The sequence below is a fragment of the Bacillus sp. GC_Bacil_1 genome, from assembly GCF_026540675.1.
Classification (GTDB): Bacteria; Bacillota; Bacilli; order Bacillales; family Bacillaceae_G; genus Bacillus_A; species Bacillus_A cereus.
This window is the reverse complement of record NZ_JALNUG010000003.1, coordinates 173015-403700: the sequence shown is the minus strand read 5'-3', so window position 1 is coordinate 403700 and position 230686 is coordinate 173015. Positions and strand designations below refer to the sequence as shown.

Sequence of the window (230686 nt, the reverse complement as noted above, 5' to 3'; positions counted from 1 at the left end):
AAGAACGAAGAAGACACCAGATACCATCATAATGTTACGATAGCTTGTTCGAGAAGCTAATTGTCCTCCTGTTTGACTTCCAATTACAGAACCAACCATCATTGGTGTTAAAATTAATCCAGCATTAGAGGCCGAACCTCCAAGAACGCCTTGAATGAAGATTGGAATATAAACTGTACAGATAATAAAAGCAGCACCATAGAAAAAGGCAACTCCTTGACTAGCTGCGAATAAAGGTTTTTTAAATAGATGGAACGAAATAATAGGCTCGGTTGCTTTTCTTTCTACAAAGAAGAAAATAATAAGCGCAATAACTACTGTTGTAAATAAGCCAATAATTACAGTGGAATTCCAGGCATATTCCTTACCACCAAGTTCTAATGCGAACATTAAGCAAACGATACTTATGACAAGTGTAATAGCACCAGCCCAATCAATTTTTTGTTTTCTAAATTCTAGAGACTCACTGTAGTATTTAGTAATGAAGAAAAAGGAGATAAGTCCTAATGGAATATTGATATAGAAGACCCAATGCCAACTTATATAGTCTGTAATATAAGCACCTAATAAAGGACCGAATACACTAGATGTCCCGAAAACAGCACCGAATAGCCCTGTCATCTTCCCGCGTTTTTCTGGTGGGAAGATATCATACATAATTGTAAAGGCGATAGGCATAAGGGCACCACCACCGATACCTTGAATAGCTCTATAAATACTTAATTGCTCAATACTTGAAGCTGTTCCGCAAAGCGCAGAACCGAATAAGAAAAGAATGAGGCCCCCAATATAAAAACGTTTCCGCCCGTACATATCAGAAAGTTTCCCAAAGATAGGCATCCCTGCCATTGTTGCTACCATATAAGCTGATGTGACCCAAACAAACTTATCAAAGCCTCCTAGGTCTCCAACAATTGTTGCCATTGCGGTTGCAACGATTGTATTATCCATTGCGGCCATTAATATACCAAGCAGCAAACCAGCAACAACAAATTTTGTCTTGTTGGTGTCTTTTTTTAATGGTTGAGTTTCCAAATATAACCCTCCTTTAGAAATAAGTAAACTATATTAAGTTTTGAGTGCAGTGGATAAAAAATTTAAATGTATAGTTGATTTTAATTTCTTTTCCATAAGTGCACTAATATGCCATAAAGAATATTATAGTCAAATTTGACTATAAGGCAAATTTTTTCTTCCGTCAAAATATTCTTTCATATGAGTAGAGAACGAGTGAGCGATACGAATATTGCTATAAAGGAAATGAAGTAAATTGTAAAAAAATTTCATAAAGAACACCTTCTGTTAATAGATGAAAAATGGTTTTTTCTTCATATTGTCGAATAGGATAAAAGGAAGAGAAATATTAAACATTACTTGTAGCAAGCTTTAGTAAGTTGGGGAATTCATTGTGTGTATGGTACATCTGAAATGAGGTGAATATATATTATGAAAATATGGGGACGAATTTCGGATACAGGAAAGTATTCAATACCGCTACAACCAGTATTGTGGATTGACGGATCGAAAAAGGAAAATGAATTTCCTCAAGTAGCCGTTACATTGCAAATTGGTAGTATGTATACAGAACAATTTTCGTATGAATTGACCTACGATGTAAACGACATACTTATTATGCGAATTGAAGTGGAAAATAAAGGGCTAGAAATGATTTCGAGAGTTGTTGTAAGTCATATGATTCGAGATTACTTTGCTTATATTCCTAATTCTTTAAAAGTTGATAAGGGGATAAGTGAGTTTTTATTCCAGCTTGTAAGGTGGCGAATTGATGACTTGTTACCGAATGAAAAGGTGGAACTACGTTGCAAAATAAAAGCTAATAAAGATAAATCTCTTAAACAAGCATTCTTTCAGGCTACATATACATTTCAAGATAAAGAGATATCATATGGTCCACTGCAAACAAATGAAGTTGTTGTGCGGCAATGATAAAAAGGAACCTGTACAAAAGGTTCCTTTTTTAGTGAAGGTTGTGTTTTTTGAGTATTTTCTTTTGCTCTATTCCTTTTTTTCCTACATAGTTATTTTTGTAGCCAAAGTATAGAATAAATAAAAATGAAACAACATTAACAATAGCGTCGATTTGATCGTTTGTAATAAAGTGTATGCCGAAAGAGGTAAATAATAATTTTAATGATAATAGAAAACCAGCTAGTAAACGCATAGCATCTGATAGATTCTCTTTTTGTAGCATATAGATTACTCCTTTCTATAAAAGTTATATATTATATATATGAAATAGAGTAGGAAAGGTATACAAGCTTAAGCAGAAATGTACATTGCATATGTACATTTTTTATTTTGTAGAAAAACATTATTGATATAGAAACATATATTGGTATAAAAGGGGGAGAAGTATGAAACATAAAGGGAAAATTAGTGGATTATTACTTGGAAATACAGTGGCAGTTACAGAATGGATTGCACTTCAGGATGTAATTGCAAAACTGGATTCACGATCATTTTATACCGTCTTTATTATTTATATATTGCAAATGATACTAAGTTATTATTTTGGACATTGGTACGATAAAAGAGCGAACAAGCGTATGAATGTGGAAGGGGGAGGAATGGCAAGCAACGATTTTGTTGTTGATTTTTTTGGGAAAGTAGCCGCTTTATCTGAAAGAGATTCCCGTAATATTACGGTTTACATTCTTTCTGTAAAAGAATGGGAAGGATTAAAAGACACGTTGCAAGAAAAAAAATTGGGAGTGTTAGTACAAAAATTAGAGAGTACCATTGTAAAGACAATTCGGAAGGGAGATGTTGTTACAAAGTGGGATGAAAATAAGTATGTTATTGTAGCAATTGATAATGGTCATGAAACATCAACAATAACAAACAGATTAATGAAAAATATTGAAAGTGAAATAGAAGGTGATTTACTCAGTGTCACTCTTTTATTTGGAGCAGCTAGCTATCCAGTAGAAGGAAAAACGTTTGAAGAACTGTTGAGAAAGTCGCAAAATCAATTGTATCAGTATAGAAATTTGCAAGAAAATGAGTGAAGCTTTGATTTGAAGATATATGATAGGAAGAAGTTTTATTTGTAACATTTTTTTGACTTTTATTACAAAAAACGTTGCGTTTGTAATAAAAGTCTTTAAAAATATATGAAATAAGCATATAATTATGATGGTAGTGCCAATACAATTTGCACAATGTGTTTTATTTTAAAAGTGTAGAGGAAAGCAAGCTCTACACTTTTCCTTTTTAGGAAATGAAAAGAATATTTGTAAGTTGTTGCGAGATATTGATTGTACTGTGTAAAATGAACAAAGAGATTATTTGATAGAAAGCTGGAAAGGGAATGATAGACGTGAGAGCGGAACGATCACCTTTTATCAGGTGAACTATTATAGTCTTATTAAGACTGAGGTGAAATTCTGTGGCCATTAAGGTAATACATAGTGTGAACAGGTTTTAAAAAACACGAAGAACTATACTTAAAAATGGATATGGAACTGCTAAATACTTCAAAAAGAATAATGTAATATTAAGTAATAATTCGTACAAACAATATTAATGATCTTCGTAAAAAAGATGCGAGTGTATAGAACAATTACATATTTTATAACTTTTTTATATTACACGATGGTCGTTTATAAATAGGAGGAAGAGATGTTGAAATATAGTAAATTAGCAATTATAACTGCATTATCAATGACTTTATTAGCCGGTTGTTTTGGACCGAAACCAGAAGAAGAATTATATGTAGCGTTTGAAAACGCTGCTAAACAAGAAAAAACAATGTTTGAAGATGCAAAAAAACTTGAGGCTTTAGAGAAAGAAGGACAAGAATTATATAACCAGATTGTGCAAGAAGGAAAAGATAATAATCAAACTGTTAAAGAAAAATTGAATCAAGCAGCAAAGAATACAACTGAACGAGAAAAAGTACTTACAAAAGAAAAAGAGGCTTTAAATAAAGCGCAAGAAGAAGTGAAGTCAGCTGATAAGTATGTGAAGAAAATTGAAGATAATAAGTTGAAAGATCAAGCTGATAAAGTGAAAAGAACCTATGAGAAACGACACGATTCATTTAATAAAATGTATGACAGCTATAATAAATCTTTAAAACAAGAAAAAGAGTTATACACAATGTTACAAGATAAAGGTACTAAATTAAAAGATATTAGTGAAAAAGTAAAAGTAGTAAATCAATCTTATAAGGATATTGAGTCAGAAAAAGATAAATTTAATGAATTCACAAAGTCTTATAATACAGAAAAAGTAGCTTTTTATAAACAAGCAAATATTAAAATTAAGGAAGAGAAAAAATAAAACAGTTTGGCCTACACTTGGCCAAACTGTTTTATTTTTTTGTATAAGTACGACTATACCATGGAACAGGTTCACTTAATTTTTTTTCTTGTTTCAATGCTTCAGGACCAATATAATCTTGAAGTGTTTTTTTTGCTACTGTTAAAGATAAGGTTGTTTTCGGATTTCGATAGGAGGATTCAAGATGACCAAGATGCGGTAGAATTCGAAAATCTTCTTTCGTAGGAGGGATGTGGAAAAAATAATCGCCTAAACGTATAAGGACATCAGATTGTTGTTGGCTAAAACGTGGGTTTCTAGAAAAATGTAATCCTTCTTTAATTGCTTTTTTTTCAGCAATCAAACGTTCTAAAGCTGTCTTTTTTAACCAGTATAAATATTTAGGATTAGTAGCTGCTTTAGCATGACGATTCACAACGAAAATAGATTGAGCTAGTCGATTAATAGAATGTTGGTTTTGTAATTGAGATTGTGGTTGTGAAGGTTTCATATTGAATCTCCTTTCAATTTTTCATTATTATACCATAAATAAAAGAGGTTTTTATTATATGCAAAAAGTGATTGTATATATTTTCAATATTAAAGCAATATTGTTACAAAAAACAACTATTTTGTATAATAGTAATAGAATATGTTTTTGAAATTTGATAATGAAAGAGTGAGAAGTTTGAAAGAAATATTAAAACAACAGTATGCCATTATAGATATTGGATCTAATACAATGCGTTTAGTTATTTATGAAAAGAAAAATGGAGGTTTTTATAAAGAGATTGAAAATACAAAAGTGGTTGCTAGGTTAAGGAATTACTTAATTGATGGTGTGTTGAATGAAGAGGGACTAGAAGTATTATTACAGACATTATTTCAATTTCAAGAAAGTACAAGGTTCCATCAGTTGCATCATGTACTTTGTGTTGCAACAGCAACAATTAGACAGTCTGAGAATCAAGAGGAAATTAAAAAGCTTATTGAAGGACAAACGGACTTTACTCTTAGAGTATTATCAGAGTATGAGGAAGCGCGTTACGGATACTTGGCGGTTATGAATTCTACATCGTTTTCAGAAGGAATAACGGTAGATATTGGTGGGGGAAGTACGGAAGTTACATACTTTAGAAATAGAGAGATTTTAGAGTACCATAGTTTTCCTTTTGGGGCACTTTCTTTAAAGCAACAATTTATTAAAGGTGATATTCCTACTAAAGATGAGTTAGAAGGAATGCAACGGTATTTAGAGTTTCAATTTCGAACGTTACCATGGTTAAGCAATAAGAAATTGCCTCTTATTGCAATTGGTGGTAGTGCGAGGAACTTAGTAAAAATCCATCAAAATTTAATATGTTATCCTATAGCAGGATTACATTTATACAAGATGAAAGAAGAAGATATTGAAAATGTAAAAGATGAATTAGAAAAATTGTCGTTCATAGAACTTCAGAAATTGGAAGGATTGGCAAAAGATCGAGCGGATACGATTATTCCAGCGGTTGAAGTATTTCATACACTTGTTCATGTTATAGAGGCACCGGCATTTGTATTAAGTAGAAAAGGGTTAAGAGAAGGTGTTTTCTATGAAGAGTTGACAAAAGATTTGGGGATTTCATATTATCCGAACGTAGTTGAAGAAAGTTTGCATTTACTATCACATGAATACGAAATGGATATGGAATTTGTAATTCAACTTATTAAACATGGAAGACTAATTTGCAAACAACTTGAGGAAATAGGGCTTATTTCTATGTCAATAAAAGACTGGGAAGTGTTCCATCAAGCAGCGAAAGTATTTAATATAGGCAAATATATAGACGAAGAAGCGAGCCGTTTACATACGTTTTATTTATTAGCGAATAAGACGATTGATGGCATGATGCATAAAGATCGAGTAAGGCTAGCACTTATTGCATCGTATAAATCAAAAATGTTATTTAAACAACATTTATCACCATTTGAAGGTTGGTTTGATAAAAGCGAACAAAAAAAAATCCGCCTGTTAGGAGCTGTTTTACAATTTTCAGCTACTTTAAATGTAAGGCAACGATCGCTTGTTGATACCATATCTATAACAGAAAACGAAGAAGGGTTAACGTTTAAAGTTTTATGCGAACAATCAGCATTAGCGGAAAAAGTGCAAGCTGAAAAACAAAAAAAACAGTTAGAAAGAGTATTAAAAACGAATATTAACTTGTTATTTGAACTAAAACATTAGGTTGTACGGATGTCTTTACAAAAAATTTACACTTTATAATATTGTAATTTGCTAAAATAAAAGTAACTAAATTATAGTAAAAAAGTTTCAAGGGGAAGTGTGAAGAGAATGGAATTATTGAAGGGGAATGCAGTAAATTTAAATGATACAGCTTATTACAATAATCGAGAGTTAAGTTGGTTAGCATTTAATGAACGTGTCTTACAAGAAGCGCAAGATGCAAATAATCCACTTTTGGAAAGATTGAAATTTATTAGTATTTTTAGTTCGAATTTAGATGAATTTTTTATGGTACGTGTAGCGGGATTAAAGGATCAAGTGAGTGCTGGATTTAATCAACCAGAAAATAAAGCTGGGTTAACACCAAAAAAGCAATTAAATAAAATTGCGATAAAAGCCCATGCACTAATGACAGTACAATATGATACATTTAAAAATTATGTATTACCAGCGCTTGAATTAGAGGGAATTGAACGTTTAACATTCAATGATTTGACGAAAGAGCAGCGAGAATTTATAGAAGAGTATTTTGATGAGCAAATTTTTCCGGTGTTAACTCCTGTAGCTATTGATGCATATCGCCCATTTCCAATGTTATTAAACAAAAGTTTAAATTTGGCTACTCTTTTATATGATGAGAAGCAAGCGGAAGAAGAAAACAGGACGAAATTAGGAATTGTGCAAGTTCCTTCATTACTTGAGCGCTTCATAATTTTACCGAGCGAAGGGCAAAAGCATAAATTTATTTTATTAGAAGACGTAATTAGTAGCTTTACTCATAAATTATTTACGGGATATACAGTATCATCTGTTACTCGTTTCCGTATTACACGCAATGCAGATTTAACGATTCATGAAGAAGGTGCGAGAGATTTATTAAAGGTAATTGAAAAAGAATTAAAAAAGCGTAAGTGGGGGGCTGCTGTTCGTTTAGAGGTTGGGAAAGAACACATTGATGAAAGAGTATTAGCATTATTATATGAGGTTCTGGAAGTAAAAGATGAAGATGTATATATAATGGATGGTCCATTAGATTTAACATGTTTGTTTTCTTTATATAAAAAACTAGCTCCTTTATATGAACATCTTGTATATCCAGCTCTTATTCCGCAACCGCCTCAAGATTTAGGTGATGAAGAAGATGTATTTGAAAAAGCAATTGAGCATGATATTTTATTACATCATCCTTTTGAATCCTTTCAGCCGGTAGTTGATTTTGTTCGTGATGCGGCAGACGATCCGAATGTACTTGCGATTAAACAAACGTTATATCGTGTAAGTGGTGATTCACCGATTATTCAGGCGTTAAAGATAGCGGCTGAAAAGGGAAAACAAGTGACGGTATTGGTTGAATTAAAGGCAAGGTTTGATGAAGAAAACAATGTTCATTGGGCTAAAGAATTAGAACAGGCAGGCTGTCATGTTATTTACGGTGTAAGTCACTTGAAAACACATAGTAAAATTACGTTAGTTGTAAGAAGAAAAAACGGAAAAATTGAAAGGTTCGTACATCTTGGAACTGGAAACTATAATGATGCAACAGCGAAGTTATATACTGATTTTGGATATATTACATCAAGAAAAGACTTTGGGGTTGATGCAACCAATTTCTTTAATTATTTAAGTGGTTATACAACAAAGCCACATTTTCATCATTTATCGGTTGCTCCATTTGATATAAGAGAGCAATTTATGGATTTAATAGATGAAGAAATCCGTTATCATAGGCAATATGGAAATGGATATATTATCGCTAAGATGAATTCATTAACAGATAAACCATTAATTAAAAAAATGTACGAAGCATCACAAGCTGGAGTAAAGGTAGAGCTCATTGTTCGGGGAACATGTTGCCTACGACCTGGTATTCCAAATGTAAGTGAAAATATTCGTGTAGTTAGTGTTGTTGGAAGATATTTAGAACATAGCCGTATTTATTATTTCCATCATAATGGGGAGGAGAAAATATATTTATCTTCAGCTGATTGGATGACTCGAAATATGGAGAAGCGAGTGGAAATATCTTTCCCGATATTAGATATTGAAATGAAGGCACGAATTAAGGCGATTTTACAGCTTACATTAGCTGATAATGTGAAAACACGTGAACAAAATAAAGATGGTGATTACTATTATGTTATTAATGGTAGTACAGAAGAAATTGATAGCCAAGTGAAGTTGTTTAAGATGGCATATCAAAATACAGACGCTGAATAATCAAAAAAGTAAAAACCTCTTATGTCCATAAGAGGTTTTTACTTTTTTCTACTCATATGCTCCCAAAATGGAAGGCTGAGTAGAAACAATAGTTTTATTATAAGCGTGTAATGAGGTGGTTCGTTGAGAGAATAACATTTGAAAGAATTGTTATTTTAACTTAGTAATAGTATGGTTGTTGACAGGGTCCACCGTAACAAGGATAAGGTGCTGGATAAGGTGGATAAAACGGTCGAGGGCCGAAAGCTAATGCTCCGCCGAGCAATCCACCAGCAATTCCAGCTAGAAAGGGAACGCCAAAAAACGGAAAGAAGCGTGAGTCGCCTACTGGACCAATAGGTGCTGAACGGACTGGGATTGGTTGATAATATGGATACATGAACATACCTCCTTTATTGGACTCACTTTCATCATATGGTAAATGAAACATGGATGAGCGCGTACAAGAAAGGATATGCAAGAAAATAGGCGAATTATTACGAATGTTGAAGTATAAAAAGTGTAATTTCAGGTTTTGACATAAAACGGAATGGGACACGTGTTCTTCCGAGGCCTCGATTGACATAGAGAGTTAAATCCTGAATTGTATAGAAGCCTTCAATATAGTCTTTGGCGAGTGATGGTGTAATAATAGGTCCTAAAAAAGGAATTTGTACTTGTCCGCCGTGACTATGACCAGAAAGTTGCAAGTTGATTGGATATTTAGAAACTTTGGGCGCGATATCTGGTTCGTGAACAAGAACAATGTTATAAGTACTTTGCCGTGCATGCTCTAATGTTTTCTCTATTTTTGGTCTGCCTAGTAGTATATCATCGAGACCGAAAATAGAAATTTCACTATTATCCATTAAACGAATTCTTTTTTCACTATTTAGCAATAGTTCAAATCCAGATTCACGCATGATGTGCTCATAGTATTCAGTTCCATATCCACCGTGATCATGGTTACCATAAATAGCGAATTTACCGAAGGGGGCTTGTATATTTTTTAAAATGGATGCAACGAAAGGAGTGTCAGTATACGTTTGATAATTATCAATGAGATCTCCGGTAAAAAGGACAATATCTGGATTTACAGCATTAATTTTAGAAACAACTTTAGATAAATGTTGGAGCGAGAAATAGTATCCGAGATGTAAATCGCTGAATTGAAGAATTTTTATACCATGAAAACTTTTTGGGATGAGTTGTGATTTTAATGTGTGCTGTGTAAAAGAAATGAAATGGGGCTCTATATATTTAGCATAGTAGTATCCGATGCTACTGGTTATAAATGAATAGAGACAAGTACGCATACCAATTTTTAAAAAATTTCTTCTTGTAATGTGCTTCATAAAAATATGAGTATACCTCAATGTTTTTATTCCATTTATAGGCTACTCAAATCTCCTTTCAGTTTATTTAAAATATACTTTACATAATAAAAAAGTAGTATAGATTACGAAAAAAAATGAATAAAAAGAAAGTTCTTTACGTTAAAATATCAGAAAAATTTAAAAATATAAAGATTTCTATTAAATAAAGTGATAAAATGAATGTGTATTCATTTTTTGGAGGGGATGTATGTGAAAGAAAAGGTAGTTATTATAACAGGTGGATCGAGTGGAATGGGAAAAGGAATGGCGACTCGTTTTGCAAAAGAAGGGGCACGAGTTGTTATTACAGGACGTACAAAGGAAAAACTAGAGGAAACAAAGTTGGAAATTGAACAATTTCCAGGGCAAGTATTACCTGTACAAATGGATGTAAGAAATACGGATGACATTCAGAAAATGATTGAACAGATTGATGAGAAGTTTGGTAGAATTGATGTTTTAATAAATAATGCAGCTGGAAACTTTATTTGTCCAGCAGAAGATTTATCTGTGAATGGCTGGAATTCAGTCATTAATATTGTGTTAAACGGTACGTTTTACTGTAGTCATGCTGTCGGAAAATATTGGATTGAAAAAGGTATAAAAGGGAATATCATTAACATGGTAGCAACGTATGCATGGGATGCAGGTCCAGGAGTGATTCATTCGGCTGCAGCGAAGGCAGGGGTATTAGCGATGACGAAGACGCTCGCTGTTGAGTGGGGGCGTAAATATGGAATACGAGTTAACGCTATCGCGCCAGGACCAATTGAACGTACGGGCGGTGCTGATAAATTATGGATTTCAGAAGAAATGGCTAAGCGTACGATACAAAGTGTTCCGCTTGGAAGGCTGGGTACGCCAGAAGAAATCGCTGGTCTAGCTTATTATTTATGCTCAGATGAAGCGGCGTACATAAATGGAACTTGCATGACAATGGATGGAGGACAACATTTACATCAATATCCATTTTAAAAGGGATAAAAAATGAATGTTTGATTCATTTTTTTATGGTTAAATGTGACGGAATTGTGACATATGAAAGAAAAGTGTTTACAAGAGGTCATATATACGTTATATTTAAGACCTCTTTTTTCTTCATAGTAGAATTGCTAATTCCCCTTAGCATTTTACCCCTCTAATCCCTTCAGGAAAACTGAAGGGATTTTTTATTATTTTTCCGTAAATATCATGTTATAATTTTTGAAAAGTAAAGGGAGGGAAGCACGTTGATAGATGCATTAGATGTAATGAGTAACTTGGATAAAGTCCTTCCTTATTATCAAGCTATTTTTAGTGCTGATGAGCATACTGTAATTGGATATGAAGTAGTAGGACGTATTCAAACAGAAGAGGGCATACAAAGTTTAGCTTCTTTCTTTCACGATGATTCGATTCCAAGTGAATTTCAACTGGAAGCGGATAATATTATAGTAGAAAAAGCTTTAAATCGTTATTTAGAAAGCGATCAAAAATTATTATTATTTATACATCGGAATGCTAATGTATTAATGAATGATGATGATGAAAGCTTGCTTCAACTTTTATTGAGGTATGAAGAACAAGGTTTAAATTTAAAACAAATTGTTTTAGAGATTACAGAGCATGAATGTAAAGAAGATATAGAGCAATTTAATCATTTGCTTATGTATTATCGTACATATGGTATTCAAATTTCGATTAATAAGGTCGGAACGGGCACAAGTAATTTAGAGCGTATTAGCGTGTTAGCACCTGATATTTTAAAAGTAGATTTAACGAACTTAAGGCAAACAGCACTTTTACAATCTTATCAAGATATTTTATATTCTTTATCATTACTTGCTAGAAGAATTGGTGCAACCTTGTTATATGAAGAAATAGATGCTTTTTATCAATTGCAATATGCTTGGAAAAACGGTGGAAGATATTATCAAGGTAATTATTTGAAAGAATGTTTACCTGATTTTATTGAAACGAATGTTTTGAAAGAGCGACTTGGTAATGAATGTCATCAGTTTATTCAGCATGAAAAGAAGAAGTTACAAAAAATTTATAATTTAACAGAGATGTTACGCGATCGAATTGGCGATGTTTTATCAAAACAAAAAAAGAATGAAGATATCAATGATTGGTTATTACAATTTAGTCAAAGTGTATCACAGTATAGTTTTCGCATATTTATTTGTAATGAAGATGGTTTCCAACAATCAGGAAATGTTATGAAAAAAGATGGAGAATGGATTGTGATGCCGGATTATTATATGAAGAACTGGAGTTGGCGCCCGTACTTTCTCGAGAATATCATGAAAATGCGTTTTGAGAATAAGGCAAGGCTTTCAGATTTATATGCAGATATCGAAACGGGCGAAATGGTACGAACATTTTCTTTTCCAATAGATGATGACAACTTTTTATTTATAGATTTATCATATGAGTATTTATATGAAGAAGATGTTTTATTTTAATGCACGAAGAGATTCGTGCATTTTTTGTTTGTTTTTATCATAAATTGGTAATAGTGAAAATGGTGATGAAAATGCTGTCTATCGTTGTAAAGATTTTACGAACGAAATCTGTCCTTTCTTTGCATAATCATTGTTACAATGAATACTACAAAGACAAGTTCTTTTAAAAGGAAGGTGAAAAAATGAGGAAATATGGAATATGGCTTGTTCTATTTGTATGTGTTGCCTTTCTAGTTGGTTATAGTGTTACGACTGTTTTAGGGAAAGAGGAAGTGGAAGTTGATCGGAAAGAAGTATTTACAACGATACAAAAAGGCTATGAAACCCAGTTTTCAATTCGTGGGAAGCATTTGCCAATGAATAAGATGATAGAGACGTTATCACCGTATTTTACAGATAATTTCCTTCAAGTATTTACAGATGAAAATAGCAGAAGTGATAAACAAAGTGGTGAATATTTACTTCCGGCAAAAGAAGCACCGTTTTCTTTTAATTCAGAAACGAAAATGTCGTATGATCAAGAGCATAAAAATTTATATGTATATGAGCGGACAAAAAGTGGACAATATCAAATTGTAACATTGAAAAGGGATCAAGATAAATGGAAGTTAGCAGGATATCATGAAAGTCAGGAACTTTTAACTGAAATAAAAAGGTTGCAACAATTATAAAGTGAAACTTTTAATTAGTGGGAGTTTTACTATCTACAAACAGCGGGATAAGAATAGGAATAGGTATTTACCTATTCCTATTCTATATTGAGTAGTTGTTGTAACTTTTCAATTTGAAAACCTGCAACTACTTCGCCATCAATTACGACTGTTGGAGTTGAATAGGAATCATAGTCGTTTAAAAGACGGTTGCGAGCAGCAGCGTCTTTTTTTACGTCAAATTCTTCATATGCAACGTTATTATGCTTCAAAAATTCTTTCACAATAACACATGGCGGACAATCAGGTTGTGTATAAACCTCAATTTTTTTCATTGTAATTCCTCCCTTTTTCTGTTTTTTATTATATTCTTCCAGTATAAAAACCGCAATAAAGAAGGGGAAATATGTTCTTTCTGTTTTTTCCTTCGCATTTCGACAAATTTTAGTTGAGTTTCTGGCTAATAACCTTTATCCTAGAGTGTGGAACATTTTTTCTGTTATGACGGATAGAATGAGTATAGCTGTAAAACCTATTGGTAGGAAGATCAGAGAAAGGAGAGATTTCATGTCTCTACTCCAAGGAATTTTAACTCGACTTGTTAGTCTACAAGAACAAGCTGAAAGCGGTGAAGTAGCACAACGCTATTTTGAAGTGAACGGTGAGCGCAAATGTAGCGTGAAATTTTTCGATAAAAGTGAAATGTATGAGTTAGAAGTGTATCAACAAGGTGAAAAACCTCAAGTGTACCAATTCGATAATATCGACATGGTTGCAATTGAGATTTACGATATCATTTCTTGATACATATAAAAAAGGTACTGCCATATGGCAGTACCTTTTTTAGTTCTATTACTTTCCAGCGTAATGTATAGAAGTTTTTTATTTTTCCTACAATGGTATTAAAATGAAAATTTAATCCGTGCAAGTTTGCTTATCCATGTGGATAAGTAGTCCCGTCAACCGGGTGAATATGTGAAGCTAAACTTCTCACAATTGCTGGGTTCTGCAAATAGCGGGAGAAATATAACTAGGAGGTTATCGTATGGAACGTTTACCAGTTGTGATTTGTCCTAATTGTCAAAGTTCTGCTGAGATTATTCATGTATTAACGGCTCAATCTAATCAAAATGTAATTTATACGTGTCAAGTTTGTCACTTTGTAATTCGAAATATTGAAACGAATAAAGGATAGGAAGTTATAATTTTAGTTTTTGTCCCATACAATGAGAATACGAAAAGTCTGTCTAATTGAAAGGACGTGACTCTGTGGACGGTGCACATAAATTTTACAATGTTTCAGAGAGACATTTAAATTTTGATATGGTCTTTAACCGTATTTGTAGTTTCATTGAAAAGGATCCGCGAAATTTGTATCGATTATCCATTGGGACAGACTCGCAAGCACATCAAAAGGATACGAGGTTTATTACAGCAATCCATATTCATCGTGTTGGAAAAGGTGCCTGGGGTTGTTTACACCATAGATCAGTAAAAGATAAGCCAGCGACCTTACGTGAGAAAATATATTTAGAAACGCAGTTTAGTCAAGAAATCGCATGTCTATTTACGCCTACTCATATACAAACAATATGGGAGTTATTGCATCCTTATGCTCAAGATGGGGCTGGATTCATAATGGAAATTCATTTAGACATTGGGAATGATGGTTTAACAAGAGAATTTATTTTAGATATGACAGAAAAAATTCGAGCGATGGGATTAACTGCAAAAATTAAGCCGGATGCTTATGCGGCGTTTAGTTATGCAAATCGATATACGAAATGATTTTTTGTATGTTTATAATTGCTACATATCTTTTGGTAAAAACTGAATATTACATCTATTAAATAGGTTAAATTTTTTATATAATAAGAGTGAGTAACGATGCGAGTGTAAGGAGAGGGGTATATGCAAAGGGAAGTTGTTTTAACGAAGGAAGAAGAAAGTTTACTACTAGATATTTTATTTCAGCAAAATTATGCAAGTGAAATTTTAGCTGTGGAACTTACGGACATTGAGAATGGTTTGAAACAGACAGATGTGATGCAATATAAAAAAATCACAAGGTTATTTTACAGATTAAAAAATAAAGGGTATTAAGCGCTACCGGAATGGTAGTCTTTTTTTTGTGCTGTATGCTAAAATAGCTGTGTGATTGTATTTTTATTGAAATAAATTTAGGACAAAATAATAATATGAAAACGCTGTCATAAAATGTGAATAGAGTTATGAACATAAGCAGGAAAAAGGGAAAATGGGGGATGTAATATGATTAGTATTCCGAAAGACGAATTTCAACAAATTCTTGTGAAGGATTTAATGATTTCATCGGAAAAAGTAGCTCATGTCCAAATTGGAAATGGTTTAGAACATGCTTTACTCGTTCTTGTGAAATCTGGATATTCGGCGATACCTGTCTTAGATCCAATGTATAAATTACATGGTTTGATTAGTACGGCCATGATATTAGATGGTATGTTAGGATTAGAGCGTATTGAGTTTGAAAGACTTGATGATATGAAAGTAGAGCAGGTGATGAAGGAAGATATACCTTTTCTTAAATTAGAAGATTCATTTGCAAAAGCTTTAGAAATGACAATTGATCATCCTTTTATTTGCGCTGTTAATGAAGAAGGCTATTTTGAGGGGATTTTAACACGTCGGGCTATTTTAAAATTGTTGAATAAGAAAGTAAGGCAACATAATCGATAACGTGAGAAAAGTGACTTCATAGAAACGAAGAAGTCACTTTTTTTTCGTGCATATCACTTGTGTATGTATTATATTAAAAAAGACATAAAACATAAGGGAAGTTTGCGCTGAAAAATTGTATTTTCTGAATGAAAGCTTAATGGAATAAGGTGTATGGAAGCTAAGGAAAGAGGGAGAAAGTTGCAAATTGATGATTTTCAAATGATGGTTGTGTTAGCTCAGGAATCAAATATGAGAAAAGCGGCGGAACGTTTATTTGTTTCACAACCTGCGCTGAGTCAACGATTACAATCTATGGAGAAACAATGGGGAATGAAGTTTTTTATTCGCTCACAAAAAGGATTGACAATTACACCTGAAGGGGAAAAAGTTGCAAATTATGCCAAAGAAATGTTGCAAAAGGAAGAGGATATAAAAAGTGAGCTAGCTGTTTTTAGAACGGAAACTCATGGAACTTTAAAAATAGCTGTTGCATCAGTTATTGGTCAATATTGGCTCCCTCCTGTTTTGAAAAAGTTTGTGCATAAATATCCTTCTGTAAAGATATCGCTGTTTACTGGATGGAGTAGTGAAGTGCAAAAGCAGTTTTATGAAGGAGACGTTCATGTTGCTATACTGAGGGGAACACAAGAATATAAAGGTCAAAAGCAACAATTATTTGAAGATGAACTGTATTTAGTTGATAAAGAAATAAAAGATATTTCGATGCTAAAAGAAACAAATAGACCGTTCATTCAATTTAAAAGTGACTCAACTTATTATGGACAAATACAAAATTGGTGGTATGGTTTATTTTCTAATCCGCCTAAGCGAACGATTGTAGTTGACCAAATTGAAACATGCAAACAACTTGTTTTAAATGGTATAGGTTACGCCCTTTTACCTTCTACTGTTTTAAAGGAAGTACAGGAAAATATGTATAAAACACCTGTTCAACTGACGAGAGAAACATGGTTGTTAACAAGTGACTCGGCAAGGCAGTTGAAGCAAGTACAAGCATTTTTAGAAATTATAGAAGAAATTCAAAGGGAAAAATAAGATTATTATCTTGCTACTCGCTCTTTCGTTTGGTAGAGTAACATTATAAATGGATTTAGGAGGCAACAAGAATGAAAATGATGGACGCTAACGAAATTATTTCGTTTATTCAAAAAAGTGAAAAGAAAACTCCTGTAAAGGTATACATAAAAGGGGATTTAAAAGAAGTAACATTCCCTGAAACAGTACAAGCATTTGTGAATAAAAAATCAGGTGTATTATTCGGAGAATGGTCTGAAATTAAGACAATTCTTGATGAGAATAATAAGCACATCGTTGACTACGTTGTAGAAAACGATCGTCGTAATTCTGCAATTCCAATGCTTGATTTAAAAGGTATTAAAGCTCGCATCGAGCCAGGTGCTATTATTCGTGACCATGTTGAAATTGGTGACAACGCTGTAATTATGATGAATGCAACAATTAACATTGGTGCTGTAATTGGTGAAGGTTCTATGATCGACATGAACGCAGTACTTGGTGGACGTGCAACAGTCGGTAAAAACTGTCACGTAGGTGCAGGTGCTGTACTTGCAGGTGTTATTGAGCCACCTTCTGCAAAACCAGTTATCGTTGAAGATGATGTAGTAATCGGTGCAAACGTAGTTGTTTTAGAGGGTGTTACAGTAGGTAAAGGTGCAGTTGTAGCAGCAGGAGCTGTTGTAACAGAAGATGTGCCTCCATACACAGTTGTTGCAGGTACTCCAGCACGTGTAATTAAAGAAATTGATGAGAAGACAAAAGCAAAAACAGAAATTAAACAAGAGCTTCGTCAATTAAACCCAGAGAAATAAAAAGTAAAAAAGCGTAAGAGCGTAAATGGGCTCTTACGCTTTTTATAGATAGAGGTGCAAAAATGACAGTAAGCAAATTTGTCCAAATTCGTAGAGATCTACATAGAATTCCAGAAATCGGATTTAAGGAATGGAAAACACAACAGTATATTTTAGATTATATAGGAACACTTTCTCATGAATTTGTGGAAGTGAAGACATGGAAAACGGGTGTAATCGTTAAAGTAAATGGAAAAAATCCAGAAAAAATAATAGGTTATCGTGCAGATATAGATGGTCTGCCAATTACAGAGGAAACTGGATATGAGTTTGCTTCTATTCATGAAGGAATGATGCATGCATGTGGCCACGATGTACATACAACAATCGGTTTAGGCCTTCTAACGAAAGCTGTGAGCGAAAGAATAGATGATGACCTTGTATTTCTATTCCAGCCAGCAGAAGAAGGACCAGGCGGTGCTCTTCCTATGTTAGAAAGTGAAGAGTTAAAAGAATGGAAACCAAATATAATTCTTGGTCTTCATATTGCACCAGAATACGCTGTAGGGACAATTGCAACGAAAGAAGGACTGTTATTTGCTAATACTTCAGAATTATATATTGATTTAAAAGGGAAAGGTGGCCATGCTGCCTATCCGCATACTGCAAATGATATGATTGTTGCAGCGAGCCATCTTGTTACACAGCTTCAATCCGTTATTAGTCGCAATGTAAATCCTCTTGATAGTGCAGTAATTACAATCGGGAAAATTACAGGTGGTACGGTTCAAAATATTATTGCAGAAAAATCTCGTTTAGAAGGAACGATTCGAACATTATCAGTGGAATCAATGAAGCGTGTGAAAAGCAGAATTGAGGCAATTGTTGCAGGTATCGAAGCTTCTTTCCAGTGTGAGGCGATTATAGATTACGGAGCAATGTATCATCAAGTATATAACCATGAAGAGTTAACAAGAGAGTTTATGCAATTTGTACATAAACAAACAGATATGAATGTTATTACATGTACTGAGGCAATGACAGGTGAAGATTTTGGTTATATGCTTCGAGAAATCCCTGGATTTATGTTTTGGCTTGGAGTAAATTCAGAATATGGTTTACATCATGCAAAATTAAAACCAGACGAAGAAGTGATTGAAAAGGCAATTACATTTTTAAGCCAATATGTAAAGTGGAAAGGGAATAGAAAATAAAACTTCCGCTTTATTGAAGGTTCCAAAAAACTTTTTGTTATGAGGTGTAAGTAACGCTCGTATAGAGTGATTTTAGACATTTACATACAAATGAAAGAATAAAGTTAATTGGACTGTTTTAATAATGAGCAGGGGGTTTTTAGCCACTGCTCATTATTAATTATTTGACTAACTTATATATGTTTACTTTTAGTATGAAAAGTGTGTAAAATCAATGTGAAACATAGAAAAAAGGGTGGGGAATTACGTGCAAATTAGCAGTGCGATTTTATGTTTCGTCTTATATGCGTATGTTATTATTGCGGCGGTTTATTTTGGGATAAGTTTTTATGCCTATCGTTTAGTCGATAATAATGAATATGACGAAACATACAAATGGGTGAAGAGATATTTATCACCTGTACTAGAAATTATGAATGGGTTTGTGCTCTTTTTATTTATTGGATTAATTGCTTTCTCAACGAGTTTAGTAGGGAATAAAACTACGTTATTTGTATTAGGTATCATTATTTTTATGTTGTTAGGAATAAGGATTGGTAATACGGTCTTTTGGAATGAAAGAAAAGTAGATGGTTGGACGGGAATGTTAATTCCATGCATGTTAGCTGCAATCGTGACAAATATAGAACATGAATATTATCAATTACATTTTTGGCTTATTATCGTTTTAACAATTCTTTCTGTTTTGTATATAAGCACAGTAGTACTAACATATATTGCACATGAAAAAGGTGATGTTAAAGGCACTCGTTTCTTTAGAGGACGGGCATTATTTTGGAGTGTGCCGACGATGGCAGTTATCGCGCTTATTGCGATATTAGTAAATGGATATCAATTTTCTAGTTGGCAACTATTTTTAGAAAATTGGTGGATCTTTATCTTTTCGTTTATTGCTTTTTTAGGTGCAACGCATTATTTATTCCATCAACATCATTACATATGGGCGTTGTTATTTGCATTCATACAGCTTCTATTTGCCTTTTTTGGTCAAGAAACATTATTATTCGTTTTTGAAACATTTAGTTCGTTTGGAAATATATTTGTATTTGCTATGTTACTTGTTGGTATCGCTTTTTACTTGCAACAATATTTTTATATACAAAAACAAAAATAAGAGCTAATTACAGTTTTTGTGACGCATATAAAGTGTGTTACACTGAAAATAAATAGTACTTGAAGTTATTGGAGGAATTCCTGTGGGTGAGAAAGAAAAAGAATTTGCTGTCATTGGACTTGGTCGCTTTGGTGGAAGTATTTGCCGAGAACTAGCTCAATTAGGTATGGAAGTAATGGCAATCGACTCAGATGAGGATAAAATTAATGAATTTGCAAATATAGCTTCGCATGCTGTAATTGCAGATTCAACAGATGAGATGGTATTAAAAAGCCTTGGTATTCGAAATTTTGATCACGTAGTCGTTGCTATTGGAGATAATTTAAATTCAAGTATTCTAACTACTTTGATTTTGAAAGAATTGGGTGTAAAAAATATTACTGTAAAAGCTCAAAATGATTATCATGAAAAAGTGTTAAGTAAAATAGGTGCAGATCATATTGTGCATCCAGAACGTGATATGGGAAAAAGGATTGCTAATAATATTGCATCAAGCAATGTGTTAGACTACCTTGAGCTTTCAGATGAGCATAGTATTGTAGAGATTATTGCGAATAAAAAAATTGATGGGCACTCTTTAATTGAATTAGATATTCGTGCGAAGTTTGGATTGAATATTGTAGCAATTAAACGAGGTAAAGAAGTTATCGTATCCCCTCGGGCTACGGAGAATATTCAAGCAGGAGATATATTAATTGTCATTGGTCATGACGATGAAGTGGATCGATTTAAACACTTTTTAAGATAAGAGAAAAGGACAATGCCTTCATAGCATTGTCCTTTTTCTTATATTTCCATAATGATTGGTAAAATCATTGGACGGCGTTTCGTTTTCTCATATAGGAATGGAGCTAATGTGTCTGTAATTTCATTTTTAATTTCAGACCATTGTGTTGTTTTACGCTCCATTACTTTTTCTAAATGAGTTGTAATTAATGTTTGTGCATCATTGATTAAATCGCTGCTTTCACGCATGTAAACGAAACCGCGTGAGATGATATCAGGTCCTGCTGCAACTTTAAATTCTTTCATATCAATGCTTACAACTACAATTACAAGTCCTTCTTCAGAAAGGATACGACGATCTCGTAATACGATATTGCCGATATCCCCAATACCGTTTCCATCAATGTAGACCGAACCAGATGGGATTTTTCCAGCTACGCTAGCTTCATCAGAACGTAAAGCAAGAACATCGCCATTATCCATAATGAAGCAATTTTCTTCAGGGATACCACAATCATTTGCTATGTTCATGTGCATACGCTGCATACGATATTCACCATGAATTGGCATGAAGTACTTCGGTTTAATTAGACGTAACATTAACTTTTGTTCTTCTTGTCCACCGTGTCCACTTGTATGGATATTTGAAAGTTTCCCGTGAATTACATCAGCGCCAGCGCGGTACAACATGTTAATTGTACGACTTACGCTAATTGTATTTCCTGGAATTGGTGAAGAAGAGAAAACAACTGTATCTCCAGGAATAATTTGAATTTGGCGGTGTGTACCGTTTGCAATACGTGAAAGTGCTGCCATCGGTTCACCTTGACTACCTGTACATAAAATAACAACTTTATTAGCTGGTAAGCGGTTTAGTTGAGATGCATCTATGAATGTATCTTTCGGGCAACGAATATAACCAAGGTTTTGTCCGATTTCAATCGCTGCTTCCATACTTCGACCAAACACAGCTACTTTACGGTTGTTTTCAACAGCAGCTTCAATAACTTGTTGTAAGCGGTGAATATTTGATGCAAAGGTTGCGAATATAATCCGTCCGTCTACTTTACGGAAAATGTCTTGAATGCTATCACCAACGCGACGCTCAGACATAGTAAAGTTTGGAACTTCACTGTTCGTACTATCAGATAATAGACATAGCACGCCATCTTTACCGATTTCAGCCATTTTTGTTAAATCAGCTGGTTCACCAACTGGTGTGAAATCAAATTTGAAATCACCTGTATGAACAACTTGACCTTGAGGTGTTTTCACAACAACGCCGTACGAATCTGGAATACTGTGAGTTGTACGGAAGAAGGATACAGACGTTTTTTTGAATTTAATAACGTCATCTTCTTGAATTTCGTAAAGTTTTGCTTTACGAAGTAAGCCGTGTTCTTCCAATTTGTTTTTGATGAGTGCAATTGCTAATTTTCCGCCGTAAATCGGGATGTTCACTTGACGTAATAGGTAAGGGATTCCGCCGATATGATCTTCGTGACCATGTGTAATGAATAACCCTTTAATTTTATCTTCGTTTCGCACAAAATAAGTGTAGTCTGGTATTACATAATCGATTCCGAGAAGTTCGTCCTCTGGAAATTTAATTCCAGCATCAATTATAATAATTTCATCTTGAAATTGAACAGCGTATGTATTTTTACCGATTTCACCAAGCCCACCGAGAGCAAATACAGCAACTTGGTCGTTTTTTAGAAATTTCATATCGCTATACGATTTCCGCTAATGTTAAATCAGCGTTTTCTTTTTCATATTCAAGATGAGCGCCAGTAACAGACTGAACAAACTCGATATTATATGCGAACTTATTTAATTTTGTACGAACATCCTTTTCAGACGTAGCCTCTAAATATAAAACTTTTGTATTTTCACGTACTGGAACCTCAGTTAATTTTTCTTGATAAAATACTTTAAAAATCATTTGGAAAACCTCTCCTTGTCTATGTTTTGCATTATCTGTTACTTATTATAAAGCAAACAGTCACGATTTTCATGTTTTTTCGAATGAGAATGAAGAAAAAGCCCGAAATGGGCACAATTTAAGCGATTGTCTTTTTACGGACTAGACCGTTTAAATAACGCTTGAGCTTTTTCTTCAGCTTCTTCAGCATGATTACTCCTTCCTTTCCTTATTTTAAACATGCATATTACTAGTGAGAATTCTATCTCTGATATAAGAGATAGGACAAAAGTGAATGGTGAGTCTTGTCCTTTCCCATACAGTGAAAGTTATTCTATAGTAACGATTAGTAGCCGTTAGTTATAGGTATAGTATGAGGAAGAATGGAAAAGAAAATTCATCCGAACAAGTATCCACATGTTTTACTAATATATATATGCAAAGTTTACAAATAAGGTCAGAAAGGGAACGCTTTCTTCACAGATGTTTAATATGTTATACTTTTTTTTAGAATTTGAAAAGTGATATTCAAAATAGGAATATAGAGTGCCAGAAAGGATTTTGACAAATGAATGATAAAATTGTCTTTTTTGATATTGATGGAACATTATTAGATCATGATAAAAAAATTCCACAATCTACACGAGATGCAGTAAAACAGTTACAAGAAAAAGGTGTACATGTAGCAATTGCGACAGGGCGCGCGCCATTTATGTTCGAAGATATTCGTAAGGAACTTGATATACATAATTATGTTAGTTTTAATGGACAATACGTTGTCTTTGAAGATGAGGTAATATTTAATAATCCGTTACATCCAGATGCTTTACATAAGTTTACTCAGTTTGCAAAACAAGAAGGATATCCACTTGTATATCTTGACCATCAAGATATGAGAGCATCAGTGGAATATCATGATTATGTGAAAGAAGGCTTTGGAAGCTTAAACTTTGAGCATCCAGCATATGAGCCTAATTTTTATGAGGAACGTAATATTTATCAAACACTACTTTTTTGTGAAGTAAATGAAGAGGAAAAGTTTATTAATCATTATCCAGATTTTCATTTTATTCGTTGGCATGCATATTCAATGGATATCATTCCGAATGGTGGTTCTAAGGCAAAAGGAATTGAGAAATACATTGAAAAGTTAGGTTTTAATCGTGAGCAAGTGTATGCATTTGGAGATGGTTTAAATGATTTAGAAATGATTGAAGCCGTTGGCACAGGTATTGTGATGGGAAATGGCCATGAAGACTTGAAAAAACTTGCAAATCATGTGACAAAGGATGTTAGTGAAGACGGTATATATCATGGACTAAAGTGGGCTGGATTGCTATAAGTGAATATGGAACCCATTTCATAATAAAGAGGCGGAAGTTAATCTCCCGCCTCTTTATTATTATCGCTCTAGAGGTTTGGAATCATCAGGAGCGGCAAAAGGATTTTCTTTATTGATATGGTCATAGAACATAACGCCATTTAAATGGTCAATCTCGTGTTGGAATACGATTGCTGGTAAACCTTTTAAACGCAATTTTACTTCTTCGCCGTTAATAGAAGTTGCTTTTACTGTAATTCTTGTATAACGAGGAACATAACCAGGTACTTCGCGGTCTACAGATAGACAGCCTTCACCACCCTGTAAATATGTACGTTCAACAGAATGGCTAATGATTTTTGGATTGAATAATGCATGGCTATATAATGTACCATCCGCATCGGTTACATGAACTGCAATCATTTTTTTGGAAACACCGATTTGCGGAGCCGCTAATCCGATTCCAGGGCGTAAACTATATTTTTCAGCCATTTCAGGATCTTGGCTATTTATTACGAATTCAATCATTTCTTTTAAGGTAGTTGTATCTTCTTCGCTTGCCGGTAATGACACCTCTTCTGCAACGTCGCGCAAAATAGGATCTCCTTCGCGAATAACATCTTTCATTGTAAGCATATGTAATCTCTCCTTTCCTCTTTAGTCTACCAAAGGAGAGGGAAAAAGTCATCGGCAAGAAAGGGTAGGCATTTTGGAAATCGTTCTATTATAGAGTAGTTATGTATGTGATAAACAGAAAAAGACGGCAAAGCCGTCTTTTTCTTTCCATAGTTGTTTCGTTTTACATTAGCGAATGCAAGCAGCACCAACGATAATTAAAAGAATAAACAACACAACGATTAAGGCGAAGCCGCGTCCAGACCCGCCACAAGAACCGCCATAACCGTAGGAAGGATATGAACAAGTTGGATAGCAATATGAGTATCCGTACATGAGATGACCTCCTTTATCATTTCCCGCTAATACTGCGGTTACTATAATGTATGGAAGAGGGGGGGGAAATGTATAGGTATTTACCTAAAAAAGGAAGAGTAGTTTGTATATTTTTGTTACGAAGAGAGAAAAACTAAAGAGAATTAAATCGTTTACATATTATTCTAAGAGAAAAAATAAGTGAAAAAGGGAATAATATAACAGTAGGTCAATGCTTACTAATACAGATGTAAAAAATAAAAACACGTTTGTGTAGTAGAAACCTGCATATTATTTATAAAAAAACGTATTCAAAGTAATTGACATCGTAATTAGAATAGTTGTAAACTAAAAAACGTGATCAAGATTGTATTAATATGTTTCTGAAAAAACATTAGTACAGATTGTTAGGTACACAAAATTATTCTCAACCGACAGACAAACATGTTGGTTTACATCGTTGCGCTTTTTAAACTGGAAAATAGCCAGTGAAAGCGTTTCAGAATATGGTTCAAGAGAGGAAGAGGTGAACGGAATGGGTACTAAAACAAAAAAGACCCTATTTAATGTTGATGAGCAAATGAAAGCTATCGCAGCTCAATTTGAAACATTACAAATTTTAAATGAAAACGGTGAAGTTGTGAATGAAGCAGCTATGCCTGAATTATCTGATGATCAATTAAAAGAATTAATGCGTCGTATGGTGTATACACGCGTATTAGATCAACGTTCTATTTCTTTAAACCGTCAAGGACGTTTAGGTTTCTACGCACCTACAGCTGGACAAGAAGCTTCTCAATTAGCGAGTCATTTCGCACTTGAAGCAGAAGACTTCATCTTACCAGGGTACCGTGATGTACCACAATTAGTATGGCACGGATTACCATTATACCAAGCATTCTTATTCTCTCGTGGACACTTTATGGGTAACCAAATGCCTGAGAATGTAAATGCATTAGCTCCACAAATCATTATCGGTGCGCAAATCATCCAAACTGCTGGTGTTGCGTTAGGTATGAAACTACGTGGTAAAAAATCTGTTGCAATTACTTACACTGGTGACGGTGGTGCTTCACAAGGTGACTTCTACGAAGGTATGAACTTTGCAGGTGCATTCAAAGCTCCAGCAATCTTCGTTGTTCAAAACAACCGTTATGCAATTTCTACTCCAGTAGAAAAGCAATCTGCAGCTAAAACTGTAGCACAAAAAGCAGTAGCAGCAGGTATTTACGGAATTCAAGTAGACGGTATGGATCCATTAGCTGTATACGCAGCAACTGCTTTCGCTCGTGAGCGCGCAGTAAATGGCGAAGGCCCTACTTTAATCGAGACTTTAACATTCCGTTACGGTCCACATACAATGGCTGGTGATGACCCAACTCGTTACCGTACAAAAGATATCGAAAACGAATGGGAACAAAAAGACCCAATCGTACGCTTCCGTAAGTTCTTAGAAGCTAAAGGCCTATGGTCTCAAGAAGTTGAAGAGACAGTAATCGAAGAAGCAAAAGAAGATATCAAACAAGCAATTGCTAAGGCTGACCAAGCTCCAAAACAAAAAGTAACTGATTTAATGGAAATCATGTACGAAAAAATGCCTTACAACTTAGCTGAACAATATGAAATTTACAAAGAAAAGGAGTCGAAGTAAGCCATGGCTCAAATGACAATGATTCAAGCAATCACTGATGCTTTACGCGTTGAAATGAAAAATGATCCTAACGTACTTGTATTTGGTGAAGACGTTGGTGTAAACGGTGGTGTATTCCGTGCTACTGAAGGTTTACAAGCTGAATTTGGTGAAGATCGTGTAATGGATACTCCACTTGCAGAGTCTGGTATTGGTGGACTTGCAGTTGGTCTTGCACTTGAAGGATTCCGTCCAGTTCCAGAAATCCAATTCTTCGGTTTCGTTTTTGAAGTAATGGATTCAATTTCTGGTCAATTGGCTCGTATGCGTTACCGTTCTGGTGGACGTTGGACTGCTCCAGTAACAGTTCGTTCTCCATTCGGTGGTGGTGTTCATACTCCTGAACTACATGCTGATAGCTTAGAAGGATTAGTGGCTCAACAACCTGGTCTAAAAGTTGTTATTCCATCTACTCCATACGATGCTAAAGGTCTTTTAATCTCTGCGATTCGTGACAACGATCCAGTTATCTACTTAGAGCATATGAAATTGTACCGTTCATTCCGTCAAGATGTACCAGAAGGCGAATACACAATTGATTTAGGTAAAGCTGATATCAAACGTGAAGGTACAGATGTATCTGTTATCGCTTACGGTGCTATGGTTCACGCTGCATTAAAAGCTGCTGAAGAACTTGAAAAAGAAGGTATCTCTTTAGAGGTTGTTGACTTACGTACAGTTCAACCATTAGATATCGAAACAATCATCGCTTCTGTTGAAAAAACAGGTCGCGTAGTTGTAGTTCAAGAAGCTCAAAAACAAGCTGGTATTGCAGCTAACGTTGTAGCGGAAATTAACGACCGTGCAATCTTAAACTTAGAAGCTCCAGTTGTACGTGTTGCAGCTGCTGATACAGTATTCCCATTCTCTCAAGCAGAGAGCGTATGGTTACCAAACCACAAGGATATTGTTGAAGCTGTAAACAAAGTAATGAACTTCTAATTTTTAGTTTTTCATGTGCAAAAGAAATCAGCACATGCTGGTTTCTTTTGTACATATTCCATAATAATGAAATGAATCAGGGGGCTGAATTCCGTGGCATTTGAATTTAAACTACCAGATATCGGTGAAGGTATCCACGAAGGTGAAATCGTAAAATGGTTTATTAAACCAGGCGATGAAGTAAATGAAGACGATGTACTTCTTGAAGTACAAAATGATAAAGCAGTAGTAGAAATCCCTTCTCCTGTTAAAGGTAAAGTACTTGAAGTACTTGTAGAAGAAGGAACAGTTGCAATCGTAGGAGATACATTAATTAAATTTGATGCTCCTGGATACGAAAACCTTAAATTTAAAGGTGACGATCATGATGAAGCTCCAAAAGCTGAAGAAGCAGCAGTAGAAGCTCCAGCAGCGGAAGCTACTCCAGCAGCAACTGCAGAAGTAGTAAATGAGCGCGTAATCGCTATGCCATCTGTTCGTAAATACGCTCGTGAAAAAGGTGTAGACATTCATAAAGTAGCTGGTACTGGTAAGAACGGCCGTATCGTAAAAGCTGACATCGATGCATTTGCAAATGGTGGACAAACTGTAGCAGCAACTGAGGCTCCAGCAGCAGTAGAAGCTACTCCAGCAGCAGCGAAAGAAGAAGCACCAAAAGCACAACCAATTCCAGCTGGTGAATATCCAGAAACTCGTGAGAAAATGAGTGGTATCCGTAAAGCGATTGCGAAAGCAATGGTTAACTCTAAACACACAGCTCCTCACGTAACATTAATGGATGAAGTTGATGTAACTGAGCTTGTTGCTCACCGTAAGAAGTTCAAAGCAGTAGCAGCTGACAAAGGTATTAAATTAACTTACCTTCCATACGTTGTTAAAGCTTTAACATCTGCATTACGTGAATACCCAATGTTAAACACTTCTTTAGACGATGCATCTCAAGAAGTAGTTCATAAACATTACTTCAACATCGGTATCGCAGCTGATACAGACAAAGGTCTATTAGTACCAGTTGTTAAAGATACAGATCGTAAGTCTATCTTCACTATTTCTAACGAGATCAATGATCTTGCTGGTAAAGCACGTGAAGGTCGTCTAGCTCCAACTGAAATGAAAGGTGCTTCTTGCACAATTACAAACATTGGTTCTGCAGGTGGACAATGGTTCACTCCAGTTATCAATCACCCAGAAGTAGCAATCCTTGGTATCGGCCGTATCGCTGAAAAACCAGTTGTGAAAAATGGTGAGATCGTTGCAGCTCCAGTATTAGCATTATCTCTAAGCTTTGACCATCGTTTAATTGACGGCGCAACTGCTCAAAAAGCGTTAAACCAAATTAAACGTCTATTGAATGACCCACAATTATTAGTAATGGAGGCGTAATAACAATGGTAGTAGGAGATTTCCCAATTGAATTAGATACAGTCGTTGTTGGTGCAGGTCCTGGTGGATACGTTGCGGCAATTCGTGCAGCACAATTAGGTCAAAAGGTAGCAATCATTGAAAAAGCTAACCTTGGTGGCGTATGCTTAAACGTTGGATGTATTCCTTCAAAAGCGTTAATCAATGCAGGTCATCGTTATGAGAATGCAATGCATTCTGATGACATGGGTATCACTGCAGAGAACGTAAAAGTTGACTTTACAAAAGTTCAAGAATGGAAAAACGGCGTAGTTAAGAAATTAACTGGCGGTGTTGAAGGCCTTCTTAAAGGTAACAAAGTTGAAATCATTCGCGGTGAAGCTTACTTCGTAGATGCTAATACATTACGCGTTATGACTGAAGATGCAGCTCAAACTTATACGTTTAAAAATGCTGTTCTTGCAACTGGTTCTACACCAATCGAAATTCCAGGATTCAAATACTCTAAACGTGTTATCAACTCTACAGGTGCTTTAAGCTTACCTGAAATTCCTAAAAAACTTGTTGTAATCGGCGGCGGTTACATCGGTATGGAATTAGGTACTGCATATGCTAACTTCGGTACAGAAGTTACTGTAGTAGAAGCTGGCGACGAAATCTTAGCTGGTTTCGAAAAAGCTATGAGCTCTGTTGTTAAACGTGCTCTACAGAAAAAAGGTAACGTAAATATCCATACAAAAGCTATGGCTAAAGGCGTTGAAGAAACAGAAACTGGCGTAAAAGTTAGCTTTGAAGTTAAAGGTGAAATCCAAACTGTAGAAGCAGATTACGTATTAGTAACTGTAGGTCGTCGTCCAAACACTCAAGAAATCGGTCTTGAGCAAGTTGGAGTTAAAATGACTGACCGCGGCATCATCGAAATCGATGAGCAATGTCGTACAAATGTACCAAACATCTATGCAATCGGTGATATCGTTCCTGGACCACCATTAGCTCACAAAGCTTCTTACGAAGGTAAAGTAGCTGTAGAAGCAATTAGTGGCCATGCATCAGCTATCGATTACATCGGAATTCCTGCAGTATGCTTCACTGATCCAGAATTAGCATCTGTTGGTTACACTAAAAAACAAGCTGAAGAAGCTGGAATGACTGTAACTGTATCTAAGTTCCCATTCGCTGCTAACGGTCGTGCATTATCATTAAACAGCACTGACGGTTTCCTACAACTTGTAACACGTAAAGAAGATGGTCTTCTTGTAGGTGCTCAAGTTGCAGGTGCAGGTGCTTCTGATATTATCTCTGAGATTGGTTTAGCTATCGAAGCTGGAATGACAGCTGAAGATATCGCTCAAACAATCCATGCTCACCCAACATTAGGTGAAATCACAATGGAAGCAGCTGAAGTTGCTCTTGGAATGCCAATTCACATTGTAAAATAATTTAAGTAATGTAAATAGCCCCTCTCTTATTGTAAGAGAGGGGCTATTTTTATTTTCATCAAATGACTTGCAAGGTCTTTAAACGTACTTGTCGAATGAATATATAATACTTTAACAAATGATTTAGGCGTAACTTACTTCAAAGGTAATATATATCATCCTATAATATGTAATTGATTCAAACTTAACCCCATATATTAATAAAATAGAGCATGTCAAAGGAGAAGGTTCCATGAAAATATTACATGTTATATTTTATCATTTACTACTATGGAGTGGCTTTTCCACTGTATTAACATTATCGAATGGTGATAAGTTTCATTATAAAGTTATTCTTTTTTTCGTATTCCTGTATTTAGCCTATGTAATAGCGTATTTTGTATTACACGTAAGAAAGCAAGCGTTATTTCTTACATGTTCGAATTGTATACTATTTTTAATCGTATTATTTATTTTTTAAATTAACGTTTATAAAAATACATTGTTCTTCCATTAAATAATTGTAACTCTCCTTCTAATTTCTTCGCTAAAAAACGGCAAAATTCATTTGCTTTCCCTTTGTCACCATATGTTGCATTAGGTGGTAAAGAAACTTGGATGAAAAATTGTTCATTTTCTATACCAACACCAATATAAATTGAGTCATACCGGTCGTGATTAGATTGAAGTTTTAATGTTGTTGTAGATGTATCTAAAATTTCATAAGGAAAAGCGGTATTTGTATACGTGTAATTAATTTGGGCACCAGTTTTAGAAGTAACTGTTTTATAATAATGAAAAAGTTGTTTTATATCATCTATTGAAACAGATTGTTGGTTGGATTTTGGTACAAGCGTAATAAAGGCGTGTTGCATATAAGTTCCCCCTAACTTAGTAGAATACTATCATTCTACATCCTACTGAATTTTTTGACAATTAAAAGGAGTATTACATGTTTTGTTTAATATACTATTAATGAAACGTGATGTAGAAAGGTGGAAACCAATGTTTGAAAAATTGTATGATGAGCATGAAAGTGTGAAGGTACGATTTTTAGGGTTTATGACACATGATACACGTTATGATTTTGGTGTTATTTATACAAATATGTTTTTTGGAAAACCGCTCATTGTTTGTATGCAAACAGGAAGGTCTACTTTACTCGGAAGAGATGATGTAGAGAATGTTCAATATATACAGGAGATTTTTAAATTAGGATCAGAAGAGGAAGCGAAGGAGTTAGCTCAGTTTTTCAAATTTCTAGTTCCGTCAACTTCTTTACATGCGGAATATGAAGAATAATTAATGTGAAACAGTCGTACTTATAAATATGGCTGTTTTTTATTTGAATATCGCATACTAATTAAAATTTAAAATATTTAATGTGTTATACTAAAAACCTATTGACGTAAAAAGTATAACATATTAAAATAAAGACAGAAAGTTAAGCGGTTACAAAAAAGTTTTTGGGATTATAAACTTAGGGGGAAATGAAAAATGGGAACAATCGTATGTCAAGATTGTGAAGGTACAATTGCACACTTCGAAGATGAGAAAGTAACGGTACTTTACGGGAAATGTGGATCTTGCGGATGTGATCACACAGAGCATACAAAAGCCCAATAATTGATAGGAAATGGACAGCTAAAAGTTTTTAGGACCATAAACTTAGGGGGAAATGAAAAATGGGAACAATCGTATGCCAAGTATGTGAAGGAACAATCGGACATTTTGAAGATGAGAAAACGACAGTACTTTACGGAAAATGTGGAACAAATTGTGACTGTGCTAGAAAAGATAATGCGAAAGCTTAATGATAGATAAATAGATTACTATTAAAACTCAGGGGGAAATGAAAATGGGAACAATCGTATGCCAAGTATGTGAAGGAACAATTGGACATTTTGAAGATGAAAAATCAACAGTACTATACGGGAAATGTGGATCTCATTGCGAATGTGACCATAAAGAACATACAAAAGCTTAATAATAAGAAAAAGCGCCTACATGTGTAGGCGCTTTTTTAATAAATTGTAGTTGTATGGCCAACTGTTGCAACGATTGCATCATCTCTAATTGGAATAAAGCTTATGGATGTCTGTGGTGTACTAGAAGAAGCGTATTGGCTCATTATACGGCTATCTATACGGGTAATAGTATCGGTCAAGAAAGCTGAAATAAAAGCGTAAGGGACTCGTCGTTCATTTAATGAATAAATAATTTCTTCTTTTGTTTTTACACCTACGCCATGTCCGTAAAAAAAGAAATTTCCTAAATAGATTGTGTTTTCTCCTTGCCACTCAATCGTAGCTGGATTCACTTGTGGATTTTTAAAGTAAACGAGGTCACCTGGAACAAGATCGCCACCGTTTTTTGTTATGAGTCGTAGATCTTGATCGTAGTCCCATGTATAAAGTAAAAGGTTTGCAAATAGACGATTGAAAGTTTCTTCCTCATACAATGATAATAAAGCTTTATAAAAAATAATGATCATAGCGGTTGCGCATTCAGTTCCATATAGTTTTCCGTTTTTGAAAATATCTTGTATGGCAATAGAAGGTGGTATGTTTGGAAGAAGCTCGAATCCTCCAAGGGATGTTCTTTTCCAATACTGGGGGTTGCAAAAGGATTGTTGAAATGTGCGAAACTGAAATCCACTTTGAAAAAGTTCTAGTGCAGAGATAATAATATTAACTCGTAAATTGAGATCAAAGCTGAGTTCATCAGCTGTTCGGAAGGAATAAACTTCTTGATTTCCTGCCATTATTGATAAAATTTGTTGTTTCTCTGCTGCAAATGGCTCATATTCATTTGTAATATAAGGATGTACAATAGAACGGCCTATTACAATCATAATAGTATCCCCACCTATACGTTACATTCTTTAGTATCGTATGAAGAAAAGGAAAAAAGGTGAAAAAAAGCCTATCAACTGATAGGCTTGTACTCTTTAATAACACGTAATGTTTGTAATGTCATATCTTCAGGACCTTGTACAGGTAAACCTGCTTCTAAGTTTTTACGAATATACTCTAAGTTTTCTTGTGTAATAATTTCCCCCGGAGTAAAGATTGGAATCCCTGGCGGATAAACCATAACAAAATCAGCTATAATACGACCCGCTGCATTTTCAAATGGAATGACTTCTGTTTCCGAATAAAAAGCATCTCGAGGAGAAAGTGCTAGCACTGGAATTTCTGGAATCTCTACTTGTACTTGAACACCTTTATCTGCCCTATTTCTAAATGTTGCTGCTAAATCTTGTAATGCTGCAATAAGTGTATTTGTATCACTTTCTGTGTCTCCTAAAGTGATAAGACATAGTATGTTGTATAGATCTGAGAGTTCTACTTCAATGTTATATTGCTCTCTAAGCCATACTTCAGCTTGGTGGCCGGTAATACCTAAATCTTTTACAGATACAATTATCTTTGTAGGATCATAGTTAAAGGTAGCATCTGTACCTAACATTTCTTTTCCAGGACAGTAAAGATGCTCAATAGAATTTATAGCATCACGAACATGTTCAGCTAATTGTATTGTTTGTTCTATGAGTGCTGTTCCTTCTGTAGCAAGACGTTTTCTCGCAACATCAAGTGATGCTAACAAGATGTAAGAAGTTGATGTAGTTGTAAGCATGCTAATAATAGATTGGACATGTTTTACATTCACCAAGCCTTCTTTCACATTAAGAATAGAACTTTGAGTTAAAGAGCCTCCTAATTTGTGAACACTTGTTGCTGCCATGTCTGCACCAGCTTGCATCGCTGACATCGGCAATTCATCGTGAAAATGAATATGAACACCATGAGCCTCGTCGACTAGTACAGGGATGTCATAAGAATGTGCTAATTGTACAATCTGTTCTAAGTCTGCAGCAAATCCAAAGTACGTTGGGTTAATAACAAGTAAGCCCTTTGCATCTGAGTGCTCTTCAAGTGCTTTTTTGACAGATTGAATTGTGATTCCATGAGAAATACCGAGTTTCGGATCGATTTCAGGATGCATGAAAATCGGTTTTGCACCTGAGAAAATAATAGCTGACATTACTGATTTATGCACGTTTCGTGGTACTAGGATTTTGTCACCAGGACCGCAAACGCTCATCACCATTGTCATAATAGCGCCACTTGTACCTTGAATAGAAAAGAAAGTATGATCTGCACCGAATGCAGCGGCTGCTAAATCCTGTGCTTCTTTAATCATACCTTTTGGATGATGTAAATCATCGAGTGGCGCAATATTAATTAAATCAATTGCTAATGCATTATGCCCAATAAATTCGCGAAATGTAGGATCCATGCCTTGTCCTTTTTTATGACCAGGAATATGGAATTGAATTGGATTTCGCTTACTGTGCTCAACTAAAGCGGTAAACAATGGTGTTTCGTATTGGGACAATCTATACACCCCTTCTTCTTCATAATATTTAATTTGTTTTATATAATCCTGCTCTAAAAAAGGTAAGTCCTTTTTTTAGAATGAGGCTTGTTTTTCTGCCATTCAAAAAATCGGTTTTGAGATGGTAGCTTCACTTTATTTTCTATAAAACAAAAGCATTATATCACCAATAATTATAGATGTATAGAAAAAAATATTTTTAAGGTGAGTATGTTTAATAGTTAGCCTCAACTAATGAATGGAGGAAGACAATTCCATTAAAATGAATAAATAGTGTATAATGCAGAGTGGCTATAATGAAGAATAAAACATTCTCTTTAAGATAGCATAATGAAACAAGAAGAAATGATAAATGAGGTGCGAAATGGAATATCAATATCCGTTAGATTATGATTGGTCAAATGAGGAAATGGTTATAATTGTGAAGTTTTATGAAGCAATTGAGAAAGCTTATGAAAAAGGAATTATAAGAGAAGAATTAATGGGTTTATATCGTCGTTTTAAAGAGATTGTTCCATCGAAAGCAGAAGAAAAGAAAATTGATAAAGAGTTTCAAGAAGTAAGTGGATACTCTATATATCGTGCTATTCAAAGAGCAAAGGAAGTCGAAGAACAAAAGCTTGTAAAAATGTAAAAAATATTTTGAAAAATAAAAACTGAAGTGATATAATGTGATAACAACTAAAAACGGACAATATAAATTGTCCGTTTTCTACTATCGATTACAAAGTGCATATAAAGGAAGGAGTGATTGCATCGTAGATTCAATCTTAGCAAGGAATTGTTCGTTGGTCATTGCTGAAAACTCCTCTGGTGATATATGAATACCAACTAATAATTCTGCTTTTTTTACAGTAGCTAGTCGTTCAATCATCTTTTGTAAGTCTTCGGTTTCAAGTGTTTTATGTAATTTCACACTTGGTTTAGTATGGTCAATGGACCAAACGAAGTCATTTGGAATATTTGTTTTTAAATCATTTAAATGTTCTAAGAAGGCATGAGCCGTCTCAACTTTTTGTGGACACTCATAGATTAAACCAAAGTATATGAAGGCATGAGTACCCCATAAGCCGATTTGGAAATGCGGTAGCATTTTATATCCTCGTTTATTTGTTGAAAAAGCAACCCAAGTATCGTTTGGTGGATTGACTTTGCGACGTGCGTGTTTTGCAACATGATAAAAAAAGTTCTCATCAGTGTGTTGGGATAAGTATTCTGCAAATTGTTCCCCTAAAGCTTCTAGCTTAGGATGAATGTTCGTTTTAATTGCACTCATTCGTTCTTCGAGACCATCAACTGTAAAGACATCAAAATCAGTTGACTTGAATGTTTGTATTGTCATGATTGTTCCTCCAACTCCTATTTTGCTTTTATTTTAGCATAGCTTGTACTATTCATAAAAAAAAACAGCACAAAAAAATTTAAATAAAAAAATATAATTTTGTTGCATAGATGATTTATCCAACATAGTATAGTATAAAACAAAAAATCAGAAAATTGAATTAATTCTAGTCCGAGGGCAGACGAATATTGGGAGGAGGCAAATAATATGAGACAGGTGATTAATGCGTTAAAGAGAACAGATGCCGAAAAGAGAATACCGGTGCTACGTTTGGAGCTAGATTATGAATTAGCAACTTTATATGATGCGATGATGGAAGATGATAAACAGAAAAAAGAAGAGTGTGTACAAAAGTTAGAAGTGTTAAGACTTGAAATGATTCGTTTAGAAGCGTAATAATAGTATATGTATAAAAAATTAGTTGGTGCGAACCTTATAAAGGGTTCGTTTTTTCTGTGAACAGTAAAGATCGGAGTGTTTAAACATGCAAGAAGTATGGAAAGACATCGATGCACACGCCAAACGGTGGATTCGGGATGCAGGAGAGCATTTAATGGCATCCATGAAAAAAGCACTTATTATAGAAACAAAATCCAATGCAGCTGACTTAGTTACAAATATGGACCGAGAGATAGAACAGTTTTTAATTGGGAAAATTAAAGAAACATTCCCGAATCATAATATTTTAGGAGAAGAAGGTTATGGAGACGAGATAACGTCTTCTGACGGGGTTGTTTGGTTAATTGATCCAATTGACGGCACGATGAACTTTGTTCATCAAAAAAGAAATTTTGCAATTTCAATTGGGATTTATGAGAACGGTATCGGAAAGATTGGACTTATTTATGATCCAGTACATGATGAACTATATCATGCAGTCAAGGGTTCTGGAGCTTTTTGTAATGATATATCAATTCCTCCATTGGAAAAAGGAACTGTAGAGCAAGGTATTGTAGCTTTAAATGCGGTATGGCTTACAGATAATCCATTGCTTAATATGGAAAGTATGATGGCACTTGTTAAGAAAGCAAGGGGCACGAGATCGTATGGCTGTGCAGCGTTAGAGATGGTGTACGTTGCAACAGGAAGAATAGATGCATATGTAACGCCGAGATTATCACCATGGGATTTTGGCGGAGGACAGATAATTGTAGAAGAAGTTGGAGGGAAGGTAACGACATTCTCTGGAGCGCCACTTTCTATCATAGAGAAGAGCAGTGTGCTAGTTGCAAAACCAGGAGTGTATGAAGAAGTGTTATCTTTTATATCAGAGCCACAAAAAAAGTAAGAGGCTATGTATAAGCTTCTTACTTTTTAGCGTTATTGTGATTTGCGCATTTTTCTTTTTGTTACAAAACCGTATCCAACTGCAACAAATGTACCGATAATGCAAATAATAATACCGATTGGACTATTTTCAGCAATCATAATGCCGATACCGATTAAGAAAATAACACCGATAATTGCGGTTAATAAAAAGCGATATTGAATGTGTTCCATTTCTTCACCCTCCAATCTCATTTTACTTTCACAAAAGTAAGAATACAACTATATTTTCATTCTTGCTTTTATTTTAATTGCTATTGTATCCCCTTCGCTCTTATAATAGAGAAGGATTAAAAAGACATTAGGAGTTGGACATGTTGAAAAAACGACAAGATTTACGTAATATAGCAATTATTGCCCACGTTGACCATGGTAAAACAACACTTGTTGACCAGTTATTACGTCAAGCGGGGACATTCCGTGCGAATGAACATATTGAAGAACGCGCAATGGATTCAAATGATCTAGAAAGAGAACGCGGTATTACAATTTTAGCGAAGAATACAGCGATTCACTATGAAGATAAAAGAATTAACATTTTAGATACACCAGGTCACGCTGACTTCGGTGGAGAAGTAGAACGTATCATGAAAATGGTTGATGGTGTTCTACTTGTTGTTGATGCATATGAAGGTTGTATGCCACAAACACGATTTGTTTTAAAGAAAGCTCTTGAGCAAAACTTAACTCCAATCGTTGTTGTAAACAAAATTGACCGTGACTTCGCTCGCCCTGATGAAGTAGTTGATGAAGTAGTTGACTTATTCATCGAACTTGGTGCAAACGAAGATCAATTAGAGTTCCCAGTTGTATTTGCATCAGCAATGAACGGAACAGCAAGCTTGGATTCAAATCCGGCAAATCAAGAAGAGAATATGAAATCATTATTCGATACAATTATCGAACATATTCCAGCACCAGTTGATAACAGCGAAGAGCCACTTCAATTCCAAGTAGCACTTCTTGATTACAACGACTACGTTGGACGTATTGGAGTTGGACGCGTATTCCGCGGTACAATGAAGGTTGGACAACAAGTTGCTTTAATGAAAGTTGACGGAAGTGTAAAACAATTCCGCGTAACGAAATTATTCGGTTACATTGGATTAAAACGTCAAGAAATTGAAGAAGCAAAAGCTGGAGATTTAGTAGCTGTTTCAGGTATGGAAGACATTAACGTAGGTGAAACGGTATGTCCGGTTGAGCATGAAGAGGCTTTACCATTATTACGTATTGATGAGCCAACGCTACAAATGACATTCCTTGTAAATAACAGCCCATTTGCAGGTCGTGAAGGTAAATTTATTACATCTCGTAAAATTGAAGAGCGTCTTCGTTCACAATTAGAAACAGATGTAAGTTTACGTGTAGATAATACAGATTCTCCTGATGCATGGATCGTATCTGGACGCGGGGAATTGCATTTATCTATCTTAATTGAAAACATGCGTCGTGAAGGTTATGAACTACAAGTATCTAAGCCTGAAGTAATTATTAAAGATATCGATGGCGTAAGATGTGAACCTGTAGAGCGCGTACAAATCGATGTTCCTGAAGAATACACTGGTTCTATTATGGAATCAATGGGTGCACGTAAAGGTGAAATGTTAGATATGGTGAATAACGGAAACGGTCAAGTTCGCCTTACTTTCATGGTTCCGGCACGTGGTTTAATTGGTTACACAACAGAATTCCTAACATTAACTCGTGGTTACGGTATTTTAAACCATACATTCGATTGCTACCAACCAGTACATGCTGGACAAGTGGGTGGACGTCGCCAAGGTGTTCTAGTTTCACTTGAAACAGGAAAAGCATCACAATACGGCATTATGCAAGTTGAAGACCGTGGTGTAATCTTCGTTGAACCAGGTACAGAAGTATATGCTGGTATGATCGTAGGAGAACATACTCGTGAGAACGACTTAACAGTTAACGTTGTGAAAATGAAACAACAAACTAACATTCGTTCTGCAACGAAAGATCAAACTTCAACAATGAAAAAACCACGCTTAATGACTCTAGAAGAGTCATTAGAGTACTTAAACGATGATGAGTTCTGTGAAGTAACTCCAGAATCAATTCGTTTACGTAAAAAGATTCTTGATAAGAGCGAACGTGAAAGAGCTGCTAAGAAAAAGAAATCTGTAGAAGCATAAAAAACAGCTACCTTAAAGGTAGCTGTTTTTTTATATTTATTTTTTAGAATATTTACTCTTTTTAGTGGACAGTATTTTTTTCGCAGGTTACTCTTGTATTAAGTACATAAAGAAATTTTGTTTTTTATGAGAAGGGGGGATAAATAGTGTTAGAAAGAATGTCTTTTTTTGCGAAATTATGTAAAGTTGATGAAAATCCAGAGTTAGGAATGTGGTTACTTTATGGGACGATTATTATATTAAGTGCTCTCGTCTATAATTTAGGATTTGCTAGAAAGTTGTCTGTACTAAAAAATATAGTAATATACATATCATTAGCAATTGGATGTACAGTATTAACCTTTTTTGCTGTATTTTTACCTGTTGGAGAAGGACTTGTTGTAGCGGCAATTGTACTTGGAATTTATAGATTGCGTTTGCGTCAAGCGAAACAACAAAAAGCAGGGTGAGGGGGCGAAGTTTTATGCGTTCAGTACAAGATGCACTATATAATTGGTTAACAATTAAAACAGTTGCGGAAGCACGTCCGGATGATAGTGCTGCAAAAGAAACGTATTTGTTATTTCAAAATATGATATATGAAGAACATAAATTAAAAAATGTGGAAGTTAAAAAGAACGAGGAAATGTATTTAATTATATATGAAATGAATGGGGAAAGGAAATCTGCAAGGTTTCCATTAGAAGCTATTGATTGTTTCTTGGATCAAATGAATCGTGAACCTGAAAAATATAAATAAGTCCTTATCTATATGATTAAGGACTTATTTACATTTTACCAATCGTCTTCGACTTTTTTATCACGATATAATCGGAAATTACCACTTGCATGACGTTCCATTGTACGCTCTGCAATTCGTTCCGAACATTCCATGCACATATATGTATGAATAGGGCGATTACGCAGTTTTTTTGCCATAGGATTTTCATCATCTAACATATCTTTTTTATCACAAATCATACATTTGACTCTCATTTCGTCACCTCAATACGAATTCTATCAGTATAAGTATATCATGGAAGTATAATGTTTTTGAATAATAGTGGGAAAAAATAATATTTTCGCAATTCGAAAAATAAGTTATGATAAGGATATACCAAGTATGTTTGGAGGTGAAAATATGGCGAATGTAGTAGAGCCTACTTTAACAGAGGGTTTAGTACAAACGTTGCGTAAAGAGTGTATTGTGATGATAGCAACGACAGATTTCGAAAAACAAGTTCCTAACGTAAGTGCTATTTCTTGGGTGTATGCAGTGAGCAAAACTAGTATTCGATTTGCAGTAGATCAACGTTCACGTATTGTGGAAAATATAAGGCATAATACAGGTGTAGTATTGACTATAATGGCGAATGAATCCGTATTTTCTATAAGTGGTGCAGGTGAAATTTTGACAGATAGAATGGAAGGTATTTCTTTGAAATTAACTGTAATAGAAGTTAATGTGCAAGAAGTACGTGATGTTATGTTTTATGGTGCGAAACTTGCAATTGAACCAACATATGAAAAAACATACGATCTTCGGGCGGCCAAAAAGCTGGATAACGAAGTGCTAGTAGGAATAAGAGAATTATAAATGTGCTAAATAAGAAATTCGTTTATTCACTTTTGTAATCGGTTATTGTGATTTAACGTTAATAATTATAATAAAAAGTAATATATTGAATAGAAATGAATAAAGAATAAATAAAAGGTTTAATGACTATGATTTTCGATTCTACCTCGTTTACACGGTACATATAATTATAACAATGGTTCGTCCATATTTTATGGATGAAACCCTTGTTCTACAAATTTAAAAGTGGAGTCAGGGGGTAACAGGTTGGATAAAATTTATGTGTTAGATACGAATGTACTTTTGCAGGATCCTTTATCTATTTTTTCATTTGAAACCAATGAAGTAGTGATTCCAGCAGTTGTATTAGAAGAGGTTGATTCGAAAAAACGTTATATGGATGAAGTAGGACGAAATGCTCGTTATGTATCTAAGTTAATAGATAAATTTCGTGAAATAGGAAAGCTGCATGAAAGTATCCCGCTAGAAAATGGCGGAACATTTCGTATTGAATTAAACCATCGTTCATTTGTGCAACTACAAGATATTTTTGTAGAAAAAACAAATGATAATCGAATTTTAGCTGTAGCAAAAAATCTATCTTTAGAAGAACAGGAAAAAGAGGACGGGAAGTCTGTTATTTTAGTAAGTAAAGATGTACTCGTAAGGGTAAAAGCTGATGCAATTGGTTTGAAGGCTGAAGATTATTTAAGTGATCGCGTAATTGAAGTAGAAAATATATATTCTGGCTTTTTAGAAGGATATATATCAAAAGAACAATTGGATTATTTTTATGAGAAAGGTGAATTGCCTCTATCTGAAATTGCGAATCACCCTTTTTACCCAAATCAATTTGTAGTAATGAAAGATGCATTAGGGGGCTCTAGTTCTGCGCTTGGCATTGTGGATCACTTAGGTAAGAAGGTAAAGAAACTTATTTTTCACAATGAACAAGTGTGGGGGATACGACCACGAAACGTGCAGCAAATTATGGGGTTAGAATTGTTGCTTCGTGAAGATATTCCGCTTGTAACATTAACGGGGAAAGCCGGCACAGGAAAAACGTTACTTGCGTTAGCTTCGGGACTTATGCAAACAGAAGACTTAGGGTTATATAAAAAATTACTCGTTGCAAGACCAATTGTCCCAGTCGGAAAAGATATCGGTTATTTACCAGGAGAAAAAGAAGAAAAGTTAAGACCATGGATGCAACCAATTTTTGATAACCTAGAGTATTTATTTAATACGAAAAAGCCAGGAGAGTTAGATGCTATTTTAGCTGGAATGGGTTCAATTGAAGTAGAAGCCCTTACTTATATACGCGGGAGAAGTATTCCAGATCAGTTCATTATCATTGACGAAGCACAAAATTTAACAAAGCATGAAGTGAAAACGATACTAACTAGGGTAGGGGAAAAGAGTAAGATTGTATTGATGGGAGATCCTCAGCAAATTGATCACCCATATTTAGATGAATATAATAATGGCTTAACGTATGTTGTAGAGAAGTTTAAAGAACAGCGCATTAGTGGTCATGTGAAGTTTGTTAAAGGGGAGCGATCTAATTTAGCTCAACTAGCAGCAGATTTATTGTAAAAAGGAGTGAGCTTAAGCTCACTCCTTTTCTTTAAATAATTGTAAATTTACGGATGTTCCGGATTGGATTTTGTCGATTAGATCCATCATTGAAATAGAGATGAACAGGTCCGTCTTCTTTTAATGGCTTTCCTTCTTTTGAAAAACCTAGTATAGCATTTTTGACAGTTTCTAATGGAAGTGTCATTGTATGATCTACAGTTTCAATTTCAACTTGCGTAGCGTCCTCTAAAATTTCAGCGTTAGCAAGGAATGGATGAAATGGTATACCAAATGTTCCAGTAATTAGCTGTTCTTTTTTATATTTCTTTACACTTTGTTGTATCGGCGGGAAGGCAGCACCATCACGAATTTCACGATCCCAATGTTCTGAAGTGTTTTTTAAATAAGTTTCTAGTTCAGACGTGTTTTCTCTAGTTTCATCAAAGTAAGTTGTCAAATCTACTTTTCGATCATCAAAGATCCAAACAGTTGAATCAATAGTGATTGGAAAACGTACTTTTCCGTTAATAAATAAAATTTCGCTCATTGTTGTTCCCCCATTTGTGTTATACTCCCACTTTTCAGTATAATAGCATTAGACACTGTTGTCACAAAAAATGTTTCTATTGCAATTTATTAAAACTATCGCTAATATTAATAGATAGGATAGAGGAGAGTAGGACGGAAACGGAGGGAATCAATTTGGCGTCTGAGACAGTAGCAAATCATCAGGAAAAGGCACTAGCCCTTCTACAAGCGGATGCAGAGAAGATTTTAAGACTTATTAAGGTGCAAATGGACCATCTTACAATGCCGCAATGTCCATTATATGAAGAAGTGTTAGACACACAAATGTTTGGACTATCCCGCGAGGTCGATTTTGCAGTTCGCCTTGGTCTTATTGCAGAAGAACAAGGGAAAGCAATGTTAGGTGAGCTCGAACGTGAGTTATCTGCACTTCATGAAGCGTTTACAAACAAACAACAATAACGGGTTCAAATAAGGGGGCTCAAACTAAATTAGTTTGGGCTTTTTATTTGTATAATAAAGCAGGAAGAATCAATGTACATATGGAATACAACAATAATTAAATTGAAACAGAAAGAGGAAATGAAATGAAAAAAGTATGGAAATCAATGGATTATTCATTGTTACTTCCTCTTGTTATCTTATGTGTGCTGGGAGTAATAATGGTATATAGTTCTAGTTCCATTGTTGCGATTTCGAGATTTGATAAACCAGCAAATTTCTTTTTTAAAAGACAATTAATTACTTTAGTTGTTGGGACAATAGTATTAATAATTATTGCTACTATCCCATATAAAGTTTGGAGAAAACGAATTTTTTTGTTGGGGAGTTACGGTGCTAGTGTTGCCTTATTAGCTGCAGCTGCCTTTTTCACTAAGAAAGTAAACGGTGCAAACGGCTGGATATTTGGAATACAGCCTGCAGAATTTGTTAAGATAACAGTTATTCTTGTCTTAGCTCATTTCTTTGCCAAAAGACAAGAAACGAATACACCTGTTTCCAAAGGGTCAGGTCCAGTACTTATTGGTGTTGGTATAATCATGTTTTTAATATTAAAGCAAAATGATTTAGGTACTGATTTGTTAATTGCAGGAACAGTAGGAATTATGTTTCTTTGTTCGGGAGTACAGGTTAACTTATGGATTAAACGAATTGCTTTAACTTCTATAGTATGGATTCCGGCACTATATCTTCTTGGTAATTATGCATTAAATCCATATCAAAAGGCACGTTTTTCTGTTTTCCTTGATCCGTTTAATGATCCTCAAAAGGATGGATTTCAATTAGTGAATTCATTTATTGGAATTGCTTCTGGAGGGCTTAATGGTAGAGGTTTAGGGAATAGTGTACAAAAATATGGTTATTTACCAGAACCGCAAACGGATTTTATAATGGCAATTATATCTGAAGAACTTGGTTTTATAGGTGTAGCTATCATTTTAATCTGTTTATTACTTATTATTATTCGGTCATTTAGAGTTGCACAAAAGTGTACAGATCCATTTGGAAGTTTAATAGCTATCGGAATTGCAAGCTTGTTTGGAGTTCAAACGTTTATCAATGTCGGTGGTATGTCTGGAGTAATACCGCTAACAGGGGTACCATTACCGTTTGTTAGTTACGGCGGAAGTTCTTTATTAGCTAATCTACTTGCAATGGGAATACTACTCAATATTGCTAGTCACGTGAAACGACAAGAGAAACAACAGAATGGTCTAATGAAAGAAAGAGAACAAAATGGACCACATCTTGTAGTTGTAAAATAAAAAACACATCGTGCTTTAGAGCAGGATGTGTTTTTTATTTTCAAGTAGTTTTAAATATGATGTATTAATTTCTCTTTCAGTTAAAAGATATATCACATTTGTTTAAATGTGATATACAATTAAGTTGTTAGAAAAGGAAGAGGTATGCTATACTATTTTTGTGAAACAAATTGCACAGAAAACTTATCATTTGTTAAAAAATAAGGTATGATGGATAAAAATAAAGTGAAGCTTTCTAAGTATAATATAATGTGGAAAGTGAAGAACTTCACGCTTTTTAAGGTGTGTATATATTTTATCTCTAGAGTGGTAGGAAAGTAGAGGGGGAAAATCATGACAAAGCTGCAACGTATTCAAAAAGTATTGGTAGCTAACCGTGGAGAGATTGCAATTCGTGTGTTTCGAGCTTGTTCGGAACTTGGATTAAAAACAGTTGCAATCTATTCGAAAGAGGATAGTGGTTCTTATCATCGCTATAAAGCCGATGAGTCCTATTTAGTTGGGGAAGGAAAAAAACCAATTGATGCTTATCTAGATATTGAAGGCATTATTGAGATTGCAAAAAGTAATCATGTAGATGCAATCCACCCTGGATATGGTTTCTTGTCAGAAAATATTCAATTCGCGAAACGTTGCGAAGAAGAAGGAATTATCTTTATCGGTCCGAAAAGTAAGCATTTAGATATGTTTGGAGATAAAGTGAAAGCAAGAACACAAGCGCAGCTAGCACAAATTCCAGTTATACCTGGTAGTGATGGTCCAGTAGATTCATTAGAAGAAGTCGAAAAATTTGCTGAAAAGTATGATTACCCGATTATTATTAAAGCGTCCCTTGGTGGTGGCGGTCGTGGTATGCGTATTGTGCGTACTAGTGAGGAATTAGGAGAATCATATAATCGAGCAAAATCAGAAGCGAAAGCAGCCTTTGGTAATGATGAAGTTTACGTCGAAAAATTCGTTGAAAAACCTAAACATATAGAAGTACAAATTTTAGCAGATGAAGAAGGCAATGTTGTTCATTTATACGAGCGTGACTGTTCTGTACAACGTCGTCATCAAAAAGTTGTAGAAATAGCACCGAGTGTATCACTTTCAGATGATCTGCGTCAGCGTATTTGTGATGCTGCTGTGAAGTTAACGAAAAATGTAAACTATTTAAATGCAGGAACAGTAGAATTCCTTGTAAAAGATGATGAGTTTTACTTTATTGAAGTAAATCCACGTGTTCAAGTAGAACATACGATTACAGAGATGATCACAGGAGTCGATATCGTTCAATCGCAAATTTTAATAGCTGATGGACATGCATTACATAGTAAAATAGTAGGTGTTCCGAAGCAAGAGGAAGTGGTTGTACACGGATTTGCAATCCAATCTCGTGTAACAACTGAAGACCCACTAAATAATTTTATGCCGGATACAGGAAAAATTATGGCGTATCGATCAGGCGGTGGTTTTGGTGTGCGTCTTGATACAGGAAATAGCTTCCAAGGTGCAGTTATTACACCATACTACGATTCTTTACTTGTAAAAGTTACAACTTGGGCACTTACTTTTGAGCAAGCTGCTGCAAAAATGGAACGTAACTTAAAAGAATTCCGTATTCGTGGTATTAAAACAAATATTCCATTCCTAGAGAATGTAGTAAAACATAAAAACTTCTTATCAGGAGAATATGATACTTCGTTTATTGATGTGTCACCTGAACTATTCTTGTTCCCGAAACGTAAAGACCGCGGAACGAAAATGTTAAATTATATTGGTTCAGTAACAGTAAATGGCTTCCCAGGAGTAGGGAAAAAAGAAAAGCCAATATTCCCAGATGCTCGTATTCCATGTTTAAAACATTCAGAGCCAATCCAAAATGGAACGAAACAAATTTTGGACGAGCGTGGAGCAGATGGATTAGTAAAATGGGTACAGGATCAAAACCGTGTACTTTTAACGGATACAACATTCCGTGATGCACATCAGTCATTACTTGCAACTCGTATTCGTACAAAAGATTTACATCAAATTGCAGAGCCAACAGCGAGAATGTTACCAAACCTATTCTCAGCTGAAATGTGGGGCGGTGCAACGTTTGATGTCGCGTATCGTTTCTTAAAAGAAGATCCATGGGAACGATTACTAGATCTTCGTGAAAAAATGCCGAACGTTTTATTTCAAATGTTACTACGTTCGTCAAACGCAGTTGGCTACAAAAACTATCCAGATAATTTAATTCAAAAATTTGTGGAGTGTTCTGCTCAAGCAGGCATTGATGTGTTCCGTATTTTTGATAGTTTAAACTGGGTAGAAGGTATGAGAGTTGCAATTGATGCTGTACGAGATACTGGTAAAATTGCAGAAGCAACAATGTGCTACACAGGAGATATTCATGATCCATTACGTAGTAAATATGATTTGAATTATTATAAAAACTTAGCAAAAGAGTTGGAAGCATCGGGAGCTCACATTTTAGGTATTAAAGATATGGCTGGCTTACTAAAACCAAACGCAGCATATGATTTAGTTTCAGCATTAAAAGAGACGGTATCGATTCCGATTCACCTGCATACGCACGATACGAGTGGAAATGGTATATTAACGTATACGAAGGCAATTGAAGCAGGTGTTGATATTGTCGATGTAGCAGTGAGTTCTATGGCTGGTCAAACGTCACAACCGAGTGCGAACACATTATTCTATGCACTAGGTGGAAATGAAAGACAACCAGATGTTAATATCGATTCTTTAGAAAAGCTATCTCATTATTGGGAAGATGTACGCAAATACTATGCACCGTTTGAAAGTGGTATGAATGCACCTCACACAGAGGTATATATGCATGAAATGCCAGGTGGACAGTATAGTAATCTTCAGCAACAAGCGAAGGCGGTTGGTTTAGGAGATCGCTTTGATGAAGTGAAAGTAATGTACCGTCGTGTGAATGACATGTTTGGAGATATTGTAAAAGTAACACCATCATCAAAAGTTGTTGGCGATATGGCGTTATTTATGGTTCAAAACCACCTGACAGAACAAGATGTTTTAGAGCGTGGACATGCTTTGGACTTCCCTGGATCTGTTGTTGAAATGTTCTCTGGTGATTTAGGTCAACCGTACGGTGGTTTCCCGAAAGAATTGCAAAAGATTATTTTAAAAGGGAAAGAGCCGTTAACAGTAAGACCAGGTGAACTACTAGAGCCAGTAGATTTCGACGCGTTAAAAGAAGAATTATTCCATAAACTTGGACGCGAAGTAACAATTTTTGATGTAGTTGCATATGCATTATATCCAAAAGTATTTATGGACTATGAAAAAGTTGCTGAGCTTTATGGAAATGTATCTGTACTTGATACACCGACATTCTTCTATGGTATGAGACTAGGTGAAGAAATTGATGTGGAAATTGAACAAGGTAAGACATTGATGGTTAAACTTGTATCAATTGGAGAACCACAGCCGGATGGAAATCGTGTCCTTTACTTGGAATTTAATGGTCAACCACGTGAAATTGTCGTGAAAGACGAGAGTGTGAAAGCAACAGTTGCACAACGTGTGAAAGGAAACCGTGAAAATCCAAATCACATTAGTGCAACAATGCCAGGAACGGTAATTAAAGTAGTTGTAAAAGAAGGCGATGAAGTGAAAAAAGGCGATTCTATGGCAATTACAGAAGCGATGAAAATGGAAACGACAGTTCAAGCGCCGTTCAATGGTAAAGTGAAAAAAGTATATGTTAACGATGGTGATGCAATTCAAACGGGTGATTTACTTATTGAATTAGATCACTAAAATAAAAAAAAAGAGCTGTGTAAATACAGCTCTTTTCTTTATTGCAAAAAATCCCTTGCCGAATTGGCAAGGGATTTTAGTTTTAAATTATTTTGTTTGTTTAGGAGTTGATCCGGCTTCTTTTGCATTCATTTTACTTCTTGTTCCTAACATAACTAAATAGCATAGTACGGCAAACAAGCAAGAAATGAATAGAGAATGTAACAATGCCATTGCTAAACTAGCGTTTGTAAATACAACTAAAATTCCTACTACAGCTTGAAGTGTAACAAGGATAAATGAAATGATCCATCCCCAATATACTACAGGTTGCTGTTTGTAATGACGAATAGCGAGAATCATCGCGTAAAGTATCCAAGCGAAAATTAACATTGCTGCAACTCTATGGCCCATTTGAACCCATTCATGTAGTTGAGTTGGCATAGGTCTGTTTTTGCTACATAAAGGAAAGTCTGGACAGGCTAAGCTAGCTCGTTCGTGACGTACTAAAGCACCTGTGTAGACGACGATATAACTGTAAATTGTTACACCATAAATATGAAATTTCATTTTTTTGTCCATAATAAGAGAACGTGCATCAAATTTTTGGTCAATTTCAAAGATAAGACACGTTAATAAAATGACAGAAGCAAATGAAATTAAGGAAATACCGAAATGGATAGCAAGTACAGCTGGCATTTGTCCCCAAACAACTGCTGCTGCTCCCATTAATGCTTGTGCAACTAAAAATACGAAGGATAAAATTGCTAACGTTTTTGTTTCACGCACATGTTTATAATATTTCCAGGACAAAATACAAAGGAGAGTGACAAGAATTCCAGCTGATCCTGATGTTAATCGGTGGCTAAGTTCAATAATAGTTTCCATTGATAAATTAGATGGAACAAATTCACCGTTACAAAGTGGCCATGATTTACCACAACCTTGACCAGAACCTGTTTTTGTAACTAAAGCGCCTCCTAATAAAACTATTAATAAATCAAGGCTTGTAATGACTGCTAACCATTTAATAAAGCGTTGCAATCTCTTTCACCATCTTTCTGCTATGAAGTTATTGCGAAATATTTTCATTCCATTATGTATAGAATAAAACGCGCTAGTTCCTATGATATATAAAAAATAATAAAATAGCAAAGAAATGGAGGGGAAAGGAAAGGGGGAGAAAATAGGTGTAAAAACAGGGTTTCTAAGGAAAAATTTAGGTGAAAAATAGGCTGTTTTGAAAAGAAATGGGGAGAATACGTGTTAAATAGGATAAAATAGTTTATTATAGAAGGTAACATCATGTTATGATAAGGACAAGTCAGAATGAAGTTTTTTATATTCGACACAAAAAGTTCATGTTTTCTTCACAAAATGTTCGGGAAATATGATTTAATATATTGGAGTATGGGCGTAGATTAGTAGTAGAATGGGTTAACAATGTTTCTACTGTAATAATATTGCTATATAGAAGCGAATTATTTCATTTGAAATAGGCGCAAAAAGAAAGATGAAAGTTTTAAGAGGGGGTTAGAGTGATGAACCATGCAACAAGTGAGCTGCATGATGAGTCCGCTGTTACAAGTGTACCGGAAACAACTCGGATACAAGATTTAAAAGCACTCGTTAAAATGGGGATTGTAAACTCAAATACACTTACTGTATTTACAGGATTTTGGTTGGCATTACACTTTAATGGATTAAGTGTAATGGACAATCTGGATAAGTTATTCTTTACAATCGTTGGTTCTGGATTAGTTATGGCAGGGGTATGTTGTTTAAACAACTACATTGATCGAGACATCGATCCATTAATGGAAAGAACAAAGACCCGTCCAACGGTTACTGGAAAGTATAAACCAGGATTTGCACTTACATTTGGACTAGTCATATTACTTCTTGGTTTTGTATTTTTATTATTAACAACACCAATGGCAGTCTTAATGGGATTTATTGGTGCTTTCACATATGTTGTTCTATATAGTTTATGGACAAAGAGAAAGTATACACTAAATACTGTTGTAGGTAGTATATCTGGTGCAGTTCCACCTTTAATTGGATGGGCAGCAATCGATCCATCTTTAGGTCATCCAATTGCTTGGATGTTATTTTTAATTATGTTTATTTGGCAAATCCCACATTTCCTTGCATTAGCGATGAAACGTGTTGATGAATATCGAAATGCAGGAATTCCAATGCTTCCTGTAGTTCATGGATTTGAAATTACGAAACGCCAAATTATGATTTGGACAGTATGTTTATTACCACTACCATTTTATATGAGTGGACTAGGGATAACATTTATGGTAATTGCAACACTGCTTAACATCGGATGGATCGTTTTAGGATTTTATGGATTCCGTAAGAAAGATGACATAAAATGGTCCGTGCAAATGTTTGTTTATTCCCTAAATTATTTAACAATCTTATTTGTATCAATGATTGTAGTTACATTCTTCTAAGACAACGACATAATTGGATTTCTTTACGTTGAGATTTACTTTACTTAACTATAAAGTACAATCTAATTCACAAGGAAAGTGGGGGTTGTTTGTATGAAGAAACAGTGGCGACTGCTTTCGTTCGTTTCACTGCTGGCTTTACTGTTAGGGGGATGCGGTAAAGCCTTTCAATCTACTTTAATTCCGCAAGGAGAAGTAGCAAAAATGCAATATGATTTACTTCTACTGGCGAGTGCAATCATGGTAGGAGTAGTACTAGTAGTTACTATTATTTTCTTGTATGTAATTGTGCGTTTCCGACAAAAGAAAGGTCAGGAAGATTATATTCCAGAGCAAGTTGAAGGAAATCACAAGCTAGAAATTATATGGACAGTTATTCCGATTATTCTTTTACTAATCTTAGCTGTTCCAACGGTTACATATACATTCAAACTTGCTGATGTAAGTGCGATGGAGAAAAAGAATATTGATAAAGATACTATCGTTGTTGATGTAACAGCGAATCTTTATTGGTGGGAATTTTCTTATAAATCAGAAAAGATAGTAACTTCGCAAGATTTAGTCATCCCCACAGGTAAGAAAGTGTATTTAAATTTGAAGGGTGCCGATATTAAACACTCATTTTGGGTTCCATCTTTAGCTGGGAAAATGGATACAAATACAGACAATGTGAACAAAATGTGGTTAAAGGCAGATAAATCGGGCACTTATAATGGTTTTTGTACAGAATTTTGCGGCCCATCACATTCTTTAATGCAATTTAAAGTGAAAGCTTTAGATGAAAGCGAGTACAAAAATTGGCTTGCTGATATGAAGAAGATTGATGGGAAGAAAGAAGTAGCTTCAACAAAGGCGCAAGAGGGCCAAGAAATATTTAATAAAAGCTGTATTGGTTGTCACGCAGTTGGATCTAATGATAGTAGACCACCTTCCGCTCGTATCGCACCAAACTTAGCAAACTTTGCGGATCGCGATATGGTTGCCGGTATTGCCGAAAACAATGAAGAAAACTTAAAAAAATGGCTGAAAGATCCTGAAAATATGAAGCCAGGAAACAAAATGACTGGCAAATATGGCAACTTAACGGATGATCAAATTGATGCATTAAATGCATACTTACAAACGTTAAAAGTTGAAAAGTAAAGAGGGATTATTCGCGAAGGGGAGGTTGAAAACGTGAGTTCTGTAGCAAAAAAACAGGGGATGGGTGCTGTCATATGGGATTATTTAACGACAGTAGACCATAAAAAGATTGCCATTCTCTATTTAATTGCAGGTGGATTGTTTTTTGTAATAGGCGGAATAGAAGCTCTATTTATTCGCCTTCAATTAGCGATTCCTAACAACGCTTTTCTTGTTGGGGATGCTTATAATCAAGTATTGACGATGCACGGTACAACAATGATTTTCCTCGCAGCTATGCCACTCGTGTTTGCATTTATGAACGCCGCTGTACCACTTCAAATTGGTGCACGTGATGTAGCGTTCCCGTTTTTGAATTCACTCGGATTTTGGTTATTTTTCTTTGGTGGAGTATTTTTAAATTTAAGTTGGTTTTTAGGTGGAGCACCTGATGCAGGATGGACATCTTATGCATCTTTAGCTTTAGCTTCTAAAGGTCATGGTGTTGATTTCTATGTACTCGGTTTGCAAATCTCAGGTATTGGTACATTAATTGGAGGGATTAACTTCCTTGTCACCATTATTAATATGCGTGCGCCAGGAATGACGTATATGCGTATGCCGATGTTTACATGGACGACATTTGTAACATCTTCGCTTATATTATTCGCTTTTCCACCGTTAACTGTAGGATTAGGACTTTTAATGTTAGATCGTTTATTTGGAACAAGTTTCTTTAATCCAGCATTGGGTGGGAATACAATTATATGGGAGCATTTATTCTGGATTTTCGGTCATCCAGAAGTATACATTCTTATACTCCCAGCTTTCGGAATATTCTCAGAAATCTTCGCGACATTTTCGAAAAAACGATTGTTTGGTTATTCATCGATGGTGTTTGCGACTGTATTAATTGGATTTTTAGGATTTATGGTATGGGCGCATCATATGTTTACTGTTGGACTTGGTCCAGTTGCTAATGCTATTTTCTCAGTTGCAACAATGGCGATTGCGGTTCCGACTGGTATCAAAATATTCAACTGGCTCTTTACAATGTGGGGCGGAAGTATTCGTTTTACGACACCAATGATGTGGGCAGTAGCTTTCATTCCATCATTCGTCATGGGTGGAGTTACAGGGGTTATGCTAGCATCTGCACCAGCTGATTATCAATTTCATGATAATTATTTCGTAGTAGCACATTTTCATTATGTAATCGTTGGCGGTGTTGTATTTGGTTTACTTGCAGGAGCTCATTATTATTGGCCACTGATGTTTAATAAAGTATTAAATGAAACATTAGGAAAGATAACGTTTTGGCTATTCTTTATTGGTTTCCATTTAACGTTCTTTATTCAGCATTTCCTTGGCTTGATTGGTATGCCACGCCGTTACTACACATATCTTGAAGGGCAAGGGTTGGAAATGGGGAATATGATTAGTTCTATCGGAGCGGTGTTTATGGCTCTTGGGACGATTGTTCTTCTATTCAATGTAATTAAAACGACAGTATCAAAAGAAAAAGCTGGTCGTGATCCGTGGGATGCACGTACATTAGAATGGACGATGCCAGCACCGACACCAGAATATAACTTTAAACAACTACCATTTGTTCGCGGATTAGATCCGTTTTGGATTGAAAAACGTGAAGGTAATAAAGAGATGACAGCAGCGGAACCAATTGGTGATATTCATATGCCAAATCCTTCGTTTTCACCATTTGTCATTTCTTTGGGATTGTTTATAGCGGCATTTGGTGCAATGTATATGCAGGGCGGAAAAGATAAGTTCTGGTTATTAGTAGCAATTATTGGTTTAATCATTACATTTGGCGCAATGTTCCTACGTTCAGTAATCGATGATCATGGATACCATATTCATAAGGAAGATTTAGATGATAAGGGGGGCAAGGCATAATGCATGTAGATGAAAAATTAACGAATGAAACATTTCCAGCAGAGCCTGAAAAAGCAACCCTTGAAGGGAAAAATAAGTTTGTCGGTTTTTGGTTATTTCTTGGAGGCGAAACAGTGTTGTTCGCTTCCTTATTCGGAACATATTTAGCATTAAAGAATTCTACAAATGGTGGACCAACATCTCAAGAAATGTTCCAAATGCCACTCGTTTTCATTATGACGATGCTTTTATTAACGAGTAGCTTAACAAGTGTATATGCGATGTATCACATGAAAAACTTTAACTTTAAGAAAATGCAACTTTGGTTACTAGTAACTGTATTGCTAGGTTTAGGATTTTTAGGGTTTGAGATATATGAGTTTTATCATTATACACATGAATTTAAGCATACTATGAGAAGTAGTGCGTTTGGCTCTGCATTTTATGCTCTTGTTGGTACACATGGACTCCACGTATTGTTTGGGTTGTGTTGGATTTTAACATTAATCTTTAGAAATGCGAAGAGAGGTCTAAATTTATACAATGCACCGAAGTTTTATGTTGCATCAATTTATTGGCACTTTATTGACGTAGTTTGGGTGTTTATTTTCACTGTAGTATATTTAATGGGAATGGTGGGATAAACAATGGCGATAAAGCAAACAAATAATCCTAAAGTTGATCTTGTTTATCGGAAGAGAAAAAGTGCGGAGGAAATGAAGCATCAAGTTATTACGTTTGCATTAATGATTTTTTTAACATTAGTTGCATTTGTAGCAGTGGCGTATCCAAAAACTTTTAGTCCGACTTTCTCTGTGCCATTTATTTTACTATTAGCAGTGGTACAAGTAATTTTTCAATTGTATTATTTTATGCATATGAGCCATAAAGGACATGAAGCAGCAAGTTTCTTTCTTTACTCTGGCCTGCTAATAGGGTTAATTACAATTTTAGCTTTTATGACAATTGTGTGGATTTGAAAAGTGAAATATAAGGGAGCTTGTGTTGTCACAGCTCCCTCTTCATATTATGGGATAACCTTACGAAGGTAGGTGTGAAAATGAGTAACTTGTGGATATTTGGTTTTCAGGCTTTATGGAGTCCAATTTTTTTATTATTTATGCTTTCGATTCTTATTGGGTACTTCTTAATTATTGGACCTTATAGAATGCGATTTGAAAATGCGACGAAGGTAAGTAAGAAGCAAATTTTTTATTTTACGACTGGTATTGTTCTTTTGTATTTTGTAAAGGGAGGGCCTATTGATTTAATTGGCCATATTATATTTAGTGCTCATATGTTTGAAATGGCAGTCATGTATATTGCAGTTCCACCGTTACTGTTGCTTGGTATACCAACTTGGTTATATCGTTACATTACTTCTTTTAAGTTCGTTCAAATTATATTAAAGGTATTTGCTAAACCACTTATTGCGTTGTTTGTATTTAACGGCCTGTTTTCTTTTTATCATTTACCAGTTGTTTTTGATACGGTAAAACAAAGTCAAATTGCTCATCCTATTTGTCTCGCTATATTGTTTTTTACAGCAATCATGATGTGGTGGCCGATGTTAAATCCATTACCAGAATATCAAACGTTAAGTGATATAAAGAAACTTGGTTACATGTTTGCTAATGGTATATTATTAACGCCAGCTTGTGCGTTAATAATTTTTGCGACAGCCCCGTTATTTGCAACGTATACGGATCCGGCTGCTTGGATGAAAGCGATGGAACTATGTGTACCAGCGGGCACTTTATCAGATTTAAATATAACGGGACCGGAATTTTTGCACTGGATGCCAGTAGTACAAGACCAGCAAACTGGTGGTATCATAATGAAAATTGTCCAGGAAATAGTGTACGGTACAATTATAGGCTATGTATTCTTTAGATGGGCACGTAGAGAACGTGAAAAGGATAAGGAGCAGTTGCAACAATTGCCGCCGTATTTACAAACTAAGTAAAAAAAGTGTATGGGATTCCATACGCTTTTTTTACTTAGTTTTAGTTTTTCATGAAAGATTGAATTTTCTAATTATTTATGTTAAGTTAGTGTAGGCGTGTACTAAAAGTGGATATAAAATTTACTACTAGCTTTCATGCGTTATAATTCCATATGTGGTGCAAGTTTTTTAGAGAGTTACAAAAATATATTGTTATCTTTAATAAACACGAACTATTTTAAGGGGGAATTTAAATGGGTAGTAGTGGAAGTATGGTAAAGCCGATTAGTGGTTTTTTGACAGCGCTAATTCAATATCCAGTACCAGTAGTAGAGTCACGTGCAGACATTGATAAACAAATTCAACAAATCATAAAAACAATTCATTCGACCAAATCAGGTTACCCTGGATTAGAATTGATAGTATTTCCTGAATATAGTACACAAGGGCTCAATACAAAAAAATGGACTACAGAAGAATTTTTATGTACAGTGCCTGGGCCAGAAACAGACTTATTTGCTGAGGCGTGTAAGGAATCTAAAGTATATGGTGTTTTTTCAATAATGGAAAAAAACCCTGATGGTGGAGAGCCATATAATACAGCAGTTATTATTGATCCACAAGGTGAAATGATTTTGAAGTATCGTAAGCTAAATCCTTGGGTGCCAGTCGAGCCTTGGAAAGCTGGAGATTTAGGCTTACCTGTTTGTGATGGACCTGGAGGAAGTAAATTAGCTGTTTGTATTTGTCATGATGGCATGTTCCCTGAAGTAGCTCGTGAAGCGGCCTATAAAGGTGCAAATGTCTTGATTCGTATTTCTGGGTATAGCACACAAGTTAGTGAACAATGGATGCTAACCAATCGTTCAAATGCATGGCAGAATTTAATGTATACATTGTCGGTAAACTTAGCGGGTTATGATGGTGTATTTTATTACTTTGGTGAAGGACAAGTATGTAATTTTGATGGGGCTACTTTAGTACAGGGGCATCGAAATCCTTGGGAGATTGTTACTGCTGAAGTATATCCAGAACTAGCAGATCAGGCTAGATTAGGATGGGGATTAGAAAATAATATATATAATCTAGGTTCAAGAGGATATGTAGCAACTCCTGGTGGGGTGAAAGAAAATCCATATACGTTTGTAAAAGATTTAGCTGAAGGTAAATATAAGGTTCCTTGGGAAGATGAGATTAAAGTAAAAGATGGATCTATTTATGGATATCCAGTAAAAAAAACGATTCATTCTTAGGGGAGGGAAAAAACAAGCGCATCATATTGATGCGCTTGTTTTTGTTAATCAATAATTTGAAGTTCCTTTAACTCTTTTTCGACATTTTGTAGGAGTTGTTCACTTTTTTGAAGTACATTCGTTGGGAAAGTCTCATCATCGCCATATTCAACGCCGTGAGGATAATAATGTTTTCCTAATAAGGGAGGGAGTAGTTTTACTTCAGCGTGTCTACTGCCAATGTCACCTTCAACAGCAACGCCTTGCACTCGCAAATAATAAACATCCTTTAATATTTCAAATTTATAATCGTATGTAACCCGTTCATAATCCCACTGTCCAGCAAGTACGAAGTGGTTGTTTTCCATGATTTCAGTTAAAAGAGTTAATTCAACGACGGCTCCATTAAATTTCGTATTTGTAAATTGCATATAATACCTCCTTTTTTAATGTTACACCATTATTTTTATAATAGTATGAATAATAAGAAAGTGCAATTCATATTGAGAGAAAAGGGATAATCCAGACTTTTTTCACAAAAATATGATATAGTGAAAAGAGTACGGTACACACAAAAAGAAAGAAAAGGATTTGTGTATATCTCAATTTTATGTTTTGTTCAGGAGGTATATCGTTTGAAGAAATTATTGCGTATCGTAATGATTACAATTTTAATTTTAGCTGTTGATTTATACGGGAAATTACTCGTTTCACAATATATATTAACCCCATCTCAATCAAAGCAAGAAAATAAAATTGTGAAAAAGAAAAAGCAAATTAAGGAAGACTCCTCAGACACTGTTTTAAATATGATTGGTGAAGACTCTGAAAATTTATTAGCGAAGTGGGGAGAACCCTCTCGAATAGAGCCATCTGCATACGGATATGAATGGTGGGTATACAATCAGGATTTAACTCAGTATGTTCAATTCGGAGTTTCTGAACGTAAAGTTATAACGGCGTACGCTGCTGGTGAACAAGTTAAGGTTCCACCTTATTATATAAATGAAAAATATGAAGAAGTATATAAAAAAAGTCCGCTTTCGCATGAAATTTCATTAAAAAGAGGGAAAAATAGTTATCAATTTGAACTATCTGATACCGAAGTCATGGAACAACCGTTAATACCTGTAGAAGATGGATGGGCGCAATTGTATTTTGATCAATTTACACATGAGCTTGTGGGTGTTCGTTATATGGATGATGAAACTTTATTACGCCAAAGACCATATCAGCTCGTTTATTCAGGTGAATTAATAGCAGAACAACCATTGACTCCAGAAAAGATAAAACAAGTAGAAAATGGGAATATGCAACAAATTTTTGATTTAACAAATATCATTCGAAGTCGTCATAAATTACCATTATTAACATGGGATCAGGAAACGGCAGATGTTGCTGTTGGTCACAGTAAAGATATGAAAGACAATAATTATTTTTCTCATGACTCACCTACATTAGGTACGCTAGGAGATCGTTTGCAGCGCGGGAAAGTAGGATTTCAACTTGCTGGTGAGAACATAGCGGCGCAACATAGTGATGGAATTGCGGCAGTGCAAGGTTGGTTAAATAGTGAGGGGCATAGAAAGAATTTATTAAATGAACAATTTACAGGATTAGGTGTTGGTGTATACGATAAATTTTATACACAAAACTTTATTCGAAAATAAAGCGAAACTGTAAGCGGTGGGGTGTTACATCACCTAATTAGTTACTTCGTATTCACTGAATTGTAGGTGGGAATCTGACCGTATGCAAATAGCAGAAAAAAAGGTGCATGAATCGTCTAAAAATAGGCGAACCATGCGCCTTTTTTTTCTTACTATATAGTAGATATACATGGAGAGGTGAGGATTATGCCAACAACAAAAGGGCCGTTACATCCATCGGTTCAACAGTTTAAAGAATTTGTAAACCATCACCCTAAAATGGTTCATGAGGTTAGAAATGGTCACAAAACTTGGCAACAATTTTATGAAGAATGGTACTTACTTGGTGAAGAAGATCCAATATGGGCAACTTATAGATCGGATGGAGCGCCTGCGTTTTCTTCGGTAAAAGAAAATAAAAAAGAAAAAGATAATCGAACTGAAGAGGAAAAAACTGCTGATGTGATGGGGCAAATGCTTTCTTTTTTTAAAAAGTTGGACGTGGAACAAATGCAGAACCATTTAGCTAATGTGACGAGTGCTATTGGGAGCGTGCAACAAGTTATTCAGCAATTTCAAGGTAACCGTACGCAGCAAGAACAAAGTACTTCAGAAAATAACCCGTTTTTCTTTCAAAAGGATTAGGGGGAAAGATGATGAGAGCAGAAATTATGGAGTTTATAAAGGCTGATGAGGATTTATCTCGCTATATTAGAGAGCAACCGTACTGGTATAGAAAATTAACACGAAATCCTGAAGAAAAAGAGGCTTTTGAGTTAGCGGCGATGCAACATTTCAAAAAAACAATACCAGATAAAGTGGAAAAATTTCAAAATCAATTGGCTGTTGCTTCGATCATGATTGATATGTTTCAGTATATGAAGCAACAAAATGCAACCTAATTACAAGTGAAAAATATGTCCGTCATGCAGAACTTTTGTTACAATAGAGATTGATTATTTAAAAAGGAGTTGCAGCATGACGGAAATTTGTTTAGTACGACATGGACAAACTGATTGGAATTTTCAAGAAATTATTCAGGGGCGAGAAGATATTCCGCTTAATGAAGTTGGTAAGAAGCAAGCGAGTCAAAGTGCAGCTGCTTTACAAGAAGAAACGTGGGATATCATTATAAGTAGCCCGTTAATTAGAGCGCAAGAAACGGCTAATGAAATCGCAAAGGCGGCTGGATTACAATCGATTTTATTAGATGATCGATTTGTTGAACGGAATTTTGGAGAAGCTTCAGGGAAGCCAGTTGCGACTGTTAGAGAGTTGATTGCTGAGGGTAAAGTAGAAGGTATGGAGCAAGATGAAGAGATTGTAGCTCGTTGCTTTGCTGCTTTAGAAGATGTTGCAACAACTCATTTTGGCAAACGTATTATTATTGTTGCTCACTCACACGCGATAAAAGCAATTTTACATGCCATTGAACCAGATGAAATTACATTTAAGACACCATTAAAAAATGCGTGTATTAGTTATGTGAAACAAAATAGTGGGAAATGGGATGTTCTTAAATATAATATAGCGGAACATATTAATGTATAAGTGTGTACGGATATAGTGTGAAAATAGTTTCATTATATCTTTCTTTTGAGTAAGTCACTTCAATTAGTAGTTCTAATCTAAATGTGGTATGATGGATACTCGGAGGTGTCTCTCATGATTGTAGCGACGCTAGAAAGCGTATTAATATTAGATAAGGCAGAGCAGCTTGCAAAAGCGATTATCTGTTCAGATATAGCAGAAGATTATCGTAAGTATTATAGAGAATTACATGAAGATATAGAACTTCAGACGTTAATTCAGCAATTTACAGCGATGAAAGAACGGTATGAGGAAGTACAGCGCTTTGGAAAATACCATCCTGACTACACTACCGTATCGATGAAAATGAGAGAATTAAAGCGTTCTGTGGACTTACATGATAAGGTTGCAGCTTTTAAAAGAGCAGAAACTGCTTTGCAGAAGTTATTAGATGAAGTTAGTGTAGCAATCGGTTCGGAAGTGTCTTCTTCCATTAAAGTACCAACAGGAAATCCATTCTTTGATGCTGGTGGCTGTGGTGGAGGTTGTGGTACTGGCGGAGGTTGTGGTTGTAAAAAAACGGGGTGATGTACCCCGTTTTTTAGAAGTTGGAAGAAAACGTATACAGAGTTTGTCCTGTAATGTTATAAATTTCTGATTGGTTTTCATAGAATATAAAATATATGTTTTTAAAAGGAGAAGATGGAGAAGATTATGTTCGGGCAACGACAAAGTATGATTGTTTATTTACATTCATTGAAACATGCCAAGATTTTAAGGAAATATGGTAATATACATTACATATCAAAACGATTAAAATATGCTGTAGTATATTGTGACATGGAACAAATTGAGCATATGATGCATAAGTTGAACAAACTTCCTTTTGTGAAAAAGATAGAACAGTCGTATCGCCCGTATTTAAAAACGGAATTTGAAAATTCCCGTCCTGATCGAGCAAAAGAATACGATTATAGCTAATAGAAAAAATCCCCTGCTAAATTTAGCGGGGGATTTTTTAATTGAAATAAAGTGTTATTTCATCGGAGGAATGAAATTGTTCATTCGTAAAATACCAATTAAATGATTAAAAAATAGTTCTTTTTCTGGGAAAGTTGTAGATGGCTTTACAGTAAAAGTAGCCACTTTTTTTCCGAGTTGCTCTGCCGTTTCTTCAAATAAAATGACACGTTTACTTTTTTTATTTTCAAATACAGGAATGCCTTCACGACATATGTATAATGGTTGGAAATCACCAGTAGTAGTTGGTTTTAATATTACAACAAGCGAACACACTTTTTTATCGTTTTTTATCGTTTCAAATTGTAACATATGTGCTATACGTTCTTGATTTGTTTTGGCAATTTCAAGTAATTCATATAAATCAGAGTAGCCTTCTCCGAGTTCTATAAAGCGTTGAATCATATTTTTTCCTCCTCTTTCTTTTACTGTACCATTTCACTTTTTAAATGAAAAGCACACAAAGAAAAAAAACCCTGCATAGCAGGGCCCTTCTTATACTAGCATGTACTAGTAAGAAGGCAAAGGGAGAGGAGAAACCGGAGGAAGAACTTATGGGGAAACGTAAGTCTTCTCCGCGGTTGGCAACAACATCGAAGGTGATGTTGTTATAATTATTTATGTCCAATCTAAATGAAGATATACATAATGAAATTAAATTTTATGTCAGGCTTTTTATTTTTCTTTTTTTTATTTTGTGATAGGATAAAAAAGATAAAGTGGAACTAATATACATATTGGATTCATATTAGTGAATGATGAGATGAATACATAAAAATAATGAGTGGTTATTTGATGCTGAGTTTTCTAATATTTTGGTGAATGTAATTTGTTAACGGTTACCAAAGTGGGAATGGCTTTCTATAATCGCTCGATAGATTGAAATAAAGGTAGTGACAACAGATGAGAGTAGTTTCAGGAAAATGTAAAGGACACCCACTTAAAGCGGTTCCTGGTAATACAACACGTCCAACGACAGATAAAGTAAAAGAATCTATTTTTAATATGATAGGTCCTTATTTTGATGGTGGTATCGCCCTTGATTTATTTGGTGGTAGTGGTGGCCTTGGAATTGAGGCTTTGAGCAGAGGGATCGATAAAGCGATTTTTGTTGATAGGGATAGTAAAGCGATAAAAGTAATTCATCAAAATTTAGAAAGTTGTAGAATACAGGAACAAGCTGAAGTGTATCGAAATGATGCGGAACGTGCAGTAAAGGCGCTTATAAAACGTGAAATGTCATTCGATCTTATATTAATAGACCCACCATATAAAGAGCAAAAAATTGTATCTTTAATTAGTGTAATGGATCAACATGGATTGCTACATAGTGATGGATTAATTATGGCAGAGCATGGTAATGATGTAGTTTTACCTGATTCAATAGGAAAGCTTGTAAAAGTACGAGCTGAGAATTATGGGATTACTGCAATATCGATTTATAAGTATGAAGGTGAGGGGACAGAATGACAAGTATAGCTATTTCTTCAGGAAGTTTTGATCCAATTACCCTTGGGCATCTGGATATTATTAAAAGGGGAGCAAAAGTATTTGATGAGGTGTACGTAGTCGTTTTAAACAATTCATCTAAAAAACCATTCTTTTCAGTTGAAGAGCGATTAGGACTAATTCGAGAAGCGACAAAGGATATCCCGAATGTAAAAGTAGATTCGCATAGTGGGCTGTTAGTAGAGTATGCAAAAATGCGTAATGCAAATGCAATATTACGTGGTTTACGAGCAGTTTCTGATTTTGAATATGAGATGCAAATTACTTCTATGAATCGAAAATTAGATGAAAATATTGAAACATTTTTTATTATGACAAACAACCAATATTCATTTTTAAGCTCGAGTATTGTGAAAGAAGTTGCGAGGTATGGAGGGAGTGTAGTAGATCTTGTGCCTCCTATTGTAGAGCGTGCTTTAAAAGAAAAGTTTCAAACCCCGTTAAAGTGAACGGGGTTTTTCTTTATACGTGCGAAAAAATAATAAAATAACATATAAATATAGACAAAATAATGTGAAAATTGGTCCGTAATGTATAAAAGATGTCCAAATTTCATGTAGTATAGAAGGATGCTTGGATAAAAATACAGGAATATCTTTTTGCATAGGTGAGAAAGAACTTACTTTCTCATAAAATGGTGTCCAAAATATAAATGTAAAAATAGGGGCAAGAATACTTTGAATAATTCGTGCGAAAAAATAGGGTTTAAATCGGATGTCTGTTTCAGCTAATATGCTAGCAACTTGTGCCTGAATAGAAAGACCGCTAAATGCTAAAATGAAGCTTGTTACCATAGCTTGTTGTAAGAGGGGTGTTTCATTTATTTGACTAATCATTTGGCTTCCGAGTGTCATTTCGAAAACACCTGATAATATAGGTATACTAAAATCTGTACTTAGTTGGAAGAATGATAAAATATGTTGCATAATAAAAGAAAGAGCTGCTGTAATGTGGAATACAGTAATCATTTTATTTAACACAGAGAATAAAATAATAAATCCGCCAATCATAAGTAATGTTTGAATAGAAGAAACGATAGCATCCCCAAGTAATTTACCGATTGGTCTTTTTTCTTGTAAGCGTGTCTCGTGAAGAATTAAAAAAGGGTTTTGAAAGCGGCGTTTTTTTGTAGTGTGTGTATTATTTTTGTAAGCGGTATTATGGCCGTAAAAACGCATAATTAATCCGACAGCAAAGTTACTTAAATAATGGGCAGCCGCTAATATAATCCCTAATTTTGGATTATTAAAAAAACCGATAGACACAGCACCGAAAATAAAAAGTGGATTAGAAGAATTTGTGAAAGAAACGAGGCGCTCCGCTTCAATCTGAGTTAAAAGGTTGCTTTTTCGTAGTCTAGCGCTTAGTTTGGCGCCTGCAGGGAAACCTGAAGCCATTCCCATTGCCCAAACGAATCCACCTATCCCTGGAACGCGAAAAAGTGGGCGCATGAGTGGTTCTAATATAACGCCAATAAATTTTACAACACCGATACTAATTAGAAGTTCCGCAATGATGAAAAACGGTAGTAGTGAAGGGAATACAACTTCCCACCATATATTTAACCCGCGAATAGAAGCTTGTAAAGCGGCTTGGGGGTGGAGTACAAGAGAAAAGGTTAAAAAAAGCGTTGATATGGTAAGGAAAGCGGTTTTCCATTTTTCATACATGTAAGTAAATCCCCCTTTGTCCCAAAAAACGTTCATTTCAGTATACGTGGATACGTAGTGAATTTAGACCATAAGTATGAAAAAGGAATGAAAAAAATTAAAGGGTGAGAAAAATGAAAGAACCAAAGATTGGTTTAGCACTTGGGTCTGGAGGAGCGAAAGGGTTTGCTCATATTGGTGTAATAAAGGTTTTAAGGGAAGCTGGTATCCCTATTCATATGATTGCAGGAAGTAGTATGGGGGCGCTAATAGGTACGTTTTATGCGGCAAGTAGTAACGTTGAAAGATTGTATAAATTGGCATCTGTTTTCAAGCGGAAGTATTATTTAGATTTCACGGTACCGAAAATGGGATTTATTGCTGGAAAACGTGTCAAAGATATGATTAAAATGTTTACATATAATAAAAATTTAGAAGAGTTAGATATCCCGACGGCTGTTGTGGCTACTGACATATTGAAGGGGGAAAAAGTGGTTTTTACAAGTGGACCAGTTGCAGATGCGGTGAGGGCTAGCATATCTGTTCCTGGAGTGTTTGTACCAGAAAAAATAGATGGACGATTATTAGTGGATGGTGGGGTTATTGATCGTATCCCAGTATCGGTTGTGAAAGAATTAGGGGCCGATATTGTTATCGCTGTGGATGTGTCTCCAATTAAGGTGAATGGCGATGTTACGTCCATTTATGACGTAATCATGCAAAGTATAGAAATTATGCAGCATGAGCTTGTAATGAATCGGCAAATTGCATCGGATTTAATGATGCGACCAGCTGTAGAGCAATTTAGTTCACGTGCTTTTACAAACATTGAAGACATTATTCGAGTTGGAGAAGTAGAAGCGGAAAAACATGTTTCAAATATTTATTTATTAATTGAGCAGTGGAAGGAGAAACATAATGTTTAAGCGTTTTCGGTTTATATATGCAATCTTAATAGGGGTTATATTGGCGATGTTACTTGTTTACGTGCGTTTACCGTATTATGTAACAAAACCAGGAATGGCTGCCAAATTAGAGCCTTACGTTCAAGTTGAGGGTGGAACGAAAGAATCTGGTGATTTTATGCTTGTTACGGTTTCAATGGGACCAGCAAATGTGGTGAATTTAATAGCGGCACAGTTTAATAAATATACACATATTTCAAAAGCGGAAGAAATATTGCAAAAAGGTGAGAGTGATGAAGAATATCAATTTCGCCAAAATTATGCGATGAAAGATTCACAAAATGCAGCAATTTATAATGCATATAAACGTGCAAATCGCTCCGTTTCTTTTGAAAATAAAGGTGTATTAGTTGCTGGTGTGGCAAAAGGAATGCCGTCAGAAGGAAAGCTTAAGCTTGGTGATGTTATTATAGCTGTTGATGGAAAAACATTTGAAAAGACGGAGCAATTTATTGAATATATGACTGGGAAAAAAGAAAGCGATGCTGTAAGTATTGAGTACATGAGAAATGGAAAACAATTGAAAGAAAATTTAAATGTAAAGACGATTCCTAATGGGAATGGACGTGTCGGTATAGGTGTTTCTATCGTTACGGAAAGAGAATTAGTGGTCGATCCGAAAGTGAAAATTAATTCTCATGAAATTGGTGGACCATCCGCAGGTTTAATGTTCACATTAGAAATATATAATCAACTTGTGGAAGAAGACTTAACAAAAGGACATGAAATAGCTGGAACAGGTACAATTAATGAAAAAGGAGAAGTTGGCCCGATTGGTGGTATAAATCAAAAAGTGGTGGCTGCTAGCGATGCTGGGGCTGAGGTGTTCTTTGCGCCAAATGAAAAAGGAGCGGAGAAATCGAACTATAAAAATGCACTTGAGACTGCAAAGGACATTAAAACAAAAATGAAAATTGTACCAGTGGATACGCTGGATGATGCGTTAACATATTTAGAAAAGATGGATAAGGAAAAAACCTCTCTGAAATAGAGAGGTTTTTTTATAGGAATTTTGTAGTTGTTTCATCATAGCGAATAGGATGGTGTGTTATATCCTGTTTTAATAGTTGCGTGCGTAACGGTTCGTGCATGATGGAGAAATATACAGAGTTTGCTTTTTTCTCTATATCTAAAGCAGCATGGTCAAATGTTTTTGTATGAGTAAGGATTGGAAGTTCGATTTTTTTCTTGTTTTTTGAAAGATAAGTTTGTCCTTTTTGTGACATGCCTAGCAGGCGGATATATGGTGCATGTTGTTCTATATTTGCGCTACGTATTTCCTCTTTTGTTGTGTTTGTTAAAATGTGTGTACAAGCTCTTTGTAGTCTAGTCCATGTATAACGTTTTGTTTTTAATGCTTCCATGAATGAATAGAAGGAGGAACTGTTTTGTATTTTTGATAAAATACGATGCTCTAAACCTTCTTCTATTTCATATATATGTCGTAAGTCTCCTGAAGACATTGTCATGAGTTTATATTTAAAAAATGAAAAGTATTGTTCCCAATTATGTAATATCCCGTAGTTTTGTTTGTAATTTGCTAAAAGCGAAGTGGTTGCCTGTGGGAGAAAAGGTTCAATTGTTGTAAATGATCCTTCTTCGCTAAAGAGTTGTTTCCGAATGCTTGTCGCGCTTGCAATATGTTGGTCATTAAATGTTTCATCATGATAATGAGAGGCGAATCTTTTTATAGTTTGAGCTTGTATAGAGCTATTTTGTGACAGAATTGCTTTAATGTATTGGAAGCCTAAAATATTATTTGGTTGTGACATATCTATGTTTTTTTCGGATGTTAAAATGTGTGAAAAAGCATCCGATGTTGCTTTTGCATAACTATTTCCAGCGTCCATGAATTGTTTTACAAGGCAGTTAAAAGTCTCTTCTTCGTTTTTTTGTACGGAGATGGTATTATAAAAATTTTCGATTTGTCCATCCTCACTACCGAAACAAATTTCAGAAACATGTAGGGCATTTAAAATGGAAATAGCACCATTTGCGAAGGTTTCAGCCTTTTGTGTTGCAAAGACGTATGGAAGCTCTACAACAAGGTCTACGCCGTTTGCTAAGGCCATTTTAGTGCGATACCATTTGGAAATGAGTGCGGGCTCACCACGCTGTAAAAAAGGACCACTCATAACGGCAATTATTATATCGGATTGTGTTAACTTTTTTGTCTGTTGCACATGATAAAGGTGACCGTTATGAAAAGGGTTATATTCAACAACAATACCACCAGCTTTTATGGTAATCTCTCCTTTCGATGTAGCATCTTTTTGAAAAACGTGATACTCTATATATTATTTACTATGATGACTTCATTATAGTGTAAAGAAAAAACATTGACAAATATAAAATGGCTAGCTATAATTTTGTTTGTTGCCTTGAGGTGATATGATATGAAATGGTCCATCCATCAATTGAATAAATTGAGAAATAAAGGATTGACATTGGATGAGATGGTAGATGTAAGTGAGCTAAAAGAGGTCGAGAAAGATATTCGTGAAATTAATCCTGTTCATGTAACGGGAAGAGTTGATTTTGGCTCCGGTAAGTTTACGTTTCATCTACATATAACTGGAAGCATGGTTTTACCATGTTCTCGCTCTTTAGTAGATGTGACATTACCATTTGACATTAAAACAACTGAGGTGTTCCAAACTTCACAAGAAGAATTTGAAACTGAAGCTGAAATTCATTGTTTAGAAGGAGAAGTACTTGACTTACTGCCCGTAATCAAGGAAAATATACTTTTGGAGATTCCAATGCAAATTTTCAGTGATGATGTTTCTGGTGGAGCACCGACGCAAGGTCAAGACTGGCAAGTGATTTCGGAAGAAGACAAAGAAAAGACTGTTGATCCAAGATTGGCAGGACTTGCAAAGTTTTTTGACAAATAATCGGAAGACTGGTTCAGGCCTTCATATGAAAATAACTATTTCTTTTAAGGAGGTGGGAAGAATGGCTGTACCTTTTAGAAGAACTTCTAAAACAGTAAAAAGAAAGCGTCGTACGCATTTCAAATTATCAGTACCTGGTATGGTAGAGTGCCCAAGCTGTGGTGAAGCGAAATTAGCTCACCGTGTATGTAAAGCATGCGGTACTTACAAAGGTAAAGAAGTAATCAGCAAGTAATTGCGGGAAAATAAACGCAGAAGATATCTTCTGCGTTTATTTTTTTTGTCTTAATCTTTAGTTGTTGTATTCTATCTTTTCTAGTAACTGCATATGCTTAATAAAAAATGCATAGGGAGGACTAGAGAAATGGCGACAACAAGACAAGATGCTTGGACTGATGATGAAGATTTGCTTCTGGCAGAAGTAGTACTCCGGCATATTCGAGAAGGTGGAACACAACTTTCTGCCTTTAAGGAAGTGGGGAAAAATTTATCTCGTACACCAGCAGCATGTGGATTTAGATGGAATTCTTACGTAAGAAAGCAATATAAAGAACGTATTGAGGAAGCGAAGCAACTTCGTAAAGTAGAAAATTATGAAGTGAAAGAGACAAAAGTGTTAGAACCTACGTCAATTACGTTGAATGATGTTATTGATTTCTTGCAAAATTATAAAGATGAAAACTCTTTAACGGTGTTGCAACAACAAGTTGAATCATTACAAACAGAAAGAGAGCGTCTTCTGGAGCGATTATCAGTATATGAGGAAGAGTATAGAACATTGCTTGATTATATCGATCAAAAAAGAAGTGTAATGGTAGCGGAAAGAAACAATGCTCGCTCGACTGAGAAGTTAGAGAAGCTTAAGAAATAAAAAAACAGCTGTTATACAGCTGTTTTTTTTTATTTCTTAAGCCGATTCTTCATTTGTAACCGCATTCAAATTTGTTTCTGGATGCCAAATATAAAAATCTCCATCAGTTACTGATACGGGGCTGAAATTTAATTTATCCCAAAAACCAGCTGAATGAATACGCGCTATCGTTTTAATAGGAAATTGGAGTTGTTTCGCATGATTTACAAGCATTTGTCCGAATCCTTGTTTTTGAAAAGTTGGTAATACTTCAAGTTTATAAAGTTCTAGGTAAGGACCTGTAATTTCGAATGGTTCTCCGCCGTTTCTTTTCATATATAGACTCATACGTGCGATTAGTGATCCGCCATAATAAATACCGTAAAATGGAGATTCACTGTCGTTTTCAATAATGTTTGCTTGCAATTCTTCCAGCATAGATAGTTCCTGGGCTCCGCACCCTTTAAATTTTTTGAATTCATCTAACGTTTTATAATTGATGAGCAAGCGCTCAACTTTTGGGAATCCCATTACATCACATCCTTTTCTTATCTCGTTGAATGCAGAAAAGTAAAAATATTTATAATAATAGTATAACTCATTTTTTTATTTTTATGAAGAAGATAGTATATTTCTTTTATTATTTTTTTGAGGATTTGCTAAACTAAGAGTATAAGCGTATTAATAGGCAGTATATACATAGTGAAAAGTGAGAGTGTATTTGTTTGGCAGAGGACAACGAAATTATAGGGTGTGCTTATGTACTTTAAAAAGATATAAAAAAGGGGGGAGGCAAGGGCGCTTAATGTGAATCCCTTGTGTGAAAATGAAAATTGGAATTGTCGGACCAGGTGCTATTGGTCTATTGTATACATTTTATTTACAAAAAAGTAACCAAGATGTTACGTTGTTTACAAGAACAGCTAAGCAAGCTGAAGAGTTAAATGAAACAGGTGTAACTTGTATTAGAGATGGAAGATGTGAAACAGTATATCCAGCTGTTTTACCGATAGAAAGTATGGTAGCGCAAAATTTAGATTATATATTTATTGCTGTGAAGCAATATCATATAGATGACATACTACCGTTTGTGGAAGGTGCATCATCATTAATCTTTTTGCAAAACGGAATGTCGCATCTTCCAAAGATGCTGCAAATAGGGAGTGAAAATATAGCTGTTGGTATTGTAGAACATGGTGCGAAAAAAGAGGGAGGGCACATCGTTCATCATACTGGAGTAGGTGTAACGAGATTTGGAGTGGTTTGTGGCCAATCTATACATTTTAAAAAAATATTTCATTCTTTTCCGGTTGCTTATTTTCCAGTTCAAATAGAAACAGATTGGGAAGAGATTATGCGCAAAAAATTAGTAGTAAATGTATGTATCAATCCGTTGACAGCGTTATTGGGAGTTAAGAATGGTGAATTAATCACGAATCGTTTTTTTTATCAAATGATGGAGCAAGTGTTTCAGGAGGTCGCATTTCTTATTAGAGGAGAAAAAGAAATGGTATGGCAAATGGTACGAAATGTGTGTGAAGGAACGTCTCGTAATACATCCTCTATGTTAGCGGATGTAAGAGCGAATAGACAGACGGAAATTAATGCGATTGTTGGGTATGTATTAGAAGAGGCTAAGAAACAGCAACGACCAGTTCCGATACTTCAATTTTTGTTCGATGCAATAAAGGGGTTAGAAACAAGAGTATAAGTGTTATTCTTTGCTTTTAAGTGAAACATTGACTACAATGTGGATTGGTGAGAGAACTGGATACGAAAGGAAGAATTATATGGAGATAAAAGAAATCTCTGTTCCGCAACAAGGTGTTGTAGCGGACTATATGAACGGTAAAAAAGAGATACAGTCATGTTTTGATTATATGTTAACAGAAGATGCTTTTAAACAACGTTTACATGATTTGCGTGAAAGGGAGTTTTTCCGCCAAGATTTAGTAGCGCATTTATTAGAATATAATACAAAATTACAAGCGGGAGAATCTACACTTCAAAATGTAAAAGCGCTTGGAGATGAAAATACATATGTTGTTATAGCTGGACAACAAGCGGGGTTATTAACTGGACCGCTTTATACAATTCATAAAGTTATTTCAATTTTACAGCTTGCAAAGGAAAAGGAAGAAAGTTTAGGAGTTAAAGTTGTCCCTGTCTTCTGGATTGCGGGTGAAGATCATGATATGGATGAGATTAACCATACTTTTGTAGCGAAAAATAAAAAGATGAAAAAAACTATTTTTTATGATCGTAATCCGAAAAAGGCGAGTGCTTCTGAGTCTGAACTTTCTGTTGAAGATTGTAGAAGTTGGATTGAAGAGATTTTTAAAACATACCCAGAAACAAATTTTACAAAGGATGTATTAAAATTTGTTGATGATGCTTTGAAAAAATCGAATACGTATGTAGATTTCTTTGCTCATCTTATTACGAAAATCTTTGCTAATTCTGGTTTAATCCTTGTTGATTCACATCATCCTGAATTAAGAAAGTTAGAAATTCCATTTTTTAAGCGAATTATAAGTAAGTATAAAGAGGTGCAAGAGGGGCTTCGTAATCAGCAGGAAGTAATTAAAGAACTAGGATACAAACCGATTATTGAAACGAAGTCTCATGCAGTGCATATATTCATGGAAATAGATAATGAACGAGTATTGCTTGAAGAGCATCAAGGTAAGTTTGTTGGAAAGGATGGGGCGCATTCCTTTTCATATGAAGAGTTGATTGAAGAAATGGAGAGAAATCCGGCACGTTTTAGTAATAATGTTGTAACGCGTCCTCTTATGCAAGAGTATGTATTTCCTACGCTCGCATTTATTGGAGGTCCAGGGGAATTAGCTTATTGGAGTGAATTACAACAAGTATTCCATACTGTCGGTTTTCAAATGCCACCTGTCGTTCCTCGTCTTACAATTACTTATGTGGAGAGAGATATAGCGACAGATTTATTCGATCTGCAATTGAGAGAAAGTGATCCGTTTTTAAATGATGTCGATAAACTGCGTGAAAACTGGTTGTCTAATCGAGTAGAGGAACCGATTGATGATCATTTTGAAAAGGCGAAAAAAGAAATTGCCGATATTCATATATCTTTACAGCAATTTGTAAAGAAAATAGAGCCAGGATTAGGTGCGTTTGCAGGGAAAAACGAATTGAAAATTAATGAACAAATTGAACTGCTGGAAAGAATGTTGAAAAGAAATGTTGAGAAAAAGTATGAGGTTGAGCTAAATAAATTCCGCCGTATACAATTCGCACTTCGTCCATTAGGTGCGCCGCAAGAACGTGTGTGGAATGTATGTTATTATTTAAATCAGTTTGGTTTGGATTTCGTTGATCGTGTAATGGAAAACCCTTTTTCTTGGGACGGAAAACATCATGTTATAAAACTATAAAATCTTGCTCTTTGGAGCAGGATTTTATTTTTATTCCGTTGAATTTACTGTGAAGTGATTTTTTTCTGAATTATCAATCAAAAAAAGTGTTGGATATGGTAATTGTGTTGGATACTTAAATATATGACAAAATAGCACAAAATGTAAACGTATTATTCGCTTTTTCGACAGTTTTTTATTTAAATTCCCGCAAAAGATGATAAAATTTAGTATATAATAAAAGAAAATAGCGATTTGTATAGTATGTTGCCTTTGTTGGTAAGTTAAATGAGTCGTTCTTTCGTATTATTTCATTCTCTAAGCGTGAAATATGTGCTTAGAGGAAGGGATACATTCAACATAATTAATTGGAAAAAGAGTAGGTGCAACAATGTTTAAACACGTAACAGTGCTTTTAAAGGAAACAGTAGACGGCTTAGATATAAAGCCAGATGGTACATATGTAGATTGTACACTGGGGGGAGGAGGACATAGTTCTTATTTATTATCCCAATTAACTGAAGGTGGAAAATTAATAGCGTTTGATCAAGATGAGATAGCGATTCAAAACGCGAAAGAAAAGTTCTCTTCATACGGTGAACAGTTTATAACAGTAAAGAGTAACTTCCGTTATTTAGCTGAAAAACTGCAAGAAATAGGTATAACAGAAGTAGACGGTATTTTATTTGATTTAGGTGTTTCATCCCCACAATTAGATACACCAGAGCGAGGCTTTAGTTATCATCATGATGCACCGTTAGATATGCGGATGGATCAAGATGCCCCATTAACGGCATATGATGTTGTAAATAGCTGGTCATATGAACAACTTGTAAGGATTTTCTTCCAATACGGTGAAGAGAAATTTTCAAAACAAATTGCAAGAAAAATTGAAGCTTATCGTGAGAATAAAGCTATTGAAACGACAGGAGAATTAGTAGAGCTAATTAAAGAAGGTATTCCGGCTCCTGCTCGTAGAACTGGTGGGCATCCTGCTAAGCGGGTGTTTCAGGCAATTCGTATAGCTGTAAATGATGAATTAAAAGTATTTGAAGAAGCATTGGAATCTGCTATTGAGATGGTTAAGCCAGGTGGAAGGGTTAGTGTTATAACATTCCATTCATTGGAAGATCGTATTTGTAAAACAACGTTTAAGCGAAATAGTACAACGCCACAATTGCCACCAGGATTACCGATTATTCCTGATGAATTTAAGCCGAAATTAAAGCTTATTACAAGAAAACCGATTTTACCTTCTGATATAGAGCTAGAAGAAAATAATCGTGCGCGTTCTGCGAAGTTGAGAATCGCTGAAAAACGATAAAAGGGAGAGAGAGGTATGACTAATTTAGCTGTAAAGTACAAACAACAAGCGCAAGAAGAGGTGCAAATTCAAACGCCCCCACAGCAGATGGCTAAGCCGAAGGTTAAAGCGAAAATTACAAGAATCGAAAAACTGTTGTATGTAGCGTTTATTGGCTTTTTATTGTATGCCTGTGTCGCGTTTATTGGAAATAAAGCAGGCCTTTATCAAGTTAATGTAGAAGCAGCGACGATAGAAGAAAAAATTGTACAGCAGCAAAAAGAAAATCAAGAATTACAAGCTGAAGTAGAGAAGTTAAGTCGCTATGAACGAATCGCTGAAGTTGCAAAAAAACATGGGCTAGAAATTAATGCGAATAATGTGAAAGGCCTCAAATAAGGCAATAGGTGTGAAGGAACGATGAAGAAGAATATGACTAAATTTCATACCAATAAGGGAGCAGGTTATTTTATGATATTTTTCCTCCTGCTCTTTTTGCTGTTATTAGCCCGATTTTTTTACATACAATCAACAGGAACAGTTCATAATCAGGATTTAGATGCACTTGCTAAACAAAAGCATAGTAAAAAAGGAGTTCTTGAAGCGAACCGAGGAACCATCTATGATCAAAACGGTCATGTGTTAGCACAAGACGCAAACTCTTATAAAATAGTAGCTGCGCTAAAAGGTGCTAACTCTGTTGAGAATAAAGAAGATACTGCAAAGAAAATTGCAGGAGTACTTGGAAAAGGCGAAGAGGATATTTTAGCTTCTTTAAATAAGGAAGGTAGAAGTCAAGTCGAATTTGGAACGTTAGGCAAGGATTTGACGAAAGAAAAGAAGGAACAAATAGAAGCGTTGAAATTGCCGGGAATATCTTTTATTACAGAAAATGCAAGGGTGTATCCAAACGGTGATTTTGCATCTTACGTTATAGGTCATGCAAAACCAAATGAGAATGGAACCTCGGTAGGTCAATTTGGCATAGAAAAAAGCTTGGATAAATACTTAAGTGCTTCTAATGGAGAAGTAGCGTATACAGGTGATCGTAAAGGTGTATCCCTTGATGGTGGAAAAGTTAATGTAAAGGCACCTAAAAATGGAGATAACGCTTATTTAACAATTGATCAACGTGTCCAAAGTTATTTAGAAGACGCGATGAAAGCAGCAAGTAAGCAATATGAGCCAGAAAGTTTAATAGGGATTGTTGCAGATCCAAAAACCGGAAAAATATTAGCGATGTCTACTAAACCTAGTTATGACCCTAATGATCGTCAAATTAAATATTTCTTCAATGACGCAATTGCCAATGCATTTGAACCTGGATCAACAATGAAAATTTTCACGTTAGCGGCAGCTATTAATGAAGGTGTGTACAAAGGGCAAGATTATTATCAGTCCGGGACATATCAAGTCGGAAATAGGAAAATAAAAGATCATAACGGTGGTGCTGGTTGGGGCTCTATCACGTTTGATGAAGGGGTAGAGCGTTCTTCAAACGTAGCGTTTGCAATTTTAGGAGATCAAAAACTTGGTCCAGAACGTTTCCGAAAATATATTCATAGTTTTGGATTAGATGAAAAAACGAACATTGATTTATCAGGTGAAGGATCGAATACAATTTTATTTGATCAGCAAATACAACAAGTGACAACAGCTTTTGGACAAGGTTCCACTGTAACACCAATTCAGCTTGTACAAGCTGCAACGGCCATTGCAAATGATGGGAAAATGATGAAACCTTATGCAATTGATAAAATTGTAGATCCAATAACAGACAAAGTAAAATTAGAACATAAGCCAGAAGAAGTAGGAAAACCTGTTACAAAGGAAACAGCAGCGCAAGTAAGACAGTTATTAGAACGTGTTGTTACATCTCCGAAAGGTACAGGGACAGCTTATAAAATTGATGGATATTCAGTTGGTGGTAAAACAGGGACAGCGCAAATTCCGGATGGAAAAGGCGGCTATATGACAGGAAGACAGAATTATATATTCTCATTCTTAGGTATGGCACCAATGGACGACCCACAACTTGTTGTGTATGTAGCTGTTAAACAGCCGAAATTAAAAGATGATGAGAACGGTGCACAGCCTTTAGCTGATATTTTTAAATATGTAACAAAAAATAGTTTAGAGTATTTAAAGATTAAGCCAAATGAAGTGAAAGATCCGAAAAAACATCTGAAAGAACAACAAACTACTGTTCCAGATGTAACTGGTAAAACGATGGCTGAAGCGGGGAAAGCAATTGATAAAGCAAAACTTCGTCCAATCGTACTAGGTGAAGGGAAAGTACAGCAACAAGTACCAAAAGCAACTGAACAAACATTGAAAGGCGACCGAGTCTTCTTGGTAGGAGATAAGCCTACAATGCCAAATATACAAGGATGGGCACTGCGTGATGTTATGAATTTAGCGAAGACATTACAGCTTAACTTGAAGCCTTCTGGTACAGGATACGTAACAGAGCAAAGTGTGGCGGAAGGAACATTATTACAACCTGGTACAGAATTAGGTGTCACACTCGTACCGCCACTCGAACCACAACAAGAAGCAGAAAAGCCGTAATGGTAAAAGAGAAGAAGTTCTAATTAAATAAGTACAAGCATATATTGGAACAAGCTAGGCGTAAGGGAGGCTTGTTCCAATATGCGTGTATCAAATGTAACAGTTAGAAAACGACTTATTTTTATACTTATATCAGGTATACTTATTTTCACTATTATCGATATTCGTCTTGGATATGTGCAATTTTTTCTTGGGAATATGTTAACGGATCGTGCGAAAGATTCATGGAGTCGTAATATTACTTTTGAACCCGAACGTGGGAAAATTTTAGACCGAAATGGTGTGGAACTTGCCACGAATAAAAGTGCTCCAACTGTCTTTGTTGTACCGAGGCAAATTGAAAAACCAGCAGAGACTGCAGAGAAGTTAGCTGCAGTATTAGGTGTGGAAAAAGATGAGATTTATAAAAGAATTACAAAAAAAGAATCGATTGTAAGGTTAGATAAAGGCGGAAGGAAAATATCACATGACAAAGCGAAAGAAGTACGAGGATTAAGTTTGAAGGGCGTGTATATCGCAGAGGATTCTATCCGGTACTATCCATTTGGAAACTTTTTATCACATGTATTAGGTTTTGCAGGTAGCGATAACCAAGGTCTTATGGGGCTAGAAAAATATTATGATAAAGAGCTAAATGGGGACAAAGGTCATGTTCGTTTTTTTGCAGATGCGAAAGGACAAAGGATGCCTAATGTTGGTGATGATTTCAAAAAGCCAGAAGCCGGTTTGAATTTAGGATTAACAATCGATGCGCGTATTACAAGGATTATGGAAAGAGAAATGAATATTGCGGAGTCAACTTATAATCCAGACGGTATGATTGCAATTGCAATGAATCCTAAAAATGGTGAAATTTTAGGTATGTCTAGTCGGCCGAGTTTTGATCCAGCGGATTTTCAAAGTGTCTCTCCAGAAGTGTATAACAGAAATCTACCTGTGTGGAGTACGTATGAGCCTGGTTCAACATTTAAGATCATTACACTAGCTGCAGCATTGAATGAAAATTTAGTAGACTTAGAGAAGGATACGTTTTATGATGATGGAGCAGCTGAAGTCGGTGGAGCTAGATTGAAATGCTGGAAAGCAGGAGGTCATGGCAGTCAAACGTTTTTAGAAGTCGTTCAAAACTCATGTAACCCGGGATTTATTGAACTTGGTGATCGCCTTGGTAAAGACCGATTATTTAAATACATTCGTAATTTTGGTTTTGGGCAGAAGACTGGGATTGACTTGCAAGGTGAAGGCAGTGGGATTTTATTTAATTTAGATAAAGTTGGTCCAGTAGAGCAAGCGACAACTTCATTCGGCCAAGGGGTTTCTGTTACACCAATTCAACAAGTAGCAGCTGTAGCGGCGGCTGTAAATGGTGGAACATTGTATCAGCCGTATATAGCTAAGGAGTTTATTGATCCGAAAAATAATCAAGTTGTTAGTAAAAAGACACCTGTTGAGAAAAGAAAAGTTATTTCCAAGGAAACTTCAGAAAAAGTTCGTTATGCATTAGAGAATGTTGTAGCGAAAGGTTCTGGTAAAGGTGCTTATATTGATGGATATCGTGTAGGTGGAAAAACGGGTACTGCTCAAAAGGTGAAAGATGGTAAATATTTAGAGAATAATTATATTGTATCTTTTATCGGATTTGCTCCAGCGGATGATCCAGAGATTGTTGTGTATGTTGCTGTTGATAATCCAAAAGGGGTTACACAGTTTGGTGGAGTGGTAGCAGCTCCAATTGTCGGGAATATCCTTCGAGATGCGCTTCCTGTTATGGGAGTGAAACCGAGAAAAGAACAAGTTGAAAAAGAATATAAATGGGGCGATACACCAACTGTGGAAGTTCCGAATTTAATTGGAATGAAAAAGAAAGATTTACAAACACAACTCGTCGATTTGCAGCTTGATATAAGTGGAGATGGAGAGAAAGTAATTAAGCAATCACCAGAAGCGGGAGCTAAAGTAAAAGAAGGCTCAAAAATTAGAATTTACTTCGGGAATTAAAGGTAACATAGTACGTTTTATGGTACAATTGGTGGAAGTGAGTTCTTTATAGAACAGTTACTTAACTTGAGACAATAAGTGTCTCAGTCATAAATAGGCCAGTAGCACTTACCTCCTTATATAGGAGGTAATGTGTTGCTTACTGAAAAAAAGATAAATAAACAATGTAGAGAGGGTTTAGTGAAATGAAGTTGCATACACTTTTATCATGTTTGCATGATTTTCCAGTTGTTCCAAAAGAAAATCCAGAAATCACATCTATAGAAGCTGATTCACGTAAAGTGAAAGAAGGAAGCTTATTTGTATGTATGAAAGGATATACGGTTGATAGCCATGATTTTGCTAAGCAAGCAGCGGCACAAGGAGCGGCTGCTATTGTTGCGGAAAGACCAATTGATGTTGACGTTCCAGTTGTACTTGTGAAAAATACTTTTCGTTCGTTAGCGGTTTTAGCTGATTATTTTTATGGTCAACCGACACACAAGTTACATTTAATCGGAATTACAGGTACAAATGGAAAGACAACAACATCGCATATTATGGATGAGATTATGCGAGCACATGGTCATAAAACAGGGCTAATTGGAACGATTAATATGAAAATCGGTGATGAAACATTTGAGGTGAAAAATACAACACCAGATGCACTAACACTTCAACAGACGTTTTCAAAAATGGTTGAACAAGGTGTGGACAGCACGGTAATGGAAGTTTCGTCACATGCGTTAGATCTTGGTCGTGTACACGGATGTGATTACGATGTAGCGGTGTTTACGAACTTAACACAAGATCATTTAGACTATCATAAAACGATGGAAGAATATAAACATGCAAAAGGGTTACTATTTGCACAGCTTGGCAATAGTTATAATCATAATCGTGAAAAGTACGCTGTGCTGAATAGCGATGATAATGTAACAGAAGAGTATATGAGAAGTACTGCAGCAACTGTTGTAACATATGGTATTGATACAACAAGTGACATTATGGCAAAAAATATCGTTATGACGAGTGGCGGAACTACATTTACCCTTGTCACACCGTATGAAAGTGTAAATGTTACGATGAAATTAATAGGTAAATTTAATGTATATAACGTACTTGCAGCAACAGCAGCAGGGCTTGTTTCGGGTGTGAAATTAGAAACAATCATTGCTGTTATAAAGGAACTAGCTGGGGTTCCAGGGCGTTTTGAAGTTGTTGATGGAGGACAAAATTATACAGTTATTGTTGATTACGCACATACGCCGGATAGTTTAGAAAATGTATTAAAAACTGCAAAACAATTTGCAAAAGGTGATGTGTATTGTATCGTTGGTTGTGGTGGCGATAGGGACCGAACGAAGAGACCGATAATGGCAAGTGTTGCAACAAAATATGCAACTCATGCAATTTACACATCAGATAATCCAAGAAGTGAAGATCCAGCGGCTATTTTAGATGATATGGTACATGGTGCAAGTGGAAATAATTATGAAGTGATTATTGATAGAAAAGAAGCGATACACCATGCAATCACTAAAGTGAAAGCAGATGATATCATTATTATTGCTGGTAAGGGTCATGAAACGTATCAAATTATTGGTAAAGAAGTTCATCATTTTGATGATCGAGAAGTTGCGAAAGAAGCAATTACAGGGCGTTTAAACAACGAAGAGTAACAACGTGAGAGGAGGACTACATGTGCTTGAGCAAGGTTTATTAGTAACGGCTGGGGTAGCATTCTTAATTTCTGTTGCCCTTTCGCCATTGTTTATTCCATTTTTAAGAAAATTAAAGTTCGGACAGAGTATTCGTGATGAGGGACCAAAGTCACATCAAAAAAAATCAGGGACACCGACAATGGGTGGTATCGTCATATACGTATCTATGATGGTAACTTCACTTATTATGGCGATTAAGTTTAATTATTTAGGTGCAGAGGTTTCGTTATTACTATTAGTGACGTTTGGTTACGGATTAATCGGATTTTTAGATGACTACATAAAGGTAGTTAAGAAGAGAAATCTTGGTTTAACATCAAAACAAAAATTAGTAGGGCAGCTTGTTATTGCTATTGCATTCTTTTTAATTGGAAAAGGGCAAGCGTTCCACACATACATCATGATTCCGGGAACGGATGTTAAGTTTGAATTAGGTTGGGCGTATTTTATACTTGTACTATTTATGCTTATTGGTGGATCAAATGCAGTTAACTTAACTGACGGTTTAGATGGTTTATTATCAGGAACAGCTGCTATTGCATTTGGAGCATTTAGTATTATTGCTGTGGCACAAGAGCAATTTGGAGTAGCGATATTCTGTATGGCAGTGGTAGGAGCTGTACTTGGATTTTTAGTATTCAATGCGAATCCAGCAAAAGTGTTTATGGGAGATACAGGTTCATTAGCTTTAGGTGGAGCCATTGCAGCTGTAGCGATTTTATTAAAACAAGAATTGCTACTTGTAATTATTGGCGGAGTATTCGTCATGGAAACTTTATCGGTTATTATTCAGGTCATTTCATTTAAAACAACAGGAAAACGTGTCTTTAAAATGAGTCCATTACACCATCATTATGAATTATGTGGTTGGTCAGAGTGGCGTGTTGTTGTGACGTTTTGGTCTGCAGGATTTTTATTAGCTGTGTTAGGAATTTATATCGGGGTGTGGATGTAATTGAAAACTGTAACTGAATTTCAAAATAAGAATATTCTTGTATTAGGCATTGCAAAAAGTGGTTATGCAGCAGCTACATTGTTACAAAAGTTAGGGGCGAATGTCATTGTAAATGACGGAAAGCCTTTAGCAGACAATGTACTTGCTGCAGAATTACAAGCAAAAGGAATGGACGTTGTATGCGGTGGCCATCCTTTAGAATTATTAGAGAGAAATATTTCTCTTGTCGTTAAAAATCCAGGAATCCCGTATTCTAATCCAATATTAGTTGCTGCGAAAGAAAAGCAAATTCCAATTGTTACGGAAGTTGAATTAGCATATCGTATTTCAAAAGCGCCATTTGTTGGAATTACAGGATCTAATGGTAAAACGACGACAACAATGCTGACATTTGAAATGTTAAAAGAAGGACAAAAGCATCCTGTTATTGCAGGGAATATAGGAACTGTAGCTTGTGAAGTAGCACAGGATGCAAAAGAAAATGAAGTTGTAGTTACAGAACTTTCATCGTTCCAATTGATGGGAGTAGAATCGTTCCAACCTAAAATTGCAGCGTTCTTAAACTTATTTGAAGCCCACTTAGATTATCATGGGACGAAGAAGGAATATGGTTTAGCAAAAGCAAATGTTTTTAAAAACCAAACAGAAAACGATTATAGTGTAATAAACGCGGATGATGCAGATGTGATGGCTTTATCTGCGGAAACTAAAGGTCAAAAAATCTTGTTTTCGACAACGAAAGAAATTGAAGATGGCGCGTGTATAAAAGATAACGCTCTTTATTTCAAAGGTGAAAAAGTTGTTGAAGTAAGCGATATCGTTTTACCTGGTCAACATAATCTAGAAAATATTTTAGCTGCGATGAGTATTGCGAAATTATTAGGTACTTCTAATGAAGCAATTACGGTCGTGTTAAAACGTTTTACGGGTGTAAAACATCGTTTAGAATATGTAACAACGATTAACAACCGTAAGTTTTATAATGACTCAAAAGCAACGAATATGTTAGCGACTGAGAAAGCACTATCTGCGTTTACACAACCGATTGTGTTACTAGCAGGTGGGCTTGACCGCGGAAATGAATTCGATGATTTAATTCCGTATTTCAAAAATGTAAAAGCGATTGTAACATTTGGACAAACAGCTCCCAAACTAGTAAGAGCGGCAGAAAAAGCGGGATTAGATTTAATTGAAAGTGTCGATACTTTAGATGAAGCAGTGGTGAAAGCTTATGCTCATTCTAAAGAAGGTGATGTTGTTCTTCTTTCTCCAGCGTGTGCAAGCTGGGATCAATTTAAAACATTTGAAGAAAGAGGAGACATTTTTATACAAGCTGTGCATAAACTTATATAAAGTAAATCAAAACATCAGTAGGCTAACACCTACTGATGTTTTGTTACATAGGGCAAAAGGTTCTGCCTAAAGAGGTGGTGTTTGTGGGTAATGAAGAAAACGCCTGATTTTATGCTCATCATCGTAACACTTTCATTGTTGACAATCGGAATGATTATGGTTTATAGTGCGAGTGCAGTTTGGGCCTCTTATAAAATGGGGGACTCATTCTTTTTTGCAAAAAGACAATTACTGTTTGCGGGTCTTGGTGTAGTAGCTATGTTTTTTATTATGAAAATTGATTATTGGGTGTGGCGTACGTATTCAAAAGTAATTTTGCTAGTTTGCTTCATTCTTCTTATTCTCGTTCTTATTCCTGGAGTAGGTCTTGTTCGAGGAGGAGCACGAAGTTGGATTGGGATCGGAGCATTTTCGATTCAACCGTCAGAATTTATGAAGTTTGCGATGATTATTTTCTTGGCAAAGTTTTTAGCGGAACGGCAAAAATTGATTACATCTTTTAAACGTGGTTTATTACCGGCTCTTAGTTTTGTGTTTCTTGCTTTTGGGATGATTATGTTACAGCCAGACCTTGGGACAGGAACGGTAATGGTTGGGACATGTATCATTATGATATTTATTTCGGGAGCGAGGGTCTTTCACTTTGCAATGTTTGGTTTGATTGGTGTAGCAGGATTTGTAGGGTTAATTGCATCAGCACCGTATCGAATGAAACGCATTACATCATATTTAGATCCGTGGTCAGATCCGCTTGGAAGTGGATTTCAAATTATCCAATCATTACTCGCAATTGGACCTGGTGGATTATTTGGGCTTGGACTTGGACAAAGTAGACAAAAATTTCTTTATTTACCTGAACCACAAACTGACTTTATATTTGCGATCTTATCCGAGGAATTAGGTTTTATTGGTGGTTCATTTGTGTTATTATTATTTAGTCTATTATTATGGCGCGGGATTCGTATCGCATTAGGAGCGCCAGATTTATATGGTACGTTTTTAGCAGTAGGTATTGTGGCGATGATTGCGATTCAAGTAATGATTAATGTTGGTGTTGTAACAGGACTGATGCCTGTTACGGGTATTACCTTGCCGTTTTTAAGTTATGGTGGATCAAGTTTGACATTAATGTTAATGGCAGTAGGTGTATTATTAAATATAAGTCGCCATTCTCGCTACTAAACCCTGTTTATAAGACAGGGTTTTTCGTATGTGTGTAAAAATGCAATATGTATATAGAAATAAATATAATGGAAATAAGAAAAGAGAAGCGGAGGAGTTAGTAGTGCGTGTATTAGTGAGTGGTGGGGGTACTGGTGGTCATATTTATCCAGCTCTTGCTTTAATTAGAGAAATAAAAAAGTTAAATCCAGAAGCAAGATTTTTATATATTGGTACGGAAAATGGACTAGAGAGTACAATCGTTCCAAAAGCAGGTATACCATTTCAATCTATTGTTATAAGCGGATTTAAACGAAAAATATCATTAGATAATGTGAAAACAGTAATGCGTTTTCTAAAAGGTGTACAGGATAGTAAACGATATATTCGTCGTTTTAATCCGGATATCGTAATTGGAACGGGTGGATATGTATGTGGACCAGTTGTATACGCTGCAGCCAAATTAGGTATTCCAACTATTGTACATGAACAAAATAGTGTACCAGGTGTAACGAACAAATTTTTAAGTCGTTATGTTGATAAAGTTGCTGTTTGTTTTGAAGCAGCTACAGAGCATTTTCCAGAGTCAAAAGTGGTAATGACAGGTAATCCGCGAGCATCAGAGGTAATGGATCAAAATGGAATGAAAGGGAAACGTTCAGTTGGGCTTTCTCTTCCTAAAAAGTCTGTACTTATATTTGGTGGAAGTCGTGGAGCTAGACCGATTAACGATGCCTTCGTTGAAGCAATTGAACAGTTTGGGAACAAAAGCTACGAAATACTATATGTAACAGGTGAAGTACATTATGACAAAGTGATGGAAGCCGTGAAGCAAAAAGGGAACCCGAACAATGTTATTATTAAGCCGTTCATTCATAATATGCCAGAGGTACTAACTGGTGTAGACCTTGTTGTTTCAAGGGCTGGGGCAACAACACTTGCAGAATTAACAGCGTTAGGAAAACCAAGTGTGTTAATACCGAGTCCGTACGTAACAAATAATCATCAGGAAAAGAATGCACGTTCAGTTGTTGATAAAGGAGCGGCAAAAATGTTACTTGAAAAAGATTTAACAGCTGAAACGCTTATTCGTGATATTGATGAGATTTTATTGGATGCACAAACATTACAAAATATGAAGCTAGCTGCTAAGCAACTAGGTATTCCAGATGCAGCAAATAAGCTGTATGAAGTAATGAATAAGCTTGTAAAAAAATAAAGTGAGGCTTTAATCAGTGGGGAGTGATTCTTTCTCGTTGATTATTACCTTTCACTAATCGGATGTTTACTGGCATCCCGATTCTCGCCTAACTTCTTTGTTACCGCCGAATTTTGATTTAGGAGCTGTACTGCCCGTAAATAGAGGGATAACGTTAGGCGAACGCCCTGCATATTATTGTCATAAGGAGACTTAATATGGGGGAGATTGTCTATGGAACAATTAGTAAATGAGCTTATAGAAGCAGACGTTGGTCGTGTTTTAGTTAATGAGTCGTTAGCACGTTATACAACTATGAAAATAGGTGGACCAGCGGATATTTTAATTGTGCCAAAGCATGTAGCCGGTATTGAAAAAACATTACAGTTAGTAAAGCAATACAAAACGAAGTGGACTGTAATTGGGCGCGGTTCAAACCTTCTTGTATCTGATCAAGGCATAGAAGGTGTTGTTATTCGTTTAGGAGAAGGATTAGATCACTTAGAGGTCGAAAAACATAAGGTAAGAGTTGGTAGTGGATATCCTCTTATTAAATTGTCAACTTTACTTAGTCGTCAAGGGTTAGCTGGATTGGAGTTTGCAAGCGGTATTCCAGGAAGTGTCGGTGGTGCAGTATATATGAATGCAGGTGCACATAAATCGGATATATCGAGTGTATTATCGAAGGCTCTCATTCTGTTTGAAGACGGTACAATTGACTGGTTAATGAATAAAGAACTGGAGTTTTCTTATCGGGCATCTGTATTGCAAACGAAACGTCCTGGTATTGTTTTAGAGGCGGAGTTTCAATTACAGGCGGGAAAACGTGAAGAAATTGTACGTAGCATGCAAAATAATAAAGATTACCGCCGTGAAACGCAACCATGGAATCACCCGTGTGCAGGAAGTGTATTTCGGAATCCAATCCCACATTTTGCAGGAGATTTAGTAGAAAAAGCAGGGCTTCGTGGTTATAGGATTGGTGGAGCTCAAATTTCTGAAATGCATGGCAATTTTATTGTTAATACCGGGGGAGCTTCAGCGCAAGATGTATTGTCCTTAATTGAATTAATAAAACATACAATTAAGGATAAATTTGATGTAGATATGCATACAGAAGTAGAAATCATTGGAAGATAACGGTTATTCGTTCCGCTCATTATCATTTATGTTATAATAAGAAGATAAGAACGGCATGAGGAACATGCCGTTCTTTATGTTACATAGGGGGATCGTACATGAATAATAGTAAAGTGATTAAACTACAAGATCGTGTACCAAAATTGAAAAATCAAAAGAAAAAAAACAAAAAAAATGTTAATCATCGATTGATTTTATACATATCAATTTTATTTTTATTAGTGCTCTTTTTAATTTATTTTCGGTCTCCGCTTAGTAATATAAAAAAGATTAGTGTGTTTGGAAATCACTATATGACGGATGAGCAAGTAATGAAGGATTCAGGCGTGACATATGATACAAGTTATTTCCGAGTGACAGCACATAAAGCTGAAGAAAACTTAACGAAGCGAAAAGAAATTAAAGCAGTAAATGTAAAAAAACGTTTTCCAAACAAGATTGATATTCATATCGAAGAATATTTAACGATTGGTTATATAAATAAAGAGGGAAAATTACAACCATTATTAGAAAATGGAAAAACGCTTGATGTACTACCTAATGGAAAACTTCCTGTTGCAGCACCGATTTTCGAACCTTTTAAAGAAGAGAAAATGAAGGAGTTAATCGCTGAACTAGAAAAATTAACACCAGCTATTTTAAAATCTATTTCGGAGATTCGCTATTCACCAACGAATGCGAATGAAGATCATCTTACTTTATATATGAATGAAGGTTATGAAGTGAGCACTACGATTCAAAATTTTGCAAAACGTATGGAAGCCTATCCGCTTATTTTAAAAACAATTGAGCCAGGTAAGAAGGTATTAATTGACTTAGAAGTAGGTGCATATACGAAAGAATTAGGTGCGGAAGAAAAAAAAGAATAGAATGGTAGTTTTCGTTGATTATAGCAGAAAAAACGAAACGAATGTTCTATTATATGTATACGAATTTAGAAGAATGGTTCATTTGATGAAAAATATGTAAAAATTCTTAGATTCATACTAGTATTGGTACAAGTTTCACTTTTCTATGAGTACATCTTAGTGTAGACTTATACTTGGCGGTAAACTTTACACTCGAAATAGAATTATTTCAAGATAAGCAGTTATTCATAGTTTACTGCGATATTCTTAATTGAATGCTAAATAAAAATAAGAAAAATATAGGGTTAAAAAAGGGAAACGTATAAAGACGTTGAATATTTTTCTTATAAATAGTAAAGTTGCGATTGTTGTTCCATATATTGAGTTGTATGGTATAAATAAAGAAGGAGGTGCCAAAGAATGAACAGCAATGAAATATATGTTAGTCTTGACATCGGTACATCCAATGTTAAAGTCATCATTGGTGAAATGGTTAATGACAGCTTAAACATTATTGGTGTTGGAAATGTAAAATCAAATGGTTTAAAGAAGGGATCGATAGTTGATATAGACGAGACTGTTCGATCAATTAAAAAAGCAATTGAACAAGCTGAGCGCATGGTGGGAATCCACATTGAGCAAGTTGTAGTAGGTGTCAATGCAAACCAGGTACAGCTACTTCCTTGTCACGGAGTAGTCGCTGTTTCAAATGAAGATCGTGAAATCGGGAATGAAGATGTCTTACGCGTTCTAGATGCAGCACAAGTTGTGTCAATTGCTCCAGAACGTGAGTTTATTGATGTGGTACCTCGACAGTTCATCGTAGACGGTCTTGACGAGATTAACGATCCACGCGGGATGATCGGTGTAAGATTAGAAATGGAAGGTACACTTATTACAGGCTCGAGAACTTTACTACATAACCTACTTCGTTGTGTAGAAAAAGCAGGTCTTGAAATTGTTGATATTTGTCTTCAACCTTTAGCGGCTGCAACAGTTGCTATATCTTCAGATGAAAAAAATAGAGGAGTAGCCCTTGTTGATATGGGGGGAGGATCTACAACTTTATCTATTTTTAAAGATGGAGAGTTACAAGCGACGAGCGTATTACCATTAGGTGGAGACCATATAACGAAGGATATTGCGATTGGGTTGAAAACTTCAACAGAAAATGCAGATCAAATTAAGTTGAAATATGGACATGCTTTTTATGATACAGCATCTGAAGAAGAGATGTTTACGGTTCCTATTATGGGAAGTGATCAAACAGAACAATATTCTCAGTTGGAATTATCGGATATAATAGAGGCTCGTGTAGAGGAAATTTTAATGTTTGTTCAAGATGAAGTGCGTAAGTTAGGAGTAAAGCAAGTGGCTTCTGGTTATGTACTAACTGGTGGAATTGCTTCTATGCCAGGTGTTCTTGACCTTGCATATGATATTTTACATGAAAATGTTCGTGTAGCAACTCCTGATTATATTGGTGTGCGTGAGCCCCAATATACAAGTGGAGTTGGATTAATTAAACATTCTTATCAAAAAGCTAAATTACGTGGGAAAAATGTGCAGGAAAAGCAAGAGCATTTTGAACCAGTACCAGCACCAGCACCAACGCCGGTACAACAGCAACCTGCAAAACAAAAAACTCGTAATCAAAACAATAATAATCAAAATGATGACCGCATGATGTCAAAAGTAAAACGTGTATTCCGTTATTTATGGGATTAAAATTGGACACGAAAAATGAGGTTCTAGGGGGATTTCGACATGTTAGAGTTTGATACTACTCAAGATCAATTAGCGAATATAAAAGTTATCGGTGTCGGCGGTGGCGGAAACAATGCTGTAAACCGTATGATTGAACACGGTGTACAAGGTGTAGACTTTATCGCTGTGAACACTGATGCACAAGCATTAAATCTATCAAAAGCTGAAACGAAAATGCAAATTGGTGGAAAATTAACGCGTGGACTTGGTGCAGGCGCAAACCCTGAAGTAGGGAAAAAAGCTGCAGAAGAAAGTAAAGAACAGATCCAAGAAGCACTTCGTGGTGCGGATATGGTCTTCGTAACTGCCGGTATGGGCGGTGGAACTGGAACTGGTGCAGCTCCAGTTGTTGCTCAAGTTGCAAAAGAATTAGGTGCTTTAACAGTTGGTGTTGTAACACGTCCATTTACTTTTGAAGGACGTAAGCGTGCGACGCAAGCAGCATCTGGTATTGCAGCATTTAAAGAAAATGTAGATACTCTTATTGTAATTCCAAATGATCGCTTATTAGAGATTGTTGATAAAAATACGCCAATGTTAGAAGCATTCCGTGAAGCTGATAACGTATTACGTCAAGGTGTTCAAGGTATTTCGGATTTAATTGCAACACCAGGTTTAATTAACTTAGACTTTGCAGACGTAAAGACAATTATGTCTAATAGAGGTTCTGCTTTAATGGGTATTGGTTCTGGTAACGGGGAAAATCGTGCTGCAGAAGCTGCGAAAAAAGCGATTTCTAGTCCATTACTAGAAACATCTATTGATGGAGCTCAAGGTGTTATCATGAACATTACGGGTGGCGCTAACTTAAGCTTATATGAAGTACAAGAAGCGGCAGATATCGTAGCTTCAGCTTCAGATCCAGAAGTAAATATGATCTTCGGTTCTGTTATTAACGAAGGATTAAAAGATGATATCGTTGTAACTGTAATTGCAACTGGTTTTGATGATAGCATTGCAACTCAACCACCAAAACCAATTATTCGTCCGAATGCGAACCACACGCAACAACAGCAACAACCAGTAGCTCAACCTTCAAAACAACGTGAAGTAAAGCGTGAAATGAAGCGTGAAGAGCCAGTTGTACATGAGCGTCATTCAGATTCAGATGATATCGATATTCCAGCATTTTTACGTAACCGTCGTAGACGATAAAAAAAGGAGCTTTCATGCTCCTTTTTTGTTTTTTAAATGGAAAAGACCTGCTAAGCAGGTCTTTTTTTATTTCGTATATTTCAATATATTTTGTTGGTGAAAATAAGAGTATATCATTCTATGAATTTGTACTTTTATTTTTTACCGACAGATTATGTCTAGAAATCACAAAATAACAAAAAAACACCTCCGCAAATTGACACACTTTCCTATTGGATATGCATTATACTAGTCTCAACTTGAAAAAAGAGGTGAATTGTTTGGTTGTTTACGCCGACGTTGTTTGGTTGTTAAACGCCTGCATTGATTTTCTTTTGCTTTTATTAACAGCTACCGTGTTAAAAAAGAAGATCAAAAGATGGAGGCTTGTGTTAGGGGCATTTATAGGTTCAACTATTGTTATTTTTGCCTTTACTCCTTTTGCTTCTATGATGACACATCCAATTATGAAACTACTGTACTCGTTACTTATTGTGTATACAGCATTTGGGTTTACAACATTTAGAAATTATGCACAAACTGTTTTTACTTTTTACTTTGTAACCTTTATGGTTGGCGGAGGATTAATTGGAACTCATTTCTTTTTGCAAACGAATGAAATGGTAAATGGATTGGTTCAATCTCAGTCAATTTCTTACGGCGATCCAATTAGTTGGTTATTTGTTATTTTTGGTTTTCCGGTAATTTATTATTTTTCTAAAAAGCGTATTGAAAGCGTAGAGGTCACGAAAATACACTATGACCAAATTGTAAAAGTAAAAATTCAATTAGCCGAAGAAGAACTAGAACTGGCAGGTCTTATTGACAGTGGGAACCAACTTTACGACCCATTAACAAAAACACCCGTTATGATTATGCATGTTTCATCATTAGAACATTGCTTACCATCTTGGTTAACAGAACAAATTTATTCCAAAACAGAAATTCCTCAAATACCAGAAAATGATTCTGGTTGGGCGACAAAATTACGTTTAATTCCTTTCCGTGCAGTAGGAGTAGAAAGTCAATTTTTGTGGGCAATTAAGCCTGACAGTGTGCAAGTTGATCATGAAGGTAGTTCTATTGTTGTAAACAAAGTATTAATTGGATTAAATACACAACAACTGTCTACTAATGGGGAGTATCAATGTATTGTGCATCCAAAAATGTTGATTTCACAAAAAATGGTGATCGCTTAATAATGAGAGGCGGGATAATATGATGAAATTAAAATTTTATTTAGTATACCTTTGGTATAAAGTATTGCTGAAATTAGGAATTAAGACCGATGAAATTTATTATATTGGTGGAAGTGAAGCGTTGCCACCACCGTTAACGAAAGAAGAAGAGGAAGTTCTTTTGAATAAATTGCCAAAAGGAGATCAGGCAGCAAGGTCATTACTTATTGAACGCAACTTAAGGCTCGTTGTATATATAGCAAGAAAGTTTGAAAATACAGGGATAAATATTGAAGATTTAATTAGTATAGGAACAATCGGCCTTATTAAAGCGGTAAATACATTTAATCCAGAAAAGAAAATAAAATTAGCAACATATGCATCGCGTTGTATAGAAAATGAAATTTTAATGCATTTACGTCGGAATAACAAAAATCGTTCGGAAGTTTCTTTTGATGAACCGCTAAACATTGATTGGGATGGGAATGAACTATTGTTGTCTGACGTGTTAGGTACAGATGATGATATTATTACAAAAGATTTAGAAGCTACTGTAGATCGTCACCTTTTAATGAAAGCATTACACCAATTAAATGATCGTGAAAAACAAATTATGGAACTTCGGTTTGGGCTTGCTGGAGGAGAGGAAAAGACGCAAAAAGATGTGGCGGATATGCTTGGGATTTCACAGTCATACATTTCGCGTTTAGAAAAAAGAATTATAAAAAGATTACGAAAAGAATTTAATAAAATGGTGTGAAGAATAAGACCAGCCGTTATGTAGGCTGGTCTTATTCTATTTAGTTGTATTAGGAAAGATAATTTAAATGAAAAATAGTGAAAAAACCATATGCATAAAATCCCCTTCAAAGGAAATACTTTACACTGTACAGCAACTCCCGATAGGAGGGAACACTTTGACGAGAAACAAAGTAGAAATTTGCGGTGTTGATACAGCTAAACTTCCAGTATTAAAAAATGAAGAGATGCGTAAATTATTTCGTGAAATGCAAAGTGGAGAGATAAGCGCAAGAGAAAAATTAGTGAATGGAAACTTACGTCTTGTACTGAGCGTCATCCAAAGATTTAATAACAGAGGAGAATATGTTGACGATTTATTCCAAGTTGGTTGCATCGGACTTATGAAATCAATTGATAATTTTGATTTAGGCCAAAATGTAAAATTTTCAACGTATGCTGTGCCGATGATTATTGGGGAAATACGCAGATATTTGCGTGATAATAATCCGATTCGCGTATCGCGCTCATTGCGAGATATTGCGTATAAAGCTTTGCAAGTAAGAGAGAAGTTAATTGCAGAAAATTCAAAAGAACCAACAGCAATGGATATTGCAAAAGTGCTAGAAGTAACTCATGAAGAGATAGTATTTGCTTTAGATGCGATTCAAGATCCAGTTTCATTATTTGAACCGATTTATAATGATGGAGGAGATCCTATCTTTGTTATGGATCAGTTAAGTGATGAAAAACAAAAGGACGAGCAGTGGGTTGAAGAACTAGCATTGAAAGAAGGAATGAAGCGTTTAAATGATCGAGAGAAAATGATTATTAGAAAACGTTTCTTCCAAGGAAAGACACAGATGGAAGTTGCAGAAGAAATTGGGATTTCCCAAGCGCAAGTATCACGTTTAGAGAAGTCAGCCATTAAACAAATGAATAAAACGATTCAAGGATAAGGTCTCACCAATTATGGTGAGACCTTTTTATATGTAATATGGTTTGTGCTCATAGTAGGGGATTAGTGTTCATATAATGAAACTAGCATGGTGTTTCGTATAGGTGGCTTCCTGTAAATATGAGAAACAGCTTCCAATTCGTCATATAAGGGGGAGAGGGTAAAAATGGTGATACGAATTTCAGAGTTACAGATGAAGGATGTTATAAATATTTCAGATGGAAAAAGGATTGGGAATATTGGAGATATTGAAATTGATATGAACACAGGGCAAGTTTGTTCTGTTATTATTTCCAAACAGACACGTATGCTAGGTATTTTTGGAAAAGATGTTGAGATTGTAATTCCTTGGAAGGAAATTGTGAAAATTGGGGAGGATGTCATACTTGTAAGAGTAGATCCTGTTAATACTGTAACAGAATCAATACAAACACCGACAATTTCATAAAGAATATTACAAATTCCTCTTTTTTTTCTGTTAGGATTATGAAAAAATAAAAGTATGGTAAAATAGACAGGAAGTACCATGCTTTTTTCTGTTATTTTAATTAAAAGGAGCCGCTTTATTATGAGAGAACCATTTAAATATGTGGACGGTATACTGTATTTACAAGCGTGGAAAGAACTTGGAAACATTACTGCTGGATTTACGACAAAAGATGGTGGGATAAGTACGGGCTCCTTTCATGCGATGAATTTAGGATTACATGTGAATGATATCGTGGAGAACGTTCATGAAAACAGACGCATTTTAGCAAATAAGTTACAAAAACCATTAGAAAACTGGATTTGCTCTGAACAAGTTCATGATCATCATGTTGAAAAAGTAGGGCAACAGGAAAAAGGAAGTGGCGTTTATTCATATGAGGACGGCATTTCAAAAACAGATGGCATTTATACGAGTAATGAAGATGTTCTGTTAACGTCTTGTTACGCGGATTGTGTTCCGCTCTATTTTTATGCACCATCACATGGTATGATAGGACTTGCGCATGCTGGATGGAAAGGCACTGTACAAGAGATTGCAAAGGAAATGATTCAAAAGTGGAATGCAGAAGGTATTTCAAGTGATGAAATTCATGTTGCAATTGGACCGTCGATTGGATCTTGTTGTTATGTTGTGGATGATCGTGTATTAACAGCAGCACAGAAAGTAATTAACGGTGCTGTTCCTCATCAAAAAATTTCTGACGGGCAGTACGCAATTAATTTAAAAGAAATTAATCGTATATTATGTGTACAAGCAGGCATAAAAGAAGAGCATATTGTAATGTCATCTCTTTGTACAAGCTGTGAAGAGCAACTATTTTTCTCTCATCGTCGTGATCAAGGTAAGACAGGAAGAATGTTGAGTTTCATAGGTTTTAAGGAGGAAGGAAGCAAGTGACAGTACAAGAAAATTTAGTAATTGTAAACGAAGCTATTAAAGAATCTTGCGTTCGAGCTGGACGTTCGTTGCAAGATATTAAACTTGTTGCAGTGACAAAAACTGTAGGGATTGAAAAAACAAACGAAGTAATTGAAACTGGAATTATCGATTTAGGTGAAAATAGAAATGAAGGTTTCTTACAGAAATATGAGCATTTCGGTTCAAAAGTTAATTGGCACTTTATTGGCTCATTACAAACGAGAAAAGTAAAAGAAATCATTAATGAAATTGATTATTTACATTCGTTAGATCGTCTTTCCCTGGCGAAAGAAATTCAGAAACGTGCTGATAAGAAAGTGAAATGCTTTATTCAAGTGAAAACCTCATCTGAAGAATCGAAGCAAGGATTAGCAATAGAAGAGGTTGTTTCTTTTATTCAAAGTTTGCAAGAATTCGATAAAATTGAAGTGGTTGGACTAATGACGATGGCTCCATTTACAGAAGAAGAGGAAGAAATCAGACGCTGTTTTAAGGAATTACGTATGTTGCAAACAAAGGTGCAGGAGCTAGCGTTATTACATGCGCCATGTAAAGAATTATCAATGGGAATGTCCAACGATTACACGATTGCAATTGAAGAAGGGGCTACATATATTCGTTTGGGAACGATTTTAGTAGGAAAAGCGTAAAAGGAAGGAGAATCTTATTATGAGTTGGTCAAAAGTAAAATACTTCTTTTTTGATACACCGGAAGAAAAAGAAGCAGCTCAATATGGTTATGAAAAGGAGCAAACAGACATGAAAAAGCAGCAAGATCCACCAGAACAACAAGATGTTACGTTTCCAAAAGCGCAACCGAAGCAAAATGTTGTGAGTATTGAAACAGCAAAACAATCTTCAAAAGTTGTTTTATTAGAACCACGCACATATTCGGAAGCACAAGGGATTGCGGACCACTTAAAAGGTAGACGAGCTGTTGTAATTAATTTGCAGAGAATGTCTACTGATCAAGCGGTACGTATCGTTGACTTTTTAAGTGGTACTGTATACGCTATAGGCGGGGACATTCAAAAAATAGGACCGAAAACATTTATGTGTACACCTGAAAATGTTGATATTGTTGGTGCAATTTCAGAGTTATTCGGTGAAGAAGAAGAAACAAATATAAAGAGGTGGTAATACGCCATGACAACAGTTTTAATGGTGTTAAGTTCTGCTATCGAGATTTACTCGTGGGCACTGATTATTTACATTCTCCTATCATGGTTTCCTGGTGCAAAGGAATCATCTTTTGGAGAGTTCTTGGCGCGAATTTGTGAACCGTATTTAGAACCATTCCGCAGATTTATTCCGCCGCTTGGTATGATTGATATTTCTCCACTCGTTGCGATTTTTGCGTTAAAACTTGCTAAAAGTGGTTTGTTCAGTTTGTTCAGCTATTTCTTATAGTAAGAGGTTAAATACATGAGCATTTACGAACATTTTAGGCCTGATGAAGAGGTCTTTGTAGATAAAGTGCTGGAGTGGAAGCGAACAGCGGAGTACCATCAAGTGAAATTAACAGATTTCCTTGATCCAAGACAGCAACAAATTGTTTCTATGGTAATTGGACAAGGAGATGTCGCTGTGCAATTTGGTGGTGCAACGCCTAATGCAGAGCGTAAAAGAGCACTCATTTATCCAGACTATCTAGAATTAAATGAAGAAGAATTTCAAGTAGAAGTATTAGAAATTGACTATCCTTCCAAGTTTTATACGCTAGAACATAGGCAAATATTAGGTACATTTATGTCTCTTGGTTTAACGAGAGAAAAATGTGGTGATATTTTGCTGCAAGAAAATCGTGCCCAAATTGTAGTTGCGAAAGAAATCGTATCGTACATTGAGATGAACTTACAAGCAATAGGAAAAGTAAAAGTCTCCTTATCAGCAGTACAAGGAGAACAAATTCTACAAATACATGAAACGTGGGGGGAGAAATCTGGAACGGTTTCTTCACTTCGTTTAGATGTTATGTTAGCTGAAATGTTACATTTATCTAGACAGAAAGTACAACCTTTCATAAAAAATGGTTTAGTAAAAGTCAATTGGAAAACAGTGGAGCAAACTTCTTATGAATGTTATCCAGGAGATGTTTTTTCTGTTAGAGGATATGGCCGAAGTAAATTATTTTCTGTAGAAGGTAGAACAAAACGCGACAAATGGAGAATTTTGTATGGTATACTAAAATGATTGGTTTTTTAGAAGGAAATCCTCCTATTTTGTCGAAGAAAAGATATAATTGAAAGAGGAAATTTAGATAACTACTTGGAGGTGGCGTTGTGCCGTTAACACCATTAGATATTCATAACAAAGAATTTGGTCGCGGATTCCGTGGCTATGATGAAGATCAAGTAAATGAGTTTCTTGATCAAATTATCAAAGATTATGAATTGGTCATTCGTGAGAAAAAAGCTTTAGAAGAAAAAGTTGCGCAGTTAGAAGGGAAGTTAGATCATTTCTCTAATATTGAAGATACGTTAAACAAATCTATCGTTGTTGCGCAAGAAGCAGCGGAAGAAGTAAAACGTAATGCGCAAAAAGAAGCGAAATTAATTGTGCGTGAAGCTGAAAAGAATGCTGATCGTATTATTAACGAAGCATTAGTAAAATCAAGAAAAGTTGCTTTTGATATTGAAGAGCTAAAGAAACAAGCGAAAGTATTCCGAACTCGTTTCCGTATGTTATTAGAAACACAGCTTGAAATGTTAAACAACGATGATTGGGATAAACTAATTGAGTTAGAAGACGAAGTAGATGAACTGTTGAAAAAAGAAGAAACAGTGTAAGCTTGACGTTTTTCTCATTATTACATATAATTTTAAACAACATATTTATTAAGAAAAACGAAGATAGGGATAAGTACCTTTTCAAACCTTATATAGCGAACTGAGGATGGTGTAAGCTCAGGATAAGGAGATAGTGGGAATATCACCCTGGAGTTCCGCGCTGAATAAATAGAGTAAGCGTAGGCGTGTATTCGCGTTAAGAATATAAAGAGGATTCTATACATATGTATATGATCTACTAGGGTGGTACCGCGGGAGACTTTCTCGTCCCTTTTTGGGATGAGAAAGTCTCTTTTTTATTCCGTTTTTTAAGTATTTCTTTTATACATGTAAGGAGGAATTGAGCATGGAGTACAAAAATACATTACTGATGCCGAAAACAGAGTTCCCAATGCGTGGGAACTTACCAAAACGTGAGCCTGCAATGCAAGAAAAATGGGCTGAAATGAATATTTACGAAAAAGTACAAGAACATACAAAAGGTCGTCCTTTATTTGTATTGCATGATGGACCTCCATATGCGAATGGTGACATTCATATGGGACATGCATTAAATAAAGTATTAAAAGACTTTATTGTTCGTTATAAATCAATGACTGGTTTTAGTGCGCCATATGTTCCAGGATGGGATACGCACGGTTTACCAATTGAACAAGCTTTAACAAATAAAGGCGTAAAACGTAAAGAAATGACAGTTGCTGAGTTCCGTAAGTTATGTGCAGAGTATGCATATGAACAAGTAGAACGTCAACGTGAACAATTTAAGCGTTTAGGTGTACGTGCAGATTGGGATAATCCATATATTACTTTAGAGCCAGCTTATGAAGCACAACAAATTAAAGTGTTTGGTGACATGGCGAAAAAAGGTTATATCTATAAAGGTCAAAAACCAGTTTACTGGTCTCCAACGAGTGAATCTGCTTTAGCAGAAGCTGAAATTGAATATCAAGATAAAAAATCAGCATCTATTTACGTAGCATTCCCTGTAAAAGATGGAAAGAATGTATTAGAAGGTGATGAAAAGTACATCATTTGGACAACAACACCTTGGACATTACCTGCAAACTTAGGTATTTCTGTTCACCCAGAGCTTGAATATAGTATTGTAAAAGTAAATGATGAGAAATTTATCATTGCTTCTGAGCTGTTTGAGACAGTTGCAAAAACGTTAGAGTGGGAAAATGCTGAAGTTGTGAAAACAGTAAAAGGTAGCGAACTTGAGTACACAGTTGCAAAACATCCATTCTACGATCGTGATTCATTAGTTATGCTAGGAGATCACGTAACAACAGATGCAGGTACAGGTTGTGTTCATACAGCACCAGGACACGGGGAAGATGACTTCGTTGTTGGTAAAAAGTATGGATTAGAAGTACTTTGCCCAGTCGATGATAAAGGTGTATTAACAAATGAAGCACCTGGATTTGAAGGCTTATTCTATGATAAAGCTAACAAGCCAATTACAGAAAAATTAGAAGAAGTAGGCGCGTTACTGAAATTAACATTCATTACACATTCATACCCACATGATTGGAGAACGAAAAAACCAATTATTTTCCGTGCGACAGCACAGTGGTTTGCATCTATTGAAGCATTCCGTAAAGAATTAATAGAAGCTGTAGCGGAAACGAAATGGGTACCAGCATGGGGAGAAACTCGTCTTCATAATATGGTTCGTGACCGTGGTGACTGGTGTATTTCTCGTCAGCGTGCATGGGGTGTGCCAATTCCGGTATTCTATGCTGAGAATGGTGATTCAATTATTACGGATGAAACAATTAACCATGTAGCAGATTTATTCCGTGAACACGGTTCTAACGTATGGTTCGAGCGTGAAGCGAAAGATCTATTACCAGAAGGATTTACACATCCGGGTAGCCCAAATGGCGAATTCCGTAAAGAAACAGACATCATGGATGTATGGTTCGATTCAGGTTCTTCTCACCAAGCGGTATTAGAAGAGCGCGAAGATTTACAGCGTCCAGCTGATTTATATTTAGAAGGATCTGACCAGTATCGTGGTTGGTTTAACTCTTCATTATCAACAGCAGTTGCTGTAACAGGTAAAGCTCCATATAAAGGCGTATTAAGTCACGGTTTCGTATTAGATGGTGAAGGACGTAAAATGAGTAAGTCGATTGGAAACATCGTCGTACCGAAGAAAATTATGGATCAATTAGGCGGAGACATTTTACGCTTATGGGTATCTTCTGTTGACTATCAATCTGACGTACGTATTTCAGATGATATTTTAAAACAAGTAGCAGAAGTGTATCGTAAAATCCGTAACACATTCCGTTTCTTATTAGGAAACTTAGACGACTTTAAGCCAAGTGAAAATGCAGTAGCTGTAGCTGAACTTCGTGAAGTAGATCGTTACATGTTAGTGAAATTAAATGACTTAATTACAAAAGTTAAAGAAGCATATGAGACATACGACTTCGCTGCTGTGTATCATGCAATTCATAACTTCTGTACAATTGATTTAAGTTCATTCTACTTAGACTTTGCAAAAGACATTTTATACATTGAAGGTGCAAATCACGAAGATCGTCGTGCAATTCAAACTGTATTATATGATGTTCTTGTTGCGTTAACAAAACTTGTAACACCAATCTTACCGCATACAGCTGATGAAGTATGGCCATACATTCCAGGCGTAACAGAAGAAAGTGTACAATTAACTGATATGCCAGAAGCTGTACAATTAGATGACGCGGAAGCGTTAAAAACAAAATGGGATGCATTTATGACATTACGTGATGACGTGTTAAAAGCACTAGAAGTAGCTCGTAATGAAAAAGTAATCGGTAAGTCATTAAATGCAAGCATTACGCTATATCCAACTGCAGAAATGAAAGCTATGTTAGAGTCTATTAGCGAAGACTTAAAGCAATTATTCATCGTTTCTGAGTATAAACTTGGTGGTATGATGGATGAAGCGCCAGCAGATGCACCGAAGTATGAACATACAGCGGTTGTTGTTGCGCAAGCAACTGGTGAAACATGTGAACGTTGTTGGGTAGTTTCAGAAACGATTGGTAAAGATGCTGAACATGAAACATTATGTGAGCGTTGTGCAACAGTTGTTAAAGAAAACTATGTAAAATAATAAAAAACTGACTGCTATTCATGCAGTCAGTTTTTTTTGTTGATGGCATATCAAAAAAACTTTTCAGACTCTTTCCTGTGAAGGAAAAATGTGTGTGAGGTAAGCAAATAAATTTCGGACACACTAACTGTACATTACAGCTAGGAGGAATGTACACGTGAATGAAATTTACATGGAAATAAAAGAAGAATTGCAATTGATGAGAAAAGAGTTGCAAGAGAGACTAGCTAAAGAAGTAATGCACAAATATGATGTCGAGTTCAGCCAAGAGCTTGGATATGAAATTAAGGAAGAGATAAAGAAAAAATTGCTATTACATGATATAAAAGAGGATTTAAAGGATGTAGAACGCGCATTATTTAAAATGGAAATAGACATGTACGGTATTTGTGAAGAGACGGGGAGATTAATTTCGACAAAGCAAATGAAGACAATGCCGACTGCTCGTACGATTCATGAATTCTTCTATGAAAAGGTAAATGTATGAATACGCACAACGATATTATATTACCTTTTTTTAATTTATTTTATTCTTCTATAAAGGTTCATTGTGAAAAGGTAGCAGCTATGCTAAAATTTTGAGGTACACTGTCTTTGTGGGGGAAATGAAAATGATATATTATGTAATAGCGTTATTTGTCATTGCTATCGATCAAATATCGAAGTGGTTAATTGTAAAGAACATGGAATTGGGTACGAGTATTCCGATTATCGACAATGTATTATACATAACATCACATCGAAATAGAGGCGCTGCTTGGGGTATTTTAGAAAATAAAATGTGGTTCTTCTACATTATTACAGTTGTTTTTGTAGTGTTTATCGTATTTTATATGAAAAAGTATGCGAAAACAGACAAGCTTCTAGGTATTTCGTTAGGTCTAATTTTGGGCGGGGCAATTGGTAACTTTATTGATCGTGTATTTAGACAAGAAGTAGTGGATTTCATTCACGTGTATATTTTCTCGTACAACTATCCAGTATTCAATATAGCTGATTCAGCATTATGTATTGGTGTTGTATTAATTATTATTCAAACATTATTAGAAGGCAAGAAAGCGAAGGAGTAATTGAATGAGTGAAGTAGTACAAGTAACAGTTGCAGCAGAGCAAAAAAACGAGCGAATTGATAAATTCGTTACAGGGATAAATAACGAATGGTCACGTTCACAAGTACAGCAATGGATTAAAGATGATGTTGTGACAGTGAACGGGAAAGCAGTAAAAGTGAATTATAAAGTAAAAGAAGAAGATGAAATTACAGTAACGATTCCTGAGCCAGAAGCGCTAGATATTCAACCAGAGGATTTAAATTTAGAAATTTATTATGAAGATGCAGATGTGCTTGTTGTAAATAAGCCACGTGGCATGGTTGTACATCCAGCACCAGGGCATACAAGTGGTACACTTGTAAACGGCCTTATGCACCATTGTACAGACTTATCAGGCATTAACGGTGTAATGCGTCCAGGTATCGTGCATCGTATTGATAAAGATACATCTGGACTATTAATGGTTGCTAAAAATGATATGGCACATGAATCGCTTGTAAATCAGCTTGTAGCCAAAACAGTAACGAGACGTTACAAAGCGATTGTACACGGTGTGATTCCGCATGATAAGGGAACTATCGATGCACCAATTGGTCGTGATAAGAAAGAGCGTCAAAGTATGACAGTTGATGAAAATGGTAAGAACGCTGTTACGCACTTCCAAGTGTTAGAACGTTTTAAAGACTTCACACTTGTAGAATGTCGCTTAGAAACGGGACGTACGCACCAAATTCGTGTTCATATGAAATATATTGGCTATCCACTTGCAGGAGATCCGAAGTATGGTCCGAAGAAAACATTAGATATGAATGGACAAGCACTTCATGCGGGTATTTTAGGCTTTGATCATCCTCGTACTGGTGAATATATTCAGTTTGAGGCACCGATTCCAGAAGTGTTTGAAGACGCATTAAATATTTTACGAAAATAGTATTGACAAATCATAAGAAAACTGAGATACTGACAACAGTTAAATAATGATCCTTTAACACAGCCCCGTGAGGTTGAGAAGGTAACGGTTTGAAATACTTAGGGTATGTTGTACCCTTTTTTCAAAAGTCCTCTCGCACACGCTGAGAGGACTTTTTTTATACCATTACTCTCACGCAAGAAAAAAAGCTTGGAGGTGTAGAGCATGCAAGAGAAAGCTGTCGTTTTAGATGACCAAATGATTCGCCGCGCTTTAACACGAATTAGTCATGAAATCGTGGAACGAAATAAAGGTGTCGATAATTGTGTTCTTGTCGGAATTAAAACTCGTGGAATTTTTATTGCACAACGTTTGGCAGAACGAATTGGTCAAATTGAAGGAAAAGAAATGGAAGTTGGAGAGTTAGACATTACGTTATATCGTGATGATTTAACACTACAATCCAAAAATAAAGAACCACTTGTAAAAGGTTCTGATATCCCTGTAGATATTACGAAGAAAAAAGTTATCCTCGTTGATGACGTATTATATACAGGAAGAACAGTTCGAGCAGCAATGGATGCTCTTATGGATTTAGGTAGACCATCTCAAATTCAATTGGCGGTTCTTGTTGATAGAGGTCATCGTGAATTACCAATTCGCGCTGATTATGTAGGAAAGAACATTCCAACATCAAGTGAAGAGCGTATCGAAGTTGATTTGCAAGAGACAGATCAACAAGATCGAGTAAGCATATACGATAAGTAAAGCCCTTTTAAATGTAGTCCTGTGAGGCTGCCAAAGGGTCTTGGCTTTCATATGTCAAATTTGGCATACGAAAGTATAGGACTCTTTGTGCACAGGCACAAAGAGTTTTTTTATTGCAAAGATTTAAACTGAAGGAGGATGTAACAATGGAACAAAAGCCAGTGTTAGACGTTAATGAAGTACCGAAACCGGGAAAATGGTTATTTTTAAGTATACAACATTTGTTCGCGATGTTTGGATCAACAGTGCTTGTTCCGTTTTTAACAGGATTGAATCCATCAGTAGCATTAATATCAAGTGGATTAGGAACGCTAGCGTTTCTTCTTATAACGAAAGGTCAAGTACCAGCATATTTAGGATCATCATTCGCCTTTATCGCACCGATTATAACAGCGAAAACGGCAGGTGGGCCGGGAGCAGCAATGCTTGGTGGTTTGCTAGCAGGGCTTGTGTACATCTTAATCTCACTCGGAATTAAGAAATCAGGATCAGAGTGGATTATGAAACTACTACCACCAATCGTAGTTGGTCCAGTAGTAATGGTAATCGGTCTAGCTTTAGCACATACAGCAGTTAACATGGCGATGAACGGTGCGGATGGCAAATACAGCTTTACACATTTTTCAGTAGCATTAGTAACATTAGCAATTACAATCATTTGCTCGATATTCGGAAGAGGATTTTTCAGTATCATACCAGTGTTACTTGGCATTATCGGCGGATATATCTTCGCTTACTTCCAAGGGCTAGTAGACTTAAAGCCGGTAGCTGAGGCAAAATGGTTTGTTGTACCAGATTTCACAGTACCATTTGTAACATATACACCAGAGTTTTCATGGAAGATTGTACTCTTGATGGTACCAGTTGCACTAGTAACAATATCAGAACATATCGGACATCAAATTGTACTTGGAAATGTTATTAAAAGAGATTTAATTGAAAAACCAGGTTTACACCGTTCGATCTTCGGTGACGGAGTAGCAACATTAATTGCATCACTAATCGGTGGGCCACCGAATACAACGTATGGTGAAAACATCGGTGTGCTAGCAATTACGAGAGCATACAGTGTATACTTATTCATCGGTTCAGCAGTATTCGCAATCATGTTCGGATTTATCGGTAAGATTTCTGCACTGATTCATTCGATCCCAACACCAGTTATGGGCGGGGTATCAATCTTACTATTCGGTGTAATCGCATCAAGCGGATTACGCATGATGGTAGATGATAAAACAGATTTAAGTGACAAACGAAACTTAATGATTGCATCAGTAATACTAGTAATCGGTATTGGTGGAGCGGTACTTCACGTAGGGGATTCATTCCAAGTCGAAGGAATGGCGCTTGCAGCAATTGTAGGTGTACTGTTAAATCTACTACTACCAGAATCAAAACAAGAAAAACATACAAAACAATCTAAGCAGATTGCTTCATAAAAATAACCTTTTAATTCAGTCCTGTGAGACGGAAAAGGGTGGCTTCTTCCTTGCACCCTAGTCTTACATGACTAGGGTATTTTTATGCAAAGGTTGTTATAAAAATACAAAAGTGGTAACATAAAAATCAGAAAGATGAGGGATGACGATGAGCCATTTGTTAACGATGAGTGAATTATCGGAAGTAGAAATTTCAGAAATCCTAAAAGACGCAGAAGATTTTGCGAATGGAAAAGAGAGCAAAACGACAGAGCAAACTTTTGTTGCAAACTTGTTCTTTGAGAATAGTACGAGAACGAGATTTAGCTTTGAAGTTGCTGAGAAGAGATTAGAACTAGATGTTTTAAACTTTTCAGCTGACGCATCTAGCGTACAAAAAGGAGAAACTTTATACGATACGATAAGAACACTAGAATCAATCGGAACAAAAGCAGTGGTCATCCGCCATGAGCAAGATCGCTACTTCGATGAACTAAAAGATCAGGTGAATATCCCGATCTTAAACGCTGGAGATGGATGTGGAAACCACCCAACGCAGTGCCTACTCGACCTTCTTACAATTAAACAAGAGTTTGGAAGATTTGAAGGTTTGAAGATTGCAATAGTAGGAGATGTTCGTCATAGCCGAGTAGCACGTTCTAATGCAGAAGCATTAACGAAGCTTGGTGCAACAATTTACTTTGCAAGTCCAGAAGAGTGGAAAGGTGAAGACAACACATTTGGAACATACAAACCATTAGATGAACTTGTTCCAGAAGTGGATGTAATGATGTTACTCCGTGTACAACATGAGCGTCATGATCATTATGAAACAGACATTATGAAAGAATATCATGAGAAACACGGATTAACAGTAGAAAGAGAAAAGCATATGAAAGAAGGAAGCATTATTATGCATCCAGCTCCCGTAAACCGTGATGTTGAAATTGCAAGTGAACTTGTTGAGTGTGAGCGTTCACGCATATTTAAACAAATGGAAAATGGAGTTTACGTAAGAATGGCTGTACTAAAACGCGCCTTACCAAATGTATTAGGAGGAATGAAACATGAATTACTTGTTTAAAAATGGTCGTTATATGAATGAAGAAGGAAAAATTGTAGCAACAGATCTTCTCGTACAAGACGGTAAAATCGCTAAGGTAGCAGAAAATATTACGGCAGATAATGCTGAAGTAATCGATGTGAACGGAAAGTTAATCGCACCTGGATTAGTAGATGTACACGTACATCTTCGTGAACCAGGTGGTGAACATAAAGAAACAATTGAAACAGGTACACTAGCAGCGGCAAAAGGTGGATTCACTACAATTTGTGCAATGCCAAATACACGTCCGGTACCAGATTGCAGAGAACATATGGAAGACTTGCAAAATCGTATTAAAGAAAAAGCACATGTCAACGTACTACCATACGGAGCAATTACAGTACGTCAAGCTGGTTCTGAAATGACAGATTTCGAAACATTAAAAGAACTTGGAGCATTTGCTTTCACAGATGACGGCGTAGGCGTACAAGATGCGAGCATGATGTTAGCGGCTATGAAACGTGCAGCAAAATTAGATATGGCAGTAGTTGCGCACTGTGAAGAGAATACGCTTATTAATAAAGGTTGTGTACATGAAGGGAAGTTTTCTGAGAAACACGGATTAAACGGTATCCCATCAGTATGTGAATCTGTACATATTGCAAGGGATATATTGCTTGCGGAAGCAGCAGATTGTCACTATCACGTATGTCACGTAAGTACGAAAGGTTCAGTACGTGTAATCCGTGATGCGAAACGCGCTGGAATTAAAGTAACAGCAGAAGTAACACCACATCACCTAGTGTTATGTGAAGATGATATCCCATCAGCTGATCCTAATTTTAAAATGAACCCACCGCTTCGTGGAAAAGAAGACCATGCAGCATTAATTGAAGGTTTATTAGATGGAACGATCGATATGATCGCAACTGACCATGCACCGCATACAGCGGAAGAGAAAGCACAAGGAATTGAAAGAGCACCATTCGGAATTACTGGTTTTGAAACAGCATTCCCGCTTCTATACACAAACCTTGTGAAAAAAGGAGTCATTACGCTAGAACAGTTAATTCAATATTTAACAGAAAAGCCAGCTGATACATTTGGCTTAGAAGCAGGTCGCCTGAAAGAAGGTAGAACAGCTGATATTACAATCATTGATTTAGAACAAGAAGAAGAGATTGATCCAACAACATTCTTATCAAAAGGAAAAAATACACCATTCGCAGGTTGGAAATGCCAAGGATGGCCGGTAATGACAATCGTTGGTGGTAAGATCGCATGGCAAAAGGAGAGTGCATTAGTATGAAAAGACAACTTATCTTAGAAGATGGAACAGTATTAATTGGAAAAGGTTTCGGAGGAGAAATCGAAAAGTCAGGTGAGGTTGTATTTACAACAGGAATGACTGGATATCAAGAAACATTATCTGATCCATCATATTGCGGTCAAATCGTAACATTCACGTACCCATTAATCGGAAACTACGGCATTAACCGTGACGATTTCGAATCGATTCACCCATCTGTAAATGGTTTAATCGTAAACGAAATTTGTGATCATCCATCAAACTTCCGTAATGAAATTTCGTTAAATGATTACTTAAAAGAAAGAAACATCCCGGGATTAGCAGGAATTGATACGAGAAAATTAACGAGAAAAATTCGTCAATACGGTACATTACGCGGACGCCTTTGTAACATGGATGCAGATGTAGAATACATCGTGAGCCAATTAAAAGCGACAGTATTTACAGATCACGTGAAACGCGTATCGACGAAAGATCCATACCCAAGTCCAGGACGCGGACACCGAGTTGTACTTGTAGACTTCGGAATGAAACATGGTATTTTACGAGAATTAAATAAGCGTGACTGTGATGTAATTGTAGTTCCTTACAACACAACAGCAGAAGAAATTTTACGCCTTAGCCCAGATGGAATTATGTTAAGTAACGGACCTGGGGATCCAAAAGATGTACCAGAAGCAATTGAAATGTTAAAAGACATTATCGGTAAAGTTCCTTTATTCGGAATTTGCCTAGGACATCAATTGTTCGCTCTAGCATCTGGTGCAAATACAAGTAAGTTGAAATTCGGTCACCGTGGTTTAAACCATCCAGTAAAAAATCTTGCAACTGGAAAAGTAGCAATTACATCTCAAAACCATGGTTACGCAGTAGAAGAAGAATCAGTTGAAAATACAGAGCTTGAAATTACACATGTTGCTTTAAATGATGGAACAGTAGAAGGTCTTCGTCATAAGAAGTTCCCAGCATTTACAGTACAATACCATCCAGAAGCTTCAGCAGGACCTGAAGATGCAAATGATTTATTCGAAGATTTCTTAGCAATGATTGAAAACTTCAAGAAAGAAGGGGAAGAGTTATGCCAAAACGCCTAGACATTAACACAATTTTAGTAATCGGATCAGGACCAATTGTAATTGGGCAAGCAGCGGAGTTTGACTACTCTGGTACACAAGCTTGTCAATCTCTAAGAGAAGAAGGTTACAAAGTAATCCTTGTTAACTCTAACCCAGCAACAATTATGACAGATACTGCAACAGCAGATAAAGTATATATCGAACCATTAACATTAGAATTCGTAAGCCGTATTATTCGTAAAGAACGTCCAGATGCAATCTTACCAACATTAGGTGGTCAAACAGGGTTAAATATGGCTGTTGAACTTGCGAAATCAGGCATACTTGAAGAATGCGGAGTTGAAATTTTAGGAACGAAATTATCAGCTATCGAGCAAGCGGAGGATCGCGATTTATTCCGTACATTAATGCAGGATTTAAATGAACCAATTCCATCTAGTACGATCATTCATACGCTGGAAGAAGCACATGAATTTGTAAAAGAAATTGGTTATCCAGTTATTGTTCGCCCAGCATTTACAATGGGAGGAACAGGTGGCGGAATTTGTAGTAATGAAGAAGAACTAATTGAAATCGTATCCGGTGGATTAAAACATAGTCCAGTAACACAATGTTTATTAGAAAAGAGCATTGCTGGTTGTAAGGAAATTGAATATGAAGTAATGCGTGATTCGAATGATAACGCGATTGTAGTATGTAACATGGAAAACATCGATCCAGTTGGGGTTCACACAGGTGATTCTATCGTAGTAGCACCAAGCCAAACATTAAGCGACCGTGAATATCAAATGTTACGAAACACTTCATTACGAATTATTCGTGCATTAGGAATTGAAGGTGGATGTAACGTTCAGCTTGCACTAGATCCACATAGCTTCCAATACTATGTAATCGAAGTAAACCCACGTGTAAGTCGTTCATCCGCACTAGCATCTAAAGCGACTGGATATCCAATTGCAAAATTAGCAGCGAAAATTGCAGTCGGCTTAACATTAGATGAAATCATAAACCCAGTAACACAAAAAACTTACGCTTGCTTCGAGCCAGCATTAGACTATGTTGTTTCAAAAATTCCACGCTGGCCATTTGATAAGTTTGAATCAGCAAACAGAACACTTGGTACACAAATGAAGGCAACTGGTGAAGTTATGTCAATCGGACGTAACTTAGAGCAATCATTATTAAAAGCGGTTCGTTCTTTAGAGCTTGGCATTTATCACTTAGAATTAGACCACTTAAAAGAACTTGATAAAGAAACAATGAAAAAACGCATTATTAAAGCAGACGATGAGCGACTGTTTATTGTAGCAGAAGCAATTCGTCAAGGTGTAACGAAAGAAGAAATCAACGAATGGTGTGAAATGGACTTCTTCTTCTTACAAAAAATTGAAAACATCGTAAATATGGAACGCGAAGTAAAAGCGAATGTAGGAAATATGGAAGTACTACAAGCTGCGAAAGAAATGGGCTTCAGTGATCACTACATTGCAGCTGCTTGGAACAAAACGGAGCGTGAAATTTACGATATGCGTAAAGAAAGCAATATAACTCCTGTTTATAAAATGGTAGATACTTGTGCGGCAGAGTTTGAATCTGCAACACCATACTACTACAGCACATATGGTGATGAGAATGAATCGGTGATAACAGATCGTAAGAGTGTTGTTGTACTAGGGTCTGGTCCAATCCGTATCGGTCAAGGGGTTGAGTTTGACTATGCAACAGTTCACTCTGTATGGGCAATTAAAGAAGCTGGATATGAGGCAATCATTGTTAATAACAATCCAGAAACAGTTTCAACAGACTTCAGTATTTCTGACAAATTATACTTTGAACCATTAACAATCGAAGATGTAATGCACATCATTGATTTAGAAAAACCAGAAGGCGTTATTGTTCAGTTCGGTGGACAAACGGCAATTAACTTAGCGGCGAAATTAGAGGCTCACGGTGTGAAAATCTTAGGAACATCACTTGAAGACTTAGACCGTGCAGAAGATCGTGATAAATTTGAAGCTGCTTTAACAAAACTTGGTATCCCGCAACCAGTTGGTAAAACAGCAACGACTGTAGAACAAGCGGTAGCAATCGCAGAAGAAATTGGTTATCCAGTATTAGTAAGACCATCTTACGTACTAGGTGGACGTGCGATGGAAATCGTATATCGTCAAGAAGAACTGCTGCACTACATGAAAAATGCAGTTAAAGTTCATGCAGATCACCCAGTATTAATCGACCGTTACATGGTTGGTAAAGAAATTGAAGTAGATGCAATTTCAGATGGTGAGAATGTATTCATTCCAGGTATTATGGAACATATTGAACGCGCTGGAGTTCACTCTGGTGACTCAATTGGAGTATATCCACCACAAAGTTTATCTGAAAAACTAAAAGAACAAATCATTGAACATACAATTGCACTTGGAAAAGGATTAAACATTGTTGGATTACTAAATATCCAGTTTGTAGTATTCAAAGATCAAGTGTACGTAATTGAAGTAAACCCACGTGCAAGCCGTACAGTACCGTTCTTAAGTAAAATTACAGGCGTACCGATGGCGAATGTTGCAACGAAAGTTATTTTAGGGCAAGACCTAGTAGAGCAAGGATACGGAACGGGCTATCACCCAGAAGAGAAAGAAGTATATGTAAAAGCTCCGGTATTCTCATTCGCGAAACTACGTTCAGTTGATACAACATTAGGACCTGAAATGAAATCAACAGGGGAAGTAATGGGTAAAGACTTAACGCTTGAAAAAGCATTATATAAAGGATTAGTTGCTTCAGGAATTAACATCCCAACGCACGGATCAGTAATCATTACTGTAGCGGATAAAGATAAAGAAGAGGCGATGGAAATTGCAAAACGTTTCCACGAAATCGGCTATAACTTATTAGCAACAGCTGGAACAGCACAATCATTAGAAGAGCAAAATATCCCAGTACAAGTTGTAAACAAAATTGATTCTGAAGACTACAACTTACTAGATATTATCCGTCAAGGAAAAGCACAGTTTGTAATTAACACATTAACAAAAGGTAAACAACCAGCGCGTGATGGTTTCCGCATTCGCCGTGAATCAGTAGAAAATGGTGTGGCTTGCTTAACATCACTTGATACAACAAGAGCAATCTTACGAGTATTAGAATCTATGACATTCTCAGCTCATTCAATGAAAGAAATTACGCAAACAAAGCGTCACGAGGTGGTACATGCATGATGCAAAAGCAAAATATGATCGTCGTTAATCAAAAAGAAATCGCAAAAAACATTTACGAGTTAGTGCTTCAAGGAACTTTAGTACAGCAAATGAACGAACCAGGGCAGTTTGTACACATTAAGGTAGCAGAGGGCATTGCGCCCCTTCTGCGCCGCCCAATTAGTATTTGTAATGTAGATCAAGAGAAGAACGAATTTACAATGCTATATCGTGCCGAAGGACAAGGGACAAAAACATTAGCAACTAGAAAACAAGGTGAAATGGTAGATGTACTAGGACCATTAGGACACGGTTTTCCTGTAGAAGAAGCAGAAGCTGGTCAAACAGCTTTACTAGTAGGCGGGGGAATTGGTGTACCACCACTTTATGAATTATCACAGCGCCTCGTTGCAAAAGGTGTACGTGTTATTCACATCTTAGGCTTTCAAACGAAAGATGTAGTTTTCTATGAAGAAAAATTTGCAGAACTTGGTGATACGTACGTTGCAACAGTAGACGGTACACACGGTACAAAAGGATTTGTCACAGATGTAATTGATAATTACGGAATTGACTTTGATATTCTTTATTCATGTGGTCCGTTAGCGATGCTTCGTGCATTAGAAGGACGTTACAAAGAGAAAAAAGCCTATATTTCATTAGAAGAACGTATGGGCTGTGGTATTGGAGCTTGTTTCGCGTGTGTATGCCACTTACAAGAAGATCCAAGTGGACATTCTTACAAGAAGGTGTGTAGCGACGGACCAGTATTTCCAATCGGGGAGGTTGTACTATGAACAGATTGCAAGTTGAATTACCAGGATTATCATTAAAAAATCCAATTATACCGGCATCTGGATGCTTTGGGTTTGGTCGTGAATATGCACAGTTTTACGATTTAAGTGTATTAGGATCAATCATGATTAAAGCGACGACAGAACAACCACGTTATGGAAATCCGACGCCTCGTGTTGCTGAAACACCAGGCGGCATGCTAAATGCAATCGGACTTCAAAACCCGGGATTAGACAAAGTAATGAATTCGGAATTACCATGGTTAGAACAATTTGACCTTCCAATTATTGCAAACGTTGCAGGCTCACAAGCTGAGGATTACGTAGCGGTTGCGAAGGAAATTTCTAAAGCGCCTAATGTCCATGCACTAGAATTAAATATTTCTTGTCCGAACGTAAAAACAGGTGGTATCGCCTTTGGTACAAATCCTGAAATTGCTGCTGATTTAACGAAGCGAGTAAAAGAGGTTTCTGAAGTACCTGTATACGTGAAGTTGTCACCGAACGTGGCAAACATTGTGGAAATTGCAAAAGCGATTGAAAATGCAGGTGCAGATGGTTTAACGATGATTAATACATTGCTTGGTATGCGTCTAGATTTAAAAACAGCTAAACCAATTTTAGCAAACCGTACAGGTGGATTATCAGGTCCTGCGATTAAGCCAGTAGCAATTCGTATGGTACATGAAGTAAGCCAAGCGGTAAACATTCCGATTATCGGAATGGGTGGTATTGAGACAGCGGAAGATGTAATTGAATTCTTCTATGCTGGCGCAAGCGCAGTTGCAGTAGGTACAGCGAACTTTATCGATCCGTTCGTATGTCCGACAATTATTGAAGAGTTACCAGCGTTACTAGATGAATTAGGATTTGATCACATTTCGGAATGTCAAGGAAGGAGCTGGAAGCAAACATGTCACAGTCGTTAATCGTTGCATTAGATTTTCCAGGGAAACAAGATGTAGAACAATTCTTGCGCCACTTTGAAGGGGAAGAGTTATTTGTCAAAGTTGGTATGGAGTTATTTTACAAAGAAGGCCCTGCGATTATTACGTACTTAAAAGAAAAAGGACATAAGATTTTTCTAGATTTAAAACTTCATGATATTCCGAATACAGTAAAAAGCGCTATGCGTAGCCTAGCTAGTCTAGATGTTGATATGGTAAATGTTCATGCTGCAGGGGGAAGCAGTATGATGAAAGCTGCGATTGAGGGATTAGAGGAAGGTAAGCAAGAAGGAAAAGAGAGACCGATTTGTATTGCAGTTACACAACTAACAAGCACTTCGGAAGCTATGATGAAAAAAGAGATTGGCATTGAGAAAACGTTAGAAGAAGCGGTTGCTCATTATGCAAAACTAACGAAAGAAAGTGGACTTGATGGCGTTGTTTGTTCAACACTTGAAGTTCCAAAATTACGTGAAGTATGCGGAAATGAATTTGTAACAGTAACACCGGGGATTCGTCTTGCAAGCGATGATGTAAATGACCAGGTGCGCGTAGCAACACCGAAACGTGCGAGGGAACTTGGCTCAAGCTACATCGTAGTTGGACGTAGTATTACAAAAGCAGAAAATCCGCTTGAAGCGTATAAAACAGTAAAACAACAGTGGGAAGGTGTAACAGTATGAAAAAAGAAATCGCATCGCATTTATTAGAAATTGGAGCAGTATTTTTACAACCGAACGATCCATTCACATGGTCTTCAGGTATGAAATCACCAATTTATTGTGATAACCGTTTAACTTTATCTTATCCAAAAGTACGTCAAGCGATTGCAGCTGGATTAGAAGAGTTGATTAAAGAGCACTTCCCAACTGTAGAAGTTATTGCAGGAACAGCAACTGCTGGTATTGCGCACGCTGCATGGGTAAGCGATCGTATGGATTTACCAATGTGCTACGTACGTAGTAAAGCAAAAGGTCACGGTAAAGGGAACCAAATCGAAGGAAAAGCTGAAAAAGGTCAAAAAGTAGTAGTAGTAGAGGACCTAATTTCAACTGGCGGTAGTGCAATTACATGTGTAGAAGCACTTCGCGAAGCTGGCTGTGAAGTATTAGGGATCGTATCAATCTTCACATACGAGCTAGAAGCAGGAAAAGAAAAGTTAGAAGCAGCGAACGTAGCATCATATTCTTTAAGTGATTACAGTGCATTAACTGAAGTTGCAGCAGAAAAAGGTATGATTGGACAAGCTGAAACGAAGAAATTACAAGAGTGGCGTAAAAATCCAGCTAACGAAGCTTGGATCACAGCGTAACACGAAAAAAGACGACCGCGGGGGAACGCGGTCGTTTTTTATATCATTGTTAAAACTTCAAGTAAAGTTCCATCAATATCAAAGAAAATCATATTACAATCTCCTTAACTACTTAGCGCTTTCTGCAAGCTCATATCCTCTTACAAACAATAAAGTCATATAAGAAACAATAAATGAGAAGATGCTGTACATGCCAACCCAAAAGAAAAATTTTGGAGTAAAGGCGATAACACCTATTATTAAAAAACTAGCAAACGTTACAATCGGCATTACGTAATACGTTTTCGTCTTGCGCGTTCCAATAACAGAAACGATAAAGATAAGTAATGGACAAATTAATAAGACGAAAATCAATTCATTCATAGGTATGTCCCCTTTTCTAATTGCAGTAATCTGTTTCTCGTAAACGTTTTGAAATAATTACTCTCCTAATATAATTTCGCTAAGTAATAACGAATCCCTCTTGAAAACTGATAATTCATGATGAATTTTACAAGCAAAAAACGTAAGCAAGAGAACACTTGCTTACGTTATAGAATAAACATCGCAACGATCGTGGTGACAATTAAACCGATAACAACCGGTAAAAAGTTTCGGCGTGCAAGTTCAAATGGATCGACTTTACAAATCGCAGCAGCAGGAATAAGTGCCCAAGGAATTAACGTCCCGCCCCCGGTCCATATAGCTGCAATTTGCCCGAGTGCTGTTAATGTAGCTGTTCCATGGCCAAGTGCTGTTCCAAAAAGATTGGCAATGGAACCAGCAAGTGATATACCTGAAAAACCTGATCCATCTAAGCCGGTAATGACACCAACGATGGTTAATGTCCCTGCCGATACATATTGATTTAAAGGAACAGTTTGAGATAAAGCGATGCCTAAGTCGTTAATGATTCCGTGTGAACCTTTCGGTAAATAGTCCCCGATAATTTTTACAAATCCACTATCTCCTAAATAAAAGAGTGCAGCGATAGGAATAACTGGTCCGAAAATTTTAAAGCCAAATTGGAGCCCTTCTATGAAATAATCGGTCGTTTTATTCAGTCCATTTCCTTTGTAGGCGATGAGGGAAATGATGATAATCATAATAACAGTCGTTCCGCCGATAAGTGCAGTTGCGTCGCTTCCTTGTAATTTAAATTGAATCATGCAAAGGATATCAATGATATATATGATAGGGATACAAATAGCGAGCCATTTTTTTATGCGAGAAGATAATGAAGTGAGCGTTTTAGAAGACTCAGTTGATGGAATAGCTTCTTGTATAGATAAGCCTGTATGAAACTCTTTTCGTAAGAAGAAAAAAGCGACAGAAGTTGTCACAATGCCCATAACGATAACGAGTGGAACACTTGCAGATACGATGCTGGAAACAGGGAGACCAGCCGCGTCTGCAGTTAATTTCGGTGCACCTTGAATAACGAAGTCTCCAGATAAGGCGATGCCGTGTCCAAATAAGTTCATAGCAATTGCAACCCCAATTGGAGGAAGGCCGACACGTACAGCAACCGGTAATAAAATAGCTCCCATTAAGGCGACAGCTGGAGAAGGCCAAAAGAAGAAAGAAATGGTCATCATTAAAAGGCCGATAATCCAGTAGGCGAGTGTAGGTGTACGAATCATTTTTGTAAATGGTGAAATCATCGTATCATTTATGCCAGTATGAACGAGTAAATTGCTCATTGATACGATAATGGAGATGATTAATATAGTTGGTAATAGCTCAGTAATGGCGTAAATGAAACTTTGAAAAATTCCGCTAATGGCAAGAGGGATAGAACTTGTTGCAGTTAATGCTAATAAAAAGATAAAAACGATACAAATGATAGTCGTATCTTTTCGGAGAATAAAAAAGGTAATAATAGTGAGTAAACAAATAATGTAGAGAGCGTGTAATAGCGTTAATTCAACTCCCATAACATTCACATCCTTTAGGCATTCGTGTAGTGTATTGTATGAAAGCAGTGAAAGTATGTGAGTATAGGAAAAAGAAAAAAATTTCATGTACTGTAATGGTGAGAACGATAAATGGATGTTACAATACAGTTAATCCTAAAAAATGAATAAAAGAAAGTGCCACCTTATATGGTGGCACTTTCTTATTTTACTGCATGAGCTTTTTGCATCTTTTTAATTAAACGAATTTGTCCACGATGATTGATTTCATCTTCAAAAACGTGAAACCACTTAAAATAGTTATTTGCTGGTTTGTCATACCAAAAGTCTGTCGTTTTAAATAACCATTCATCAGGTAACGATTGAAAAGTCTCGATTGTTTTGGAACGTACTTCTTGTAATGTATTTATGTAAAATTCTATAGCGTTTCCTTTTATTTTCTCACGTCCAAGATCGCCTAATTCAATGCCAGGTAACCAGCGTTCTAATTCAGCCTCCGTTGGTTCACGGTCTTCAAAAGTATGAATCTGGTAGTAAAATTCAATAGCGGCCATATGGTACAATAACATGCCAATTGAATTTGTGTCCTTATCATATAAATAATCAAGTTCCTCAATTGTTAAACCTTCCACCCCTTGCATTGTTGTATAGCGAGCGTAATTCATCATGGAAACAAGATTTGAAAATTCAGGCTGTAACCCATCTATCTTATCAATTACAAAATTCAATTTAAATTCCCCCTCTTAAACGATGACTCCAGAGAAAGAATTCTATGTGCAACGAAAAACTCCTTTAAAAAAGGTCGTGATTTCAACAAGGAATAACAATTAGTTCTCGATTTGATTTTGTAATAACTTCATATCCATCTTTTGTAATGACGATATCATCTTCAATTCTACAACCGCCCCAGTTCGGAATGTAAATACCAGGTTCAACTGTAACAACCATACCTTCTTCTAAAGTAGCCGTACTTTCTTGAGATAAGCGAAGAGGTTCATGTATTTCTAACCCAAGACCGTGCCCAGTAGAGTGGCCAAAGTATTGACCGTATCCATGTTCTGTAATGTAATCCCTCGTTATATCATCGATACTTTTCGCAGTTTCTCCAGGCTTAATCGCTTCAGTCCCACGTTTTAACGCTTCTCGTACAACATTGTATATTTTTTTGAATTCTTCCGATGGTTCCCCTATTGCTACAGTACGTGTTATATCGGAACAATATCCGTCGTAAAGTGCACCGAAGTCTAATGTAACGATATCCCCTCGTTCGATTATTTTATTTGATGCAACTCCATGGGGAAGTGAAGAACGAACGCCTGAGGCTACAATGATTTGGAATGAAGAAGATGTAGCCCCTTTTTTTCGCATGAAAAATTCTAATTCATCTCGTACAGCATTTTCACTTATTCCTGGTTTTAGAAACGTAAGAATGTGGTGAAATGCTTCGTCCGCGATATTAGCTGCAATTTTCATTGTTTCTATTTCAGGCGTGTCTTTAATGATACGAATATTTTCGATAATTTCGCACACTTGAATCATTTCCGCCTGTACGTATTTTTGCAAGTTTTTATATTGTTGCAATGTCATGTTGTTTTCTTCAATTCCAAGTTTTTGAATGTTTAATTTCGATACTTGATGTGCAATTTCTTTTTCTAAATTTCCTTTATGCATAATAATTTCAACATCTTTTATTTGTGATTTCGCTTGATCTACATAGCGGAAATCAGTGATAAAAACAGCTTGATCGGCAGAGATTAAGACGACGCCAGCGCTACCTGTAAAGCCTGTTGCATATTGACGGTTTTCTTTCTTTGTAATAAGTAACCCGTCGATTCCGTAATTATGTAGTTGTTTTTGGATGTTAGTTATTCTTATATTCATTTTAATTCCTCCTTTTTACATTAATAAAGCAAGAATTGTGCCAATATATTTATTTAGAATAAAAGAGAAGAGGGTAGCTGTGTGTCAAAAAAACTAGACGGATGTAAAATAAATATATATAAAATTTTTACAGTAAGTTTTTATGTGAATGAACAATAATGTAAACTTGCAAACAAAATCTTTTTAATTTAAGTATTATATTTTTTGTATAAATAAATTAAAAAATTGGGTTAAGGAATGTGAATGTATGAAGAAATTAAGTAAAGTAATGTCATTTTGTTTGGCCGCTAGTATGCTTGTTATAACGGGGTGTGAAACAAGTGAAAACAAAGTTCAAGTGAATAAAATGATTGACCAGCTTGATGAAGCGCCAGAAGTGACAGAAAAAGAAGCAAAAAAGATTGTAAGAAAGAGTGTAGATGGAATAGCAAATGCGTTTAGTGAGATGGAAAAAGAAAATGGATGGAGCCGAAATAATCCTGGGGATTTAGAGACAGCTAAAAAAGGAGTTAAAGGATTGGTTTCAGAAAAGTTTGTAGAGAATCAAGCTTCCTGAATTGCTTGCTAACTTTAATAGATCGAGAGAGACTGATATGTTACCATTCCCAAATTATTTTCAAACTGAAATAAGATTTTCTTCTTCACAAGATAAAGAAAATTTAACGGTACATACATTAAGTTTAGAAGATGAAATAGGTAATGCGGCCCAAGATTGGGAATTTCATTTGGTGTATAAAGAAGGGGAATGGTTAATGGATAAATGGTCATTCGTTTTTCCTGAAGATTTAAAACTTACAAAAGAAGAAGCAAATAGAATTTTAAAAATGCCAGACGATAAGAATGTGTCATTTGTAAGTGAAGAAAATAGTGGCGATAAGAAATACATATTCAAAGATAGTAACGGATTAATTACTGTAAATGCGAAAACATCTCTTATTTCATACAATGTAGATAAAAATAGGTATGAAAAGGTAACGAAAGAAAGAAATATTCAAGAAATAGAACAAGTACAGAGAAAGGATTCGAGTGCGTATACAGGCTCAAAAGAAGAGAAACAATCGCGAAAAGAATCTTTTTCAAAGATAGATAGAGCAAATATTTTAAGTGAATTAGCTGCTATAGATAAACAAGAAAAACATACGAATGCTATGTCAACCAATGATATAGTAAATGAAATAGAAGGAAATTATGAACTGTGGGATAATAAACTAAATGAAATTTACAGTACATTAAAAAGTACGATGTCACCTGATGCGTTTCAGTCGTTAAAAACGAAACAAATTGCGTGGGTTAAAGAAAAAGAAAGTAAAGTTAAAGCAATTGGTACTGATACAAATAACGGAACGATGAGGCGTATAGAAGCTTCAGAAGAGAAATATAAGATGACAAAAGCAAGATGTTATGAATTAGTAAATGGGTATATGAACTAGTGTGAACGAATATAAAAAATGCGTTGCTTATAAGCAACGCATTTTTGTATTTACGCTTTTAATTTCATTACAATATCAGCATCTGGTGTTACATATACGGTTTGCTGATTGTCGTACGTAACAAAACCAAGTTTTGCACCACTCGGTTTTTTCACATGGCGTATTTTAGTGAAATCAACAGGTACAGAGCTAGACTCTTTCGCTTTACTGTAATAAGCGGCAATTTTGGCAGCTTCTAGTAAAGTTTCTTCAGCAGGCTCTAAAGAACGAATGACAACGTGAGAGCCAGGTATGTCTTTCGTATGTAACCAAATTTCATCACGGCGGGCAAACTTCGTTGTTAAATAATCATTTTGTTTATTGTTTTTACCAACGAAAATCTCTGTGCCATCACTTGCTAAATATTTATCTAATACTGGCTTAGTAGGCTTTTTCTTTGCGTTTTTCGTTTTGCGATTGCGCACATAACCTTCTTCAGCTAATTCCTCACGAATTTCTTCAATATCTTTTGAAGAAGCAGCTTCCATTTGTTGAAGTAAGCTATCAAAATAAAGAATTTCTTCATTGGTTTTTTCAATTTGTTCTTCTACAACAACAACTGAATTTTTTGCCTTTTGATACTTTTGGAAATAGCGTTGTGCATTTTCAGATGGTGTTTTTAAAGGATCTAATGTGATTTTTACAGTTCCGCCATTTTCATCGTAATAATTAACGACCTCAATATCTTTATCGCCTTTTTTCAAAGCGTACATATTAGCTGTAAGTAGCTCTCCAAATAGTTGATATTTATCTGCTTTTCCAGCATCTTGCAGTGTTTTTTCGAGTTTAATGAGTTTTTTCTCGTTTTTATTTTTTTCATTTTGCATAAAGCGTTCTAAATCATGAGCTTGTTGTTTTACACGATCGCGCTCTGCTTTTCCGAAAAAGAAACGATCAAGCAATTCACTAACAGATGAGAACGTCTTATCTTCTCCTTGCAAGTGTGCAAGAGGGAAAAGATAAAAGAATTCTTTCCCATTTGAAGTAGTCATCGCTGGTGAATATGTATGAGTTAATAATGGTTTTTGTATGGAGAAAAATGCATCCGCTAATGCTTTTTCATTTACCATACCAGCTTTTTTCACTACTTCTTTTGCGAATAACGGGGATATTCCCGTAAAGGTGCCGACAAGCTGTTTATCCATGTTTCCAGATAGAAAGTCTAGTGGTCTAATAAATTCATCATTTGTTTCAATCTGAAGTGGGTTAATTTTATGTTGTGCTGGTGGTGCAATATATTCAGCTCCAGCGTATACAGTACGATGGCGGTTTACCGCTAAAGATATGTGTTTTAAGCTATCTAAAATAACGTTTGTTTTCGTATCTACTAAGATAATGTTACTATGTCGGCCCATTATTTCGATTACTAATGTTTTTAATGATTCGTCTCCAATTTCATTCCGACTGCGAACTGTAATTTGAATAATACGTTCTAAGTCAATTTGTTCAATTTTTTCAATAAACCCACCTTCTAAATGTTTACGAAGAAGCATACAAAACATTGGCGGTATTGCTGGTGAATCGTAGTTTTGATTCGTTAAGTGCAGACGCGCATATGTAGGGTGAGACGAAAGAATTAGTTTTTGGTTCTTTCCGTTTGCTCGAATATGTAATAAAATCTCATACTTTGAAGGTTGATATATTTTGGAAATTCTTCCTGTGTAAAGAGAATTTGCAATTTCATGTGTAATTGCTCTTGTAAATAATCCATCGAATGCCATAAATGAACACTCCTTTCTAACTAAAAGTTAATTATAGCATTTTTTTGGACGAGGCTGAATAAGCTTTCAATAGAGTATGTCTGGAATCAGGAGGTCGATGGCAGGATGAACTGGTATGGAATGCGGGCACATGAAGTGGAAGAAAGAACGAATACGAATGTAAAGGTTGGACTTACAGAGAAAGAAGCAGAAGGGCGCGTAAAGAAATTTGGTACTAATGAATTAGAAGAAGCAAAAAGGCCTTCTGCACTAATGGTATTTTTAGCACAGTTTAAAGATTTCATGGTACTCGTTTTGTTTGGAGCAACAATTGTTTCTGCGTTTTTAGGTGAATACATTGATTCTATTGCTATTGTTGCCATTGTTATTATCAATGGTATTCTCGGATTTTTTCAAGAAAGAAAAGCTGAAAAATCATTGGAAGCTTTAAAGGAACTAGCCGCTCCACAAGTTACTGTAATGCGGAATGGAAAGTGGGTAAAAGCACCATCTAAAGCACTTGTTTTAGGTGATATTATTAAGTTTTCCAGTGGTGATCGTATTGGGGCTGATGTGCGTCTTGTTGAAGCATCAAGTTTATATATTGAAGAGTCTGCTTTGACAGGGGAGTCCGTACCTGTACAAAAGAAGGTAGAAGCATTGCAAGGGCAAGATGTTGCAATTGGTGATCAAAAAAATATGGCTTTTATGGGGACAATGATTACGCGAGGATCTGGTACAGGAGTCGTTGTAGCAACTGGTATGAATACAGCGATGGGGCAAATTGCAAATATGTTACAAAATGCAGAGCAAATGGAAACACCACTGCAAAGAAGGTTAGAACAGCTCGGAAAAATATTAATTATTGTGGCTCTTATTTTGACAGCACTCGTTGTATTAGCTGGTGTGTATCAAGGGAATGAAGTATATCATATGTTTTTAGCTGGTGTGTCTCTGGCTGTTGCGGCTATTCCAGAAGGGTTGCCGGCAATTGTTACAGTAGCTTTATCACTTGGTGTACAGCGTATGATAAAAAAGAGAGCAATTGTACGAAAGTTACCAGCCGTAGAAACGTTAGGTTGTGCTTCCGTTATATGTTCTGATAAAACGGGAACAATGACGCAAAACAAAATGATGGTAACACATATGTGGTCAGGCGGAGAACTGTGGAAAGTGACAGGGCAAGGATATGAACCTAACGGCTCTTTTATGAAAGGTGAAAAAGAAGTGAATCCAGCTAAGACAAAAGCACTTTATCAGCTACTTACATTTGGTTCACTATGTAACAATGCAAATATTATTCAAAAGAAAAAGGCGTACGTATTAGATGGAGATCCAACAGAGGGAGCGCTTGTAGCTGCAGCAATGAAAGCTGGGATAACACGTGAGGCATTGAAAGGGAAATTTGAAGTTATTCGTGAATTTCCATTTGATTCAACTCGAAAAATGATGAGTGTTATTGTACGAGATCGAGAGGGGAAAAAGTTTATTGTTACGAAGGGAGCACCGGATGTTCTTTTACAAATGAGTCAAACGATTTTATGGGGGGATAAGCAACAGCCGTTAAGTGAGCTATATAGAAAAGAAGTACAGGCGGCTATTCATAGTTTAGGTAGTCAAGCGCTTCGAACAATTGCAGTTGCGTTTAAACCTTTAAAAATAACGGATTCTATTGAACATGAAAGAGACGTTGAAAGAGATTTTATGTTAGTTGGGATACAAGGTATGATTGACCCACCAAGACCAGAAGTGGCGCAGGCGGTAAAAGAGTGTAAAGAAGCTGGTATTCGAACAGTAATGATTACAGGTGATCATAAAGTGACAGCAATGGCGATTGCTGAACAATTAGGAGTTTTGCCACCAGATGGACGCGTTGTTGAAGGAGTAGAACTCGCGAATATGGATGTGGAGGAATTAGAAAATGTTGTAGAAGATACGTATGTATTCGCTCGTGTATCACCTGAACATAAATTAAAAATTGTTAAGGCACTGCAAAATCAAGGGCATATAGTAGCGATGACAGGTGATGGAGTGAACGATGCTCCAGCTATAAAAACAGCGGATATTGGGATAGCGATGGGGATTACAGGGACAGATGTTGCAAAAGAAGCCTCTTCACTTGTTTTACTAGACGATAATTTTGCTACAATTAAGTCAGCGATTAAAGAAGGAAGAAATATATACGAGAACATACGTAAGTTCATCCGATATTTATTAGCATCAAATGTTGGAGAAATTTTAGTTATGTTATTTGCGATGTTACTTGCATTACCCCTGCCGATGGTTCCTATTCAAATTTTATGGGTGAACTTAGTTACTGATGGTTTACCAGCGATGGCATTAGGTTTGGATAAGGCTGAAGGAGATGTGATGAAGAGAACGCCGCGCCACCCGAAAGAAGGGGTATTCGCTAGAGGGCTTGCGTGGAAAATAATAAGTCGAGGTTTTTTAATTGGGGCAGTGACGTTAGTAGCGTTTATTATTGCGTATAACCAACATCCAAATGAACTGAAATATGCACAAACTGTAGCGTTCGCGACGTTGGTACTTGCTCAGCTTATTCATGTATTTGATTGTCGTAGTGAGCATTCTGTCTTTCATCGTAATCCATTTGGGAACGTGTATTTAGTAGGGGCGGTTATCATTTCATTACTACTCATGCTAGTGGTGATATATTATCCACCGTTACAACCGATTTTTAGCACAATGCCGATACAAGCAAGAGATTGGTTATTAATTGGAGGTTTGTCATCAATTCCGACTTTCTTACTAGTAGGTTCTTTATTAACAGGGAAAAAGGCGAAAAAGAAAAAGCCAATGTTATATAAGAAGGGATTAAACTTGAAATAGTCAATGTTATGAAAATGTGATATAATTTACAGAAGGTAGTAGAGCCTTGTCTCTATTACCTTTTTCATTGAGTTATTTTATGGCTTGGATGTGATAAAAATGATTTCTAGTATGACAGGGTTTGGAAGATCGAAAGTAGAAAGTGATACTTTTCAAATTACAGTAGAAATGAAATCGGTGAACCACCGTTTTTTAGAGATGAGTATTCGACTTCCTAAGCAAATGATGGTATTTGAGGACAAAATTCGTAAAATAATTGCACAGCAAGTTCGACGTGGACGCATTGAAGTGTCTATTAGTATAGCAGGTGAAGGACTTGTTGAAAGAAAATTAAGTGTGAATTGGTCACTTCTTGAGCAGTACCAATCGATGATGGAAGATATAAAAGGAAAGTTTCAATTACAAGATTCTATTACACTCGAGCAATTAATGGCAATGCCAGAAGTAACAGCAATTGAAGAAATAGAAAATGTAAATGAACATTTTGAGAACAGTTTATATGAGGCTGTTCGTCAAGCTGCTCATATGTTGAAAACGATGAGAGATGACGAAGGAGAACGATTACATAAAGATATAGCGTATCGTTTACAAGAGATTAGCAATTGTGTAAATGCAATTATTCCACATGCACCAATTGTTACACAAAAATATCGTGAACGATTAGAAAATCGCTTAAAAGAATTACATAATCAAGAGTTAGATGAACAAAGATTGCTAACAGAAGTCGCAATCTTTGCAGAGCGTTGTGATATTCATGAAGAGTTAGTTCGTTTGCAAAGTCATTTAGAGCAATTTCGTGAAACATTGCAGATTGAAGAGCCTGTTGGAAGGAAAATGGATTTCATCGTGCAAGAGATGCATAGAGAAATTAATACGATTGGTTCTAAGGCAAATGACTTAACAATTTCAAAATATGTTGTAGAAATGAAAAATAACCTTGAAAAAATTCGTGAACAAGTACAAAATATTGAGTAGCTTTCAAAAAATATATAAAGTTATACGTGGTGGAGAAATCGGATAGACTTACTAGGAGGCGCAAACTATGGCCATGCGGTTTTTAAATATTGGATACGGAAATATTGTATCTGCTCATCGAATTATTGCTATTGTAAGTCCGGAGTCAGCTCCTATTAAACGAACAGTACAAGAAGCACGCGAACATAATGCTTTGCTTGATGCTACGTATGGGAGAAAAACAAGGGCGGTTATTGTTATGGATGATGGGCATGTTGTATTAAGTCCAATTCAACCAGAGACGATTGCACATCGTTTGAATAATAAAGAAGATTTAAGTGAGGAAGGGTAGGTTTTACATATTTATGAGAAGTAGAAGAGGATTGCTCATCGTTCTTTCAGGGCCTTCTGGGGTTGGAAAAGGAACGGTTCGTAAAGAGCTGTTTAGCCATGAGGATACACGTTTTCAGTACTCTATTTCAGTAACGACACGTAAGCCGCGTGAAGGTGAAGTAGATGGTGTGGATTATTTCTTTAAAGAAAGAGAAGAATTTGAGGAAATGATTCGTAATGAAAGATTACTTGAGTGGGCTGAGTTCGTAGGTAATTATTACGGAACACCAATTGACTATGTTGAAAAAACATTACAAGAAGGAAAAGATGTATTCTTAGAAATTGAAGTGCAAGGAGCAATTCAAGTTAAGAAAGCTTTCCCAGAAGGTGTATTTATTTTCTTAGCACCTCCAAGTTTATCTGAACTAAAGAGCCGTATTGTCGGACGTGGTACAGAGACTGAAGATGTTATTGAAAATCGTTTAACTGTAGCGAAAGAAGAAATCGAGATGATGGACGCTTACGACTATGTAGTAGAAAACGATCAAGTTGAATTAGCTTGTGATAGAATTAAAGCAATTGTGGTTGGCGAACATTGCCGCCGCGAAAGGGTAGCAAAATATTATAAAGAAATGACGGAGGGTCTATAATTATGTTAAATCCATCAATTGACTCATTACTACAAAAAATCGATTCTAAGTACACATTAGTAACAGTGGCTGCAAAACGCGCACGTGAAATGCAACTTGCTAATAACTGTGTTGTAGAGCAACCTGTTTCTCATAAATGTGTAGGTAAAGCATTAGAAGAAATCGATGCAGAAGCATTAAGCTACGTACCAAGTGAAGATAAAGTAGCTGAATAAGCCTTTGCCTTCGACAAAATAAAACATAGACTTTATAATTTTCTATGTAACGGTAACAACCTATTTACAAGTAGGTTGTTATTTTTTTACGAAAGGAATGAAATATTGGTACTGACGAGCTGGGAATTCTATTTCAGTATTATAAGTTTGAAAAAGAAAGAGGACGAGTCATATGCTAAAAGGGAAAAAGATACTTCTATGTGTAACAGGAGGCATTGCGGTTTTTAAAGCAGCTGCGTTAACGAGTAAATTGACACAATCTGGCGCGATTGTAAAAGTAATGATGAGTGAGTCGGCAATGAAGTTTGTTACGCCTCTTACATTCCAAGCGCTTTCTCGCCATGATGTATATACGGATACGTTTGATGAGAAAGACTCGGCTGTTATTGCTCATATTGATTTAGCAGATTGGGCGGATGTTGTACTTGTCGCACCTGCTACTGCCAATTGTATTGGAAAGTTAGCTGGTGGTATTGCAGATGATATGATTACAACTACTCTGTTAGCTACTACAGCCCCGGTATGGATTGCGCCTGCTATGAATGTGCATATGTATGAAAATAAAATTGTTCAAAAAAATATGATGACATTGAAAACGCTAGGATATACATTTATTGAGCCTGGGGAAGGCTTTTTAGCATGTGGATATGTAGCGAAGGGACGACTAGAAGAACCTGAAGCGATTATTGCACGGTTAGAGGAAGCTTTCTCAGAACACAAACCATTGCAGGGAAAAAGAATATTAATAACTGCTGGCCCAACACGTGAAAAAGTTGATCCAGTTCGTTTTATGACGAATTTTTCTTCTGGAAAAATGGGGTATGCGATTGCAGAAGTGGCGGCGAATTTAGGCGCTGATGTTATACTCGTTTCAGGACCGACAGCATTAAATCCACCGTTACATGTAACGACAGTGCAAGTGGAATCTGCACAAGATATGTTAGAAGCAGTTCTTCAACATTATCAAAACGTAGACGTTGTCATTAAAACAGCAGCAGTTGCAGATTATCGTCCGAAATATGTTCATGATAATAAAATGAAAAAGCAAAATGGTGATGCTGTCATTGAACTCGAAAGAACGGTGGATATTTTAAAAACGTTAGGTCAGAAAAAGGATAAACAGTTACTTATCGGTTTTGCTGCTGAAACGACAAATGTAGAGGAATATGCAACGAAAAAACTACGTGAGAAAAATGCAGATATGATTGTCGCGAATGATGTAAAAGCGCAAGGAGCTGGATTTGGCACGGATACGAATATTGTAACAATGTATAGAAAAGATGGAAAAGTTATTGAGTTACCACTTTTACTGAAAAAAGAGGTAGCTCGTGAAATATTAAAGCAAATTGAAATGATGTTAGAAGATGATCGTTTATGAAATTTGCAAGTGTAATTGTTGATGTACCTGCCCGTCAGACAGATCGACCATTTGATTACATTATCCCTGAAAAATGGGAAGATATTGTACAGACAGGAATGCGTGTAGTAGTTCCGTTTGGGCCAAGGAAATTACAAGGTTTTATTATTGGGATTAAAGATTCGGTGGATGTAGAAAGTAAGAAGTTAAAGACAATCCATGAAATATTAGATGTAACACCGGTTTTAAATGATGAATTATTAAAGCTTGGATATTGGCTTACAAGTGAAACGTTATGCTACATGATTTCAGCTTTTCAAGTGATGCTTCCAACTGCGATAAAAGCAACGTATAAAAAACGTCTACAAATTTGTAAGCAGGAAGAAATAGCATCTGAAATACTATATTTATTTCAGGATAAAGAAGCAATTGATTTTGAAGTAATCGAGCAGCAGCCACATTTATACCGGACTATTCAACAAGAAATTAAAAATGGTACGGTTGAAGTCGTTTATCAAGTGAAAGATAAAGTACAAAAGAAGAAGCAAAGAGTTGTTCAGCCGGAGTTGCCAGAAGATAAATTGGAATTAGCGGCATTTGAACTGAAAAGTAAAAAACAACAAGATGTACTTTATTATTTTGTGGAAAATTATAAAAGTGTACCGTTGAAAATAATTACAGAAGAGTTACAAATAACAGATGCTCCAATAAAAGCACTTGTTAAAAAGGGCTTCATTTCAGAAAATTATGTGGAAGTATACCGAAATCCGTATGACGATGATGATTTTGAACAAACGAAACCATTTCCACTTACGGAGGAACAAAAACAAGTTATTACACCGATTTTATCATCAATTACAAATGAAACTTATAATCCATTTTTACTATATGGTGTTACAGGAAGTGGAAAGACAGAAGTATATTTACAATCTATAGCAGCAGTGCTCGAGAAAGGAAAAGAAGCTATCGTTCTTGTTCCTGAAATTGCACTAACGCCCCAAATGGTGGATCGTTTTAAAGGTAGGTTTGGCTCGCAAGTTGCAGTTCTTCATAGTGCGTTGTCTGTTGGAGAAAAGTATGACGAGTGGCGTAAGATTTTAAGAAAAGAAGTGAAAGTTGTAGTTGGTGCGCGTTCAGCCGTTTTTGCGCCTTTTGAGAATTTAGGGATTATTATTATTGATGAAGAGCATGAATCAAGTTACAAACAAGAAGATAATCCGAGGTATCATGCAAGAGATGTAGCTATCTGGAGAGGGCAATATCATAAATGTCCTATCGTTCTTGGTAGTGCGACACCAACACTTGAATCGTTTGCAAGGGCGAAAAAAGGTGTTTATGAACTACTAACAATGGAAAAACGTATGAATGAACAAGCTTTACCAACGGTAGAGATTGTTGACATGCGAGAAGAACTTCGTGACGGGAATAGATCAATGTTTTCTAAGGCGCTGCATGAAAAAATAGCAGATCGATTAGAAAAGAAAGAACAGATGGTACTATTTTTAAATAGAAGAGGTCATTCTACATTTGTTATGTGCCGTGATTGTGGGTATGTTGTACAATGTCCGCATTGTGATATTTCATTGACATATCATAAAATGAATCATCGTTTAAAATGTCATTATTGTAGTTATGAAGAAAATATGCCAACTGAGTGTCCTGCTTGTCAAAGTACATACATTCGTTTCTTTGGTACAGGTACACAAAAGGTAGAAGAAGAAATTACAAAACTATTTCCAGAGGCGCGAGTCATTCGAATGGATGTAGATACGACAAGTCGAAAAGGAATGCATGAAAAATTATTAAAGGCATTTGGGGAAGAAAAAGCAGATATATTACTTGGAACACAAATGATTGCTAAAGGATTAGATTTTCCGAAAGTAACTCTTGTTGGGGTTTTAACTGCAGATACGATGCTTCACTTACCTGATTTTCGGGCAAGTGAAAAGACATATCAGTTATTGACGCAAGTAAGTGGACGAGCGGGTAGACATGAATTGCCAGGGGAAGTTGTGATTCAAACGTATACGCCAGAACATTACAGTATAGAGTTAGCAAAGAACCAACAATATGATGTGTTTTTTGACCAAGAAATGCAAATGAGGCGAACAAGACAATATCCCCCATATTACTATGTTGTACTCATAACCGTATCTCATCCAGAATTATTAAAAGCGGTGCAAGTGACGGAAAAAATTGCCTCGTATTTACGAACGCATTGCTCACAGCAAACAATGGCGTTAGGACCAGTTGCTTCAGCAATTCCAAGGATAAAAGATAGATATCGTTATCAATGCATGATAAAATACAAACGGGAACCAAACTTAAAGAACGTGCTCAAAATGGTAAATGAACATTATCAAGCAGAAATGCAAAAAGAGCTACAAATCTCAATTGATTTTAATCCAACAATGTTAATGTAGCGGAGGGAAATATGGCAGTTTTAGAAATAATAAAGCATCCAAATGAAGTGTTAGAAACACCATGTGAAAGAGTAATTAACTTTGATAAAAAGTTAGTGAAATTGTTGAAAGATATGCATGAAACAATGTTAATTGCGGACGGAGTCGGTTTAGCTGCGCCTCAAGTAGGTGTAAGCTTGCAAGTAGCGGTTGTTGATGTCGATGATGATACTGGGAAAATCGAGTTAATCAATCCATCAATATTAGAAAAACGTGGTGAACAAGTAGGTCCCGAAGGCTGTTTAAGCTTCCCGGGACTTTATGGTGAAGTAGAACGTGCCGATTATATTAAAGTAAGAGCGCAAAATCGCCGTGGGAAAGTATTTTTATTAGAAGCGGAAGGATTTTTAGCGCGTGCAATTCAACATGAAATCGATCATTTACACGGTGTTTTATTTACATCGAAAGTGACAAGATATTATGAAGAAAACGAACTAGAATAGGTGTTAAAAGGAGCGGTTTTTAAATGATAAAAGTAGTGTTTATGGGAACACCGGACTTTTCAGTGCCGGTGCTTCGTCGTCTTATTGAAGATGGCTATGAGGTAGTAGGTGTTGTGACGCAACCTGATCGTCCAGTAGGTAGAAAAAAAGTATTAACACCTACACCTGTTAAAGTTGAAGCGGAAAAACATGGTATCCCTGTGTTACAGCCGTTAAAAATTCGTGAAAAAGATGAATATGAAAAAGTATTGGCATTAGAGCCAGATTTAATTGTAACAGCTGCATTTGGTCAGATTGTACCAAATGAAATTTTAGAAGCACCGAACTATGGATGTATTAATGTCCACGCTTCTTTACTTCCTGAACTTCGTGGTGGTGCACCAATTCATTATGCAATTATGGAAGGTAAAGAAAAAACTGGTATTACAATTATGTATATGGTAGAAAAATTGGATGCTGGTGATATCTTAACGCAAGTGGAAGTGGAAATTGAAGAGCGTGAAACGACAGGCTCATTATTTGATAAATTAAGTGAAGCTGGAGCACACCTTCTATCTAAAACAGTACCTTTATTAATTCAAGGTAAGTTAGAACCGATTAAACAAAACGAAGAAGAAGTAACGTTTGCTTACAATATAAAACGTGAACAAGAGAAAATTGATTGGACAAAAACAGGTGAAGAAGTATACAATCACATTCGCGGATTGAATCCATGGCCAGTTGCTTATACAACTTTAGCAGGACAAGTTGTTAAAGTATGGTGGGGAGAAAAAGTGCCTGTAACTGAACCGGCTGAAGCAGGTACGATTGTTGCAATCGAAGAAGATGGTTTTGTTGTAGCAACTAGTAATGAAACAGGTGTTAAAATTACTGAATTGCAACCTTCTGGTAAAAAGCGTATGAGTTGTTCACAATTTTTACGTGGAACAAAACCTGAAATTGGAACGAAGTTAGGAGAAAATGCATGAGACAAAATGTTCGTGAATTAGCTCTTGATGGTTTAATTCAAGTGGAAAAAAGTGGTGCATATAGCAACTTACTTTTAAATAATCTAATTGAAAAAAGTGCAATTGATAGAAAAGATATTGGTTTATTAACTGAAATTGTATATGGAACGATTCAACGTCGTGACACATTAGATTATTATTTACAGCCTTTTTTAAAAAAGAAGGTTGAGGCGTGGGTAAGAGTATTGCTTCGCTTATCTTTATATCAAATGATTTATTTAGACCGAGTGCCAGAAAGAGCGGCTATTCATGAAGCGGTTGAGATTGCAAAGCGTCGCGGGCATAAAGGAATTGCTGGTATGGTGAACGGTGTATTACGTTCGATTCAGAGAGAAGGTGTACCTTCTGTAGATGAAATCAAGGATCCAGTAGAACGTCTTGCAATTGCGACGAGTCATCCAGTTTGGCTTGTACAAGAGTGGACTTCTGCATATGGCTTAGAAACTGCAGAGAAAATGTGCGAAGTAAACATGTTACCACCTGTACCAACAGCACGTGTGAATGTTGATAAGGTAACGGTAGAAGAAGCGATTGAGTTGTTGGCAAGTGAAGGTATAGAAGCAAAACGTGGTGACTTGTCAGATGATGCAATTCAGATTGAAAGAGGAAATGTAGCGCATACAGAAGCGTTTAAAAAAGGATTTCTTTCTATTCAAGATGAAAGTTCTATGCTTGTAGCACGCGCTTTAGAACCGAATACGGGAGATGCAGTTCTTGATAGTTGTGCTGCTCCAGGCGGAAAAACAACGCATATCGCGGAACGATTAAAGGGAACTGGTAAGGTCATGTCCCTTGATTTACATGCACACAAAGTACGTTTAATTAAACAGCAAGCAGAGCGACTTGGTCTAGAAAATGTCGAAACAAAAGCGCTAGATGCTAGAAAAGTGCAAGAGCACTTTGCAAATGAAACGTTTGATAAAATATTGGTAGATGCACCGTGTTCTGGATTTGGTGTAATTAGACGTAAGCCTGATATTAAGTTAGGAAAAGATAAAGGCGATAGTGAAAGATTATCGACGATTCAACTTGCGCTACTAGAAAAAATAGCACCATTATTAAAACAAGGCGGTCGTCTTGTTTATAGTACGTGCACAATTGAGAAAATAGAAAATGAACAAGTAATAGATAAATTTTTAAAAGAACATCCTGAATTTGAATGGGATACTACGATAAAAGAACGTATGCCAGAAAAATTAAGTCCGTATATTAATGAAGGTCAAGTACAAATTTTACCGCATTATTTTGCAACGGATGGCTTTTATATTGCTTGTTTAAGGAAGAAGGTGTAGCATCATGGAAACAACTGTAAGAAAACAAAAGAAAAATGTAGAAACGAAGAAACCATCAATTTACTCTTTACAACTTCATGAAATGCAAGATTGGTTAAAGGAACAAGGAGAACCGAAGTTCCGCGCTGGACAAATTTTTGACTGGCTATATAAAAAACGTGTAAAAAATTATGAGGATATGTCAAACCTTTCTAAAGGATTGCGTGATAAATTGTCGAATTCCTTTGATATTACTACTTTAAACACGTTAGTAAAACAAACGTCTTCAGATGGAACGATTAAATTCCTATTCCAATTATATGACGGATATTCTATTGAAACGGTATTAATGCGACATGAATATGGAAATTCCATTTGTGTAACAACGCAAGTTGGTTGTCGTATTGGATGTACGTTCTGTGCTTCGACACTTGGTGGACTAAAACGAAACCTAGAAGCTGGAGAAATCGTAGCGCAAGTAGTAGAAGTTCAGCGTGCGCTTGATGAAACAGAAGAACGTGTAAGTTCTCTTGTTGTTATGGGAATTGGAGAACCATTTGATAACTACGATAATTTAATGGGATTCTTACGCATCACTAACCATGAAAAAGGACTTCATATTGGTGCTAGACATATGACTGTTTCGACGAGTGGAATTATCCCGAAAATTTATAAGTTTGCTGAAGAAGAACTACAAATTAATTTTGCGATTTCATTGCATGCTCCAAACTCAGAATTACGTTCAAAGTTAATGCCGATTAACCGTGCTTATAAATTACCGGATTTAATGGAAGCTATTAAATACTATGTAAATAGAACAGGGCGCCGTATTACTTTTGAATATGGATTATTTGGAGGAGAAAATGACCAAGTTGAGCACGCTGAAGAGCTTGCTGCGCTCTTAAAAGGTGTAAAATGTCATGTAAACTTAATCCCGGTAAACTACGTACCTGAACGTGATTATGTACGTACACCACGTGAGCAAATTTTCTTGTTCGAGAAAACGTTAAAAGATCGTGGAGTGAATGTAACGATTCGCCGTGAACAAGGTCATGATATTGACGCAGCCTGCGGTCAGTTGCGTGCGAAGGAGCGCAAAGAAGAGACGAGGTGACGAGATGAAAGCCGTATTTCTATCGGATAAAGGAAAAGTTCGTCAACATAATGAAGATAGTGCAGGAGTTTTTCACAATTTAGATGGAAATGTTTTAGCGGTAGTAGCAGATGGAATGGGAGGTCATCGAGCTGGTGATGTAGCTAGCTCGATGGCCATTCAATTATTCCATGATTATTGGAAGCAAACGCATAATATGAATGAACCGAAAAAAGTAGAACAATGGTTACATACTAGTGTTGGGATTATTAATGAGCGCATATATGAATACGCTCAGCAAAATGTAGAATGTAATGGTATGGGAACAACGCTTATAATAGCTGTTTGTACACCAAGTTTTGTGACGATAGGGCATATAGGAGATAGTCGTTGCTATATGGTATCAGAAGGAGAAATGACGCTTGTAACGGAAGATCATTCGCTTGTAAATGAGCTTGTGAGACATGGTGAAATTTCAAAGGAAGATGCAGAGTATCATCCGAAAAAGAATGTGTTATTAAGAGCGCTAGGAACAGAAGAAAAAGTTGGATTAGATGTTAAAACGTTGGTGCTTGAGGAAGATGATCAATTACTTCTTTGCTCTGATGGGTTATCAAACAAAGTTTCTATTGATGATATGCAACAAATTTTACAGTTAAATGAACAGCTTGAAGGTAAAGGGCAGCGTCTCATTCAATTGGCGAATGATCGCGGTGGAGAAGATAATATCACACTTGTTCTTATTGATTATGCGGGTTCGACAAACGAAAGTAGGTGAAGTGCAACGTGCTGATTGGAAAACGCTTAAATGACCGTTATAAGCTGCTGAAAATGATTGGTGGTGGCGGAATGGCCAATGTATATTTAGCTCATGATGATATACTTGGCCGAGATGTAGCGGTAAAAATATTAAGACTCGACTACTCAAATAACGAAGAGTTTATTAAACGTTTCCATCGAGAAGCGCAGTCTGTTACAACGTTGTCGCATCCAAATATTGTGAATATGTATGATGTCGGAGAAGAAGATGGTATATATTATCTTGTCATGGAATATGTACCCGGGCAAACATTGAAGCAATACATAATTGAGCGAGGTATGTTACCTATAGGAGAAGCTCTTGATATTATGGAGCAGTTAACATCCGCCATGGCACACGCCCATCATTTTGAAATTGTGCATCGTGATATAAAGCCGCACAATATTTTAATTCGAGCTGATGGAATAATAAAAGTAACAGATTTTGGAATTGCGACAGCTACAAGTGCAACAACAATTACACATACAAATTCAGTACTGGGTTCAGTCCATTATTTATCACCAGAACAGGCACGTGGTGGGATAGCAAATAAACAATCGGATATTTATTCTCTTGGAATAGTTATGTTTGAATTGTTAACAGGAAGACAACCGTTTTCTGGCGAATCTGCTGTTGCTATAGCTTTAAAACATTTACAAAGTGAAATCCCATCACCAAAAAGATGGAATGAAAATATTCCGCAAAGTGTTGAAAATATTATATTAAAGGCAACTGCAAAAGATCCTTTCCATCGATATCAATCTGCCAATGCGATGAAGCGAGATATTGAAACTGCGCTATATCCAGAGAGGATAAATGAGCAACCATTTTACATACCAGAAGATATGGAAGCGACGAAAGCGATTCCGATTATTCAACAAGAACAATTATTTGAAAATGTAAGTGATGAAACGATTGTTTTAAAAGGGAGTAAGGTGGAAGAACCGATAAGAGCAGAAGCAGCTGAGTTAGATAAGAAGAAAAAACGGAGTAACAAGTGGCTTAAAGTTTTAATTTCAACATTTTTATTTTTAGCAATAGGAATAACATTAGCGCTTACGGTTATTCCAGGATTATTTATTCCGAAAGATGTGAAAGTTCCTGATGTGGCTGGTATGAAATACACGACAGCTGTAAATACGTTAGTAGAAAAGGGCTTTGAGGTGACGGAGCCTAATATTGTATATACAGATGATATTGAAGTTGGGGATGTAATAAAAACGGAACCTGTAGCAGGAAGAGTCGTAAAAGAAAACGCTAAAATTACTATCTATCAATCAGGTGGAAAAAAGAAAAGTAAGATGGCGAATTTCACAGGGAAAAACTTTGAGAGTGTAAAAGCTGAGTTAGAAGAAAAATATAAACAAGTTACAGTAAATTATATTGAAAATGATAAGCCGAAAGGTGAAATTGTAGAGCAAATTCCGACGCCTGATCAAATGGTTATAGAAGCGGAGCAAGAACTGAAAATCTGGGTAAGTAAAGGTCCTTATCAAATTAGACCAGGTGACTTTTCGGGGTGGACTGAAAATAGTGTAACTGGTTATTTGAATGAGAGAAAACTAACGTCAGATATAAAACGAGAGTATTCAGATTCAGTCGAAAAAGGACTTGTAATTTCGCAATTTCCAAAACCAGGTACACCATTAAAAGAGGGAGATAAAGTAACTATTATTATCTCTGATGGTCAAAAGCCTAAAGTGACTAAAACGGTAAAAGTGGACAATATCTCTATCCCATATGAGCCTGCTGTAACAGGTGAAAAAAAGCCGCAAACAATAGAAATTTATAAAGAAGACATGCAGCAAAAAATGGATAGACCGGTTGAAACGAGAACAATTACTGAATCAGCGACTATTTCTTTAGAATTTGTAATTCAAGAAGGTTCAAAGGGACACTATAAAATTGTACGAGATGGAGTAACGATTATTGATAAAGAAGTACCATATCCAACTTAATAATAGTGAAAGTCTACTTATTATTATTATTATTATTATTATTATTATTATTGCCTGTTATGCTGTCTACAAAGTGGACGGTATAGCAGGCAAAAATATATGATTCAAAAAGCTAGTAAAGTGATGCAGCTGTAATTATTTTTTTGCATTTAATGGGAAATTTAATGTATATTAGCGAAAGTATATATGGTAGGTTTTGAAATCGTTATTTGGAAAATTTAAATCCATTCATTTTTAAATTCAGCATCACCTTATACAAAAAAAGGAGAATTCTATGCCAGAAGGAAAAATTATAAAAGCTTTAAGTGGGTTTTATTACGTGCAGCATGAAGAAGGGGTTACGCAATGTCGTGGGCGAGGTGTATTTAGAAAAAATAAAATTACACCACTTGTAGGAGACCAAGTTGTTTTTCAGGCAGATAATCCAACTGAAGGTTATGTGCTTGAAGTGTTTGATCGAAAAAATGAACTTGTTAGACCTCCTATTGCTAATGTCGATCAAGCGATCCTTGTGTTCTCTGCAGTAGAACCAGATTTTAATCCTGGACTGTTAGATCGATTTTTAGTGCTGATTGAATATCATAACATTAAACCAATTATTTGTATTAGCAAGATGGATTTAGTAGATGAAAAGATGAAAGCAACTGTTGAAGCATATGCGAATGATTATCGTGAGATGGGTTATGATGTTTTATTTACTTCTATTAATACGTCAGAAAGTATTGATATATTAAAACCATACTTAGAAAATTGTGTTTCTGTCGTTGCGGGTCAATCTGGTGTTGGGAAATCTTCAATGCTTAATGTGCTACGTCCAGAATTAGAGCTGAAAACAAATGATATATCCTCCCATTTAGGACGCGGGAAGCATACGACAAGACACGTAGAATTAATTGCAATTGGGAGTGGACTAGTAGCGGATACACCGGGTTTTAGTTCACTAGATTTCATTGATATAGAAGTAGAAGATCTTACATATTGTTTTCCAGAGTTGAAAGAAGCGAGCCAATACTGTAAATTTAGAGGGTGTACACATCTTTCTGAACCGAAATGTGCTGTGAAAGCTGCGGTTGAAGAAGGGAAGATTACAGAATATCGCTATAAGAACTATAAACAATTCGTAGAAGAAATTAGAGAGAGAAAGCCGAGGTATTAGTTATGATTAAAATTGCACCATCGATTTTATCAGCAGATTTTTCAAAATTAGGGGAAGAGATTAAAGATGTAGAAAAGGGCGGAGCGGATTACATTCACGTTGACGTAATGGATGGACACTTCGTACCAAATATTACGATTGGACCATTAATTGTAGAAGCTATCCGTCCAATTACATCATTACCATTAGATGTACATTTAATGATTGAAAATCCTGATAACTATATCCCGACTTTCGCACAAGCGGGAGCGGATATTATTACTGTTCACGTAGAGGCGTGTCCACATCTGCATCGTACAATTCAGTTAATTAAATCTCACGGTATTAAAGCGGGCGTTGTATTAAATCCACATACGCCAGTTTCAGTGATTGAGCATGTATTAGAAGATATAGATATGGTATTACTTATGACAGTAAACCCTGGATTTGGTGGACAGAAGTTTATCCATTCTGTATTACCGAAAATTAAACAAGTTGCAGACATGGTGAAAGAGCGCAATCTAGAAGTAGAAATTGAAGTTGATGGTGGTGTAAATGCTGAAACAGCAAGACTTTGTGTGGAAGCAGGAGCAAATGTACTTGTAGCTGGATCAGCAGTATACAATCAAAAAGACCGCGGTGAAGCAATTCGCGTAATTCGTGGGTAGTGATGAACTTTTATCCTAGTAAGGTATTCATAGGATAGGGTAAAAATATGTAAAAAGGCAATCTACCGAATGGCAGATTGCCTTTTTACAATGGAAGGGGAAGAAAAAATGATTATTCATATTTTGGCAGGAGGACCTTCGGAATATTGCGCAGATTTTGCTCGATATGAGAATGAGGAAGTAGTGTGGGCTGCGGTTGATAGGGGAGTATACCGTCTATTAAAGAAAGGGATTACCCCGGCTGTTGCGTTTGGAGATTACGATTCAGTTACTGAAGAAGAATTAGTATGGATGGGACAGCAAACGAACGAATTACATGTTGTTCCGCGGGAAAAAGATCAAACGGATTTAGAAATTGCAATCAACTGGGCATTAGGACAGAAGCCGGCACTAATTCGTATTTTTGGTGCTACCGGTGGAAGACTTGATCACGGTTTGGCAAATATACAAATGCTTTTAAAAGGGTTAGAAGTAGAGATAGAAATGTGTATTTTGGACAATAAAAATGAAATAACAGTTAAAAAAGTGGGTACACATATAATTGAAGGAAATAAAAATTTTCCTTATGTATCTTTTGTACCAGTTACTGAAATAGTGGAAGGGATTACATTGTTTGGTTTTAAGTACCCTCTTACTAATAAAACAATAGAGTGGGGATCAACACTTTGTATTAGTAACGAACTCGTTGAGGAAAAAGGTACTTTTTCATTTACTTCTGGCATATTAATGTTGATAAGAAGCACTGATTGAAGAAACAATTTTGCTCCTTACATCATATAGTGACCAAGTGGAGTAATGGGGATTAGGAGGGAAACCATGAGATTTTATACAATTAAGTTACCTAAATTTCTTGGTGGAATTGTTCGTGCAATGTTAAATACCTTCAAAAAAGATTAAAAAAAGCACCTATCACCGGTGCTTTTTCCATTGTTATAGTAAAAAAAGAGCCTATCGGCTCTTTTTTTTATTATTAAACACGTTCGATTTTGCCAGATTTTAATGCTCTAGCAGAAACGTAAACACGTTGAACTTTTCCGTCGATGCGTACGCGAACTTTTTGAAGGTTAGCGCCCCACTTACGTTTTGTAGCGTTCATTGCGTGAGAACGAGAGTTACCAGAACGAGCTTTTCTTCCAGTAATAGCACAAACACGAGCCATTTATATTTCCCTCCCTTGATACCTTACCATACGTAATTTTTCAATGTTAGTCTTTTATGCGATGCTAAAAACACTACTATAATTTAACACAACTAAAAAGAGAATGCAACACCGTAGAAAAAAGAAATCAAGAAAATTTACTTGACACTATATGTCAATGAAGAAAAGTTAAAATCCATAAAAATTGCTTGACATATTATAGTGGTACATGTTGTATAATAACAATGGACTATTTTGCTCATCATAAAAAAGTGTAATTTAAAACATAAAATATGAGAGTGAAAAGAAAGAACGATGGAATTTTCTTTAAAAAGATTATATGATAGTAACTAAAGTAGTCTAGCTCACTTTCACCATTTATGAAGGGGGAAACGAGATGTCAATTGAAATTAAAACGAAGTACGGTCAAATTGATATTAGTACAGATGTAATTGCAACAATTGCTGGAGGTGCCGCGGTAGATTGCTACGGTATCGTAGGTATGGCATCAAAAAATCAGTTAAAAGATGGATTAACAGACATTTTACGAAAAGAAAACTTCACTAGAGGTGTTATTGTTCGTAAAGATGAAGATGAAGTACATATTGATATGTATATTATTGTGAGCTATGGTACGAAAATTTCAGAAGTGGCACATAATGTGCAGACGAAAGTGAAATATACATTAGATCAAACTGTAGGACTAGCAGTAGATTCTGTAAACATCTACGTACAAGGAGTTAAAGTAATAAACTTGTAATGTGCATTAAGGAGGAAAATCTGTGTCAATTCAAAAAATTGATGGAAAACGTTTATCACAAATGATCATGCAAGGAGCGAATAATTTAACAAATAATGTTCAGCTTGTTGATGCATTAAACGTATTTCCAGTTCCAGATGGCGATACCGGTACAAACATGAACTTATCTATGACTTCAGGTGCGCGTGAAGTGAAAGCAAATCCTTCACAGCATGCTGGTAAAGTCGGCGTAAGTTTAGCAAAAGGATTATTAATGGGAGCTCGTGGTAACTCTGGAGTTATTCTATCTCAGTTGTTCCGTGGTTTCTCTAAATCCATTGAACAAAAAGAAGAATTAACAACAGTTGATTTTGCTGCAGCACTAGAAGCTGGAGTAGAGGCGGCTTATAAAGCGGTTATGAAACCGATTGAAGGAACGATTTTAACGGTTGCAAGAGAAACGGGTAAATATGCAGTAACAGTTGCGAAAAAACAGCGCGACTTTGTTTTGTTTATGGAAGACGTTGTGAAAGAAGCAAACGCATCGTTAAATCGTACGCCAGATTTATTACCTGTATTAAAACAAGTTGGCGTTGTAGATAGCGGTGGTAAAGGTCTTGTAGTGGTATACGAAGGATTTTTAGCTGACTTAAAAGGAGAAACGATTTCTTCTGATGCACCGACGCAAACATCTATGAATGAGATGGTACGCGCAGAACATCACCGTAGTGTACAAAGCCAATTGAGTACAGAAGATATTAAGTATGGATATTGTACGGAGTTCATGGTGAAATTAGAGGCTGAAAAGGTGAAAGAGCATAATTTCTCTGAACAAAAATTCCGTGAAGATATTAGTGTATATGGTGATTCTCTACTAGTTGTGTCTGATGATGAAATTGTAAAAGTTCATATCCACGCAGAACATCCTGGAGACGCTATGAACTACGGGCAAAAATACGGTAGTTTAATTAAGATTAAAGTAGAAAATATGCGTGAACAGCATACTGCTTTATTAGATGAACCTGCTATGGTTCCTGAACAACCAGCTCAATCGAAAGAAAAACAACCATATGGTATCGTAACTGTGGCAATGGGGTCTGGTATTAAAACTTTATTTGAGAGCATCGGCGCAACGAAAGTTATCGAAGGTGGTCAAACGATGAATCCAAGTACGGAGGATATCGTGAAGGCAATTGAAGAAGCGAATGCTGAAAAAATCATTATTTTACCGAATAACGGAAATATTGTAATGGCAGCAGAACAAGCGGCATCAGTTGTAGATCAAGAAGTTATTGTTGTTCGTTCGAAAACAGTTCCTCAAGGTATGGCAGCAATGTTAGCATTTAACCCAGTTGGAACGTTAGAAGAGAATGAAGAAAACATGCAAGAAGCTTTATCTCATGTGAAAACAGGTCAAATTACGTATGCTGTACGTGATACGGAAATTGATGGTGTAGCAATTCAAAAAGATGACTTCATGTGTATTGCAGATGGAAAAATTGTATCTACAAATGCTGAAAAAGTAGGAGCTGCGAAGCAATTACTAGAAGCGCTTATTGATGAAGATTCTGAAATCGTAACGATTCTACAAGGTGAAGATGCAACTGACGAAGAAGTAGCGGAGTTAGTTGAATTTGTAGAAGAGAAATTTGAAGATGCAGAAGTAGAAGTGCATGCTGGAAACCAACCAGTGTATTCTTTCATCTTCTCTGTAGAATAAGATAAGATTCGTTTTGAAAATAAATGGATTACTTACTTGCTAATGGATAAGAAGTAGTAATATGAAGTTTATTACTAGTTTTTATTCAAAAGGCTAGCATATTGAAGAGAGAAAAGAGCCTTGCTGCTAATAGTGAGGCTCTTTTTTACTTGTTTTATATAAGGGATTTGAGTAGTTTCTCTTAGAATGCCTATGATAGAATATATAAGGTGAAAGAGAGCGATTACAGATGCTAATTGGTACTCAAATAAAATGCAATAAAGAAAATAATGTGACGGGGTGTGAGAATCTTGAATGATGTTGTACAAGTTCCTGTTACGGATGTAAAGGGGATCGGAGGAGAAACATCTGAGTTACTACATGAGATGGGGATTTATACAGTTTCTCATCTATTAGAACATTTTCCGTACCGTTATGAAGATTATGCGATGAAAGATCTTGCTGAAGTAAAGCATGATGAACGTGTAACGATTGAAGGGAAGGTCCATAGTGCTCCTTTGCTGCAATATTATGGTAAGAAGAAATCGCGTCTAACAGTTCGTGTTCTCGTCGGTCGTTATTTAATTACGGCGGTATGTTTTAATAGGCCTTACTATAAGCAAAAATTAACGTTAGATGAAACGGTAACGATTACTGGTAAATGGGATCAACATCGTCAAACAATTGCTGTATCAGAACTTCATTTTGGGCCAGTTGTACGTCAACAAGAAGTGGAGCCTGTTTACTCAGTAAAGGGGAAACTTACAGTAAAACAGATGCGTCGTTTTATTGCTCAAGCGTTAAAGGAATATGGAGATTCTATAGTCGAAGTGTTACCGGATGGTTTGTTAGGCCGGTATAAATTATTACCAAGATATGAAGCACTTAAGGCTTTGCATTTTCCGGTAGGACAGGAGGATTTAAAGCAAGCGCGTCGCCGTTTTGTATATGAGGAATTTTTCTTATTTCAGCTGAAAATGCAAACACTGAGGAAAATGGAGAGGGAAAATTCAAAAGGGACGAAGAAAGAGATTCCGTCAGTAGAATTACAAGAATTTATCGATGCATTGCCGTTCCCGTTAACTGGTGCGCAGCGCCGAGTTGTAGATGAAATTTTAAAAGATATGACATCTCCTTATCGGATGAACCGACTATTACAAGGTGACGTTGGTTCTGGGAAAACAGTTGTTGCTGCGATTGGCCTTTATGCATCGAAATTAGCTCATTATCAAGGTGCTTTAATGGTTCCTACAGAAATTTTAGCTGAGCAACATTATCAGTCGCTTGCTGAAACGTTTTCGCATTTTGGTATGAAGGTGGAACTGCTAACAAGTTCTGTTAAAGGTGCAAGACGCCGAGAAATTTTAGCGAAGTTAGAACAAGGAGAAATAGATATTCTTGTTGGAACGCACGCTTTAATTCAAGATGAAGTTATATTTCATAGGTTGGGTCTCGTTATTACAGATGAACAGCATCGATTTGGTGTAGCGCAGCGCCGAGTTTTACGGGAGAAAGGTGAAAGTCCAGATGTATTATTTATGACAGCGACACCAATTCCGCGTACGCTTGCAATTACTGCATTTGGAGAGATGGATGTTTCGATAATCGATGAGATGCCAGCAGGTAGAAAGGTGATTGAAACATACTGGGCAAAACATGATATGTTAGATCGCGTCCTCGGTTTTGTTGAGAAGGAAATAAAAAAAGGAAGACAGGCATACGTTATTTGTCCTCTAATTGAAGAATCTGAGAAACTTGATGTGCAAAATGCTATCGACTTACATAGTATGCTGACGCATCATTACCAAGGGAAATGCCAAGTTGGATTGATGCATGGGAGATTATCGTCTCAGGAAAAAGAAGAGATAATGGGTCAGTTTAGTGAAAATAAAGTGCAAATTCTTGTATCGACAACAGTTGTTGAGGTGGGTGTGAACGTACCAAATGCGACTGTGATGGTTATTTATGATGCAGAACGTTTCGGTTTATCGCAGCTTCATCAGCTTAGAGGGCGTGTCGGGCGTGGTAGTGAACAATCATATTGTTTATTAATAGCAGACCCTAAATCAGAAACAGGAAAAGAAAGAATGCGCATAATGACTGAAACAAATGATGGATTTGTATTGTCAGAAAAAGATTTAGAATTACGAGGTCCTGGAGATTTCTTTGGGAGTAAGCAAAGTGGCTTACCAGAATTTAAGGTTGCTGACATGGTACACGATTATCGAGCGTTAGAAACAGCAAGGCAAGATGCGGCGATACTAGTAGATTCAGAAGCATTTTGGCACAATGATCAGTACGCTGCCTTGCGTACGTATCTTGATGGGACAGGTGTGTTCCAAGGAGAGAAGCTCGATTAAAGGGAGTCAACAAAAATTTTTGTTGCATTCTACTTTTAATGATTATATACTACTGTTAGTACCTAGTCATAAAAATGGATGGTGCGGTATGAAGAAAAGAAGAAGTAAAAAAGAAAGACAAGAATTATTACAACAAACAATCGAATCAAATCCTTTTATTACGGATGAAGATTTAGCGGAAAAATTTCAAGTGAGTATACAAACAGTACGACTGGATCGTATGGAATTGTCTATTCCTGAATTAAGAGAGAGAATTAAACATGTAGCGACAAAGCAACATGAAGAAGATGTGAAATCTTTACCGTTAGAAGAGGTTGTCGGAGAAATTATTGATATTGAATTAGATAGACATGCAATCTCTATCTTTGAAGTAAAGGTAGAACATGTATTTAAAAGAAATCAAATTGCCCGTGGGCATCATCTGTTTGCGCAAGCAAACTCACTAGCTGTTGCGGTTATTGATGAAGAATTAGCTTTAACTGCAAAGTCTACCATTCGATACATTCGCCCTGTAAAATTAGGAGAGCGTGTTGTTGCAAAAGCGCGTGTTGAAGACGTAGAGAATGATAAGGGACGGACGGTTGTCAAAGTGCGTAGCTTCGTTGGAGAAGAACTTGTTTTTACAGGCACTTTTGAAATGTATCGATCTAGTAATTATAGTGAGGAAGGTAACAACTTATGAAAATCGCAATAGATGCAATGGGCGGAGATCACGCTCCAAAGGCTGTAGTATTAGGGGCAATGAAAGCTATTAAGGAATATTCTGATCTACATATTACGTTAGTAGGGAAAGAAGAGGAAATTCGTCAATATTTAACGAGTGATGAACGAATTACTATTCTTCATACAGACGAAAAAATAGAATCGACGGAGGAACCAGTAAGAGCGGTTCGTCGAAAAAAACAAGCTTCAATGGTACTTGCGGCACAGCAAGTAAAGGATGGAGAAGCAGACGCTTGTATATCCGCAGGTAGTACAGGAGCTTTAATGGCAGCTGGATTATTTGTTGTCGGTCGTATGGAAGGAATTGAGCGACCAGCTTTATCGCCTACAATGCCAACTGTAGATGGAAAAGGTTTTGTTATGTTAGATGTTGGAGCAAATGTTGATGCAAAACCAATTCATTTATATCAATATGCAGTAATGGGATCTGTTTATGCTGAGAAGGTAAGAGGAATTGAAAATCCTCGTGTTGGACTATTAAACGTTGGAACAGAGGATGGAAAAGGAAACGAGCTTTCAAAGCAAGTATTTGCAATACTTAAGGATGCGCCAATTAATTTCGTTGGGAACGTTGAATCGAGAGATTTATTGCAAGGTGTAGCAGATGTTGTTGTATGTGATGGTTTTACAGGGAATGTAGCGTTGAAATCATTAGAAGGAACAGCACTTGCGCTATTCTCTATGTTGAAAGAACAACTAATGAGTTCGTTTACGAGCAAATTAGCAGCGGCGGTATTAAAGCCAAAACTTATGGTATTAAAAGATAAAATGGATTATTCGGAGTATGGGGGAGCTGCATTATTTGGATTGAAAGCACCTGTCATTAAGGCTCACGGTTCTTCTAATGACCAGTCGATATTTAGTGCGATTCGTCAAACGAGAGAAATGGTAGCGAAAGAAGTAATTCCTACAATTTCAAGCGTAATGGAGGAAGAGTCACTCCAATAAGAGGAGGATTTGAAATGGGAAAAATAGCATTTCTTTTTCCGGGCCAAGGTTCACAGGCAGTTGGAATGGGTAAACAATTAGCAGAGAATAATAAAGAGGTTGCAAAAGTGTTTGCAAAAGCAGATGAGGTGTTACAAGATTCACTTTCAGAAGTGATTTTTGAAGGGCCGCAGGAAAAGCTTACATTAACAACAAATGCTCAGCCTGCATTATTAACAACGAGTTTTGCTATTTTGACAGCTTTGAAAGAGTATGACATTACACCTGACTTTGTCGCTGGTCATAGTTTAGGTGAATATAGCGCTCTTGTAGCAGCTGGTGCATTAACTTTTGAAGATGCGGTATATGCTGTAAGGAAACGCGGGGAATATATGGAAGAAGCTGTTCCGGGCGGGGAAGGTGCAATGGCAGCTATATTAGGTGCTGACCCACATATGCTGAAACAAGTTACAGAAGAAGTAACAAGTGAAGGATATGCAGTGCAAATCGCTAATATGAATAGTACGAAGCAAATTGTAATTTCTGGAACGAAGCAAGGCGTAGAGCTTGCTTCTCAAAGAGCGAAAGAAAATGGTGCAAAGAGAGCAATTCCACTAAAAGTAAGTGGGCCATTCCATTCTTCACTTATGAAGCCGGCAGCTGAGAAGTTCCAAAGTGTTTTGAATGAAATTACAATTCATGATACGAATATTCCTGTTATTGCAAATGTTACGGCGGATGTTATTACACGTGGTGCCGACATTCAAGAAAAGTTAATCGAACAGCTTTATTCGCCTGTATTATGGTACCCGTCTATTGAATGTATGGTGAAGCAGGGAGTAGATACATTTATTGAAATTGGGCCTGGAAAAGTACTTGCTGGACTTATGAAGTCAATTGATTCATCAGTGAAAGCATATGCGATATATGATGAAGAGACATTAAAAGATACCATTTCAAATTTGAGAGGAGAAAACTGATGTTAAAAGGGAAGGTAGCATTAGTAACTGGCGCTTCACGTGGAATTGGTCGCGCGATTGCGATCGATTTAGCGAAACAAGGGGCAAATGTAGTAGTAAATTATGCAGGTAATGAACAAAAAGCAAATGAAGTAGTAGATGAAATTAAGAAATTAGGTTCTGATGCAATTGCGGTAAAAGCAGATGTTGCAAATGCTGATGATGTTACAAATATGGTGAAACAAACAGTAGACACATTTGGACAAGTTGATATTCTTGTAAATAATGCTGGTGTAACAAAAGATAATTTATTAATGCGTATGAAAGAAGAAGAATGGGATACAGTTATTAATACAAACTTAAAAGGTGTATTCTTATGTACAAAAGCAGTATCTCGTTATATGATGCGTCAACGTCACGGTAGAATTATAAATATCGCTTCTGTTGTGGGTGTTATAGGAAACCCAGGGCAAGCTAATTATGTTGCTGCTAAAGCGGGTGTTATTGGATTAACAAAAACATCTGCAAAAGAGTTAGCAAGTCGAAATATTACTGTGAATGCAATTGCGCCAGGCTTTATTGCGACTGATATGACTGATGTACTAGATGAGAATATTAAAGCCGAAATGTTAAAAGTTATTCCAGCTGCTCAATTTGGTGAAGCGCAAGATATCGCGAATGCTGTAACGTTTTTTGCTTCTGATCAAAGCAAATATGTTACAGGTCAAACGTTAAATGTTGATGGCGGTATGGTAATGTAATAAAAGAATCGATTTCACCTAGTTTTTTTGGTCAATATTTAATATAATATTTGAGGGGAGGTGAATGGAATGGCAGATGTTTTAGAACGCGTAACAAAAATCATCGTTGATCGTTTAGGAGTAGAAGAGACTGAGGTAGTACCAGCTGCAAGCTTCAAGGAAGATTTAGGAGCAGACTCCCTAGATGTAGTAGAACTTGTAATGCAATTAGAAGATGAATTCGAAATGGAAATTTCTGATGAAGATGCTGAAAAGATTGCTACTGTTGGCGATGCTGTGACTTACATAGAGAGTCATCTATAATGCTTAAGTGAAGTCCCGTTTTTTAGCGGGGCTTTCTGGCTTATATCTGGAGGGACCTATGCCGTACCGAAAATATAGAGAAAAAAAATACGAAACAAAATATCGTGAAGCATTTAAAGTGTTTCAAGAAAAGATAGGTATTACGTTTACAGATGAAAAATTATTGATTCAAGCATTTACGCATTCATCGTATGTGAATGAGCATCGAAAAAAACCGCATGAAGATAATGAGCGTCTTGAATTTCTTGGAGATGCAGTATTGGAACTTACTGTATCGCAGTATCTGTTTCAAAAATATCCGACAATGAGCGAAGGAGAGTTAACAAAACTACGTGCAGCTATTGTATGTGAGCCATCTCTTGTTCGTTTTGCGAACGAATTGTCATTTGGTAGCCTTGTTTTATTAGGAAAAGGTGAAGAAATGACAGGTGGACGTGAACGACCAGCTTTATTAGCGGATGTCTTTGAAGCGTTTATTGGTGCCCTTTATCTTGATCAAGGGTTAGAAACAGTTTGGGAATTCTTAAAAGAAATTGTATATCCGAAAATTAATGAGGGTGCTTTTTCTCATGTGATGGATTATAAGAGTCAGTTACAAGAATTGATTCAGCGTGATGGTAGTGGCAATGTTGAGTATCAAATTTTGCAAGAAAAAGGACCAGCTCACAATCGAGAATTTGTGTCACGTGTTACGTTAAATAACGTAGCTTTAGGTCTTGGTAGTGGTAAGTCGAAAAAAGAAGCAGAGCAACAAGCTGCTGCAGAAGCATTGAAAAAATTAAAAGAACAACTATAAGGAATCCCCCTTTGAATGAGGGGGATTCCTTGTGCATAGAATGAAACTTTCTTTTTGTTTGTAAATAAAAAGAAGGTAAATCCGTATAATAGCTTGTTTTTGTATAGAGAACATTTATAACGACGGAGAATAGGAGGAAGGCCTTTCGTGTTTTTAAAAAGATTAGAAATAGCAGGGTTTAAGTCTTTTGCTGAGCGTGTATCTGTTGATTTTGTCCCGGGTGTAACTTCTGTAGTAGGACCTAATGGAAGCGGGAAAAGTAATATTACTGATGCAATTCGCTGGGTACTTGGTGAACAATCTGCAAAATCATTACGTGGTGCAAAGATGGAGGATATTATTTTTGCAGGCAGTGATACGAGGAGAGCGGTTAATGTTGCTGAAGTAACAATAACTTTAAATAATGAAGATCAACGTTTACCAATTGAATACAATGAGGTGTGTGTAACACGTCGTGTATCTCGTTCAGGTGAAAGTGATTTTTATATTAATAAACAATCATGTAGATTGAAAGATATTATTGATTTATTTATGGACTCTGGTATGGGAAGAGAAGCTTTTTCAATTATTAGCCAGGGGAAAGTGGAAGAGATTTTAAGTAGTAAGTCAGAAGAGCGTCGAGGTGTATTTGAAGAAGCGGCAGGCGTACTAAAATACAAACTTCGCAAAAAGAAAGCTGAAGGAAAATTAGAAGAAACACAAGAAAACTTAAATCGTGTACAAGATATAATTCATGAATTAAGTAGTCAAGTAGAACCTTTAGAAAGACAAGCTTCTATTGCGAAAGATTATCTTGAGAATAAAGAAGAATTAGAGAAAGTAGAAGCTGCGCTTATTGTCCATGAAATTGAAGAATTGCATGAGAAATGGGAAGCACTTCGAAATCAGTTTGGGCATAATAAAAATGAAGAAGCTAAAATGTCAACGAATTTACAAAAAAGTGAAGAAGAACTTGAGGAATTACGAGGACAATTACAAGCGGTAGATGAGTCTGTAGACTCGTTGCAAGAGGTACTTCTTCTTTCTAGTAAAGAGCTAGAAAAACTAGAAGGGCAGCGCGAGTTGTTAAAAGAGAGAAAGCAAAATGCTACGACGCATTGTGCACAACTTGAGCAGTTAATTGTTGAATTAACAGAGAAAGCTAAAATTTACGATGGTGAGATTGAGTCAAGTACAGAAGCTTTAATGCAATTTGTGAATGAAGTAAAAGAGTTGGAGCAAAAATTGCATGATAATGAGCAATTGCTTGCTACTTTTGCTGACAATTTAGAGGAACAGATTGAGAATTTAAAAGGTGACTATATTGAACTTTTAAATCAACAAGCTAGTCATCGCAATGAATTATCTATGATTGAGGAACAATCTAAACAGCAAACGTCTAAAAACGAGCGTCTAGATGAAGAGAATGCGAAATATGTAGAAATGCGTATGGAAATTACAGCGAAAAAGACGAAACTTGTAGAAAGTTACGAACAAGCAAAAGAAAAAGTAGCTGGCATTCTCTCAAACATACAGAAGACAGAGGCGGCACTTGGGAAATGTAAGACGCAGTATAGTGAAAATGAAACAAAACTATACCAAGCATACCAATTTGTGCAACAGGCACGTTCTCGAAAAGAAATGCTTGAAGAGATGCAAGAAGATTATTCTGGCTTCTATCAAGGTGTACGTGAAGTATTGAAAGCTAGAGAAAATAGGTTGCAAGGTATCGAGGGTGCTGTTGCGGAACTGTTAACGGTTCCGAAAGAATACGAAGTTGCAATGGAAATCGCTCTAGGTGCAGCGATGCAGCATATTGTTGTACAAACAGAGGAGCATGCTCGTAATGCGATTGCATTTTTAAAGCAAAATAAACATGGACGTGCAACGTTTTTACCGCAAGCTGTTATTAAAAGCAGATCGTTATCATTTGAGCAATTACGCATTGCAAATCAACACCCATCGTTTGTAGGTGTGGCGGCAGAACTTGTGCAGTACAACAATAAATATGAAAATGTAGTTTCAAATTTATTAGGTACTGTTATTGTTGCGAAAGATTTACGCGGAGCAAATGAGTTGGCGAAACAACTGCAATACCGTTATCGCATTGTAACAATTGAAGGTGACGTAGTGAATCCTGGCGGTTCTATGACTGGTGGGGCGGTAAAACAAGCGAAATCTTCTTTATTAGGACGCCAACGTGAACTGGAAGAGTGGACTCGCAAGTTAACTGATATGGAAGAAAAAACAACGAAGTTAGAAAACTTTGTTAAAGCAGTAAAACAAGAGATTCAAGAAAAAGAAGTGAAAATACGCGAACTAAGGCAAACTGTAGAAGTGGATCGTGTAGAAGAGCAGAAATTAAGAGAAGAGATTAATCGTTTAGAATTAGACGAACATCGTATTAATGACCGCTTGTCTATTTATGATTTAGAGATTGAAGGGTTTTTACAAGATCGAGTAAAAATGCAAGGGCGTAAAGAGGAGTTAGAAGGGATTTTAGCGAATCTTCAAGCTGATATCACTGAGTTAGATAGTAAAATTGTAGCTTTAACAAAACAAAAAAGTGAGCAACATTCTTCGAAAGAAAAAGTTCAAAAAGAAATGACTGAATTAAAAGTGCTGGCAGCTGAAAAGCAACAACGCTTATCTAATCAAAAAGAAAAAGTTGAACGATTGACGAAGGAAAAAGAAGAAACGGATGCGACACTTGTAAAAACGAAAGAGGATTTAGCATTCTTAAAACAAGAAATGACATCTAATTCAAGTGGTGAAGAGCAAATTACGAATATGATTGAGAAGAAAGCGTATGATCGTAATCAAACTTCAGAATTAATTCGCTCTCGTCGTGAACAACGTGTATCGTTGCAAGAGAGAGTAGAACATTTAGAACGCAATTTGAAAGAAACGACAGGTAAACATAAATATATTCTTGAAATGTTGAAAGATCAAGAAGTGAGAATAAACCGACTTGATGTCGAGTTGGAAAATAGATTACAACATTTACGTGAAACATATACGATTTCATTTGAAGCGGCGAAACTAAAATATACAATGACAATGCCTGCAGAAGATGCGCGTAAGAAAGTAAAATTAATCAAATTATCCATAGAAGAGTTAGGTACAGTGAACCTAGGGGCAATTGATGAATATGAACGTGTAGCGGAGCGGCATACATTCTTACTAGAGCAGAGAGACGATCTAGAAGAAGCGAAAACGACATTGCACCAGCTTATTACCGAAATGGATGAAGAAATGAAAAAACGCTTTTCTACTACGTTTGAAGGCATTAGAATGGAGTTTCAATCGGTATTCTCTGAATTATTTGGAGGCGGTAGAGCGGATTTAGTAATGACTAATCCAGAGGATTTACTAAATACGGGTATTGATATTGTAGCACAACCGCCAGGGAAGAAATTGCAGAACTTAGGTTTACTTTCAGGTGGCGAGCGTGCTTTAACGGCAATTGCGCTTTTATTTGGTATTTTAAAAGTGCGCCCAGTACCGTTCTGTGTACTAGATGAGGTAGAGGCTGCCCTTGATGAAGCGAATGTAGCTCGTTTTGCACAGTATTTAAAGAAATTTAGTGATGAGACGCAGTTTATTGTAATTACACATAGAAAAGGTACAATGGAAGAGTCTGATGTGTTGTACGGTGTAACAATGCAAGAATCAGGGGTATCTAAACTTGTATCGGTTCGTTTAGATGCCGGAGAAGAACTTATTGCAAGTGAATAGGAAGGATGGGAAAGTATGAGTTTTTTTAAAAAACTAAAAGAAAAAATTTCAAAACAAACGGATACAGTTACAGAGAAATTTAAACACGGATTAGAAAAAACTAGAAATTCATTTGCGGATAAAGTGAATGATTTAGTCTATCGTTACCGTAAAGTGGACGAAGATTTCTTCGAAGAGTTAGAAGAAATCTTAATTGGTGCAGACGTTGGCGTTGCGACGGTAATGGAATTAATTGATCAATTGAAAGAAGAAGTACAACGTCGTAACATTCAAGATCCAAAAGAAGTACAAGCTGTTATTTCAGAAAAACTAGTGGGAATTTACAAAGGTGACAGCGATTTTAGTAACGAAATTAATATGCAAGAGGACCAATTAACGGTTGTTTTATTTGTTGGTGTTAACGGTGTAGGAAAAACGACAACAATTGGTAAACTGGCGCATAAGTTTAAATCAGAAGGTAAGTCAGTCCTATTGGCAGCAGGAGACACATTCCGTGCTGGGGCGATTGAACAATTAGAAGTATGGGGCGATCGTGTTGGTGTAGAAGTGATTAAACAAGGATCTGGATCTGATCCAGCGGCGGTTATGTATGACGCTGTACAAGCTGCGAAAGCACGTAAGGTAGATGTATTACTATGTGACACAGCAGGGCGCTTGCAAAATAAAGTAAACTTAATGAAAGAGTTAGAGAAGGTGAAGCGTGTAATTGAGCGTGAAGTACCAGGTGCTCCTCATGAAGTATTGCTTGTTATTGATGCAACAACAGGACAAAACGGTTTAAGCCAAGCGAAAACATTCCGGGAGGCAACGAATGTAACTGGTATTGTTTTAACGAAGTTAGATGGAACTGCTAAAGGTGGTATTGTATTAGCGATTCGTAACGAAATGGATGTACCGGTGAAGTTTGTTGGATTAGGAGAGCAAATGGATGATTTGCAGCAGTTTGATCCAGAACAATATGTGTATGGTTTATTTGCGAACTTAGTAGAAACAGAAGAAGTATAAGCGAAAGAAGCGGTATTTCCGCTTCTTTTTCTATAAAAATATATGATGTTAAGAAAAAAACTTGACACTCTTTTGGACTCCATGTAAACTAATTCATGTAAAGGGAAATCACTTAACAAAGGATGATCCAACATGCTCGAAAAAACAACGAGAATGAACTATTTATTTGATTTTTATCAATCGTTGTTAACGCAAAAACAAAGAAGTTATATGTCGCTTTATTATCTAGATGATTTATCTCTTGGTGAAATTGCGGAAGAATTTGATGTAAGTCGCCAAGCCGTGTATGATAACATTAAACGGACTGAAGCGATGCTTGAAGAATATGAAGAAAAATTAGTATTACTTCAAAAGTTTCAAGAGCGACAGCGACTTGTTGCAAAGCTAAAACAGCTAATCAGCGAAGAAGAGCATGTGAATGAAGAAATGAAACAAGTTGTTGAAGCTATCGAAAAATTAGATTAGGAGGGCGGCAATATGGCATTTGAAGGATTAGCCGACCGACTTCAACAGACAATGCAAAAAATCCGCGGCAAAGGAAAAGTTTCTGAAGCCGATGTGAAAGAAATGATGAGAGAAGTTCGTCTAGCTCTTTTAGAAGCAGATGTTAACTTTAAAGTAGTAAAAGATTTTGTGAAGCGTGTGTCTGAACGTGCTGTCGGACAAGATGTAATGAAAAGTTTGACACCTGGACAACAAGTAATTAAAGTTGTACAGGAAGAACTTACAGAACTTATGGGCGGAGAGCAAAGCAAAATTGCTGTTGCTAATAAGCCACCGACTGTTATTATGATGGTTGGTCTGCAAGGTGCGGGTAAAACAACGACGACAGGTAAGCTTGCGAATTTGCTTCGTAAAAAGCATAATCGTAAACCGATGCTTGTTGCAGCTGATATTTACCGTCCAGCAGCAATTAAACAGCTTGAAACATTAGGGAAGCAATTGGACATGCCTGTATTTTCTTTAGGAGATCAAGTAAGTCCTGTTGAAATTGCGAAACAAGCGATTGCAAAAGCAAAAGAAGATCATCATGATTATGTTTTAATCGATACAGCGGGTCGCCTGCATATTGATGAAGAACTAATGGATGAATTAGCGAAAGTTAAAGAAGTTGCGAAACCGGATGAAATTTTCCTTGTTGTCGATGCGATGACGGGACAAGACGCGGTAAATGTTGCACAAAGTTTCCATGAACAGTTAGGTTTAACAGGTGTTGTATTAACGAAATTAGATGGTGATACGCGCGGTGGTGCTGCATTATCTATTAAGGCTGTAACAAACACACCGATTAAATTTGCAGGTATGGGTGAAAAACTAGATGCAATTGAAGCGTTCCATCCAGAGCGTATGGCATCCCGTATTTTAGGGATGGGCGATGTCTTAACATTGATTGAAAAAGCGCAAGCTACAGTTGATGAAGAGAAAGCAAAAGAACTTGAGCAAAAAATGCGTACGCTTTCGTTTACGCTTGACGATTTCCTAGAACAACTTGGACAAGTGCGTCAACTTGGGCCGCTTGATGAATTGTTAGGAATGCTTCCTGGTGCAAATAAAATTAAAGGGCTGAAAAATGCGCAAGTTGATGAAAAACAAATTGGGCATATTGAGGCAATTATTCGTTCTATGACTAAATTAGAACGAGAACAACCGGAAATAATCAATGCTAGTCGCAAAAAGCGCATTGCCAAAGGTAGCGGTACAACTGTACAAGAAATCAATCGTCTAATCAAACAATTCGATGACATGAAAAAAATGATGAAGACGATGACTGGAATGCAAAAAGGCAAGAAAAAAGGACTAGGTGGATTGAAGTTTCCATTCATGTAAGGAAAAAAAGATGGCTCTGTTAAGAAAAAATACTTTACAAAGCAATAGTCTTTTTGCTAATATAATTATCTGTGTGAAATAAATTCGGAGGTGCTTTATAAATGGCAGTTAAAATTCGTTTAAAACGTATGGGAGCTAAAAAAACTCCTTTCTATCGTGTAGTTGTTGCAGATTCTCGTTCTCCTCGTGACGGACGTTTCATTGAGGAAATCGGAACTTACAATCCAGTTGCTCAACCAGCTGAAGTTAAGATCAACGAAGAAGCAGCATTAAAATGGTTAGGAAATGGTGCTAAACCATCTGATACAGTTCGTAACTTATTCTCTAACCAAGGTATCATGGAGAAATTCCACTTATCTAAACAAGGTAAGTAATTGAGGCAATGACTATGAAGAAGTTAGTCGAGACGATTGTCAAGCCTCTTGTCGATCATCCTGAAGATGTAAAAGTTACACAGGAACTTTACAACGGAGAGATAAAGTATCGATTAACTGTACATCCTGAGGATGTTGGAAAAGTCATTGGAAAGCAAGGGAGAGTTGCGAAAGCGATTCGAATGCTCTTGTATTCAGTGGGACATCATAATGATGAGAAAGTAACACTGGAAATTCAATAAACGTAAAAAGGGCGAGGAGTTATTCCTCTCCCTTTTTTAACATTTAAATAGAGATTGCATGTTCCATATATGAAATGGAGATGCTTAATTTATATAGAAACCAGGGGTGACATACTATTTATGACAAAATGGTTTAACGTAGGGAAAATTGTAAATACTCATGGCGTAAGAGGAGAAATCCGTGTTATTTCTCGTACTGATTTTCCAGAAGAGCGATATAAAGTAGGAAACACACTATACATATCGAATGAGAAAGACACAGACTACCTTCCGGTGAAGATAACTTCTCATCGCCAACATAAGACATTCGATTTATTAACATTTGAAGGATATAACAATGTAGATGAAGTAGAGAAGTTTAAAGGTTCTTTAATAAAAGTACCAGAAGAGCAGTTAGGCGAACTTGCTGAAGGTGAATACTACTATCACGAAATTATTGGTTGCAGCGTTGTAACGGAAGAAGGAGAAGCGCTAGGGACAATCAAAGAAATTCTCTCTCCTGGTGCAAATGATGTTTGGGTGATTAAACGTCCGAAGGGTCAAGATCTTTTAATTCCTTATATTGATGACGTTGTACTTCAAGTTAATATTGAAAATAAATTAGTAACCATTCATGTAATGGAAGGGTTGCTATAATGAAAATTGATATTTTAACGTTGTTCCCAGACATGTTTACCGGTGTATTTGGATCTTCTATATTAAAGAAGGCGCAAGAAAAAGAAGCGGTAAACCTTCGTGTTGTTAACTTTCGTGATTATACAACAAGTAAGCATAATAGCGTAGACGATTATCCTTACGGCGGAGGAGCTGGTATGGTGCTTACTCCTCAGCCTATTTTTGATGCTGTAGAAGATTTGACGAAAGAGACAGAGCGTAAGCCGAGAGTTGTCTTAATGTGTCCGCAGGGCGAAAGATTTACGCAGAAGAAAGCGGAAGAGCTTGCAGAGGAAGAACATTTGATCTTTGTATGTGGGCATTATGAAGGGTATGACGAACGAATTCGTGAGCATCTCGTAACGGATGAGATTTCTATTGGTGACTATGTATTAACGGGCGGAGAATTAGCTTCTATGGTTATTACTGATAGTGTTGTACGTCTCTTGCCAGGCGTGCTAGGAAATCATGCTTCACAAGTGGAGGATTCGTTTAGTACAGGTTTATTAGAGCATCCTCATTATACACGTCCGGCTGATTTTCGTGGTATGAAGGTACCGGATGTATTAATGTCAGGGAATCATAAAAATATTGACGAATGGCGACATAAGGAATCTTTGCGCCGTACGTATACGCGTAGACCTGATTTGTTAGATGATAGAGATCTATCTAAACAAGAGAAAAAATGGCTTGAGGAAATAAAGCGAGAGCAGTAATAACTTCATATATTTGCTATTGCAACAGGCCTAGTAATATGCTATTATAACATTTGTGCTACTGAAATCAGTAGCCGTATTAACGATGTTCCGCTGTAATTTATTAAGACTTTATAAGAGCATCTGTTTAAAGGAGAGAATTTAATATGCAACAATTAATCGCAGAAATTACAAAAGGCCAATTAAAAACTGACCTTCCTTCATTCCGTCCTGGTGACACTTTACGTGTACACGTAAAAGTTGTTGAGGGAACTCGTGAAAGAATTCAGCTTTTCGAAGGTGTTGTAATTAAACGTCGTGGTGGCGGAATTAGTGAAACATTCACAGTTCGTAAGATTTCTTACGGTGTAGGTGTTGAGCGTACATTCCCAGTTCACACGCCAAGAATCGCGAAAATCGAAGTACTTCGCCGTGGTAAAGTACGTCGTGCTAAGTTATACTACTTACGTAACCTTCGCGGTAAAAAAGCACGTATTAAAGAAATTCGATAAGACATGTATGGGAGCTTGTAAATGCACAAGCTCCCTTTTTCCAATCTATATGAAATTTTGGTATAATACGAACAGCTTACATAACCGTGGAGGGGAAATGCATGAAAAAAGAGAAGAGTTCACTTTGGGAATGGATTAAAGCAATTTTGATTGCTGTTGTATTAGCTGGTGTTATTAGACAGTTTTTCTTTGCTCCAATTCTCGTAGACGGGGTATCGATGGCACCTACTTTACATGATCGTGATCGAATGATTGTGAATAAAATTGGTTATCACATTGGAGATCCAAAACGCTTTGATATTATCGTATTTCGAGCAACAGAAGATAAAGATTACATTAAGCGCATTATAGGCCTGCCAGGCGATGAAATAGAGTATCGTAATGATAAACTGTATGTTAACGGAAAGGCTTATGAGGAGCCGTATTTAGACAAGCAGAAAAAGCAAATTGCTGACGGACCGCTTACATATGATTTTAATCTTGAAGAAATGACAGGCAAGAAAACTGTTCCAAAAGATCAATTATTTGTTTTAGGTGATAATCGTCGTTTTAGTAAAGATAGCCGTTCAATCGGTACGATTTCAAAGGATCAAGTAATTGGTAAAGCCAATATGTTATATTGGCCGTTAGAAGACGCACGTATTGTGAAATAAATGAAAAAGAAGGTGGCAACATGGTAATTCAATGGTTTCCAGGGCATATGGCGAAGGCTAGACGCCAAGTAACGGAGAAATTAAAATTAATTGATGTTGTAATTGAGCTTGTAGATGCTCGATTACCATTATCATCTCGAAACCCAATGATTGATGAAATCATTACACATAAGCCGAGGCTTGTTGTTTTAAATAAAGCGGATATGGCAGATGATCGTTTAACAAAACAATGGATCGCATATTTTAAAGAAAAAGGCCATATGGCAATTTCGATTAATGCGCAAGCTGGACAAGGTATGAAAGAAATTGCAGCAGCTTGTAAAGTGCTTGTTAAAGAAAAATTTGATAAAATGGTTGCAAAAGGTATTAGACCGAGAGCGATTCGCGCATTAATTGTAGGTATACCAAATGTTGGTAAATCTACATTAATTAATAAATTGGCAAAGAAAAATATTGCTAAAACAGGAGATCGTCCAGGTGTGACAACAGCTCAACAATGGATTAAAGTTGGGAAGGAAATGGAATTGTTAGATACGCCAGGTATTCTGTGGCCTAAATTTGAAGATCAATTAGTGGGTCTTCGCTTAGCGACGACGGGTGCAATTAAAGATTCAATTTTAAATTTACAAGATGTAGCTGTTTACGCATTACGTTTTATGGAGAAACATTATCCAGAACGCTTGAAAGAACGTTACAATTTAAATGAGATTCCAGAAGATATTGTGGAATTATTCGATGCAATTGGAAAAAATAGAGGCTGCTTAATGGGCGGCGGAATGATTGATTATGATAAGACATCTGAGCTTGTACTTCGTGAGCTTCGTGGTGGCAAACTTGGAAAAATGACGTTTGAGACACCGGAAGAGTTTGCAGAGCAAGTAGAAGATGTGGAAAAAACAGAAGAAGTATAAGACGTGCGTTTGTGCGTCTTTTCTTTTTGGATACGTTTAAAAAGGAGCTTGTATAAATGCAAACAATGACGATAAAAGAAGCGGAAAATGTATTGAAAGAAATTATGAATGAAGAAGATGATCGCTTTCAACTGTTAATGAAAGATGAGCGAAAAGGCGTTCAAAAGCTCGTTTTGAAGTGGTATAAACAAAAAGAGTTAGAACAGAAAGAAAAAGAGAAGTTTTTTGAAATGTCCAAGTATGAAAATGCTTTGCGTGAAAAAGGGGTCACATATATCGCGGGTATTGATGAAGTAGGGCGCGGGCCATTGGCTGGGCCTGTTGTGACGGCAGCTGTCGTTCTTCCTGAGGATTTTTATATTCCAGGGTTAAATGACTCAAAAAAGCTGAGTGAAGCGAAACGTGAGCGTTTTTATGATGAAATAAAAGTACAAGCGATTGCAATTGGAGTTGGAATTGTATCACCGCAAGTTATTGATGAAATTAATATTTACCAAGCAACGAAACAAGCGATGTTAGATGCTGTTGCAAATTTATCTTATACACCCCAACATTTATTAATTGATGCGATGAAGCTTCCCACACCAATTCCGCAAACTTCAATTATTAAAGGTGATGCGAAAAGTGTTTCGATTTCAGCTGCATCCATTATCGCAAAAGTAACGAGAGATCGTATGATGAAAGAACTGGGAGAGAAGTATCCTGAATACGGATTTGAGCAACATATGGGATATGGCACAAAGCAACATTTAGAGGCAATTGAAGTGCATGGAGTATTAGAGGAACACCGAAAGTCATTCGCGCCAATTAAAGATATGATTCAAAAATAAGCTGTAAATATACAGCTTATTTTTTATTTTGGCATATAAACATTACTATTTCCGAAAAAGAATAAAGCGATTTCAGTTTTCTGACACTTTATTGTAGACAGCGTGCCAATCATCTTATACAATGGCAATGTAATGTTTTTTAAACATTAAAAAACTTTTCGAGTAAAACAGGAAAACAGGGGAGGATGGGACCATGAATATCCATGAGTATCAAGGTAAGGCAGTCCTTAGAAGCTATGGGGTTAGCGTTCCGAACGGGAAGGTTGCATTTACAGTAGAAGAAGCTGTAGAAGCAGCGAAAGAATTAGGAACAGATGTATGTGTAGTGAAAGCACAAATTCACGCTGGTGGACGCGGCAAAGCTGGCGGAGTAAAAGTTGCAAAAAATTTAGATGAAGTTCGTACATATGCAGAAAGCATTTTAGGAACTACACTTGTGACACATCAAACAGGTCCTGAAGGTAAGGAAGTAAAACGCTTACTTATCGAAGAAGGTTGCGATATTAAAAAAGAATATTATGTAGGTCTAGTTTTAGATCGTGCAACTTCTCAAGTTGTTTTAATGGCTTCTGAAGAAGGCGGAACAGAAATTGAAGAAGTAGCAGAAAAAACACCTGAAAAAATCTTTAAAGAATATATTGATCCGGCAGTAGGCTTACAAGGTTTCCAAGCGCGCCGAATTGCATTTAACATCAATATTCCAAAAGAGCTTGTAGGACAAGCTGTGAAGTTTATGATGGGCTTATACCGTGCGTTTATTGAAAAAGATTGCTCTATCGCTGAGATTAACCCACTTGTTACAACAGGTGAAGGTAAAGTTATGGCACTAGATGCAAAATTAAACTTTGATTCCAATGCGTTATATCGCCATAAAGACATTTTAGAGCTTCGTGATCTTGACGAAGAAGATGCAAAAGAAATTGAAGCTTCAAAATACGACTTAAACTACATTCCTTTAGATGGAAATATCGGTTGTATGGTTAATGGTGCAGGTTTAGCGATGGCTACAATGGATATCATTAAACATTACCACGGTGACCCAGCTAACTTCTTAGATGTTGGTGGCGGTGCAACTGCTGAAAAAGTTACAGAAGCATTCAAAATTATCCTTTCTGACAAAAATGTAAAAGGTATCTTCGTTAACATTTTTGGTGGCATTATGAAGTGTGATGTTATTGCAGAAGGTGTTATTGAAGCAACGAAACAGGTAGGTCTTGAGTTACCTTTAGTTGTACGTCTTGAAGGTACAAACGTAGAACTAGGTAAGAAAATTTTAAATGAGTCTGGCTTAAATATTGTTGCAGCAGAATCTATGGCAGACGGTGCACAAAAAATTGTTTCACTAGTGGGCTAATAGAAAGCGGGGGAGAAAAATGAGCGTATTAGTTAATAAAGATACAAAAGTTATTGTTCAAGGTATTACAGGTTCTCAAGGTTTATTCCATACAAAACAAATGATTGAATACGGTACGAAAATTGTCGGTGGTGTAACGCCAGGTAAAGGTGGCACTGATATTGAAGGTGTACCAGTATTTGATACTGTAGAAGATGCAGTGAAAGCAACAGGCGCAAACGCTTCAGTTGTATACGTTCCACCCGCTTTTGCGGCTGATGCAATTATGGAAGCAGTTGATGCAGAAATTGATTTAGTAGTATGTATTACTGAAGGAATTCCTGTATTAGATATGGTAAACGTAAAGAGATATATGGCTGGTAAACATACACGTTTACTTGGACCAAACTGCCCAGGTGTTATCACGCCTGATGAATGTAAAATCGGTATTATGCCAGGATACATTCATAAAAAAGGTCATGTAGGTATCGTATCGCGCTCTGGTACTTTAACGTATGAAGCTGTACATCAGTTAACACAAGAAGGTATTGGACAATCTACTGCTGTAGGTATCGGCGGGGACCCTGTTAACGGTACAGACTTTATTGATGCGTTAAAAGCATTTAATGAAGATGAAGAAACACATGCTGTAATTATGATTGGTGAAATCGGCGGTACAGCAGAAGAAGAGGCAGCTGAATGGGTAAAAGCTAATATGACAAAACCTGTTGTAGGCTTCATTGGTGGTCAAACAGCGCCTGCTGGCAAACGTATGGGCCATGCTGGTGCAATCATTTCTGGCGGTAAAGGAACTGCTGCTGAAAAGATTAAAACAATGGAAGCTTGTGGCATTAAAGTAGCTGAAACTCCAGCAGTTATGGGAGAAACGCTAATCTCTGTTTTAAAAGAAAAAGGTTTATTTGAGACTTGCAAAAACTATTAATCTGTTGAAAAGACACCCTCTTACTTGAGGGTGTCTTTTTACACTTTTTCTGTTTACATAATAAAAATTATGGGTAAGGAGAATTGAGATGAAAAGAGAGCGATTATTACATCTTCATTACTTGCTAGCAGATTATTGGAAAGCGATGGAGAGGCTACTATATGTCGATCCAGAATTAAAGAACATATATACTTTTAACGAAAAACAAATGGAATACTACACTGGAATATCCTCGAAAAAATCTTCAGAACTAGTGAAATTTCTTCAAAGTTCAAATCTTCCGCAATATATATCTTATTTAGAGAAAAATCGTATTTTTTATATAACGATATGGGATGAAAATTATCCGCAATTATTACGTGAAATACAAGATCCTCCCTTCGTTTTATATGGAAAAGGAGAGAAAGATTTTCTCAATAAAGTAAATAAATTAGCAGTTGTTGGAACGAGAGAACCATCATTATATGGTCATGAGAGTTTGAAGTTTATTTTACACCCTTTATTAGAAAGAGAGTGGCTTATTGTCAGTGGGTTTGCAAAAGGGATAGATACAATGTCTCATGAGATTACAGTAAGGCATCATTGCCCGACTATTGCGATATTAGGGCACGGATTGTCGTTTATGTATCCGAAAGAAAATAGACATTTATATGAAATGTGGAAGGAATATATATTGTTATTGACAGAGTATCCTCCGCACTATGCACCGAAAAAATGGTATTTTCCAAAAAGGAACCGGATTGTTAGTGGTATAAGTAAAGGTGTTTTAGTTGTAGAAGCCAAATCGAGAAGTGGAACACTTATTACTGCAGACCTTGCATTAGAGCAAAATAGAGAGGTGTTTGCGCTTCCTGGACCTATATTTATAGAGGGGGCATCGGGAACGAATCATCTTATTCAACAAGGAGCAAAATTAGTAAGAAATGCAGAAGATATCTTGGAGGAGATTTTAAATTAACCTTATATTTTTAAATTTTTATTAAACAATTATTGACAAATGGTAGATTGGCACTGTATGGTATATTCATTCTTGATTGACAAAAACAAGAGAAATCAATAAGATTAATGAAGACTTGAATCCACCTCTTAAGGAGGCACTAGCATGTCAGATTACCTCGTAATCGTGGAGTCGCCTTCTAAGGCGAAGACCATTGAGAAATATTTAGGGAAAAAATACAAAGTTGTCGCGTCTATGGGACATGTTCGCGATTTGCCAAAAAGTCAAATGGGGATAGAAGTAAAGAACAACTTCACCCCGAAGTATATTACCATTCGTGGTAAAGGTCCCGTCTTAAAGGATTTAAAATCAGCGGCGAAAAAAGCAAAGAAAGTTTATCTCGCGGCCGATCCAGACCGCGAAGGGGAAGCGATTGCTTGGCATTTAGCGAATACGTTAAATGTGGACGTTGAATCAGATTGTCGGGTTGTGTTTAATGAGATTACGAAAGATGCAATCAAAGAATCATTTAAACATCCTCGCGCAATTAATATGGATTTAGTAGATGCACAACAAGCAAGACGCATACTTGATCGTCTTGTTGGTTACAATATTAGTCCTTTATTATGGAAGAAAGTAAAAAAAGGATTAAGTGCAGGGCGTGTACAATCTGTAGCAGTTCGTTTAATCATCGAACGTGAAAAGGAAATTCAAAGCTTTGAACCTGAAGAATTCTGGACAATTAAAACAGAATTTGTAAAAGGAAAAGACACATTTGAAGCAAGTTTTTACGGTGTAGATGGTGAAAAAGTTCAATTAACGAATGAAACGCAAGTGAATGAAATAATTGAACAGATGAAAGACAATGCGTTTTCAGTTGAAAATGTAACGCGCAAAGAGCGAAAACGTAATCCTGCATTACCGTTTACAACATCTTCCTTGCAACAAGAAGCAGCACGTAAGTTAAATATGCGAGCAAAGAAAACGATGATGCTTGCACAGCAATTGTATGAAGGGATAGATCTTGGAAAACAAGGAACTGTAGGTCTTATTACGTATATGAGAACTGATTCAACACGTATCTCAGAAACAGCTCAAACAGAGGCACGTACTTACATCACTGAAGCGTATGGTACGGAATACATAGGAACAGAAAAGAAGAAAGAATCGAAAAAGTCAAATGCACAAGATGCACATGAGGCAATTCGTCCTACTTCGGTAATGAGAAAGCCAGAGGAACTGAAAAGTTTCTTAAGTCGTGATCAACTTCGATTATATAAATTGATTTGGGAGCGATTTGTTGCAAGTCAAATGGCGTCTGCTATAATGGATACTGTGACAGCGAGACTCATTAATAACAATGTTCAGTTCCGTGCAAGTGGATCGGTTGTAAAGTTCCCAGGATTTATGAAAGTGTATGTAGAGTCGAAAGATGATGGTGCGGAAGAAAAGGATAAGATGTTGCCGCCTTTAGAAGTAGGGGAAACTGTATTTTCAAAGGATTTAGAACCGAAGCAACATTTTACACAACCTCCTCCGCGCTATACAGAGGCCCGTCTAGTAAGAACACTTGAAGAACTTGGAATTGGAAGACCGTCGACTTATGTACCTACACTTGAAACGATTCAAAAACGTGGATATGTAGGTTTGGATAATAAACGCTTCGTTCCGACTGAACTTGGTGAAATAGTAATTGAACTTATTTTAGAGTTTTTCCCAGAAATTATTAACATTGAATTTACTGCCAATATGGAGCAAAGCCTTGATGAAGTAGAAGAAGGAAATGCCAATTGGGTGAAAATTGTTGATGATTTCTACGTAGGATTTGAACCGCGCTTAGAAAAAGCGGAAAAAGAAATGCGTGAAGTGGAAATTAAAGATGAGCCAGCTGGGGAAGACTGTGAATTATGCGGACATCCAATGGTCTTTAAAATGGGTAAATACGGGAAGTTTATGGCTTGTTCGAATTTCCCTGATTGTCGTAATACAAAAGCGATTGTGAAAGAAATCGGTGTAACTTGTCCGAAATGTGAAGAAGGACAAATTATTGAGCGTCGCAGTAACAAAAAGAAACGTCTTTTCTATGGATGCGGTACGTATCCAGAGTGTGACTTTGTATCTTGGGATAAGCCAATTGGTCGTAAATGTCCGAAGTGTGAAGGCATGCTTGTAGAGAAAAAGTTAAAAAAAGGCGTGCAAGTACAATGTATTTCGTGCGATTATGAAGAAGAACAACAAATGTGAGCGTAACTGCTCACATTTTTTTCGGGAAGAAAAGGAAAGGTGATATAAATGACAACACAAGTAGTAAACGTCATTGGCGCAGGTCTTGCAGGAAGTGAAGCAGCTTACCAAATTGCAAAACGTGGTGTCCAAGTTAGATTATATGAAATGAGGCCGGTAAGGCAAACACCAGCTCATCACACAGATAAATTTGCTGAATTAGTATGTAGTAACTCACTTCGTGCAAACACTTTAACAAATGCAGTTGGAGTTATTAAAGAGGAAATGCGTTTAATGGATTCTGTAATTATTCGTGCGGCAGACGAGTGCTCTGTACCAGCTGGAGGTGCTTTAGCTGTAGACCGTCATGAGTTCGCAGCTAAAGTAACAGAATACGTAAAAAACCATCCGAATGTAACTGTAGTGAACGAAGAGCTTACTGAAATTCCAGAAGGACCAACAATTATTGCAACAGGTCCACTTACATCTCCTGATCTTGCTGCACAATTAAAAGAACTAACAGGTGAAGATTATTTCTATTTCTACGATGCGGCAGCACCAATCGTAGAAAAAGACAGCATTGACATGAATAAAGTATATTTAAAATCGCGTTATGACAAAGGTGAAGCTGCATATTTAAATTGCCCAATGACAGAAGAAGAGTTTGACCGTTTTTATGAGGCTTTAATTGCTGCTGAGACAGTGCCTTTAAAAGAGTTTGAAAAAGAAATTTTCTTTGAAGGTTGTATGCCAGTAGAAGTTATGGCAAGTAGAGGGAGACAGACGCTAGTATTTGGACCTATGAAACCTGTTGGATTGGAAGATCCAAAAACAGGAAAAACGCCATATGCTGTTGTTCAGTTGCGTCAAGATGATGCAGCGGGAACTTTATACAATATCGTAGGTTTCCAAACGCATTTAAAATGGGGACCACAAAAAGAAGTGCTACAGTTAATTCCGGGACTGGAAAATGCAGAGATTGTACGTTATGGTGTAATGCATCGTAATACGTTTATTAATTCACCTAATTTGCTTCGTCCAACATATCAATATAAACAACGTGATGATTTATTCTTCGCTGGTCAAATGACTGGAGTAGAGGGATATGTTGAATCAGCAGCATCAGGATTATTAGCGGGAATTAATGCTGCACGTCTTGTGCAAGGTGAAGAGCCAGTTGTATTACCGTCAGTAACTGCAATGGGTAGCATGGCAAATTACATTACAGCAACGAATGCTAAAAACTTCCAACCGATGAATGCGAACTTCGGTCTATTTGCACCGTTAGAGAAAAAGATCAAAAAGAAAGCGGAACGAAATGAAGCATACGCAACACGCGCTTTAGAAACAATTCAAAATTTTGTAAATATTTAGTTAAATTTCTTGCAAAGGCTACTAAGTTGTGATACGATTTAGTAGCCTTTATTGAGGTGAGTTGTGTGAATGTGAAGAAATTGTTACAATTATTCGTTGGATATTTACAAATTGAAAGAAATTATTCAAAATATACAATTGCAAGTTATCAAAATGATTTAGAACATTTTGTGCAATTTATGGAGCGAGAAGGCATATCCTCTTTTTTAGACGTTACATACGCGGATGTTCGTTTGTACTTAACGACGTTGCACGATGAAAAGTTAGCCCGTAAATCTGTCGCAAGAAAAGTATCAAGCTTACGAAGTTTATATCGTTTTTTGATGCGTGAAGGTTATCGAAAAGATAATCCGTTTGCACTTGCGTCACTCCCCAAAAAAGAATTGTCAATCCCAAAGTTTTTATATGCTGAAGAGTTAGAGGAATTATTTGAAGTTTCTGACACGGGAACACCATTAGGTCAAAGGAATCAAGCTTTATTAGAGTTGATGTATGCGACTGGAATTCGTGTGAGTGAATGTGTCAATTTACAACTTACCGATATTGACTTTGCGGTGGGAACAATTTTAGTAATGGGAAAAGGAAAAAAACAAAGGTATATTCCGTTCGGAAGCTATGCGCAAGATTCTTTAATTACTTATATAGAGAATGGGAGAAAACAGTTAGTTAATAAGAATGACGAAGACTCTCGTATGGTATTTTTAAATGCGAAAGGTACACCGCTAACAAGTCGTGGAGTACGTTATGTTTTAAATGAACTCATTAAAAAGGCGTCACTGACAATGCGGATAAGTCCCCATATGTTAAGGCATACATTTGCTACACACATGTTAGATGAAGGGGCGGATTTACGTACTGTACAGGAGCTATTAGGTCATGAGAATTTGTCGACTACACAAATTTATACGCATGTCTCTAAAGAAAGATTGCGTTCTGTTTACATGAAGCATCACCCGCGGGCATAAATTGCTTTAAAAGCTATAAAAACAAATAAAGGAGTTTTTTCTATGGGGAATTTCCACGCTACAACGATATTTGCAGTTCATCATAATGGAGAATGTGCAATGGCTGGAGATGGTCAGGTGACAATGGGAAATGCTGTTGTAATGAAACATACAGCTCGTAAAGTTCGCAGACTTTTCCAAGGTAAAGTTTTAGCTGGTTTTGCAGGTTCAGTTGCTGATGCATTTACTCTTTTTGAAATGTTTGAAGGAAAATTAGAAGAGTATAATGGCAACTTGCAGCGTGCTGCTGTTGAAATGGCAAAACAATGGCGTGGCGATAAAATGTTACGTCAACTAGAAGCGATGCTCATTGTCATGGATAAAACAACTATGCTTCTTGTTTCAGGTACAGGAGAAGTGATTGAACCGGATGATGGTATTTTAGCAATTGGATCTGGTGGAAATTATGCGCTTTCTGCAGGTCGTGCTTTAAAGCAATATGCAAGTGAACACTTAACAGCGAAACAAATTGCGAAAGCGAGTTTAGAGATTGCTGGTGATATTTGTGTTTATACGAATCACAACATAATTGTTGAAGAATTGTAGAATCGTAAGGGAGGCATTTTATATGCATTTACATTTTACTCCGCGCCAAATTGTGGAAAAATTAGATCAATATATCATCGGTCAAAAAGACGCAAAGAAAGCGGTTGCTGTAGCGTTGAGAAATCGATACCGTCGCAGTAAATTAGCTGAAAATTTACGTGATGAAATAGCACCTAAAAACATTTTGATGATTGGACCGACAGGTGTTGGGAAAACAGAGGTAGCACGACGAATGGCGAAACTCGTTGGAGCACCTTTTATTAAGGTTGAGGCTACAAAATTCACAGAAGTTGGATATGTGGGTAGAGATGTAGAGTCGATGGTACGTGACCTTGTGGAAACATCGGTTCGTATCGTAAAAGAAGAAATGGTAGTGAAAGTTCAAGATAAAGCAGAAGAGCAAGCGAATCAACGTCTTGTTGAAATTTTAGTACCGAGTCCGGAGAAGCAATCTGGATTTAAAAATCCATTAGAGATGCTTTTTGGGGGCGCTCAAAATTCGAGTCAAACGTCTGATACACAAGAAGATGGTGAAATCGAAAAGAAACGTCAAGATGTGGAGAGAAAGCTTGCTGCAGGGCTTCTTGAAGAAGAGATTGTATCGATTGAAGTGACTGAGCAACAGTCGTCAATGTTTGATATGTTACAAGGAACTGGCATGGAGCAAATGGGAATGAATTTCCAAGATGCGTTAGGGAGTTTTATGCCGAAAAAAACAAAAAAACGTAAACTTTCTGTAAAAGAAGCAAGAAAACTCTTGACAAATGAAGAGGCACAGCGCTTAATTGATATGGATGAAGTTACACAAGAGGCTGTTTATCGTGCTGAACAGCTCGGGATTATTTTTATTGATGAAATTGACAAAATTGCTGGTAAGCAGTCGAATAGCGTAGATGTATCACGTGAAGGTGTGCAACGTGACATTTTGCCTATTGTAGAAGGGTCGAATGTTGCGACAAAATACGGATCAGTAAAAACGGATTATATTTTATTCGTTGCAGCTGGAGCGTTCCATATGTCTAAACCGTCGGATTTAATTCCGGAATTGCAAGGGAGATTTCCGATTCGAGTAGAATTAACAAAATTATCGACAGACGATTTTGTTAAAATATTAATCGAGCCTGACAATGCGTTAATTAAACAATATATGGCATTATTAGCGACCGAAGGTATAGAAATTGAATTTTCAGACGAAGCTATTCGTAAGATTGCTGAGATTGCTTATCAAGTTAATCAGGATACAGATAATATTGGAGCAAGAAGACTTCATACGATTATGGAGAAGCTCCTTGAAGATTTATCGTTTGAAGCATCTGAAATTACGTTAGAGAAAATAACGATAACCCCTCAATACGTTGAGGAGAAATTAGCAACAATTGCTAAAAATAAAGATGTGAGCCAGTTTATTTTGTAATAGTGTCATCAGGTGACTCGCCCTAGTTTCCAAGTGATGAAAAAATATGTGAGTAACATGTAGGAGGAACTTTTGAAATGGAATTATTAGCAAAAACAAGAAAATTAAATGCGTTATTACAGAGCGCAGCAGGGAAGCCTGTAAACTTTAGAGAAATGTCTGACACAATGTGTGAAGTAATCGAAGCAAACGTATTCGTAGTTAGTCGTCGTGGTAAATTACTAGGTTATGCAATTCACCAACAAATCGAAAACGAACGCATGAAGCAAATGCTTGCAGAACGTCAATTCCCAGAAGAATATACACAAAGCTTATTCAACATTACAGAAACATCTTCAAACTTAGATGTGAACAGTGCTTACACAGCATTCCCGGTAGAAAACAGAGAATTATTTGGTCAAGGTTTAACTACAATCGTACCAATCGTTGGTGGTGGTGAGCGTCTAGGTACATTAGTATTAGCTCGTCTTGGTCAAGAGTTCTTAGATGACGATTTAATCCTTGCTGAGTACAGCTCAACTGTTGTAGGCATGGAAATCTTACGTGAAAAAGCAGAAGAAATCGAAGAGGAAGCACGTAGTAAAGCTGTTGTTCAAATGGCGATCAGCTCATTATCTTACAGTGAGTTAGAAGCAATTGAGCATATCTTCGAAGAATTAAATGGAACAGAAGGTTTACTTGTTGCAAGTAAAATTGCTGATCGTGTAGGAATTACTCGTTCTGTAATCGTAAATGCACTACGTAAATTAGAAAGTGCTGGTGTAATTGAGTCTCGCTCTTTAGGTATGAAAGGAACATACATTAAAGTGCTAAACGACAAGTTTCTACAGGAACTTGCTAAATTAAAAACAAACTAATTTATAAAAAACTCTCCTCGATCGAGGAGAGTTTTTTTGTGCAATGGATTGATGGCGCTTGTGAAAAGTGCCATAAGCGTGTTTTCTGGGAAAACTATTAATTGTGTTTTACTTTTTTGCTTAAAAGAAATGAAGGTTGGTAATACTAGAATTCGAGTATGAACAAAGAAAGTTTTACATTGTTCGCATTTTCGACTTGATTGTAATATTTCAGTATGATATAGTAAGCAGTGGTGTCAGTACAAAGTACACACGTTTACTGATTTAAGTGTTGGTGCTACGTTTGTAGTTTCGCTTAGAGATGAAGTAAACGGAGGATATCAAAAACCATTTAGGAGGAACTATATTATGTCAGTAATTTCTATGAAGCAATTGCTTGAAGCTGGTGTTCATTTCGGACATCAAACTCGTCGTTGGAACCCAAAAATGAAGCGTTACATTTTCACAGAGCGTAACGGTATCTACATCATCGACTTACAAAAAACTGTGAAAAAAGTTGAGGAAGCTTACAGAACGATGCGCGACATCGCTGCTGAAGGTGGAGACATCTTATTCGTAGGTACTAAAAAACAAGCACAAGAAGCTATTAAAGAAGAAGCAACTCGTGCTGGTATGTACTTCGTTAACCAACGTTGGTTAGGCGGAACTTTAACAAACTTCCAAACAATCCAAAAGCGTATCAAGCGTCTTAAAGACATCGAAAGAATGCAAGAAGATGGTACTTTCGAAGTACTTCCTAAGAAAGAAGTTGTTCAACTTAAAAAAGAGTTAGAGCGTCTTGAGAAATTCTTAGGCGGTATTAAAGATATGAAAGGTCTTCCAAGTGCATTATTCGTAGTAGACCCTCGTAAAGAGCGTATTGCAGTTGCTGAAGCACGCAAATTACACATTCCAATCATCGGTATCGTTGATACAAACTGTGATCCAGACGAAATCGATCACGTTATCCCAGCAAACGATGATGCAATTCGTGCTGTAAAACTTCTTACATCTAAAATGGCAGACGCGATCCTTGAAGCAAAACAAGGTGAAGAAACTGTTACTGCGTAACAAAGTTGGAAAGGTGATAAGGGGTTCGGCCTTTTATCACCTTTTTTAAGGTATAAACACCTTTATAAAAGGTATAAATACATATTTTAGGAGGATGAAAAATATGGCAATCACTGCTCAAATGGTAAAAGAATTACGTGAAAAAACTGGCGCAGGTATGATGGACTGCAAAAAAGCTTTAACAGAAACTAACGGCGACATGGAGAAGGCAATTGACTTCTTACGCGAAAAAGGTATTGCGAAAGCTGCTAAAAAAGCAGACCGCATTGCTGCTGAAGGTTTAACTTTCATCGAAACAAACGGTAACGACGCTTTAATCTTAGAATTAAACTCTGAAACTGATTTCGTTGCGAAAAACGAAGGTTTCCAAGCACTAATTAAAGAATTAGCTGCTCACTTATTAACTAACAAACCAGCTAACGTTGAAGAAGCTATGGCTCAAACAATGGAAAACGGTAAAAACGTTGAAGAGCACATCAACGAAGCAATCGCTAAAATTGGTGAAAAACTTACACTTCGTCGTTTCGAAATCGTATCAAAAACTGATGCAGATGCATTCGGCGCTTACCTACACATGGGTGGACGCATTGGTGTATTAACAGTTCTTGAAGGTTCTACTGATGAAGCTGCTGCTAAAGATGTTGCAATGCACATCGCTGCAGTTAACCCTAAATACATCGACCGCGATGCTGTAACAGCTGAAGAAGTTGAGCATGAGCGTCAAGTATTAACACAACAAGCATTAAACGAAGGCAAGCCTGAAAAAATCGTTGCAAAAATGGTTGAAGGCCGTCTAGGCAAATTCTTCGAAGAGATTTGCTTACTTGACCAAGCATTCGTTAAAAACCCTGATATGAAAGTTCGTCAGTTCGTTGAGTCTAAAGGCGGAACATTAAAAGGATTCGTTCGCTACGCTGTTGGTGAAGGTATCGAAAAACGCGAAGACAACTTTGCTGAAGAAGTAATGAACCAAGTAAAAGGTAGTAACTAATACAGATTAGGGAACACATTGTGTTCCCTTTTTTAAAATAAAGATGTAAGCAATTGGAGGTTCATTATGAGTAAACCGAAATATAATCGTGTCGTTTTAAAGCTAAGTGGAGAAGCTTTAGCTGGAGAGCAAGGATTTGGAATTAATCCAACTGTTATTAAGTCAGTTGCAGAACAAGTAAAAGAAATTGCAGAACTTGATGTAGAGGTTGCTGTTGTTGTTGGTGGCGGTAACATTTGGCGTGGGAAAATTGGAAGTGAAATGGGCATGGATCGTGCAGGAGCAGATTACATGGGCATGTTAGCTACAGTTATGAATTCATTAGCTCTTCAAGATAGCTTGGAGAATATTGGAATCCAAACTCGTGTACAAACTTCAATTGAGATGCGTCAAGTGGCAGAGCCTTACATTCGCCGTAAAGCAGTTCGTCACTTAGAGAAAAAACGTGTTGTTATCTTTGCAGCAGGTACAGGTAATCCATACTTCTCTACAGATACAACAGCAGCATTACGTGCAGCGGAAATCGAAGCAGACGTTATTTTAATGGCAAAAAATAATGTGGATGGTGTATATAGCGCAGATCCATCTATTGACCCAACAGCTACGAAATACGAAACGCTTACTTACTTAGATGTATTAAAAGAAGGTTTAGGTGTAATGGATTCTACAGCTTCTTCTCTATGTATGGATAATGATATTCCATTAATTGTATTCTCAGTTATGGAAAAAGGTAATATTAAACGTGCCGTTTTAGGCGAAAATATTGGAACAGTTGTAAGGGGGAAATAAATATGGGACAACAAGTATTGAAGTCTTCAAATGAAAAAATGGAAAAAGCAGTTGCTGCTTATTCTCGTGAATTAGCAACAGTTCGCGCTGGTCGTGCAAGCTCGTCTGTATTAGATAAGGTACAAGTTGATTACTATGGTGCACCAACACCAGTTGTGCAATTAGCGAACATTACAGTTCCAGAAGCACGTTTACTTGTAATTCAACCTTATGATAAAACTTCTATCGGTGATATCGAAAAAGCAATTTTAAAAGCAGATTTAGGCTTAAACCCTTCTAATGATGGAACTGTAATTCGTATTGCATTCCCTGCATTAACAGAAGAGCGTCGTCGTGATCTTGTTAAAGTTGTGAAAAAATATGCTGAAGAAGCAAAAGTAGCTGTTCGTAACGTACGTCGTGACGGAAATGATGATCTTAAGAAGCTTGAAAAAGCTGGCGAGATTACAGAAGATGATTTAAGAGGATATACTGAAGATATCCAAAAAGAAACAGATAAATATATTGCAAAAGTTGACGAAATCGCAAAAAACAAAGAAAAAGAAATCATGGAAGTGTAATAGCGATAACTTCGCAAATATGACCCTCTTCTTAAGGGGGTCTTTTTACACTTTTAGGCATACGTCTGCTTGTTGGAGGGTATGAATGATGTTTAAAAACTTTCCTTTTTTTAAAGGTAAAAAGGACACATCGTTTGATCATCTCGTTGAAGAAGTGAAAAAAGGATATATCCCAGAACATATTGCCATCATTATGGATGGGAATGGAAGATGGGCAAAGAGGAGAGCAATGCCTCGTATTGCGGGACATCATGAAGGTATGCAAGTTGTAAAGAAAATTACAAAATTTGCAAGTAAACTTAATGTGAAAGTGTTAACTCTTTATGCTTTTTCAACTGAGAACTGGAAAAGACCGAAAAAGGAAGTTGATTATTTAATGAAGCTTCCAGAAGAATTTCTAGGTACATTTTTACCAGAATTGATTGAAGAAAACGTACAAGTCCGAGTAATAGGGCAAAAAGATCGTCTTCCTACGCATACACGCAGAGCGATGGAGAAAGCCATGGAAGATACGAAAGAGAATACGGGATTAATTCTTAATTTCGCGTTAAACTATGGAAGTCGAGATGAAATCGTTTCTGCTGTGCAATATATGATGAAAGATAATGAGGAAGGAAAAATTCGTTCTGAAGAGGTAAGTGAAGAAATGCTTTCCTCCTACTTAATGACGAGTTCTTTACCCGATCCAGAGTTGTTAATCCGAACAAGCGGAGAGCTACGTATTAGTAATTTCATGTTATGGCAAATTGCATATTCGGAGTTTTGGTTTACAGATGTGTATTGGCCAGACTTCAAAGAAGAACATTTGCTAAATGCGATTACTGACTTTCAACATAGAGGGCGCAGATTCGGAGGCGTGTAGAAAGAGAGGGTTTGGTAGTGAAACAGAGAATTATTACTGGAGTGGTTGCTGCCGCGCTATTCATTCCCATCGTAATATACGGTGGCGTGCCTTTTACGGTTTTAGTGTATGCACTTGCTTCTATAGGTTTATATGAATTAATTCGTATGAATAAGCTTACGCTTATTTCAGTACCGACAGTTTTAGCTGCAGTATTATTGTGGATTCTTTTAATTCCAAGTAGTGCATCAGAACTGTTTACATGGATTGGATTAGGTAAATTGGAAATCACATTTGTGATTGTTTTATTACTTTTATCATATACAGTCCTTTCTAAGAATACATTTACTTTTGATAATGCTTCATTTTTACTAATGGCAACGACATATGTGGCAATGGGATTCTTATATTTAAATGAAACGAGAATATTAGGAATTAAATATGTGTTTTGTGCATTATTTGTTATATGGGCTACTGATTCAGGCGCATATTTCGTAGGAAAAGCATTAGGCAAGAGAAAATTGTGGCCAGAAATTAGTCCAAATAAAACGATTGAAGGTTCATTAGGCGGCATCGTTTGTGGAATTATTGTTGCACTTGTTTACAACGTGTTCTTCCCAGTCGAATCGAATGTAGTAATTTTAATTGTGCTGACAATTATCATTTCTATTTTTGGACAAATTGGTGATTTAGTACAATCTGCTTTTAAACGTCATTATGGCGTAAAGGATTCAGGTACAATTTTACCTGGGCATGGTGGTATATTAGATCGAACAGATAGTTGGTTATTCGTTTTACCAATTCTCTACTTCTTATTACAATACAATTAATAAATGAACGAGGGGTTGGAGTCATGAAAAACATTAGTTTATTAGGTGCAAGCGGATCAATTGGTACACAAACTTTAGATGTATTACGCTCGCACCCAGACCAATTCCGTCTCGTTGCTTTTTCTGTAGGGAAAAATATTGACTACGCAGTAAAGGTAATTCAAGAATTTTCTCCGCAAATCGTCTCTGTGCAAAGAGAGGAAGATGTTTTAAAATTACAAACTGTTTCTGGTAATACAAAAATTGTATATGGTAGTGAAGGACTTTTAGAAGTAGCATTACATCCAGATGCGGAGATTGTAGTAAATGCTGTTGTAGGTAGCGTAGGGTTGTTACCGACACTTCGTGCGATTGAGGCGAAAAAAACAATTGGAATTGCAAATAAAGAAACGTTAGTAACTGCAGGACATCTTGTAATGGAAGCAGCGCGAAAACATAATGTTTCGTTACTTCCAGTAGATAGTGAACATTCGGCTATTTTTCAATGCTTGAATGGTGAAAATGAAAAAAGAATTTCTCGTCTTATTATAACGGCTTCTGGTGGAAGTTTCCGTGATAAAACGAGAGATGAATTGCATCATGTGACCGTAGAAGATGCGCTTCGACATCCAAACTGGTCAATGGGTTCGAAAATTACAATTGATTCTGCTACAATGATGAATAAGGGACTAGAAGTAATTGAAGCACATTGGCTTTTTGGTATCCCTTATGAGCAAATCGATGTTGTTTTACATAAAGAAAGTATTATCCATTCTATGGTTGAATTTGAAGATCGTAGTGTAATGGCGCAGCTTGGTTCACCTGATATGCGAGTACCAATTCAATACGCACTTACATATCCTGATAGATTGCCTCTTTCAGAAACAAAACAGTTAAACTTATGGGAAATAGGGACGTTGCATTTTGAGAAAATGGACCAAGAACGATTCCGTTGTTTACGTTTTGCGTATGAAGCTGGAAAAGCTGGTGGAAGTATGCCAGCTGTAATGAACGCAGCGAATGAAGTAGCTGTTGAAGCTTTTTTACAAAAGAGAATTGGTTTCTTAACAGTGGAAGACCTCATTGAAAAAGCAATGAACCATCACAATGTCATTGCACGTCCGAGCTTAGAGGAAATTCTGGAAATTGATGCAGCCACAAGACGGTTTGTGATGGAACAAATTTAGCAAAGGTGGTTATGGAATTGAATACAGCGATTGCCTTTATATTAATTTTCGGTGCACTCGTATTTTTCCATGAGCTAGGGCATCTATACTTCGCGAAAAGAGCAGGCATTTTATGCCGCGAGTTTGCGATTGGTTTTGGTCCGAAAATATTCTCATTTGAAAAGAATGAAACGGTGTATACGATTCGATTACTGCCTCTGGGTGGCTATGTAAGAATGGCTGGCGAGGATGCAGACACAGTTGAGTTAAAGCCAGGGAAAAAGGTTGGCCTTGTGCTAAATGAAAAAGACGAAGCTGTGAAATTAGTTTTTGATGGATATGAAAAATATCCAAATGTTCGTGTTATTGAAGTCGAACAAGCTGATTTAGAGCATAATCTAACGATTTCAGGCTATGAAGAGTATGAGGAAGAGCTTCAAACATTCCGAGTGAATGAAAAGGCTCGCATCATTACTGCTGGAGAAGAAATTCAAATTGCTCCATATAACAGGCAATTTGGCTCTAAAAAATTGGGTCAACGCGCTTTAACAATCTTTGCGGGTCCTGCAATGAACTTCATTTTAGCATTTGTTATTTTTGTGATTCTTGGATTTGTACAAGGGGTTCCTATTGACAAACCAATGGTCGGAAAAGTGATGGATAATAGTGCAGCACAGCAAGCTGGCCTGAAAGAGAATGATACAATTCAAGCGATTGATGGGAAAAACACAAGTACATGGAAAGATGTTGTTACTATTGTACGTGAAAACCCGAATAAAGAAATTACGTTACAAGTAAAGCGTGATAATGAACAGTTTAATGTGAAAGTAACGCCAACACTTGATAAAGAAGGAAAAGACGAAGTTGGTAGAATTGGTGTTTATTCTCCTGTAGAGAAAACAGTAATGGGTTCTATTAAATCAGGATTTGAACAAACGTACCAATGGACAAAACTAATTTTTGAATCTCTTGTGAAATTAGTAACTGGTCAATTTTCTATTAATGAGTTGTCAGGTCCAGTAGGAATTTATAATCTAACAGATCAAGTTGTAGATTATGGATTTACGCGTGTACTAAGTTTAGCGGCAGTTCTAAGCATTAATCTTGGTTTATTTAATTTATTACCAGTTCCTGCTTTAGATGGTGGCCGTTTATTCTTCTTCTTAATTGAAGCGTTACGAGGGAAACCAATTGACCGTCAAAAAGAAGGAATGGTTCATTTTATTGGTTTTGCATTATTAATGTTATTAATGTTAGTTGTAACATGGAATGACATTCGTAAGTTTTTCTTGTAAAATAGAATGAAACTAATAATGAAATAGAGCTCGTAGAATAAAATCCCTCACCTAATTCGAGGTGAGGGGTTTTACTGCGTGTAAGAGTAAAATGAAGAGGTGCAAATAAATGAAACAAAGTATGGTATTCAGTCCTACATTACGTGAAGTTCCAGCTGATGCTGAAATTAAGAGTCATCAATTATTACTTCGCGCAGGTTTTATGCGTCAAAATGCTTCTGGTATTTATAGTTTTCTACCATTTGGATTAAAAGTATTACACAAAGTAGAACGTATCGTTCGAGAAGAAATGGAGCGTGCAGGAGCTGTAGAATTATTAATGCCAGCTATGCAAGCTGCAGAATTATGGCAAGAATCAGGTCGTTGGTATTCATACGGATCTGAATTAATGCGTATGAAAGATCGTAACGCTCGTGAATTCGCATTAGGAGCGACACATGAGGAAGTAATTACGGATCTTGTGCGTGATGAAGTGAAATCATATAAAAAATTACCGTTAACATTATACCAAATTCAAACAAAATTCCGTGATGAGCAAAGACCTCGTTTCGGTTTATTACGTGGAAGAGAGTTTCTAATGAAAGATGCATACTCTTTCCATGCTACACAAGAGAGCTTAGATGAAGTATACGATCGCTTATATAAAGCATACTCTAACATTTTTGCTCGTTGTGGCTTGAATTTCCGTGCAGTTATTGCTGATTCTGGAGCAATGGGCGGAAAAGATACACATGAATTTATGGTATTATCTGATGTTGGTGAAGATACAATTGCATACTCTGACACATCTGATTATGCAGCAAACATCGAAATGGCTCCTGTTGTAGATACGTATACGAAGAGTGACGAAGCAGAAAAAGCTCTTGAAAAAGTAGCAACACCAGACCAAAAAGCAATTGAAGAAGTATCTGCATTCTTAAACATTGCAGCTGACAAGTGCATTAAGTCTATGGTATTTAAAGTAGATGAGAAATTAGTAGTTGTACTTGTTCGTGGTGATCACGAAGTAAACGATGTGAAAGTGAAAAATGTATACGGCGCTTCGGTTGTTGAGCTTGCTTCTCATGAAGAAGTAAAAGAATTATTAAATTGTGGAATTGGTTCATTAGGGCCGATTGGTGTAACAGGTGATATTGAAATTATTGCTGATCACGCTGTAGCATCAATTGTTAACGGATGTTCAGGAGCGAACGAAGAAGGATTCCATTATGTAAATGTAAATCCAGAACGTGACTTTAAAGTAAGTCAATATACAGATTTACGCTTCATTCAAGAAGGAGACCAATCTCCAGATGGAAACGGAACAATTCTTTTCGCACGCGGAATTGAAGTTGGTCATGTATTCAAATTAGGAACTCGTTATAGTGAAGCAATGAACGCGACATTCCTAGATGAAAACGGAAAAACACAACCACTTATTATGGGTTGTTACGGTATCGGTGTATCTCGTACAGTGGCAGCAATTGCAGAGCAGTTTAACGATGAGAACGGCTTAGTTTGGCCAAAAGCTGTAGCACCATTCCATGTGCATGTAATTCCAGTAAATATGAAATCTGATGCACAACGTGAAATGGGTGAAAATATCTACAACTCATTACAAGAACAAGGCTATGAAGTGTTATTAGACGATCGTGCAGAACGTGCAGGTGTTAAGTTTGCAGATGCAGATTTATTCGGTCTTCCAGTTCGCGTTACAGTTGGTAAAAAAGCAGACGAAGGTATTGTAGAAGTGAAAGTACGTGCTACAGGTGAGTCTGAAGAAGTAAAAGTAGAAGAACTTCAAACATATATTGCAAATATTTTAAAATAAGAAGAGGTACCTCGTAATGGGGTACCTTCTCTTTCTTTGTAAACGTATTTTGTAAAAGAAGAAGGAAGAAATCTTTCTTTGTAGTACGTTTCAATTTATAATAGCAAATGGAAGGAGAGTGCTTATGTCTTTAACAAATGAACAACAAGAGCGATTTCAAATTTTGCTCCAGCAGTTGCAAATACCAGACGACCTTATAAATCAATATTTACAAGGCGGTGGTATTGAAAGGCTCGTTATTGATAAAGCGAATAAAAGTTGGCATTTTGATTTACAAGTGCCACGTATTTTGCCTATAGAATTATATGAATTGCTAGAAACAAAGCTTAAGCAATCATTTTCTCATATTGCAAGAACAACATTTGCATTAGAAACAGAGAATAAACAATTTACAGAAGAAGAAGTAAGGGCGTATTGGCCACTTTGTACGGAACGAATTACATTTTCACCCATGTTCGCGTACTTAAAGAAGCAACTTCCGCAGGTGAATGGAGTGAAGTTGTTAATAAATGTAAATAATGAGCTGGAGTCTACTGCTTTAAAGAAAAACGTTGCGAAACCAGTGGGGGATCAATACGAAGCTTTTGGATTCCCGCGTTTCCAGTTAGACACACATATACAGCAAAATGCAGAAGAAATGCAAAAGTTTCGTGAGCAAACGCAGCAAGAAGACCGCGAGCGTGTTATACAAGCTATGGAAGAAATGGCGAAGAAGCAAGCTGAAGAAAGCAGCGTTGTGCATGAAGGACCGATTACACTCGGGTATCTTATTAAGCCGGATGAAGAGATTACACCGATGCGAGAAATTCAAGATGAAGAAAGAAGAAAAACGGTTCAAGGATATGTCTTCCATGTAGAAACAAAAGAGCTTCGTAGTGGGCGTACGTTATTAACTTTAAAAATAACGGATTATACGGATTCTATTATGATCAAAATGTTCTCGCGTGACAAAGAAGATATTCCAATGCTGCAATCCTTGAAAAAAGGAATGTGGGTGAAAGCGCGTGGTTCTGTTCAAAACGATACATTCGTTCGAGATTTAGTAATGATTGCAAATGATATTAATGAAATAACAGGGCCGTCTCGTAAAGATAAAGCGCCAGAAGGCGAAAAGCGTGTAGAACTTCATCTTCACACTCCGATGAGCCAAATGGATGCTGTTACTCCTGTTTCTAGGCTTGTTGCCCAAGCTGGTAAATGGGGACATGAAGCTATTGCGGTTACAGACCATGCTGTGGCTCAGTCGTTCCCGGAGGCATATTCTGCGGGGAAAAAAGCTGGAGTTAAAGTTATATACGGTGTAGAAGCGAATTTAGTTAATGATGGTGTACCGATAGCGTATAACGAGGCGCATCGTTTACTTGCAGAGGAAACGTATGTTGTTTTCGACGTTGAGACGACAGGTTTATCAGCTGTATACGACACAGTCATTGAGTTGGCTGCCGTAAAAGTAAAGGGTGGCGAAATCATTGATCGCTTTGAATCTTTCGCAAATCCACATCAACCATTATCAGCGACGATTATTGAATTAACAGGTATTACAGATGATATGTTAACTGATGCACCAGAAGTGGACGAAGTGTTTAAAAAGTTTGAGAAATGGATGGGGGACCATACACTTGTTGCCCATAATGCAAGCTTTGATATGGGCTTTATTAACGTAGGTTTTAAAAAGGCTGGGTTAGAAAAAACGAATAACCCCGTTATTGATACGTTAGAACTTGCACGATTCTTATTCCCAGAAATGAAAAATCATCGATTAAATACGATGTGCAAAAAACTTGATATTGAATTAACGCAACATCACCGTGCGATTTATGATACAGAAGCGACGGGATATTTACTTGTGAAAATGTTGAAAGATGTAATTGAAAAGGGATTTGAATATCACGATCAATTAAATGATAGCATGGGACAAGGGGATGCGTATAAGCGTGGCCGTCCAAGTCATATGACGTTACTTGCCACATCAGATGTTGGGTTGAAAAATTTATATAAACTTGTTTCATATTCTCACCTTAATTACTTTTACCGTGTACCACGAGTACCGAGGTCACTATTAAAAAAATACCGTGAAGGAATTTTAGTAGGAACGGCTTGTGATAAAGGTGAAGTATTTGAGGCAATGATGCAAAAAGCTCCTGAAGAGGTAGAAGAAATTGCACAGTTCTATGATTACATTGAAGTAATGCCTCCAGAGGTGTTGCGTCATTTAGTAGAGCGTGAACTCGTTCGAGATGAAGGACAATTAAAAACAATTATCTCTAACTTAGTAAAACTAGGTGAGACGTTAGATAAACCAGTTGTCGCTACAGGGAACGTGCATTACTTAGATCCAGAAGATGCAATGTATCGTAAAATTTTAGTTAGTTCACAGGGCGGGGCAAATCCGTTAAATCGACATTCATTACCGCCAGTACATTTCCGTACAACTGATGAAATGCTAGAGTGTTTTTCATTTTTAGGTGAGGACAAAGCGAAAGAAGTTGTTGTAACGAATACACAAAAAGTTGCGTCATTAATTGGTGATGTTCGTCCGGTAAAAGATGATCTATATACACCGAAAATTGAGGGTGCCGATGATGAAACACGTGATATGAGTTATAAAATGGCACGCAGTATATATGGTGAAGAACTACCAGAAATTGTAGAGGCTCGCTTAGAAAAAGAATTGAAAAGTATTATTGGACATGGATTTGCCGTTATTTATTTAATCTCACATAAGCTTGTGAAAAAATCGTTAGTCGACGGATATCTAGTAGGTTCGCGTGGTTCAGTAGGTTCATCGTTCGTTGCAACGATGATGGAAATTACAGAAGTAAACCCATTACCACCACACTATGTCTGTCCAAAATGCAAGCAATCTGAATTCTTTAATGATGGTTCGGTAGGCTCTGGTTTCGACTTACCAGATAAAGATTGTCCGACATGTAATGTGGCATATGTAAAAGATGGACATGATATCCCATTCGAAACGTTCCTTGGATTCAAAGGAGATAAGGTACCCGATATCGATTTGAACTTCTCCGGGGAATACCAACCACGTGCCCATAACTATACGAAAGTACTGTTCGGTGAAGATTATGTATACCGTGCTGGAACGATTGGTACAGTTGCGGAAAAAACAGCTTATGGATATGTAAAAGGTTATGCAAATGATCACAATTTAACAATTCGGAATGCAGAGATTGACCGCTTAGTAGCGGGATGTACAGGGGTAAAACGTACAACTGGACAGCATCCAGGTGGTATTATCGTTGTGCCAGATTACATGGATATCTTTGATTTCTCCCCAATACAGTTTCCTGCTGATTCAATTGGTGCTGAGTGGAGAACAACGCATTTTGACTTCCACTCGATTCATGATAATTTATTGAAACTTGATATACTAGGACACGATGATCCGACCGTTATTCGTATGTTACAAGATTTAAGTGGTATTGATCCGAAAACAATCCCGACGGATGATCCAGAGGTAATGAAAATTTTCTCTGGTCCAGAAACGTTAGGGGTAACGGAAGAACAAATTAACTGTAAAACAGGTACACTTGGTATCCCAGAATTCGGTACGAAATTCGTAAGACAGATGTTAGAAGAGACAAAACCAACGACATTCTCAGAATTGGTCCAAATTTCTGGGCTGTCACATGGTACTGACGTATGGCTGGGTAATGCAAATGAGTTAATTTATAACGGTACATGTACGCTGAGTGAAGTTATCGGTTGTCGTGATGACATCATGGTATATTTAATCTATCAAGGTTTAGATCCATCATTAGCCTTCAAAATCATGGAGTCGGTTCGTAAAGGTAAAGGTGTACCGGAAGAATGGGAAGATGACATGAAAGGTAATAATGTACCAGGTTGGTATATTGATTCATGTAAGAAGATTAAATATATGTTCCCTAAAGCCCATGCGGCTGCTTACGTACTTATGGCTGTGCGTATCGCATACTTTAAAGTACATTTTGCACTTTTATTCTATGCGGCATATTTTACAGTCCGTGCAGATGATTTTGATGTAGAGGCGATGGCGAAAGGTTCAGCATCCATACGTGTGAAAATTGATGAAATAGCTCAAAAAGGATTGGATGCAGCGCCGAAAGAGAAAAGTTTATTAACGGTACTAGAAATGACGCTTGAAATGTGCGAGCGTGGATACTCATTCCAAAAGGTTGATTTATACCGTTCGCATGCAACGGAATTTATTATTGATGGAGACTCATTAATCCCTCCGTTTAATGCAGTGCCTGGTCTTGGTACGAACGCAGCCTTAAGTATTGTGGAAGCGCGCAAAAATGGAGACTTCTTATCAAAAGAAGACTTACAGCAACGAAGTAAGGTTTCGAAAACAATTATTGAGTATTTAGATAGCCAAGGTTGTTTAGGAGATTTGCCGGATCAAAACCAATTATCACTGTTCTAATAGGTAGGAAAAGTCTTTGCAAATCAATATTTGCTATGGTATACTATAAACCGAGATAACCATGTCATGTATATTTTGTGAAAAAGAGAGTGGGGAAACCCACTCTTTCGTGTTACTATCTACATTTTATTCATGTAGATAGTAAAGACATTTCTGTCGTATATACATATTTTGTTACAAGTTTTACTTCTTAAATTTGGTAATACTAAGACAGATATTCCCTGCTTAACGGCAGGGGCTTTTGTTAGCTAACGAGAAAGAATAAGATAGACCGTCTTTATGAACGGGATCTTTTCTTGTAAATGGTACATGGCGGCAGGAAGGAGGCTGTTTATGGATAAGAAAGTCACAGAAGTTGTAGAAGCATTTGCGCAGCCAATCGTTGAAGAGTTAAATCTTGAACTTGTAGATGTAGAGTATGTGAAAGAAGGACAAGACTGGTTCTTACGCGTATTCATCGATTCTGAAAAGGGAGTCGACATTGAAGAATGCGGTGCGGTAAGTGAACGTTTAAGCGAAGCTTTAGATAAAGAGGATCCAATTCCTCACCTTTACTTTTTGGATGTATCATCTCCTGGAGCAGAACGCCCATTAAAGAAAGAGAAAGACTTCCAGCAAGCGGTAGGAAAACAAGTGGCAATTAAAACATATGAGCCGATTGATGGCGAAAAGATGTTTGAAGGAAAGTTACTTTCCTACGACGGTACTACAATTACACTACTATTAACAATTAAAACACGTAAAAAAGAAATCCAAATTCCAATGGATAAAGTTGCAAATGCGCGACTTGCTGTTACGTTTTAGTAAGAAGGGGGATCTTCATGAGCACTGAGTTGTTAGATGCTTTGCTCGTATTAGAGTCAGAAAAAGGTATTAGTAAAGATATTATTATTGATGCGATTGAAGCAGCGTTAATCTCTGCTTATAAACGCAATTTTAACCAAGCACAAAACGTTCGTGTGAGCTTTAACCCAGAAGTGGGAACAATTCAAGTTTTAGCACGTAAGGACGTTGTTGATAATGTGTTTGATCCACGTCTTGAAATCTCTGTAGAAGAGGCAAGACAAATTAATCCAAACTACCAAGATGGCGACGTACTAGAAATTGAAGTAACGCCAAAAGATTTTGGTCGTATTGCAGCGCAAACTGCAAAACAAGTTGTAACACAACGAGTTCGTGAAGCAGAACGTGGTGTTATTTACTCAGAATTTAGTGATCGTGAAGAAGACATTATGGTTGGTATTGTACAACGCCAAGATGCTCGTTTCATCTACGTAAGCTTAGGTAAAGTAGAAGCTTTATTACCTGTAAGTGAGCAAATGCCAAATGAGCAATATAAGCCACATGATCGTATTCGCGTATTTATTACAAAAGTAGAAAAGACAACAAAAGGACCACAAATTTACGTATCACGTACACATCCTGGTCTTTTAAAACGTTTATTCGAAATGGAAGTTCCAGAAATTTATGATGGAACTGTAGAAATTCGCTCTGTAGCGCGCGAAGCAGGAGATCGTTCTAAAATCTCTGTGCATGCAGAAAACATTGATGTTGATCCAGTTGGTTCTTGCGTAGGACCGAAAGGACAACGTGTACAACGTGTTGTAGATGAACTAAAAGGTGAAAAGATTGACATCGTTCGCTGGTCAAATGATCCAGTTGAATATGTTGCAAATGCTTTAAGCCCATCACAAGTTGTTAAAGTACTTGTAGATGAAGATGAAAAAGCAACAACTGTTGTTGTTCCAGACCACCAGCTATCATTAGCTATCGGTAAGCGTGGACAAAATGCGCGTCTTGCAGCTAAATTAACAGGCTGGAAAATTGATATTAAAAGTGAGTCTGATGCGAAACAACTTGGAATTGTAACAGAAGAAGATAGCGTAATCGCATTCGGATTCGATTCAGTTGAAGACGAAATCGAATAGAGGTGATGAGTATGAGCAATCGAAAAGTTCCGTTACGAAAATGTATCGCGACGCAAGAGATGAAATCAAAACGAGAGCTCGTTCGCATTGTTCGTTCCAAAGAGGGCGAAGTGTCTATTGATTTATCTGGAAAAAAATCAGGACGAGGTGCATATTTGTCAAAAGATAAAGAATGCATTATGCAAGCCCAAAAGAAAAACATTTTGGAACATCATCTAAAAGCGAAAATCGACAGTTCTCTGTACGAAGAGCTTCTTGAGCTTGTTGAGAAGGAGTCGAAATAAGTGTCCGATTGGAAATCGTTTTTAGGACTAGCAAATCGCGCTCGAAAAATCATTTCGGGTGAAGAACTCGTTTTAAAAGAAGTACGAAGTGGTAAAGCAAAGCTCGTATTGCTTTCTGAAGATGCGTCAGCGAACACTACTAAACGTATCACTGATAAAACGACGTACTACAACGTACCAATGAAAAAAGTCGAAAATCGACAACAATTAGGGCATGCGATTGGGAGAGACGAGCGAGTCGTTGTAGCTGTGTTAGATGAAGGCTTTGCGAAAAAGCTACGTAGCATGCTCGATACAAATTACCGGGGGTGAAGGTATGAGTAAAATTCGAGTACATGAATATGCAAAAAAAAATAATATCTCAAGTAAAGATCTTATGACAAAACTTAAAGAGATGAATATCGAGGTTTCGAATCATATGACAATGTTAGAAGATGAAGTAGTAAATAAATTAGATAATGAATATAACACTGGAGCGGAAAAACCTTCTGTTGCAGATGAGTTTGAAGTAGAAGAGAAAGTTGTTCGCAGTAAAAAGAACAGCAATAAGAAAAAGAAAAAAGGCAAAGGAAATGAAGACAAACGTCAAGATAACTTTGCTGGAAGACAACAAACGCAAATAGTAGAAACACCAGATAAAATTACTTTCTCTGGAAGCCTTACAGTAGGTGAACTTGCTAAAAAGTTAAGTAAAGAGCCATCTGAAATTATTAAAAAGCTCTTCATGCTTGGAATTATGGCAACAATTAACCAAGACTTGGATAAAGATACAATTGAGTTAATCGCTACTGATTACGGTATTGAAGTAGAAGAAGAAGTAGTTGTAAGTGAAACTGAGTTTGAAACATTCATTGATGAGCAAGATGATGAAGAAAACTTAAAAGAGCGTCCAGCTGTTGTTACGATTATGGGGCACGTTGACCATGGTAAAACAACATTACTTGACTCAATTCGTAATTCAAAAGTAACTGCTGGCGAAGCGGGTGGAATTACTCAGCATATTGGTGCATACCAAGTTGAAGTAAATGATAAGAAAATTACATTCTTAGATACGCCTGGTCACGCGGCATTTACAACGATGCGTGCTCGTGGTGCGCAAGTAACTGATATTACAATCCTTGTTGTTGCAGCTGATGACGGTGTTATGCCTCAAACAGTTGAAGCGATTAGCCATGCAAAAGCAGCTGGAGTACCAATTATTGTTGCTGTGAATAAAATGGATAAACCAGCGGCGAATCCTGATCGTGTAATGCAAGAATTAACAGAATATGAATTAGTTCCAGAAGCTTGGGGCGGAGATACAATTTTCGTACCAATTTCTGCAATCCAAGGCGAGGGAATTGACAACTTGCTAGAGATGATTCTTCTTGTAAGTGAAGTAGAAGAATATAAAGCAAACCCAAATCGTTATGCAACGGGTACTGTAATTGAAGCACAGCTTGATAAAGGTAAAGGAACTATCGCGACATTATTAGTTCAAAACGGTACACTTCGAGTTGGAGATCCAATCGTTGTTGGAACTTCATTCGGGCGTGTTCGTGCAATGGTAAGTGATATTGGTCGTCGTGTAAAAGTTGCTGGTCCATCAACTCCTGTTGAAATTACAGGTTTAAATGAAGTACCACAAGCTGGAGATCGTTTCATGGCATTCGCTGATGAGAAGAAAGCTCGTCAAATCGGTGAATCACGTGCACAAGAAGCGTTAGTTGCACAACGTGGTGAGAAATCTAAATTAAGCCTTGAAGATTTATTCCAACAAATCCAAGAGAGCGATGTAAAAGAAATCAACTTAATCGTAAAAGCAGACGTACAAGGTTCTGTTGAAGCGATGGCAGCGTCACTTCGTAAAATTGATGTTGAAGGCGTAAAAGTTAAAATCATTCACACTGGTGTAGGTGCGATTACAGAATCTGATATCATTTTAGCTTCTGCATCTAATGCAATTGTAATTGGATTTAACGTACGTCCGGATGTGAACGCGAAGCGTACAGCTGAATTAGAGAACGTTGATGTTCGCTTACACCGCATTATCTACAAAGTAATCGAAGAAATTGAATTAGCAATGCAAGGTATGCTGGATCCAGAATTCGAAGAAAAAGTAATCGGTCAAGCGGAAGTTCGTCAAACATTCAAGGTAACAAAAGTTGGAACAATCGCAGGTTGTTACGTAATTGACGGTAAAATTACACGCGATAGTGGCGTTCGTATTATCCGCGATGGTATCGTAATTTTCGAAGGACAACTTGATACGTTAAAACGTTTCAAAGACGACGTAAAAGAAGTTGCACAAAACTATGAGTGTGGTATTACAATTGAAAGATATAATGACCTTAAAGAAGGGGACATCATTGAAGCATACGTTATGGAAGAAGTGAAGCGATGATTGTCGCTTCACTCTCATTCGAGTGTATGATTTACGATGTGCATTCTTTAAAAGAGAAACGGGCAATTTTGCAACGAGTGCTAACTCGTGTGAAACAGCGCTATAATGTAGCTGTTTCTGAAGTTGGGCATCAAGATGTATGGCAACGTACAGAAATTGCGGTTGTTTCCGTATCCTCAAATCGTGTTATCTGTGAAAAAGAAATGAATCGTGTACTGGAGTACATCGATTCATTTCCTGAAATTGAACGTACGATAACACAATTGGAATGGTATTGAATGAGGTGAAGAGTTATGAAATTACGTGCAAACCGTGTAGGCGAGCAAATGAAAAAAGAATTAGGCGACATCATTAGTCGTAAAATTAAAGACCCACGTATCGGATTTGTTACAGTAACAGATGTACAAGTGAGTGGTGATTTGCAAATTGCCAAAGTATATATTTCTGTTTTAGGTGACGAAGAACAGAAAGAAAATACGTTAAAAGGTTTAGCGAAGGCAAAAGGCTTTATTCGTTCAGAAATTGGCCAACGTATTCGTCTTCGTAAAACACCGGAAATTACCTTTGAGTTTGATGAGTCTATCGGATATGGTCATCGAATTGATACACTTTTACATGAAATTAATAAAGACGGTAAACGTGAAGAATAATGGATAGACATTTGTCTATCCATTTTTTCAATGCAAAATAAGTTTTGGATATTTACTACGAAAGAATTATGATGAGGTGAACATATATGGAAGGTGTAGTATTATTACATAAGCCAAAAGGCATGACATCACATGATTGTGTATTTAAATTAAGAAAGATATTGCGAGAAAAGAGAATTGGTCATACGGGAACATTAGACCCAGATGTAACGGGAGTATTGCCACTTTGTGTGGGGAGAGCAACGAAGATTGCACAATTTTTAACAAGTGAAACGAAAACATATGAAGGTGAAGTAACATTAGGGTTTTCAACAACAACAGAAGATGCTTCTGGTGAAGTTGTGGAGAAACAAGATGTAAACCGTGTTATTACACGTAAAGAAGTAGAAGAGGTACTAGCGGAATTAACAGGCACGATTGAACAAATGCCACCAATGTTCTCAGCTGTAAAAGTAAACGGGAAAAAATTATATGAATATGCAAGAGCAGGACAAGAGGTAGAACGTCCAGTTCGTACAATTACGATTCATGAATTCGTATTACTTGATGACCGTGAAGTTTTTGAAGGAGAAAATATTTCATTCCGTTTCCGTGTAACGTGTAGTAAAGGAACATATGTAAGAACGTTAGCGGTAATGATCGGGGAGAAACTTGGTTTCCCATCACATATGTCTCACCTTGTAAGAACGGCATCTGGTGAATTTTTATTAGAAGATTGCATATCATTTGAAGAAATTGAAGAAAACGTGCAAAATGGAACAGTAGAGTCTATCTTCATTTCAATTGATGAAGCATTAAGTAAGTTTCCAAAAATGGTTGTAGATGAAAAGCAAGCAGAGAAAATCAAGAATGGTATGTTCTTAAAGAATGAATTAGAAATAACAGCACCATTTATTACAGTGTTTGATAAAAATGATCGTTGCTTAGCAATTTATGAACATCATCCGAAACATCCTGGCATGTTAAAGCCGATGAAAGTACTTGTGAATAATCAAGAACTAAAGCTATAATGAATTATTGGAAGGATTATTACAGAAAAAGGTGAATTCAAGCGTGAAACTTATTCATTTAACTCATCCACATGAACAAAATAAATTAGAATTACCACCTACTGTAATGGCATTAGGATTTTTTGATGGCATTCATTTAGGACATCAATGTGTAATTCGAACTGCGAAAAAAATAGCGGACGACCGAGGATATAAAAGTGCAGTTATGACATTTCATCCTCATCCATCTGTTGTTTTAGGGAAAAAGGATGCGCATGTGGAGTATATTACACCAATGCGTGATAAAGAAAAAATAGTCGAAAGCTTAGGAATCGATATATTATATGTGATTAAATTTGATGAATCATTTGCAGGGTTATTACCACAACAATTTGTAGATGATTATATTATTGGTTTAAATGTAAAGCATGTAGTAGCAGGGTTTGATTATTCATATGGACGTTTAGGAAAAGGAAAGATGGAGACTTTACCATTTCATGCAAGAGGGGAGTTTACACAGACTGTGATTGAAAAAGTTGAATTTCAAGAAGAGAAAGTAAGTTCTACAGCATTACGAAAGTTAATTCGAAATGGCGAAATGGAACAAATTCCATCTATTTTAGGTAGAGCCTATACTGTAACGGGAACAGTTATACACGGCGACAAACGTGGGCGTCAAATTGGTTTTCCAACAGCTAATGTAGGTTTAAGTGATGAGTATTTATTGCCACCTGTAGGTGTTTATGCAGTGAGATTAAAAGTTCACGATGAATGGTACGATGGTGTATGTAATATTGGATATAAACCGACTTTTAAAGAAGATGGGCGCCAATTATCAATTGAAGTGCACTTATTTGAATTTAACAAAGATATATACGATCAAAATGTTACAGTAGAGTGGCATATGCGTATAAGAGAAGAGAAGAAATTCAATGGCATTGATGAGTTAGTTGAACAAATCGCAAAAGATAAGAAAACAGCACAAGAATATTTTGCGAGCGAAAAGAATATACTTGCTTTTTCAAATGAAAAGTAGTATTCTATGTTATGTACTTTATGACAACCATTGCTTGGCATTGCGACTCACCGACGCTTGCTAGGTAATTGGGGGTTTAATTAATAGGAGGTGAAATAGGATGGCTTTAACACAAGAGCGTAAAAATGAAATCATTGCACAATTTAGAACTCATGAGACTGATACTGGTTCTCCAGAGGTTCAAATTGCTGTCCTAACGGAGCAAATTAACACTCTAAACGAGCACTTACGTACTCACAAGAAAGATCATCATTCACGTCGTGGTCTATTAAAGATGGTTGGTAAACGTCGTAATTTACTAACTTACCTTCGTAATAGCGATATCACACGTTACCGTGAATTAATCACAAAGCTTGGCTTACGTCGATAGTCAAAGAAGCGGGAATATTCCCGCTTTTTTGTTAGGTAAAAATATATCTTCTACGCTTTATAGCTTACTTAATTTTAGGCAATACTAGAGGTAGAATATTGTGATATACTATCCATTTACATAGAAGAATTGAATACTTTAAATTGAGAGGGGTACTTAAATGAGTCAAGAAAAGCAAGTCTTCTCGATAGATTTAGCTGGTCGCCAGCTAACAGTTGAAACTGGTCAGCTTGCCAAACAAGCGAACGGAGCAGTATTAGTAAGATATGGCGATACAGCGGTTCTATCTACAGCAACTGCATCAAAAGAAGCTAAAAATGTAGATTTTTTCCCACTTACAGTAAACTATGAAGAGCGTTTATATGCAGTCGGAAAAATTCCTGGCGGTTTTATTAAGCGTGAAGGTCGTCCAAGTGAAAAAGCAATTTTGGCAAGTCGTTTAATCGACCGTCCAATTCGTCCACTATTCGCAGATGGTTTCCGTAACGAAGTACAAGTTGTCAGCATTGTAATGAGTGTTGATCAAGATTGTTCTTCTGAAATGGCAGCTATGCTTGGTTCTTCATTAGCGTTATCGATTTCAGATATTCCATTTGAAGGTCCAATCGCTGGTGCGACAGTTGGTCGTATTAATGGCGAATTCGTTATTAATCCAACAGTAGAACAGCAAGAACAAAGTGATATCCACTTAGTTGTAGCTGGTACGAAAGATGCGATTAACATGGTTGAAGCAGGAGCAGATCAAGTACCTGAAGAAACAATGTTAGAAGCAATTATGTTTGGTCATGACGAAATTAAACGTTTAATTGCATTCCAAGAAGAGATTGTACAAGCTGTAGGTAAAGAGAAATCAGAAGTGAAACTTTATGAAGTTGACGCTGATCTTAATCAAGCTGTACGTGAAATGGCTGAGAAGGATATGCATTCTGCAATTCAAGTACATGAGAAACATGCACGTGAAGATGCAATTAACGAAGTGAAAAAGCGTGTAATTGAGCATTACGAAGCTGAGGAAGCTGACGCTGATACATTAGGACAAGTAAATGAGATTTTATATAAAATTGTAAAAGAAGAAGTACGTCGTCTTATTACAGTTGAAAAAATTCGCCCAGATGGCCGTAAAGGTGACGAAATCCGTCCTTTAGCATCAGAGGTTGGTATTTTATCTCGTACACACGGTTCTGGTTTATTCACACGTGGACAAACACAAGCATTAAGTATTTGTACATTAGGTGCATTAGGCGATGTGCAAATTTTAGATGGTCTTGGTGTAGAAGAATCAAAACGCTTTATGCACCATTACAATTTCCCATCATTTAGTGTTGGTGAAACAAGACCGATGCGTGGACCAGGTCGTCGTGAAATTGGTCACGGTGCACTAGGAGAGCGCGCACTTGAGCCTGTAATTCCATCTGAAAAAGATTTCCCATACACAGTACGCCTTGTATCTGAAGTATTAGAATCAAATGGTTCTACTTCACAAGCAAGTATTTGTGGTAGTACTTTAGCAATGATGGATGCGGGTGTTCCACTTAAAGCTCCAGTTGCAGGTATTGCAATGGGTCTGGTTAAATCTGGTGAGCATTACACAATTTTATCTGATATTCAAGGTATGGAAGATCATTTAGGTGATATGGACTTTAAAGTAGCAGGTACAGCACAAGGTGTAACTGCGCTGCAAATGGACATTAAAATCGATGGTTTATCACGTGAGATTTTAGAAGAGGCATTACAACAAGCGAAAATTGGTCGTGTGCACATTCTAAATCATATGTTATCTGTTATTGCAGAGCCACGTACTGAATTATCAGCTTACGCTCCAAAGATTATTACAATGACAATTAACCCAGATAAAATCCGTGACGTTATTGGACCAAGCGGTAAACAAATCAATAAAATTATTGAAGAAACTGGCGTTAAAATTGACATCGAGCAAGATGGTACAGTATTCATTTCATCAATAAATCAAGAAATGAACGACAAAGCTAAGAAGATTATCGAAGATATCGTTCGCGAAGTACAAGTAGGTGAGATCTACGAAGGAAAAGTGAAACGTGTTGAGAAATTTGGTGCTTTCGTTGAATTATTCAGCGGTAAAGATGGATTAGTTCATATTTCTGAACTTGCACTTGAGCGTGTAGGTAAAGTAGAAGACGTTGTGAAAATCGGTGATGTAATTACAGTTAAAGTTATCGAGATTGACAAGCAAGGTCGCGTAAATCTATCTAGAAAAGTATTGCTAAAAGAAGAGCAAGAAAAAGAAGCTGCTAAAGAAGAAAACAAACAAGAGCAGCAATAAGTAAAAGCCAGTTAAACTGGCTTTTTTTGTTATGTAAAAAACATGATGTTCATATATTTTTATGTCGGTATAGGTATAGTTTTCATTATAACGCTCAAATTAACAAAGATAAGAAGAAAATGTTTTTATATAGTTAATTTGGGAGGGTTTATATGAAAGTTCGTATATTGGCATACATATGTATATTTTCTTTATATGTCAGTTTAGGCTCTTATTCTGTTTTTGCACAAGATAACTTGCATGAAGAAATTCAAAAGCATGCAAAACAGTATGAGATTGCACCTCAAAATGCGATGATTGATAAAATATGGAAGGCAACACCTGGATATAATGGAAGACAAGTGGATATTGAAGCATCGTATAATAATATGAAGAAGCTAAAGGAATTTGATCAAAAATATCTTGAATTCAAAGAAGTCTCACCGAGTGTTCATTTGGAAGATTTATCACCAGCTCCAATTTATAGAGGGCATCCAAATAAAAAGATGGTAGGATTAACAATAAATGTGGCATGGGGAAATGAGTATTTGCCTCGCATATTAGAAATCTTGAAAAAGCATGATGTGAAGGCCACTTTCTTTTTAGAAGGACGTTGGGTGAAAGAAAATTTGCGGTTTGCAAAAATGATTGTCGATGCAAAACAAGAAGTTGGAAATCACTCATACACACACCCTAATATGAAAACGTTATCGTCAGATGAAATACGAGATCAGTTACAAAAAACAAATCGAATGATAGAAGTAGCAACGAATCAAAAAGTAAGATGGTTTGCTCCGCCGAGTGGAAGCTTTCGAGATGAAGTCGTAAAGATTGCAGATGATTTTCAAATGGGAACGATTATGTGGACTGTAGATACGATCGATTGGAAGCGACCTGAGCCGGATGTACTATTGCAGAGAGTAATGAGAAAAATACATCCAGGTGCTATCATATTAATGCATCCTACTTCGTCTACAGCAGAGGCTTTAGAAACAATGATTATAAAATTGAAGGAACAAAGATATAAAGTGGGGAATATAACTGAATTACTGGATGAAAAACGTGTGGATTAAATACATTTGCATGACATTCATCCTTAAACTTGTTATCATTAAATAATAGCGTTTTATTTAGAGAAACTGGCAGTAGGAGGAAAGTTTTTGATTAAAAAATATACTTGTAAAAATGGTGTAAGAATAGTTATGGAGAATATACCAACTGTAAGATCGGTTGCAATTGGTATTTGGATCCATGCGGGATCAAGAAATGAAAATGAAAAAAATAATGGGATTTCTCACTTTTTAGAGCATATGTTCTTTAAAGGGACAGAAACACGTAGTGCACGAGAGATTGCAGAATCATTTGATAGCATTGGTGGTCAAGTGAATGCATTTACTTCAAAAGAATATACTTGTTACTATGCAAAAGTATTAGATGAGCATGCTAAATATGCTTTAGATGTTTTAGCAGATATGTTCTTTAATTCAACATTTGATGAGGAAGAACTGAAAAAAGAGAAGAATGTCGTATGTGAAGAAATTAAAATGTACGAAGATGCGCCAGATGATATTGTGCATGATATGTTAACGAAAGCAACATATGAAACGCATCCACTTGGATATCCTATTTTAGGAACAGAAGAAACGCTTAATACGTTTACAGGTGATACGTTACGTCAATATATAAAAGATCATTACACACCTGAAAATGTAGTTGTATCAGTTGCAGGAAATATTGATGAAGCATTTTTACAAACAGTGGAGCAATATTTCGGTAGTTATGAAGGAACAACAAACCGTGAACAAGTACATAGCCCAATTTTCCATTTCAATAAGGTAGCCCGTAAAAAGGAAACGGAACAAGCTCATTTATGTCTAGGATATAAAGGCTTACAAATGGGACACGAAGATATTTATAACTTAATTGTATTAAATAATGTTTTAGGCGGTAGCATGAGTAGCCGTTTATTCCAAGAAGTACGTGAGCAACGTGGATTAGCTTACTCGGTATTTTCTTACCACTCTTCTTATGAAGATACAGGTATGTTAACACTTTACGGTGGAACAGGTAGCCAACAATTAGATACACTGTATGAAACAATGCAAGAAACATTAGAGACATTGAAAAATACAGGTATTACAGAAAAAGAGCTTATGAATAGTAAAGAGCAATTAAAAGGAAACTTAATGTTAAGTTTAGAAAGTACAAATAGCCGTATGAGTCGTAACGGTAAAAATGAATTGCTTCTTCGTAAACATCGTTCACTTGATGAGATTATTGAAAGTGTAAACACTGTAACAAAAGAAAATGTGGACGGATTAATTCGCAACATGTTTACTGATGAATTCTCTGCGGCACTTATTAGTCCAGACGGAAAACTTCCAAAAGGAATAAAACTATAATCGATTTTTATGATGTATCTGATAATAACCTTCTCTCTTTTTAAATGAGAGAAGGTTATTTTTTTTATACATATAGAATAGGTACTAATTATAGACAATGCAAATGAAAAATTCAGTAGGGGAGTGGAGTATGTATGCGATTAAGTGAATTAAGTGGTAAAGAGGTTGTAGATATAGAAAAAGCGGAAAAAATGGGAGTCTTAGGTTATATGGATTTAGAGATTAATGAGAAAGACGGACAAATACAAACACTTATAATACCTGTAGGGAAGTGGGGAGGTTTTAAAAAGGAACCACAAGAAGTAAGGGTGGCATGGAATCAAATAAAGAAAGTCGGACATGATATGCTTCTTTGTGATAGTATAGATCGTTCAAATTCGGAGTGAAGGATGGCCATTTTGGTCATCTTTTTTTGTATCTACATAGAAACCTGATAAATCATATGTGCATTTGGATTTTCAATCACCATAAACTCGTACATTACATATGATGTGGAGGAAAAAGAAAAAGTAGGCACTTTTCTTATAAATGACAGAAAAAGAAGGTGAATTAGGGAATGTTGACTGAGATGCATATTGCTGTCATAGGAGGAGATGCAAGGCAGCTAGAAGTAATTCGTAAGCTAGTTGAATTGGATGCGAAACTTTCTTTGATAGGGTTTGATCAGTTAGATCATGGTTTCACAGGGGCAGCAAAAGAAAGTATACAAAATTTAGATTTCACTTCTGTAGACGCAATCATTTTGCCGGTTGCAGGTACAAATGCTAAAGGAGAAGTAGATACTATTTTTTCAAATGAAAAAGTTTCAATAACGAAAGAACAAATTGAAAATACACCAGAACACTTTACTATATATTCGGGTATTGGTACACCTTACTTGGAAAATCTCGTATCTACTACGAACCGAAAACTTGTTAAATTATTTGATCGTGATGATGTGGCAATATACAATTCTATTCCAACTGTAGAAGGTACATTAATGATGGTAATTCAACATACCGACTATACAATTCATGGGTCCAATGTAATGGTTCTAGGATTTGGTAGAACAGGAATGAGTGTTGCGAGAGCATTTCAATCATTAGGAGCCCATGTCAAAGTTGGAGCAAGACGATCTGAACATATTGCACGTATTACAGAAATGATGTTTTCTCCTTTTCATATGCAAGACATAGAGAAAGAAGTAGGGAATATCGATATTGTAATCAATACAATTCCGCACCTCGTTGTAACAGCGAATGTTATTGCAAAAATGCCAGCTCATACGTTAGTGATTGATTTAGCTTCTAAACCAGGTGGTACTGATTTTAGATATGCGGAAAAAAGAGGAGTCAAAGCGTTGCTAGCACCTGGATTACCAGGTATTGTTGCTCCCAAAACAGCTGGGCAAATTTTAGCAAATGTTCTTTCTCAGTTATTAGCAGCAGATGCAATTGCAAAGGAGGAGGAAAAGAAATGAGTTTGAAGGGGAAACGAATTGGTTTCGGATTTACGGGTTCACATTGTACGTATGAGGAAGTTATGCCGCACTTAGAAAAATTAATTGCTGAAGGGGCAGAAGTACGTCCCGTTGTTTCATACACTGTTCAATCAACAAATACTAGATTTGGAGAAGGAGCAGAGTGGATTAAGAAGATTGAAGAAATAACAGGTTTTAAAGCAATTAATTCAATTGTTGGAGCAGAGCCACTTGGACCTAAAATTCCATTAGACTGCATGGTAATCGCTCCTTTAACAGGAAATTCTATGAGTAAATTTGCAAATGCAATGACAGATTCTCCAGTACTAATGGCAGCAAAAGCGACGCTAAGAAATGGCAAGCCTGTCGTATTGGCAGTTTCGACGAATGATGCTTTAGGATTAAATGGGGTAAATCTAATTACACCAACAAGGTGACGACAAAGCATAAACGCTTATATGTCGCCATCTTGAGGGAGCTTAGGGTAAAGCACAAGTTCGAAATCATCGAGCCTTTGCCACTTTTCCTTTTTATAAACAGCTTTTTCTAAAACCGACTTTAGGAGGCTGTTTTTCTTTTTGGGATCATCTGTTTTAAAGTACAAATCAAGGACATGCTCCACTTGAGGTATTGTATCTTTCTTGACTTTTTCCTTCTTAATTTCGGTTTTAATTTCTTTCTTTAAGTTTTCCATAGTGGAAGTAATTTCAGTTATACGGTCAGAAACTATATTCGAGCGTTCTAAAAACATATCGACTGTGTAAACGCCACGTTCTAATAAATCATGTAAATTATTTTTTTGTTTTTGGACATCCACTAACTCTTTTTCAAGCTTGCGTAATGCAGCTTCATTCATTTGAATGACTTGTGTTTCTTTTAATTTGTCATCTTGCTTATGTTTTTCAAAATCAGCTTTATAATTGATGTACCATTCTTTTAATGCCTCGAGTAAACGTTTCTCAATTAATTCAGTATAACTTGATTTGTTTTCACAGCCACGGTGTTTACAATCCATCGTTTCTTTTCGATTCTTTGGATAACGTTGTACCATACTGTAACCACATTTAGCGCATTTAATAATACCAGCCAATGGATTCTTTATTCCGTTCGTATTGTAGGGAATATGATATCTTGAGTTTAATTTTTCTTGTACTTGCTCAAATAAGCTTTCGGGTATGATAGGCTCATGTTTGCCATCAGCAATAATCCAATCTGATTTATCTTGTCTTGCACAACTACGTTTCACAGCGTCAGGACGTTTTACTTCTTTTCGCTTTTGCCATGTTACTTTTCCGATGTAAACATTGTTTTTTAATATATCCAAGATGCTGTAGGGGTTCCATTCATTACCTAGCTTACTTTTGTAGCCAAGATCATTTAATTTGCTTCGGATTGCGTTAGCGCCCATATCCTCGTTTGCATACCAATCAAATATCATTCTTACAACTGAAGCTTCTTCTGGATTAATCGTTAAAGTACGTTCACGCTTATTTAAGCGATGGATATCATATCCGAATGGTGCATGTGTACCAAGGTAATTCCCAGCCTCTACACTGGCGACACGACCTCGTTGCATACGTCGTGTAATAATCTTTAACTCCTTACGAGCCATAAACGCTTCAAATTCGCTGTATTCTTCATCCCACTCATCATTAAGGTCATAAGTCTTCCTAGGCGTCATAATCTTCGTATTCGAGCGTTTAAACGTCTCTAAAATGATTCCTTGTTCTTTCATCCCACCACGACCTAAACGATCCATATCCATACAAAGAACAACATCATATTTATTATCTTCAATTTCTTCAAGTAATGCTAACATTTCAGGTCGTTTCACTAAACTCTCACCAGAAACGATTTCCTCACGAACAGCTAAAACATTTAAGTTCATTTCCTTGGCAATTTTCAGCAGAGTAGTGCGGTGCTTTGCTAATGTTTCGCCTTCGCCGCGTGCTTCGGCTTCGAGATCGGCACGGGATTTTCTTAAGTAGATTGCGGTTTTCATAGTTTTACCTCCTTAGTATATTGTTATTATATGGGATATGGAGAGATAGAAGAATGAACTGTGATTAAAGAAAAGCTCCTAATAGGGAGCTTTTTCAGCGATTAGCTTTGGGTTTTTTAGCGCGAGATCCAGATGATTTACTTTCTTTTTCTTGAGAAGTTAATTGTTTATATTCAATATAAACTTTTGATGAAAAATCACATACATAAAATTTTTCTTTGTTTAAGATGTCCTCAATAAAACAAATTGTTCTTTTCTCGTCTATTGTATAGCCATGAATTAGATTTTTTATTTTTTTTAACTCAGTTTCAGTGATTATTCGAAATGAATATGGAACATGGCTTTCCTGCAGGATTTTTGAAAAGATATGTGCATAGAAAAAACACAGTCCCAAAAGCAACAGAAGGGTTACATATAAGTTATATAGGTTATCGCTTTGGAAAAATAGTAAACTTAATATGCACCCAAATATAGGATAACTACTTAATAAATTAATTAAAACAAAGAATATGAAAATAAGCATGAACCATCTGTGTTTTTTTAATTTATTTTGAAAAGAAAATAACACAGAAGAAATTAGAAGTGAAATACCGAAAATATTTAAACTATATTTTACGAAAGACAGGAAAAATGATTCAGAATCACTTGTTAGATAGTCGTAATAAAAAAATTTCAAATATAGACTTACTATTATATAACTAAAGAAGAACTGTATAACACTAAAAATATATTTACCAAACTTTAGTCTTTCTTTAGTTTCTTTATCCAGAAATAACTTATCAATTTCAGTAATTGTTTTTACCTTGAAAACCTGTTTGTATCCAGCTATTAATAGTCCTATAATAGCAACTATCGCAGGAATTGATTTTAAAAAATTATCATTTTTTAAAATGTCTATTATAATTTTTTCCATATTAAAACTCCTATAATTAGTTATATATTTTTTCTTTTGTAAGTTTTTAAACAAGAAAATCCACCAGGAACCCCATAAATTTCCGCAATATCTTGAATAGATAATTGAGTATCTTCGTAAGCAGAAACCATTTCATCGGTAAGTAATAGCTCCACAGCAAATGTATTTGCTTCAATTTCTAAGCGATCTACAGAAAAGAAGGTTTGGTTACGTAAGAAGGGGGTGTTTGCTTTAGGATGAAGTACAGCATGACCTAATTCATGTGCACAAACAAATCGTTGGGTATTTTCATTAATTTGATTATTAATATGAATGAATTTAAAGTGTTTATAAGTGTTGTAAAAACCAAGAGTATTCCCAAGGTCTTCAAACAACACTATAATATTTTTTCGTTTAGCAATGTCAAAGGGATTTGCTGTGCTGTGTTTTTTAACGATTTTGAGTACGTATTCTTTAATTTCCATTTCTCGCTCCATTCAATCTTTTTTGTACTTGTTTGGAGTGAATTTTTGTTTTGCTAATTGTTTTGCCATGCGCATAGAGTTTTCTAGAGAAATACGAATCATTTCTTTTGTATGTTCGTCTATTGGTTCTCCGTCAAACATTAAAGCATCTTCACTATTTTCTAAGTCTTTTAAAGTTTTTTCTAAGTCACGAGCGATATCACGAGTATCTTTTTTGCTTAAATCAGGAAGTGCATTAGACATCCTTGATTCATCTTCTCTTCCTAATAAATAATCTGTTGTTACTCCTAAAACATTCGCTAAATCTTTTAGCATTTCGTTTGAGGGAGTGCTATGACCATTCTCATAGTTACTAATGGTGCCTTTAGTGGTATTTACTTTATCGGCTAATACTTGCTGAGTGAGCTTACGCGTTTTACGCATCTCTTTTAATCTTTGTCTCAACATTTTTAGCACCTCCCGTTAATAAAAAGTACAAAGATATTGTACCTTATATAGATTGATTGTAAAACTTTGTACAAGATAATTGTACAAATGTGTTGACGTACAAGATTCTTATACATATAATAAAAGTACAAAATACTTATACAAGGAGCGAGACAGTGAACAAAAATATCAAATTAATTAGAGCTAGGAAAAAAAGTAAGTTAACGCAACAAGATCTTGCAAAAAGAATGCAAGTTACAAAATCTACAATAAGTAATTGGGAAAATGGTTATAGTAATCCAAATCTTGAAAAGGCTATTAGATTAGCCACTATTCTTGGTAGTGATGTAAAGGATTTAATTTGATGCACGGAAGTACAAGAATCTTATACTTTTTAGCGTAGAAAGCAGGTGAGAAAATGCCAACAACTAACATGGCAGTACCAACAGACCCGTCGCATAAACATATAAAAAGCACTTCAAGAGGTGACACCATGAGCCAACAAGAAGAATATGCGGCGACTTATGAATTTGGAAAAACGAAAGTCCATGTTGTGGCTCCTGAGCCAAAATCGCAAAAGGATATTGATAAAATCCGTCAAGCATATTACAAGGCTGGTTGGGCCATCATCAAAGAGATACAAGTAAAAGCAAACGTTGAGGAATAGTTCCTCTCTTTTTATACGAAAAGTAGACAAGTTACATATGTACTAAGTTCATTGTAACCATTTGAAAACTAAATATGGAGGCGAACAGATATGGGAACAAGCATATACTGCAATTCAGCGATAGGGGAATTATTACAGAATGCTAGAGAATGTTGTGACAATGTTCAGCTGAAAACGAAGAAAGGGCTATCTAAGTACCTTGGTATTACACATGAAAGACTAACCCGTATTGAATCTGGACTTTCTAAACCAGAATTTGAACTTGCGATGGATTGGTGCCATGCAACAGGAGCAAAGTTAAATCAACAAGCGATTAAACATATTTATGGTGTTGGGTTACCGCCTACAGATCCACGCTTAACTCAAGATGTAAATCTACAATTGATGAACTACATTAAACAGGCTGAAGAGGGGATTGCGGCAGCAAAGGAAATCATGAACTTACAAGTTACAACGAGGTCATGGAAGCATGATGAAAAAAAGAAACATGAATACGCAGTTCATGCAAAAGAAATCTTCGATACAATCCAAGCTACTCAATGTGTAGTACAAGCTCTTGAGCAAGTTCATTTTGGCATTATGGAACAAATACAAAGAAGTTGGTTGCAAAAGGCTATGGCAGAAAACATTATTATTCAATCGGTGGATAGCTTAATGAATTTAACAAAGATGCTGTAAAGGAGGAAGGGAAATGACAGTAGATTATAAGAAACCGAGTCTAAGAGAATACAAGGAATTAATTCGATATGATGCAAAACTAAACGGTGAAATTAAAATAGCAGAATTACTTAATGAGGATTCAAAATCAGTTGAGTTAAAACAAGAGAAGAAATTGTTGGGGATTCGAATCAAAATTATTGAAGCATCATTCATTTTGAAACATAAATGGGCAAAAGAAAAAGCTACCGCCTAGACAACAGTAGCTGACAATATATTTTACAAAATAATTATATCATTATAATTATTTTTTGGATAAATTAATGAACTTGTAGTTTCTACCATTAAATTTAAAGTGTACCAAAATAATAGATTTTTAATATTTTTATAAAAAATAGAAAAGCAATGTGCTTGTCGTTATGACCAGAAAGGAGATGTAATTCATGAATGATAAATACGATTGTCTTCATGATCTAGTTCTTCCGGGAGACTTTTCGTTTGCGGATAAACTTCATAATTGTATGGTTGCATGCGTTCATAACATGTTTAATGCAGAATCAACTGAAGAATCAAATTGCTGGGAAGAAGAACTGGAGCGATGTATGAAAGAATTTAAAATGCTTCGTGATACAAAAGAAGAACATGAGGCATCTATGAGTTATCGTGTAGTGATTAAAGATTTAAGAGCGAGAGGAGTTAACGCCTCACTAGTAACATGTGGAAAATAAAAGATCTATCACTTAGCAGAGTGATAGATAAATGGTTTTGCAAAAGATCTTAGGATTAATTATATCAAATTAGCATTCGTATAACAACGGGGTGTGTTGCATGCTTTTAGACAAGTCATTACATAGAGTGTTGCTGAACCCTAAAGTGTTTCAACAAGCAACATCAGAGCAACACTTAATTTACTTAGTAAAACAATATCTCAAAATAGGATACAAGAATTATCGCTTATTACGTGTAGAGGACGGATTCGCGATATGTAAACGGGAGGATGAATAATATGGCAGTTTATAGACCAGTACATGTTTCATTTTGGCAGGATTCATTTGTTTTAGATCTTACACCGGAGGAGAAGTATTTCTACTTATATTTGATGACAAACAGTAAGACGTCTCAATCAGGAATCTATGAGCTTCCACTTCGTATCATTGAAACTGATACAGGATATAACCGTGAAACTGTTATGAAGCTATTAGAACGTTTTGCTGAGTATGGAAAAATTAATTACAACCAAAAAACAAAAGAGTTGTTCTTAATCAACTGGTTGAAATTCAATCCAATTAAAAATGTAAACATTGAAAAGTGTGTCTTAAAAGAGATTCAATCTGTGAAGGACCAGGATTTTTTAGTTGATTTCTATGAAACTTGTTTGCAATTAGAAAAAGAGCAAGATTTTAAAATCCCTCGTATTAAGGAGTATTTATCAGTCCGTTTGGAGGGGCTTATAAGGGGCTTCCAAGACCCTAGCAAGGAAGAAGAAAAAGAAAAAGAAAAAGAAAAAGAAGAAGAACAACAACAAGAAGAACGCGCAGGCGCGGAAGAAGTTGTTGAGGTTAATCCAATTTCTTTTTACGAACAAAACTTCGGACTGATTACACCTTTTATTGCAGATGGTATTCATGCTTGGATAGATGATTTAAATGCAGAGCTAGTTATTAAGGCTATGGAGATTGCTTTGGAGAAGAATACGAGAAACATGTCTTACGTAAATACGATTTTAAGAGATTGGCACCTTAAAGGCTTTAAAACAGTAACTGATGTTGAGACAGCTGATAAAGCATTTCGTGCTCAGCGATTAACAAAAGCGCAACAACAGACACAAGCTCCTTATCAACAAAAGGGATTATCGGAGTCTACTAAAAACGTAATACAGCAGCAACAAGCATGGGAGCAGAACATTCCAACAGAAGAAGAACTTGCAGTACTTAACCAACAGAATGTGTGGTTAGCCAAATGAGTAACGATATGATTCGTAATGTAGAAGCTGAACAAAGTGTTTTAGGTAGCATTATCCAAGAAGGCGATTTAATTAAAGATTGTCAGCTAAAGGTAAAACAGTTTTCTTTACCAACGCACCAAGTGATTTTCAAGGCAATGAGGGAATTAGAGGATGCTGAGGTTCCGATAGATCTTGTTGCTCTCATTGTAAAATTCGATGAAAGCTTTATGCAGCAAATTGGCGGAATTGAATTCTTTGTAAACTTAACAGAAGTTGTTACGACTACTAAAAATTTCTCGTATCACGAAGGTTTAGTAATCGAAGCTTGGAAAATGCGACATGCTCAAGAGGTTGCTGGTAATTTATATAACCGCCTTCAGCAAGATAGGGACATGAGTGCTATTAGTACATCAATTGATGAATTAAGCGCCATTGAAGAAACGGGTTACTCAGATGAATTTAACTTGAAAGATACGCTTGTTGATTTGTATAAGAACATGCAAATTGATGTAGGAGATTTAACCGGTATATCAACTGGTTATGACGACTTGAACAGAATGACAGCAGGGTTACAAGAAGGTGATTTAATCATTGTTGGTGCCCGTCCTTCAATGGGGAAAACAGCATTTGTATTAAACGTTGCTTTTCATGCAGCAAGTGCTCATACAGCAACAGGAATCTTCTCGCTCGAGATGGGGGAGGAACAGCTACTTAAGAGGATGATTTCAAGTACTGGAAATGTTGATGCTACAAAATTAAAGAATCCTAAGAAACTATGTAATTTAAAGGATTGGGAAAAAATTAGTCAAGCGATGGGATTAATTAATGATTTGCCATTAGAAATTTACGATAAAGCAAATGTAACGATGCAAGAGATTTATGCAAAGGCTAGGAAACTAAAGCGTAAGTACCCTGATAAAAAGGTTTTAATTGCAATTGATTATTTGCAGCTTATTGTAGGGGATCCAAAGCATAGAGGGAACCGCATGCAAGAAATAGGTGAGATTAGTCGTAAGTTAAAACTGATGGCAAGAGAATTAAATGTATGTGTAGTTGCATTATCACAGTTAAGTCGTGCGGTAGAAAGTAGGCAAGATAAGAGACCGTTGCTATCAGATTTACGTGAAAATGGTCAAATTGAGCAAGATGCGGATTTAATAGCATTCTTATACCGTGAAGATTACTATGACCGCGAGACAGAAAATAAAAACATAACGGAAATTATTTTAGCGAAACAGAGGAACGGTCCAGTTGGTGTTGTTGAACTAGCATTTATTAAAGAATTTAGTAAGTTTGTAAATTTAGAGAGAAAGTTCAATCATCATCAACAGGAGGCTTAATCATGTTGTTACGTCAGGAAGTAGAACGTAGAAAACTAATAATCATTCGTAAATTATTGGGCTTAGGATTAACTGAAATTAACGGACAAACATTAGATCAATTAACGTTAACGCAGCTTGAAGGAATTTTAATTGCAAGCTTGCAGGTTTTGGAGGGGAAAAACAATGCCAAAGCAATTAACAATTTTTGACGTGGAGCCAGTTGTATCATTTGATCCTAAGAAAGCTCATATTCACCGTTTGAATTCAAAATTACGGTATGCAGATGTGGTTGTGCAAATACCTCGTCAAGTTAAAGCGAGCGATGAATTAAAACCAACGACAGCACCTGATGAGCGGTATGAGTTGTTTGAAGATTACGTAATAGGGATTTGGCGTTACAAACGAGCGGAGGATAAACAATTTGTATGGGAAGAGGCAGAAACATTGTGTAAGCAAGCAAGGGATGAAAAAAAGCCGATTCCAATACGGCTCCATTTATCACTTGAACAAGCATTTGTTCCAGAAAATGTTGTGCAATATTTGTAGGCAAATAAAAAAAGCCGAGATTGCTCCCGACATAATTATTCGACAAAGTAATTATAACATAATTGGGAGTGATTGCGGTGGCGGTTATTAGTGAAAATATTGTGGAGATGAAAGCTGAAATTTCTTTAAATGAAAATATGGTTTATATCGTGAAAAATGGACAAATTCACCCTATCAAGCCACCAGTCAGTGGGCATGGAAAACAAATTGCTGTATGGATAAATGGAAAAGTTGATCGTGTAGTTAGTGAGTTCACTGAAAAGATAAAATAACCATCTTTCAAGAAGATAGGTTGGCTTATAAACGTAGAAAGAAATCATGAAACAAAACAAAAGTGTTGCTCTTAAAGGAAGAGCAACTAGCAATAAACACTTCTTTATAAGAAGGGAATGAAATGGTAATGTAATATTAAAATAATAAAATATGCAAAATTGCATATTTTATATTTCTTATTAAACTGCACCCTATAACCCTTTGAACGGACAGGGTTTAAAAGGGTTATAGGAATTCTAAAGAATTTGTTATTGCATTTGGAATTTTATAGATAAATAAAGAAATTTATGTTAATGTCTTTATGTTAATATATCGTTGTAAAAAAGGAAGAGGTGAAAAATTTATATGTTTAAAAAAAGCGTATCATTGCTATTAATTCTCATTTTATCTATTTCTACATTTAGTATGGTGACTCATGCGGAAAATAATCTTGAGTATGTTAATAAATCGTTTTACAGTTATGCAGAACCTTCATTTAACTCTGCAAAGCAAAATAGTGGAGTGCAATATGGTCCTCAGGATGTAAGAATAATTGAAAAACGAGATAATGGTTGGTGGAAAATTGGAACGTGGGAAGGTGATTCATGGATTAATGTAAACGGTGAATCACGTATTTTAGCAGATCTTTACGCATACGAAGAACCTTCTTTTTCATCACAAAAAGCAAATGGTGGACAGAAATACGGTCGTCAAACATTTATAATCATTGACGGAACAACAGACGGATGGCTAAAAATTCAAACATGGGAAGGCGACAAATGGATAAATCCTAAAACTCAACAACAAACTGAGTATGTGGGTAAAGACGTTTTTAGCTATGATGAACCATCATTTAATTCACAAAAAGCAAATAGTGGTCATCCGTACGGTCCGCAGAACTGGAATGTAATTGAAAAGCGTAGTAATGGTTGGTGGAAAGTAGCTACGTATGAAGGAGAGAAATGGCTCGCTCCAAATGGAGAACTAAGATTAATAGAAAAACCTTCTTTCGTATATAACGAACCATCTTTTAATGCACTTAAAGGAAATGGTGGTTATAAATATGATGCACAGAATTTTAACATTATCGATGGAACAAAGAATGGTTGGTTAAAGGTTCAAACATGGGAAGGCGATAAATGGATGATTCCAAATGGAGAACTAAGATTTGTAAATAAATCTTTGTATGTCTATAATGAGCCTTCATTTAGCGCTGTAAAAGGAAATGGTGGTTATAAATATGATGCACAGAATTTCAACATTATCGACGGAACAACGGATGGTTGGTTGAAGGTTCAAACATGGGAAGGCGATAAGTGGCTTAACATGAATGAGGAAAATGAGAGTGTTGAATTTTATGTTGAATCTACTGCATATAGTGTAGAAAAAAGTTCTCCAAGTGAAAGAATTACAGCAGCTGGCATTGATATAGGTAAAAATCCTAATATTAAACTAATCGCTGTTGATCCAAAAGTAATCCCTCTAAGAACAAAGGTGTATGTCGATGGTTATGGTGAGGCGATTGCAGGTGACACAGGTGGTGCTATCAAAGGTAAAAAGATAGATGTTCTTTTTCCAACGGATAAAGAGGCACGCCAATGGGGACGTAAAACGGTAAAAATCCGAATACTTAAATAATTTATCTTTTTATTAATCTATAAAATAATCTATCTATTTTTTTAACGATATATTAGCAAAAAAAATGAAGTGAGGTTATTTTATGTTAAAGCGTAGTATCGGGATTCTATTAGCTATCTTTTTATCTATCTCTACATTTAGTATGGCGACTCATGCCGAAAATAATCTTGAGTATGTTAATAAATCGTTTTACAGTTATGCAGAACCTTCATTTAACTCTGCAAAGCAAAATAGTGGAGTGCAATATGGTCCTCAGGATGTAAGAATAATTGAAAAACGAGATAATGGTTGGTGGAAAATTGGAACGTGGGAAGGTGATTCATGGATTAATGTAAACGGTGAATCACGTATTTTAGCAGATCTTTACGCATACGAAGAACCTTCTTTTTCATCACAAAAAGCAAATGGTGGACAGAAATACGGTCGCCAAACATTTATAATCATTGACGGAACAACAGACGGATGGCTAAAAATTCAAACATGGGAAGGCGACAAATGGATAAATCCTAAAACTCAACAAGAAACTGAGTATGTGGGTAAAGACGTTTTTAGCTATGATGAACCATCATTTAATTCACAAAAAGCAAATAGTGGTCATCCGTACGGTCCGCAGAACTGGAATGTAATTGAAAAGCGTAGTAATGGTTGGTGGAAAGTAGCTACGTATGAAGGAGAGAAATGGCTCGCTCCAAATGGAGAACTAAGATTAATAGAAAAACCTTCTTTCGTATATAACGAACCATCTTTTAATACACCTAAAGGAAATGGTGGTTATAAATATGATGCACAGAATTTTAACATTATCGACGGAACAAAGAATGGTTGGTTAAAGGTTCAAACATGGGAAGGCGATAAATGGATGATTCCAAATGGAGAACTAAGATTTGTAAATAAATCTTTGTATGTCTATAATGAGCCTTCATTTAGCGCTGTAAAAGGAAATGGTGGTTATAAATATAATCCACAGAATTTTAACATTATCGACGGAACAACGGATGGCTGGTTGAAGGTTCAAACATGGGAAGGTGATAAGTGGCTTAACATGAATGAAACTGATTCTAGTTCTAGTTCTAGTTCTTCGGGGGTAGTTGACCTTGCTACAAAATTATTAGGAAAACCATATGTATTTGGAGCTGATGGACCTAATGCATTTGATTGTAGTGGTTTTATTTCTTACGTATTTAAAAATAATGGATATAAAATTGGAAGAAATAGTGTAGCTGGATATTGGGGAATGGTTACAAAAATAAGTGATCCTCAGCCAGGGGACTTAGTATTCTTACAAAATACTTATAAACCGGGTCCTTCACATTTAGGGATTTATGTAGGAAACGGTGAATATATTCATGCTGCTGACGAAACAACAGGTGTAATTAAAAGTAAGATTAACAGTTCATATACTCAGAAGCATTTCTTAGGATATGCTAGATTTTCAAAATAATTAAATTGGATTCAATAAAAAGACAGTTATCTAAGATAGCTGTCTTTTTATAGTTGGTGTTAGTTTGGATTGAGGTTTGATTAAAAGCTTCTGATAGACAGCAATGGAGGAATTAAAATCAACAATAGCATCTGGTAATTGTTATAAATCGTTTGAATAGTATGAGCTTGGGGTTTAGTGCTATAAGTGACCGGTAGATAAATAATTTAGATGGGAGTAGATTGAATTTATGTTTAAATAGGTATGGTGAGAAAACGTAACAAGAATTCAAGAGAAATGATATAATAGTAGAAATTAGATATATAGTCCTACTGGAAGAACCAGCGGACATCGAACTATAAGAGCATTATTGATATTGCTCTGTAGTTTGGTGTCCGCTTTCTTGTTTTTATTAACAAAATATATAAGGGGTGTTTTTATATATGACGCAATTAACTTTCTTACCTAAAATTGATCGCAAAGCAACGCAGACTCGTTTAGAAGAGATTCTTGAAAATGTTCGTATTTATAGACAATTTGGGATGATTAGACATGAGATGAAGGTTACAGCATCTAGCGAGGTAAGATATCACGGTTCAACAAATATAGTTGGGAAGCCAGCTGAAGATATTGCTTTAGCAAATGTTGCTATGAGTGAAAGAGAAGTGAAACTACAACGTTTATCTTTCCAAATTGATAAGGCGTTAAGTCGTTTTAGTAAAAACCAAAGGGATATTATTGTAAAACGATATTTAGAAGATGAAGAGGTCTTTGATTACATGGTTTATAACGAAATTGGTATGAGTGAGCGTACGTATAGACGAAATAAATCTAATGCTTTTTATAAATTAGCTTTTGCTCTTAGATTAGAAGTATATGAGGCAGAAGAAACTGGAGGCAATGAATAATGAATTTTGTTCAACCAATACGTGATCCAGAGCAAATACAGCAGTTAAAAGAGTATTTTAAGGAAAAGAGCTTACGTAATTACATTCTCTTCATTATGGGTATTAATACAGGCCTCAGAATCTCAGATATTTTGAAATTGAAAGTAGGGGATGTTAAAGGCAGTCATATATCTATGCGGGAAAAGAAAACGGGGAAACAGAAACGAATACAAATTACTGCAGCACTGAAAAGAGAACTTAAATGGTTTCTTATAGAAAGAGAAGACAATGAGTACCTATTGAAAAGTAGACAAGGTAGAAATCGTCCAATCGGTCGTAGCATGGCATATAAGATATTAAGTGGAGCAGCGGCAGAGTTTGGATTAGATGAAATCGGAACGCATACCCTAAGAAAGACGTACGGGTACCATATGTACATGCAAACAAAAAACATAGCATTACTCATGGAGATATTCAATCACTCGTCAGAGAAGGTCACGTTACGTTATATAGGTGTTAACCAAGATGCAATGGATAAAGCAATGACTAGGTTTAAAATCTAATTATTGCTTATTTCTTTTTCATTAAAAGTTAAGCACCCCAAATCCCCTTAAAAAAGTTGTACTTGGAATATTGTAACAAAATAAAAAAAGACCCTACAAGAGAGTCTTTCATCAGCTAATATTAAGCTTTTTGAACATTAGTAGCTTGTAGGCCACGTTGTCCTTGTTCTACTTCAAACGTTACACTTTGTCCTTCGTCTAAAGATTTGTAACCGTCGATTTGGATAGCTGAGAAATGTACGAATACGTCTTCTCCACCTTCACGCTCGATGAATCCAAAACCTTTTTCTGCATTAAACCATTTTACTTTACCTTGTTCCATAATTGTTGCCTCCTAGTGTGGATACCCACACATATGTTACTACCCTTGCTCAAATACCTTAGACGAAAAACAAAATTTATTCTTAATCTCAAGCCAAACAAAAATAGGTCTTTCTTAAATTAACATACTTTCTAAAAAATAGCAAATTTCAAAAATAAGTCCTTATGGTAATTAGCTACTAATAGTTGTTGCTGAAGAAAAAGTCACTATGATAGTCATCACAGCAAGAAATTGCCAAAGGATCTCAACAATATCATTGGTTTGAGTTTTTTAGACATTCAACAACTGATAAAATTAGCTATTTTCGAACTGAATTTTACTTCTGGTAACGATAATTATGTAAATAAGCTGTCCATATGGGCAGCTTATTTTATTTTTTTGCTTAGCGTAGGTTATTTTGCAAAATGCTGGTGGTATCTCTATACAGTTACTCATAATTTTCGTACTGTGTAACTCAAAAGACAAAGTTAAATGAAATCAATGATACTAAGGGATTTCACGATAGGGTCAGTTACACACAATATAAGATATGGGTAACTAAGGGGTTACTATAACGAGAATATATTGTTATTATAGTAAGAAGAAAGAAATTAGATTATTAATTTTTTGATGATTTTACATAATGAATTCTGAGGTTAATGATGATAATTATATGAAGTTTGGGATGTGTGGGGGAAATGAATACAATTCAAAATTTAACTATGATAAAGGATCTGGTCAGTTTACCAAAGGAATTACTCAAAGAAATCTGCACAAATTCGGATTTATCTACTGATGGAACTACTCAGGATTTAGCAGGTAGAATTTGGGGGAGAGTCAGAGAGGGAACAGAGATACAGAACCGCACCTTAGATAGCGTAAAAGACAAACTTATGGCGGGTAAAACATCGGTAACTTGGTATAGTACTACCAATGGAGATTTGTTTGGAGCCAAAGAACTAATAATCCAAAATAGTGGCCGTTTTAATCCGTTTGAACGTGTTGTAGTTCCACAGCGGGAGGCTGTGACATCAACGCCAGTTCTAATTGGTGCAGCTCCTGGTGAGACGGATCATGAATATTATTTGAGATTTATTTATAAATGCGGGGTTGGTTTTGATTATTACAGAGATATGGTGCCATTCCCTAAAACAAAATTGTGTACAGTGTATATTAATGAGGAGAGAGGTATTGTTGAAGTTAGAGCTGAGCCGAAAGTAGCAAACGAAATTGCTTCAACAATTTTCACCTTGATTAACCAAAGAACTTTTATGGAGCAATTTAGAGTCCTAGCCCCTTTCGGAAATAGTGTAGGGGAATTCGCGGATGCGCTAGGTGGAGAAGTAATTGACACTAGTTCTAAGCCGGAAATGTTCCTGGAAGATTTCACTAATGAACAAGCGGAAGCGAGTGTAGATATTTTAAAAGCTTTAGATAGTTTCTTCTCTAATGAAGACATTGAAATTTTACAGGAAAATCTTGAGCATGCTCAAGAAGTATTTGGTGAAAACATACTGGAAACACCTTTTACAGCAATCATTCTAGCGGGGTTACAAAAAGTTTCAATGGGATCGGACAAAGAATTGAGGGGACAACCTTTATATGATTTTTTAAGCCCTTATCTGCAGCATCAAACTGGTTTTATAAGGTTCTCCTTTCCAGAGAATGGAGTTTTGAAACCTTATACAATTCGTGTTGGACTAAGGGTAAATAGCATATTTTTTGTTTCAGCCGCAAATGAGAGTGTAATAAATTACATTCGGGAGAGAATAATATATAATAATGATTAAAAAAACAAGGAGGATGTTCTGCTATGGCAAATGTATGGATTATTGATAGTTGGGTTGATAGAAAAGTTAACTCCTTCATTAAGGCTTTTTATCCGACAATTGTTGCGAAAGAAACAGGACTTCCTCTAAATGATGTATTTGAACGCCTTTTGCATCTTGTGAAAGATGGGAAATTAATTTTAAATTGGGAAATTAGATGTCCTGATTGTCATTTTACTATAACAACATTGAATGAGTTTCCTATGAGCATACCTTCTACAATTTTTTGTATGCATTGTCAAGATGATATGGAATTATTAGCGGATTATATTTTCCCTATTTTCGTAATAAATCCAGATTACAAAGAGTATATAAAGAATTGCTCTGAAACCTATAAAAAAAAAAGCGCGCTCGCCCTAGCAAGATAAGTAAGGAAGATACCGAGCCTGTTGCAATGACCAATCCGGAATTGTATAATGCGGGGAGCTTAGCTTTATTGGATGAATTGGATCCTGGTTTTAGCCAGATGTTACAACAAAATCCAGGGGTAATAAATATAAATATAATTAAAGTGGAGGGGAATCAATTGAGTAAATATGATTTTAGAAACGCAAAGTTAGATGCAAGTAATCATGGACAGATGGTTATTGGAGAAGATCAGACTGTGAGTCAAAATATACAAAAAAGTAAAACGGCTACTCAATCGCTATTGGAAGAACTAGAAAAAGCGAGTGTAGATCCTGAAGTAAAGCAAGAAATGAAAGAAGCGATTGAAACAGTAGAACAGCAAGTAGAAAGTGGGAAGCCTAATAAATTTGTATTAAAAGGAATTGTAGAAGGTTTACAAAAGGGTGTAGATCTTATTACGAAATCTCCGGCTTTAATCACGGCCTATGAAGCTTGGAAAACGGCAATTGGTCCATTTTTATAAAAAGCCCATTTTGTGGGCTTTTTTATTTTAATTAAATATTTTTGGCAGAAACATGACCGCTTTTTGGCAGTAAATGTGCCAGTTGTTTTGGAATCAGCGTGATATATTTGTATTGTGAGAAGTGGCGGAAAACACGACTCATAAAGATGCCTTTATAATCTGTATGTCTAAACGGCTTCATAATGACGGCACATAAAATCCGAAACCAGCAGATGGTACTGATTGAATGCTACCGTTATTAAGGAGAGCTTTTGCTCTTCTTTGAGCTAACAACATCCTAGGTAGACGGAATGAGGGAGTCCTGATAAGTCTGGCAAAAGTTTCTGTCGTGGTTGTTATCTGAAAGAAGAATAAAACTTCACATACCGTAATTAAAGTACAAATCAATAATTGATATAAAAGCATCCATTTGGATGCTTTTTATTTTGGATTAAGAGGTGTTGTATGTAATGGATGCAATGTTACAAAACATCAAATTGAAAAAGAAACTCGAATACTTATCAAATGTACATAAAGAAAATCAAGAGCTAAAGGAATCAGTAAAATCATTAGCATTAACTGTGGAGGACTTAAAAAATAAAGTTGATATGTTAAGTGAACAGGTAAGGGCAAATAATAGCGCGGATAATATCTTAGGTACTCTTGAGGATGCACTTACAAGAATAAGAGAATATGAATTAATGGAGGATGAATGATGGAACTAACTAAACTTGAGAAGGCGGTTGCTCTTGGTACAATCTTGAACTCTATTGATGAAGATAAGCTTGAAGATTATGTGGAATTAGAATCGTTGCGACCAGTAGTTAAAGTACTAAATAAATTACATAAGAGAACAAAGCCGGAAGATAAGAAAAAAGCTATAACAAACTTAATCAATACGCTGATAGATAATCTATTAGAAAGTAAGGAGTGAGGATAATTGAATAGTGTTATAGATGGTAAGATTGCTGCGCTTGGTCTTATACCTATTGATAAGAAAGCATATATCAAATACCTTAAACCTCATGAGAAAGCGTACAAGAAGGCTGGGGTTGATGTTAATCGATTCAAGTATTATAAACTGTATGGCGAGAACCACATGCTATATTCTGTAGAATATCTGGAACAAACATCAATAAAAGAATTACTGGAAAGAGATAAAGGTAATAAAGTACGTTGGGTAAAGAAGGATGAATGAATACAAAACCAAACAACAGAAGCGTAAGTTCTATGACAGTGGTGAATGGAAACAGATACGTGAACAAGTAAAGAAGCGTGACAACTATGAGTGCCAAGAGTGTAAACGAAATGGTCGTGTTCAAACAGACACGAATGAATACAGTGAGAGTGCAAAGCGTAAGAAGATTCAACTCGTTGTCCATCATATAAAAGAACTAGAACATCATCCAGAGCTTGCATTAGAAATAGACAATTTAGAAACAGTCTGTGTGGATTGCCACAATAAAGAACACGGTAGAACATTCAAAAAGAAAATCAACAAATGGGAACACGATGAAAAGTGGTGAAAATGATTCAGAAACAGTACCCCCCCTTAAAATATTTCATTAAAAATTGTTCTAAGGGGCACCGGAGGAGGGGGTCGTTTTTCCAGATTTTTAAGTTGTCTCGTATAGGACCCCTACCCAGTATGAAAATATGATTGAATCGAGGTGATATTATGGCGGATATTGATGAGCGTGAGGTGCTAGTTAACAAAGAAAAAAATCGTTTGAAAAGATTATTTAAAGACATCCCACCTAGTAAGTTAAAAGTGGTTGAAGGATTGATTATTCAGGCAGCAAGATTACGAGTTTTATTAAATGAGATGTGGATGGATATATCTGAGAATGGTGACTATGAAATGTTCTCACAATCTGATAAAACAGAGCCGTATGAAAGAGAACGACCTGTCGCCCGGTTATATAATACTCGTGATCAATCATATCAAAGGGTCATTAAACAACTAACGGATTTGTTGCCAGAAGGAAATAATAAAAAAGAAATTAAGAAATATTCGGCAAGTGATTTAATATGATTGTTCATAAGTATGTAAGTGAATATATAGAACTATATGAAATAGGAACAGTGGTATTAAATAAAGAACGTACCATGCTTATAAATTATTTAAAGCAAGATATATTAACTCGTAATGATTTACATTTTGATGTGGATTTAATTCATAAATGTGTAACTTTCATAGAAAAGTGGCATTTCAAATTAAATTCCTTTCAGAAATTTTTAATAGCATTTGTGTTTTTGTTTGATGAATATGAGGATGTTTATTTTGATCAACACTTCTGGATGATGGCAAGGGGTGCTGGTAAAAACGGATTGATTAGTGCATTGACACACTTCTTTATTAGCGAATTGCACGGTATTGAGCATTACAACGTATCGGTAGTTGCTAATACAGAAAGACAAGCTAAAACTTCTTTTATAGATGTTTATGAAAAAAATAAAAAACATGAAATATTAGACGAGTTATTTGTATCAACAAAACAATTGATAACAAATAAAGCTACTCGTTCGACTTTTGAATTTCATACGTCTAATGCAGGGAGTAAAGACTCGTTAAGGGACGGGTGTGTTATTTACGATGAGATACATAGATATGAAAATAGCGATGTTGTAGAAGTGTTCTCTAGCGGTTTAGGTAAAGTTCCTAACTCTAGGGAATTTTTTATTACCACAGATGGATTTGTTCGTGAGGGTTATCTTGACAAAATGAAAGAGCGAGCTATGAATATCCTGAAAGGGAAAGAAAAAGAAGATAGATTGTTTCCTTTTATTTGTAAGCTTGATAACGCTGAAGAAGTAGATAATCCTGATATGTGGGAAAAAGCAAATCCAATGTTTAGTAAGCCAATGAGTCAATACGCTAGAGGGTTGTTTAAGAAAGTTATGCGTCAGTATAAAAATCTAGAAAACGATCCGTCTAATAGAGAAAATTTCATGACTAAGAGGATGAATATACCGGAAGTAGATTTAACAAAGTCTGTAGCTTCATGGGAAGAAATCATGCGTACTGGTTTTGAAGAAGATGGAGAAACACTGAGAGAAGTTCCAGATTTAAAGCACAAAGTAGCTGTAGGCGGTCTCGACTTCGCCAGCATCAAAGACTTCGCAGCAGTCGGCTTGCTATTTAAACATGGTGAAGATTATATATGGAAAGGTCATTCATTTGTACGTAAAGGATTCTTGGACAAGGTGAAATTAAAAGCGCCTATTTATGAATGGGCTGAAAATGGCTTACTAACTATTGTGGATGAGCCGGTTATTAATATCTCTCATATTGTGGATTGGTTTGTAAAAATGCGTGAGATATACGGATTTAACACAATAGTAGCTGATACATTCCGTCTTGATCTTGTTAAAACAGCACTTGAAGCTGAAGGTTTCATATTGTTATACATCCGTAACCCAAAAGCTATTCATTCTTTATTAGCGCCAAGGGTAGAAACGTTATTTGCAAACAATCGTATTATTTTTGGTGATAATCCATTAATGCGTTGGTACACCAATAACGTCTACGTCCACATCAAAAAAGACGGCAACAAAGAATATTTGAAGAAAGATGAATTTAAGAGAAAAACAGATGGATTCCAAGCCTTTATCCATGCATTATGGCAAGCGGATAACATTCTTGTGGATGAATTCGACTTTATGTTAGACAGTATTAAATTCTAATAAAGGGGGTGATAATCATTGGATGGTTGGACGCAGTATTTAAAAGAAATAGTGAAGTAGGATTTATGTTTGATGTGGAAATGTTTATCGAAAAGGCAAATAGAGTCCATATGAAGCGATTAGCGATTGATACATGTATTTCTTTTTTAGGAAGAACAATAAGTCAGTCGGAATTCAGAGTGAAAAACGGTGAAGAATTTGAAAAGGATGAGCTTTATTACCGATTAAATGTTAGACCAAATAAGAATATGACAGCAAGTACCTTTTGGGAGAGTTTCATTTACAAACTTATTTATGATAATGAAGCTTTGATTATCCAAGCGGATGATGGTGATCTACTTATTGCTGATGACTTTGAACATAACGAATATGCTGTGTTTGAAGATACTTTTACAAATGTCACTGTAAAAGATTATCAGTTTAAAAGAAGTTTTAAACAAAGTGAAGTCATTCATTTAAGATACAGGAATGATAAGTTATCACCTCTTATCGATGGTTTGTTTACTGATTATGGTGATTTATTCGGTAGAATATTAAGTTCTCAAAAACGTAAGAATCAAATTCGCGGAACAGTTGATATGGACATGCTCGCTGCAAAGAGCAAAGAACACCAATCAAAACTGCAAGAGTTCATTGATAATATGTACAAAGCGATTGGAGAAAAAGATGTCGCTATCATTCCACAACAACCAGGTTTTAAGTATGCTGAAACGTCAGGTGGAGCAAATTCTGGGCAGAGTGTGGAGGAAATTAATAAAGTAACAAATGGTTTCTTAAATCAAGTAGCAATGGCTTTTGGTATTCCAACTGCTTTGATATATGGTGAAATGGCTGATGTAGAGAAGCAAACAAAGAATTACATGCTTTTCACAGCAAAACCTTTGTTAAAAAAGATTTCAGATGAAGCAAACGTTAAATTTTTTGAAAAAGAAGAGTATCTTTCAGGTCAAAAAATTGAAATTAAAGCTGTTTCTTATCAAAGTATATTTGATCTTGCGACAAGCATCGATAAACTCATTTCTTCAAGTGCATTTACAGGAAATGAAATTCGATTAGAAGTAGGATATGAAGTTTCTGATGATCCTAACTTAAATACACATCATATTACGAAAAACTATACGAAACTAACTGATTCTGAAGGAGGTGAGAATACAAATGACGGTGAAAATTGACGTTAAAGGACCAATAATTTCAAATGATGAAGCTTGGATTTATGATTGGTTTGAAATGGATGCTGCAAGCCCAGGTAAAATTTCAAAGGAACTAACTAATGCCAATGGTGATGATTTAATTGTATCGATTAACAGTCCTGGTGGTTATGTACACGAAGGGTCAGAAATTTATACAGCATTAAAAAATTATCCTGGTAATGTGGAAGTTCAAATTGTTGGTTTGGCTGCAAGTGCGGCTTCTGTTATTGCGATGGCTGGTGATAAAGTCCGAATTTCACCTACAGCACAAATTATGATTCATAATGCTTCAATGTGGAATGGTGGAGATCATCGTGACATGGAAAAGGCAGCTGAAATGTTGAAAACAACAGATAGAGCAATTGTAAATGCTTATGTCATTAAAAGCGGTAAATCAGAAAAGGAACTACTTAATATGATGGCTGAAGAGACTTGGATGGGTCCGCAAAAAGCATTAGAAAATAATTTTGTGGATGAAATTATGTTTATGGATAATCAGGTTAAAATGACAGCTTCAACTGCTACTGCCACCATGCTTCCCCAGAAAGTAATCGATGGCTTTAGAAATGGAACAATGAACAAAGGCCAAGGGATTACAAAAGAAGATTTAAATGCAGCATTATCAGGATTAAAAAATGAAATCCTGAATGATTTACAAAACAATATAGAAGAACCAAAGGAGCCGAATCCTAAACCTGTAAAAAACAGTGGGATTAAAGGGCTCCTTTTAAAATTATAAAAATTGGGGGAAACACATAATGACGATTAAATTTAATAAATCTGAAGCATTTAATAAAGCAAAAGCAAAATTGACGGACACTTTAACTAACGCGGAAAGTACAGAACAAGAACAAACGTCAGCGTTTGAAGGTTTCTTTGATGCACTACAAACAGATGTAGCAAATACTGTTCGTGAACAAGTAAATAACGATATGCTTGATCGTTCAATTTTACAGCAACGTGGTCAAAATGTTTTAACTTCAGCAGAAACCAAATTCTTCAATGCAGTTGTTAAAGAAGGTGGATTTACAGATGGCTCAATCCTTCCTATAACGACTCAAGAGCGTGTGTTTGAAGATTTAGTTACGGAACATCCCTTATTAGCTGAAATTGGTTTGCAAGATTTAGGAGCAGTTACGAAGTTTATTTATTCTGATGCAACGAAGGCGTATGTATGGGGCGAGTTATTCGGTGAAATCCGTGGGCAAATTGATGCCATCTTCAAACAAGAAAAAATTGGTCAACTTAAATTAACTGCATTTGCAGCAATTCCAAATGATATGAAGGAACTTGGCCCGGAATGGATTGAACGTTATGTTCGAACTGTTTTAGTAGAAACATATTCTGTCGGTCTAGAATTTGGCTTTATTAATGGTGGCGGATCTGTAGCGCATCAACCAGTTGGTTTAATGAAAGATGTAAATCCAGAAACAGGCGCTGTTACTGATAAAAAATCTTCTGGTAAACTAACATTTGCTCCGTCTGATAAAGGGGTAATTGTAGCAGGCGAGCTTTATGAAGTAGTAAAAGCTTTATCTGTTGATGCAAAAGGGAAATCCAGAAAAGTTTTAAATAAAATTGTAATGGTAGTTAACCCGATTGATGCGATTGGCGTACAAGCACGTAATACAATCCAGACCGCAACAGGTCAATGGGTAATGGCATTACCTTATAATATTAAACCTGTCGAGTGTGAGGAAGTTCCTGTTGGTAAAGCATTATTCTTTGTAAAAGGACAATATATTGCTGCAATCGCAGGTGGATACAAGCTAAAAGAATTTGATCAAACATTAGCTTTCGAAGATGCTACTCTTTATACAATTAAACAATTTGCTAATGGAAAACCAAAAGATAATAAAGCGGCTCTTGTTTACGATTTAGCAATTTCATTTACACCACCTGCAGAAACAAAATCTAAATAAAGGGTGAAATGAATGAAAAACGCAACGATTTCAGATGAAATATTGCAAGAGTTCAAAGAAAGGATGCACTTAGGAGATGAGGAAGACGATAACCTAAAGCGTATCCTTTCTATGTCCAATAAGGCTTTATTAAGAGTTTGTGGCGATTATGGTTTAAATAATAACGAGGAGTTCAAGGAATTAGTCTTTGAACGCTCTCGTTATGCCTATAACGATGCCTTAGAGTATTTTGACAAGAATTTTTTAAGTCAGATTAATAGTTTAGGTGTTGATAAAGCGTTAGAAGAAATTAAATTGGACGGTGATTAATATGCGTCCTTTTCAGTATAAGAAACCATTGAATACGGGAGATTTTCGCAATCGAATTCGTATCGAACAACCTGTAGTAATAAAAGATGGATTAAACCAAGTAATCGAAACATCTTGGCCAGAATTTAAAAAAGCCTGGGCGATGATAAAAACAGTGAAAGGATCTGAGTACATTGAAGCTTCCGCTTCACAAGCTACACGAGTTTATCGATTCGTAATTCCATACACTTCTGGTATTACGGAAGAAATGCGAATTAATATGAAAGGTCGTATCTTTGATATCATCGAACCGCCAATGAATGATGATGAAATGAATCAAACATTGACTATAATCGCAAAGGAGTATGTTTAATATGAATGATTTTGCGGGAGAGCTTGCTAGAGAATTACAAAGATATGCAAATGTTGTAGAAGAAGAATTGATAAATGCACAAGAAGATGTAGCTGATATCGCTGTAGGTAAGTTAAGACAGAATAGTCCTAAGAAAACAGGTGGTTATCGTAAAGGTTGGCGAAAGAAAAAAGTTGATAAAGCCGTTGTTATCCATAATACAAAGGGACAATTAACGCATCTTTTAGAAAATGGCCATGCGAAAACTGGTGGTGGCCGCGTACTGGAAAAAGTGCATATTCGTCCTGTTGAAGAGTATGTAATTGATGAATTGCCGAAACGTATTGAAAGGGCAATTGAATCATGACATTAACATTAGGAGAATTTATAAAAATCCTTGAAGCTACAGGTTATCCTGTGGCTTATTCGCATTTCACAGCAACACCAGGGAATCCAGTTCCAGCGCCACCGTATATCTGTTTTCTTGTGGATGGGTCAGCAAATTTAATGGCTGATAACAAGGTGTATCACAAGATAAATGTTGTAAATGTAGAGCTTTATACAACTAAGAAAGATTTAGTTGCGGAAGCCAAGCTAGAACAAGTCCTAGATGACCACGAGATTCCTTATGACTCGTATGGGACTTTTATTGAATCTGAAAATATGTATCAAAAATTTTATGAAACGAGGTTGATATAAATGAATGAAAATAAAGTAGCGTTTGGTTTAAAGAATGTCCATTATGCGCTTTTCGATATTAAAGATGGTGTAGTTACATTTAATACACCAATTCCATTACCTGGTGCGGTTGAATTAACGTTTGATCCACGAGGGGATTTAATTGAATTCTACGCTGATGACATGCTTTATTACGCTGCAAGTAATAACCAAGGGTATGATGGGACGCTTTCCATTGCGACTATTCCGGAACAATTTGCAATTGATGCACTAGGAGAGGAATTAGACGAAGAAGATGGTGTGTTAAATGAGTTAGCCGATGCGAAAGGAAAATCATTTGCATTATTATTTGAATTTGATGGTGATGTACGAGCAACTCGACACGTTATGTTTAACTGTTCTGCAAGTCGTCCAACACTTGCATCTAAAACGAAAACAAATTCAGCAGAGCCAAATACAAATGAACTTAAATTTGTATCCAGTCCTATTGATATTAATGGAAAACGTATGGTTAAAACGAAAACTACTACTAAATCAAAAGCAGATATTTATAATAATTGGTACAAAAAAGTGTATACAAAAGTACCTGCATTACCAAAAGGAGCGTAAGTGAATGGAAAAGACAATTACAATAGATGGAAAACAAGTCAGATTAAAAGCTACAGCAGCAACAGTTAAACGATATAAAGCACAATTCAGACGTAATTTATTTGCAGATTTGATGGGATTAGGGGCAATTAACGCTTTAACTTCATCAGATGGATCAGAACAGCCTATTGATATGTCTAATGTCGATATAAGTAAAGTAGATTTTGAACTTATTTATGACTTAACTTGGTTATACGCTAAAACAGCTGATTCAAGTATTCCTGATCCTATGACGTGGCTAGATGAATTTGAGGAATTCCCAATTGAAGAAATTATGCCAGAAGTCATGGAATTAGTTCAGGTGACTATGGGAGCAAAAAAAAAATAAAGAAAAATAATAGAGAGCAAGGGACATTCAGTGATGAAGAATTTACCACTGAATTATTCCTTGCTCTTTGTTATAAAGCGAAATTAACACGCTGGGATTTAGAAGATATGACAATCGGCGATTGCTTTGATTACATTACTGAATTTGCTGAGCTAGAGAATCCAGATAAAGAAAAAGTTAGAAAAGCAGGTCAAAAAGACTTCGATTCATTCTAAGAAAGGGGTGAGGAAATGGCAGGAAGAATTAAAGGGATTACGATTGAAATTAATGGTAACACTCAACCGTTACAAAACGCTCTAAAAGATGTTAATAAACAAAGCGATTCTTTAGCTAAAGAACTAAAAGATGTCGAGCGTTTGTTAAAGTTTGACCCTGGTAATGTGGAAGCATTAGCGCAAAAACAACAGTTACTTACACAACAGATTGAAAATACAACGGAAAAACTAGATAAATTGAAAGCAGCAGAACAACAAGTACAAGCTCAATTCCAAAACGGTAAAATTTCTGAAGAACAATATCGTGCATTTAGACGTGAGATTGAATTTACAGAAGGGTCACTTAATGGTCTTAAAAATAAACTCGGAAACATGAAAGCTGAGCAAGAGAATGTAGCAAGTTCCACAAGGCAATTAGAAACATTGTTTAGAGCTACAGGAAAAAGCGTTGATGATTTTGCAGGAGCATTAGGGAATCGTCTTGTGAATGCAATTAAAAGCGGAACAGCTACAAGTCGACAGTTAGAACAAGCGATTGGAATTATTGGCCGTGAAGCATTAGGCGCAGAAACGGATATAGAGAAACTAAAAAGAGCGCTACGATCTGTGGATGCGGGAAACTCAATACGGCAAGTACAAAATGAGTTAAGAGAATTACAACAAGAAGCTGGTAGAACCGAGAAAAAATTTGAAGGTCTAAAAGTTGGATTAGAAAATGTTATCGGCGGGTTGGCAGCTGGTGGCGGAATTGCAACAGCTATTGAAAAAGCGATGGATATGTCAAAATTAAAAACAAAGATTGATATCACTTTTGATGTTCCAGAGTCCTCTAAAAAATCAGTAGAGGAAGCTATTAGAGGTGTTACGGCTTATGGTGTTGATGCAGAAGCGTCTTTAGAAGGAGTCCGTAGGCAATGGGCTTTAAATAAAGATATAAGTGATGAAGCAAATGCAGCAATTGTTAAGGGAGCGGCAGCCATTTCAGCTTCTTATGAAGGCATAGATTTTACAGAATTAATTCAAGAAACATATGAAATAGGAAATGAATTAGGAATAACACAAGATAGTGCTCTCGGTATGGTTGATGCATTGTTAAAAATGGGCTTTCCACCAGAACAGCTAGACATCATTGCTGAATATGGTAGTCAACTAACCCGTGCAGGCTTTAAAGCTGAGGAAGTCCAAGCAATTATGGAAGCAGGCGTTGAAACAGGTAGTTGGAATATCGATAATCTCTTAGACGGACTGAAAGAAGGTAGGATTCAATTAACTGAATTCGCCCAAGGAGCTGATAAGGCTTTAAAAGAAGCGCTTGACGGTTCGGGTATTGCAACTGAACAAATAGAAAAATGGGGAGCATCTGTCGCTAAAGGCGGAAGAGATGGCGCCGCAGCGATGGTAGAAGTAGCTAAAGCTATTGACGGAATAGAAGATCCGGTTAAAAAAAATCAAGTTGGGGTTAAAGTTCTAGCCACTATGTTTGAAGACCAAGGGCAAAATCTAACTAACACTTTAATAAGGGCTTCAGAAAAAACTGTAGACTTACAGAAGAATCAAGATAACCTAAATGAATCTGTTAAAAAATTAGATACAAACCCAGTTGTAAAGTTCCAAAAAGCAATGGGAGATTTACAAATGGCTCTTGAACCTATACTTGGAGTAATAGCAGATGTTGTTGCTAGTATTGCTGATTGGATTTCTAATAATCCAGAATTAGCAGCAACATTAGCAGCAGTTGCAACGGCTATTGGGGTAATTTCAGGGGCACTTATGGCAATTGCACCAATAGTTGTAGCTGTCATGGGTGTATTTGAAATCGGAGCCGCCGCCGCACTAGGCATAGTTGCCATAGTTCCTATTATCATAGCAGCTATAGTTGCTCTAGGAATTGCCATTTATCAAAATTGGGATTCTATAAAACAGTGGACAATAGATACATGGAATTCTATTAAGGAATATTTAATAGAACTTTGGGACGGTATTGTTCAATCCTCTAGCGATGCATGGAATTCATTTTTAGAAACAATGCATTCATTCTTTGATCCAATAGGCCAGTTTTTTAGTGATTTATGGACGGGAATAGGGCAAATATGTAGTGATACGTGGAATTCTATTGTTGAATTCTTTTCAGGAGCATGGGCTTCATTCACAGAAATGGTGCATAGTTTCTTTGATCCAATAGGTGAATTCTTTAGTAGTTTGTGGTCAGGTATTGTGGAAACGGCGTCTTCTTGGTGGACTTCTTTAACTGAAACAGCGTCTGAATTGTGGGGATTATTAACGCAAGCATGGCAAGAAACCTGGGATACGATTCTTACTGTGTTAGATCCAATTATTTCGGCAGTTTCTACCGTTTTAGAAGCTGGTTGGTTGTTAATACAGGCAGGTGCACAAATTGCATGGGCAGCAATCTGTCAATACATTATCCAACCAATCCAGGAAGCTTACGACTGGGTAAGTACACAAATTGGTGAAATGGTCACTTGGCTTGGTACGCAATGGGAAATTGCAAAAGCTATGGCGCAAATCGCTTGGGGACTATTTAAGCAATATATTATTCAACCTGTCATAGATACTTGGAACTTAGTAAAAGAAAAGTTTGGCGATTTAGTTTCTTGGCTAAATTTGAAATGGGAAACAGTTAAATCATATACTTCTGCAGCGTGGAATTTAGTAAAACAATATGTCATTCAGCCTGTTCAGGAATTGTGGAACGCAACAAAAGAAAAGTTAAATGATTTATCCAATTGGATATTAGGAAATTGGGCGAAAATAAAAGGGTATACACTTGAAGCTTGGAAGATGGTTTACACATACATCGTTGAACCGATTATTTCAGCTTATAATTCTGCAAAAGAGAAATTCAATGATATGTACAACACAGCACGGGAAAAATTTGATTCTGTAAAGAATGCAGCTCAAGAAAAATTTGAAGCAGCTAAACGTTTTATTATTGATCCAATAAAAGATGCAGTTGACAGTATAGAAAAATTTATTGGGAAGATTAAGAGTTTCTTTAGTGACTTGAAGTTAAAGATTCCTAAACCTGAAATGCCACCTCTTCCACACTTTAGCTTGCAAACTAGTACGAAAAATATTTTAGGTAAGGATATTACATTCCCTTCTGGACTCAATATAGATTGGCGCGCAAAGGGTGGTATCTTCACTAAACCGACTATCTTCGGAATGAATGGTGGAAATTTGCAAGGTGCAGGTGAAGCTGGAAAAGAAGCGGTTTTACCTTTAAATAAAAAGACACTTGGAGATATTGGCGCAGGAATCGTAGCAGCCATGCCACGCGAACAATTTACTATGCCAGGGGAAATAAATCAATTAATGAGTGATATGAGCCGTATGATGGCTAGTTCTATGAATCAGCTATCAGGATTAAAGTCTGTCATGAGCGGCGTGTATGGAAGCATGTCAAATAGTAGACAAGCTATGGCAGGTAGTGTATCAAATCAAGTAATTAATAATTCTTTCGGATCATCTGGCGGCGGAGTCATTCCAATGCTTGGTGGAGATTTAGTTATTGAAGTACCTGTAAATTTAGAAGGAAAAGACGTGGCGCGCGGTACTTATCGTTATACAACCGAGTATCAAGAAAGAGAAGCAAAAAGAAACTCAGACTTTTAGGTTTGGGTTTCTTTTATTTTAAAAAGAAATGAGGTGTCAAAATGAGTTCTTTTACATTTAATAACCAACGAAAAAAATATATCCAAATAGAAAAAGGATGGAGTCCACCAACATGGGCACCTCTAAAACGTAATTTCTTAAAAACACCTGGATATCCAGGTGCAAGATTATTAGGAACGGAAACAGATCCTCGTCCACTTCCCGTCCCTGTAGGAATTATCGTTCCAGATGAAACAGATTTAGAAACGTTAAAAGAAGAAATAGCAGCTTGGTTAATCACAGAAGAAGCAGCTGAGCTAGTTTTTGATACAACTCCTGATAGAACATATTTAGCAATTATTGATGAAGAGTTTAATCCTGATGATTTTGTTACGTTAGGTAAAGGTACTTTGAAGTTTATTTGTCCAATGCCTTATAAATTAGGTCCTACTCAAACAGTAGATTTTCAAACAGGTGCAAGCGAGTTAACAGCAAATGTTCAAAACAAAGGAAGTGTAGATTCAGAGCCTATTATTGAAGTTGAAGTTGAAAATCCTTCTACATTTTTAGATGTTTGGAAGGGAAATGAATACTTTCGAATTGGTTATCCACTTGCAGCTTCTCAACTTCCAGTAGAACGTAAGCAGCGTGTAATGTGGGATGAAATGTCTACAATAATTGGCTGGACAAATGTAACGGAATTTGAAGATGCCAAAGGTGGCGGTGTACTCAAAACAAATGGGCATCAAGTGTATGTAACAGATTATGGGGATAACACTTATAAAGGGCATCATGGTGCAATTATGAAAAAGAGTATTCCTGGTGGTCCGTTGCAAGATTTCATTATGTCTTCATACGTGAGGTTCATTAGTTCCAGTTATGTTCAAATGGGCCGAGTTGAAATAGCCTTATTGGATGAACGTAGTAAACCTGTCGCTCGCTTATCGATGAATGATGTGTTTTGGGAAGCAGAAGAAACACATGGGTTTGCTAAACTTGCTTATCCTGGTCATCCAGCAGAACTAACCATGATTAATACGCGTGGTAAGTATTCGAACACCTGGAATAACTTCTACGGTAGATTACAAGTATATCGAATCGGAAATGAGTGGGAATTTTTCATTACAAAATTTGCCGAAGGAACTGAGATAGATGATGCCGGAGCAAAAGCGCGTTGGGTGGATACAGATGGGATTTTAATGAATAAAGTCGCGCAAATACAACTTTCTATTACACAATGGTGGAATAACGATCCAGCGCAAACAATAACAGTTGATGATATCAAGGTTTGGAAAGTAAACCAAAATACAAGTGATAACCCTCCTTACATTATTGAAAAAGGGGATAAAGTTCGAATTAATACGGAAAAAAGTCTTGTGAGTATCAATGGCGCAAGTGCAATTAATTTAAAAGATTTGTTTAGTGATTACCCTAAAATCGATAAGGGCCAAAATAAACTAGAAATCATGCCAGCAAATATCGGAAAAGCAAAGGTGATATATAGGGAGAGATATAGATGAGAACACCTAGCGGTATACTTCATATAGTGGATTTTAAAACAGAACAAATCGTTGCAAATATCCAGTCAAAAGATTATTGGGATGATATACGTCATTGGGAAATTAAGAATAATATCGATACTTTAGAGTTTAAAGTATTTGATAATACAGAACATGCAGCAACTCTTATACAACAAAATTTAGTGTTAAAAGAAGTGCGTGATGGTCGAATCGTTCCATATGTAATCACTGAAGCGGAAAAGGATTCTCATGATAGATCAGTAATCGTATATGGGTCCGGAGAATGGATTCAACTTGCTAAAGCTGGAATTATTCCTCCACAAAAACTAGAGGGTAAGACAGTAATAGAAATGGTGAATATAGCTCTTGCAGGCACAAAGTGGAAGACAGGAAATATAGAGTATGCTAGTTTCCGTTCTATGACTATTGATGAATTCATTGATCCATTATCTTTCCTTAAAAAGATAGCTTCTTTGTTTGAATTAGAAATACAATACCGTGCTGAAGTAGTCGGTTCTCAAATCATTGGCCGTTATGTCGATATGGTAAAAAAGCGAGGACAAGAGACAGGGAAAGAAGTAACTCTTGGTAAAGATTTAATGGGAATTAAACGTGTTGAGAACTCGCAAAACATCTGTACATCCTTAGTTGGTTTCGTGAAAAAAGAAGGAAACACTATCATCACAGTTGAGAGTATCAATAATGGTCTCCCTTATATTGTGGACAGTGACGCATTTCAAAGATGGAACGAGCGTGGTCAACATAAGTTCGGATTCTATACACCAGAAACAGAAGAAGATATAACGCCACAACGTTTAATGACTCTAATGAAAACAGAGTTAGCAAAACGTGTTAATACTTCTTATGTTTATGAGGTCCAAGCGCAAAGCATCGGGCGTGTATTTGGTCTGGCTCATGAGTTAATTAATGAAGGCGATACAATCCGAATTAAAGATACAGGGTTTACACCAAAGCTTTATTTAGAAGCGAGGGCAATTGCTGGTGACGAATCTTTTACTGACCCTTCACAAGATAAATATGTGTTTGGTGACTATCGTGAGATTGTAGATCCAAACGAAGAATTAAGAAAGTTATACAATAAAGTACGTGTTTCTTTAGGGAATAAAGCTAACAAAGAATTATTGGAACAACTAGAAAAATTAGCAGAAGAAGCAAAAGGTACAGCCGAACAAGCTCAAAAAGAGAGTAAAGCAGCAAAAGATATAGCGGAATCAACTCAAGAATACATGGAACAGAACCTTGTAGATATCATAGAAAGTGCTAATCCACCAACAACAGGTCTTAAACCAAATAAAACACTATGGCGTGATGTTAGTAATGATAAGCCAGGTGTTTTGAAAATATGGACAGGCGTAGCGTGGGAACCTGTCGTCCCTGATACAGGACCATTGCAGCAAAGTATTAAAG

General features: G+C 36.2%; 240 protein-coding genes, 3 pseudogenes and 1 other annotated feature (2 of these 244 cut by a window edge). Of the genes and pseudogenes, 209 read left to right on the top strand and 34 right to left on the bottom strand.

Annotated features, from left to right (window positions below; genetic code table 11):
• Positions 1 to 1035, bottom strand: the 5' portion of a protein-coding gene (locus OXT04_RS07405) for an MDR family MFS transporter (RefSeq protein ID WP_000449906.1). 507 nt of this gene lie to the left of the window's left edge; the window shows 1035 of its 1542 coding nt (coding positions 1-1035); the start codon lies at positions 1033 to 1035; the stop codon falls past the left edge of the window.
• Positions 1036 to 1446: 411 nt separating this feature from the next.
• Between OXT04_RS07405 and OXT04_RS07400 the strand changes: the two genes are divergently transcribed.
• Positions 1447 to 1947 carry a hypothetical protein gene (locus tag OXT04_RS07400; RefSeq protein WP_267414088.1) on the top strand — a complete coding sequence of 167 codons (501 nt, stop codon included), beginning with the start codon at positions 1447 to 1449 and terminating at the stop codon, positions 1945 to 1947.
• A 31-nt stretch (positions 1948 to 1978) separates the two neighbouring features.
• Here OXT04_RS07400 and OXT04_RS07395 read toward each other — a convergent pair whose 3' ends face one another.
• On the bottom strand, positions 1979 to 2212 hold the full coding sequence (locus OXT04_RS07395; RefSeq protein WP_000939446.1) for an SPP1 phage holin family protein: 234 nt from the start codon (positions 2210 to 2212) through the stop codon (positions 1979 to 1981).
• A 163-nt stretch (positions 2213 to 2375) separates the two neighbouring features.
• Here OXT04_RS07395 and OXT04_RS07390 point away from each other — a divergent pair, with 163 nt between their 5' ends.
• Together OXT04_RS07390 and OXT04_RS07385 are read left to right on the top strand one after the other, a co-directional pair.
• On the top strand, positions 2376 to 3029 hold the full coding sequence (locus tag OXT04_RS07390) for a diguanylate cyclase domain-containing protein (RefSeq protein WP_000680816.1): 654 nt from the start codon (positions 2376 to 2378) through the stop codon (positions 3027 to 3029).
• A gap of 613 nt (positions 3030 to 3642) precedes the next feature.
• Positions 3643 to 4305, top strand: coding sequence for a YkyA family protein (locus OXT04_RS07385; RefSeq protein WP_025118093.1), 663 nt, complete (start codon positions 3643 to 3645; stop codon positions 4303 to 4305).
• Between the two features lie 31 nt (positions 4306 to 4336).
• Here OXT04_RS07385 and OXT04_RS07380 read toward each other — a convergent pair whose 3' ends face one another.
• Positions 4337 to 4795, bottom strand: coding sequence for a YkyB family protein (locus tag OXT04_RS07380; protein WP_000804864.1), 459 nt, complete (start codon positions 4793 to 4795; stop codon positions 4337 to 4339).
• A 141-nt stretch (positions 4796 to 4936) separates the two neighbouring features.
• Here OXT04_RS07380 and OXT04_RS07375 point away from each other — a divergent pair, with 141 nt between their 5' ends.
• Complete coding sequence (locus tag OXT04_RS07375) at positions 4937 to 6511, top strand: Ppx/GppA family phosphatase (protein ID WP_141534246.1); 1575 nt, start codon at positions 4937 to 4939, stop codon at positions 6509 to 6511.
• A 108-nt stretch (positions 6512 to 6619) separates the two neighbouring features.
• The gene (locus tag OXT04_RS07370) at positions 6620 to 8728 is read left to right on the top strand and encodes a polyphosphate kinase (protein WP_053563730.1); all 2109 of its coding nucleotides are present in this window, start codon (positions 6620 to 6622) and stop codon (positions 8726 to 8728) included.
• A 160-nt stretch (positions 8729 to 8888) separates the two neighbouring features.
• Here OXT04_RS07370 and OXT04_RS07365 read toward each other — a convergent pair whose 3' ends face one another.
• Entirely contained in the window at positions 8889 to 9107 is a 219-nt protein-coding gene (locus OXT04_RS07365; protein ID WP_267414082.1) for a hypothetical protein, read from the bottom strand.
• 97 nt (positions 9108 to 9204) lie between these two features.
• Positions 9205 to 10062 carry a metallophosphoesterase gene (locus OXT04_RS07360; RefSeq protein WP_063549364.1) on the bottom strand — a complete coding sequence of 286 codons (858 nt, stop codon included), beginning with the start codon at positions 10060 to 10062 and terminating at the stop codon, positions 9205 to 9207.
• A gap of 231 nt (positions 10063 to 10293) precedes the next feature.
• Here OXT04_RS07360 and fadH point away from each other — a divergent pair, with 231 nt between their 5' ends.
• The 3 genes from fadH (at position 10294) to OXT04_RS07345 (ending at position 13201) form a co-directional block, all read left to right on the top strand.
• Complete coding sequence (fadH, locus tag OXT04_RS07355; RefSeq protein WP_000660913.1) at positions 10294 to 11058, top strand: 2,4-dienoyl-CoA reductase; 765 nt, start codon at positions 10294 to 10296, stop codon at positions 11056 to 11058.
• A 254-nt stretch (positions 11059 to 11312) separates the two neighbouring features.
• Positions 11313 to 12530: an EAL domain-containing protein gene (locus tag OXT04_RS07350; protein ID WP_000564307.1), complete on the top strand. Its 1218-nt coding sequence runs from the start codon at positions 11313 to 11315 to the stop codon at positions 12528 to 12530.
• A 182-nt stretch (positions 12531 to 12712) separates the two neighbouring features.
• The gene (locus OXT04_RS07345; protein WP_001233805.1) at positions 12713 to 13201 is read left to right on the top strand and encodes a DUF3993 domain-containing protein; all 489 of its coding nucleotides are present in this window, start codon (positions 12713 to 12715) and stop codon (positions 13199 to 13201) included.
• 77 nt (positions 13202 to 13278) lie between these two features.
• Here the strand turns inward: OXT04_RS07345 and OXT04_RS07340 are convergent, their stop codons facing one another.
• Positions 13279 to 13515, bottom strand: coding sequence for a glutaredoxin family protein (locus OXT04_RS07340; protein WP_000717873.1), 237 nt, complete (start codon positions 13513 to 13515; stop codon positions 13279 to 13281).
• A gap of 232 nt (positions 13516 to 13747) precedes the next feature.
• On the opposite strand from OXT04_RS07340, the gene OXT04_RS07335 reads away from it, so the two are divergent.
• The 10 genes from OXT04_RS07335 to OXT04_RS07290 all read left to right on the top strand — a co-directional run bounded on the left by OXT04_RS07335 (position 13748) and on the right by OXT04_RS07290 (position 20782).
• Entirely contained in the window at positions 13748 to 13984 is a 237-nt protein-coding gene (locus OXT04_RS07335) for a YkuJ family protein (RefSeq protein ID WP_000055151.1), read from the top strand.
• Between the two features lie 241 nt (positions 13985 to 14225).
• Positions 14226 to 14375 carry a hypothetical protein gene (locus tag OXT04_RS07330; RefSeq protein ID WP_000440540.1) on the top strand — a complete coding sequence of 50 codons (150 nt, stop codon included), beginning with the start codon at positions 14226 to 14228 and terminating at the stop codon, positions 14373 to 14375.
• Positions 14376 to 14449: 74 nt separating this feature from the next.
• Positions 14450 to 14968: a ribonuclease H-like YkuK family protein gene (locus OXT04_RS07325; RefSeq protein ID WP_000348490.1), complete on the top strand. Its 519-nt coding sequence runs from the start codon at positions 14450 to 14452 to the stop codon at positions 14966 to 14968.
• Between the two features lie 123 nt (positions 14969 to 15091).
• Entirely contained in the window at positions 15092 to 15283 is a 192-nt protein-coding gene (gene abbA / locus OXT04_RS07320; protein ID WP_001188692.1) for an antirepressor AbbA, read from the top strand.
• Between the two features lie 168 nt (positions 15284 to 15451).
• Positions 15452 to 15895, top strand: coding sequence for a cyclic-di-AMP-binding protein CbpB (gene cbpB, locus OXT04_RS07315; RefSeq protein ID WP_000623573.1), 444 nt, complete (start codon positions 15452 to 15454; stop codon positions 15893 to 15895).
• A 153-nt stretch (positions 15896 to 16048) separates the two neighbouring features.
• The gene (locus OXT04_RS07310; RefSeq protein ID WP_002094125.1) at positions 16049 to 16933 is read left to right on the top strand and encodes a transcriptional regulator CcpC; all 885 of its coding nucleotides are present in this window, start codon (positions 16049 to 16051) and stop codon (positions 16931 to 16933) included.
• Between the two features lie 71 nt (positions 16934 to 17004).
• The gene (gene dapD, locus OXT04_RS07305) at positions 17005 to 17727 is read left to right on the top strand and encodes a 2,3,4,5-tetrahydropyridine-2,6-dicarboxylate N-acetyltransferase (protein WP_000783241.1); all 723 of its coding nucleotides are present in this window, start codon (positions 17005 to 17007) and stop codon (positions 17725 to 17727) included.
• A gap of 62 nt (positions 17728 to 17789) precedes the next feature.
• Positions 17790 to 18920: an N-acetyldiaminopimelate deacetylase gene (locus tag OXT04_RS07300; protein ID WP_000218671.1), complete on the top strand. Its 1131-nt coding sequence runs from the start codon at positions 17790 to 17792 to the stop codon at positions 18918 to 18920.
• Between the two features lie 247 nt (positions 18921 to 19167).
• Positions 19168 to 20034, top strand: coding sequence for a hypothetical protein (locus tag OXT04_RS07295; protein WP_001167322.1), 867 nt, complete (start codon positions 19168 to 19170; stop codon positions 20032 to 20034).
• 82 nt (positions 20035 to 20116) lie between these two features.
• The gene (locus OXT04_RS07290; protein ID WP_000504032.1) at positions 20117 to 20782 is read left to right on the top strand and encodes a potassium channel family protein; all 666 of its coding nucleotides are present in this window, start codon (positions 20117 to 20119) and stop codon (positions 20780 to 20782) included.
• A gap of 38 nt (positions 20783 to 20820) precedes the next feature.
• Here OXT04_RS07290 and rnjA read toward each other — a convergent pair whose 3' ends face one another.
• Positions 20821 to 22488 carry a ribonuclease J1 gene (gene rnjA, locus OXT04_RS07285; protein ID WP_000670375.1) on the bottom strand — a complete coding sequence of 556 codons (1668 nt, stop codon included), beginning with the start codon at positions 22486 to 22488 and terminating at the stop codon, positions 20821 to 20823.
• Between the two features lie 4 nt (positions 22489 to 22492).
• A complete protein-coding gene (locus tag OXT04_RS07280) occupies positions 22493 to 22705 on the bottom strand; it encodes a DNA-dependent RNA polymerase subunit epsilon (protein ID WP_000576435.1) in 213 nt (70 codons plus the stop codon).
• A gap of 547 nt (positions 22706 to 23252) precedes the next feature.
• Here OXT04_RS07280 and OXT04_RS07275 point away from each other — a divergent pair.
• Entirely contained in the window at positions 23253 to 24026 is a 774-nt protein-coding gene (locus tag OXT04_RS07275) for a Cof-type HAD-IIB family hydrolase (protein ID WP_267414067.1), read from the top strand.
• Between the two features lie 60 nt (positions 24027 to 24086).
• Here OXT04_RS07275 and def (OXT04_RS07270) read toward each other — a convergent pair whose 3' ends face one another.
• A complete protein-coding gene (def, locus tag OXT04_RS07270; protein ID WP_000957039.1) occupies positions 24087 to 24641 on the bottom strand; it encodes a peptide deformylase in 555 nt (184 codons plus the stop codon).
• 168 nt (positions 24642 to 24809) lie between these two features.
• Positions 24810 to 24956 carry a YjcZ family sporulation protein gene (locus tag OXT04_RS07265; RefSeq protein WP_000274562.1) on the bottom strand — a complete coding sequence of 49 codons (147 nt, stop codon included), beginning with the start codon at positions 24954 to 24956 and terminating at the stop codon, positions 24810 to 24812.
• 514 nt (positions 24957 to 25470) lie between these two features.
• Between OXT04_RS07265 and pdhA the strand changes: the two genes are divergently transcribed.
• From pdhA to OXT04_RS07240, 5 genes are all read left to right on the top strand, one after another.
• Positions 25471 to 26586, top strand: a complete 1116-nt coding sequence (gene pdhA, locus OXT04_RS07260; protein ID WP_000536895.1) for a pyruvate dehydrogenase E1 component subunit alpha — start codon at positions 25471 to 25473, stop codon at positions 26584 to 26586.
• Positions 26587 to 26589: 3 nt separating this feature from the next.
• On the top strand, positions 26590 to 27567 hold the full coding sequence (gene pdhB / locus OXT04_RS07255; protein WP_000068163.1) for a pyruvate dehydrogenase complex E1 component subunit beta: 978 nt from the start codon (positions 26590 to 26592) through the stop codon (positions 27565 to 27567).
• A 93-nt stretch (positions 27568 to 27660) separates the two neighbouring features.
• Positions 27661 to 28950: a pyruvate dehydrogenase complex dihydrolipoyllysine-residue acetyltransferase gene (pdhC, locus tag OXT04_RS07250; protein WP_000863420.1), complete on the top strand. Its 1290-nt coding sequence runs from the start codon at positions 27661 to 27663 to the stop codon at positions 28948 to 28950.
• 5 nt (positions 28951 to 28955) lie between these two features.
• The gene (lpdA, locus tag OXT04_RS07245) at positions 28956 to 30368 is read left to right on the top strand and encodes a dihydrolipoyl dehydrogenase (protein WP_000260104.1); all 1413 of its coding nucleotides are present in this window, start codon (positions 28956 to 28958) and stop codon (positions 30366 to 30368) included.
• Positions 30369 to 30600: 232 nt separating this feature from the next.
• On the top strand, positions 30601 to 30828 hold the full coding sequence (locus OXT04_RS07240) for a hypothetical protein (protein ID WP_000697470.1): 228 nt from the start codon (positions 30601 to 30603) through the stop codon (positions 30826 to 30828).
• Between the two features lies 1 nt (position 30829).
• Here the strand turns inward: OXT04_RS07240 and OXT04_RS07235 are convergent, their stop codons facing one another.
• Entirely contained in the window at positions 30830 to 31222 is a 393-nt protein-coding gene (locus OXT04_RS07235; protein ID WP_001163297.1) for a DUF1885 family protein, read from the bottom strand.
• A gap of 130 nt (positions 31223 to 31352) precedes the next feature.
• Here OXT04_RS07235 and OXT04_RS07230 point away from each other — a divergent pair, with 130 nt between their 5' ends.
• The 4 genes from OXT04_RS07230 to OXT04_RS07215 all read left to right on the top strand — a co-directional run bounded on the left by OXT04_RS07230 (position 31353) and on the right by OXT04_RS07215 (position 32334).
• A complete protein-coding gene (locus OXT04_RS07230) occupies positions 31353 to 31649 on the top strand; it encodes a DUF3055 domain-containing protein (RefSeq protein ID WP_000462038.1) in 297 nt (98 codons plus the stop codon).
• Positions 31650 to 31844: 195 nt separating this feature from the next.
• On the top strand, positions 31845 to 31973 hold the full coding sequence (locus OXT04_RS07225) for a GapA-binding peptide SR1P (protein ID WP_000536778.1): 129 nt from the start codon (positions 31845 to 31847) through the stop codon (positions 31971 to 31973).
• A gap of 59 nt (positions 31974 to 32032) precedes the next feature.
• Positions 32033 to 32161, top strand: a complete 129-nt coding sequence (locus OXT04_RS07220; protein ID WP_000536803.1) for a GapA-binding peptide SR1P — start codon at positions 32033 to 32035, stop codon at positions 32159 to 32161.
• 44 nt (positions 32162 to 32205) lie between these two features.
• Positions 32206 to 32334: a GapA-binding peptide SR1P gene (locus OXT04_RS07215; protein ID WP_000536796.1), complete on the top strand. Its 129-nt coding sequence runs from the start codon at positions 32206 to 32208 to the stop codon at positions 32332 to 32334.
• A gap of 36 nt (positions 32335 to 32370) precedes the next feature.
• Here OXT04_RS07215 and OXT04_RS07210 read toward each other — a convergent pair whose 3' ends face one another.
• Complete coding sequence (locus OXT04_RS07210) at positions 32371 to 33201, bottom strand: protein-glutamine gamma-glutamyltransferase (RefSeq protein WP_000635337.1); 831 nt, start codon at positions 33199 to 33201, stop codon at positions 32371 to 32373.
• 74 nt (positions 33202 to 33275) lie between these two features.
• Positions 33276 to 34748 (bottom strand): arginine decarboxylase, encoded by a 1473-nt coding sequence (speA, locus tag OXT04_RS07205; RefSeq protein ID WP_000084899.1) that lies wholly within the window; start codon positions 34746 to 34748, stop codon positions 33276 to 33278.
• Between the two features lie 364 nt (positions 34749 to 35112).
• Between speA and OXT04_RS07200 the strand changes: the two genes are divergently transcribed.
• Positions 35113 to 35382, top strand: a complete 270-nt coding sequence (locus OXT04_RS07200) for a UPF0223 family protein (RefSeq protein WP_000456546.1) — start codon at positions 35113 to 35115, stop codon at positions 35380 to 35382.
• 81 nt (positions 35383 to 35463) lie between these two features.
• Here the strand turns inward: OXT04_RS07200 and OXT04_RS07195 are convergent, their stop codons facing one another.
• Entirely contained in the window at positions 35464 to 36090 is a 627-nt protein-coding gene (locus tag OXT04_RS07195) for a YktB family protein (protein WP_000155318.1), read from the bottom strand.
• Between the two features lie 207 nt (positions 36091 to 36297).
• Here OXT04_RS07195 and OXT04_RS07190 point away from each other — a divergent pair, with 207 nt between their 5' ends.
• Positions 36298 to 36486, top strand: a complete 189-nt coding sequence (locus OXT04_RS07190) for a hypothetical protein (protein WP_001250164.1) — start codon at positions 36298 to 36300, stop codon at positions 36484 to 36486.
• A gap of 88 nt (positions 36487 to 36574) precedes the next feature.
• Positions 36575 to 37378: an inositol monophosphatase family protein gene (locus OXT04_RS07185; protein WP_065229298.1), complete on the top strand. Its 804-nt coding sequence runs from the start codon at positions 36575 to 36577 to the stop codon at positions 37376 to 37378.
• 32 nt (positions 37379 to 37410) lie between these two features.
• Here OXT04_RS07185 and OXT04_RS07180 read toward each other — a convergent pair whose 3' ends face one another.
• Positions 37411 to 37590 (bottom strand): DUF5325 family protein, encoded by a 180-nt coding sequence (locus OXT04_RS07180; RefSeq protein WP_000400123.1) that lies wholly within the window; start codon positions 37588 to 37590, stop codon positions 37411 to 37413.
• A 140-nt stretch (positions 37591 to 37730) separates the two neighbouring features.
• Between OXT04_RS07180 and typA the strand changes: the two genes are divergently transcribed.
• The 3 genes from typA to OXT04_RS07165 all read left to right on the top strand — a co-directional run bounded on the left by typA (position 37731) and on the right by OXT04_RS07165 (position 40314).
• Positions 37731 to 39575, top strand: coding sequence for a translational GTPase TypA (typA, locus tag OXT04_RS07175; protein WP_000914752.1), 1845 nt, complete (start codon positions 37731 to 37733; stop codon positions 39573 to 39575).
• 146 nt (positions 39576 to 39721) lie between these two features.
• Complete coding sequence (locus OXT04_RS07170; protein ID WP_000893662.1) at positions 39722 to 40024, top strand: YlaH-like family protein; 303 nt, start codon at positions 39722 to 39724, stop codon at positions 40022 to 40024.
• Positions 40025 to 40038: 14 nt separating this feature from the next.
• Complete coding sequence (locus OXT04_RS07165) at positions 40039 to 40314, top strand: hypothetical protein (protein ID WP_065229297.1); 276 nt, start codon at positions 40039 to 40041, stop codon at positions 40312 to 40314.
• Between the two features lie 35 nt (positions 40315 to 40349).
• On the opposite strand, the gene OXT04_RS07160 is transcribed toward OXT04_RS07165, so the two are convergent.
• Positions 40350 to 40550, bottom strand: coding sequence for a YlaI family protein (locus OXT04_RS07160; protein ID WP_001995040.1), 201 nt, complete (start codon positions 40548 to 40550; stop codon positions 40350 to 40352).
• 145 nt (positions 40551 to 40695) lie between these two features.
• On the opposite strand from OXT04_RS07160, the gene OXT04_RS07155 reads away from it, so the two are divergent.
• Together OXT04_RS07155 and OXT04_RS07150 are read left to right on the top strand one after the other, a co-directional pair.
• Positions 40696 to 41151 carry a pyridoxamine 5'-phosphate oxidase family protein gene (locus tag OXT04_RS07155; RefSeq protein ID WP_000024600.1) on the top strand — a complete coding sequence of 152 codons (456 nt, stop codon included), beginning with the start codon at positions 40696 to 40698 and terminating at the stop codon, positions 41149 to 41151.
• Positions 41152 to 41397: 246 nt separating this feature from the next.
• Positions 41398 to 42726: a PhoH family protein gene (locus tag OXT04_RS07150; RefSeq protein WP_000358083.1), complete on the top strand. Its 1329-nt coding sequence runs from the start codon at positions 41398 to 41400 to the stop codon at positions 42724 to 42726.
• A 31-nt stretch (positions 42727 to 42757) separates the two neighbouring features.
• Here OXT04_RS07150 and OXT04_RS07145 read toward each other — a convergent pair whose 3' ends face one another.
• Positions 42758 to 43255, bottom strand: coding sequence for a molybdopterin-binding protein (locus OXT04_RS07145; protein WP_267414064.1), 498 nt, complete (start codon positions 43253 to 43255; stop codon positions 42758 to 42760).
• A 155-nt stretch (positions 43256 to 43410) separates the two neighbouring features.
• On the opposite strand from OXT04_RS07145, the gene OXT04_RS07140 reads away from it, so the two are divergent.
• The 3 genes from OXT04_RS07140 to pyc all read left to right on the top strand — a co-directional run bounded on the left by OXT04_RS07140 (position 43411) and on the right by pyc (position 48782).
• A complete protein-coding gene (locus tag OXT04_RS07140; protein WP_000135694.1) occupies positions 43411 to 43698 on the top strand; it encodes an Fpa/YlaN family protein in 288 nt (95 codons plus the stop codon).
• A 125-nt stretch (positions 43699 to 43823) separates the two neighbouring features.
• Positions 43824 to 45002: an FtsW/RodA/SpoVE family cell cycle protein gene (locus OXT04_RS07135; RefSeq protein WP_016512362.1), complete on the top strand. Its 1179-nt coding sequence runs from the start codon at positions 43824 to 43826 to the stop codon at positions 45000 to 45002.
• Between the two features lie 333 nt (positions 45003 to 45335).
• Positions 45336 to 48782: a pyruvate carboxylase gene (pyc, locus tag OXT04_RS07130; protein WP_000164055.1), complete on the top strand. Its 3447-nt coding sequence runs from the start codon at positions 45336 to 45338 to the stop codon at positions 48780 to 48782.
• Between the two features lie 87 nt (positions 48783 to 48869).
• Here pyc and ctaA read toward each other — a convergent pair whose 3' ends face one another.
• Complete coding sequence (gene ctaA / locus OXT04_RS07125; protein ID WP_097822636.1) at positions 48870 to 49805, bottom strand: heme A synthase; 936 nt, start codon at positions 49803 to 49805, stop codon at positions 48870 to 48872.
• Positions 49806 to 50302: 497 nt separating this feature from the next.
• Here ctaA and ctaB point away from each other — a divergent pair, with 497 nt between their 5' ends.
• The 7 genes from ctaB to OXT04_RS07090 all read left to right on the top strand — a co-directional run bounded on the left by ctaB (position 50303) and on the right by OXT04_RS07090 (position 57442).
• Complete coding sequence (gene ctaB, locus OXT04_RS07120; RefSeq protein WP_001015054.1) at positions 50303 to 51226, top strand: protoheme IX farnesyltransferase; 924 nt, start codon at positions 50303 to 50305, stop codon at positions 51224 to 51226.
• Between the two features lie 93 nt (positions 51227 to 51319).
• A complete protein-coding gene (coxB, locus tag OXT04_RS07115) occupies positions 51320 to 52369 on the top strand; it encodes a cytochrome c oxidase subunit II (RefSeq protein WP_000745273.1) in 1050 nt (349 codons plus the stop codon).
• A 60-nt stretch (positions 52370 to 52429) separates the two neighbouring features.
• On the top strand, positions 52430 to 54265 hold the full coding sequence (gene ctaD / locus OXT04_RS07110) for a cytochrome c oxidase subunit I (protein ID WP_176528369.1): 1836 nt from the start codon (positions 52430 to 52432) through the stop codon (positions 54263 to 54265).
• Positions 54265 to 54888 carry a cytochrome c oxidase subunit III gene (gene ctaE / locus OXT04_RS07105; RefSeq protein ID WP_000557861.1) on the top strand — a complete coding sequence of 208 codons (624 nt, stop codon included), beginning with the start codon at positions 54265 to 54267 and terminating at the stop codon, positions 54886 to 54888. The genes ctaD and ctaE overlap by 1 nt, the downstream gene beginning before the upstream one ends.
• Before the next feature lie 3 nt (positions 54889 to 54891).
• Complete coding sequence (gene ctaF, locus OXT04_RS07100; RefSeq protein WP_000985703.1) at positions 54892 to 55224, top strand: cytochrome c oxidase subunit IVB; 333 nt, start codon at positions 54892 to 54894, stop codon at positions 55222 to 55224.
• Positions 55225 to 55304: 80 nt separating this feature from the next.
• The gene (gene ctaG, locus OXT04_RS07095) at positions 55305 to 56210 is read left to right on the top strand and encodes a cytochrome c oxidase assembly factor CtaG (protein WP_000069031.1); all 906 of its coding nucleotides are present in this window, start codon (positions 55305 to 55307) and stop codon (positions 56208 to 56210) included.
• 233 nt (positions 56211 to 56443) lie between these two features.
• The gene (locus OXT04_RS07090) at positions 56444 to 57442 is read left to right on the top strand and encodes a formamidase (RefSeq protein ID WP_267414063.1); all 999 of its coding nucleotides are present in this window, start codon (positions 56444 to 56446) and stop codon (positions 57440 to 57442) included.
• Between the two features lie 44 nt (positions 57443 to 57486).
• On the opposite strand, the gene OXT04_RS07085 is transcribed toward OXT04_RS07090, so the two are convergent.
• Positions 57487 to 57852, bottom strand: a complete 366-nt coding sequence (locus OXT04_RS07085) for a YugN family protein (protein ID WP_001160948.1) — start codon at positions 57850 to 57852, stop codon at positions 57487 to 57489.
• A gap of 204 nt (positions 57853 to 58056) precedes the next feature.
• On the opposite strand from OXT04_RS07085, the gene OXT04_RS07080 reads away from it, so the two are divergent.
• The 6 genes from OXT04_RS07080 to OXT04_RS07055 all read left to right on the top strand — a co-directional run bounded on the left by OXT04_RS07080 (position 58057) and on the right by OXT04_RS07055 (position 61581).
• Positions 58057 to 59091 (top strand): CAP domain-containing protein, encoded by a 1035-nt coding sequence (locus OXT04_RS07080; protein WP_000735387.1) that lies wholly within the window; start codon positions 58057 to 58059, stop codon positions 59089 to 59091.
• A 186-nt stretch (positions 59092 to 59277) separates the two neighbouring features.
• Positions 59278 to 59715, top strand: a complete 438-nt coding sequence (locus OXT04_RS07075) for a YlbD family protein (RefSeq protein ID WP_267414062.1) — start codon at positions 59278 to 59280, stop codon at positions 59713 to 59715.
• A gap of 11 nt (positions 59716 to 59726) precedes the next feature.
• The gene (locus tag OXT04_RS07070) at positions 59727 to 59972 is read left to right on the top strand and encodes a YlbE-like family protein (protein ID WP_001200990.1); all 246 of its coding nucleotides are present in this window, start codon (positions 59727 to 59729) and stop codon (positions 59970 to 59972) included.
• A gap of 76 nt (positions 59973 to 60048) precedes the next feature.
• Complete coding sequence (locus OXT04_RS07065) at positions 60049 to 60621, top strand: histidine phosphatase family protein (protein WP_000134944.1); 573 nt, start codon at positions 60049 to 60051, stop codon at positions 60619 to 60621.
• Between the two features lie 114 nt (positions 60622 to 60735).
• Positions 60736 to 61188: a YlbF/YmcA family competence regulator gene (locus OXT04_RS07060; protein WP_000634361.1), complete on the top strand. Its 453-nt coding sequence runs from the start codon at positions 60736 to 60738 to the stop codon at positions 61186 to 61188.
• Between the two features lie 126 nt (positions 61189 to 61314).
• On the top strand, positions 61315 to 61581 hold the full coding sequence (locus OXT04_RS07055) for a YlbG family protein (protein ID WP_002082261.1): 267 nt from the start codon (positions 61315 to 61317) through the stop codon (positions 61579 to 61581).
• A 54-nt stretch (positions 61582 to 61635) separates the two neighbouring features.
• Here OXT04_RS07055 and OXT04_RS07050 read toward each other — a convergent pair whose 3' ends face one another.
• Complete coding sequence (locus OXT04_RS07050) at positions 61636 to 62025, bottom strand: DUF7147 family protein (protein ID WP_000616017.1); 390 nt, start codon at positions 62023 to 62025, stop codon at positions 61636 to 61638.
• Between the two features lie 498 nt (positions 62026 to 62523).
• Here OXT04_RS07050 and rsmD point away from each other — a divergent pair, with 498 nt between their 5' ends.
• A complete protein-coding gene (gene rsmD / locus OXT04_RS07045; protein ID WP_001266976.1) occupies positions 62524 to 63090 on the top strand; it encodes a 16S rRNA (guanine(966)-N(2))-methyltransferase RsmD in 567 nt (188 codons plus the stop codon).
• Entirely contained in the window at positions 63087 to 63578 is a 492-nt protein-coding gene (gene coaD / locus OXT04_RS07040; protein WP_097822638.1) for a pantetheine-phosphate adenylyltransferase, read from the top strand. Before rsmD ends, coaD begins: the two co-directional genes overlap by 4 nt.
• Here coaD and ylbJ read toward each other — a convergent pair.
• On the bottom strand, positions 63570 to 64799 hold the full coding sequence (gene ylbJ, locus OXT04_RS07035) for a sporulation integral membrane protein YlbJ (protein ID WP_000273089.1): 1230 nt from the start codon (positions 64797 to 64799) through the stop codon (positions 63570 to 63572). The two genes, coaD and ylbJ, sit on opposite strands and share 9 nt — an antisense overlap.
• 113 nt (positions 64800 to 64912) lie before the next feature.
• Here ylbJ and OXT04_RS07030 point away from each other — a divergent pair, with 113 nt between their 5' ends.
• Entirely contained in the window at positions 64913 to 65704 is a 792-nt protein-coding gene (locus tag OXT04_RS07030) for a patatin-like phospholipase family protein (protein ID WP_000662590.1), read from the top strand.
• The gene (locus tag OXT04_RS07025) at positions 65697 to 66734 is read left to right on the top strand and encodes a SepM family pheromone-processing serine protease (protein ID WP_000476299.1); all 1038 of its coding nucleotides are present in this window, start codon (positions 65697 to 65699) and stop codon (positions 66732 to 66734) included. Before OXT04_RS07030 ends, OXT04_RS07025 begins: the two co-directional genes overlap by 8 nt.
• A gap of 10 nt (positions 66735 to 66744) precedes the next feature.
• On the opposite strand, the gene OXT04_RS07020 is transcribed toward OXT04_RS07025, so the two are convergent.
• A complete protein-coding gene (locus tag OXT04_RS07020) occupies positions 66745 to 67926 on the bottom strand; it encodes a nucleotidyltransferase (RefSeq protein ID WP_025118125.1) in 1182 nt (393 codons plus the stop codon).
• A gap of 213 nt (positions 67927 to 68139) precedes the next feature.
• On the opposite strand from OXT04_RS07020, the gene OXT04_RS07015 reads away from it, so the two are divergent.
• From OXT04_RS07015 to OXT04_RS07005, 3 genes are all read left to right on the top strand, one after another.
• Positions 68140 to 68640, top strand: a complete 501-nt coding sequence (locus OXT04_RS07015) for a YceD family protein (protein WP_000872146.1) — start codon at positions 68140 to 68142, stop codon at positions 68638 to 68640.
• Positions 68641 to 68701: 61 nt separating this feature from the next.
• The gene (rpmF, locus tag OXT04_RS07010; protein WP_001984764.1) at positions 68702 to 68875 is read left to right on the top strand and encodes a 50S ribosomal protein L32; all 174 of its coding nucleotides are present in this window, start codon (positions 68702 to 68704) and stop codon (positions 68873 to 68875) included.
• 129 nt (positions 68876 to 69004) lie between these two features.
• Complete coding sequence (locus OXT04_RS07005; RefSeq protein WP_000246469.1) at positions 69005 to 69511, top strand: RsfA family transcriptional regulator; 507 nt, start codon at positions 69005 to 69007, stop codon at positions 69509 to 69511.
• A gap of 36 nt (positions 69512 to 69547) precedes the next feature.
• On the opposite strand, the gene OXT04_RS07000 is transcribed toward OXT04_RS07005, so the two are convergent.
• A complete protein-coding gene (locus tag OXT04_RS07000; protein WP_000506690.1) occupies positions 69548 to 70021 on the bottom strand; it encodes an N-acetyltransferase in 474 nt (157 codons plus the stop codon).
• Between the two features lie 295 nt (positions 70022 to 70316).
• On the opposite strand from OXT04_RS07000, the gene panE reads away from it, so the two are divergent.
• The 39 genes from panE to pyrE all read left to right on the top strand — a co-directional run bounded on the left by panE (position 70317) and on the right by pyrE (position 114021).
• Positions 70317 to 71201 (top strand): 2-dehydropantoate 2-reductase, encoded by an 885-nt coding sequence (panE, locus tag OXT04_RS06995; protein ID WP_002094123.1) that lies wholly within the window; start codon positions 70317 to 70319, stop codon positions 71199 to 71201.
• Between the two features lie 79 nt (positions 71202 to 71280).
• Entirely contained in the window at positions 71281 to 72897 is a 1617-nt protein-coding gene (gene bshC / locus OXT04_RS06990; RefSeq protein ID WP_000403041.1) for a bacillithiol biosynthesis cysteine-adding enzyme BshC, read from the top strand.
• A gap of 370 nt (positions 72898 to 73267) precedes the next feature.
• Positions 73268 to 74200 (top strand): 16S rRNA (cytosine(1402)-N(4))-methyltransferase RsmH, encoded by a 933-nt coding sequence (gene rsmH / locus OXT04_RS06985; RefSeq protein WP_000472508.1) that lies wholly within the window; start codon positions 73268 to 73270, stop codon positions 74198 to 74200.
• A 15-nt stretch (positions 74201 to 74215) separates the two neighbouring features.
• Complete coding sequence (gene ftsL, locus OXT04_RS06980) at positions 74216 to 74578, top strand: cell division protein FtsL (protein WP_000182804.1); 363 nt, start codon at positions 74216 to 74218, stop codon at positions 74576 to 74578.
• 21 nt (positions 74579 to 74599) lie between these two features.
• A complete protein-coding gene (locus OXT04_RS06975; protein WP_000739955.1) occupies positions 74600 to 76750 on the top strand; it encodes a penicillin-binding protein in 2151 nt (716 codons plus the stop codon).
• A gap of 81 nt (positions 76751 to 76831) precedes the next feature.
• Positions 76832 to 78748 (top strand): stage V sporulation protein D, encoded by a 1917-nt coding sequence (locus OXT04_RS06970; protein ID WP_001266235.1) that lies wholly within the window; start codon positions 76832 to 76834, stop codon positions 78746 to 78748.
• A gap of 185 nt (positions 78749 to 78933) precedes the next feature.
• Positions 78934 to 80409 carry a UDP-N-acetylmuramoyl-L-alanyl-D-glutamate--2,6-diaminopimelate ligase gene (murE, locus tag OXT04_RS06965; protein WP_000766289.1) on the top strand — a complete coding sequence of 492 codons (1476 nt, stop codon included), beginning with the start codon at positions 78934 to 78936 and terminating at the stop codon, positions 80407 to 80409.
• A 22-nt stretch (positions 80410 to 80431) separates the two neighbouring features.
• Entirely contained in the window at positions 80432 to 81406 is a 975-nt protein-coding gene (gene mraY / locus OXT04_RS06960; RefSeq protein WP_097822639.1) for a phospho-N-acetylmuramoyl-pentapeptide-transferase, read from the top strand.
• Positions 81407 to 82759: a UDP-N-acetylmuramoyl-L-alanine--D-glutamate ligase gene (murD, locus tag OXT04_RS06955; RefSeq protein ID WP_267414058.1), complete on the top strand. Its 1353-nt coding sequence runs from the start codon at positions 81407 to 81409 to the stop codon at positions 82757 to 82759. It begins immediately after the preceding gene.
• Between the two features lie 90 nt (positions 82760 to 82849).
• Complete coding sequence (gene spoVE, locus OXT04_RS06950) at positions 82850 to 83941, top strand: stage V sporulation protein E (protein WP_000753524.1); 1092 nt, start codon at positions 82850 to 82852, stop codon at positions 83939 to 83941.
• A 103-nt stretch (positions 83942 to 84044) separates the two neighbouring features.
• The gene (murG, locus tag OXT04_RS06945; protein WP_024927913.1) at positions 84045 to 85139 is read left to right on the top strand and encodes an undecaprenyldiphospho-muramoylpentapeptide beta-N-acetylglucosaminyltransferase; all 1095 of its coding nucleotides are present in this window, start codon (positions 84045 to 84047) and stop codon (positions 85137 to 85139) included.
• 213 nt (positions 85140 to 85352) lie between these two features.
• Complete coding sequence (gene murB / locus OXT04_RS06940; RefSeq protein WP_000437027.1) at positions 85353 to 86258, top strand: UDP-N-acetylmuramate dehydrogenase; 906 nt, start codon at positions 85353 to 85355, stop codon at positions 86256 to 86258.
• Between the two features lie 98 nt (positions 86259 to 86356).
• The gene (gene divIB, locus OXT04_RS06935) at positions 86357 to 87127 is read left to right on the top strand and encodes a cell division protein DivIB (protein WP_001065789.1); all 771 of its coding nucleotides are present in this window, start codon (positions 86357 to 86359) and stop codon (positions 87125 to 87127) included.
• Between the two features lie 399 nt (positions 87128 to 87526).
• Positions 87527 to 88834, top strand: a complete 1308-nt coding sequence (gene ftsA / locus OXT04_RS06930) for a cell division protein FtsA (RefSeq protein WP_001087557.1) — start codon at positions 87527 to 87529, stop codon at positions 88832 to 88834.
• Between the two features lie 39 nt (positions 88835 to 88873).
• Entirely contained in the window at positions 88874 to 90028 is a 1155-nt protein-coding gene (gene ftsZ / locus OXT04_RS06925; protein WP_000888984.1) for a cell division protein FtsZ, read from the top strand.
• A 260-nt stretch (positions 90029 to 90288) separates the two neighbouring features.
• The gene (gene spoIIGA / locus OXT04_RS06920) at positions 90289 to 91206 is read left to right on the top strand and encodes a sigma-E processing peptidase SpoIIGA (RefSeq protein ID WP_000261975.1); all 918 of its coding nucleotides are present in this window, start codon (positions 90289 to 90291) and stop codon (positions 91204 to 91206) included.
• Positions 91207 to 91225: 19 nt separating this feature from the next.
• On the top strand, positions 91226 to 91945 hold the full coding sequence (gene sigE / locus OXT04_RS06915; protein WP_000976948.1) for an RNA polymerase sporulation sigma factor SigE: 720 nt from the start codon (positions 91226 to 91228) through the stop codon (positions 91943 to 91945).
• Between the two features lie 157 nt (positions 91946 to 92102).
• Positions 92103 to 92882: an RNA polymerase sporulation sigma factor SigG gene (gene sigG, locus OXT04_RS06910; RefSeq protein WP_000197755.1), complete on the top strand. Its 780-nt coding sequence runs from the start codon at positions 92103 to 92105 to the stop codon at positions 92880 to 92882.
• 165 nt (positions 92883 to 93047) lie between these two features.
• Positions 93048 to 93329, top strand: a complete 282-nt coding sequence (locus OXT04_RS06905) for a YlmC/YmxH family sporulation protein (RefSeq protein ID WP_000236749.1) — start codon at positions 93048 to 93050, stop codon at positions 93327 to 93329.
• Between the two features lie 120 nt (positions 93330 to 93449).
• Positions 93450 to 94268: a peptidoglycan editing factor PgeF gene (pgeF, locus tag OXT04_RS06900; RefSeq protein ID WP_001209012.1), complete on the top strand. Its 819-nt coding sequence runs from the start codon at positions 93450 to 93452 to the stop codon at positions 94266 to 94268.
• Complete coding sequence (locus OXT04_RS06895; RefSeq protein WP_097822641.1) at positions 94265 to 94939, top strand: YggS family pyridoxal phosphate-dependent enzyme; 675 nt, start codon at positions 94265 to 94267, stop codon at positions 94937 to 94939. Before pgeF ends, OXT04_RS06895 begins: the two co-directional genes overlap by 4 nt.
• Positions 94940 to 94958: 19 nt before the next feature.
• Positions 94959 to 95429 (top strand): cell division protein SepF, encoded by a 471-nt coding sequence (locus OXT04_RS06890; RefSeq protein ID WP_000119129.1) that lies wholly within the window; start codon positions 94959 to 94961, stop codon positions 95427 to 95429.
• Between the two features lie 6 nt (positions 95430 to 95435).
• Positions 95436 to 95699 (top strand): YggT family protein, encoded by a 264-nt coding sequence (locus tag OXT04_RS06885; protein WP_000214324.1) that lies wholly within the window; start codon positions 95436 to 95438, stop codon positions 95697 to 95699.
• A gap of 15 nt (positions 95700 to 95714) precedes the next feature.
• A complete protein-coding gene (locus OXT04_RS06880; RefSeq protein ID WP_000029713.1) occupies positions 95715 to 96482 on the top strand; it encodes a YlmH family RNA-binding protein in 768 nt (255 codons plus the stop codon).
• An 89-nt stretch (positions 96483 to 96571) separates the two neighbouring features.
• Positions 96572 to 97078, top strand: a complete 507-nt coding sequence (gene divIVA / locus OXT04_RS06875) for a septum site-determining protein DivIVA (RefSeq protein ID WP_001131611.1) — start codon at positions 96572 to 96574, stop codon at positions 97076 to 97078.
• Between the two features lie 51 nt (positions 97079 to 97129).
• Positions 97130 to 97353: a binding site (T-box leader), on the top strand.
• Positions 97354 to 97424: 71 nt separating this feature from the next.
• Positions 97425 to 100190 carry an isoleucine--tRNA ligase gene (gene ileS2 / locus OXT04_RS06870; RefSeq protein WP_267414055.1) on the top strand — a complete coding sequence of 922 codons (2766 nt, stop codon included), beginning with the start codon at positions 97425 to 97427 and terminating at the stop codon, positions 100188 to 100190.
• Between the two features lie 157 nt (positions 100191 to 100347).
• A complete protein-coding gene (locus OXT04_RS06865) occupies positions 100348 to 100677 on the top strand; it encodes a TraR/DksA C4-type zinc finger protein (RefSeq protein ID WP_001002956.1) in 330 nt (109 codons plus the stop codon).
• Between the two features lie 124 nt (positions 100678 to 100801).
• Positions 100802 to 101260, top strand: coding sequence for a lipoprotein signal peptidase LspA (gene lspA, locus OXT04_RS06860; protein WP_000642180.1), 459 nt, complete (start codon positions 100802 to 100804; stop codon positions 101258 to 101260).
• A gap of 4 nt (positions 101261 to 101264) precedes the next feature.
• Entirely contained in the window at positions 101265 to 102173 is a 909-nt protein-coding gene (locus tag OXT04_RS06855; protein WP_000005832.1) for an RluA family pseudouridine synthase, read from the top strand.
• 204 nt (positions 102174 to 102377) lie between these two features.
• The gene (pyrR, locus tag OXT04_RS06850; RefSeq protein WP_001156491.1) at positions 102378 to 102920 is read left to right on the top strand and encodes a bifunctional pyrimidine operon transcriptional regulator/uracil phosphoribosyltransferase; all 543 of its coding nucleotides are present in this window, start codon (positions 102378 to 102380) and stop codon (positions 102918 to 102920) included.
• A gap of 146 nt (positions 102921 to 103066) precedes the next feature.
• Positions 103067 to 104359: a uracil permease gene (gene uraA, locus OXT04_RS06845; protein WP_000435927.1), complete on the top strand. Its 1293-nt coding sequence runs from the start codon at positions 103067 to 103069 to the stop codon at positions 104357 to 104359.
• 148 nt (positions 104360 to 104507) lie between these two features.
• Entirely contained in the window at positions 104508 to 105422 is a 915-nt protein-coding gene (pyrB, locus tag OXT04_RS06840; RefSeq protein ID WP_267414053.1) for an aspartate carbamoyltransferase, read from the top strand.
• On the top strand, positions 105406 to 106692 hold the full coding sequence (gene pyrC / locus OXT04_RS06835) for a dihydroorotase (protein ID WP_001108371.1): 1287 nt from the start codon (positions 105406 to 105408) through the stop codon (positions 106690 to 106692). The genes pyrB and pyrC overlap by 17 nt, the downstream gene beginning before the upstream one ends.
• Positions 106689 to 107786, top strand: coding sequence for a carbamoyl phosphate synthase small subunit (locus tag OXT04_RS06830; protein ID WP_000828670.1), 1098 nt, complete (start codon positions 106689 to 106691; stop codon positions 107784 to 107786). Before pyrC ends, OXT04_RS06830 begins: the two co-directional genes overlap by 4 nt.
• Positions 107771 to 110989, top strand: coding sequence for a carbamoyl-phosphate synthase large subunit (gene carB, locus OXT04_RS06825; RefSeq protein WP_001126128.1), 3219 nt, complete (start codon positions 107771 to 107773; stop codon positions 110987 to 110989). Before OXT04_RS06830 ends, carB begins: the two co-directional genes overlap by 16 nt.
• Entirely contained in the window at positions 110986 to 111765 is a 780-nt protein-coding gene (gene pyrK / locus OXT04_RS06820; protein ID WP_000983359.1) for a dihydroorotate oxidase B electron transfer subunit, read from the top strand. The genes carB and pyrK overlap by 4 nt, the downstream gene beginning before the upstream one ends.
• Complete coding sequence (pyrD, locus tag OXT04_RS06815) at positions 111762 to 112691, top strand: dihydroorotate oxidase B catalytic subunit (RefSeq protein WP_001081049.1); 930 nt, start codon at positions 111762 to 111764, stop codon at positions 112689 to 112691. Before pyrK ends, pyrD begins: the two co-directional genes overlap by 4 nt.
• Positions 112676 to 113392 (top strand): orotidine-5'-phosphate decarboxylase, encoded by a 717-nt coding sequence (gene pyrF, locus OXT04_RS06810; protein ID WP_000083496.1) that lies wholly within the window; start codon positions 112676 to 112678, stop codon positions 113390 to 113392. The genes pyrD and pyrF overlap by 16 nt, the downstream gene beginning before the upstream one ends.
• On the top strand, positions 113389 to 114021 hold the full coding sequence (gene pyrE, locus OXT04_RS06805) for an orotate phosphoribosyltransferase (RefSeq protein WP_000711449.1): 633 nt from the start codon (positions 113389 to 113391) through the stop codon (positions 114019 to 114021). The genes pyrF and pyrE overlap by 4 nt, the downstream gene beginning before the upstream one ends.
• Before the next feature lie 108 nt (positions 114022 to 114129).
• Here the strand turns inward: pyrE and OXT04_RS06800 are convergent, their stop codons facing one another.
• Positions 114130 to 114384, bottom strand: coding sequence for a YbeF family protein (locus tag OXT04_RS06800; RefSeq protein ID WP_001003933.1), 255 nt, complete (start codon positions 114382 to 114384; stop codon positions 114130 to 114132).
• A gap of 167 nt (positions 114385 to 114551) precedes the next feature.
• Positions 114552 to 115937, bottom strand: a complete 1386-nt coding sequence (locus tag OXT04_RS06795) for a hypothetical protein (RefSeq protein ID WP_000537865.1) — start codon at positions 115935 to 115937, stop codon at positions 114552 to 114554.
• A 38-nt stretch (positions 115938 to 115975) separates the two neighbouring features.
• Here OXT04_RS06795 and OXT04_RS29770 point away from each other — a divergent pair.
• Positions 115976 to 116077 (top strand): annotated as a pseudogene (locus OXT04_RS29770) (YoqO family protein); the annotation flags it as partial.
• A gap of 42 nt (positions 116078 to 116119) precedes the next feature.
• On the opposite strand, the gene OXT04_RS06790 reads toward OXT04_RS29770, so the two are convergent.
• Both OXT04_RS06790 and OXT04_RS06785 read right to left on the bottom strand, forming a co-directional pair.
• Positions 116120 to 116644: a DinB family protein gene (locus OXT04_RS06790; RefSeq protein WP_001012043.1), complete on the bottom strand. Its 525-nt coding sequence runs from the start codon at positions 116642 to 116644 to the stop codon at positions 116120 to 116122.
• An 82-nt stretch (positions 116645 to 116726) separates the two neighbouring features.
• The gene (locus OXT04_RS06785) at positions 116727 to 117797 is read right to left on the bottom strand and encodes a M24 family metallopeptidase (RefSeq protein ID WP_267414048.1); all 1071 of its coding nucleotides are present in this window, start codon (positions 117795 to 117797) and stop codon (positions 116727 to 116729) included.
• 247 nt (positions 117798 to 118044) lie between these two features.
• On the opposite strand from OXT04_RS06785, the pseudogene OXT04_RS06780 reads away from it, so the two are divergent.
• Positions 118045 to 119227 (top strand): annotated as a pseudogene (locus tag OXT04_RS06780) (lysozyme inhibitor LprI family protein).
• A 50-nt stretch (positions 119228 to 119277) separates the two neighbouring features.
• On the opposite strand, the gene OXT04_RS06775 reads toward OXT04_RS06780, so the two are convergent.
• Positions 119278 to 120987, bottom strand: a complete 1710-nt coding sequence (locus OXT04_RS06775; RefSeq protein WP_000863271.1) for an Rqc2 family fibronectin-binding protein — start codon at positions 120985 to 120987, stop codon at positions 119278 to 119280.
• A gap of 105 nt (positions 120988 to 121092) precedes the next feature.
• Here OXT04_RS06775 and OXT04_RS06770 point away from each other — a divergent pair, with 105 nt between their 5' ends.
• The 17 genes from OXT04_RS06770 (at position 121093) to spoVM (ending at position 139058) form a co-directional block, all read left to right on the top strand.
• Positions 121093 to 123816 (top strand): calcium-translocating P-type ATPase, SERCA-type, encoded by a 2724-nt coding sequence (locus OXT04_RS06770; RefSeq protein ID WP_267414047.1) that lies wholly within the window; start codon positions 121093 to 121095, stop codon positions 123814 to 123816.
• 99 nt (positions 123817 to 123915) lie between these two features.
• Positions 123916 to 124791, top strand: coding sequence for a YicC/YloC family endoribonuclease (locus OXT04_RS06765; RefSeq protein WP_000625865.1), 876 nt, complete (start codon positions 123916 to 123918; stop codon positions 124789 to 124791).
• A 67-nt stretch (positions 124792 to 124858) separates the two neighbouring features.
• Complete coding sequence (remA, locus tag OXT04_RS06760) at positions 124859 to 125122, top strand: extracellular matrix/biofilm regulator RemA (RefSeq protein WP_001251456.1); 264 nt, start codon at positions 124859 to 124861, stop codon at positions 125120 to 125122.
• A gap of 13 nt (positions 125123 to 125135) precedes the next feature.
• Complete coding sequence (gmk, locus tag OXT04_RS06755; RefSeq protein WP_001257742.1) at positions 125136 to 125753, top strand: guanylate kinase; 618 nt, start codon at positions 125136 to 125138, stop codon at positions 125751 to 125753.
• Positions 125754 to 125755: 2 nt separating this feature from the next.
• Positions 125756 to 125968 (top strand): DNA-directed RNA polymerase subunit omega, encoded by a 213-nt coding sequence (gene rpoZ, locus OXT04_RS06750; RefSeq protein WP_000933961.1) that lies wholly within the window; start codon positions 125756 to 125758, stop codon positions 125966 to 125968.
• A gap of 172 nt (positions 125969 to 126140) precedes the next feature.
• Positions 126141 to 127346 carry a bifunctional phosphopantothenoylcysteine decarboxylase/phosphopantothenate--cysteine ligase CoaBC gene (coaBC, locus tag OXT04_RS06745; RefSeq protein ID WP_000911748.1) on the top strand — a complete coding sequence of 402 codons (1206 nt, stop codon included), beginning with the start codon at positions 126141 to 126143 and terminating at the stop codon, positions 127344 to 127346.
• The gene (gene priA / locus OXT04_RS06740) at positions 127343 to 129748 is read left to right on the top strand and encodes a primosomal protein N' (RefSeq protein WP_267414045.1); all 2406 of its coding nucleotides are present in this window, start codon (positions 127343 to 127345) and stop codon (positions 129746 to 129748) included. The genes coaBC and priA overlap by 4 nt, the downstream gene beginning before the upstream one ends.
• A gap of 11 nt (positions 129749 to 129759) precedes the next feature.
• A complete protein-coding gene (gene def / locus OXT04_RS06735) occupies positions 129760 to 130230 on the top strand; it encodes a peptide deformylase (RefSeq protein ID WP_000279455.1) in 471 nt (156 codons plus the stop codon).
• A gap of 23 nt (positions 130231 to 130253) precedes the next feature.
• Positions 130254 to 131198 (top strand): methionyl-tRNA formyltransferase, encoded by a 945-nt coding sequence (gene fmt / locus OXT04_RS06730; protein WP_000598809.1) that lies wholly within the window; start codon positions 130254 to 130256, stop codon positions 131196 to 131198.
• Positions 131195 to 132529 (top strand): 16S rRNA (cytosine(967)-C(5))-methyltransferase RsmB, encoded by a 1335-nt coding sequence (rsmB, locus tag OXT04_RS06725; RefSeq protein WP_097822643.1) that lies wholly within the window; start codon positions 131195 to 131197, stop codon positions 132527 to 132529. Before fmt ends, rsmB begins: the two co-directional genes overlap by 4 nt.
• 4 nt (positions 132530 to 132533) lie before the next feature.
• Positions 132534 to 133622 carry a dual-specificity RNA methyltransferase RlmN gene (rlmN, locus tag OXT04_RS06720; protein WP_000450550.1) on the top strand — a complete coding sequence of 363 codons (1089 nt, stop codon included), beginning with the start codon at positions 132534 to 132536 and terminating at the stop codon, positions 133620 to 133622.
• Between the two features lie 4 nt (positions 133623 to 133626).
• On the top strand, positions 133627 to 134379 hold the full coding sequence (locus OXT04_RS06715; RefSeq protein WP_000648708.1) for a Stp1/IreP family PP2C-type Ser/Thr phosphatase: 753 nt from the start codon (positions 133627 to 133629) through the stop codon (positions 134377 to 134379).
• A gap of 8 nt (positions 134380 to 134387) precedes the next feature.
• Positions 134388 to 136358 carry a Stk1 family PASTA domain-containing Ser/Thr kinase gene (pknB, locus tag OXT04_RS06710; protein ID WP_097822644.1) on the top strand — a complete coding sequence of 657 codons (1971 nt, stop codon included), beginning with the start codon at positions 134388 to 134390 and terminating at the stop codon, positions 136356 to 136358.
• A 274-nt stretch (positions 136359 to 136632) separates the two neighbouring features.
• Positions 136633 to 137514: a ribosome small subunit-dependent GTPase A gene (gene rsgA, locus OXT04_RS06705; protein ID WP_001113932.1), complete on the top strand. Its 882-nt coding sequence runs from the start codon at positions 136633 to 136635 to the stop codon at positions 137512 to 137514.
• A gap of 2 nt (positions 137515 to 137516) precedes the next feature.
• On the top strand, positions 137517 to 138161 hold the full coding sequence (gene rpe, locus OXT04_RS06700) for a ribulose-phosphate 3-epimerase (protein ID WP_000589974.1): 645 nt from the start codon (positions 137517 to 137519) through the stop codon (positions 138159 to 138161).
• A 69-nt stretch (positions 138162 to 138230) separates the two neighbouring features.
• The gene (locus OXT04_RS06695) at positions 138231 to 138911 is read left to right on the top strand and encodes a thiamine diphosphokinase (protein WP_141549607.1); all 681 of its coding nucleotides are present in this window, start codon (positions 138231 to 138233) and stop codon (positions 138909 to 138911) included.
• A 66-nt stretch (positions 138912 to 138977) separates the two neighbouring features.
• Entirely contained in the window at positions 138978 to 139058 is an 81-nt protein-coding gene (spoVM, locus tag OXT04_RS06690; RefSeq protein WP_001213599.1) for a stage V sporulation protein SpoVM, read from the top strand.
• A gap of 73 nt (positions 139059 to 139131) precedes the next feature.
• On the opposite strand, the gene rpmB is transcribed toward spoVM, so the two are convergent.
• Complete coding sequence (rpmB, locus tag OXT04_RS06685; RefSeq protein ID WP_000124776.1) at positions 139132 to 139320, bottom strand: 50S ribosomal protein L28; 189 nt, start codon at positions 139318 to 139320, stop codon at positions 139132 to 139134.
• A gap of 376 nt (positions 139321 to 139696) precedes the next feature.
• On the opposite strand from rpmB, the gene OXT04_RS06680 reads away from it, so the two are divergent.
• From OXT04_RS06680 to dpaB, 56 genes and pseudogenes are all read left to right on the top strand, one after another.
• The gene (locus tag OXT04_RS06680) at positions 139697 to 140059 is read left to right on the top strand and encodes an Asp23/Gls24 family envelope stress response protein (protein ID WP_000021109.1); all 363 of its coding nucleotides are present in this window, start codon (positions 139697 to 139699) and stop codon (positions 140057 to 140059) included.
• 22 nt (positions 140060 to 140081) lie between these two features.
• Positions 140082 to 141758 (top strand): DAK2 domain-containing protein, encoded by a 1677-nt coding sequence (locus OXT04_RS06675; RefSeq protein ID WP_000027131.1) that lies wholly within the window; start codon positions 140082 to 140084, stop codon positions 141756 to 141758.
• Positions 141759 to 142048: 290 nt separating this feature from the next.
• A complete protein-coding gene (recG, locus tag OXT04_RS06670) occupies positions 142049 to 144097 on the top strand; it encodes an ATP-dependent DNA helicase RecG (protein ID WP_267414041.1) in 2049 nt (682 codons plus the stop codon).
• Between the two features lie 88 nt (positions 144098 to 144185).
• Positions 144186 to 144779, top strand: coding sequence for a transcription factor FapR (fapR, locus tag OXT04_RS06665; protein ID WP_000747349.1), 594 nt, complete (start codon positions 144186 to 144188; stop codon positions 144777 to 144779).
• Positions 144776 to 145768 (top strand): phosphate acyltransferase PlsX, encoded by a 993-nt coding sequence (plsX, locus tag OXT04_RS06660; RefSeq protein ID WP_000684097.1) that lies wholly within the window; start codon positions 144776 to 144778, stop codon positions 145766 to 145768. Before fapR ends, plsX begins: the two co-directional genes overlap by 4 nt.
• Positions 145769 to 145782: 14 nt before the next feature.
• Entirely contained in the window at positions 145783 to 146727 is a 945-nt protein-coding gene (gene fabD / locus OXT04_RS06655; protein WP_000515902.1) for an ACP S-malonyltransferase, read from the top strand.
• Positions 146727 to 147467: a 3-oxoacyl-[acyl-carrier-protein] reductase gene (gene fabG, locus OXT04_RS06650; protein ID WP_000911769.1), complete on the top strand. Its 741-nt coding sequence runs from the start codon at positions 146727 to 146729 to the stop codon at positions 147465 to 147467. Before fabD ends, fabG begins: the two co-directional genes overlap by 1 nt.
• 69 nt (positions 147468 to 147536) lie before the next feature.
• Positions 147537 to 147770: an acyl carrier protein gene (acpP, locus tag OXT04_RS06645; protein ID WP_000786062.1), complete on the top strand. Its 234-nt coding sequence runs from the start codon at positions 147537 to 147539 to the stop codon at positions 147768 to 147770.
• A 58-nt stretch (positions 147771 to 147828) separates the two neighbouring features.
• Positions 147829 to 148566, top strand: a complete 738-nt coding sequence (gene rncS, locus OXT04_RS06640; protein WP_001146875.1) for a ribonuclease III — start codon at positions 147829 to 147831, stop codon at positions 148564 to 148566.
• 147 nt (positions 148567 to 148713) lie between these two features.
• Positions 148714 to 152283 (top strand): chromosome segregation protein SMC, encoded by a 3570-nt coding sequence (gene smc / locus OXT04_RS06635; protein WP_072940525.1) that lies wholly within the window; start codon positions 148714 to 148716, stop codon positions 152281 to 152283.
• Positions 152284 to 152298: 15 nt separating this feature from the next.
• Positions 152299 to 153288, top strand: coding sequence for a signal recognition particle-docking protein FtsY (gene ftsY / locus OXT04_RS06630; RefSeq protein ID WP_000007642.1), 990 nt, complete (start codon positions 152299 to 152301; stop codon positions 153286 to 153288).
• Between the two features lie 132 nt (positions 153289 to 153420).
• Positions 153421 to 153753 (top strand): putative DNA-binding protein, encoded by a 333-nt coding sequence (locus OXT04_RS06625; RefSeq protein ID WP_000891062.1) that lies wholly within the window; start codon positions 153421 to 153423, stop codon positions 153751 to 153753.
• A 12-nt stretch (positions 153754 to 153765) separates the two neighbouring features.
• Complete coding sequence (gene ffh, locus OXT04_RS06620; protein WP_000863460.1) at positions 153766 to 155115, top strand: signal recognition particle protein; 1350 nt, start codon at positions 153766 to 153768, stop codon at positions 155113 to 155115.
• Positions 155116 to 155216: 101 nt separating this feature from the next.
• A complete protein-coding gene (gene rpsP / locus OXT04_RS06615; RefSeq protein WP_000268750.1) occupies positions 155217 to 155489 on the top strand; it encodes a 30S ribosomal protein S16 in 273 nt (90 codons plus the stop codon).
• Between the two features lie 14 nt (positions 155490 to 155503).
• Positions 155504 to 155731 carry a KH domain-containing protein gene (locus tag OXT04_RS06610; RefSeq protein ID WP_000737399.1) on the top strand — a complete coding sequence of 76 codons (228 nt, stop codon included), beginning with the start codon at positions 155504 to 155506 and terminating at the stop codon, positions 155729 to 155731.
• A 120-nt stretch (positions 155732 to 155851) separates the two neighbouring features.
• Positions 155852 to 156367 (top strand): ribosome maturation factor RimM, encoded by a 516-nt coding sequence (gene rimM / locus OXT04_RS06605; protein ID WP_097822646.1) that lies wholly within the window; start codon positions 155852 to 155854, stop codon positions 156365 to 156367.
• Positions 156367 to 157101, top strand: a complete 735-nt coding sequence (gene trmD / locus OXT04_RS06600; RefSeq protein ID WP_000686899.1) for a tRNA (guanosine(37)-N1)-methyltransferase TrmD — start codon at positions 156367 to 156369, stop codon at positions 157099 to 157101. Before rimM ends, trmD begins: the two co-directional genes overlap by 1 nt.
• Before the next feature lie 146 nt (positions 157102 to 157247).
• Entirely contained in the window at positions 157248 to 157592 is a 345-nt protein-coding gene (gene rplS, locus OXT04_RS06595) for a 50S ribosomal protein L19 (RefSeq protein WP_001186516.1), read from the top strand.
• A gap of 101 nt (positions 157593 to 157693) precedes the next feature.
• Positions 157694 to 158245 carry a signal peptidase I gene (lepB, locus tag OXT04_RS06590; protein WP_000711852.1) on the top strand — a complete coding sequence of 184 codons (552 nt, stop codon included), beginning with the start codon at positions 157694 to 157696 and terminating at the stop codon, positions 158243 to 158245.
• A gap of 20 nt (positions 158246 to 158265) precedes the next feature.
• The gene (gene ylqF / locus OXT04_RS06585) at positions 158266 to 159156 is read left to right on the top strand and encodes a ribosome biogenesis GTPase YlqF (protein WP_097822647.1); all 891 of its coding nucleotides are present in this window, start codon (positions 158266 to 158268) and stop codon (positions 159154 to 159156) included.
• A gap of 56 nt (positions 159157 to 159212) precedes the next feature.
• On the top strand, positions 159213 to 159986 hold the full coding sequence (locus OXT04_RS06580) for a ribonuclease HII (protein ID WP_001194269.1): 774 nt from the start codon (positions 159213 to 159215) through the stop codon (positions 159984 to 159986).
• A gap of 193 nt (positions 159987 to 160179) precedes the next feature.
• Positions 160180 to 161340 carry an ADP-forming succinate--CoA ligase subunit beta gene (gene sucC / locus OXT04_RS06575; RefSeq protein WP_001020790.1) on the top strand — a complete coding sequence of 387 codons (1161 nt, stop codon included), beginning with the start codon at positions 160180 to 160182 and terminating at the stop codon, positions 161338 to 161340.
• Positions 161341 to 161359: 19 nt separating this feature from the next.
• Entirely contained in the window at positions 161360 to 162262 is a 903-nt protein-coding gene (gene sucD / locus OXT04_RS06570; protein WP_000115178.1) for a succinate--CoA ligase subunit alpha, read from the top strand.
• A gap of 88 nt (positions 162263 to 162350) precedes the next feature.
• Positions 162351 to 163220, top strand: coding sequence for a DNA-processing protein DprA (gene dprA / locus OXT04_RS06565; protein ID WP_000818046.1), 870 nt, complete (start codon positions 162351 to 162353; stop codon positions 163218 to 163220).
• Between the two features lie 144 nt (positions 163221 to 163364).
• On the top strand, positions 163365 to 165443 hold the full coding sequence (topA, locus tag OXT04_RS06560) for a type I DNA topoisomerase (protein WP_001286955.1): 2079 nt from the start codon (positions 163365 to 163367) through the stop codon (positions 165441 to 165443).
• A 48-nt stretch (positions 165444 to 165491) separates the two neighbouring features.
• Positions 165492 to 166796 carry an FADH(2)-oxidizing methylenetetrahydrofolate--tRNA-(uracil(54)-C(5))-methyltransferase TrmFO gene (gene trmFO, locus OXT04_RS06555; RefSeq protein ID WP_000213006.1) on the top strand — a complete coding sequence of 435 codons (1305 nt, stop codon included), beginning with the start codon at positions 165492 to 165494 and terminating at the stop codon, positions 166794 to 166796.
• 65 nt (positions 166797 to 166861) lie between these two features.
• Positions 166862 to 167761 (top strand): tyrosine recombinase XerC, encoded by a 900-nt coding sequence (gene xerC / locus OXT04_RS06550; RefSeq protein ID WP_267414037.1) that lies wholly within the window; start codon positions 166862 to 166864, stop codon positions 167759 to 167761.
• A gap of 42 nt (positions 167762 to 167803) precedes the next feature.
• Positions 167804 to 168346 carry an ATP-dependent protease proteolytic subunit HslV gene (hslV, locus tag OXT04_RS06545; RefSeq protein WP_000526274.1) on the top strand — a complete coding sequence of 181 codons (543 nt, stop codon included), beginning with the start codon at positions 167804 to 167806 and terminating at the stop codon, positions 168344 to 168346.
• Between the two features lie 22 nt (positions 168347 to 168368).
• Positions 168369 to 169760, top strand: coding sequence for an ATP-dependent protease ATPase subunit HslU (hslU, locus tag OXT04_RS06540; protein ID WP_000550085.1), 1392 nt, complete (start codon positions 168369 to 168371; stop codon positions 169758 to 169760).
• A gap of 77 nt (positions 169761 to 169837) precedes the next feature.
• Positions 169838 to 170617: a GTP-sensing pleiotropic transcriptional regulator CodY gene (gene codY / locus OXT04_RS06535; protein ID WP_000421290.1), complete on the top strand. Its 780-nt coding sequence runs from the start codon at positions 169838 to 169840 to the stop codon at positions 170615 to 170617.
• Between the two features lie 348 nt (positions 170618 to 170965).
• Positions 170966 to 171667, top strand: coding sequence for a 30S ribosomal protein S2 (gene rpsB / locus OXT04_RS06530; protein WP_000111485.1), 702 nt, complete (start codon positions 170966 to 170968; stop codon positions 171665 to 171667).
• Between the two features lie 103 nt (positions 171668 to 171770).
• A complete protein-coding gene (tsf, locus tag OXT04_RS06525) occupies positions 171771 to 172658 on the top strand; it encodes a translation elongation factor Ts (protein WP_001018577.1) in 888 nt (295 codons plus the stop codon).
• A 66-nt stretch (positions 172659 to 172724) separates the two neighbouring features.
• The gene (pyrH, locus tag OXT04_RS06520) at positions 172725 to 173447 is read left to right on the top strand and encodes a UMP kinase (RefSeq protein ID WP_000042669.1); all 723 of its coding nucleotides are present in this window, start codon (positions 172725 to 172727) and stop codon (positions 173445 to 173447) included.
• Between the two features lie 2 nt (positions 173448 to 173449).
• A complete protein-coding gene (gene frr / locus OXT04_RS06515; RefSeq protein WP_000531505.1) occupies positions 173450 to 174007 on the top strand; it encodes a ribosome recycling factor in 558 nt (185 codons plus the stop codon).
• 85 nt (positions 174008 to 174092) lie between these two features.
• The gene (gene uppS / locus OXT04_RS06510; RefSeq protein WP_000971297.1) at positions 174093 to 174869 is read left to right on the top strand and encodes an undecaprenyl pyrophosphate synthase; all 777 of its coding nucleotides are present in this window, start codon (positions 174093 to 174095) and stop codon (positions 174867 to 174869) included.
• A gap of 17 nt (positions 174870 to 174886) precedes the next feature.
• Positions 174887 to 175678: a phosphatidate cytidylyltransferase gene (gene cdsA, locus OXT04_RS06505; RefSeq protein ID WP_000813592.1), complete on the top strand. Its 792-nt coding sequence runs from the start codon at positions 174887 to 174889 to the stop codon at positions 175676 to 175678.
• Between the two features lie 23 nt (positions 175679 to 175701).
• Positions 175702 to 176844 carry a 1-deoxy-D-xylulose-5-phosphate reductoisomerase gene (gene dxr, locus OXT04_RS06500; RefSeq protein WP_000790380.1) on the top strand — a complete coding sequence of 381 codons (1143 nt, stop codon included), beginning with the start codon at positions 175702 to 175704 and terminating at the stop codon, positions 176842 to 176844.
• A 17-nt stretch (positions 176845 to 176861) separates the two neighbouring features.
• Complete coding sequence (gene rseP / locus OXT04_RS06495; RefSeq protein WP_001090233.1) at positions 176862 to 178118, top strand: RIP metalloprotease RseP; 1257 nt, start codon at positions 176862 to 176864, stop codon at positions 178116 to 178118.
• Positions 178119 to 178227: 109 nt separating this feature from the next.
• Positions 178228 to 179928, top strand: coding sequence for a proline--tRNA ligase (locus OXT04_RS06490; RefSeq protein ID WP_000814317.1), 1701 nt, complete (start codon positions 178228 to 178230; stop codon positions 179926 to 179928).
• A gap of 124 nt (positions 179929 to 180052) precedes the next feature.
• Positions 180053 to 184354 carry a PolC-type DNA polymerase III gene (locus OXT04_RS06485; RefSeq protein ID WP_000059994.1) on the top strand — a complete coding sequence of 1434 codons (4302 nt, stop codon included), beginning with the start codon at positions 180053 to 180055 and terminating at the stop codon, positions 184352 to 184354.
• A gap of 333 nt (positions 184355 to 184687) precedes the next feature.
• The gene (gene rimP, locus OXT04_RS06480) at positions 184688 to 185158 is read left to right on the top strand and encodes a ribosome maturation factor RimP (RefSeq protein WP_000359095.1); all 471 of its coding nucleotides are present in this window, start codon (positions 184688 to 184690) and stop codon (positions 185156 to 185158) included.
• Positions 185159 to 185175: 17 nt separating this feature from the next.
• Positions 185176 to 186282: a transcription termination factor NusA gene (gene nusA / locus OXT04_RS06475; RefSeq protein WP_000102598.1), complete on the top strand. Its 1107-nt coding sequence runs from the start codon at positions 185176 to 185178 to the stop codon at positions 186280 to 186282.
• 11 nt (positions 186283 to 186293) lie between these two features.
• Positions 186294 to 186566, top strand: a complete 273-nt coding sequence (gene rnpM / locus OXT04_RS06470; RefSeq protein ID WP_000071125.1) for an RNase P modulator RnpM — start codon at positions 186294 to 186296, stop codon at positions 186564 to 186566.
• A complete protein-coding gene (locus OXT04_RS06465) occupies positions 186567 to 186878 on the top strand; it encodes a YlxQ family RNA-binding protein (protein WP_001286522.1) in 312 nt (103 codons plus the stop codon).
• A 4-nt stretch (positions 186879 to 186882) separates the two neighbouring features.
• On the top strand, positions 186883 to 188949 hold the full coding sequence (gene infB, locus OXT04_RS06460; protein ID WP_000036347.1) for a translation initiation factor IF-2: 2067 nt from the start codon (positions 186883 to 186885) through the stop codon (positions 188947 to 188949).
• Entirely contained in the window at positions 188946 to 189227 is a 282-nt protein-coding gene (locus OXT04_RS06455) for a DUF503 domain-containing protein (RefSeq protein ID WP_000634350.1), read from the top strand. The genes infB and OXT04_RS06455 overlap by 4 nt, the downstream gene beginning before the upstream one ends.
• A 15-nt stretch (positions 189228 to 189242) precedes the next feature.
• Positions 189243 to 189599 (top strand): 30S ribosome-binding factor RbfA, encoded by a 357-nt coding sequence (gene rbfA / locus OXT04_RS06450; RefSeq protein WP_000776437.1) that lies wholly within the window; start codon positions 189243 to 189245, stop codon positions 189597 to 189599.
• Between the two features lie 86 nt (positions 189600 to 189685).
• Positions 189686 to 190609 (top strand): tRNA pseudouridine(55) synthase TruB, encoded by a 924-nt coding sequence (truB, locus tag OXT04_RS06445; protein WP_000399362.1) that lies wholly within the window; start codon positions 189686 to 189688, stop codon positions 190607 to 190609.
• Between the two features lie 43 nt (positions 190610 to 190652).
• A complete protein-coding gene (ribF, locus tag OXT04_RS06440; protein WP_000766705.1) occupies positions 190653 to 191624 on the top strand; it encodes a bifunctional riboflavin kinase/FAD synthetase in 972 nt (323 codons plus the stop codon).
• Between the two features lie 100 nt (positions 191625 to 191724).
• Entirely contained in the window at positions 191725 to 191994 is a 270-nt protein-coding gene (gene rpsO / locus OXT04_RS06435; protein ID WP_001229392.1) for a 30S ribosomal protein S15, read from the top strand.
• Between the two features lie 160 nt (positions 191995 to 192154).
• Positions 192155 to 194293, top strand: a complete 2139-nt coding sequence (pnp, locus tag OXT04_RS06430; RefSeq protein ID WP_000076745.1) for a polyribonucleotide nucleotidyltransferase — start codon at positions 192155 to 192157, stop codon at positions 194291 to 194293.
• A gap of 152 nt (positions 194294 to 194445) precedes the next feature.
• Positions 194446 to 195345 carry a polysaccharide deacetylase family protein gene (locus OXT04_RS06425; protein WP_000868221.1) on the top strand — a complete coding sequence of 300 codons (900 nt, stop codon included), beginning with the start codon at positions 194446 to 194448 and terminating at the stop codon, positions 195343 to 195345.
• 87 nt (positions 195346 to 195432) lie between these two features.
• Complete coding sequence (locus OXT04_RS06420; protein ID WP_000593001.1) at positions 195433 to 196674, top strand: M16 family metallopeptidase; 1242 nt, start codon at positions 195433 to 195435, stop codon at positions 196672 to 196674.
• 134 nt (positions 196675 to 196808) lie between these two features.
• Positions 196809 to 197060 (top strand): YlmC/YmxH family sporulation protein, encoded by a 252-nt coding sequence (locus OXT04_RS06415; RefSeq protein ID WP_001239757.1) that lies wholly within the window; start codon positions 196809 to 196811, stop codon positions 197058 to 197060.
• Positions 197061 to 197230: 170 nt separating this feature from the next.
• Positions 197231 to 198133 carry a dipicolinic acid synthetase subunit A gene (gene dpaA, locus OXT04_RS06410; RefSeq protein WP_000954735.1) on the top strand — a complete coding sequence of 301 codons (903 nt, stop codon included), beginning with the start codon at positions 197231 to 197233 and terminating at the stop codon, positions 198131 to 198133.
• Positions 198130 to 198555: pseudogene (gene dpaB, locus OXT04_RS06405) on the top strand (dipicolinate synthase subunit B); the annotation flags it as partial. The gene dpaA and the pseudogene dpaB, both read left to right, overlap by 4 nt.
• A gap of 32 nt (positions 198556 to 198587) precedes the next feature.
• On the opposite strand, the gene OXT04_RS06400 reads toward dpaB, so the two are convergent.
• From OXT04_RS06400 to OXT04_RS06385, 4 genes are all read right to left on the bottom strand, one after another.
• Positions 198588 to 200135, bottom strand: a complete 1548-nt coding sequence (locus tag OXT04_RS06400; protein WP_267414030.1) for a recombinase family protein — start codon at positions 200133 to 200135, stop codon at positions 198588 to 198590.
• 94 nt (positions 200136 to 200229) lie between these two features.
• Positions 200230 to 201048 carry a hypothetical protein gene (locus OXT04_RS06395; RefSeq protein ID WP_267414029.1) on the bottom strand — a complete coding sequence of 273 codons (819 nt, stop codon included), beginning with the start codon at positions 201046 to 201048 and terminating at the stop codon, positions 200230 to 200232.
• Between the two features lie 20 nt (positions 201049 to 201068).
• A complete protein-coding gene (locus tag OXT04_RS06390; protein WP_267414028.1) occupies positions 201069 to 201512 on the bottom strand; it encodes an ImmA/IrrE family metallo-endopeptidase in 444 nt (147 codons plus the stop codon).
• Positions 201513 to 201524: 12 nt separating this feature from the next.
• Positions 201525 to 201959, bottom strand: a complete 435-nt coding sequence (locus OXT04_RS06385) for a helix-turn-helix domain-containing protein (RefSeq protein ID WP_097960795.1) — start codon at positions 201957 to 201959, stop codon at positions 201525 to 201527.
• Between the two features lie 155 nt (positions 201960 to 202114).
• On the opposite strand from OXT04_RS06385, the gene OXT04_RS06380 reads away from it, so the two are divergent.
• From OXT04_RS06380 to OXT04_RS06310, 15 genes are all read left to right on the top strand, one after another.
• Positions 202115 to 202303 (top strand): helix-turn-helix transcriptional regulator, encoded by a 189-nt coding sequence (locus tag OXT04_RS06380; protein ID WP_050822091.1) that lies wholly within the window; start codon positions 202115 to 202117, stop codon positions 202301 to 202303.
• A 53-nt stretch (positions 202304 to 202356) separates the two neighbouring features.
• On the top strand, positions 202357 to 202605 hold the full coding sequence (locus tag OXT04_RS06375; protein ID WP_063537157.1) for a hypothetical protein: 249 nt from the start codon (positions 202357 to 202359) through the stop codon (positions 202603 to 202605).
• Positions 202606 to 202695: 90 nt separating this feature from the next.
• Positions 202696 to 203283 carry a sporulation sigma factor-processing peptidase gene (locus OXT04_RS06370; protein WP_098297073.1) on the top strand — a complete coding sequence of 196 codons (588 nt, stop codon included), beginning with the start codon at positions 202696 to 202698 and terminating at the stop codon, positions 203281 to 203283.
• Between the two features lie 13 nt (positions 203284 to 203296).
• Positions 203297 to 203518 (top strand): RNA polymerase subunit sigma, encoded by a 222-nt coding sequence (locus OXT04_RS06365; protein WP_098297074.1) that lies wholly within the window; start codon positions 203297 to 203299, stop codon positions 203516 to 203518.
• A gap of 187 nt (positions 203519 to 203705) precedes the next feature.
• Positions 203706 to 203990: a hypothetical protein gene (locus tag OXT04_RS06360; RefSeq protein ID WP_098297075.1), complete on the top strand. Its 285-nt coding sequence runs from the start codon at positions 203706 to 203708 to the stop codon at positions 203988 to 203990.
• Between the two features lie 100 nt (positions 203991 to 204090).
• Positions 204091 to 204267 carry a hypothetical protein gene (locus OXT04_RS06355; RefSeq protein WP_000923253.1) on the top strand — a complete coding sequence of 59 codons (177 nt, stop codon included), beginning with the start codon at positions 204091 to 204093 and terminating at the stop codon, positions 204265 to 204267.
• A 1-nt stretch (position 204268) separates the two neighbouring features.
• The gene (locus OXT04_RS06350) at positions 204269 to 205225 is read left to right on the top strand and encodes a DnaD domain-containing protein (RefSeq protein ID WP_267414021.1); all 957 of its coding nucleotides are present in this window, start codon (positions 204269 to 204271) and stop codon (positions 205223 to 205225) included.
• On the top strand, positions 205222 to 206547 hold the full coding sequence (gene dnaB / locus OXT04_RS06345) for a replicative DNA helicase (RefSeq protein ID WP_098256743.1): 1326 nt from the start codon (positions 205222 to 205224) through the stop codon (positions 206545 to 206547). Before OXT04_RS06350 ends, dnaB begins: the two co-directional genes overlap by 4 nt.
• Before the next feature lie 2 nt (positions 206548 to 206549).
• Positions 206550 to 206738, top strand: coding sequence for a hypothetical protein (locus OXT04_RS06340; protein ID WP_001991829.1), 189 nt, complete (start codon positions 206550 to 206552; stop codon positions 206736 to 206738).
• On the top strand, positions 206713 to 207075 hold the full coding sequence (locus tag OXT04_RS06335; RefSeq protein WP_063537152.1) for a hypothetical protein: 363 nt from the start codon (positions 206713 to 206715) through the stop codon (positions 207073 to 207075). Before OXT04_RS06340 ends, OXT04_RS06335 begins: the two co-directional genes overlap by 26 nt.
• Positions 207076 to 207182: 107 nt before the next feature.
• Positions 207183 to 207347 carry a DUF3954 domain-containing protein gene (locus OXT04_RS06330; protein ID WP_153579315.1) on the top strand — a complete coding sequence of 55 codons (165 nt, stop codon included), beginning with the start codon at positions 207183 to 207185 and terminating at the stop codon, positions 207345 to 207347.
• A gap of 346 nt (positions 207348 to 207693) precedes the next feature.
• A complete protein-coding gene (locus OXT04_RS06325) occupies positions 207694 to 208965 on the top strand; it encodes a 3D domain-containing protein (RefSeq protein ID WP_080470787.1) in 1272 nt (423 codons plus the stop codon).
• 82 nt (positions 208966 to 209047) lie between these two features.
• The gene (locus OXT04_RS06320; protein ID WP_267414020.1) at positions 209048 to 210406 is read left to right on the top strand and encodes a C40 family peptidase; all 1359 of its coding nucleotides are present in this window, start codon (positions 209048 to 209050) and stop codon (positions 210404 to 210406) included.
• Between the two features lie 422 nt (positions 210407 to 210828).
• On the top strand, positions 210829 to 211293 hold the full coding sequence (locus OXT04_RS06315) for an ArpU family phage packaging/lysis transcriptional regulator (RefSeq protein WP_098257043.1): 465 nt from the start codon (positions 210829 to 210831) through the stop codon (positions 211291 to 211293).
• The gene (locus OXT04_RS06310) at positions 211293 to 211835 is read left to right on the top strand and encodes a site-specific integrase (protein ID WP_098257042.1); all 543 of its coding nucleotides are present in this window, start codon (positions 211293 to 211295) and stop codon (positions 211833 to 211835) included. The genes OXT04_RS06315 and OXT04_RS06310 overlap by 1 nt, the downstream gene beginning before the upstream one ends.
• A 121-nt stretch (positions 211836 to 211956) precedes the next feature.
• Here the strand turns inward: OXT04_RS06310 and OXT04_RS06305 are convergent, their stop codons facing one another.
• Complete coding sequence (locus OXT04_RS06305; RefSeq protein ID WP_000434821.1) at positions 211957 to 212157, bottom strand: cold-shock protein; 201 nt, start codon at positions 212155 to 212157, stop codon at positions 211957 to 211959.
• A gap of 677 nt (positions 212158 to 212834) precedes the next feature.
• Between OXT04_RS06305 and OXT04_RS06300 the strand changes: the two genes are divergently transcribed.
• The 21 genes from OXT04_RS06300 to OXT04_RS06200 all read left to right on the top strand — a co-directional run.
• Positions 212835 to 213926, top strand: coding sequence for a hypothetical protein (locus tag OXT04_RS06300; protein ID WP_267414019.1), 1092 nt, complete (start codon positions 212835 to 212837; stop codon positions 213924 to 213926).
• Positions 213927 to 213949: 23 nt separating this feature from the next.
• On the top strand, positions 213950 to 214333 hold the full coding sequence (locus tag OXT04_RS06295; protein WP_267414018.1) for a hypothetical protein: 384 nt from the start codon (positions 213950 to 213952) through the stop codon (positions 214331 to 214333).
• A 68-nt stretch (positions 214334 to 214401) separates the two neighbouring features.
• The gene (locus OXT04_RS06290) at positions 214402 to 214836 is read left to right on the top strand and encodes a hypothetical protein (RefSeq protein WP_267414017.1); all 435 of its coding nucleotides are present in this window, start codon (positions 214402 to 214404) and stop codon (positions 214834 to 214836) included.
• A gap of 449 nt (positions 214837 to 215285) precedes the next feature.
• On the top strand, positions 215286 to 215531 hold the full coding sequence (locus OXT04_RS06285) for a hypothetical protein (protein WP_098871881.1): 246 nt from the start codon (positions 215286 to 215288) through the stop codon (positions 215529 to 215531).
• Positions 215528 to 215749, top strand: coding sequence for a hypothetical protein (locus OXT04_RS06280; protein WP_225321823.1), 222 nt, complete (start codon positions 215528 to 215530; stop codon positions 215747 to 215749). The genes OXT04_RS06285 and OXT04_RS06280 overlap by 4 nt, the downstream gene beginning before the upstream one ends.
• A 6-nt stretch (positions 215750 to 215755) precedes the next feature.
• Positions 215756 to 216013 carry a hydrolase gene (locus OXT04_RS06275; RefSeq protein ID WP_267414016.1) on the top strand — a complete coding sequence of 86 codons (258 nt, stop codon included), beginning with the start codon at positions 215756 to 215758 and terminating at the stop codon, positions 216011 to 216013.
• Positions 216006 to 216341: an HNH endonuclease gene (locus OXT04_RS06270; RefSeq protein WP_001008145.1), complete on the top strand. Its 336-nt coding sequence runs from the start codon at positions 216006 to 216008 to the stop codon at positions 216339 to 216341. Before OXT04_RS06275 ends, OXT04_RS06270 begins: the two co-directional genes overlap by 8 nt.
• Before the next feature lie 152 nt (positions 216342 to 216493).
• The gene (locus tag OXT04_RS06265) at positions 216494 to 216850 is read left to right on the top strand and encodes a hypothetical protein (RefSeq protein ID WP_000763336.1); all 357 of its coding nucleotides are present in this window, start codon (positions 216494 to 216496) and stop codon (positions 216848 to 216850) included.
• A complete protein-coding gene (locus OXT04_RS06260) occupies positions 216847 to 218502 on the top strand; it encodes a terminase TerL endonuclease subunit (protein ID WP_267414015.1) in 1656 nt (551 codons plus the stop codon). Before OXT04_RS06265 ends, OXT04_RS06260 begins: the two co-directional genes overlap by 4 nt.
• Positions 218503 to 218510: 8 nt before the next feature.
• Positions 218511 to 219674 (top strand): phage portal protein, encoded by a 1164-nt coding sequence (locus OXT04_RS06255; protein WP_416808912.1) that lies wholly within the window; start codon positions 218511 to 218513, stop codon positions 219672 to 219674.
• Positions 219658 to 220431: a head maturation protease, ClpP-related gene (locus OXT04_RS06250; RefSeq protein ID WP_267414014.1), complete on the top strand. Its 774-nt coding sequence runs from the start codon at positions 219658 to 219660 to the stop codon at positions 220429 to 220431. The genes OXT04_RS06255 and OXT04_RS06250 overlap by 17 nt, the downstream gene beginning before the upstream one ends.
• A 19-nt stretch (positions 220432 to 220450) precedes the next feature.
• On the top strand, positions 220451 to 221614 hold the full coding sequence (locus tag OXT04_RS06245; protein WP_098377565.1) for a phage major capsid family protein: 1164 nt from the start codon (positions 220451 to 220453) through the stop codon (positions 221612 to 221614).
• A 12-nt stretch (positions 221615 to 221626) separates the two neighbouring features.
• Positions 221627 to 221923 (top strand): hypothetical protein, encoded by a 297-nt coding sequence (locus tag OXT04_RS06240; RefSeq protein ID WP_098377566.1) that lies wholly within the window; start codon positions 221627 to 221629, stop codon positions 221921 to 221923.
• Between the two features lies 1 nt (position 221924).
• The gene (locus OXT04_RS06235) at positions 221925 to 222275 is read left to right on the top strand and encodes a phage head closure protein (RefSeq protein WP_267414011.1); all 351 of its coding nucleotides are present in this window, start codon (positions 221925 to 221927) and stop codon (positions 222273 to 222275) included.
• 1 nt (position 222276) lies between these two features.
• Entirely contained in the window at positions 222277 to 222621 is a 345-nt protein-coding gene (locus OXT04_RS06230; protein WP_061666393.1) for an HK97 gp10 family phage protein, read from the top strand.
• Positions 222618 to 222953 carry a hypothetical protein gene (locus tag OXT04_RS06225; RefSeq protein WP_098257034.1) on the top strand — a complete coding sequence of 112 codons (336 nt, stop codon included), beginning with the start codon at positions 222618 to 222620 and terminating at the stop codon, positions 222951 to 222953. The genes OXT04_RS06230 and OXT04_RS06225 overlap by 4 nt, the downstream gene beginning before the upstream one ends.
• Positions 222954 to 223541 carry a major tail protein gene (locus OXT04_RS06220; protein ID WP_001004906.1) on the top strand — a complete coding sequence of 196 codons (588 nt, stop codon included), beginning with the start codon at positions 222954 to 222956 and terminating at the stop codon, positions 223539 to 223541.
• Positions 223542 to 223545: 4 nt separating this feature from the next.
• Positions 223546 to 223908: a hypothetical protein gene (locus OXT04_RS06215; protein ID WP_016079278.1), complete on the top strand. Its 363-nt coding sequence runs from the start codon at positions 223546 to 223548 to the stop codon at positions 223906 to 223908.
• 230 nt (positions 223909 to 224138) lie between these two features.
• A complete protein-coding gene (locus OXT04_RS06210; protein ID WP_267413999.1) occupies positions 224139 to 227759 on the top strand; it encodes a phage tail tape measure protein in 3621 nt (1206 codons plus the stop codon).
• Positions 227760 to 227800: 41 nt separating this feature from the next.
• Positions 227801 to 229258: a distal tail protein Dit gene (locus tag OXT04_RS06205; RefSeq protein ID WP_267413997.1), complete on the top strand. Its 1458-nt coding sequence runs from the start codon at positions 227801 to 227803 to the stop codon at positions 229256 to 229258.
• Positions 229255 to 230686: the start of a phage tail spike protein gene (locus OXT04_RS06200; RefSeq protein ID WP_267413995.1), read on the top strand. It continues 3716 nt past the right edge of the window; the window shows 1432 of its 5148 coding nt (coding positions 1-1432); its start codon is at positions 229255 to 229257; its stop codon lies off the right edge, out of view. The genes OXT04_RS06205 and OXT04_RS06200 overlap by 4 nt, the downstream gene beginning before the upstream one ends.

Bases quoted from the DNA above. Each gene is read 5' to 3' on its own strand.
- OXT04_RS07400 (WP_267414088.1), top strand. From the start codon at position 1,447: ATGAAAATATGGGGACGAATTTCGGATACAGGAAAGTATTCAATACCG.
- OXT04_RS07395 (WP_000939446.1), bottom strand. From the start codon at position 2,212: ATGCTACAAAAAGAGAATCTATCAGATGCTATGCGTTTACTAGCTGGT.
- OXT04_RS07390 (WP_000680816.1), top strand. From the start codon at position 2,376: ATGAAACATAAAGGGAAAATTAGTGGATTATTACTTGGAAATACAGTG.
- OXT04_RS07385 (WP_025118093.1), top strand. From the start codon at position 3,643: ATGTTGAAATATAGTAAATTAGCAATTATAACTGCATTATCAATGACT.
- OXT04_RS07380 (WP_000804864.1), bottom strand. From the start codon at position 4,795: ATGAAACCTTCACAACCACAATCTCAATTACAAAACCAACATTCTATT.
- OXT04_RS07375 (WP_141534246.1), top strand. From the start codon at position 4,937: ATGTTTTTGAAATTTGATAATGAAAGAGTGAGAAGTTTGAAAGAAATA.
- OXT04_RS07370 (WP_053563730.1), top strand. From the start codon at position 6,620: ATGGAATTATTGAAGGGGAATGCAGTAAATTTAAATGATACAGCTTAT.
- OXT04_RS07365 (WP_267414082.1), bottom strand. From the start codon at position 9,107: ATGTATCCATATTATCAACCAATCCCAGTCCGTTCAGCACCTATTGGT.
- OXT04_RS07360 (WP_063549364.1), bottom strand. From the start codon at position 10,062: ATGAAGCACATTACAAGAAGAAATTTTTTAAAAATTGGTATGCGTACT.
- OXT04_RS07345 (WP_001233805.1), top strand. From the start codon at position 12,713: ATGAGGAAATATGGAATATGGCTTGTTCTATTTGTATGTGTTGCCTTT.
- OXT04_RS07340 (WP_000717873.1), bottom strand. From the start codon at position 13,515: ATGAAAAAAATTGAGGTTTATACACAACCTGATTGTCCGCCATGTGTT.
- OXT04_RS07335 (WP_000055151.1), top strand. From the start codon at position 13,748: ATGTCTCTACTCCAAGGAATTTTAACTCGACTTGTTAGTCTACAAGAA.
- OXT04_RS07330 (WP_000440540.1), top strand. From the start codon at position 14,226: ATGGAACGTTTACCAGTTGTGATTTGTCCTAATTGTCAAAGTTCTGCT.
- abbA (WP_001188692.1), top strand. From the start codon at position 15,092: ATGCAAAGGGAAGTTGTTTTAACGAAGGAAGAAGAAAGTTTACTACTA.
- cbpB (WP_000623573.1), top strand. From the start codon at position 15,452: ATGATTAGTATTCCGAAAGACGAATTTCAACAAATTCTTGTGAAGGAT.
- OXT04_RS07310 (WP_002094125.1), top strand. From the start codon at position 16,049: ATGGAAGCTAAGGAAAGAGGGAGAAAGTTGCAAATTGATGATTTTCAA.
- dapD (WP_000783241.1), top strand. From the start codon at position 17,005: ATGAAAATGATGGACGCTAACGAAATTATTTCGTTTATTCAAAAAAGT.
- OXT04_RS07300 (WP_000218671.1), top strand. From the start codon at position 17,790: ATGACAGTAAGCAAATTTGTCCAAATTCGTAGAGATCTACATAGAATT.
- rnjA (WP_000670375.1), bottom strand. From the start codon at position 22,488: ATGAAATTTCTAAAAAACGACCAAGTTGCTGTATTTGCTCTCGGTGGG.
- OXT04_RS07280 (WP_000576435.1), bottom strand. From the start codon at position 22,705: ATGATTTTTAAAGTATTTTATCAAGAAAAATTAACTGAGGTTCCAGTA.
- OXT04_RS07275 (WP_267414067.1), top strand. From the start codon at position 23,253: ATGAATGATAAAATTGTCTTTTTTGATATTGATGGAACATTATTAGAT.
- def (WP_000957039.1), bottom strand. From the start codon at position 24,641: ATGCTTACAATGAAAGATGTTATTCGCGAAGGAGATCCTATTTTGCGC.
- OXT04_RS07265 (WP_000274562.1), bottom strand. From the start codon at position 24,956: ATGTACGGATACTCATATTGCTATCCAACTTGTTCATATCCTTCCTAC.
- pdhA (WP_000536895.1), top strand. From the start codon at position 25,471: ATGGGTACTAAAACAAAAAAGACCCTATTTAATGTTGATGAGCAAATG.
- pdhB (WP_000068163.1), top strand. From the start codon at position 26,590: ATGGCTCAAATGACAATGATTCAAGCAATCACTGATGCTTTACGCGTT.
- lpdA (WP_000260104.1), top strand. From the start codon at position 28,956: ATGGTAGTAGGAGATTTCCCAATTGAATTAGATACAGTCGTTGTTGGT.
- OXT04_RS07240 (WP_000697470.1), top strand. From the start codon at position 30,601: ATGAAAATATTACATGTTATATTTTATCATTTACTACTATGGAGTGGC.
- OXT04_RS07235 (WP_001163297.1), bottom strand. From the start codon at position 31,222: ATGCAACACGCCTTTATTACGCTTGTACCAAAATCCAACCAACAATCT.
- OXT04_RS07230 (WP_000462038.1), top strand. From the start codon at position 31,353: ATGTTTGAAAAATTGTATGATGAGCATGAAAGTGTGAAGGTACGATTT.
- OXT04_RS07225 (WP_000536778.1), top strand. From the start codon at position 31,845: ATGGGAACAATCGTATGTCAAGATTGTGAAGGTACAATTGCACACTTC.
- OXT04_RS07220 (WP_000536803.1), top strand. From the start codon at position 32,033: ATGGGAACAATCGTATGCCAAGTATGTGAAGGAACAATCGGACATTTT.
- OXT04_RS07215 (WP_000536796.1), top strand. From the start codon at position 32,206: ATGGGAACAATCGTATGCCAAGTATGTGAAGGAACAATTGGACATTTT.
- OXT04_RS07210 (WP_000635337.1), bottom strand. From the start codon at position 33,201: ATGATTGTAATAGGCCGTTCTATTGTACATCCTTATATTACAAATGAA.
- OXT04_RS07200 (WP_000456546.1), top strand. From the start codon at position 35,113: ATGGAATATCAATATCCGTTAGATTATGATTGGTCAAATGAGGAAATG.
- OXT04_RS07195 (WP_000155318.1), bottom strand. From the start codon at position 36,090: ATGACAATACAAACATTCAAGTCAACTGATTTTGATGTCTTTACAGTT.
- OXT04_RS07190 (WP_001250164.1), top strand. From the start codon at position 36,298: ATGAGACAGGTGATTAATGCGTTAAAGAGAACAGATGCCGAAAAGAGA.
- OXT04_RS07185 (WP_065229298.1), top strand. From the start codon at position 36,575: ATGCAAGAAGTATGGAAAGACATCGATGCACACGCCAAACGGTGGATT.
- OXT04_RS07180 (WP_000400123.1), bottom strand. From the start codon at position 37,590: ATGGAACACATTCAATATCGCTTTTTATTAACCGCAATTATCGGTGTT.
- typA (WP_000914752.1), top strand. From the start codon at position 37,731: ATGTTGAAAAAACGACAAGATTTACGTAATATAGCAATTATTGCCCAC.
- OXT04_RS07165 (WP_065229297.1), top strand. From the start codon at position 40,039: ATGCGTTCAGTACAAGATGCACTATATAATTGGTTAACAATTAAAACA.
- OXT04_RS07160 (WP_001995040.1), bottom strand. From the start codon at position 40,550: ATGAGAGTCAAATGTATGATTTGTGATAAAAAAGATATGTTAGATGAT.
- OXT04_RS07155 (WP_000024600.1), top strand. From the start codon at position 40,696: ATGGCGAATGTAGTAGAGCCTACTTTAACAGAGGGTTTAGTACAAACG.
- OXT04_RS07145 (WP_267414064.1), bottom strand. From the start codon at position 43,255: ATGAGCGAAATTTTATTTATTAACGGAAAAGTACGTTTTCCAATCACT.
- OXT04_RS07135 (WP_016512362.1), top strand. From the start codon at position 43,824: ATGAAAAAAGTATGGAAATCAATGGATTATTCATTGTTACTTCCTCTT.
- pyc (WP_000164055.1), top strand. From the start codon at position 45,336: ATGACAAAGCTGCAACGTATTCAAAAAGTATTGGTAGCTAACCGTGGA.
- ctaB (WP_001015054.1), top strand. From the start codon at position 50,303: ATGAACCATGCAACAAGTGAGCTGCATGATGAGTCCGCTGTTACAAGT.
- coxB (WP_000745273.1), top strand. From the start codon at position 51,320: ATGAAGAAACAGTGGCGACTGCTTTCGTTCGTTTCACTGCTGGCTTTA.
- ctaD (WP_176528369.1), top strand. From the start codon at position 52,430: ATGGGTGCTGTCATATGGGATTATTTAACGACAGTAGACCATAAAAAG.
- ctaE (WP_000557861.1), top strand. From the start codon at position 54,265: ATGCATGTAGATGAAAAATTAACGAATGAAACATTTCCAGCAGAGCCT.
- ctaF (WP_000985703.1), top strand. From the start codon at position 54,892: ATGGCGATAAAGCAAACAAATAATCCTAAAGTTGATCTTGTTTATCGG.
- ctaG (WP_000069031.1), top strand. From the start codon at position 55,305: ATGAGTAACTTGTGGATATTTGGTTTTCAGGCTTTATGGAGTCCAATT.
- OXT04_RS07090 (WP_267414063.1), top strand. From the start codon at position 56,444: ATGGGTAGTAGTGGAAGTATGGTAAAGCCGATTAGTGGTTTTTTGACA.
- OXT04_RS07085 (WP_001160948.1), bottom strand. From the start codon at position 57,852: ATGCAATTTACAAATACGAAATTTAATGGAGCCGTCGTTGAATTAACT.
- OXT04_RS07075 (WP_267414062.1), top strand. From the start codon at position 59,278: ATGCCAACAACAAAAGGGCCGTTACATCCATCGGTTCAACAGTTTAAA.
- OXT04_RS07070 (WP_001200990.1), top strand. From the start codon at position 59,727: ATGAGAGCAGAAATTATGGAGTTTATAAAGGCTGATGAGGATTTATCT.
- OXT04_RS07065 (WP_000134944.1), top strand. From the start codon at position 60,049: ATGACGGAAATTTGTTTAGTACGACATGGACAAACTGATTGGAATTTT.
- OXT04_RS07060 (WP_000634361.1), top strand. From the start codon at position 60,736: ATGATTGTAGCGACGCTAGAAAGCGTATTAATATTAGATAAGGCAGAG.
- OXT04_RS07055 (WP_002082261.1), top strand. From the start codon at position 61,315: ATGTTCGGGCAACGACAAAGTATGATTGTTTATTTACATTCATTGAAA.
- OXT04_RS07050 (WP_000616017.1), bottom strand. From the start codon at position 62,025: ATGATTCAACGCTTTATAGAACTCGGAGAAGGCTACTCTGATTTATAT.
- rsmD (WP_001266976.1), top strand. From the start codon at position 62,524: ATGAGAGTAGTTTCAGGAAAATGTAAAGGACACCCACTTAAAGCGGTT.
- coaD (WP_097822638.1), top strand. From the start codon at position 63,087: ATGACAAGTATAGCTATTTCTTCAGGAAGTTTTGATCCAATTACCCTT.
- ylbJ (WP_000273089.1), bottom strand. From the start codon at position 64,799: ATGTATGAAAAATGGAAAACCGCTTTCCTTACCATATCAACGCTTTTT.
- OXT04_RS07030 (WP_000662590.1), top strand. From the start codon at position 64,913: ATGAAAGAACCAAAGATTGGTTTAGCACTTGGGTCTGGAGGAGCGAAA.
- OXT04_RS07025 (WP_000476299.1), top strand. From the start codon at position 65,697: ATGTTTAAGCGTTTTCGGTTTATATATGCAATCTTAATAGGGGTTATA.
- OXT04_RS07015 (WP_000872146.1), top strand. From the start codon at position 68,140: ATGAAATGGTCCATCCATCAATTGAATAAATTGAGAAATAAAGGATTG.
- rpmF (WP_001984764.1), top strand. From the start codon at position 68,702: ATGGCTGTACCTTTTAGAAGAACTTCTAAAACAGTAAAAAGAAAGCGT.
- OXT04_RS07005 (WP_000246469.1), top strand. From the start codon at position 69,005: ATGGCGACAACAAGACAAGATGCTTGGACTGATGATGAAGATTTGCTT.
- OXT04_RS07000 (WP_000506690.1), bottom strand. From the start codon at position 70,021: ATGGGATTCCCAAAAGTTGAGCGCTTGCTCATCAATTATAAAACGTTA.
- panE (WP_002094123.1), top strand. From the start codon at position 70,317: ATGAAAATTGGAATTGTCGGACCAGGTGCTATTGGTCTATTGTATACA.
- bshC (WP_000403041.1), top strand. From the start codon at position 71,281: ATGGAGATAAAAGAAATCTCTGTTCCGCAACAAGGTGTTGTAGCGGAC.
- rsmH (WP_000472508.1), top strand. From the start codon at position 73,268: ATGTTTAAACACGTAACAGTGCTTTTAAAGGAAACAGTAGACGGCTTA.
- ftsL (WP_000182804.1), top strand. From the start codon at position 74,216: ATGACTAATTTAGCTGTAAAGTACAAACAACAAGCGCAAGAAGAGGTG.
- OXT04_RS06975 (WP_000739955.1), top strand. From the start codon at position 74,600: ATGAAGAAGAATATGACTAAATTTCATACCAATAAGGGAGCAGGTTAT.
- OXT04_RS06970 (WP_001266235.1), top strand. From the start codon at position 76,832: ATGCGTGTATCAAATGTAACAGTTAGAAAACGACTTATTTTTATACTT.
- murE (WP_000766289.1), top strand. From the start codon at position 78,934: ATGAAGTTGCATACACTTTTATCATGTTTGCATGATTTTCCAGTTGTT.
- spoVE (WP_000753524.1), top strand. From the start codon at position 82,850: ATGAAGAAAACGCCTGATTTTATGCTCATCATCGTAACACTTTCATTG.
- murB (WP_000437027.1), top strand. From the start codon at position 85,353: ATGGAACAATTAGTAAATGAGCTTATAGAAGCAGACGTTGGTCGTGTT.
- divIB (WP_001065789.1), top strand. From the start codon at position 86,357: ATGAATAATAGTAAAGTGATTAAACTACAAGATCGTGTACCAAAATTG.
- ftsA (WP_001087557.1), top strand. From the start codon at position 87,527: ATGAACAGCAATGAAATATATGTTAGTCTTGACATCGGTACATCCAAT.
- ftsZ (WP_000888984.1), top strand. From the start codon at position 88,874: ATGTTAGAGTTTGATACTACTCAAGATCAATTAGCGAATATAAAAGTT.
- sigE (WP_000976948.1), top strand. From the start codon at position 91,226: ATGATGAAATTAAAATTTTATTTAGTATACCTTTGGTATAAAGTATTG.
- OXT04_RS06905 (WP_000236749.1), top strand. From the start codon at position 93,048: ATGGTGATACGAATTTCAGAGTTACAGATGAAGGATGTTATAAATATT.
- pgeF (WP_001209012.1), top strand. From the start codon at position 93,450: ATGAGAGAACCATTTAAATATGTGGACGGTATACTGTATTTACAAGCG.
- OXT04_RS06890 (WP_000119129.1), top strand. From the start codon at position 94,959: ATGAGTTGGTCAAAAGTAAAATACTTCTTTTTTGATACACCGGAAGAA.
- OXT04_RS06885 (WP_000214324.1), top strand. From the start codon at position 95,436: ATGACAACAGTTTTAATGGTGTTAAGTTCTGCTATCGAGATTTACTCG.
- OXT04_RS06880 (WP_000029713.1), top strand. From the start codon at position 95,715: ATGAGCATTTACGAACATTTTAGGCCTGATGAAGAGGTCTTTGTAGAT.
- ileS2 (WP_267414055.1), top strand. From the start codon at position 97,425: ATGGAGTACAAAAATACATTACTGATGCCGAAAACAGAGTTCCCAATG.
- lspA (WP_000642180.1), top strand. From the start codon at position 100,802: ATGATATATTATGTAATAGCGTTATTTGTCATTGCTATCGATCAAATA.
- OXT04_RS06855 (WP_000005832.1), top strand. From the start codon at position 101,265: ATGAGTGAAGTAGTACAAGTAACAGTTGCAGCAGAGCAAAAAAACGAG.
- pyrR (WP_001156491.1), top strand. From the start codon at position 102,378: ATGCAAGAGAAAGCTGTCGTTTTAGATGACCAAATGATTCGCCGCGCT.
- uraA (WP_000435927.1), top strand. From the start codon at position 103,067: ATGGAACAAAAGCCAGTGTTAGACGTTAATGAAGTACCGAAACCGGGA.
- pyrB (WP_267414053.1), top strand. From the start codon at position 104,508: ATGAGCCATTTGTTAACGATGAGTGAATTATCGGAAGTAGAAATTTCA.
- pyrC (WP_001108371.1), top strand. From the start codon at position 105,406: ATGAATTACTTGTTTAAAAATGGTCGTTATATGAATGAAGAAGGAAAA.
- OXT04_RS06830 (WP_000828670.1), top strand. From the start codon at position 106,689: ATGAAAAGACAACTTATCTTAGAAGATGGAACAGTATTAATTGGAAAA.
- carB (WP_001126128.1), top strand. From the start codon at position 107,771: ATGCCAAAACGCCTAGACATTAACACAATTTTAGTAATCGGATCAGGA.
- pyrK (WP_000983359.1), top strand. From the start codon at position 110,986: ATGATGCAAAAGCAAAATATGATCGTCGTTAATCAAAAAGAAATCGCA.
- pyrD (WP_001081049.1), top strand. From the start codon at position 111,762: ATGAACAGATTGCAAGTTGAATTACCAGGATTATCATTAAAAAATCCA.
- pyrF (WP_000083496.1), top strand. From the start codon at position 112,676: ATGTCACAGTCGTTAATCGTTGCATTAGATTTTCCAGGGAAACAAGAT.
- pyrE (WP_000711449.1), top strand. From the start codon at position 113,389: ATGAAAAAAGAAATCGCATCGCATTTATTAGAAATTGGAGCAGTATTT.
- OXT04_RS06800 (WP_001003933.1), bottom strand. From the start codon at position 114,384: ATGAATGAATTGATTTTCGTCTTATTAATTTGTCCATTACTTATCTTT.
- OXT04_RS06795 (WP_000537865.1), bottom strand. From the start codon at position 115,937: ATGGGAGTTGAATTAACGCTATTACACGCTCTCTACATTATTTGTTTA.
- OXT04_RS06785 (WP_267414048.1), bottom strand. From the start codon at position 117,797: ATGAATATAAGAATAACTAACATCCAAAAACAACTACATAATTACGGA.
- OXT04_RS06775 (WP_000863271.1), bottom strand. From the start codon at position 120,987: ATGGCATTCGATGGATTATTTACAAGAGCAATTACACATGAAATTGCA.
- OXT04_RS06770 (WP_267414047.1), top strand. From the start codon at position 121,093: ATGAACTGGTATGGAATGCGGGCACATGAAGTGGAAGAAAGAACGAAT.
- OXT04_RS06765 (WP_000625865.1), top strand. From the start codon at position 123,916: ATGATTTCTAGTATGACAGGGTTTGGAAGATCGAAAGTAGAAAGTGAT.
- remA (WP_001251456.1), top strand. From the start codon at position 124,859: ATGGCCATGCGGTTTTTAAATATTGGATACGGAAATATTGTATCTGCT.
- gmk (WP_001257742.1), top strand. From the start codon at position 125,136: ATGAGAAGTAGAAGAGGATTGCTCATCGTTCTTTCAGGGCCTTCTGGG.
- rpoZ (WP_000933961.1), top strand. From the start codon at position 125,756: ATGTTAAATCCATCAATTGACTCATTACTACAAAAAATCGATTCTAAG.
- coaBC (WP_000911748.1), top strand. From the start codon at position 126,141: ATGCTAAAAGGGAAAAAGATACTTCTATGTGTAACAGGAGGCATTGCG.
- priA (WP_267414045.1), top strand. From the start codon at position 127,343: ATGAAATTTGCAAGTGTAATTGTTGATGTACCTGCCCGTCAGACAGAT.
- def (WP_000279455.1), top strand. From the start codon at position 129,760: ATGGCAGTTTTAGAAATAATAAAGCATCCAAATGAAGTGTTAGAAACA.
- fmt (WP_000598809.1), top strand. From the start codon at position 130,254: ATGATAAAAGTAGTGTTTATGGGAACACCGGACTTTTCAGTGCCGGTG.
- rsmB (WP_097822643.1), top strand. From the start codon at position 131,195: ATGAGACAAAATGTTCGTGAATTAGCTCTTGATGGTTTAATTCAAGTG.
- rlmN (WP_000450550.1), top strand. From the start codon at position 132,534: ATGGAAACAACTGTAAGAAAACAAAAGAAAAATGTAGAAACGAAGAAA.
- OXT04_RS06715 (WP_000648708.1), top strand. From the start codon at position 133,627: ATGAAAGCCGTATTTCTATCGGATAAAGGAAAAGTTCGTCAACATAAT.
- rsgA (WP_001113932.1), top strand. From the start codon at position 136,633: ATGCCAGAAGGAAAAATTATAAAAGCTTTAAGTGGGTTTTATTACGTG.
- rpe (WP_000589974.1), top strand. From the start codon at position 137,517: ATGATTAAAATTGCACCATCGATTTTATCAGCAGATTTTTCAAAATTA.
- OXT04_RS06695 (WP_141549607.1), top strand. From the start codon at position 138,231: ATGGCAGATTGCCTTTTTACAATGGAAGGGGAAGAAAAAATGATTATT.
- spoVM (WP_001213599.1), top strand. From the start codon at position 138,978: ATGAGATTTTATACAATTAAGTTACCTAAATTTCTTGGTGGAATTGTT.
- rpmB (WP_000124776.1), bottom strand. From the start codon at position 139,320: ATGGCTCGTGTTTGTGCTATTACTGGAAGAAAAGCTCGTTCTGGTAAC.
- OXT04_RS06680 (WP_000021109.1), top strand. From the start codon at position 139,697: ATGTCAATTGAAATTAAAACGAAGTACGGTCAAATTGATATTAGTACA.
- fapR (WP_000747349.1), top strand. From the start codon at position 144,186: ATGAAGAAAAGAAGAAGTAAAAAAGAAAGACAAGAATTATTACAACAA.
- plsX (WP_000684097.1), top strand. From the start codon at position 144,776: ATGAAAATCGCAATAGATGCAATGGGCGGAGATCACGCTCCAAAGGCT.
- fabD (WP_000515902.1), top strand. From the start codon at position 145,783: ATGGGAAAAATAGCATTTCTTTTTCCGGGCCAAGGTTCACAGGCAGTT.
- fabG (WP_000911769.1), top strand. From the start codon at position 146,727: ATGTTAAAAGGGAAGGTAGCATTAGTAACTGGCGCTTCACGTGGAATT.
- acpP (WP_000786062.1), top strand. From the start codon at position 147,537: ATGGCAGATGTTTTAGAACGCGTAACAAAAATCATCGTTGATCGTTTA.
- rncS (WP_001146875.1), top strand. From the start codon at position 147,829: ATGCCGTACCGAAAATATAGAGAAAAAAAATACGAAACAAAATATCGT.
- ftsY (WP_000007642.1), top strand. From the start codon at position 152,299: ATGAGTTTTTTTAAAAAACTAAAAGAAAAAATTTCAAAACAAACGGAT.
- OXT04_RS06625 (WP_000891062.1), top strand. From the start codon at position 153,421: ATGCTCGAAAAAACAACGAGAATGAACTATTTATTTGATTTTTATCAA.
- ffh (WP_000863460.1), top strand. From the start codon at position 153,766: ATGGCATTTGAAGGATTAGCCGACCGACTTCAACAGACAATGCAAAAA.
- rpsP (WP_000268750.1), top strand. From the start codon at position 155,217: ATGGCAGTTAAAATTCGTTTAAAACGTATGGGAGCTAAAAAAACTCCT.
- OXT04_RS06610 (WP_000737399.1), top strand. From the start codon at position 155,504: ATGAAGAAGTTAGTCGAGACGATTGTCAAGCCTCTTGTCGATCATCCT.
- rimM (WP_097822646.1), top strand. From the start codon at position 155,852: ATGACAAAATGGTTTAACGTAGGGAAAATTGTAAATACTCATGGCGTA.
- trmD (WP_000686899.1), top strand. From the start codon at position 156,367: ATGAAAATTGATATTTTAACGTTGTTCCCAGACATGTTTACCGGTGTA.
- rplS (WP_001186516.1), top strand. From the start codon at position 157,248: ATGCAACAATTAATCGCAGAAATTACAAAAGGCCAATTAAAAACTGAC.
- lepB (WP_000711852.1), top strand. From the start codon at position 157,694: ATGAAAAAAGAGAAGAGTTCACTTTGGGAATGGATTAAAGCAATTTTG.
- ylqF (WP_097822647.1), top strand. From the start codon at position 158,266: ATGGTAATTCAATGGTTTCCAGGGCATATGGCGAAGGCTAGACGCCAA.
- OXT04_RS06580 (WP_001194269.1), top strand. From the start codon at position 159,213: ATGCAAACAATGACGATAAAAGAAGCGGAAAATGTATTGAAAGAAATT.
- sucC (WP_001020790.1), top strand. From the start codon at position 160,180: ATGAATATCCATGAGTATCAAGGTAAGGCAGTCCTTAGAAGCTATGGG.
- sucD (WP_000115178.1), top strand. From the start codon at position 161,360: ATGAGCGTATTAGTTAATAAAGATACAAAAGTTATTGTTCAAGGTATT.
- dprA (WP_000818046.1), top strand. From the start codon at position 162,351: ATGAAAAGAGAGCGATTATTACATCTTCATTACTTGCTAGCAGATTAT.
- topA (WP_001286955.1), top strand. From the start codon at position 163,365: ATGTCAGATTACCTCGTAATCGTGGAGTCGCCTTCTAAGGCGAAGACC.
- trmFO (WP_000213006.1), top strand. From the start codon at position 165,492: ATGACAACACAAGTAGTAAACGTCATTGGCGCAGGTCTTGCAGGAAGT.
- hslV (WP_000526274.1), top strand. From the start codon at position 167,804: ATGGGGAATTTCCACGCTACAACGATATTTGCAGTTCATCATAATGGA.
- hslU (WP_000550085.1), top strand. From the start codon at position 168,369: ATGCATTTACATTTTACTCCGCGCCAAATTGTGGAAAAATTAGATCAA.
- codY (WP_000421290.1), top strand. From the start codon at position 169,838: ATGGAATTATTAGCAAAAACAAGAAAATTAAATGCGTTATTACAGAGC.
- rpsB (WP_000111485.1), top strand. From the start codon at position 170,966: ATGTCAGTAATTTCTATGAAGCAATTGCTTGAAGCTGGTGTTCATTTC.
- tsf (WP_001018577.1), top strand. From the start codon at position 171,771: ATGGCAATCACTGCTCAAATGGTAAAAGAATTACGTGAAAAAACTGGC.
- pyrH (WP_000042669.1), top strand. From the start codon at position 172,725: ATGAGTAAACCGAAATATAATCGTGTCGTTTTAAAGCTAAGTGGAGAA.
- frr (WP_000531505.1), top strand. From the start codon at position 173,450: ATGGGACAACAAGTATTGAAGTCTTCAAATGAAAAAATGGAAAAAGCA.
- uppS (WP_000971297.1), top strand. From the start codon at position 174,093: ATGATGTTTAAAAACTTTCCTTTTTTTAAAGGTAAAAAGGACACATCG.
- dxr (WP_000790380.1), top strand. From the start codon at position 175,702: ATGAAAAACATTAGTTTATTAGGTGCAAGCGGATCAATTGGTACACAA.
- OXT04_RS06490 (WP_000814317.1), top strand. From the start codon at position 178,228: ATGAAACAAAGTATGGTATTCAGTCCTACATTACGTGAAGTTCCAGCT.
- OXT04_RS06485 (WP_000059994.1), top strand. From the start codon at position 180,053: ATGTCTTTAACAAATGAACAACAAGAGCGATTTCAAATTTTGCTCCAG.
- rimP (WP_000359095.1), top strand. From the start codon at position 184,688: ATGGATAAGAAAGTCACAGAAGTTGTAGAAGCATTTGCGCAGCCAATC.
- nusA (WP_000102598.1), top strand. From the start codon at position 185,176: ATGAGCACTGAGTTGTTAGATGCTTTGCTCGTATTAGAGTCAGAAAAA.
- rnpM (WP_000071125.1), top strand. From the start codon at position 186,294: ATGAGCAATCGAAAAGTTCCGTTACGAAAATGTATCGCGACGCAAGAG.
- infB (WP_000036347.1), top strand. From the start codon at position 186,883: ATGAGTAAAATTCGAGTACATGAATATGCAAAAAAAAATAATATCTCA.
- OXT04_RS06455 (WP_000634350.1), top strand. From the start codon at position 188,946: ATGATTGTCGCTTCACTCTCATTCGAGTGTATGATTTACGATGTGCAT.
- rbfA (WP_000776437.1), top strand. From the start codon at position 189,243: ATGAAATTACGTGCAAACCGTGTAGGCGAGCAAATGAAAAAAGAATTA.
- truB (WP_000399362.1), top strand. From the start codon at position 189,686: ATGGAAGGTGTAGTATTATTACATAAGCCAAAAGGCATGACATCACAT.
- rpsO (WP_001229392.1), top strand. From the start codon at position 191,725: ATGGCTTTAACACAAGAGCGTAAAAATGAAATCATTGCACAATTTAGA.
- pnp (WP_000076745.1), top strand. From the start codon at position 192,155: ATGAGTCAAGAAAAGCAAGTCTTCTCGATAGATTTAGCTGGTCGCCAG.
- OXT04_RS06425 (WP_000868221.1), top strand. From the start codon at position 194,446: ATGAAAGTTCGTATATTGGCATACATATGTATATTTTCTTTATATGTC.
- OXT04_RS06415 (WP_001239757.1), top strand. From the start codon at position 196,809: ATGCGATTAAGTGAATTAAGTGGTAAAGAGGTTGTAGATATAGAAAAA.
- dpaA (WP_000954735.1), top strand. From the start codon at position 197,231: ATGTTGACTGAGATGCATATTGCTGTCATAGGAGGAGATGCAAGGCAG.
- OXT04_RS06400 (WP_267414030.1), bottom strand. From the start codon at position 200,135: ATGAAAACCGCAATCTACTTAAGAAAATCCCGTGCCGATCTCGAAGCC.
- OXT04_RS06395 (WP_267414029.1), bottom strand. From the start codon at position 201,048: ATGGAAAAAATTATAATAGACATTTTAAAAAATGATAATTTTTTAAAA.
- OXT04_RS06390 (WP_267414028.1), bottom strand. From the start codon at position 201,512: ATGGAAATTAAAGAATACGTACTCAAAATCGTTAAAAAACACAGCACA.
- OXT04_RS06385 (WP_097960795.1), bottom strand. From the start codon at position 201,959: ATGTTGAGACAAAGATTAAAAGAGATGCGTAAAACGCGTAAGCTCACT.
- OXT04_RS06375 (WP_063537157.1), top strand. From the start codon at position 202,357: ATGCCAACAACTAACATGGCAGTACCAACAGACCCGTCGCATAAACAT.
- OXT04_RS06370 (WP_098297073.1), top strand. From the start codon at position 202,696: ATGGGAACAAGCATATACTGCAATTCAGCGATAGGGGAATTATTACAG.
- OXT04_RS06365 (WP_098297074.1), top strand. From the start codon at position 203,297: ATGACAGTAGATTATAAGAAACCGAGTCTAAGAGAATACAAGGAATTA.
- OXT04_RS06360 (WP_098297075.1), top strand. From the start codon at position 203,706: ATGAATGATAAATACGATTGTCTTCATGATCTAGTTCTTCCGGGAGAC.
- OXT04_RS06355 (WP_000923253.1), top strand. From the start codon at position 204,091: ATGCTTTTAGACAAGTCATTACATAGAGTGTTGCTGAACCCTAAAGTG.
- OXT04_RS06350 (WP_267414021.1), top strand. From the start codon at position 204,269: ATGGCAGTTTATAGACCAGTACATGTTTCATTTTGGCAGGATTCATTT.
- dnaB (WP_098256743.1), top strand. From the start codon at position 205,222: ATGAGTAACGATATGATTCGTAATGTAGAAGCTGAACAAAGTGTTTTA.
- OXT04_RS06340 (WP_001991829.1), top strand. From the start codon at position 206,550: ATGTTGTTACGTCAGGAAGTAGAACGTAGAAAACTAATAATCATTCGT.
- OXT04_RS06335 (WP_063537152.1), top strand. From the start codon at position 206,713: ATGCCAAAGCAATTAACAATTTTTGACGTGGAGCCAGTTGTATCATTT.
- OXT04_RS06330 (WP_153579315.1), top strand. From the start codon at position 207,183: ATGAAAGCTGAAATTTCTTTAAATGAAAATATGGTTTATATCGTGAAA.
- OXT04_RS06325 (WP_080470787.1), top strand. From the start codon at position 207,694: ATGTTTAAAAAAAGCGTATCATTGCTATTAATTCTCATTTTATCTATT.
- OXT04_RS06320 (WP_267414020.1), top strand. From the start codon at position 209,048: ATGTTAAAGCGTAGTATCGGGATTCTATTAGCTATCTTTTTATCTATC.
- OXT04_RS06315 (WP_098257043.1), top strand. From the start codon at position 210,829: ATGACGCAATTAACTTTCTTACCTAAAATTGATCGCAAAGCAACGCAG.
- OXT04_RS06310 (WP_098257042.1), top strand. From the start codon at position 211,293: ATGAATTTTGTTCAACCAATACGTGATCCAGAGCAAATACAGCAGTTA.
- OXT04_RS06305 (WP_000434821.1), bottom strand. From the start codon at position 212,157: ATGGAACAAGGTAAAGTAAAATGGTTTAATGCAGAAAAAGGTTTTGGA.
- OXT04_RS06300 (WP_267414019.1), top strand. From the start codon at position 212,835: ATGAATACAATTCAAAATTTAACTATGATAAAGGATCTGGTCAGTTTA.
- OXT04_RS06295 (WP_267414018.1), top strand. From the start codon at position 213,950: ATGGCAAATGTATGGATTATTGATAGTTGGGTTGATAGAAAAGTTAAC.
- OXT04_RS06285 (WP_098871881.1), top strand. From the start codon at position 215,286: ATGGATGCAATGTTACAAAACATCAAATTGAAAAAGAAACTCGAATAC.
- OXT04_RS06280 (WP_225321823.1), top strand. From the start codon at position 215,528: ATGATGGAACTAACTAAACTTGAGAAGGCGGTTGCTCTTGGTACAATC.
- OXT04_RS06270 (WP_001008145.1), top strand. From the start codon at position 216,006: ATGAATGAATACAAAACCAAACAACAGAAGCGTAAGTTCTATGACAGT.
- OXT04_RS06265 (WP_000763336.1), top strand. From the start codon at position 216,494: ATGGCGGATATTGATGAGCGTGAGGTGCTAGTTAACAAAGAAAAAAAT.
- OXT04_RS06260 (WP_267414015.1), top strand. From the start codon at position 216,847: ATGATTGTTCATAAGTATGTAAGTGAATATATAGAACTATATGAAATA.
- OXT04_RS06250 (WP_267414014.1), top strand. From the start codon at position 219,658: ATGACGGTGAAAATTGACGTTAAAGGACCAATAATTTCAAATGATGAA.
- OXT04_RS06245 (WP_098377565.1), top strand. From the start codon at position 220,451: ATGACGATTAAATTTAATAAATCTGAAGCATTTAATAAAGCAAAAGCA.
- OXT04_RS06240 (WP_098377566.1), top strand. From the start codon at position 221,627: ATGAAAAACGCAACGATTTCAGATGAAATATTGCAAGAGTTCAAAGAA.
- OXT04_RS06235 (WP_267414011.1), top strand. From the start codon at position 221,925: ATGCGTCCTTTTCAGTATAAGAAACCATTGAATACGGGAGATTTTCGC.
- OXT04_RS06230 (WP_061666393.1), top strand. From the start codon at position 222,277: ATGAATGATTTTGCGGGAGAGCTTGCTAGAGAATTACAAAGATATGCA.
- OXT04_RS06225 (WP_098257034.1), top strand. From the start codon at position 222,618: ATGACATTAACATTAGGAGAATTTATAAAAATCCTTGAAGCTACAGGT.
- OXT04_RS06220 (WP_001004906.1), top strand. From the start codon at position 222,954: ATGAATGAAAATAAAGTAGCGTTTGGTTTAAAGAATGTCCATTATGCG.
- OXT04_RS06215 (WP_016079278.1), top strand. From the start codon at position 223,546: ATGGAAAAGACAATTACAATAGATGGAAAACAAGTCAGATTAAAAGCT.
- OXT04_RS06210 (WP_267413999.1), top strand. From the start codon at position 224,139: ATGGCAGGAAGAATTAAAGGGATTACGATTGAAATTAATGGTAACACT.
- OXT04_RS06205 (WP_267413997.1), top strand. From the start codon at position 227,801: ATGAGTTCTTTTACATTTAATAACCAACGAAAAAAATATATCCAAATA.